Origin of the sequence: Paenibacillus sp. Y412MC10 (assembly GCF_000024685.1) — a bacterium.
GTDB classification, from domain to species: Bacteria; Bacillota; Bacilli; order Paenibacillales; family Paenibacillaceae; genus Paenibacillus_AQ; species Paenibacillus_AQ lautus_A.
The window spans coordinates 3,800,832-4,031,517 of sequence record NC_013406.1 but is presented as its reverse complement, the minus strand read 5'-3'; the positions used below and the strand labels follow the sequence as shown (position 1 = coordinate 4,031,517).

The 230,686-nt window shown below is 48.1% G+C and carries 204 protein-coding genes and 3 pseudogenes (2 of these 207 only partly in view); 157 read left to right on the top strand and 50 right to left on the bottom strand.

Annotation, left to right across the window (positions count from 1 at the left end; all coding sequences use genetic code 11):
• The 9 genes from GYMC10_RS17325 to GYMC10_RS17285 form a co-directional block, all read left to right on the top strand.
• Window positions 1-317, top strand: the 3' end of a protein-coding gene (locus tag GYMC10_RS17325; RefSeq protein WP_015735711.1) for an aldo/keto reductase. Its footprint begins 664 nt before the window's first position; the window shows 317 of its 981 coding nt (coding positions 665-981); its start codon lies off the left edge, out of view; it ends in the stop codon at window positions 315-317.
• Window positions 318-373: 56 nt separating this feature from the next.
• Window positions 374-769: a MerR family transcriptional regulator gene (locus GYMC10_RS17320; RefSeq protein ID WP_015735710.1), complete on the top strand. Its 396-nt coding sequence runs from the start codon at window positions 374-376 to the stop codon at window positions 767-769.
• A gap of 103 nt (window positions 770-872) precedes the next feature.
• Window positions 873-1,421: a TetR/AcrR family transcriptional regulator gene (locus GYMC10_RS17315; protein WP_228468902.1), complete on the top strand. Its 549-nt coding sequence runs from the start codon at window positions 873-875 to the stop codon at window positions 1,419-1,421.
• Between the two features lie 265 nt (window positions 1,422-1,686).
• The gene (locus GYMC10_RS17310) at window positions 1,687-2,607 is read left to right on the top strand and encodes an MBL fold metallo-hydrolase (RefSeq protein ID WP_397359564.1); all 921 of its coding nucleotides are present in this window, start codon (window positions 1,687-1,689) and stop codon (window positions 2,605-2,607) included.
• Window positions 2,608-2,838: 231 nt separating this feature from the next.
• Window positions 2,839-3,537 carry a response regulator transcription factor gene (locus GYMC10_RS17305; RefSeq protein ID WP_015735707.1) on the top strand — a complete coding sequence of 233 codons (699 nt, stop codon included), beginning with the start codon at window positions 2,839-2,841 and terminating at the stop codon, window positions 3,535-3,537.
• A gap of 3 nt (window positions 3,538-3,540) precedes the next feature.
• Window positions 3,541-4,479 (top strand): sensor histidine kinase, encoded by a 939-nt coding sequence (locus GYMC10_RS17300; protein ID WP_015735706.1) that lies wholly within the window; start codon window positions 3,541-3,543, stop codon window positions 4,477-4,479.
• A gap of 171 nt (window positions 4,480-4,650) precedes the next feature.
• A complete protein-coding gene (locus GYMC10_RS17295) occupies window positions 4,651-5,565 on the top strand; it encodes an ABC transporter ATP-binding protein (RefSeq protein ID WP_015735705.1) in 915 nt (304 codons plus the stop codon).
• 7 nt (window positions 5,566-5,572) lie between these two features.
• Window positions 5,573-6,271 carry an ABC transporter permease gene (locus tag GYMC10_RS17290; protein ID WP_015735704.1) on the top strand — a complete coding sequence of 233 codons (699 nt, stop codon included), beginning with the start codon at window positions 5,573-5,575 and terminating at the stop codon, window positions 6,269-6,271.
• 15 nt (window positions 6,272-6,286) lie between these two features.
• The gene (locus GYMC10_RS17285) at window positions 6,287-7,165 is read left to right on the top strand and encodes an alpha/beta fold hydrolase (protein WP_015735703.1); all 879 of its coding nucleotides are present in this window, start codon (window positions 6,287-6,289) and stop codon (window positions 7,163-7,165) included.
• Between the two features lie 176 nt (window positions 7,166-7,341).
• Here GYMC10_RS17285 and blaOXA read toward each other — a convergent pair whose 3' ends face one another.
• Window positions 7,342-8,142, bottom strand: a complete 801-nt coding sequence (gene blaOXA, locus GYMC10_RS17280) for a class D beta-lactamase (protein ID WP_410002343.1) — start codon at window positions 8,140-8,142, stop codon at window positions 7,342-7,344.
• 188 nt (window positions 8,143-8,330) lie between these two features.
• On the opposite strand from blaOXA, the gene GYMC10_RS17275 reads away from it, so the two are divergent.
• Together GYMC10_RS17275 and GYMC10_RS17270 are read left to right on the top strand one after the other, a co-directional pair.
• Window positions 8,331-9,695: a PLP-dependent aminotransferase family protein gene (locus GYMC10_RS17275; protein WP_015735701.1), complete on the top strand. Its 1,365-nt coding sequence runs from the start codon at window positions 8,331-8,333 to the stop codon at window positions 9,693-9,695.
• 114 nt (window positions 9,696-9,809) lie between these two features.
• Window positions 9,810-10,205, top strand: a complete 396-nt coding sequence (locus GYMC10_RS17270) for a VOC family protein (protein ID WP_015735700.1) — start codon at window positions 9,810-9,812, stop codon at window positions 10,203-10,205.
• 141 nt (window positions 10,206-10,346) lie between these two features.
• Here GYMC10_RS17270 and GYMC10_RS17265 read toward each other — a convergent pair whose 3' ends face one another.
• Window positions 10,347-11,249 carry a LysR family transcriptional regulator gene (locus GYMC10_RS17265; protein WP_015735699.1) on the bottom strand — a complete coding sequence of 301 codons (903 nt, stop codon included), beginning with the start codon at window positions 11,247-11,249 and terminating at the stop codon, window positions 10,347-10,349.
• Window positions 11,250-11,446: 197 nt separating this feature from the next.
• On the opposite strand from GYMC10_RS17265, the gene GYMC10_RS17260 reads away from it, so the two are divergent.
• Window positions 11,447-11,914 carry a DinB family protein gene (locus GYMC10_RS17260; protein ID WP_015735698.1) on the top strand — a complete coding sequence of 156 codons (468 nt, stop codon included), beginning with the start codon at window positions 11,447-11,449 and terminating at the stop codon, window positions 11,912-11,914.
• An 86-nt stretch (window positions 11,915-12,000) separates the two neighbouring features.
• Window positions 12,001-12,405: a nuclear transport factor 2 family protein gene (locus GYMC10_RS17255; protein WP_015735697.1), complete on the top strand. Its 405-nt coding sequence runs from the start codon at window positions 12,001-12,003 to the stop codon at window positions 12,403-12,405.
• A gap of 103 nt (window positions 12,406-12,508) precedes the next feature.
• Here GYMC10_RS17255 and GYMC10_RS17250 read toward each other — a convergent pair whose 3' ends face one another.
• Together GYMC10_RS17250 and GYMC10_RS17245 are read right to left on the bottom strand one after the other, a co-directional pair.
• Entirely contained in the window at window positions 12,509-13,858 is a 1,350-nt protein-coding gene (locus tag GYMC10_RS17250) for a glycoside hydrolase family 64 protein (protein ID WP_015735696.1), read from the bottom strand.
• 305 nt (window positions 13,859-14,163) lie between these two features.
• Window positions 14,164-14,907, bottom strand: a complete 744-nt coding sequence (locus tag GYMC10_RS17245) for an EcsC family protein (RefSeq protein ID WP_015735695.1) — start codon at window positions 14,905-14,907, stop codon at window positions 14,164-14,166.
• Window positions 14,908-15,220: 313 nt separating this feature from the next.
• Between GYMC10_RS17245 and GYMC10_RS17240 the strand changes: the two genes are divergently transcribed.
• Both GYMC10_RS17240 and GYMC10_RS17235 read left to right on the top strand, forming a co-directional pair.
• Entirely contained in the window at window positions 15,221-15,844 is a 624-nt protein-coding gene (locus tag GYMC10_RS17240; protein ID WP_015735694.1) for a flavin reductase family protein, read from the top strand.
• Window positions 15,845-16,047: 203 nt separating this feature from the next.
• Window positions 16,048-16,506, top strand: coding sequence for a DinB family protein (locus tag GYMC10_RS17235; RefSeq protein ID WP_251496470.1), 459 nt, complete (start codon window positions 16,048-16,050; stop codon window positions 16,504-16,506).
• Between the two features lie 144 nt (window positions 16,507-16,650).
• On the opposite strand, the gene GYMC10_RS17230 is transcribed toward GYMC10_RS17235, so the two are convergent.
• Window positions 16,651-17,613: a helix-turn-helix transcriptional regulator gene (locus GYMC10_RS17230; RefSeq protein ID WP_009592522.1), complete on the bottom strand. Its 963-nt coding sequence runs from the start codon at window positions 17,611-17,613 to the stop codon at window positions 16,651-16,653.
• A gap of 109 nt (window positions 17,614-17,722) precedes the next feature.
• On the opposite strand from GYMC10_RS17230, the gene GYMC10_RS17225 reads away from it, so the two are divergent.
• From GYMC10_RS17225 to GYMC10_RS17205, 5 genes are all read left to right on the top strand, one after another.
• Window positions 17,723-18,202 (top strand): GyrI-like domain-containing protein, encoded by a 480-nt coding sequence (locus tag GYMC10_RS17225; protein WP_015735692.1) that lies wholly within the window; start codon window positions 17,723-17,725, stop codon window positions 18,200-18,202.
• 22 nt (window positions 18,203-18,224) lie between these two features.
• The gene (locus GYMC10_RS17220; RefSeq protein WP_009592531.1) at window positions 18,225-18,689 is read left to right on the top strand and encodes a hypothetical protein; all 465 of its coding nucleotides are present in this window, start codon (window positions 18,225-18,227) and stop codon (window positions 18,687-18,689) included.
• A gap of 223 nt (window positions 18,690-18,912) precedes the next feature.
• Window positions 18,913-21,528: a phosphoenolpyruvate synthase gene (gene ppsA, locus GYMC10_RS17215; RefSeq protein WP_015735691.1), complete on the top strand. Its 2,616-nt coding sequence runs from the start codon at window positions 18,913-18,915 to the stop codon at window positions 21,526-21,528.
• A 200-nt stretch (window positions 21,529-21,728) separates the two neighbouring features.
• Entirely contained in the window at window positions 21,729-22,007 is a 279-nt protein-coding gene (locus GYMC10_RS17210; RefSeq protein WP_036661013.1) for an ArsR/SmtB family transcription factor, read from the top strand.
• Between the two features lie 37 nt (window positions 22,008-22,044).
• On the top strand, window positions 22,045-22,428 hold the full coding sequence (locus GYMC10_RS17205; protein ID WP_015735689.1) for a VOC family protein: 384 nt from the start codon (window positions 22,045-22,047) through the stop codon (window positions 22,426-22,428).
• A 121-nt stretch (window positions 22,429-22,549) separates the two neighbouring features.
• On the opposite strand, the gene GYMC10_RS17200 is transcribed toward GYMC10_RS17205, so the two are convergent.
• The gene (locus GYMC10_RS17200) at window positions 22,550-23,500 is read right to left on the bottom strand and encodes a helix-turn-helix transcriptional regulator (RefSeq protein WP_015735688.1); all 951 of its coding nucleotides are present in this window, start codon (window positions 23,498-23,500) and stop codon (window positions 22,550-22,552) included.
• A gap of 224 nt (window positions 23,501-23,724) precedes the next feature.
• Between GYMC10_RS17200 and modA the strand changes: the two genes are divergently transcribed.
• The 10 genes from modA (at window position 23,725) to GYMC10_RS17150 (ending at window position 33,704) form a co-directional block, all read left to right on the top strand.
• On the top strand, window positions 23,725-24,564 hold the full coding sequence (gene modA, locus GYMC10_RS17195) for a molybdate ABC transporter substrate-binding protein (protein WP_015735687.1): 840 nt from the start codon (window positions 23,725-23,727) through the stop codon (window positions 24,562-24,564).
• An 11-nt stretch (window positions 24,565-24,575) separates the two neighbouring features.
• A complete protein-coding gene (gene modB, locus GYMC10_RS17190) occupies window positions 24,576-25,235 on the top strand; it encodes a molybdate ABC transporter permease subunit (RefSeq protein ID WP_041622203.1) in 660 nt (219 codons plus the stop codon).
• Between the two features lie 227 nt (window positions 25,236-25,462).
• A complete protein-coding gene (locus GYMC10_RS17185; protein ID WP_015735685.1) occupies window positions 25,463-26,449 on the top strand; it encodes a helveticin J family class III bacteriocin in 987 nt (328 codons plus the stop codon).
• A gap of 190 nt (window positions 26,450-26,639) precedes the next feature.
• Complete coding sequence (locus tag GYMC10_RS17180) at window positions 26,640-27,404, top strand: DeoR/GlpR family DNA-binding transcription regulator (RefSeq protein WP_015735684.1); 765 nt, start codon at window positions 26,640-26,642, stop codon at window positions 27,402-27,404.
• 182 nt (window positions 27,405-27,586) lie between these two features.
• A complete protein-coding gene (locus GYMC10_RS17175) occupies window positions 27,587-28,423 on the top strand; it encodes a DMT family transporter (RefSeq protein WP_144374253.1) in 837 nt (278 codons plus the stop codon).
• Between the two features lie 88 nt (window positions 28,424-28,511).
• Window positions 28,512-29,390: a metallophosphoesterase family protein gene (locus tag GYMC10_RS17170; protein ID WP_015735682.1), complete on the top strand. Its 879-nt coding sequence runs from the start codon at window positions 28,512-28,514 to the stop codon at window positions 29,388-29,390.
• Between the two features lie 233 nt (window positions 29,391-29,623).
• Window positions 29,624-31,000, top strand: coding sequence for an amino acid permease (locus GYMC10_RS17165; RefSeq protein WP_015735681.1), 1,377 nt, complete (start codon window positions 29,624-29,626; stop codon window positions 30,998-31,000).
• Between the two features lie 237 nt (window positions 31,001-31,237).
• Window positions 31,238-31,870: a Vat family streptogramin A O-acetyltransferase gene (locus GYMC10_RS17160; RefSeq protein WP_015735680.1), complete on the top strand. Its 633-nt coding sequence runs from the start codon at window positions 31,238-31,240 to the stop codon at window positions 31,868-31,870.
• Between the two features lie 157 nt (window positions 31,871-32,027).
• Window positions 32,028-32,675, top strand: coding sequence for a hypothetical protein (locus GYMC10_RS17155; RefSeq protein ID WP_015735679.1), 648 nt, complete (start codon window positions 32,028-32,030; stop codon window positions 32,673-32,675).
• Between the two features lie 252 nt (window positions 32,676-32,927).
• Window positions 32,928-33,704, top strand: a complete 777-nt coding sequence (locus GYMC10_RS17150) for an NAD-dependent epimerase/dehydratase family protein (RefSeq protein ID WP_015735678.1) — start codon at window positions 32,928-32,930, stop codon at window positions 33,702-33,704.
• A 217-nt stretch (window positions 33,705-33,921) separates the two neighbouring features.
• Here the strand turns inward: GYMC10_RS17150 and GYMC10_RS17145 are convergent, their stop codons facing one another.
• Window positions 33,922-34,470 (bottom strand): TetR/AcrR family transcriptional regulator, encoded by a 549-nt coding sequence (locus GYMC10_RS17145; protein ID WP_009591318.1) that lies wholly within the window; start codon window positions 34,468-34,470, stop codon window positions 33,922-33,924.
• A 262-nt stretch (window positions 34,471-34,732) separates the two neighbouring features.
• On the opposite strand from GYMC10_RS17145, the gene GYMC10_RS17140 reads away from it, so the two are divergent.
• The gene (locus GYMC10_RS17140) at window positions 34,733-35,779 is read left to right on the top strand and encodes an NAD(P)-dependent alcohol dehydrogenase (RefSeq protein ID WP_015735677.1); all 1,047 of its coding nucleotides are present in this window, start codon (window positions 34,733-34,735) and stop codon (window positions 35,777-35,779) included.
• Between the two features lie 156 nt (window positions 35,780-35,935).
• Window positions 35,936-37,165, top strand: coding sequence for a multidrug effflux MFS transporter (locus GYMC10_RS17135; protein WP_015735676.1), 1,230 nt, complete (start codon window positions 35,936-35,938; stop codon window positions 37,163-37,165).
• Between the two features lie 77 nt (window positions 37,166-37,242).
• Here GYMC10_RS17135 and GYMC10_RS17130 read toward each other — a convergent pair whose 3' ends face one another.
• The 3 genes from GYMC10_RS17130 to GYMC10_RS17120 form a co-directional block, all read right to left on the bottom strand.
• Window positions 37,243-38,721 (bottom strand): serine hydrolase domain-containing protein, encoded by a 1,479-nt coding sequence (locus GYMC10_RS17130; protein WP_015735675.1) that lies wholly within the window; start codon window positions 38,719-38,721, stop codon window positions 37,243-37,245.
• A gap of 61 nt (window positions 38,722-38,782) precedes the next feature.
• Window positions 38,783-39,865, bottom strand: coding sequence for a sensor histidine kinase (locus GYMC10_RS17125; protein WP_015735674.1), 1,083 nt, complete (start codon window positions 39,863-39,865; stop codon window positions 38,783-38,785).
• Entirely contained in the window at window positions 39,850-40,524 is a 675-nt protein-coding gene (locus GYMC10_RS17120; protein ID WP_015735673.1) for a response regulator transcription factor, read from the bottom strand. Before GYMC10_RS17120 ends, GYMC10_RS17125 begins: the two co-directional genes overlap by 16 nt.
• A gap of 238 nt (window positions 40,525-40,762) precedes the next feature.
• Here GYMC10_RS17120 and GYMC10_RS17115 point away from each other — a divergent pair, with 238 nt between their 5' ends.
• Entirely contained in the window at window positions 40,763-41,071 is a 309-nt protein-coding gene (locus GYMC10_RS17115; RefSeq protein ID WP_015735672.1) for a hypothetical protein, read from the top strand.
• A 355-nt stretch (window positions 41,072-41,426) separates the two neighbouring features.
• On the opposite strand, the gene GYMC10_RS17110 is transcribed toward GYMC10_RS17115, so the two are convergent.
• The gene (locus GYMC10_RS17110; protein ID WP_009591326.1) at window positions 41,427-41,612 is read right to left on the bottom strand and encodes a hypothetical protein; all 186 of its coding nucleotides are present in this window, start codon (window positions 41,610-41,612) and stop codon (window positions 41,427-41,429) included.
• 287 nt (window positions 41,613-41,899) lie between these two features.
• Between GYMC10_RS17110 and GYMC10_RS17105 the strand changes: the two genes are divergently transcribed.
• From GYMC10_RS17105 to GYMC10_RS17060, 11 genes are all read left to right on the top strand, one after another.
• Complete coding sequence (locus GYMC10_RS17105) at window positions 41,900-42,352, top strand: MarR family winged helix-turn-helix transcriptional regulator (protein ID WP_015735671.1); 453 nt, start codon at window positions 41,900-41,902, stop codon at window positions 42,350-42,352.
• A gap of 25 nt (window positions 42,353-42,377) precedes the next feature.
• On the top strand, window positions 42,378-42,896 hold the full coding sequence (locus GYMC10_RS17100) for a GNAT family N-acetyltransferase (RefSeq protein WP_015735670.1): 519 nt from the start codon (window positions 42,378-42,380) through the stop codon (window positions 42,894-42,896).
• Between the two features lie 39 nt (window positions 42,897-42,935).
• Entirely contained in the window at window positions 42,936-43,061 is a 126-nt protein-coding gene (locus tag GYMC10_RS31930) for an NAD(P)-binding domain-containing protein (protein WP_081746264.1), read from the top strand.
• Window positions 43,062-43,260: 199 nt separating this feature from the next.
• Window positions 43,261-43,509, top strand: coding sequence for a type B 50S ribosomal protein L31 (locus GYMC10_RS17095; RefSeq protein WP_015735669.1), 249 nt, complete (start codon window positions 43,261-43,263; stop codon window positions 43,507-43,509).
• Window positions 43,510-43,589: 80 nt separating this feature from the next.
• On the top strand, window positions 43,590-44,147 hold the full coding sequence (locus GYMC10_RS17090; RefSeq protein WP_041622008.1) for an ATP-binding protein: 558 nt from the start codon (window positions 43,590-43,592) through the stop codon (window positions 44,145-44,147).
• Window positions 44,148-44,258: 111 nt separating this feature from the next.
• Complete coding sequence (locus tag GYMC10_RS17085) at window positions 44,259-44,966, top strand: metal ABC transporter ATP-binding protein (protein WP_015735668.1); 708 nt, start codon at window positions 44,259-44,261, stop codon at window positions 44,964-44,966.
• Entirely contained in the window at window positions 44,912-45,778 is an 867-nt protein-coding gene (locus GYMC10_RS17080) for a metal ABC transporter permease (RefSeq protein WP_015735667.1), read from the top strand. Before GYMC10_RS17085 ends, GYMC10_RS17080 begins: the two co-directional genes overlap by 55 nt.
• A complete protein-coding gene (locus tag GYMC10_RS17075; RefSeq protein ID WP_015735666.1) occupies window positions 45,765-46,988 on the top strand; it encodes a metal ABC transporter solute-binding protein, Zn/Mn family in 1,224 nt (407 codons plus the stop codon). Before GYMC10_RS17080 ends, GYMC10_RS17075 begins: the two co-directional genes overlap by 14 nt.
• Before the next feature lie 29 nt (window positions 46,989-47,017).
• Window positions 47,018-47,287 (top strand): 30S ribosomal protein S14, encoded by a 270-nt coding sequence (gene rpsN / locus GYMC10_RS17070; RefSeq protein WP_015735665.1) that lies wholly within the window; start codon window positions 47,018-47,020, stop codon window positions 47,285-47,287.
• A gap of 178 nt (window positions 47,288-47,465) precedes the next feature.
• On the top strand, window positions 47,466-48,251 hold the full coding sequence (locus GYMC10_RS17065; protein ID WP_015735664.1) for a hypothetical protein: 786 nt from the start codon (window positions 47,466-47,468) through the stop codon (window positions 48,249-48,251).
• A gap of 80 nt (window positions 48,252-48,331) precedes the next feature.
• Window positions 48,332-48,862, top strand: a complete 531-nt coding sequence (locus tag GYMC10_RS17060) for a GNAT family N-acetyltransferase (RefSeq protein ID WP_015735663.1) — start codon at window positions 48,332-48,334, stop codon at window positions 48,860-48,862.
• Between the two features lie 100 nt (window positions 48,863-48,962).
• Here GYMC10_RS17060 and GYMC10_RS17055 read toward each other — a convergent pair whose 3' ends face one another.
• Window positions 48,963-49,982, bottom strand: coding sequence for an alpha/beta fold hydrolase (locus tag GYMC10_RS17055; protein ID WP_041622202.1), 1,020 nt, complete (start codon window positions 49,980-49,982; stop codon window positions 48,963-48,965).
• A gap of 143 nt (window positions 49,983-50,125) precedes the next feature.
• Here GYMC10_RS17055 and GYMC10_RS17050 point away from each other — a divergent pair, with 143 nt between their 5' ends.
• Window positions 50,126-51,031 (top strand): LysR family transcriptional regulator, encoded by a 906-nt coding sequence (locus GYMC10_RS17050; RefSeq protein WP_015735661.1) that lies wholly within the window; start codon window positions 50,126-50,128, stop codon window positions 51,029-51,031.
• A 118-nt stretch (window positions 51,032-51,149) separates the two neighbouring features.
• On the opposite strand, the gene GYMC10_RS17045 is transcribed toward GYMC10_RS17050, so the two are convergent.
• Complete coding sequence (locus tag GYMC10_RS17045) at window positions 51,150-54,305, bottom strand: ATP-binding protein (RefSeq protein WP_015735660.1); 3,156 nt, start codon at window positions 54,303-54,305, stop codon at window positions 51,150-51,152.
• A 267-nt stretch (window positions 54,306-54,572) separates the two neighbouring features.
• Between GYMC10_RS17045 and GYMC10_RS17040 the strand changes: the two genes are divergently transcribed.
• Window positions 54,573-56,006, top strand: coding sequence for a family 43 glycosylhydrolase (locus GYMC10_RS17040; protein WP_036660696.1), 1,434 nt, complete (start codon window positions 54,573-54,575; stop codon window positions 56,004-56,006).
• Between the two features lie 114 nt (window positions 56,007-56,120).
• Here GYMC10_RS17040 and GYMC10_RS33325 read toward each other — a convergent pair whose 3' ends face one another.
• Window positions 56,121-56,228, bottom strand: a complete 108-nt coding sequence (locus GYMC10_RS33325; protein ID WP_410002326.1) for an AraC family transcriptional regulator — start codon at window positions 56,226-56,228, stop codon at window positions 56,121-56,123.
• 243 nt (window positions 56,229-56,471) lie between these two features.
• Here GYMC10_RS33325 and GYMC10_RS17035 point away from each other — a divergent pair, with 243 nt between their 5' ends.
• The 4 genes from GYMC10_RS17035 to GYMC10_RS17020 all read left to right on the top strand — a co-directional run bounded on the left by GYMC10_RS17035 (window position 56,472) and on the right by GYMC10_RS17020 (window position 58,924).
• Window positions 56,472-56,792 carry a PadR family transcriptional regulator gene (locus GYMC10_RS17035; protein ID WP_015735658.1) on the top strand — a complete coding sequence of 107 codons (321 nt, stop codon included), beginning with the start codon at window positions 56,472-56,474 and terminating at the stop codon, window positions 56,790-56,792.
• A gap of 69 nt (window positions 56,793-56,861) precedes the next feature.
• Window positions 56,862-57,203 carry a DUF1048 domain-containing protein gene (locus tag GYMC10_RS17030; protein WP_015735657.1) on the top strand — a complete coding sequence of 114 codons (342 nt, stop codon included), beginning with the start codon at window positions 56,862-56,864 and terminating at the stop codon, window positions 57,201-57,203.
• Between the two features lie 209 nt (window positions 57,204-57,412).
• On the top strand, window positions 57,413-58,174 hold the full coding sequence (locus GYMC10_RS17025) for an ABC transporter ATP-binding protein (protein ID WP_009592403.1): 762 nt from the start codon (window positions 57,413-57,415) through the stop codon (window positions 58,172-58,174).
• Window positions 58,175-58,924 carry an ABC transporter permease gene (locus tag GYMC10_RS17020; protein WP_009592402.1) on the top strand — a complete coding sequence of 250 codons (750 nt, stop codon included), beginning with the start codon at window positions 58,175-58,177 and terminating at the stop codon, window positions 58,922-58,924. It begins immediately after the preceding gene.
• Window positions 58,925-59,044: 120 nt separating this feature from the next.
• Here the strand turns inward: GYMC10_RS17020 and GYMC10_RS17015 are convergent, their stop codons facing one another.
• Window positions 59,045-59,746, bottom strand: coding sequence for a MerR family DNA-binding transcriptional regulator (locus GYMC10_RS17015; protein WP_015735656.1), 702 nt, complete (start codon window positions 59,744-59,746; stop codon window positions 59,045-59,047).
• 155 nt (window positions 59,747-59,901) lie between these two features.
• Between GYMC10_RS17015 and GYMC10_RS17010 the strand changes: the two genes are divergently transcribed.
• The 11 genes from GYMC10_RS17010 (at window position 59,902) to GYMC10_RS16960 (ending at window position 75,663) form a co-directional block, all read left to right on the top strand.
• Window positions 59,902-60,588 carry a DUF6273 domain-containing protein gene (locus GYMC10_RS17010; protein ID WP_015735655.1) on the top strand — a complete coding sequence of 229 codons (687 nt, stop codon included), beginning with the start codon at window positions 59,902-59,904 and terminating at the stop codon, window positions 60,586-60,588.
• A 71-nt stretch (window positions 60,589-60,659) separates the two neighbouring features.
• Window positions 60,660-61,556: an RCC1 domain-containing protein gene (locus GYMC10_RS17005; RefSeq protein ID WP_015735654.1), complete on the top strand. Its 897-nt coding sequence runs from the start codon at window positions 60,660-60,662 to the stop codon at window positions 61,554-61,556.
• A gap of 519 nt (window positions 61,557-62,075) precedes the next feature.
• The gene (locus GYMC10_RS17000; RefSeq protein WP_015735653.1) at window positions 62,076-64,583 is read left to right on the top strand and encodes a heparinase II/III family protein; all 2,508 of its coding nucleotides are present in this window, start codon (window positions 62,076-62,078) and stop codon (window positions 64,581-64,583) included.
• Window positions 64,571-65,533 carry an ABC transporter permease gene (locus GYMC10_RS16995; RefSeq protein WP_015735652.1) on the top strand — a complete coding sequence of 321 codons (963 nt, stop codon included), beginning with the start codon at window positions 64,571-64,573 and terminating at the stop codon, window positions 65,531-65,533. The genes GYMC10_RS17000 and GYMC10_RS16995 overlap by 13 nt, the downstream gene beginning before the upstream one ends.
• A gap of 32 nt (window positions 65,534-65,565) precedes the next feature.
• Complete coding sequence (locus tag GYMC10_RS16990; protein ID WP_015735651.1) at window positions 65,566-66,441, top strand: carbohydrate ABC transporter permease; 876 nt, start codon at window positions 65,566-65,568, stop codon at window positions 66,439-66,441.
• An 88-nt stretch (window positions 66,442-66,529) separates the two neighbouring features.
• The gene (locus tag GYMC10_RS16985; protein ID WP_015735650.1) at window positions 66,530-68,125 is read left to right on the top strand and encodes an extracellular solute-binding protein; all 1,596 of its coding nucleotides are present in this window, start codon (window positions 66,530-66,532) and stop codon (window positions 68,123-68,125) included.
• A 125-nt stretch (window positions 68,126-68,250) separates the two neighbouring features.
• Complete coding sequence (locus GYMC10_RS16980) at window positions 68,251-69,954, top strand: hypothetical protein (RefSeq protein WP_015735649.1); 1,704 nt, start codon at window positions 68,251-68,253, stop codon at window positions 69,952-69,954.
• Between the two features lie 23 nt (window positions 69,955-69,977).
• Window positions 69,978-71,216, top strand: a complete 1,239-nt coding sequence (locus GYMC10_RS16975; RefSeq protein ID WP_015735648.1) for a DegT/DnrJ/EryC1/StrS family aminotransferase — start codon at window positions 69,978-69,980, stop codon at window positions 71,214-71,216.
• On the top strand, window positions 71,197-73,104 hold the full coding sequence (locus GYMC10_RS16970; protein ID WP_015735647.1) for a hypothetical protein: 1,908 nt from the start codon (window positions 71,197-71,199) through the stop codon (window positions 73,102-73,104). The genes GYMC10_RS16975 and GYMC10_RS16970 overlap by 20 nt, the downstream gene beginning before the upstream one ends.
• The gene (locus tag GYMC10_RS16965; protein WP_015735646.1) at window positions 73,091-74,119 is read left to right on the top strand and encodes an alpha/beta hydrolase family protein; all 1,029 of its coding nucleotides are present in this window, start codon (window positions 73,091-73,093) and stop codon (window positions 74,117-74,119) included. Before GYMC10_RS16970 ends, GYMC10_RS16965 begins: the two co-directional genes overlap by 14 nt.
• Before the next feature lie 92 nt (window positions 74,120-74,211).
• Window positions 74,212-75,663, top strand: coding sequence for an extracellular solute-binding protein (locus GYMC10_RS16960; protein WP_015735645.1), 1,452 nt, complete (start codon window positions 74,212-74,214; stop codon window positions 75,661-75,663).
• A 141-nt stretch (window positions 75,664-75,804) separates the two neighbouring features.
• On the opposite strand, the gene GYMC10_RS16955 is transcribed toward GYMC10_RS16960, so the two are convergent.
• A complete protein-coding gene (locus GYMC10_RS16955; protein WP_015735644.1) occupies window positions 75,805-76,713 on the bottom strand; it encodes a helix-turn-helix transcriptional regulator in 909 nt (302 codons plus the stop codon).
• Between the two features lie 98 nt (window positions 76,714-76,811).
• On the opposite strand from GYMC10_RS16955, the gene GYMC10_RS16950 reads away from it, so the two are divergent.
• Both GYMC10_RS16950 and GYMC10_RS16945 read left to right on the top strand, forming a co-directional pair.
• Window positions 76,812-77,276 (top strand): VOC family protein, encoded by a 465-nt coding sequence (locus tag GYMC10_RS16950; RefSeq protein WP_015735643.1) that lies wholly within the window; start codon window positions 76,812-76,814, stop codon window positions 77,274-77,276.
• A gap of 77 nt (window positions 77,277-77,353) precedes the next feature.
• On the top strand, window positions 77,354-77,923 hold the full coding sequence (locus tag GYMC10_RS16945) for a YdeI/OmpD-associated family protein (protein WP_015735642.1): 570 nt from the start codon (window positions 77,354-77,356) through the stop codon (window positions 77,921-77,923).
• 75 nt (window positions 77,924-77,998) lie between these two features.
• Here GYMC10_RS16945 and GYMC10_RS16940 read toward each other — a convergent pair whose 3' ends face one another.
• Window positions 77,999-78,496: an SMI1/KNR4 family protein gene (locus GYMC10_RS16940; protein ID WP_036660999.1), complete on the bottom strand. Its 498-nt coding sequence runs from the start codon at window positions 78,494-78,496 to the stop codon at window positions 77,999-78,001.
• Between the two features lie 183 nt (window positions 78,497-78,679).
• Here GYMC10_RS16940 and GYMC10_RS16935 point away from each other — a divergent pair, with 183 nt between their 5' ends.
• Both GYMC10_RS16935 and GYMC10_RS16930 read left to right on the top strand, forming a co-directional pair.
• Complete coding sequence (locus GYMC10_RS16935) at window positions 78,680-79,510, top strand: isocitrate lyase/phosphoenolpyruvate mutase family protein (RefSeq protein WP_015735640.1); 831 nt, start codon at window positions 78,680-78,682, stop codon at window positions 79,508-79,510.
• A 322-nt stretch (window positions 79,511-79,832) separates the two neighbouring features.
• The gene (locus tag GYMC10_RS16930) at window positions 79,833-82,907 is read left to right on the top strand and encodes a family 16 glycoside hydrolase (RefSeq protein WP_015735639.1); all 3,075 of its coding nucleotides are present in this window, start codon (window positions 79,833-79,835) and stop codon (window positions 82,905-82,907) included.
• A gap of 222 nt (window positions 82,908-83,129) precedes the next feature.
• Here the strand turns inward: GYMC10_RS16930 and GYMC10_RS16925 are convergent, their stop codons facing one another.
• Window positions 83,130-84,581 carry an RNA-guided endonuclease InsQ/TnpB family protein gene (locus tag GYMC10_RS16925; RefSeq protein ID WP_015735638.1) on the bottom strand — a complete coding sequence of 484 codons (1,452 nt, stop codon included), beginning with the start codon at window positions 84,579-84,581 and terminating at the stop codon, window positions 83,130-83,132.
• Window positions 84,582-84,765: 184 nt separating this feature from the next.
• Between GYMC10_RS16925 and GYMC10_RS16920 the strand changes: the two genes are divergently transcribed.
• From GYMC10_RS16920 to GYMC10_RS16875, 10 genes are all read left to right on the top strand, one after another.
• Entirely contained in the window at window positions 84,766-86,520 is a 1,755-nt protein-coding gene (locus GYMC10_RS16920) for a sensor histidine kinase (RefSeq protein ID WP_015735637.1), read from the top strand.
• Complete coding sequence (locus tag GYMC10_RS16915) at window positions 86,507-88,132, top strand: helix-turn-helix domain-containing protein (RefSeq protein ID WP_015735636.1); 1,626 nt, start codon at window positions 86,507-86,509, stop codon at window positions 88,130-88,132. Before GYMC10_RS16920 ends, GYMC10_RS16915 begins: the two co-directional genes overlap by 14 nt.
• 130 nt (window positions 88,133-88,262) lie before the next feature.
• The gene (locus tag GYMC10_RS16910; protein ID WP_015735635.1) at window positions 88,263-89,666 is read left to right on the top strand and encodes an ABC transporter substrate-binding protein; all 1,404 of its coding nucleotides are present in this window, start codon (window positions 88,263-88,265) and stop codon (window positions 89,664-89,666) included.
• Window positions 89,667-89,738: 72 nt separating this feature from the next.
• Window positions 89,739-90,638, top strand: a complete 900-nt coding sequence (locus GYMC10_RS16905; RefSeq protein WP_015735634.1) for a carbohydrate ABC transporter permease — start codon at window positions 89,739-89,741, stop codon at window positions 90,636-90,638.
• A 151-nt stretch (window positions 90,639-90,789) separates the two neighbouring features.
• Entirely contained in the window at window positions 90,790-91,692 is a 903-nt protein-coding gene (locus GYMC10_RS16900; RefSeq protein ID WP_015735633.1) for a carbohydrate ABC transporter permease, read from the top strand.
• A 34-nt stretch (window positions 91,693-91,726) separates the two neighbouring features.
• Window positions 91,727-92,740 carry a glycoside hydrolase family 130 protein gene (locus tag GYMC10_RS16895; RefSeq protein WP_015735632.1) on the top strand — a complete coding sequence of 338 codons (1,014 nt, stop codon included), beginning with the start codon at window positions 91,727-91,729 and terminating at the stop codon, window positions 92,738-92,740.
• A 39-nt stretch (window positions 92,741-92,779) separates the two neighbouring features.
• A complete protein-coding gene (locus GYMC10_RS16890) occupies window positions 92,780-94,156 on the top strand; it encodes an FAD-dependent oxidoreductase (RefSeq protein WP_015735631.1) in 1,377 nt (458 codons plus the stop codon).
• Complete coding sequence (locus tag GYMC10_RS16885; RefSeq protein WP_015735630.1) at window positions 94,153-95,160, top strand: SGNH/GDSL hydrolase family protein; 1,008 nt, start codon at window positions 94,153-94,155, stop codon at window positions 95,158-95,160. Before GYMC10_RS16890 ends, GYMC10_RS16885 begins: the two co-directional genes overlap by 4 nt.
• A gap of 355 nt (window positions 95,161-95,515) precedes the next feature.
• Window positions 95,516-96,199 carry a hypothetical protein gene (locus tag GYMC10_RS16880; RefSeq protein WP_015735629.1) on the top strand — a complete coding sequence of 228 codons (684 nt, stop codon included), beginning with the start codon at window positions 95,516-95,518 and terminating at the stop codon, window positions 96,197-96,199.
• A gap of 119 nt (window positions 96,200-96,318) precedes the next feature.
• The gene (locus GYMC10_RS16875; RefSeq protein ID WP_015735628.1) at window positions 96,319-96,804 is read left to right on the top strand and encodes a hypothetical protein; all 486 of its coding nucleotides are present in this window, start codon (window positions 96,319-96,321) and stop codon (window positions 96,802-96,804) included.
• A 46-nt stretch (window positions 96,805-96,850) separates the two neighbouring features.
• Here GYMC10_RS16875 and GYMC10_RS16870 read toward each other — a convergent pair whose 3' ends face one another.
• Window positions 96,851-98,011 (bottom strand): epoxide hydrolase family protein, encoded by a 1,161-nt coding sequence (locus GYMC10_RS16870; protein WP_015735627.1) that lies wholly within the window; start codon window positions 98,009-98,011, stop codon window positions 96,851-96,853.
• Window positions 98,012-98,117: 106 nt separating this feature from the next.
• On the opposite strand from GYMC10_RS16870, the gene GYMC10_RS16865 reads away from it, so the two are divergent.
• The 10 genes and pseudogenes from GYMC10_RS16865 (at window position 98,118) to GYMC10_RS16820 (ending at window position 112,845) form a co-directional block, all read left to right on the top strand.
• The gene (locus GYMC10_RS16865; protein ID WP_015735626.1) at window positions 98,118-98,972 is read left to right on the top strand and encodes a helix-turn-helix domain-containing protein; all 855 of its coding nucleotides are present in this window, start codon (window positions 98,118-98,120) and stop codon (window positions 98,970-98,972) included.
• Between the two features lie 378 nt (window positions 98,973-99,350).
• Entirely contained in the window at window positions 99,351-100,391 is a 1,041-nt protein-coding gene (locus tag GYMC10_RS16860) for a 23S rRNA (adenine(2503)-C(8))-methyltransferase CipA (protein WP_015735625.1), read from the top strand.
• 164 nt (window positions 100,392-100,555) lie between these two features.
• Window positions 100,556-100,819: a CD3324 family protein gene (locus tag GYMC10_RS16855; protein ID WP_015735624.1), complete on the top strand. Its 264-nt coding sequence runs from the start codon at window positions 100,556-100,558 to the stop codon at window positions 100,817-100,819.
• Between the two features lie 38 nt (window positions 100,820-100,857).
• Window positions 100,858-102,187: pseudogene (locus tag GYMC10_RS16850) on the top strand (MFS transporter).
• Between the two features lie 285 nt (window positions 102,188-102,472).
• Window positions 102,473-103,750, top strand: a complete 1,278-nt coding sequence (gene codB, locus GYMC10_RS16845; RefSeq protein ID WP_015735623.1) for a cytosine permease — start codon at window positions 102,473-102,475, stop codon at window positions 103,748-103,750.
• Window positions 103,719-104,987, top strand: coding sequence for a cytosine deaminase (locus GYMC10_RS16840; protein ID WP_015735622.1), 1,269 nt, complete (start codon window positions 103,719-103,721; stop codon window positions 104,985-104,987). Before codB ends, GYMC10_RS16840 begins: the two co-directional genes overlap by 32 nt.
• Window positions 104,988-105,131: 144 nt before the next feature.
• Window positions 105,132-111,044, top strand: coding sequence for an S-layer homology domain-containing protein (locus tag GYMC10_RS16835; RefSeq protein ID WP_015735621.1), 5,913 nt, complete (start codon window positions 105,132-105,134; stop codon window positions 111,042-111,044).
• Between the two features lie 339 nt (window positions 111,045-111,383).
• Window positions 111,384-111,863, top strand: coding sequence for a GyrI-like domain-containing protein (locus GYMC10_RS16830; protein WP_015735620.1), 480 nt, complete (start codon window positions 111,384-111,386; stop codon window positions 111,861-111,863).
• Window positions 111,864-111,938: 75 nt separating this feature from the next.
• A complete protein-coding gene (locus GYMC10_RS16825; protein WP_015735619.1) occupies window positions 111,939-112,427 on the top strand; it encodes a hypothetical protein in 489 nt (162 codons plus the stop codon).
• Complete coding sequence (locus GYMC10_RS16820) at window positions 112,420-112,845, top strand: DoxX family protein (protein ID WP_015735618.1); 426 nt, start codon at window positions 112,420-112,422, stop codon at window positions 112,843-112,845. The genes GYMC10_RS16825 and GYMC10_RS16820 overlap by 8 nt, the downstream gene beginning before the upstream one ends.
• 102 nt (window positions 112,846-112,947) lie before the next feature.
• Here GYMC10_RS16820 and GYMC10_RS16815 read toward each other — a convergent pair whose 3' ends face one another.
• On the bottom strand, window positions 112,948-113,979 hold the full coding sequence (locus tag GYMC10_RS16815) for a nitroreductase family protein (protein ID WP_015735617.1): 1,032 nt from the start codon (window positions 113,977-113,979) through the stop codon (window positions 112,948-112,950).
• A 59-nt stretch (window positions 113,980-114,038) separates the two neighbouring features.
• The gene (locus tag GYMC10_RS16810; RefSeq protein WP_015735616.1) at window positions 114,039-114,521 is read right to left on the bottom strand and encodes a MarR family transcriptional regulator; all 483 of its coding nucleotides are present in this window, start codon (window positions 114,519-114,521) and stop codon (window positions 114,039-114,041) included.
• Between the two features lie 480 nt (window positions 114,522-115,001).
• Between GYMC10_RS16810 and GYMC10_RS33055 the strand changes: the two genes are divergently transcribed.
• Entirely contained in the window at window positions 115,002-115,112 is a 111-nt protein-coding gene (locus GYMC10_RS33055) for a glycerophosphodiester phosphodiesterase family protein (RefSeq protein WP_261979278.1), read from the top strand.
• On the top strand, window positions 115,109-115,627 hold the full coding sequence (locus tag GYMC10_RS16800) for a glycerophosphodiester phosphodiesterase (RefSeq protein WP_261979277.1): 519 nt from the start codon (window positions 115,109-115,111) through the stop codon (window positions 115,625-115,627). Before GYMC10_RS33055 ends, GYMC10_RS16800 begins: the two co-directional genes overlap by 4 nt.
• Window positions 115,628-115,835: 208 nt before the next feature.
• On the opposite strand, the gene GYMC10_RS16795 is transcribed toward GYMC10_RS16800, so the two are convergent.
• A complete protein-coding gene (locus tag GYMC10_RS16795) occupies window positions 115,836-116,732 on the bottom strand; it encodes a LysR family transcriptional regulator (RefSeq protein ID WP_015735615.1) in 897 nt (298 codons plus the stop codon).
• Between the two features lie 131 nt (window positions 116,733-116,863).
• Here GYMC10_RS16795 and GYMC10_RS16790 point away from each other — a divergent pair, with 131 nt between their 5' ends.
• From GYMC10_RS16790 to GYMC10_RS16750, 10 genes are all read left to right on the top strand, one after another.
• A complete protein-coding gene (locus GYMC10_RS16790) occupies window positions 116,864-117,949 on the top strand; it encodes a polysaccharide deacetylase family protein (protein ID WP_015735614.1) in 1,086 nt (361 codons plus the stop codon).
• 43 nt (window positions 117,950-117,992) lie between these two features.
• On the top strand, window positions 117,993-119,234 hold the full coding sequence (locus GYMC10_RS16785) for a YbfB/YjiJ family MFS transporter (RefSeq protein WP_015735613.1): 1,242 nt from the start codon (window positions 117,993-117,995) through the stop codon (window positions 119,232-119,234).
• A 152-nt stretch (window positions 119,235-119,386) separates the two neighbouring features.
• Window positions 119,387-120,070, top strand: a complete 684-nt coding sequence (locus tag GYMC10_RS16780; protein WP_015735612.1) for a response regulator transcription factor — start codon at window positions 119,387-119,389, stop codon at window positions 120,068-120,070.
• Complete coding sequence (locus GYMC10_RS16775; RefSeq protein ID WP_015735611.1) at window positions 120,071-121,072, top strand: sensor histidine kinase; 1,002 nt, start codon at window positions 120,071-120,073, stop codon at window positions 121,070-121,072.
• 101 nt (window positions 121,073-121,173) lie between these two features.
• On the top strand, window positions 121,174-122,112 hold the full coding sequence (locus GYMC10_RS16770) for a VanZ family protein (protein WP_015735610.1): 939 nt from the start codon (window positions 121,174-121,176) through the stop codon (window positions 122,110-122,112).
• 90 nt (window positions 122,113-122,202) lie between these two features.
• Window positions 122,203-122,886 (top strand): ABC transporter ATP-binding protein, encoded by a 684-nt coding sequence (locus GYMC10_RS16765; RefSeq protein WP_015735609.1) that lies wholly within the window; start codon window positions 122,203-122,205, stop codon window positions 122,884-122,886.
• Window positions 122,883-125,474 carry an ABC transporter permease gene (locus GYMC10_RS16760; protein WP_015735608.1) on the top strand — a complete coding sequence of 864 codons (2,592 nt, stop codon included), beginning with the start codon at window positions 122,883-122,885 and terminating at the stop codon, window positions 125,472-125,474. Before GYMC10_RS16765 ends, GYMC10_RS16760 begins: the two co-directional genes overlap by 4 nt.
• A gap of 142 nt (window positions 125,475-125,616) precedes the next feature.
• Window positions 125,617-125,787 carry a hypothetical protein gene (locus GYMC10_RS32575; protein WP_015735607.1) on the top strand — a complete coding sequence of 57 codons (171 nt, stop codon included), beginning with the start codon at window positions 125,617-125,619 and terminating at the stop codon, window positions 125,785-125,787.
• A 17-nt stretch (window positions 125,788-125,804) separates the two neighbouring features.
• Window positions 125,805-127,124, top strand: a complete 1,320-nt coding sequence (locus GYMC10_RS16755; RefSeq protein WP_049788710.1) for a sensor histidine kinase — start codon at window positions 125,805-125,807, stop codon at window positions 127,122-127,124.
• Window positions 127,125-127,300: 176 nt separating this feature from the next.
• On the top strand, window positions 127,301-128,242 hold the full coding sequence (locus GYMC10_RS16750) for a hypothetical protein (RefSeq protein WP_015735605.1): 942 nt from the start codon (window positions 127,301-127,303) through the stop codon (window positions 128,240-128,242).
• Window positions 128,243-128,368: 126 nt separating this feature from the next.
• Here the strand turns inward: GYMC10_RS16750 and GYMC10_RS31925 are convergent.
• A pseudogene (locus GYMC10_RS31925) lies at window positions 128,369-128,476 on the bottom strand (AraC family transcriptional regulator); the annotation flags it as partial.
• A 176-nt stretch (window positions 128,477-128,652) separates the two neighbouring features.
• On the opposite strand from GYMC10_RS31925, the gene GYMC10_RS16745 reads away from it, so the two are divergent.
• On the top strand, window positions 128,653-129,138 hold the full coding sequence (locus GYMC10_RS16745; protein WP_015735604.1) for a DinB family protein: 486 nt from the start codon (window positions 128,653-128,655) through the stop codon (window positions 129,136-129,138).
• Window positions 129,139-129,368: 230 nt separating this feature from the next.
• Here the strand turns inward: GYMC10_RS16745 and GYMC10_RS16740 are convergent, their stop codons facing one another.
• The gene (locus tag GYMC10_RS16740; RefSeq protein WP_015735603.1) at window positions 129,369-130,268 is read right to left on the bottom strand and encodes an EamA family transporter; all 900 of its coding nucleotides are present in this window, start codon (window positions 130,266-130,268) and stop codon (window positions 129,369-129,371) included.
• Between the two features lie 229 nt (window positions 130,269-130,497).
• A complete protein-coding gene (locus tag GYMC10_RS16735) occupies window positions 130,498-131,397 on the bottom strand; it encodes a dihydrodipicolinate synthase family protein (protein WP_015735602.1) in 900 nt (299 codons plus the stop codon).
• A gap of 708 nt (window positions 131,398-132,105) precedes the next feature.
• On the opposite strand from GYMC10_RS16735, the gene GYMC10_RS16730 reads away from it, so the two are divergent.
• The 21 genes and pseudogenes from GYMC10_RS16730 to GYMC10_RS16635 all read left to right on the top strand — a co-directional run bounded on the left by GYMC10_RS16730 (window position 132,106) and on the right by GYMC10_RS16635 (window position 150,672).
• The gene (locus GYMC10_RS16730) at window positions 132,106-133,854 is read left to right on the top strand and encodes an ABC transporter substrate-binding protein (RefSeq protein WP_015735601.1); all 1,749 of its coding nucleotides are present in this window, start codon (window positions 132,106-132,108) and stop codon (window positions 133,852-133,854) included.
• Window positions 133,855-133,953: 99 nt separating this feature from the next.
• Window positions 133,954-134,907: an ABC transporter permease gene (locus GYMC10_RS16725; protein ID WP_015735600.1), complete on the top strand. Its 954-nt coding sequence runs from the start codon at window positions 133,954-133,956 to the stop codon at window positions 134,905-134,907.
• Window positions 134,908-134,972: 65 nt separating this feature from the next.
• Entirely contained in the window at window positions 134,973-135,857 is an 885-nt protein-coding gene (gene opp4C / locus GYMC10_RS16720; RefSeq protein ID WP_228468988.1) for an oligopeptide ABC transporter permease, read from the top strand.
• A 7-nt stretch (window positions 135,858-135,864) separates the two neighbouring features.
• On the top strand, window positions 135,865-136,848 hold the full coding sequence (locus tag GYMC10_RS16715; RefSeq protein WP_041622006.1) for an ABC transporter ATP-binding protein: 984 nt from the start codon (window positions 135,865-135,867) through the stop codon (window positions 136,846-136,848).
• Window positions 136,841-137,806, top strand: a complete 966-nt coding sequence (locus GYMC10_RS16710) for an ABC transporter ATP-binding protein (RefSeq protein WP_015735597.1) — start codon at window positions 136,841-136,843, stop codon at window positions 137,804-137,806. The genes GYMC10_RS16715 and GYMC10_RS16710 overlap by 8 nt, the downstream gene beginning before the upstream one ends.
• A 155-nt stretch (window positions 137,807-137,961) precedes the next feature.
• The gene (locus GYMC10_RS16705) at window positions 137,962-138,930 is read left to right on the top strand and encodes an ArsR/SmtB family transcription factor (RefSeq protein ID WP_041622005.1); all 969 of its coding nucleotides are present in this window, start codon (window positions 137,962-137,964) and stop codon (window positions 138,928-138,930) included.
• 93 nt (window positions 138,931-139,023) lie between these two features.
• Complete coding sequence (locus GYMC10_RS16700) at window positions 139,024-139,575, top strand: OsmC family protein (protein WP_015735595.1); 552 nt, start codon at window positions 139,024-139,026, stop codon at window positions 139,573-139,575.
• 2 nt (window positions 139,576-139,577) lie between these two features.
• Window positions 139,578-139,910: an iron chelate uptake ABC transporter family permease subunit gene (locus GYMC10_RS16695; protein ID WP_041622004.1), complete on the top strand. Its 333-nt coding sequence runs from the start codon at window positions 139,578-139,580 to the stop codon at window positions 139,908-139,910.
• Window positions 139,911-140,000: 90 nt separating this feature from the next.
• On the top strand, window positions 140,001-141,149 hold the full coding sequence (locus GYMC10_RS16690; protein WP_015735594.1) for an enolase C-terminal domain-like protein: 1,149 nt from the start codon (window positions 140,001-140,003) through the stop codon (window positions 141,147-141,149).
• A 380-nt stretch (window positions 141,150-141,529) separates the two neighbouring features.
• A pseudogene (locus GYMC10_RS33050) lies at window positions 141,530-141,711 on the top strand (hypothetical protein).
• Between the two features lie 2 nt (window positions 141,712-141,713).
• On the top strand, window positions 141,714-142,061 hold the full coding sequence (locus GYMC10_RS16685; protein WP_015735593.1) for a DUF1048 domain-containing protein: 348 nt from the start codon (window positions 141,714-141,716) through the stop codon (window positions 142,059-142,061).
• 9 nt (window positions 142,062-142,070) lie between these two features.
• Window positions 142,071-142,415, top strand: coding sequence for a DUF1048 domain-containing protein (locus GYMC10_RS16680; protein WP_015735592.1), 345 nt, complete (start codon window positions 142,071-142,073; stop codon window positions 142,413-142,415).
• A gap of 321 nt (window positions 142,416-142,736) precedes the next feature.
• Window positions 142,737-143,033, top strand: a complete 297-nt coding sequence (locus GYMC10_RS16675) for a hypothetical protein (protein WP_015735591.1) — start codon at window positions 142,737-142,739, stop codon at window positions 143,031-143,033.
• Between the two features lie 319 nt (window positions 143,034-143,352).
• Window positions 143,353-144,246, top strand: a complete 894-nt coding sequence (locus GYMC10_RS16670) for a helix-turn-helix domain-containing protein (protein ID WP_015735590.1) — start codon at window positions 143,353-143,355, stop codon at window positions 144,244-144,246.
• A gap of 103 nt (window positions 144,247-144,349) precedes the next feature.
• Complete coding sequence (locus tag GYMC10_RS16665; RefSeq protein WP_015735589.1) at window positions 144,350-145,360, top strand: phytanoyl-CoA dioxygenase family protein; 1,011 nt, start codon at window positions 144,350-144,352, stop codon at window positions 145,358-145,360.
• A gap of 239 nt (window positions 145,361-145,599) precedes the next feature.
• Window positions 145,600-145,932 carry a winged helix-turn-helix transcriptional regulator gene (locus tag GYMC10_RS16660; RefSeq protein ID WP_015735588.1) on the top strand — a complete coding sequence of 111 codons (333 nt, stop codon included), beginning with the start codon at window positions 145,600-145,602 and terminating at the stop codon, window positions 145,930-145,932.
• A 269-nt stretch (window positions 145,933-146,201) separates the two neighbouring features.
• Window positions 146,202-146,930, top strand: coding sequence for an NAD(P)-dependent oxidoreductase (locus GYMC10_RS16655; protein WP_015735587.1), 729 nt, complete (start codon window positions 146,202-146,204; stop codon window positions 146,928-146,930).
• Window positions 146,931-146,944: 14 nt separating this feature from the next.
• On the top strand, window positions 146,945-147,403 hold the full coding sequence (locus GYMC10_RS16650; RefSeq protein ID WP_015735586.1) for a DUF2269 family protein: 459 nt from the start codon (window positions 146,945-146,947) through the stop codon (window positions 147,401-147,403).
• Between the two features lie 382 nt (window positions 147,404-147,785).
• Window positions 147,786-148,184, top strand: coding sequence for a YkvA family protein (locus GYMC10_RS16645; RefSeq protein WP_015735585.1), 399 nt, complete (start codon window positions 147,786-147,788; stop codon window positions 148,182-148,184).
• A gap of 277 nt (window positions 148,185-148,461) precedes the next feature.
• Window positions 148,462-149,484, top strand: a complete 1,023-nt coding sequence (locus GYMC10_RS16640) for an alpha/beta fold hydrolase (RefSeq protein ID WP_083775433.1) — start codon at window positions 148,462-148,464, stop codon at window positions 149,482-149,484.
• Between the two features lie 261 nt (window positions 149,485-149,745).
• The gene (locus GYMC10_RS16635; RefSeq protein WP_015735583.1) at window positions 149,746-150,672 is read left to right on the top strand and encodes a DUF2268 domain-containing protein; all 927 of its coding nucleotides are present in this window, start codon (window positions 149,746-149,748) and stop codon (window positions 150,670-150,672) included.
• 238 nt (window positions 150,673-150,910) lie between these two features.
• On the opposite strand, the gene GYMC10_RS16630 is transcribed toward GYMC10_RS16635, so the two are convergent.
• The gene (locus GYMC10_RS16630) at window positions 150,911-151,741 is read right to left on the bottom strand and encodes an ABC transporter permease (protein WP_015735582.1); all 831 of its coding nucleotides are present in this window, start codon (window positions 151,739-151,741) and stop codon (window positions 150,911-150,913) included.
• Window positions 151,742-151,743: 2 nt separating this feature from the next.
• Window positions 151,744-152,700: an ABC transporter ATP-binding protein gene (locus GYMC10_RS16625; protein ID WP_015735581.1), complete on the bottom strand. Its 957-nt coding sequence runs from the start codon at window positions 152,698-152,700 to the stop codon at window positions 151,744-151,746.
• 339 nt (window positions 152,701-153,039) lie between these two features.
• On the opposite strand from GYMC10_RS16625, the gene GYMC10_RS32570 reads away from it, so the two are divergent.
• Complete coding sequence (locus GYMC10_RS32570; RefSeq protein WP_187292995.1) at window positions 153,040-153,201, top strand: hypothetical protein; 162 nt, start codon at window positions 153,040-153,042, stop codon at window positions 153,199-153,201.
• Window positions 153,202-153,385: 184 nt separating this feature from the next.
• A complete protein-coding gene (locus GYMC10_RS16620; RefSeq protein WP_015735580.1) occupies window positions 153,386-156,217 on the top strand; it encodes a hypothetical protein in 2,832 nt (943 codons plus the stop codon).
• Window positions 156,218-156,344: 127 nt separating this feature from the next.
• Here the strand turns inward: GYMC10_RS16620 and GYMC10_RS16615 are convergent, their stop codons facing one another.
• Both GYMC10_RS16615 and rsgA read right to left on the bottom strand, forming a co-directional pair.
• Window positions 156,345-157,361, bottom strand: a complete 1,017-nt coding sequence (locus tag GYMC10_RS16615; RefSeq protein ID WP_015735579.1) for a phosphotransferase — start codon at window positions 157,359-157,361, stop codon at window positions 156,345-156,347.
• Complete coding sequence (gene rsgA, locus GYMC10_RS16610; protein WP_261979273.1) at window positions 157,358-158,374, bottom strand: ribosome small subunit-dependent GTPase A; 1,017 nt, start codon at window positions 158,372-158,374, stop codon at window positions 157,358-157,360. Before rsgA ends, GYMC10_RS16615 begins: the two co-directional genes overlap by 4 nt.
• A 587-nt stretch (window positions 158,375-158,961) precedes the next feature.
• Between rsgA and rarD the strand changes: the two genes are divergently transcribed.
• Window positions 158,962-159,840, top strand: a complete 879-nt coding sequence (gene rarD, locus GYMC10_RS16605; RefSeq protein WP_015735577.1) for an EamA family transporter RarD — start codon at window positions 158,962-158,964, stop codon at window positions 159,838-159,840.
• Between the two features lie 173 nt (window positions 159,841-160,013).
• Here rarD and GYMC10_RS16600 read toward each other — a convergent pair whose 3' ends face one another.
• From GYMC10_RS16600 to GYMC10_RS16585, 4 genes are all read right to left on the bottom strand, one after another.
• Window positions 160,014-160,400 carry a hypothetical protein gene (locus tag GYMC10_RS16600; protein ID WP_015735576.1) on the bottom strand — a complete coding sequence of 129 codons (387 nt, stop codon included), beginning with the start codon at window positions 160,398-160,400 and terminating at the stop codon, window positions 160,014-160,016.
• A 462-nt stretch (window positions 160,401-160,862) separates the two neighbouring features.
• On the bottom strand, window positions 160,863-161,753 hold the full coding sequence (locus tag GYMC10_RS16595; RefSeq protein WP_015735575.1) for a carbohydrate ABC transporter permease: 891 nt from the start codon (window positions 161,751-161,753) through the stop codon (window positions 160,863-160,865).
• A gap of 65 nt (window positions 161,754-161,818) precedes the next feature.
• The gene (locus GYMC10_RS16590; protein WP_015735574.1) at window positions 161,819-162,709 is read right to left on the bottom strand and encodes an ABC transporter permease; all 891 of its coding nucleotides are present in this window, start codon (window positions 162,707-162,709) and stop codon (window positions 161,819-161,821) included.
• Between the two features lie 97 nt (window positions 162,710-162,806).
• Entirely contained in the window at window positions 162,807-164,507 is a 1,701-nt protein-coding gene (locus GYMC10_RS16585; RefSeq protein ID WP_015735573.1) for an extracellular solute-binding protein, read from the bottom strand.
• 364 nt (window positions 164,508-164,871) lie between these two features.
• Between GYMC10_RS16585 and GYMC10_RS16580 the strand changes: the two genes are divergently transcribed.
• The 3 genes from GYMC10_RS16580 to GYMC10_RS16565 all read left to right on the top strand — a co-directional run bounded on the left by GYMC10_RS16580 (window position 164,872) and on the right by GYMC10_RS16565 (window position 170,564).
• On the top strand, window positions 164,872-166,617 hold the full coding sequence (locus tag GYMC10_RS16580; protein WP_081746262.1) for a sensor histidine kinase: 1,746 nt from the start codon (window positions 164,872-164,874) through the stop codon (window positions 166,615-166,617).
• Window positions 166,614-168,038 (top strand): response regulator, encoded by a 1,425-nt coding sequence (locus GYMC10_RS16575; protein WP_015735571.1) that lies wholly within the window; start codon window positions 166,614-166,616, stop codon window positions 168,036-168,038. The genes GYMC10_RS16580 and GYMC10_RS16575 overlap by 4 nt, the downstream gene beginning before the upstream one ends.
• Before the next feature lie 744 nt (window positions 168,039-168,782).
• Window positions 168,783-170,564, top strand: coding sequence for a S41 family peptidase (locus GYMC10_RS16565; RefSeq protein ID WP_015735569.1), 1,782 nt, complete (start codon window positions 168,783-168,785; stop codon window positions 170,562-170,564).
• Between the two features lie 114 nt (window positions 170,565-170,678).
• Here the strand turns inward: GYMC10_RS16565 and GYMC10_RS16560 are convergent, their stop codons facing one another.
• From GYMC10_RS16560 to GYMC10_RS16550, 3 genes are all read right to left on the bottom strand, one after another.
• On the bottom strand, window positions 170,679-173,759 hold the full coding sequence (locus GYMC10_RS16560) for an FIMAH domain-containing protein (RefSeq protein WP_015735568.1): 3,081 nt from the start codon (window positions 173,757-173,759) through the stop codon (window positions 170,679-170,681).
• A gap of 278 nt (window positions 173,760-174,037) precedes the next feature.
• Window positions 174,038-175,174: a sensor histidine kinase gene (locus GYMC10_RS16555; RefSeq protein WP_015735567.1), complete on the bottom strand. Its 1,137-nt coding sequence runs from the start codon at window positions 175,172-175,174 to the stop codon at window positions 174,038-174,040.
• Window positions 175,171-175,857 (bottom strand): response regulator transcription factor, encoded by a 687-nt coding sequence (locus tag GYMC10_RS16550; protein ID WP_015735566.1) that lies wholly within the window; start codon window positions 175,855-175,857, stop codon window positions 175,171-175,173. Before GYMC10_RS16550 ends, GYMC10_RS16555 begins: the two co-directional genes overlap by 4 nt.
• Window positions 175,858-176,486: 629 nt before the next feature.
• On the opposite strand from GYMC10_RS16550, the gene GYMC10_RS16545 reads away from it, so the two are divergent.
• A complete protein-coding gene (locus GYMC10_RS16545; protein ID WP_015735565.1) occupies window positions 176,487-176,888 on the top strand; it encodes a DUF6223 family protein in 402 nt (133 codons plus the stop codon).
• Between the two features lie 234 nt (window positions 176,889-177,122).
• Here the strand turns inward: GYMC10_RS16545 and GYMC10_RS16540 are convergent, their stop codons facing one another.
• On the bottom strand, window positions 177,123-178,736 hold the full coding sequence (locus GYMC10_RS16540; protein ID WP_015735564.1) for an ABC transporter permease: 1,614 nt from the start codon (window positions 178,734-178,736) through the stop codon (window positions 177,123-177,125).
• Window positions 178,737-178,759: 23 nt separating this feature from the next.
• Entirely contained in the window at window positions 178,760-179,641 is an 882-nt protein-coding gene (locus tag GYMC10_RS16535) for an ABC transporter ATP-binding protein (protein WP_015735563.1), read from the bottom strand.
• 323 nt (window positions 179,642-179,964) lie between these two features.
• On the opposite strand from GYMC10_RS16535, the gene GYMC10_RS16530 reads away from it, so the two are divergent.
• Entirely contained in the window at window positions 179,965-180,561 is a 597-nt protein-coding gene (locus tag GYMC10_RS16530; RefSeq protein WP_015735562.1) for a TetR/AcrR family transcriptional regulator, read from the top strand.
• 157 nt (window positions 180,562-180,718) lie between these two features.
• On the opposite strand, the gene GYMC10_RS16525 is transcribed toward GYMC10_RS16530, so the two are convergent.
• On the bottom strand, window positions 180,719-181,072 hold the full coding sequence (locus tag GYMC10_RS16525; protein ID WP_015735561.1) for a DoxX family protein: 354 nt from the start codon (window positions 181,070-181,072) through the stop codon (window positions 180,719-180,721).
• Between the two features lie 139 nt (window positions 181,073-181,211).
• Here GYMC10_RS16525 and GYMC10_RS16520 point away from each other — a divergent pair, with 139 nt between their 5' ends.
• On the top strand, window positions 181,212-181,580 hold the full coding sequence (locus tag GYMC10_RS16520) for a winged helix-turn-helix transcriptional regulator (protein ID WP_015735560.1): 369 nt from the start codon (window positions 181,212-181,214) through the stop codon (window positions 181,578-181,580).
• A 27-nt stretch (window positions 181,581-181,607) separates the two neighbouring features.
• Here GYMC10_RS16520 and GYMC10_RS16515 read toward each other — a convergent pair whose 3' ends face one another.
• The 6 genes from GYMC10_RS16515 to GYMC10_RS16490 all read right to left on the bottom strand — a co-directional run bounded on the left by GYMC10_RS16515 (window position 181,608) and on the right by GYMC10_RS16490 (window position 186,816).
• Window positions 181,608-182,348: an ABC transporter permease gene (locus GYMC10_RS16515; RefSeq protein ID WP_015735559.1), complete on the bottom strand. Its 741-nt coding sequence runs from the start codon at window positions 182,346-182,348 to the stop codon at window positions 181,608-181,610.
• The gene (locus GYMC10_RS16510) at window positions 182,345-183,256 is read right to left on the bottom strand and encodes an ATP-binding cassette domain-containing protein (RefSeq protein WP_015735558.1); all 912 of its coding nucleotides are present in this window, start codon (window positions 183,254-183,256) and stop codon (window positions 182,345-182,347) included. The genes GYMC10_RS16515 and GYMC10_RS16510 overlap by 4 nt, the downstream gene beginning before the upstream one ends.
• A gap of 17 nt (window positions 183,257-183,273) precedes the next feature.
• Window positions 183,274-183,684, bottom strand: a complete 411-nt coding sequence (locus GYMC10_RS16505) for a DUF3021 domain-containing protein (protein ID WP_015735557.1) — start codon at window positions 183,682-183,684, stop codon at window positions 183,274-183,276.
• Window positions 183,681-184,139 carry a LytTR family DNA-binding domain-containing protein gene (locus GYMC10_RS16500; protein WP_015735556.1) on the bottom strand — a complete coding sequence of 153 codons (459 nt, stop codon included), beginning with the start codon at window positions 184,137-184,139 and terminating at the stop codon, window positions 183,681-183,683. The genes GYMC10_RS16505 and GYMC10_RS16500 overlap by 4 nt, the downstream gene beginning before the upstream one ends.
• A 339-nt stretch (window positions 184,140-184,478) precedes the next feature.
• Window positions 184,479-185,861: an ADP-ribosylglycohydrolase family protein gene (locus GYMC10_RS16495; RefSeq protein ID WP_015735555.1), complete on the bottom strand. Its 1,383-nt coding sequence runs from the start codon at window positions 185,859-185,861 to the stop codon at window positions 184,479-184,481.
• A 106-nt stretch (window positions 185,862-185,967) separates the two neighbouring features.
• Window positions 185,968-186,816: a helix-turn-helix transcriptional regulator gene (locus GYMC10_RS16490; protein ID WP_015735554.1), complete on the bottom strand. Its 849-nt coding sequence runs from the start codon at window positions 186,814-186,816 to the stop codon at window positions 185,968-185,970.
• 305 nt (window positions 186,817-187,121) lie between these two features.
• Here GYMC10_RS16490 and GYMC10_RS16485 point away from each other — a divergent pair, with 305 nt between their 5' ends.
• The 8 genes from GYMC10_RS16485 to GYMC10_RS16450 all read left to right on the top strand — a co-directional run bounded on the left by GYMC10_RS16485 (window position 187,122) and on the right by GYMC10_RS16450 (window position 198,284).
• A complete protein-coding gene (locus GYMC10_RS16485) occupies window positions 187,122-188,789 on the top strand; it encodes an extracellular solute-binding protein (protein WP_015735553.1) in 1,668 nt (555 codons plus the stop codon).
• A 113-nt stretch (window positions 188,790-188,902) separates the two neighbouring features.
• Entirely contained in the window at window positions 188,903-189,805 is a 903-nt protein-coding gene (locus GYMC10_RS16480) for an ABC transporter permease (RefSeq protein WP_015735552.1), read from the top strand.
• 37 nt (window positions 189,806-189,842) lie between these two features.
• On the top strand, window positions 189,843-190,727 hold the full coding sequence (locus tag GYMC10_RS16475; RefSeq protein ID WP_015735551.1) for a carbohydrate ABC transporter permease: 885 nt from the start codon (window positions 189,843-189,845) through the stop codon (window positions 190,725-190,727).
• A 39-nt stretch (window positions 190,728-190,766) separates the two neighbouring features.
• A complete protein-coding gene (locus GYMC10_RS16470; protein WP_015735550.1) occupies window positions 190,767-192,497 on the top strand; it encodes a sensor histidine kinase in 1,731 nt (576 codons plus the stop codon).
• A gap of 12 nt (window positions 192,498-192,509) precedes the next feature.
• The gene (locus GYMC10_RS16465) at window positions 192,510-194,192 is read left to right on the top strand and encodes a response regulator (protein ID WP_015735549.1); all 1,683 of its coding nucleotides are present in this window, start codon (window positions 192,510-192,512) and stop codon (window positions 194,190-194,192) included.
• 96 nt (window positions 194,193-194,288) lie between these two features.
• Window positions 194,289-195,563: a Gfo/Idh/MocA family protein gene (locus GYMC10_RS16460; protein WP_085982513.1), complete on the top strand. Its 1,275-nt coding sequence runs from the start codon at window positions 194,289-194,291 to the stop codon at window positions 195,561-195,563.
• A 405-nt stretch (window positions 195,564-195,968) separates the two neighbouring features.
• Window positions 195,969-197,384, top strand: a complete 1,416-nt coding sequence (locus GYMC10_RS16455; RefSeq protein WP_015735547.1) for a leucine-rich repeat domain-containing protein — start codon at window positions 195,969-195,971, stop codon at window positions 197,382-197,384.
• 114 nt (window positions 197,385-197,498) lie between these two features.
• Complete coding sequence (locus tag GYMC10_RS16450; protein WP_015735546.1) at window positions 197,499-198,284, top strand: copper amine oxidase N-terminal domain-containing protein; 786 nt, start codon at window positions 197,499-197,501, stop codon at window positions 198,282-198,284.
• A gap of 232 nt (window positions 198,285-198,516) precedes the next feature.
• Here the strand turns inward: GYMC10_RS16450 and GYMC10_RS16445 are convergent, their stop codons facing one another.
• On the bottom strand, window positions 198,517-199,428 hold the full coding sequence (locus GYMC10_RS16445) for a DMT family transporter (RefSeq protein WP_015735545.1): 912 nt from the start codon (window positions 199,426-199,428) through the stop codon (window positions 198,517-198,519).
• 153 nt (window positions 199,429-199,581) lie between these two features.
• Between GYMC10_RS16445 and GYMC10_RS16440 the strand changes: the two genes are divergently transcribed.
• From GYMC10_RS16440 to GYMC10_RS16430, 3 genes are all read left to right on the top strand, one after another.
• Entirely contained in the window at window positions 199,582-200,484 is a 903-nt protein-coding gene (locus GYMC10_RS16440; protein ID WP_041622002.1) for an AraC family transcriptional regulator, read from the top strand.
• Window positions 200,485-200,559: 75 nt separating this feature from the next.
• The gene (locus tag GYMC10_RS16435) at window positions 200,560-201,489 is read left to right on the top strand and encodes a chlorophyllase/cutinase-like alpha/beta fold protein (protein ID WP_015735543.1); all 930 of its coding nucleotides are present in this window, start codon (window positions 200,560-200,562) and stop codon (window positions 201,487-201,489) included.
• Between the two features lie 208 nt (window positions 201,490-201,697).
• Window positions 201,698-202,567, top strand: a complete 870-nt coding sequence (locus GYMC10_RS16430) for a hypothetical protein (protein WP_015735542.1) — start codon at window positions 201,698-201,700, stop codon at window positions 202,565-202,567.
• A 221-nt stretch (window positions 202,568-202,788) separates the two neighbouring features.
• Here GYMC10_RS16430 and GYMC10_RS16425 read toward each other — a convergent pair whose 3' ends face one another.
• The gene (locus tag GYMC10_RS16425) at window positions 202,789-202,998 is read right to left on the bottom strand and encodes a hypothetical protein (protein WP_036660591.1); all 210 of its coding nucleotides are present in this window, start codon (window positions 202,996-202,998) and stop codon (window positions 202,789-202,791) included.
• A 246-nt stretch (window positions 202,999-203,244) separates the two neighbouring features.
• Entirely contained in the window at window positions 203,245-203,703 is a 459-nt protein-coding gene (locus GYMC10_RS16420; RefSeq protein ID WP_015735541.1) for a DinB family protein, read from the bottom strand.
• A gap of 164 nt (window positions 203,704-203,867) precedes the next feature.
• Here GYMC10_RS16420 and GYMC10_RS16415 point away from each other — a divergent pair, with 164 nt between their 5' ends.
• Together GYMC10_RS16415 and GYMC10_RS16410 are read left to right on the top strand one after the other, a co-directional pair.
• Complete coding sequence (locus GYMC10_RS16415) at window positions 203,868-204,497, top strand: uridine kinase (protein ID WP_015735540.1); 630 nt, start codon at window positions 203,868-203,870, stop codon at window positions 204,495-204,497.
• Between the two features lie 178 nt (window positions 204,498-204,675).
• Complete coding sequence (locus tag GYMC10_RS16410) at window positions 204,676-205,200, top strand: phosphotransferase-like protein (RefSeq protein ID WP_015735539.1); 525 nt, start codon at window positions 204,676-204,678, stop codon at window positions 205,198-205,200.
• Between the two features lie 390 nt (window positions 205,201-205,590).
• Here GYMC10_RS16410 and GYMC10_RS16405 read toward each other — a convergent pair whose 3' ends face one another.
• Complete coding sequence (locus GYMC10_RS16405) at window positions 205,591-206,280, bottom strand: helix-turn-helix transcriptional regulator (RefSeq protein ID WP_015735538.1); 690 nt, start codon at window positions 206,278-206,280, stop codon at window positions 205,591-205,593.
• Between the two features lie 301 nt (window positions 206,281-206,581).
• Between GYMC10_RS16405 and GYMC10_RS16400 the strand changes: the two genes are divergently transcribed.
• From GYMC10_RS16400 to GYMC10_RS16340, 13 genes are all read left to right on the top strand, one after another.
• Complete coding sequence (locus GYMC10_RS16400; RefSeq protein WP_015735537.1) at window positions 206,582-207,973, top strand: ABC transporter substrate-binding protein; 1,392 nt, start codon at window positions 206,582-206,584, stop codon at window positions 207,971-207,973.
• Between the two features lie 96 nt (window positions 207,974-208,069).
• Window positions 208,070-210,961 (top strand): extracellular solute-binding protein, encoded by a 2,892-nt coding sequence (locus GYMC10_RS16395; protein ID WP_015735536.1) that lies wholly within the window; start codon window positions 208,070-208,072, stop codon window positions 210,959-210,961.
• A 20-nt stretch (window positions 210,962-210,981) separates the two neighbouring features.
• Window positions 210,982-211,941: a carbohydrate ABC transporter permease gene (locus tag GYMC10_RS16390; RefSeq protein ID WP_015735535.1), complete on the top strand. Its 960-nt coding sequence runs from the start codon at window positions 210,982-210,984 to the stop codon at window positions 211,939-211,941.
• Window positions 211,942-211,955: 14 nt separating this feature from the next.
• Window positions 211,956-212,819: a carbohydrate ABC transporter permease gene (locus GYMC10_RS16385; protein WP_175495229.1), complete on the top strand. Its 864-nt coding sequence runs from the start codon at window positions 211,956-211,958 to the stop codon at window positions 212,817-212,819.
• Window positions 212,820-212,837: 18 nt separating this feature from the next.
• Complete coding sequence (locus tag GYMC10_RS16380; RefSeq protein ID WP_015735533.1) at window positions 212,838-214,298, top strand: hypothetical protein; 1,461 nt, start codon at window positions 212,838-212,840, stop codon at window positions 214,296-214,298.
• On the top strand, window positions 214,295-214,921 hold the full coding sequence (locus GYMC10_RS16375; protein WP_015735532.1) for a Yip1 family protein: 627 nt from the start codon (window positions 214,295-214,297) through the stop codon (window positions 214,919-214,921). The genes GYMC10_RS16380 and GYMC10_RS16375 overlap by 4 nt, the downstream gene beginning before the upstream one ends.
• A gap of 12 nt (window positions 214,922-214,933) precedes the next feature.
• Window positions 214,934-217,492 (top strand): DUF5696 domain-containing protein, encoded by a 2,559-nt coding sequence (locus tag GYMC10_RS16370; protein ID WP_015735531.1) that lies wholly within the window; start codon window positions 214,934-214,936, stop codon window positions 217,490-217,492.
• Window positions 217,489-218,406 carry a carbohydrate ABC transporter permease gene (locus GYMC10_RS16365; RefSeq protein WP_015735530.1) on the top strand — a complete coding sequence of 306 codons (918 nt, stop codon included), beginning with the start codon at window positions 217,489-217,491 and terminating at the stop codon, window positions 218,404-218,406. Before GYMC10_RS16370 ends, GYMC10_RS16365 begins: the two co-directional genes overlap by 4 nt.
• A 15-nt stretch (window positions 218,407-218,421) precedes the next feature.
• Window positions 218,422-219,366: a carbohydrate ABC transporter permease gene (locus GYMC10_RS16360; RefSeq protein ID WP_015735529.1), complete on the top strand. Its 945-nt coding sequence runs from the start codon at window positions 218,422-218,424 to the stop codon at window positions 219,364-219,366.
• Window positions 219,367-219,529: 163 nt separating this feature from the next.
• Window positions 219,530-221,224: an extracellular solute-binding protein gene (locus GYMC10_RS16355; protein WP_015735528.1), complete on the top strand. Its 1,695-nt coding sequence runs from the start codon at window positions 219,530-219,532 to the stop codon at window positions 221,222-221,224.
• A 79-nt stretch (window positions 221,225-221,303) separates the two neighbouring features.
• A complete protein-coding gene (locus GYMC10_RS16350; RefSeq protein WP_015735527.1) occupies window positions 221,304-223,055 on the top strand; it encodes a sensor histidine kinase in 1,752 nt (583 codons plus the stop codon).
• A complete protein-coding gene (locus GYMC10_RS16345) occupies window positions 223,048-224,670 on the top strand; it encodes a response regulator (RefSeq protein ID WP_015735526.1) in 1,623 nt (540 codons plus the stop codon). Before GYMC10_RS16350 ends, GYMC10_RS16345 begins: the two co-directional genes overlap by 8 nt.
• A 288-nt stretch (window positions 224,671-224,958) precedes the next feature.
• Window positions 224,959-226,491 (top strand): glycoside hydrolase family 43 protein, encoded by a 1,533-nt coding sequence (locus GYMC10_RS16340; RefSeq protein ID WP_261979271.1) that lies wholly within the window; start codon window positions 224,959-224,961, stop codon window positions 226,489-226,491.
• Between the two features lie 105 nt (window positions 226,492-226,596).
• On the opposite strand, the gene GYMC10_RS16335 is transcribed toward GYMC10_RS16340, so the two are convergent.
• Window positions 226,597-227,370 (bottom strand): helix-turn-helix domain-containing protein, encoded by a 774-nt coding sequence (locus GYMC10_RS16335; protein ID WP_015735524.1) that lies wholly within the window; start codon window positions 227,368-227,370, stop codon window positions 226,597-226,599.
• Between the two features lie 310 nt (window positions 227,371-227,680).
• On the opposite strand from GYMC10_RS16335, the gene GYMC10_RS16330 reads away from it, so the two are divergent.
• The 3 genes in view from GYMC10_RS16330 to GYMC10_RS16320 are tightly spaced (at most 48 nt apart) and all read left to right on the top strand, a layout consistent with a single transcriptional unit that may run on beyond the window.
• Window positions 227,681-229,078: an endo-1,4-beta-xylanase gene (locus tag GYMC10_RS16330; RefSeq protein ID WP_015735523.1), complete on the top strand. Its 1,398-nt coding sequence runs from the start codon at window positions 227,681-227,683 to the stop codon at window positions 229,076-229,078.
• Window positions 229,078-230,112, top strand: a complete 1,035-nt coding sequence (locus GYMC10_RS16325) for an endo-1,4-beta-xylanase (RefSeq protein WP_410002342.1) — start codon at window positions 229,078-229,080, stop codon at window positions 230,110-230,112. The genes GYMC10_RS16330 and GYMC10_RS16325 overlap by 1 nt, the downstream gene beginning before the upstream one ends.
• Window positions 230,113-230,160: 48 nt before the next feature.
• On the top strand, window positions 230,161-230,686 hold the 5' portion of the coding sequence (locus tag GYMC10_RS16320; protein WP_015735521.1) for a glycoside hydrolase 43 family protein. The gene runs 995 nt beyond the window's last position; only the first 526 of its 1,521 coding nucleotides appear in the window; the start codon lies at window positions 230,161-230,163; the stop codon falls past the right edge of the window.

The following is a 230,686-nucleotide window of genomic DNA, read 5'->3' as shown; positions in this document are numbered from 1 at the left end:
CGCGAGACTGGTCGGAGACGACGCAGCGTTCCGAAACGGACATGGTTCAGAAATCCAAGTATGATGCCACGGCGGATGCCGATCGGATCATTGTGGAACGGCTTGCAGGCATTGCGAATGAGCGGGGCATTCCGCGCGTTCAAGTTGCGCTCGCCTGGCTGCTGCAGAAAGAACCGATCACGGCTCCCATTGTCGGCGCGACCAAAATATCTCACCTGGAGGATGCCGCAGCCGCGCTTACGGTCAAACTCACGCCGGAGGAGATGGCCTCCCTGGAAGAGCCGTACATACCTCACCGGGTTGTGGGCGCCTTATAGCTTTAACAACTGACTTATTCAGGAAACGGTATTGAACAGAGAAGGTGAATCAAGACATGACGGTGACGATTAAAGAAATCAGCGAAAGGTTTGGGCTTTCCCAGGATACCCTGCGCTATTATGAGCGAATTGGGTTGATTCCGCCAGTAAACCGGAACAAAAATGGTATCAGGGATTATACGGAGGAAGACATCAAATGGGTTGATTTTGTTAAATGCATGCGTCAAAGCGCGGGGCTTCCGGTCGAGGTACTGATCGAGTATGTTTCGCTTTTTCAACAAGGCGACGACACGCTTGAAACGCGAAAGGGATTGTTGATTGAACAGCGCAATCGACTGGGGGACAAAATCGAAGAAATGACGAACACACTGGAACGCTTGAACGATAAAATCGCAAGATATGAACAGACCATCATGAAAAAAGAAAATGCACTCAGGAAGCAGGCAGACTAACTTATCAAAAACCGGGTTTCGGGAGGGGTTCCCGACCCGGTTTCTTGATTATAAACGAATGATCGTTTATTATTGTTTCATGAGACATAGAGACGATAACAAAGTGGAAGCCATTTTTGACGCGACGATTCAATTAGTGAATGAGATTGGGTTTGCGGAAACGTCGATATCCAAAATAGCTAAGAAGGCTAATGTATCGGCTGCAACGATCTATATTTATCATGAGAATAAGGAGGATCTGCTGCTTAAGACTTACTTAAAGGTGAAGGGCAAGATGAGTAAGAGCATGTTACAGGGATTCGATGATACGCGATCGGTTAAAGAACGCTTTGAATCGATCATCCGGAAGTATGTGGAGTTTATACATACGCACAAAGACTATTTTCTATTTTTAGAGCAAATCATGAATTCTCCATTGCCCCAGAAATGGTGTTTGGACGAGACCGCAAGCCTGTTCCAACCCATTTTCGAGATGTTTGAAACGGGAAAGAAGCAGAATATATTGAAAGCGGAAGATGTGGATATGTTGATCGTTTATTCGATTTTACCCGTAGCCGAATTGGCGAAATCACATCTGAAGAACGGAACCCGATTTGGTAATCGGGAATTGGAAGCAGCTATCGTTATGAGCTGGGATGCTGTGAAAGCTTAAATGTAAGAAGGAGCATTACAATTTATGTAATCCGATTCTTTTATCTTAGACTAGATTGGACAAATCGAGGTAGAACCCTATGACCATTTTTTTAATATGCGCTGCTTTAATCCTATCCATTGCATTGTTTCTGAGATATTATCCGCCATTCGGCCAAAGAGTATCTAGGGAAAAACGAAACGAATTTCGCAAACTCCCGAATTTCGACCGTAATCATTTTGTGAATCCAATCCATACCTCCATGAGGATGGGAGCAACGGACTTCATGTCACTATTACGAGATTACATGAAACGGAATCCCAATCGGAAGCCGACTTCTCCATTACCGATAAAGCGAGTAGATCCCGCAAGTATACAACAACAAGCGCTAACACGTGTAACGTGGTTTGGGCATTCTGCATTCATGCTGGAAATCGAGGGGAAAACGCTGCTGTTCGACCCTATGTTAGGAACGTCTCCATCCCCAATCCCTGTTTTTGGGAATCAACGTTATAGCAGGGATATTCCTATTGATCTGGACAAGCTTCCTCCCATTGATGCCGTCGTTTTGTCACATGATCATTATGATCATCTGGATTTTAGCTCCATTCAGAAGCTTAAGGAGAAGGCTAAGCATTTTTATGTGCCGCTTGGCCTTGGTGGTCACTTGGAGCGCTGGGGGATTTCGAAATCGAGCATTACCGAACATAATTGGTGGGATGCATCCGGGTTAGACGGTCTACAACTCATCTGCACGCCAGCGAGACACTTTTCAGGGCGAAGCCTGTTTGACCGCGATTCGACCTTATGGTCGTCTTGGGTCATTATCAGCAACAAGAGTCGAGTGTATTTCAGCGGGGATAGCGGGTATGGTCCACATTTTCATGAGATCGGAGAAAAATACGGCCCATTTGATGTGACGCTCATGGAATGTGGTCAATACGACAAACGTTGGGCGAATATTCATATGATGCCTGAAGAGACGGTGCAGGCTCATCTGGATGTGAAAGGGCAATGGTTGATTCCGATCCATTGGGCAGGGTTTACGTTGGCCTTGCATGACTGGAATGAACCGATCGAACGTGTTACTACGGCTGCTAAACAAAAACAAGTGCACATACTCACTCCTCAAATTGGGGAATCGGTAGTAATAGCTCCATCGGCATATTCTACGGAGCCTGATCATGCTGTCGTTTGGTGGAAATAACAAAAACAGCGGCAGTTTCGTCAACATACATGCATTATAAATCCGCGGAATACGCGGATTTTTTTGTTTCACCGATGAAGCCGCACCCGATTGCTGCGAAAGGGATTTTTCTGTAATTGCTTAATTCCTATTGATCACTAGATTATGCCAAATTGTGTTAAAATCGAAAAAACTACGGTTTCGGATCGGAACCGTAGAATGGATCAGAGCATGCACAGGAGGACATAGGATATGCAAAAACGCATTCTGCTCGTTGAAGACGACAACGACATCAATCAGTTGATTGAAAGCCAGCTGAAACAGGATCATTATAGCGTTGATTCGGCACGCGACGGCGAGGAAGCACTCGCGCTTTTTCAAAAAGAGAAGTTCGATCTGATCTTGCTCGATTTGATGCTCCCCAAGGTAAACGGAATGGAGCTGCTCAAACATATCCGAGAGACCAGCAAAGTTCCTGTTCTGATTATTTCTGCGAAAGGCAGCGACCTCGACAAGGCCATGGGCCTTGGGTTTGGCGCGGATGATTATATCAGCAAGCCTTTCTCCATGATCGAATTAACAGCCAGGGTTCAAGCTGCCATTCGGAGGGCAACGGTATACGCGGAAACGGAAAGCAAACCTGCAGACCCTCCCGTCATTACGTTTAAGGATCTCGTCCTGGACTTGCATTCGTTCTCCGTAAAAGTCAAAGGAAAAAGCGTGCCGCTCACCGCGAAGGAATTCCATATTTTGAAGCTGCTCCTAACCCATCACAGCAGGGTATTCACCAAGGAACAAATCTATCAGCTCATTTGGGAAGAAGATTATTACGGGAATGAGAACGTGATTAATGTACATATCCGGAGACTCCGGGAAAAAATCGAAGAGGATCCGTCAGCTCCGCAATACATTCGGACGATTTGGGGAATCGGATATAAAATGGGGGATTAGCATATGGTCCTTCTTTTATCCGTCATCATTGCCCTATTGGTTGCAATCATCGGATGGCTATTTGTTTCCAAGAAGAAACGAAATCAAAGCATCCTGGAGATAGCGAATAAAATCTCCGATATTCTGGACCAGGACACAGCCGAGAAAGTGTTGGTGCCCACTGGCGACGATGCCGTCAGGCGGCTGCTCACACAGATTAACCGTTTGCTGGATAACAAACAGAAGGTATTTGCGGATTATTCCAGAACGAAGGACAGCCAAAAGAAAATGATCTCAAACATGTCTCATGATTTGAAGACGCCGCTGACGGTCATTCTCGGCTACACGGAAAAACTGAATCAGAAGAATATGTTGACCGCGCAAGACGAGGAGCAAGTCATTCAACGGTTGAATGAAAAAGTAAACAGTCTGATCGCCTTGCTTAATCAATTCTTCGACCTTGTCAAAATCGAGTCTGAGGATTATGATATCCCGCTAAGCAAAATATCATTGAGCGAGGTTTGCCGGAACAGCGTTCTTGAGTTTTACGACCTGCTGGTTTCCAGAAATCTTCGGGTTGAGATCGACATTCCGGAGCTGCCCTTTTATTTCCTTGGCAACAAGGATGCGCTGCATCGAATATTGAGCAATCTCATATCGAATTCCATCCGCTATGGAAGCGACGGAGGCGTGTTCGGGCTGACGGTTCGGGAAGAAGGAGAATACGTGGCCGTAGACGTGTGGGACCGGGGGAAAGGGATCGCAGAGATTCATCAGGATCGCGTATTTGAAAGACTTTATACCCTGGACGATGCCCGGAATCCGCAATTTCAAGGAAGCGGGCTGGGACTCAGTATCTCTAAACGCCTAACGGAAGAAATGAACGGACGGATCAGTCTAAGCAGCTCGGAGGCTGACAAAAAGACCATTTTCACATGCAAATTTAAGCAATTAACCTACTAATCTTGATCCATGAGATGTTGTCCTCTTGTTCAACGTCTCTTTTTTATTTCAGCCGCACGTTTCGATTGATTCTTAAGAAACATGTAAGGAACGGGAAAGGAATAAGTCCATTTTCAGGTCTATGATAAAGATAACAAAGGAAATCAAATTATAAACACGGTGGTGGTCTTCGTGAATTACGTCATTCAAACTTCGGATCTGAGCAAAACCGTAAAAGGGATGTCCATTGTATCGAGTGTTAATCTCAATGTGAGAAAGGGCGAGATTTATGGCTTGCTGGGTCCAAACGGCGCGGGTAAAACAACCATCATGAAAATGCTGACGGGGCTCATTCTTCCGACCTCCGGCGCGATCATGCTGTTTGGCAAGAATTTTTCAGAAACCTCCAAAGAAGGCCTCAAGCGGGTCGGGAGCATCATTGAATACCCGATATTTTTCGAGCACATGACGGCCATTGAGAATCTCCAAATTCATTGCGAATACTTGGGCTATTATGATAAGAGAGCTATACGTCAAGCCCTGGACCTGGTCCAATTAGAAGGAATCGAAGATAAAAAAGTGAAGGATTTCTCGCTCGGCATGAAGCAGCGTCTTGGCATCGCCAGGGCCGCCATCACCAAGCCGGAATTGATCGTGCTGGATGAACCCACGAACGGACTGGATCCGATCGGCATTAAAAACATGAGGGATTTGATCCGAACACTGAACCAGGAATATGGGATTACATTTGTCTTGTCCAGCCATATCTTAGGGGAAATTGAGCAGGTAGCCGATAGGATCGGCGTCATTCAACGCGGTCAATTGGTCGACGAAGTCACGTTGTCCGACATTCGAAAGCAGCGTACCGATTATATTGAACTTATGACCTCGAATGTGCAGAAAGCCGCCTTTCTACTTGAGCATGAGCTTCGTATATCCAATATCAAAATCGTGCAGGATCAGCGAATCCGAGTCTATGATACGGACGTATCGACCAGTCAAATTACCAAACTGCTGATTGCGCATGAGATTGAAATCGAGGAGATCCAAAAATATAACAGTACATTGGAAGACTATTTCTATCATCAAATTCAGGGAAAGGAGTGAATCCGATATGTTGAAATTAATCGAGCTGGAATGGAAGAAGCTGGATCGTAAGAAAGTGATCGGTGAAGCGATTACGTATTGGATCATTCTTATGTTCTTGCCGGTATTTTTTCTCAAGGTCGTTTTTGCCGATATGCCGATGATTCGTTTTGGAGAAAGTTATGCTGCCGCTCTGGAACTGATGATACCCATTCAGATGGGGTTTATATTGTTCGGAGCGTCCCTGATCAATCATGTATTCATTGAAGAATATAAGAATAAGACGATGGCTCTTTCATTCGGATATCCGCTCAGCCGAAAAAGGCTCGTGATGGCCAAGGTGCTGTTCATTGTGTTGGCGGTTTTCTTCGGTACGCTGGTGTCCTTCGTACTTGGCGGTGTTGCAACTTATGCGCTCAACCAAGTGATGGATGTCATCCCGGGAACGCCGACGGCAGCTGACCTGGCGAATTATGCGATCCGAATGACCTTACACTCCATCGTTGTCGCGCTTGCCTCATTGATTCCGCTATTTTGGTTCGGAATATGGAAAAGGGCGGTCATCCCTACGGTCATTTGCGCCGTCTTCCTGATGCAGTTCCCTAATTTTCTCGGGTTGCTGCGGATTACGTTGCACCCTGGCTTTTTATATGCCATTTTCAGCGTATTGGGTGTGGCAAGCGTCATTTTATCGGTTAAATTCGTGAATAAACTAGGAGATTTGTAAGGAGGGGATGTGGTGATGACACTTGAAGTGAAAACGGCTTTGTTACCTAATGGAGAAATGCTGAGTTATAGAGAAAGAACAGGTACGGAACCCTGTATGCTGTTGATTCACGGGAATATGGCTTCTTCGGAGCTGTGGGAACCCTTGTTGACGCATGCCGATATGACCCAACGCTTCATCGCTGTAGACTTGCGTGGTTACGGCGAGTCCAGCTATCAGAATCCCATTGGTGACATGAAAGACTTTTCCGCGGACCTGCATCAATTCGTAGAACAGCTTGGTCTTCGCCATGTTATGGTTATGGGCTGGTCGAATGGTGGAGGCATCGCCATGCAGTTTGCGGCAGAATATCCAGATCGCGTACGAAAGTTGATTCTGCTTGCCTCTATCTCGACTAGAGGATATGCAGCCGTGAATGCCGATGGCATTCGTCTGAAGACTAAAGAGGAAATAGTCAAAGACCCAGGACTTGCCATGACGTTTCAAGCAAATCAGAGGCAGGACCGGGCTTACTTTGCTCAGGCGATGGACTACGTTTTGTTTCATGAACGTGAGTCTGATGCTGCCACCCGTGGGAAGTACATCGATGCCTGCATGAAGCAGCGTAACATGGTGGATGCTGCCGATGCCGCAAACCGATTCAATATCAGTTCCGTATCCAACGGACTCGCGGATGGAACAGGAGAGTTGGAGCGTATTCAATGTCCGGTCCTCGTCATTTGGGGCGTTAAGGATTTGATTACCACGCAGCAGATGACGGAAGAAATCAAAGAAGACTTTGCAAGTCATGGAAAGCCAGTTCAATATGTATCCTTGGATGCAGGGCATTCCCCGCTAATCGATGATTTACATGGATTGGCCGCTGCCCTTCAAGCATTCATTGCTCAGCCATAGAAGGCTGAGCAATGATCTTGTCATACTGCTCGAAATCTTAAAACAAACACAGGGTCCTGACGATCTATTCGTCAGGACCCTGTTACCATAATATGTCCGGTGGCATGAATCTCCAATCTTTATTCTGTATCTCTTAAGTTGTAAGGTAATCAATCAGATGGGACGCAAATTCTTTATTAATTATTCAAGATCTTCATCTTCTCCAATGTTGTCAGCGTTAATTGCTTCGCGAATGCACCGCTGCCGGCTGCATTCGTTGCGAATACCCAGGTCTCTTTATCCGTTTCGACATATCCGACATACCAGCCAAGCCCCATATCGGACAGCCTCGAACCGGTTTTTCCATGAATCGTATATTCATCCTGTTCATCGTCGATCATCATCCGCTTGACCGTTTTCATCGTTTTCTTCTGAAAGGGCAAATTCTCTTCAACGAGCTTTTCGATAAACTCCGCTTGTTCTACGGCAGAGATCTTCAAGCTGCTGTTCAGCCAGAATGTATCGATGCCTCCGGTTATGTCGCGGTTACCATAATGGATTCGATTCACGTATTTCTGCATCAGCTCTTGGCCGATATCGCGAGCCATCGCCTGGTAATACCAAATCGCTGATTCCCTCATAGCCGAAGCAAGTGAGTGATCCCGGTTCCAAACCGGAAACTCTCTTACGATACCGTCCCATCTTTTGACTTCGTATTCGTCAGCAACAGCCTTGACTTCCAAACCGATGAGGGCATTTGCCACTTTAAAGCTGGATTCCGGAGTAAACCGCTGTTTACTTCTTTCAGAATTGAATGTGTATACTTGATCGATCTTCAAATTCTTGAGGACCAGCGTCGCATGGGACTTCCGAAAGGTTTGTTCCAGTTCAAACCGATGGGAGCTTGGCTTTGCATCGGCACTTGGCGAGTATGCGAACAAGCAAACGACTGCAAGGAATATAAAGATAAAAGCGGATAGGCGGTTTTTCTTATTCATCTGTAACACGGCTGCATCACTCCTAGTACATCTTATTTCGGGAATGGTCTCGATGGCCATCGAACAGAACAAATTCCCCATATCAAATGCATTTTGATACTATTAGTCTATGGTTACAGCTGCTGCAAGTAAATCTGATTATGTAACGTTTGTACCTATACAGATTGAGGAGAGGAGGAGGGGGCCACATGATTTATGCCGAGGTCATGAAGAGTATCGAACAGCAAATCGATATTGGAGTGTTGAAACCCGGGAAGAGGCTGCCATCCATACGGGCGTTAGCCAAGCAGTTCGACTGCAGTGTGAATACCATCATCAAAGCATACTCAGAATTGGAAAAAAAACACAAAATCTATTCCGTCTCGAAAAGCGGTTACTATGTTGTAGAGCGGGTGCCTTCCGGACATTCAGGTTCAGCTAACACGGGAGTCATAGATTTTCTCTCAGCTGGCCCCGACAAGAATGCCATGCCTTACCGGGACTTTCAGCACTGCATCAATCAAGCTATCGAAGTATATAAAGAGGAGATGTTTACCTATTCGGAGATCCAAGGGCTGCCTTCGTTAAGAGAGGAGCTGGCCCGGCATCTGCGAGAACTGCAAGTGTTTACGGTTCCTGACCGAATCTGCGTGGTATCCGGGTCACAGCAAGCGATTCATCTATTGACTTCGCTTTCCTTTCCTAATGGCAAAAAAAATATCTGCGTAGAACAGCCTACTCATGTCAGTATGATCGAGTCGATCAAGGTTCAGCAGGCCACGACTTACGGAATTGAAATAACGGAGAGAGGAATCGACATGGAACGGCTGGAGCATCTGTTCAAATGCAACGACATTAAATGTTTCTACACCGTGACCAGGTTTCATAACCCGACAGGATGCAGCTATTCCAATAAGGAACGACGAAAAATCGTGGAACTGGCCCAAAAATACGACGTTTACATTATCGAGGACGATTATCTAGGCGATCTCGATCCTGACAAGAACCAGGATCCGATGTTTGCTTACGATCCATCCGGAAGGGTCATATATATCAAAAGCTTTTCCAAAGTAATGCTGCCCGGCTTAAGATTGGGGCTTGCTGTTATTCCGGACTTCCTGCGTGAATCATTCCTTAGCGCCAAATTCGCTACCGATCTCCATACCCCGGTCCTTATGCAAGGGGCTTTGGAAATTTACTTGAAGAGCGGCATGTTCAAGGCTCATATCCAGCGCATGAGATCCATCTACAGCAGGAAAGCGGCCTTATTGCAAAAGGCTTATCAAGAGAAGCTGCCGTCAAGCGCCGCATATTCGGTTTCTCAATCGGGATTCTATTCAACGATCCGGTTACCTGGTCTGCTTAAGGCCGGGATGTTGATTGAGGATTTGAAGAAGGAAAACGTATACGTAGACGATGCCCGAAAAATGTATCTTCCCGAGTTTGCCCAGGATTCGGTGATTCGCTTAAGCGTATCGCAGGTAGTGGAGGAGCACATTGAAATCGGAGTCCAAACCATAGCTCGCGTTATAAAAGAGCAACTTAACAAAATGCCGCAAGTGAAATTTATATGATATGAAGAAACAATGAGATATTCATAGGAATGACATAGCAAATAAAAAGAAATATCAATTCCTTAATTCTATTATGATGAATATGCGTTGATTTGAGTGTGAAGGGGTGTAGGTATGAGGTCTTTAGGGTCGTTGAATGTTGATGTAATTACATTGTTTGTGGAGGATTTGCACAATGTGAAGGTGTTCTATCAAGAAGTTTTTGGTTTTTCCGCTGTTTATGAGGACGATGTTTCTGCGGTGTTCAATTTCGGAAATATGAGCATTAACCTCCTGAATATCTCCGAAGCCCACGGTCTGATCCATCCTGGAACCGTCGCGATCCGAGAATCCGGATCTCGGTTCCAGTTTACTATCCGGTTGGATGATGTAGATGCAGTATGCAGCGAATTGAAAACACGCGGCGTTACCCTGCTTAACGGTCCAATGGATCGGCCATGGGGTGTCCGCACCGCTGCCTTCACAGATCCGGCAGGGCATGTGTGGGAGATTGCGCAGCAAATAATTTGAAAAAGTTAGTGATTGCATGTTTATTTAGGGGCAGCATTTGACACAAAACTGCTGCATTTATTCGTTAAGAAAAGCCTGATAACTCAGGCTTTTTGATATCTTATCCAGCATGTGAACAACTGAACACGGAAAGATCCCAATCTATGAAGACTTCGAATGACGGATTGCCGTCTCGATGTATGCCCTCAAATTTTTGATGAATGTGCGCATGGCATATCCCATAAATCTGTCGCTGCGGTAGATCAGACAAATGTCTTGAGAAGGCGTAGGATTCCTTAGATGCACGACTTTGATCTCTGTATTGCGAAGATTATCCAGTAGAAGTCGCGGCAGAACGCACGCGCCAACTCCGCTCTGTACCATCTGGAGGAGGGAGGATAATGTTGTTGTCACCATATGAGGCTGCACTGCAAAGCCGTTGTCCATGCAGAAGCGGTCGATCAGCTTGCGGCATTGATGATCGGGTGGAAACATGACCATATTCATGGAGCGCAGCCTGTTCAAGGGGATGAAGTTCTCCCCGGCAAGAGGATCGTCCCTATGTACAGCCAATGAGAATTCCTCGTGAAACAGGGGGATTGACGTAAGCCGTTCATCGATAACGGGTCCGATGGTTACGCCGATATCGATGCTTCGGTCCAGAACTTGTTCCGTTACCTTCATCGTTTCCAGAAGGGACAGCGAGATGGTGGGATAGGTCTGATGGAAATCCAGCAGCAAGGCATTAAACATGAGATCCGCGTCACCGGGCAAGACGCCGATCGATAGCGATCCACCTTGCATCTGCTTCAGATCGGCAATGGCATCGCCCGCTTGCTGCAGATGCCCGAACACGGCGGCGGCATGTTCATGAAGAATCGCTCCAGCGTCCGTAAGAACAATGGTTTTTCCCACGCGATCAAACAACAGAACCCCTAATTCCGCTTCCAATCTCCTGATCTGTTGGCTTACGTTGGGAGCACTGACTCCCATTTTTTCTGCTGCTCTCGAGAAGTGAAGCTCTTCGCATATAGCCATAAAATACTGCAGTTGTTTTAACTCCATCCTGCACACCTGCTTTCCCTTGCATCATTGAATGGATGTTTCACGATTATTGTGGCGTTATCTTCCTGATCTGTCAATTCATTATCGTTAACTTATACTTAACGTTCCGGTAATGTCCACTGTATTGATGTAACGTTCCGTGCGACCTATACTTGGGAGCATAACAAACGTTTTTTATGACAAAGGAGGAAATGAACATGTCCGAAGCGATAATCAATTCGGCGAAGATTGGACGTCAAGTGGTGCTGCAGCAGGTGCAGGCTATACCGGAGGAGCGGTTCGACATACAAACTGCAGGATTTAACAACACCATCCGTTGGAATGTCGGCCATATCATTTATTGGATGGATACGTATACTACCCTGAGCTTTGGTTCCCCATCAGACATACCGGACTCGTATGCTTTACTGTTTAACTCCGGAACCAAACCCTCGGAATGGAAGGTGGCTCCTCCATCGAAAAAAGAGCTGGTCGAGATGTTAACAGCTCAGCTTTCACGCCTATCTGGGCTGAATTCGGATATGCTGGACGAGAAGCTTTCAACTCCGTTTGTCATGGGACCGTTCCAATTCAGTACGGCTGGGGACCTGTTCAACTTCGCGCTGCTTCACGAAGCCATTCACCTCGGAACGATATCAAGCCAGCTAAAGGTTCAGACACGCTAATCAAAGCTTGGAAAGCGTAAACAAAGGCGAATGATCGACAGCTCCATGATAGGAGCTGTCATTTAAACCATGAGGAGGAAGCCTACATGAAAAAATCTGCAGATTCCGTATCAACCCGAACAACTGAAAGTTTTGAAGCTTTTAAGCAGGCATTAGAAACAGGGCAAACAACGGATTTTCTTGATAAGGTTACAGATGGTTTTCATTTCTTTGTTCCGCTCCCGCTAGATGGGTGGGATCACAAGCAGCAAGGCAAAGAGCGGTTCGAGGAATTGGTCAGGTTCGAGCGTTCCGTATTTCAGATGCAGCTGATTCCGCTCGTCTTGATTGAGAATGCGGACCATGGGATGGTGGTATTTCGCTCAGAAGGTTTGTTGAATGGCCGGTCTTTTAGTAATGAGCTTGCCATCGTATTCGAGTTCGAGGGAGAGCGGGTCGCCTCCTTCCGCGAATATGTAGGTATGCCGTTAAAAAACTATGAGGCTCCCTAAAACGCATGAAAAGCCGCCAAAATCGCGGCTTTTTTGGGCTAATGATGATAAATAAAGCGAGTAGGCAATTTGCAATCTCAGACACTCAGGTATTATGGGAGATTTACCAACCGATGCGGATGATCAGGCCTTTCGGGTCGCCAACTTCAAGGTAAGCGGCCTGGCCGTTGACATCGTCATACGGAAAACCGTAGGCCAAGCGGTTAATGCTGTGGTCGTGCCAGAATTTTGCGTAATAATTAGCCGGGGCGGCTTGATAGTAATTCGAAACGTTATTCCAGTCGTTGGCCGTGTATACATGACGTTGAATGGCGGCACAAGTTGCCGCATCCGTTAAAGCGCCGTCGCATCGGAAAATATCCTGCGTGCTGTACGGAGCATACCCGCCGAAATAGTTGGCATTCGCGCCACCCTGGGCAAAAGAACCGTGAATCGGCGCGACAATGCGATACGGTGCTTGAATCGTGGCCAACGATTTGAAGGCGGCAGGAACTTCCGCCTGGAATTTGGCGAAGATACCGTTTCGGGTTTCGGATTCCAGCTCGCCTACAGTCTGGTCGAAGGAGCCGGATTTATTGACCAGACGATGCTGAAGGGGGAAACCGAATCCATCGACGCGTGTCGTATTGCCGTGGTAGCCGGCGGCGTCAATCGTGAATTCAACGAAATCAAAATAAATATCGCGGTTCGGGTCGGTCGGATTGTTCAGATCGGGGCCGGCGAATCCATCGTTAAAGGTCTTCAAGTACAGAGGAGTGCCGACGCTAAGGAACATTCGGCCCGATGTGATCTGGGGCAATGTGACCCAAGAAGCATCGTTGACCTTATGATAAATGTTGGCGTAGTTGATGCCGTTCTTGGTTAAATGTCCTGGCGCATCATTTAAGGCGCTGGAGATCGGGATCAGATTGCCGTTAAGGTCCAAATAGCTCCACTGGTTGTTTACGGGATTGATGCCGAGAACGCCCCAGTATATTTGCTGGTCGGTATAAGCGCCATGGGTCCCGTTCATGATCTTGACCGAGACGGCACCGTTTGGCGGCATGGGGATAGTGGATGGAAGAATGTCATATATGGAGCCGGAAGAAGAGGGAGGCGGCGTGGAACCGGCAGTGTAGGAAAATACACCGGTGTCATAGGCAGGGATCCCGTTATTGTAAGTAAACGAATACGTAATCACGTGGCCGGCGGCAATGCCTGAGATGGCCTGCTCATATCGGGATTTTCCGGCATGGTAAGACATTCTGACATTTTGCTGTTCGCCGCCGTTTACTCGATAATGGACATCGACCCAGCTAGTGTTGACGGCGGATTTGAACCATACGGTGGCTGTGCTGCCGGATAATTCAACGCCCTGTGTATAGTCTGCAGCTTCGGCTCTCGTACCGAAAACGGACCAACAGGTCAGCAGCAGCGACAGAACCAGCAGGTAACGCATTCCCTTCTGCTTCATCAAAATTCCTCCTTTGAACTTAGGATTAAAACAACTTCGCAATCGGGACTGAAACGGCATCCCTCCTTTATTTTGGCGTGATAGTTGGCTGACTGTAAGTGTCAATCCATGCGATGACAAAAAGATTATAATTCCGTTTTCCATAATTTAGTAGTAGCGGAATTTCGGGATGGGGTTCGCCATTTCGGAAATGGAAATATGCGCGTGGTAATGACAATGGGAACACACCAAAAAGCAGCTTATCCTATGGATGAGCTGCTTTTGTGGTTTGCTTCGTTCATGTTTCTTAGATGTATAGGATAGGGTTAACCCAATCCCTCGAAATCGTGCAATCTGCGCACGCGGTAAGCGTTCATGGCGAATTGGCGCAGCTCCTCAAGTATGGTGTAATTCGCCCATGCGCCTGCGAAAGCGCCGATCCCGGGCACCATCTGCAGCATTTTCCGGAAATCCATGGCATCTCGATACTCGATCTGAAAGGTTTCCCAGTCCATATTCCGGGCATATTCGGTATCGGAGCGCCATTGTTCCTTTTCAATATGCCAACGCTTGACGGAATCGAGCAGCCTGGCACGGTTTTCGGGCCCCGAAAACGTCATTTGAAATACCTTGAGGATGAATACCCGCTCGGAGAAGTGTTTGGTGTCATAACCGTAAACATGCGCCAGCTCGAACAAAAATTTCATTTTGATCGCGATTAAAGCCGGAAAGTCTACCATGCTGAACATGATGCCGCCGGCTCCGGTACCCGCTCCTTCGGCAACCGCGATTTTTTGGTACAGAGCAAACAACTCTTTCGCTTCTTGATCGGCAGCTTCCAGTTCCAGGGAACGCTGGACCGGCCGGCTAGGCGTATATTCTGCTCCGAACAGTGCCGTACGCACGATCGATCGTATGGTGGTCGTGATGATGGTGTGCACCTTCGGGGGAATCCAATGATTAATCCGGCTGCCGATGGTTTTCGATGTTTTTTCCAGCCAGCCCGGCGGTTTGAACATCTGGTGTTCCCAGTCGGCGATCTCCCTCTGTACTTTATGCTCGTAATTCATGATCAATCGCTCCTCTAAACGTCTTCGCTATATTGTAACGAATATCTCCGTAGTTCGGAACAGACCGCGGAAGGTAACAGACCTCGACTAAAGTCCAGTATCGTAATTACATTAAGAGTGCAAGTTCTGTTTGCACTTTCTTATAACTTATAAATGGTTGTTAAAGCGGTTTTTAAGTCAGAAGTTTTGCAGTCGTATCTGCGGTGTATCCATAATTTCAGTATCTTGTGCTCTTACTCGATATTCCCCAGAAAGTCCGGAAATTTGTGATACATTACCCTAGAAGCTTATTATCGAGGAGAGTGAATCTGTTATGCATAAAGTAATTGAACCCAAAATCCTTTACTTCGGGACTTCGGTTGTGTTAATCAGCACAATGAACGAAGATGGCACGCCCAACCTGTCTCCGATGTCGTCAGCCTGGTGGCTCAACCAATCGTGTATGCTGGGCATGAGCAGAAAATCGAAGACGGTTCAAAATTTGATCCGCGAACGGGAGTGCGTACTTAGTCTTCCGTCGGTTGACTTGATTCCTGCTGTGGATCGGCTGACGCTGTTGACGGGGAGCAACCCAGTCCCTGATTCTAAAGCACAGAGGGGCTACAGGCATGAGGCGGATAAATTCGGAGTCGCTGGCTTAACACCACTTCCATCCCTAATCGTTCAGGCTCCGCGCGTCAAAGAATGCCCTGTGCAGCTGGAAGCCAAACTTGTGAAGCTCCATGCATTTGAAGAACCAAGCTCGCTGGTTGCCATCGAAGTTCGAATTGAAAAAATCCATATTGAAGAAGAACTTCTTGTGACTGGTAACCCCAATTATATCGATCCTGCGAAATGGAATCCGATGATTATGAATTTTTGCGAATATTTCGGTCTGAGCGAGCAATTGTCTGCATCAAAATTGGCGCCGGTATTCGGACCGGATCCCGTAAAATAGCCTGCTTTCAAAAAAGACACGTTGATCATGCGTGTACAGGTGCGTTACTCGCAGCTTGGAGCTTTTCGTTCTCTGGGATCCAATGCGATTTCCGCAATCCGTAAGAAACGATTACCCGCATGGGATGATAAGGTGAAGGAGATGAACGGCATAGGCGGGAGGAGGAGATCACCATCAGCGTAATTGAGGAATGGATCAGCGAATTGAAAAGGGAAGCCGAATCGACACGCGCGCTTCTCGAAAAGCTCCCGGAAGACAAATTTTCTTGGAGACCGCATCCGATATCGATGTCTTTGGGGCAGCTTGCCCTGCATATTGCCGGAGTACCCGGAGGGCTGGCTATATTGTTGGATGATTCGGTCAGCGAGGTTCCGGTTGTACCATTGCCCGAGCCGACTAACCGGCAAGAATTGCTTGATGCACTGGAAAATAGTTTGTCACTCGCCGAGACCAAGCTTCGGGCATGGGGAGAAGACGGTCTAAGAGATACCTGGAGGCTCGTCAGCAAGGGGGAGACCGTTTTGGAAGCGCCTCGGATCGACATGGCGCGCACGCTGATGTTCAATCACGTTTATCATCATCGGGGTCAGTTGACGGTCTATCTCCGCCTGCTCGGCATACCGGTACCGGGGATGTATGGCCCGAGCGCGGACGAACCATAAGGTACCACCTGCTCCAGAAGGCCGAACTGGAACAAAAGTTATGCTAATTGTCGCGGGCCAAATTTTGGATGGAGCTCCTATTGCTGATTACGATGAGGGACCACGGGAAGGCTATCACTGAATTAATCGTTTCGCTGGCGGTGTTTATGGGCAGTACAAGCTGAATCTTTCTTTCAAACCTTCTACGACTTGTTCGGGTATCTCCCTGACCTTGATATCCCCACCTAAAAATAGCAGCCAATTCGTGATTTCGGTCAATTCTTCCACCTTGTTCACATCGATAAAAGCCTTAAGAACGGCTGTGGTTTGGTAAGGATTCGTATATGCAATGGAAAACTTTACAGGATGGTACTTTTTGAACTGGGCAATCGCCTTTGGACCAAGATCAAGGACAAGGTTGATGAACTCTTCCTGTTTACTCAGCTGCTCTAAAATCTTTTTCTTGCCAACTCTTTTTTTTGTATGGAATCGTTCTATGTCAGAGAGATTGTCGACAGGAATAATCCGTCTCTTTTCTTCCGCTAAGTCAAAGCCTTCAATTAACCATAAGCTTTTTTCACGATAAAGGTGCAGGAGATAAATGGGATAAGACTTAATTTCCTTCTCTTCCTGGACGGAAACCAATAAATAGTTGTCCAGCAGAAGGAGTTGTATGAGTTTTTCTAACATCGGATGGGGCAGGTCGGACAGATCAAGCAAGTCGGGATTATGAGGATTGGTTCCTTCAAACAGCAATATTTGATTTAGTAGAACAAGATCGTCTTGTTGGTTCTCCGAGATGAGGCCGAGTAATTTTTCAGCCAAAGAATGGCGACTCTTTAGATAAGGGAGCTGTTGATTTCGAGTGGCCATAAAGGCGATAAACAAAGCTTTGATTTCAGTGTCGGTAAAGCGGACCGTGGGCAGGACGGAGTTGTTCATGACAAAATACCCCCCATCCCTCCCAACTTCAGCGACAAGCGGCATCCCCATGGCTTCGATTTCTCGAATATCTCGAATCGCCGTCGAGCGAGAAATGTTAAATTCGCGCATTATTTCGGAAATGGTAAAGTGGGCGCGGTTGTTGATATACCGCATGATGGTATTAATCCGCTCAACTTTTTTCATCGGACTCTCCTAAACAGTATCATTTTTTGACATGATTTAAGGTTATTATAAACCTATCAAGTGAAAAGACAAATCATTTGAAAAAAATTAAAAAAGGAAGGTTTTGAATATGGAGAATTATACGCTTGAGGAAAAAGACAGCTTTATCGTATTAGGTATTGGAACCGAACTTAAAAGCGATTACACGGATTATGCCGGCATCAACAAGGAAAAAACGGAATTTTGGGAGTCAGTGAAGCAAGATGGAAGGCTTGATACCTTAAAGGCCATAGCTGCGAATGATTACATTTTTGCCGTAAACGAGGCGGTCAATAACAAGATGATGTATTATGCCGGCGTCATGACGGAGGAGTCGTTACCAGAAGCCACTAGAGTTATTCAATTCCCTAAAGGGGAATACCTCGTTGTAAAAGGGGAAGGGAAAACGGCGGATGAGCTGAGCAATAAACTTACCGGCATTGCCTTTGGTCAAGTATTGCCGTCAGCCAAGGATTTTGCCTATGTCGGCGGGCCGAATGCTACGGTGGAGATGGAAGAGCGGGACGGCTTCGTAAGTGGCGAATTGTGGATTCCCGTCGTAAGGAAATAAATAAGATCAAAGGAGAAGAAGAATGGCTTATATCGTTGATTTTAAAAATGTATCCACGGTTGGTTTGGAGTCTTCGCCCGCAGCGGAAGCGCTGGCTGGTTTACGAGCGAATGAGGCGCGTTACTTCATGAACAAATATAAGCATGAATTTACGGTTGTACCAGCCGGCGATAGCCAGGAGACTTTGGATTATGTGAACCGAATATTGAAAGAAGAACGAGATCTTGAGTTTGCGGCCAAACCTTTGGAGACGTCGCGTTTTCAAGTGGAAAATATCCAGTGGGCTTTCGTCTTTTATGAGGATGGCCTCGCGGTCAATGTCATGTATACGGTTGATGATCCGAAGAAGCGGGCTGTCGGTTTTAAGCTTTCGGAGGGGATGGAGGTACCGCAGGAGTTGGAAGGGAAGTTTAAGTTTGCAAGGCAGAAGTCCAAATTAGCCGGAACCATTCGGGGCTCGTTCTTTGTAATTAAAAAGGAATACTAAGCGGTGAGCAGTCAAATAAATAACGAAAACCCAAAAAAGAACCTGAATCCTCTGATTTCAGGTTCTTTATTATTGCAATTACATAGACACGATGATACAATCTGAATGCGATACAATCGGGTATAAGGGTATAAATATGTCATCTTACAATTTGATTGTACCACGCTAAAAATACCCTTGTCAAATGTTTTTTTCTCAAATTAATAGTTAGGAGAGATGTTGAATGCGTTCTTTGGTTCTCGATTTTCAAGACATGGAACAAAACCAGCTGTTGCTCGTTGGCGGAAAAGGAATGAATCTAGGAGAATTAGCAAAAATCGAAGGAATACACGTACCGGAAGGATTTTGTGTTACAACCGCGGGATATCAAAAAGCCATCGAACAAAACGAAACCTATCATGATTTGCTGGGACAGCTAGCCATGCTAAAAGCAGAGGATCGGGAACGAATTGGTGAAGTCAGCAGGAAGATCAGGCAAATCATTATGGACGCAGAGATTCCTGCCGACGTCGTGAAAGCCGTAACTCATTATCTCTCTCGGTATGGCGAGGAACATGCTTATGCCGTGCGTTCCAGTGCGACAGCTGAAGATTTACCTCATGCCTCCTTTGCCGGTCAACAGGACACCTATTTAAATATCATCGGGACAGAGGCCGTCTTGCAGCATATCAGTAAATGCTGGGCATCCCTATTCACGGATCGCGCCGTGATCTACCGGATGCAAAATGGATTTGACCACAGTCAAGTTTATTTATCCGTGATCGTTCAAAGGATGGTTTTCCCGCAGGCTTCAGGGATACTATTCACGGCAGACCCGATGACATCCAATCGAAAGCTGCTCTCCATCGATGCCAGCTTTGGACTTGGAGAAGCGCTGGTCTCCGGTTTGGTATCTGCCGATTGCTACAAAGTACAGGATGAGGTCATCGTCGATAAGCGGATAGCCGCCAAAACATTGGCGATCTATGGACGACGGGAGGGCGGAACGGAGACCCAGTCGATTGCCCCCGATCAGCAAAAGATCCAAACCCTTACCGAACAACAAATTTTACGGCTGGCACGCATCGGAAGACAGATTGAAGCTTTTTTCGGCCGGCCGCAAGATATCGAATGGTGCCTGGCCGATGACGTGTTTTATATCGTTCAGAGCCGGCCGATCACGACGTTATACCCGATTCCTGAAGCGAGTGACCAAGAAAATCGCGTCTATATTTCTGTTGGTCATCAACAAATGATGACGGATCCCATGAAACCGCTGGGATTGTCTTTTTTTCTGCTAACGACTCCTGCACCCATGCGCAAAGCTGGCGGAAGATTGTTTGTTGATGTCACACATCATCTGGCATCGCCTAACAGCAGAGAATTTTTATTAAATAGCATGGAACAACACGATCCGCTCATGAAAGACGCACTTATGACCATCATAGATCGAGGAGATTTTATAAAATCGTTACCCGTTGATAAAAAAGAAGCGAGTCCCGTTAAAAGCAGTAATGCTATGCCGCCTGCCGGTGCCCCCCCACAATTCGAAAACGAGCCGACAATCGTTAATGATCTGATTCAACGAAGTCAAACATCGATCGAAGAGTTAAAACATAACATCGGGACGAAATCTGGGACGGATTTATTTGATTTCATTCTGGAAGATATCCAGCAATTGAAGAAGATTCTGTTCGACCCGCAAAGTTCGGCTGTCTTTATGGCTGCCATGAATGCTTCATCATGGATCAATGAAAAAATGAACGAGTGGCTAGGTGAAAAAAACGCAGCAGACACGCTTTCTCAGTCTGTACCCCATAATATTACTTCGGAAATGGGTCTGGCGCTGCTCGATGTCGCAGATGCGATTCGTCCTTATCCGGAAGTCATTGATTATTTGCAGCAAGTCAAACATGATGACTTTTTGGATAAGCTGGTTACGTTTGATGGCGGGCGTGAAGCCCGAGACGCGATCCGTGATTTTCTCAACAAATACGGGATGCGATGTGCCGGAGAAATCGATATCACTAGAACACGTTGGAGCGAAAAACCCACAACGCTCATCCCGTTGATTATGGGTAACATCAAAAACTTTGAGCCTAATGCCAGCCATCGAAAGTTTGAGCAAGGACGACAGGAAGCGCTGAACAAAGAACAAGAACTCCTGGAACGATTAAGCCGATTGCCGGATGGTGAACAAAAAGCCGCAGAAACTAAACGAATGATCGACCTTATCCGGAATTTCATTGGTTATCGGGAGTATCCGAAATACGGCATGGTTAATCGCTACTTCGTATATAAGCAGGCTTTACTGAAAGAAGCCGAACAACTCGTAGAAGCAGGCGTTATTCATGACAGAGAAGATATATATTATCTCTCTTTTGAAGAACTTCACGATGTCGTACGCACAAATAAACTGGATTACCGAATGATCAACAAACGAAAAGACGAGTACAAATTATATGAAAAACTGACTCCTCCGCGTGTGATCACATCGGATGGCGAGATCATTGTTGGTGAGTACAAACGGGAAAATATTCCTGCTGAAGCCATTGTAGGGCTGCCAGTTTCTTCGGGCGTTATTGAGGGAAGAGCACGTGTCATCTTAAACATGGAAGACGCTGATCTGGAGGAAGGAGACATCTTAATCACTGCCTTTACGGACCCTAGCTGGACGCCATTGTTTGTATCCATTAAAGGATTGATCACCGAAGTGGGCGGACTGATGACCCACGGAGCCGTTATTGCGCGTGAATATGGATTGCCTGCCGTAGTCGGCGTCGAGAATGCAACCAAAAGGATCAAGGATGGGCAGCGCATTCGCGTGAATGGAACAGAGGGGTATGTGGAAATATTATAATAAATACCAACATGAAGCCGCGATTTTCGCGGCTTTTTCAATTATTGAACAACATCTAGGAAGCAGATGCCTTCCATGGATACAAATCGGCTGGGGTGATCAGCGGACTTAGGAAGCTTATTATACGTTACGGTTTATTCACGCAACTCTAAGGTTGCTTATTGTTGACAAGCAACCCTAGGGTTGCTTATAATCAGACTATGAAGTGGGACAAAGACGCAATATTCAAAGCTCTTGGCGATCCAACTCGGCGGCTTATGTTAGACGAACTATCCGAACGCAATGAGCTGACGTTGTATGAACTTACGGTACGTCTCATCATGAAGCACAACCTTTCCATTTCACGGCAAGCGATAGCTAAACATCTTGCTGCATTGGAAGATGCCGGACTCGTCATAACCAAGCGTAAGGGGAAATATCGAGTCATTATCTTTAACAACGAACCACTGAAGAATTTGCTGAAAGGATGGATAGAGTAATTTTTAATTTTATAATGCTGGAGGAGGCCATAAAATCATGAAAATCATTGTAACCAGTATATTCGTGCAGGATCAAGACAGGGCGCTGGAGTTTTATTCAGAGAAGCTCGGATTTGTTAAAAAGGAGGATGTTCCTGTCGGAGAATTCAGGTGGATAACGCTTGTTTCGCCCGATGTTCAAGACGGTACCGAGCTTTTGCTCGAACCGAACGAGCATCCTGCCGCAAAGGAGTATCAAAAGAAGATCTTTGCCGAAGGCATCCCGGCAACCATGTTTGGCGTTGAAGATATTCGCAAAGAGTACGAGCGGTTAAGGGAAAAAGGCGTGAAGTTTACGATGGAACCGACACAAATGGGCGAACTCACAATAGCTGTCTTTGACGATACCTGCGGGAACCTTATTCAGATCGTGCAGAAGTAATTTACGGATTTGTTAGATAACCCTGACTCTTATGAATCATGTAGGACAACAAGTAAATGAAGACGATAAAAGCCGCATCGTATGCGGCTTTTATTTATATGCATGCAAATTGCTGCCGTGCTCAAGTCTCAAACAGGACTTCTCCTGTACGGGAAACATCAAACCCCGGAATCGAACGCAGCTCCTTTTGGAAGGTGTCCGATTGCAGAATTTGCAAAAGGGCGGGAATCCAAGTCTGACTCCACGTGGTTTTAAGTATCACAAGATCATAACGCTCCTGAATCAAAGGAATAAAATCAATTTGACCGATTATTGAGGCTGCTTTCTCAATGCCTACGCCAACATCGGCTTCACCGGTAGCAACTTTCGTCGCCACACCGAGATGGTTGGTCTGAATATGATCATAGCCTGAAAGCTGCTCCGGATTGATTCCGTGAAGGCGGAGCTGTTCGTCGAGCAATACGCGGGCGCCTGATCCCTTCTCACGATTCACGAATCGCAGCCCGGAACGGTCTAAATCAGACCACCCTCTAAGACCGAAGGGGTTCCCCGGCTGGACATATAACCCTGCGTTTCTGGAAAGAAGATTGACGACCACATAGGAAGAACCAACGAGCAGCTTTCGAATATACGGAAGATTGTACTCTCCTGTATCTCCGTCCAAGAGGTGTGTGCTGACGATATCCGACTCGCCTCTGTACATAGAGATTAAGCTGTCGAGGCTGCCGACAAATGAACGCAAGGGCCGAATGGCGGGGATTGTTTGTTCCATATGTTTGGCCAAAATATCTAGGCTAATGTCATGTCCGGTAATGACGATCGGCCGATTCCCGCTGGTGAATGTAGGCGGTTGGATAGGTGAAGGCGAAAGCGCCTCAACAGGTTGGTTGGATACCGGAACCGTTCTCGTCCTTTGTTTGTAGGCCTCCAGGTCAGCAGCATCCACCCGCATTTGTTTGCCGACCCGATAAGAGGGCAGCTCCCCTTTTTTGATCAGATCATACACGGTAAGTTTGGATATTTTTAAGAGCTTGGCAATTTCCTCCGTTGTATAAGACATGTCATTAGACATATCATGTTCCTCCCGGTTAACTGTATAAGTGGTTTAACATTTGAGGCTAATTATAACACAATTGAATGAATTCAAACGATTATCCTGATTTCTCCCCTCTCCGGATTATATGTATATCATTAAATTAGATATAAATAGATATATTTGGTTTACAAAGAATTGCGCATGAAAGTATAATGTTTATGCTTGATTATAACTAAATATAGTTTTTTGGAGGGGGACCCATGATTAAACCAGCAAAGATTAGCGTGGTTTTATCTCTTGTATTATCCATGATATTAGTAATGGCGGGTTGCGGCACGGCAGCAAAAGATCATACCGCTTCTCAAGCTGCGGATAAGAATACGCCAACTTCGACAGCAGCAAAAACGGTTGAATTGACCGTATCTGCGGCAGCAAGCATGACAGAAGCTCTAGAGGAAATCCAGGAAGATTATAAAACGAAGTATCCAAATATCACATTAAATTTTAACTTTGGCGCATCGGGCGCATTGCAGCAGCAGATTGAGCAGGGAGCACCAGCCGACTTGTTCCTGTCAGCCGCAGCGAAGAATATGGAAGCGCTCGTGCATAAACAACTGATAGATGCAAATCAACAAAAAAATGTTCTTAGCAACGAGTTGGTGGTTGTCGTGTCTGCGGATGGACAAGTACCGGTTGCAGGCTTTGCCGACTTGTCCAAGTCTGATATAAAGAACATTGCCATTGGCATTCCTGAAAGTGTGCCTGCGGGAAGTTACGCTAAAGAGGCCCTTACAAAAACGAACTTCTGGGATTCGCTCCAATCCAAGATCGTACAAGGTAAAGACGTACGTCAAGTTCTTCAATATGTAGCAACCGGTAATGCAGATGTCGGGTTTGTGTATAAAACGAACGCATTAACCTCTGACAAAGTGAAGGTTGCTTTTGCTGTGGATCCCGCAACATACACGCCTGTTGAATATCCGATTGGAATCGTAAAGGCAACAAAACATCGAAAAGAGGCTGAGAATTTCTACACTTATTTGCAGACTCAAGAAGCGCTGGACGTCTTTGAGAAGTACGGATTCTCCGTTCTGAATTGATTGGGGCCAATATGAATTGGAACGAATTCTGGTTACCGATTAAACTGTCACTACAGGTTTCCGTACTGTCCAGCCTAACGGTTGTCCTGCTTGGAGTGGCTGCTGCCTGGTGGATGTCACGCAAATCTTTTAAAGGCAAAACGGTTCTTGAGACCGCCTTTATGCTCCCGTTAGTTCTTCCGCCAACCGTGGTTGGTTTTGTACTATTAGTCATACTTGGTCGAAAAAGCTGGTTTGGACAATGGATAGAATGGCTCTTTGCCGCGCCCGTCATTTTTACTTGGTGGGCTGCCGTGATCGCTTCGGTCGTCGTAGCCTTTCCGCTGGTCTACCAAACGATGAAGGTAGGGTTTTCTTCTGTCCATCGGGAAGTCGAGGAAGCAGCTCGATCAAACGGAGCTAACGAATGGCAGGTCTTCAGGTATATAACGCTTCCTTTGACTTATCGCTCGTTGGTAACTGCCTATATTCTTGGATTTGCTCGTGGACTTGGTGAATTCGGGGCGACGTTAATGATAGCTGGCAATATTCCGGGCAAAACACAGACCATTCCTACGGCCATATTCGTTGCGGTTGATGCGGGCAATACGACGATGGCATGGGCGTGGACAGCATCCATGATCATGATTTCCTTTATAATGTTGCTTCTTACGAGGCGAAGTGATCAATAAAAGTCGCTAAATACAGCGACTTTTTTTCATGTTTCGGAACTTCATGATATTGATTTATTTTAAGAAAAGGGTAATCATTAGTTACAGCACATTATTTTACCATCACATTCCAGTAAAAAGTGCTGATTACGCGCAAACCGAAAGGAGGATTGTGATTAGCTGTCGTCAGCTATTATTCCTGCTTCATATCAACCCCAGTGAGACATCATGCCAAAGGAGGTATCTTAATGTTTCATGAGCGCTTTGCTCTCAGCGGTAAGAACTTAAAGATTTTTACATCGTTCGTTCTCGCCATTATTTTACTTATCATGCCGGTCCTGCCGGCTGCAGCTGCATCACCAGGCAAAACCGTCAATGCTTCGGCTAAGCTGGCCTATAATCTTAAAGGGCTTAAGCACAATGTGGCCGTTCAAAAAGCATATATTGCAGACAAGTATATTTATGTTACACAGCGGTCTAAGGGTACATGCTATCTTTCCAGGCTGCTTATTAGCGGGAAAGACGCGAAGTACGTAGACGAAATGACCGTCACCAATACCGGCCATTGTCAAACGCTTGATATGTATACGTACAAAGGGGAACATTATTTCTACTTCAGTTCCAAAGCCGATTCTTCTACCAAGCAATTCTGGTCCCTTCAAGTGGCAAGACTAAAATATAAGGCGGGGTCAAAGGTCGATTATACGAAGCTGGACCGGTTCGTCTATATGAATTATGCCAACAAGACCGGTAAACGATTAGGCACAACCTATAGGGTTGACGGCGGCGGCAACAGCAAATATACGTTCTTCCGCGTACAAACCAAGGAAAAGACCGTCACCTGGTCCATATACAGCACAGCGGCCCTGAACAAGCTTCTGGACAGCAAAAAGCAGGTTCGAATGGATAGTGCCGCAGCGGTAAAAGCGAGCATAGCGAGTTTCACTCAATCCGGCAATCGTATTATTAGACCAAATGGATCGTTTCAAGGTGCAGATATGCTGGGGAGCTCCAAAATTTACACTTCGGGAGGCGCCGAAGGCCAAACCCCGCAGATCGCCATGATGACCAGCTCGGGCGCCTACAAGAGCCTGGTGAAAATTACGAATGTGGGAAAGCATGAAATCGAGGGCGTTCAGACCAAGAACGGGAAGGTTTACTTTACGATCGTGACGGATCCCAAGAACAAGAAAAACACGCAGAAAATTTACTATGTGCCGGATACGATTTTTTAAATATTTTACGAAAAAGTCGCCATGTAATGGCGGCTTTTTTCGAGATTGTAACTAGTATGTCCAGTCCCCGGCAAGTATAAATCACTTCTTATCACGTCTTAATATCAGAGAACAATGTGAGATTGTGTGTTTTTGTGGTATTCTGTACTAGTAATTCAAACGCGGTAATCGTTTATTGGAGGAATATTCAATGCTTGCACATGATCGGCATCAACAAATCATGAAACTGCTTCACGAAATCCAATCGGTCAAGACAACGGATTTAATTGCGCAATTCGGAGTTTCTTTCGAGACGATTCGTAGAGACCTGGAATATCTGGAACAAGAGGGCTTCTTAAAAAGGGTTCATGGCGGGGCAACCTTGCCGGCAGCGGACTATCAGAAAGAACTGCCTTTTACCGTGCGGGAAATGAAGAGGCTTCAAGAGAAACGGGAGTTGGCCCAGATTGCCCTCCGCTACGTGGAAGAAGGGCAATCCTTGTTCATGGATGTAAGCACCACCAATACCGAATTCGCCAAGGCCTTGATGACGCGCTTTGATCGATTGACGATACTGACCAATTCCTTTCAGATCGCATCGATACTTATGGAGAAACCTCATTTCACGATCATCTTTGTCGGTGGGGTGGTCCGTAACTCGGAACATTGCGTGGTCGGCGATTTTGCCGAATCCTTTGTCACTCAGTTTCATGCCGACCTTTTCTTTATGAGCGTGAGCGGCATATCCCTGACCGAAGGCTTGACGGATTATGGGTTAAGCGAGATTCAATTGAAGAAGAAAATGCTGGCCCGGGCACACAAGGTCATCGTGCTTGCAGACAGCAGTAAGTTTAACGCGGTTTCGCTTACACCGGTCTGCGGATTGGATCAGATTGAACGGATTGTGACGGACTCCGGGCTAGGGCATGATGTCCTTGAACAATATCGGGAGGCAGGGGTCAACATCAATTGCTAATAATTTCAAAGGAACAAGAAGAGCCTTTCGACGAGGTTCTTTTTTTTGCTCATCATATCAATTGACAGTAAGAATTCCCCATGATACGATCAATCTCGAGTTGTATAAATGTGTGTTTATAAGTATATTATTGTGCAACATAGTGTTTTCGAGGGGGTGCAATAATTTCAATTGCAGTTTTATTGGTTCTAGGCTCTGGCATGGCGCATGCGGTATGGAATATGTTGGCAAAGTCGAGTGGGAATAAGCAGTTGTTTTTATTTATGATTTATATCCCCACCACGCTTATGCTGCTCCCTGGCCTTATGATCGAAATCGTTACAGCGAATCCACCCATGTCGGCTTACCTTTTGTTATTCCTGTCCGTGTTCATTCAAGGAGGATATGCCTATTTCTTGTCCAAGTCCTTAACCTATGGCGACCTATCCCAGGTCTACCCGATGATGAGAGGCATTTCCACTTTCTTGTTGCCTCTTTGCGGAGTCATTCTCCTGAACGAGCGATTATCCGTCTGGGGATGGCTGGGACTCGGATTGATTGCATTTGGCTTCTTTCTATCCAGCGGCATCTTTATGAGGAAGCAAAGAATTCATGCCCCTCACAGGGTTCTTTTCTATACTGCAGCCGTGGGGCTTTGCACGATGGCGTACGTGATGGTAGACAAAGTGAATCTGCAGCATTTTTCGCCAACGCTGCTTTTGGAAATATCCAATATCGGATTTATGCTGGGGCTGGCCCCGTTTATCCGTTTTGGCGAAATCCGCTGGGTAAGAGAGATAAGAGAACATGGAAAATGGCTTGCAGTTGGCGCGATCCTTTCTCCAGGCTCATATTTGTTGTTCTTGTTTGCCATGAGTATGTCCCCATTAATATACATAGCGCCTCTTCGGGAAATTGGAACCGTATTCGGCACCTTGCTGGGCGTATTGCTGCTGAAGGAAGGTCAAGGAGGGCGGCGGATCGTATCGGCCGGCATTATCTTTATCGGAATCTTACTCGTAGGCATGCTGGGCATATGATTAGTTAGACGGCATTTTACCGTTGCGTTGACCACGGGGATAACGCGTCGGCCATATTCGACATCATTTAGAAGGAGGATTGAGTAGTTTGAACAAGCGAAATCAAGATGGAGAAAACCGGAAGGGGGACGTACTGCTCCGATTTCAGGTTATCACCGATACGCACGTGAAGGCGGACCCCGGACATACCTACAATTGTAATTTGGCGAGGGCACTAGAAGATATTAAACGAATGGCGCCGGACAGTGACGGCATTATGCACGCAGGCGATTTAACCGACCAGGGGAGTACGGAGGAATATGCGGAGTTTCGCAGAATATGGCGGGAGCATGGCGCAGGATTGCCGGTCAGTTATTTTGCTGCAGGCAATCACGATGTCGGTCTGGGGCATTGGCCCTCACGTTTGGGAGCTTATCTGGATGCCACGGGGATGAGGGGACCCTATCACGATCATTGGGTTAACGGATACCACTTTATCTTCCTCGGAACCGAGGAGGGGCTGGAACTGTTTGCTTCCTTGTCCGAAACTCAGCTGACATGGCTCGATACTAAGCTAACCGAGAGCAAGAATCCGGTTCAACCGGCTTTCGTCTTCCTGCATCAGCCGCTCAAAGACACGGTTGCAGGATCTTATGAGTCGCAGCGATGGTACGGCGTTGCTCAGGACGAAGCGCTCAAGAAAGTTCTGGCTAAACACCGGCATGCCATCCTGTTCACGGGCCATACTCACTGGGAGCTGGAGGCTCAGCATACGATGTTCGATGGACAGGAACGACTGCCTTATATGTTTAACGGATCCTCTGTCGCGTACCTATGGACGGATAAAGACGAACATAAAGATGGGAGTCAAGGGCTGTTCGTCGAGGTTTATGCAGATCGTGTAATCGTCAAAGGCCGGGATTTCGCTGCAGGCAAGTGGCTGGAGAATGTCCGGTTTGAATGTAACATCCCTGAGCAATCCGAATAATTGGAAACGCCTACAACAGAACCCTCCATTCAACGACATCGGTTCATTATGATTGAACTGGGCTGTCGGGTAAATGGAGGGTTTTTCCGTCTCCGCTGCAGGATTACCATATGAATATAATTGTTTTCACAGGAAAAAGATACTACAATTGGATCAAGGCTTACATACCAGTGTTTAGATTTTGCTCTTGTTCAAATTGACAGCTAAGAGAGTAACAGAGGGGGAAACTTGGAATGAAAAACAATGAACTAAAGAGGGGGCTCGAAGCTCGCCACATTCAGATGATTGCTTTGGGCGGCACCATCGGTGTCGGGTTATTTATGGGTTCGGCAAGCACGATCAAATGGACAGGTCCATCGGTGATGCTTGCGTATGCTATTGTAGGGATTTTTATTTTCTTCATCATGCGCGCAATGGGGGAAATGCAGTACATAGAACCGAGCACGGGATCGTTTGCGACCTTTGGCCATAAGTACATTCATCCCTTGGCGGGGTATGTGACGGCCTGGAGCAACTGGTTCCAATGGGTGATCGTCGGGATGGCGGAGATCATTGCCGTTGGGACGTATATGAAGTACTGGTTTCCGGATTTGCCCGCTTGGATACCAGGGCTCGTCGCCATGGCGATTCTCGGTGCAGCCAACCTGTTCTCCGTGAAATCGTTTGGTGAATTCGAGTTTTGGTTTGCCATGATTAAAATCGTAACCATCGTCTTGATGATTGTTGCCGGGTTTGGTCTGATTTTGTTCGGATTAGGCAATGGCGGAAATGCGATCGGATTTTCTAACTTGTGGCAGCATGGGGGCTTTTTTACCGGCGGATGGTCAGGCTTTTTCTTTGCTCTCTCGTTAGTGATCGGGGCCTATCAAGGCGTCGAGCTGATAGGGATTACGGCAGGTGAAGCCAAAAACCCGCAAAAAACGTTAATGAGCGCGACGCAAAGCATTATCTGGCGCATTTTGATCTTCTATATCGGCGCGATTTTTGTGATTGTTACGGTCTACCCTTGGAATCAGCTGCAAGCCCTCGGTAGTCCGTTCGTTGCCACGTTTGCGAAAGTCGGCATTACTGCTGCAGCCGGAATCATCAACTTTGTTGTCATCACCGCTGCCATGTCAGGTTGCAACAGCGGGATATTTAGCGCAGGCCGCATGCTTTATACATTAGGGGTCAATGGACAGGCACCGAAAATATTTACGAAACTGTCCCGTAACGGCGTGCCCCTGCTGGGAACGATCGGCGTACTCGCGGGGTTGGGCCTTGGGGTGTTTTTAAGTTATATCGCACCGGAAAATCTGTTTGTGCATGTGTACAGCGCCAGCGTGCTTCCCGGCATGGTGCCATGGTTCGTCATTTTGATCAGTCAAATCAATTTCAGAAGAACCAAGGGGAGTGCATTGGATGATCATCCGTTCAAAATGCCTTTCGCACCGGTGACCAACTATGTGACGATTGCCTTTTTGCTTATGGTGCTGGTCGGTATGTGGATCAACGATGAAACTCGGATTTCCCTGATTACAGGCATTGTTTTCTTGGGTATTGTCGTGATCAGTTATTATGCCTCCGGGGTTAACAAGGCACAAAAAAACCATGAGTCAAGCAATAGATGAATCGGCAAAAACATCCAATAACGAAATGAATCAACATCCCATTCTCACCAAAGTGCAAATGGGATGTTTTCATTTTGAGGTACGAGCTCGAGTGATTTTATGCAGGATTCAAACAGGATAACCAATCTATACGTCGAAATTGAAAAGGTAAATGTTTGTCTTCCGGTATCGGACCTCATGGATAGGAACACGACGCTGAACAACTCATGATTGATATAAACGAAGGAGGGATTCTATATGCCATATGGGCCTGACCCTAACGCAATCTACCCGAATGAGGCGATTAAAAGTATTTGCTATATTAAAAACGTAGTGACACGTCCCAATATTATTGTCGGCGACTATACCTATTATGACGATCTAAACGGCGCCGAGAAATTCGAAGAGCATGTCACGCATCACTATGAATTTATTGGAGACAAGCTGATTATCGGGAAGTTTTGCGCAATCGCAAAGGGGATTGAATTCGTCATGAATGGCGCCAACCATAGAATGGGCAGTGTTACTACCTATCCGTTTAACATCATGGGTAACGGTTGGGAGAAATCGACTCTGGCACTGGCCGACTTACCCCTTAAAGGCGACACCGTCATTGGCAACGATGTCTGGATTGGTCAAAACGTGACCGTAATGCCCGGTGTACACATCGGCGACGGGGCTATCATAGCAGCCAATTCGGTTGTTGTAAAAGATGTTCCCCCTTATCATATTGCAGGCGGGAACCCTTCCAGGGTTATTAAGAAAAGATTTGATGACGAACTCATCGACCATCTCCTTGCCATCCAATGGTGGGATTGGCCTGCTCGGAAAATTTTTGACCATCTTGAAACGTTATGCAGCGGAGATCTGACTAAAATCAAGGAAATATAAATTGCTCATTATAAGCATCTAATGGGTGAATCTACTTATTGCTGGCCTTGCAGAACACCAGGGCAACGTGAAATATGATCCTCTGCATAAAAATTGGAACCTTACATCATAATAATACAGCCTATTTTATTCCAACAATTCAGAGGAGCAGATACGTGTGAAAAGCAAATGGTTGCTAGCGTTAACCCTAGCTTTCGTAATTAGCATGACTCAAGCCGTAGCGCCTGTGCAAGCCATGGTGGGCGAGAAGAAGAATCCGGATTGCATAAGTCCCAAAGTAGTCCAATTGAAAGGCGAAATGGAGAAGGTTTGGATCGACCATACGATATGGACAAGAAGCTATATCGTGAGTGCCATATCTAATCGTCCTGATCAGAAGGACGTTCTGGACCGGCTTTTGCGAAACCAGCAGGACATTGGCAACGTGATCAAACCTTACTATGGGGAAGCCGCCGGGAATAAGCTTGCCGATCTAATGAGAGAACATATTCTGATTGCAGTGAAAATCGTGGCTGCGGCCAAGGCCGGCAAACAGTCGGAAGTGGACAAATTAGAGGCGGATTGGCACAGAAACGCTGACGATATCGCAAAATTTTTAAGCGCAGCGAATCCGAACTGGCAGTTTAAAGAGCTCCAGGATATGTTATATACGCATCTCCAATTGATTACGGAAATCGTCGTTAGCTGTATCAAGGGAGATTGGAAAGCGGATATTGCTGCAACCGACAAAAACGAGATCCATATGATTCATTTAGCGGATATTCTGACAGAAGGCATTGTCAAGCAATTCCCTGAGAAATTCTAAGGATTACTCATGTGTCAGAATCGCGTTAAAGAAGAACATACAATTACAATAGCCGCATCTTTGCGGCTTTTTGTAATTGCCAAAGCAGAAGCTTATGATCATTAACGGTACCAAGAGATATGATCCATTAGCCGTTATTCGCTTTTCGCAAGAGGGAATCCAAAACATGATCGTATACATCCCTCTCCCAACGGGTAATAACTAACAGCACAGCAAAAACGTGACGATCAGTGGGAAAGGGGTTTGAAACGAATGAAACGCAAACTATTGATAACCGGAGCGGCGGGCACCATAGGGAACGTAATTTACAAGGGGCTGCAAAAAGACAGCCGGTATGACATCATTGGTGCGGATATAGAGGCGGACGATAGGCAGGGTATCGTGCAGCTGGACATCGTGGACGAGGCGCGGCTGGCAGAGCTTACGCAAGGAGTCGATACGGTGCTCCATTTTGCCTGGATTAAGGATAACGGGGATTTCCTTGGTAAGGTACTGGAGGGAAATGTGACCGGCGCGTACAAGTTGTTTGAGGCTGCCGTGCAGAATGGCGTTCGCCGTATGATATTTGCCAGCTCCAATCATGCGACCGGTTATTACAAGGTTTACGAAAAGGTTGAGCCAGACGATCCGTACCGCCCGGATAGCTTTTACGGACTCAGCAAATGCTATATCGAACTGCTGGGCCGGCTTTATTCAGATCAGGGCAAGATCTCTTCGATTAATATTCGAATCGGCAACTTCCCTGGAGATGATCGACCTCATTCAGAGCGCGCCGGGCATATCTGGATATCGGAACGCGATATGCTTCAACTGATCGTTTGCTGCATTGAAGCAGATGACAAACTAACGTATTTGAACTTGTACGGCACCTCCGCCAATACGGATAACTATTATAACATCGATTATCTGGAAGAATTGATCGGATACAAACCTCAGGACGACGCAGCAAAGCTGCTTGAGTTAGCCAAGGCGGCGGGAAGCAAAGTACGTCAGGACGAGACGGTCTATCAGGGAGGCCAGCAACAATAACAGCTTCGAAGAAGCGCCTGTAACCTGCGTATCCGTAGATCGGTGGTGGCTGAAAGAGATATGCATCCGTACGGCGGCGATGAGGGTACGATGAACGATGAGAGAGTTGTCTTCTGAAAGTCGCGTTAATAATGCGGCTTTTTTTATCGTTCGTGTCATTCCCACTTGACGTACGTTTCGATTACTTGATCAGCTGCCCCGGCCGCACATACGCCGATTAAAGGCTTCTATCTAACAAGGTACCCACTTGTTTGGCCATGACTTGCGGCGAGTAAGGCATTCCGTTTCGGATCCACCATTCAATGACCCCGACATAAGCAGTCCCGGCATATTGCAGCATCACATCTTCGTGTAATTCGGCGTTTTTTCCGCTTTCTTTGTCGATCTCACCTTTGAATCCTTCCATGAAAGACGTAAGCAGCCGCGTTCTGAAAGAGGAAGGGGCGCCTTTGGACGCTAACATGGTTGAAAAAAGCACATAATTCTTTTCAAAATATTCGAAATACGGCACGAGAGCATCCGCCCATTCCATTTCACACGCCCAAGTATCCATCTCTTTTAATTCCTGAATGTGTGCCTCCATGATTTGATTCAATAAATCATACTTGTCCTGATAATGCAGATAAATCGTGCCGCGATTCAAATTTGCCTGGTCTGCGATGTCTTGAATGGTTATGTCATCGAAGTTTTTGTCGGCCATCAATTCAATGACGGCTTTTCTTAAGGCTTCTTGCGTTTTTAGGATTCTACGATCCACTTTTGCCATCTTGTATTATCCTCCTGACCTTCCCAACATAATGAACACTTTTGATGATCTTGTTGATATCTCAACAAATCGCGCTGATTTAACCATTGAACTTCAACTTCTAGCTCCTATAATAATAGACATGAGTTGATTAAACAACTTAATTTGTTTAGTCGCTTTCTGTGGATTGGGACGGCTAAGGAATTGCCTGTTTTACGCCCACTCAACTATTTTCTAAAAGGGACTAGTTGAGAAAATTGATACTACCTGGAGGTTATACACGATGAATGCTAATGCACGTGCTGTATTCGGTCCGGAAGGTCCGTTCCAACTAACAACAATTGAGCGCAGGGATCTTAAGCCGCATGATGTGCTCATTGAAATCAAATATGCAGGGATTTGCCACTCGGATATCCATACCGCTCGCGGCGATTGGGGGCCGGTCCAATATCCTCTCGTACCGGGACATGAAATCGCCGGCATTGTCGCCCGGGTTGGCTCGAATGTCACAAAGTACACGGTTGGTGACAGAGTAGGCGTCGGCTGCATGGTTGATTCCTGCGGAGAGTGCGAGAGCTGCCGCAGAGGAGAGGAGCAATATTGTCTGAAAGGACATACGGGTACTTACGCAGCTACCGACAAATATGGTCAATATACACAAGGAGGCTATTCCTCCCATATCGTCGTTACGGAGGATTTCGTCGTACGCATTCCCGACGGCATTGCCCTTGATGCCGCTGCACCGCTCTTATGTGCCGGAATCACAACCTATTCGCCGCTTCGCCATTGGGGTGCCGCTCCTGGCAAGAAGATCGCAGTGGTTGGACTTGGCGGGCTCGGCCACATGGCTGTAAAGCTGGCTCATGCCATGGGAGCCGATGTCACGGTTTTATCACAGACCTTGAAGAAGAAAGAAGACGGTTTGAAGTTAGGCGCAGACCATTATTATGCTACCAACGATCCGGAGACATTTAACAAGTTGGCCGGCACGTTTGATCTCATCGTGAATACGGTGAGCGCGAAGATTGATTTGAATGCTTATCTCTCGCTGCTGGCAGTGGACGGTACCTTGGTCAACGTCGGTGCACCGCCGGAGGCATTGCCTGTTCAAGTATTTTCGCTAATCCCGCATCGTCGGTCGTTTGCTGGATCGGCAATCGGCGGCATTCGAGAAACGCAGGAAATGCTGGATTTCTGCGCTGAACACCACATAACGCCTGAGATCGAGGTCATCTCCGCAAATCGGATTGATGAGGCTTGGGAACGCGTGCTGGCTTCGGACGTCCGGTATCGATTTGTCATTGATATCAGCACGATGGAGAACGAATAAGAATTCATTGCATCCCCGAATCAAGAAGGGCACGCCGAGTGGTGTGCCCTTTAGTTAAATGAGGAGCCGGTCGAACGAACTGCTAGCTGCGAAATCGTTCAAAGCAGATGCGTTATTTTATAAGAAAACATCTCATCAGTCATAGGAGTTAGAGAAATGAACTATAAAGCTCAACAAAGTTCTCTCGGTTTTGCCCTAATCTTGGCAACATTTTCGGCATTGGGGCCGTTTACGGTCGATATGTACCTGGCATCGCTTCCGCAAATCGCTGTATTTTTTGGAACAAGCGCAGCCGCGGTTCAAGCGAGTTTAACCACCAGCCTGTTAGGGTTAGGATTGGGACAGTTGATCATGGGGCCTTTAAGCGACATGTATGGAAGACGTCCGCCTTTGCTGACCTCCATGATCTTGTACATCCTTTCCTCGATTGGATGCGCTTTTGCGCCAAGCATCGAGTGGTTCATATGTTTGAGATTCATTCAAGGGGTTGCAGCGTCGGCAGGACTCGTGATTTCGCGAGCGATCGTCCGAGATCGGTTTCGTGGTGTTGAAATGACGAAGTTTATCGCACTCTTAACCATGATCAGCAATGTGGCACCGTTAATTTCGCCAACGCTTGGAAGCGCGGTTATGTCATACAGCTCGTGGGGAAGTGTATTTCTGTTCTTGGGGGCGCTAGGCATAGCACTGACCGCGATAACCTTAGGAGGGCTAAAGGAAAGCTTACCTGTACAGCAGCGTGTACCAAGCAGTTTCAGCACGTTGATAAAAAATTATAACAGCTTGTTCCGAGAGCGGTCGTTTATGGGATATGCACTAGTTAACGGCATACTGTTCGCAGGCGTATTCGCCTATGTGGCGGGTACCCCGTTTATTTATCAGAATATGTACGGCGTGTCGCCGCAAATGTTCTCGATCCTCTTTGCGTTGAATGGCCTTGCGATCATTGCGGGATCTCAATTCGTCAAATTGTTTGCAGGCCGGGTACCGGAAAGCCGGCTATTCAGGATCGGATTAATCATTGCGTTCATATCTTCTGCAGCGGTCTTGTTCGTCGTATTGGTACATGGCGCATTGTCTGCCATGTTTATCTCGATCTTCTTATTCGCTTTTTCCATTGGGATCATTGGGCCAATCTCTTTTACGCTAGCTATGGAGTCGCAGGGGCATATTGCAGGCAGCGCTTCCGCCGTGCTCGGCTCCTTACAATTCGCGTTAGGCGCCGTTACGTCTCCGCTTGTGGGAATTGCGGGCGAAAATTCCGCGATTCCTTTCGGAGTTGTCATCTTTTCCACCAGTGTATTATCTATTGCTGCCTATCTCATCCTGATTCAAGGGGGACAAAGATTAGCCGGCGGTAAAACCAGCTCTGGATCCAGCATGTAAATTTATAGGTAAACGATTTAATAAGGCAGCTGATGCAGCTGCCTTTTCTTCACTCGTATGATGTTGAACTTGTGGCATTATGGGTTGTTAACCATCGATTGGCTATTCTTAGCGTAACGAGCATAGACGTTATAATAGCAAGCCACATGCACGAAGTTGACAAGCGACCATACAACGAGCCATATGATAGGTGACGACAGGGTAGTCCAAAGACCGGACCATGGCAGCACGCGCCCTCCGCCGATAAACGTCAGCAAAGGGGGGAGAGACAAGAGGATAAGGAACGGAATCAGCCTAATGACCGATATGAGAATGAACATGGCGATTGTAAGGCGTTTTTTCTTCCGACGAATACGAATAGAAGCATAGGCGCCCCATACAAGCGTTGCGAGAATCAACGCCATCATGATCATAGACATGTTTCGATCGTTAAGAAAAGAGATGTTGGGCTGTTCTCCCCTCATCATAGCCGCGACCCCATCGATGATTCCCGAGTAATTCACAAATGCGTTCAATCCCGAATTAAACATCACCGCGATCCCCATCTGCTCGTCCAAATAAACCGTTTCTTCCGACTTGTACGTCCAGAAAATGCCGCTGTGGGAGATCGTTCGGCCGCGCGATGGGTCTTGGTCTGCGAGCCAACCCATGCCGTACGGCGAAGCGTCTCCGGCTGAATGAAATTGATTCATCAACGCCGGGGGAAGAAGGTCGCCGCTATATTGGGCAATCATCCACTTGGACATATCTTCCGCGGTTGAAACGATCCCTGCGGGACCGTCAATAAACCACAGCGGCTCTGAGCGACTCACGGAGCGGCCAAGAATCGAGTAATGACCCGGCGGTATAGCTTCATTCCCGTTGATTTGATGCGTCGTGCTGACACTGTAGGTATGGTTCATACCCAGGGGTTTAAAAATATGACGATTCAGGTAATCCGAAAACCGCTCTCCACTGATGCTTTCCACGAGGTTCGCCAACAGCACGTAATTGGGATTGTGGTAGCTGTAAGTTGTTCCGGGTTTATGGGCGAGTTCAACCTCGTTTAATAACCGGTTCGCCTCGTGCAGTGCTTGGAATTGCGGAGTCCTCGTCATATCGGGATTGGAGCCATCCGTCAGGCCGCTGGTCTGATTCAATAAATGCCGGACCGTTATGTCATGAACTCGAGGATCCTGAGGAGTCAGTTCGGGAAAATAGGAAACGTAAGCCTCATCCAGATCAATCCGGCCTTTATCCACCAACTGCAGAACGGCTAATGCGTTAAAGGACTTGCTAAGCGAAGCAATGGGTAGAGGGGTTTCGTCCGTTATGCTTTGGCTTTCACCAAACGTACCATAACCTTTGGCATAGAAGGTCTTATCGTTTAAGGAGATCGACAAGGACGCACCTTCGATATGGTTGGCCTTCATGCTCCGGCTCATGTATTCGTCAATGTCCCTCCAAAGTTCCGTGCGGTCCCCGTCCCCCAATGCAGATACGGACTCCGCCATCACGGTCCAAGATAGCACCAGACAGGTAATTACGGTAAACATTCTTTGTATTGTTTTCGGCATCATAGCACTCCTTCAATCAAGATAAGGATATGCTATCGGATAATTTTCAACTATTTATCAACTACGATCCAAAACTTGCGGTAACGCACCCGCCGCCTTGAGGTCCGTTTTCGACCTGCAAGCTCCCGCCATGTATTTCGCAAAGCACCTTGCAAACATACAGTCCTAGCCCACGATGTTCGGTTGCATCCCACATATCCCCGCGGTAAAAAGGAAGAGCAGCCTTGTTTAGGGCTTCGTTCGAGAAACCGGGTCCGTCGTCCGTGACGGCAATATCCATAGAGGCTTCCCGAATGATAAAACGAGCGTTCACCTGACTGGTTGCGTAACGCGCCGCATTGGCTACCAGGTTCTCGAATACTTGCATGACGACATGGGCATCCAGGCTGATTTCAGAATCAGCGTTATCAATGGAAGAGGCAAAGTTTATGCCGAATTGACTAGCGATTTGATTGGCACTGTCGTTCAGCAAAGCCGTGAAAGGGATGATATCCACGGGATCGCGATGCACCGGGGTATCCTCCAGCTTCTGAATCGAGCTCATGGCCTCCGCATAGTTCTCCAGGCGAACGATGTGAAGGTTCATGGTATGGATCAGGTCCAGAATCTTCTCTTCCGACAATTTCTTCCCGGGAACATAGGTGGCGAGAAACTCGGCGTATCCTTTCAGCACAGACAGCGGCGTCCTCAGGTCATGGGCAAAAATTGCATTGAGCTGCTTGCGCTCCTCAACCGAACGCCAGAGCGCCTTTAAATTGATTTCCAATTGTGAGCGCATGTTTTCAAATACGGCGATGAGCTCGCCCATCTCGTCCCGGCTGTCATAGGAGATGCTGAAGCCTAGATCGTTGGCCGAGATCTTCTTGGATGCTTGCATCAGAATCGTCAGCGGTCGTTTTAATTTCCATCTGTAAAATAGAACGGCCATGGCGACTATTCCTGCGGCTACCGTCAACAGCACCGCCGCGACGAGGGAGGGCAGCAACCAATCGGCCTCTCCAAAACGCTCCCGCAGGATCTCCGCCCAGGCAAATTCCAAAGTGATCATGGCCAGTACGGCCAAAAGCGTGAGAATGCATAACAGGATGAACGATTGCAGCAAATTAAGTCTTTCTAGCAGCAGCCTATTTACGAGTTTAGCCATTTGTATCCTACTCCCCACACCGTCTCGATTCGATCGCTGCAGCCGTATTCCTTGAATTTGTTGCGAATTCGCCGAATATGCTCGGCGATGACGCTGCTATCGCCTTCTTCGTCCAGGCCCCAAATTTTCTCGTAAATGCGCTCCTTCTCGAATACCATGCCGGGATTCATGGACAGCAATTCGATAATGCCGAACTCTTTTTTGGCCAGAGGTATTCGTTTATCCTGGAAATAGAGCTCCCGGGCCGTATAATTAATGACCAAATCGTGGTTAAACCTCACCGAGGCTTTGGTTGGGACTCGCTGTTCCCTGCGCAAATGCGCTTCTACTCTGGCGCCAAGCTCGCGAATACTGAAAGGTTTCAGGATATAGTCATCGCCTCCTGCCCGAAAGCCGGCTATTTTATCGGCATCTTCGATTCGAGCGGTCAAAAATAAGATGGGGCACGAAACAAAGCCTCTTATTCTTTCGCAAATTTCAAGGCCGCTCTCCTCAGGCATGTTGATATCGAGCAAAACGAGATCGGGTCCTAGTTCCACTTTTCGCATGGCTTCCCGGCTGTCCTTGGCCGTCATGACAAAATATCCATTGATTTCAAAGTAATCGGTCAGCAGCTTTCGAAGATCCGCCTCATCGTCCACGATTAGTATCTTATGCATACATGCTTCATCTCCAGTTTCATATGTTTGATTTCAGCATATCAAAGAAATTTTCGCATACCAATCGGATTTTAATTGAACGGCATGGAAAGTCTAAGGCAGAGTAGACGAGGTTCACCAATCGTGGTATGAATAGTATTGTCTGTGTCGGTGGCGCTTCGACACCACCACCGTTAGAGAAGGGCTGGTTAACGAAAGTAATCGGAGATACAAGTTATTTTATTTTGGAGGATCAATAATGAATCAACGTTTTCGGATCACGAGATCCATGCAACCCAACGCTGGCGATCAGGGGATTTCATTGGAAGAATGCCAACAATATTTTTCAACCAAAGCTGATTTTATTTATCAGACGGAGCTCACTGTGAGAGGGGAAGAGAGCACCATGTCGGTAGAAGGCGATTTCTTTATGTGGAAACATGGGGAAGCCTTGATTCCATTCAGGCACTACATGGGAGAGCTGTATGTCGCCGTTTCCCATCAAGAGCTTGTGCCTCTCATGATCGAAATTGCAACTGATTTGCGGGCGGATATCGTAGAAGGGTAACCGAATGGATCCTGTAAGGGCTTCGTAAGATCATCCGTATTAGATATGTTAGGCTGTCGAGATAAACAGCGAAATGAGAAGCGCCGATGAGCTTGGTTGAGGATCTTACCGAGTCCATCGGCGCTTTTTTTGCGAAGTCCATTTTAAATGGCGCAGGATGGTTTGGTGTAGGATGCCTGCGACTATCCGCGAATTATTGCCCCAATCCACCAAGTTGATGGCGGCCGTTAAAGCAAACGCAAGCGGGCATCGGCGATGCCCCAACGGATAGGGAAGGGCTGAAAGAGAGGGGCGGTAAGAGAATGGAGTGGAGGAAGGGTGGCTTGCCTTCTATCATAGATTCTGCACGCCGACCTCATTCTTTGGGGAACTTTTTTAGCAGGAGATCTACTTTTTGGTGCAAGTGCCGCAGTTCTTTATTGTAATGTCTGTAAGTTAATACACCGAGAATGGATTTGATGCCCAAAAAGACGATGGCTGCAATGACAATCAGCAAATAATTGTGAGCCAGTTGTCCAAGCCAGCTGTTGATATTAACCATGATGACCCTCCTTCATGAATAGTATTTGTTTTTCGGCCAGAAAGTTATGCCAGAACATGTAAAGTAACGGCAACCCGATGATTTCTGACGGCCGGTCATTACAGGAGAATATGACCATATGATCGTTCGATTTGTTTGCCTTATCTTTGGTTGATGGTTATCCTGTAGGGCTTGGTGTTTGATCAGGACCTACGAGTGCTTGTTTTTTGTTGTAAATGCAACAAAAATGGTGTACTATTTTCTTACTGCTTCATTTGAATAAATTCGAGAAGAGTGGAGTTGCATATATGAAGGACGTACTACGTGAGATTGGTATGATCGCCAGGTCATTGGATTCGATAAGCAATATTGAGTTTAAGCAATACGACCTTACAAAAGGACAGTATTTGTACCTCGTGCGAATATGTGAACACCCAGGAATTATTCAAGAAAAGTTATCTGAAATGATAAAGGTCGACCGAACAACAACGGCCCGGGCTATAAAGAAGCTTGAGATGAATGGGTTTATTGATAAGAGAGAAGATCAATATAACAAAAAAATCAAAAAACTGTTTCCTACGGAGAAAGGGAGCCATGTGTATCCATTAATAAAAAGGGAGAACGATTATTCCAATTTGGTTGCACTATCCGGATTCTCTGCAAGTGAAGTAGAAGTCATGTTTGAGCTTCTCCAAAGAGTCCGACACAATGTGGAAAAAGACTGGGAGTTTGTTAAAAAGGGTAACAAGCGACACTATTGATGTATTCAAAGGAGGACGAAGCAAAGTGACCATAACTATAGAAAAGTGCACGATTAAAGATCTGGGCTTGCTTCAAGAAATAAGCATTGAGACATTTAACGAGACTTTTAAGGATCAAAATTCGCCTGAAAATATGAAAGCCTACTTAGATAAAGCTTTCCACTTGAATCAATTGGAAAAAGAATTATCGAATATCTTTTCGGAATTCTATTTTATTTATGCTGATAGGGAAATTGCAGGGTATTTAAAAATTAACACCCATCATGCTCAGTCTGAAGCAATGGGCGATGATTGCCTAGAGATCGAGCGGATTTATATCAAGAAAAGCTTTCATAAACAGGGGCTTGGCAAATATCTAATGAATCAAGCCGTAGAGATCGCGTTGGAACGCAATCTAAGGAAGATCTGGCTAGGGGTTTGGGAAAAAAATGAGAATGCCATTACCTTTTATAATAAAATGGGGTTTGTTCAGATGGGGACCCATACTTTCTATATGGGGGATGAAGAGCAAATCGATCTTATCATGACCCAAACACTCAAATAATAACATGATAGGAAGCTCAGCGTATCGACCTTAGGACTCATGGGCAAGGCGATGGTCAGTGTTCTTTTGGATCAGGACTACAATATGACTGTGTGGAATCGAACTTCAAGCAAAGCTGACGATAGCATTACCAGCTTAATAGAAATGTTTAAAAAACCTTTATGATCGCATAGTCCGACCGCATTCCATTCGTGGTATGCGGTTTTTCTTTATGACCAAGAGTAATGAAACGATTTTTTCAGTATGGGCCGAGAGTTGACAGAAATGATTTTATATTTTAATATTCATCCATGATGTTAATCGTAAATATTACGAATAACAAATAATACAGAGTCGATTGGCTCGGAAAGAAGAGAACATTACCATGCAAAAAGGGATACATCCAACATTTCAAAAAGTCATATTCCTAGACGCGAGCGTTGGCTTTTCATTTCTCAGTGCGTCCACGAAGACTTCGACAGAAACGATGGAGTGGGAAGACGGTCAAACCTATCCCGTGATTCGCGTAGATTCCAGTTCGGCTTCGCACCCTTTCTTCACGGGCAAGCAGAAAAATACCGAAATCGGCGGGCGTGTCGATAAGTTCAAGAAACGATTAAGTTATAAACGGTAGAGAGGTTAACGTACCGAATCAGAGAAAGAACGGTCACGCCATGATACTCGATTTATGCAGTGAAGGAGCAGCAGTTGATCATGAGCAAACGCAATGCAAGCCAGCGTATTCCGCGTGCCAAAGGGATCGATATGGCAACCGTGTATTCACCTAAGGAGTGCGGCAAAAAAGCGAGGCACCTGATATTGCCGGATTTCAATCAGAGAATTGTGGATGAGTTCGATGCCATTGCCAGGACGAGGGACAGTAACGATGAAGTGAAGGAGATGGCCCATGCTGTTAATACATTGGTGCAGTGTTTGGATGATTTTGGGGACAAGAGCATCATGATGGCGGCCACCAATTTGGAGAAGGAATTGGACCAGGCAATATGGCGCAGGTTCGATACTAAGATGACGTATTCCCTGCCGGACTTTGGCAGAAGGCAGCATTATATCGAAATTCTTCTCGGAGATTTCCGGTGTGAGGCGTCAGCGTTGACGGAGGCATGCGACCTGCTTGAAGGGTGCAGCTTTGCCGACATGGAGCAAATTGTATTGAAAGCAAAGCGAAAAGCCATTATTGAACGGCAACCGCTGCTGAAAAGCCATATAAAAGATTCCTATGATGAATATAAACCTGATCTGGCGAAGATTTAAGGGGGATGGCTGTCCTCCTGCCGGGTTGGAAAAGGGATTAGCAATAGGATACACCGGGTTTCATGCTGAATAAAACAGTTTTTCTGTCACAAGGAAGGAAGAGATGGGGATATGTTATTGTCTTCCATGCGCGACGTTATGTTTGGATACGGGGATCAAGCTGTCGTTGAGAATTTGTCGCTCGACATTCATTTGGGACAATTCATCGGTATATCCGGTCCAAATGGCGCCGCAAAATCAACTTTGCTGAAATTGATGCTTGGTTTGATAAAGCCCTGGAGCGGGTCCATCGTTTTTAAGCGAGTATTGGAGGACGGATCCAGGTTATCTGTTGGATATGTTCCGCAGCAAGTGGCCTCGTTCAACGCTGGCTTTCCCAGTAAAGTGATTGAGCTTGTACGATCGGGCCGCTACGGACGACTCGGATTGTTCAAGCGTTTCACATCCGCAGATTATGAGATCGTTGAGCGAAGCCTGAAGGAAGTGGGGATGTGGGAATATCGTCATCGGAGGATCGGCGAGTTATCGGGAGGGCAAAAGCAGCGAATATGCGTTGCCAGGGCGTTGGCCCAGGAGCCGCAGGTGTTGATTCTTGACGAGCCTACGACAGGGATGGATGTGTCGAGTCGTACGGATCTGTACCGACTATTAAACGATTATGTCAAGGACAAAGGCAACACGGTCATTATGGTCACCCATTCGCTTGATGAAATCGGTCCATATCTGGACCAGGTCGTCCACTTGGAGCGAAAGGAGAATGAGGGATGGCGATGCTCGGTTACGAATTTATGCAGCGCGCGTTTTGGGCAGGAGGCCTGATCGGCGTGATCGGTCCCGTTCTGGGCGTGTTTTTAATGCTCAGGCGCCAGGTTCTCATGGCGGACACACTCTCTCATGTATCCTTGGCGGGAGTCGCATTGGGTTCTTTTTTGAAACTGAATCCCGCACTCAGCGGTTTTGCAATGGCTATGATCGGGGCACTTGTGATTGAACAGCTTAGAAGAGTGTATCGTACATACACCGAGGTTCCGGTTGCCATTATTATGACGTCCGGGCTTGCACTGTCGGTGGTCCTGATGAGCTTGAATCAAAATCTGAGCAAGAGCTTCAGCTCCTATTTGTTCGGATCGATTGTTGCGGTTAGCGATACGCAGCTTCGGCTTATTGCGGTGGTAGCAGCAGTGGGAATGATCTTTTTTGTTGGACTGCGCCGGCCGCTTTATAATTTTGCTTTTGATGAGGAGACCGCTGCGGCATCCGGTATGCGTGTCTCGCTCCTGTCTTTTTTATTCGCCGTGTTTACGGGAATGACGGTTGCCGCCGCCATGCCGGTAGTTGGCGTGCTGTTGGTTTCGGCGTTAATTGTGCTGCCGGCCTCGATCGCACTGCGGATGGCAACAGGTTTTTTAGCAGCCATGGGGATCGCCGTCTTTGTTGGGTTGAGCGGTGTTTTTTCGGGCCTTGCTGCTTCATACTATCTCAATACGCCGCCAGGAGGTACCATTGCCCTGATTCTATTAGGATTTCTAATCTTGGCCGTTATCTTTCAAAAATTACTTCGGTTACATAATCGAAGATCGTTACAAAAAATAAATAGTAATAGGAGTCATAAGAATTATGAAGAGATTTAAGCGAGTATTAACCCTACTATCCCTATCTGCAGTATTGGCTATTGCAGGCTGCGGCTCGGGAAAATCGACTGTTACTCATGAGGGAAACGTTTCTTCCGCCAATAACGAAGCATCAGATGCTTCCACAACGGAAACTACAAAGCTGAAAGTTAAAACCAGCTTCTACCCCATGTATGAATTTACTAAACAGGTAGCGGGCGATCTGGCAGATGTGGAGAATTTAATTCCTCCGGGTATTGAAGCGCATGATTGGGAGCCGACACCCCAGGACATGGCGGGGATATCCGATGCCGATGTGCTGGTGTATAATGGCGCCGGCATGGAAGGCTGGGTCGATCAGGTTCTGGAGAGCATCCAGGGCACCGGGGTATCGGCAATTGAGGCCAGTAAGGGAATAGAGATCATGGAAGGTACCGGTCATTCTCATGACCATGGTGAAGAGGGGGATCACGGCCACGATGAGCATGCCCATGATCATGGTGAAGAGGGGGATCACAGCCACGATGAGCATGCCCATGATCATGGTGAAGAGGGGGATCACAGCCACGATGAGCATGCCCATGATCATGGTGAAGAGGGCGATCACAGCCATGATGAGCATGCCCATGATCATGAAGAGGGCGATCACAGCCATGATGAGCACGCCCATGATCATGAGGAAGAGGGGCATCACCATGACCACGGTGGACTGGATCCGCATGTATGGCTCTCGCCGGCCATGGCTGTCAAACAAGTCCGCAACATCGAGGCAGGGTTGGCTGAAGCAGCTCCGGAACATCAAGAGGCATTCAAAGCAAACGCAGATGCTTATGTTAGTAAACTGGAGGCATTGGACAAAGAGTTTCGAGACGGACTGAAAAATACCAAACGAAAAGACTTCATTACGCAGCATGCTGCGTTCGGGTATCTAGCCAGAGAATACGGTTTGACTCAAGTGCCGATTGCAGGCTTGTCTCCGGACCAAGAGCCCTCGGCTGCTCAAATGGCTGAAGTGATCGAATTTGCCAAGGAGCACAATGTAAAAACGATATTCTTTGAAATGCTTGTGTCATCAAACGTTGCAGAGACGATAGCCTCTGAGATCGGCGCTTCGACTTCCGTACTTAATCCGATCGAAGGATTAACCGAGGAAGATATCGCGGATAACCTTGATTACATTGCCATTATGCGTCAAAACCTCGACGCTTTAACAAAGGCTTTGAATGAATAATCACGAATAGGAAGGGAGGCGTGTTCCAAGTGGCGAAAAAATCGAAAGTCGTGAAAGAACGGAAAAGACAAGAGATGGTTGCTAAATACGCGCAGAAGCGTAAGGAACTGAAAGAGAAGGGCGACTACGCAGCGCTCCAAAAACTGCCCCGCGACTCTTCGGCGACCAGGCTTCATCATCGCTGTGCGGTCAGCGGCCGGCCAAGAGGTTATATCAGTAAATTTGGCGTTTCACGCATTGTTTTTCGGGAGTTGGCCCATAAGGGGCAAATTCCTGGTATAACGAAGTCCAGCTGGTAACTACCTTGTCAACTTCTATTGTTGGACGACAAGAACAGATAAACATGGATAAGCCGCATAAACTGCGGCTTTTTTCATATTTCGCAAATTGGATTTCATTTGATTGACATGCGTATTGCTTCAATGTTACTTTTTAATAATACCCATTTTATGGGTCATCATTTAAGGAGTGTTTTGTATGAGGTTACCCGTGCATGAACGATTCATTGAACAGGCAATAACGCATTTTCGCCAAGATCAACGATTTGCAGGTTTGCTCGCAGGCGGTTCTATGGTGCACGGCGCTATGGATTACAGTGATTTAGATTTAATTCTGGTTTATCGTAATGAATTCCGAAGTGAGATCATGGATCAACGGCTTCAAATTGCGGAAGGGCTGGGTAACCTGCTGTCGGCATTCACCGGGGAGCATGTTGGTGAGCCTCGTTTGGTTATTTGCCTATACGGCCCCGATCCGCTTCATGTCGACCTCAAATTTGTACAGCCGCAAGAGCTCGAATCTCGAATCGAAGACCCGAGAATTCTATGGGAGAGAGGTTCTGACATTACAACGATACTGAACAAAACGACGTTGTCTTTTCCTAACCCTGATCCGCAATGGATTGAAGACCGCTTTTGGGTATGGGTTCATTACGGTGCAACAAAACTAGGGAGAGGCGAGTTGTTTGAAGTAATAGATCTTTTAACATTTATGCGAAGCGCAGTCTTGGGGCCGCTCGTTCTCATGCGTAACGGCCAGCAACCGCGAGGGGTTCGAAAATTAGAGAAATACGGTGTCCAGGAATTAGAGGAGCTTAAAGGAACGATTTCCCTCCACAACTTGGATAGTTGCTACCAGGCTTTAAAAAATACGATAGCGTTGTACCAAAGCTTACGCCAGGCATCGGAAATTGTAACCAAAACGGAAGCAGAACGCATCTCTATCGAGTTTCTTGACCATGTCTATTCAGCCAAACTTCAATAAAAAAGGTCGGACGACAAGAAAGGTAAATTCATTTTACTAGGAGTACTATATATAAAATTTAACAGATGGGATATGGTGTAATGTCGAACGCCGTTGAGTTGGTGAAACCTTCAGCTGCATATAAGAGGGAGTATCTGTCTTTTTACGAAGATTGGATGTCGGATGAACAGGATATTACCCCGTGGGTAGTGAGGAAAGATCCAGCTGATTTTGATTCCATGATCGAATTTTTATATGCGGAAGATACAGAAGAGAAGCTACAGAACAAGAGCTTTGTCCCTCATTCTACGTACTGGCTTATCGACAGCTATTCAAAAAAAGTAATGGGTGCAGTCAATATTAGACACAGACTTAATGAAAAACTCTTGAATAGCGGCGGGCATATCGGTTACGGAATACGTCCGTCGGAAAGAAGAAAGGGCTATGCTTCCGTACTTTTAGCATTAACCCTTGAAATCACGAGAGATATGGGACTAAACAAAGTGCTGCTGGTTTGTGATAAAGGAAATGTGGCATCGGAAAAAACGATTCTGAAGAATGGTGGTCAGTTTGAGTCGGAGTATGTGGAGGAGAATGGGAACGTTGTAAGACGATTCTGGATATTCTTATAGACTCTTTGCATTGAGGATTTTACCCATCCTATCCGGACTGGAGGGCGAAGGATAAAAAGAGGTCGACCAGCAAGCTCTGGTGACCTCAGCTATTGATGTTCTATTCGTTAGAACGAAGCGCTAACAAGCGTTTTAAGTTATCATCTATAAATTGATTATCGGCGCTGTTGATTCCGCGTCCGGCAAAATGACCCCAGATCGACTCAATGGGTTTAAATAGAGCATGTGGTATAAGATTAGCCTCGTATTCATTGTCGTCGGCCGGGCAGAAGAGATCCGTGCTACCCGGCATGATGCAGGCAAGCGCCGAAATGCTTTTGAGCGCTTTATCGAAATCTCCGTTATAGGAGGGGTTCGCACTTATGTCTGCATGTTGACCTGTCCATAACATGGCCAGGACATTGTGCGGATCCATCTTCATAAAGCTGTCTTCCCAGACGCCCGCCATAAATTCTGCCAAAGAGTCAAAACCCATCTCACGATAAAGTTCCTCTCTATAAAACGCCTGCGATACGCCCCACCCGGCATAGACGCGTCCGACGGCGCGCATGTCTGCGGAAGTCAACTTGTTTAGTTTGCTTGAATCGAAGCCGACTGCAGCCATGAGCGGAGCCTTCATTCCTTCCAGGACCACGTACGTTTGGGGCCAAGTCTTGGCAACGCCGGCAAAAGGGGCGATTCGCTCCACCATGTCGGGATAACTCGCACCCCACTGAAATGCTTGAATGCCTCCCATGGACCACCCAACGACGAGAGCGATCTTGTGAATGCCGAATTTCTCGGTCACCAGCCGATGCTGAAATTCAACGTTGTCATAGATGGTTACCTGCGGAAAATGAGCCCGGTCGAATGGGGGGGGCGTGTTGCTGGGAGAGGAAGATAATCCGTTGCCCAACAGGTTTGGAACGATAATGAAATATTCTCGCGGATCCAATGCCATACCGTTTCCAATCAACCATTCATTCTGAGTATGCTGGTCCCCAAAGGCTGTGGGATAGATGATGACATTATCTTTCTTCTCATTCAATCGTCCATATGTCTTATAAGCAAGAAAAGCGTCCGGTAACGTCACTCCGGATTGCAAGGTTACGTCACCCAAATCAAAAATTTCATAATCCATCATATCGTTTGCTCCCTTCAAAATGAAACCATATATTTAAAGTGTAGTTCTTGTACTCAGTATAGGGTCATGGTACTCTCAATAAAAGTGAATAGAATTCAAAGCTGTATTCAATAAAATTGAAGGTAAAAGGGGCATCGTATATGGAATTACGCCAACTGATTACGTTCCGCACGGTGGCGTCCACATTAAATTTCAGTCGTGCTGCGGAAGTGCTGAGCTACGTCCCTTCCAACGTCACGATGCAAATGAAGGCATTGGAGGATGAGCTGGGGGTTCGCCTGTTTGACCGTTTGGGCAAGCAGCTCGTACTCACAACGGCGGGTAAACGCTTTTTAACACATGTCCAGAGTGTTCTTGACCAATTGGAAGAAGCTAAAACCGTCGTTCATGACAACGAGGTTCTAAGCGGCACCCTAACGATCAGTGCCAATGAGGTGATTTGCGCCTATCGGCTTCCGGCTGTCTTTCAGTTATTTCGTTCGCGCCATCCGGGCGTGCGTCTCATCTTCCGCTCCGTTCCCAATCAAGAGCTCAAACAAACACTCTTTGAAGGAAGCGCGGACGTCGTCTTTATGTTGGACGAACCCATTCGCTCAAGCGGACTTGCCGTGGAACCCTTGCTGGAAGAAACGTTCCGCTTATTCGCCGCTCCAGACCACCCGCTCGCAAAACGGACGGTGCTGCGGCTCGAAGATTTTCACGAAGAAGTGTTCTTGACGAATGAAAAGGGTTGTCCCTATCGAACCATGTTTGACCGGTCCTTTGAAAAAGAGGGCATTGACAGTATTACGTATTTAGAGTTTCAAAGTGCCGAAGCGATTAAACAATGTGCCATTTCGGGAATCGGCATTGCCTTTCTTCCAGAAATCGTAGTGGAAGCCGAAGTTGAACGAGGCGAACTGGTTGCCCTTCCATGGCAAATTCCGGATTTGCACGTGTATACACAAATGCTGTGGCATAAGGACAAGTGGCTTTCACCAATCATGATGTCGTTCATAGAAGCGGCAAGGGAGATTCTTGCTTCAGAGGAGGATAATAGGTCATAGGAAAAAGGTGAAGAATGTCGTTTGCTCCGGAAAGAAAGAGACCGCTCTTTACCTTCAATTGTACCCCCCCACTTTATAACAAAAAAAACCCAACCTATTGAGGTTGGGTTTTTTTGAATTATGCATGTGAAGGAAGCTGCGCTGGAATTTGAAAAGAAACCGTAGTGCCTTGATTCATCGTGCTCTTGATAACCAGCCCGCTGCCAAAGGTTTGGAGCAGACGACGATTCGTGTTGTAGAGACCGATGCCGCCTTTTCGATGGTCGGGTGCATTCAGCAGCTGGGTAACCTGGTCGGGTTCCATGCCAAGCCCGTTATCCGTCACTTCAACGATGATAAAGTCCTCTTGCATTGCAATCCTGACCCGTATCGTACCGCCACTGGCCCTCTTCATAATGCCGTGCCGCACCGCATTTTCCAATAATGGCTGGATCGCCAGCGGCGGGATGAGGACGTTGAGATCCCAATCAACTTCCCAGGTCACGTTCAGGCGTTCCCCGTATCGTTCCGTCTCTACGTATAAATAGGCTTGGATAAGCTCAAGCTCCTGCTGCAGCGGTACCAGCCGATCCTGATTCCGATAATGGAAGCTGATCTGCAGATAGGAGCTGAAAGCCTCGCCAAGGCTTCGCATGCGATCGATGTCCATTTCGCTAAGCGCCATAATCGAATTCAAGGTGTTGAACAAAAAGTGAGGGTGGATCTGTGCCTGCAAATAGGCTGCTTCCATGCGCAGGCGATCATCCACCGTATGCTTCAGCGTGATCAGGGAATGGATGCGGTATCTCAATTCTACAGGATCAACCGGCTTCGTTACATAATCATTTGCGCCGGATTGGAAGCCTGCATACACATCGGCCGATTCGCCTCGAGCCGTCAGCAGCAGTACGGGCAGCTCCGCTGCGTTAAAGCGCTCCCTTACGGTGCGGGTGAGCTCGTAGCCGGACATCTCCGGCATCATGACATCCGCTATGAGGAGATCCCACGGCTGCGAGCCGAGAAGCTCAAGCGCTTCGGCAGCCGAGGCAACGACACTCAGGTTGTACGGCTCTGCCGAAAGAATGCCGGCAAGGATGCGCAGGTTTACAGGATCGTCATCCACGGCCAGGATACTGACGGGATGCTCTTTCGACCATAGCTTCGTGGGTACCTGCATAGGGGTACCGCCAGCTGCGACGTCCCAGCTGGCAGCGAGTTCTTTGTAGACAGCTGTGTCTACAGCGGGTACGTGAACCCGCTGCGAAGCAGAGTACTCTGCGTTTGTGTCCGCAAGCGGGAGTGTGAACGCAAAAGTCGTTCCTTTCCCTGATTCCGATTCGACCGTCAGCTCGCCGTCATGCAGTTCAACGAGTTCCTTGCTGATGCTAAGCCCTAGGCCGATCCCCTTCGCGTCATTCAACCCTTGATTCCCCTGCTCGTACGGAAGAAAAATGCGGTTTAGCGTTTGAGGGTCCATCCCGATCCCCGTATCCGTTACCAAGATCGTCATTTTACTGCCCTTGGTAAAGGCGGAGACGGTAACGGAGCCTTTCTCCGTGTATTTGATGGCGTTGTGAATCAGATTGAGCAAAATTTGAACGAGCCTCTTTTCATCCGCCTGTACGGCAGGAAGGGCTTCGGGGATATTCATCTTGAGCTGAACGGGCGCGCCGTCCGTCATAAATTTTACGATATCGAATACCCCGTTGACGACGGAAACCAGGGAAACCCGGCTTAGCTGCAGCTGAATTTGCTTCTCCTGAAGACGGACGGCATCCAGCAGGTCGTTTAATAAATGCGACATCCGGCGGCTGACCGTAATCAACAGGTTCAAATCCTCGCTGCTCTGTTTGCCGAGGGTTTCTTTCTCCCGTTCAGCAAGGCTTATGGCGATATTCATGATTCCGTGCAGCGGCGTACGCAGCTCGTGAGACGTGTTGGCCAAGAACCGGTCCTTCATTTGATCCGCGAGCTTCAACTTATCGTTGAGTTTGCTGATTTGATGAAGGTTGCGGAAGTATCGCTTAAACCAATAGGCCGAAAATCCGATGATGGCCGCGAGCACGTCCACCGGATAATACACGGCGGGGAGTTCCCAATATTTATTAAGCGCCCCCCATACGGCGCTTGCCAGCACGCCGCTGGCCGACAGCAGCAGGAATATGGAATCATCCTGGCTGTTAAAGACCATTCGGGTAAACAGGAACAGCGACATCAGCATCGGCAGCAGGTAAAAGGCGCCGAACACCCGGAATTCTACGAGCCAGTGAACCCAAGACACAGGAGCGGCAAAGACTACGACCGTATATAGAGCCAGAAGCGTGCTGAATGTGATAAACCACACATTACGGTTCCGGGCGGTAAAGGTGCGGCTCAGCTTCCATATGAAATACGACAGCCACGAATAAGAGAGAAAGGTTACTTTGACCTCCCATTCATAGTTTAAAGGCACCCATTTCAGCAGGAGGCTGTCGTCTGATGTCACGACGGTTAAAGCGGCCGATACTAGCAACAGGAAAAAATCGAGCAGCGACCTTTCCCGCGGATTGAATATGTATAGAATGAAGGCGTACAGTCCGTGCAGCATCAGGACGACAAACATAATCAGCTGAAGATCAACGGAAACGCCGTGCTCATCCTGGATTGCCTGGTGCGATCCCAGCTTGATCGGCTTTGCGATTCCGCCTAAGTAAGGATGCTCATAGTTCGCCACGCGGATGATCAGATCGAGCTCGCGAGCATCCCGGTCGGGAACATAATCGACAACGAAAGAGGTGCGGTTCGGCAGATAGGAGGCTTGGCCGGGCTCGCCCGTCCTTCCCATGGAAGCTACCGTTTCGCCGTTGATGTCCACGGTAGCCGCGGATTGAATCTCCTGGATCCAGAACGAGATAGGGGTCGAAAGCGGGCGATCCAGCAATATGCGAAGTCGGTACGTTCCGATGCCAAACGACGAAGTTTTTGTCTTATTCGTACGATTGTTATTCCAGTCTCCAGGTACATTTACGTAGGTAAACTCATGAGACGGCTTCATTTCTTGTTCTTTAGCCAGGATGTCGGCGTAGAATTGCCACTCTCCGTCCAGATTGATGGATTTTGCGCCCAACAGATCCCAGCCTCTCAAATCGAGTATTCCATTGGAGACTTTCGGTTGATCTGCAGGAGGGGCATAGGATTCAAGCCAGAGCCAACGGATCCCCAGGAGCATGCTCAAAAAAACGACAAATGCCGCAAAATGCGGGAGTAATGCAATGATTCGAAATCGTTTGTGGTTCTTTGCGAGTATGGTTGTCACCGTTCACGTTCCTTTTTAAAAGTCTTACTTCCCAATATACGCAAAAAAAGCATAGTCGTACAGCACTATATGTTAGGTTGATAAGGTCTCGAACTTATATCCTTTGCCAAATATGATTTGTATGAACGAATTCGGAAGAGCACTCGCGAGGAGCAATGTCTCAATCATGCTAATCCATGACAGAATAATCAAGGTCCGGTCATTTCGATCTCCTTATAATTGTAGATTGGACAGTTCATAACATCATGGAATGTGAGGAGTTTGATCATGCAGGCAAGCGGAGATTTAGGAAACGGCATGTATAGGAACCCGATATTGGCCGGTGATTATGCGGATCCTAGCGTAGTCAGAGTCGGAGACGATTATTATATGACGCACTCCAATTTTAAGTTTGCGCCGGGGTTATTGATTTGGCACTCTAAAGACTTGGTGAACTGGGAACCCATCGCCAAAGCGTTAACCGATTATGCTGGAGATGTCTGGGCGCCAGATTTGACATACTACAAAGACCGGTTTTATATCTATGCTCCCATCAATGAAGAGATCATGGTGCTGACGGCGACGCACCCACACGGACCTTGGAGTGATCCGCAAAAGGTGGGGGTGCAAGGAATTGACCCGGGACATGTCGCGGATTCCAATGGTAACCGGTATTTGTTTTTTAGCGATGGTTATATGGTAGAACTGGCTGGGGACGGTTTGTCGGCTGTGGGCACTCCGCGCAAAGTGTACGATGGCTGGCCGTTTCCGAAGGAATGGGTCGTGGAAGGAAACTTTATGGAGTCTCCCAAGCTAACGTTTCATAACGGATATTTCTATCTTACCGTGGCGCAAGGAGGTACATCGGGGCCTTCGACTAGCCATATGGTCGCTTCTGCGCGATCCAAAGAGCCATGGGGGCCATATGAACACTCCCCCCACAATCCGATTATTCGAACGCAAAGCCGGAATGAACGATGGTGCTCTAAAGGGCACGGTTCATTGGTTGACACCCCGGACGGCGGTTGGTGGATCGTTTATCACGCGTACGAAAAAGGATACTACACACTCGGCAGGCAAACGCTGCTCGAACCGCTGGAATGGACGGAGGACGGATGGTTCCGCGTCCCGCTTCATTGCAAGACAGATGAGCCTATTCCAAAACCGCCGGGAGATGCCGTTCCCCATGGCATGACTTACGGTGAATTTCAAGAAGTGTCCGGCGGGCTGGGGTATCCATGGAGCTGGTATCAATCCAGCAATGATATTCAATATACGCTGCAGAAGCAAGCGATAACGATCCAAGCTGCTCCCGAGGCGTCGCCACTGGTTATGATGCCGGAAGACCATTCGTATGCCGCGCAGGTAGAGATTGAGCTTTCCGAAGAATCGGCAGCCCAGTTTTTATTGTTCTATAATGGATCGACGTATAGCGGATTCGGGATATCCCAAGAGGGGCTTTATGGGATTATTCGCGGCTGGGAGACGCCATCAAAGCCTTTTCCGCATCGGCGTGTCATCGTTCGTCTTGAAAATAACGAGCATGAAGTCGTCTTCTATTACAGTGCGGATGGATCATTATGGAATAAATTTGAGCATTCATTCGAAACCTCAGGCTGGCATCATAACACATTGGGCGGATTTCTTGCATTGCGAATCGCTCTCCGGGCGAAAGGTTCCGGCGAGGTTACGTTTAAAAACTTTATCTATCAGAAGCTGTAAATATGAAGCGACGCGCCTTTTACATGGGTGCGTCGCTTCTTCCATTGGCGAGGCGGCGCGTGTGGAGAAAGAACCTGTATGCCGCGCGTAGAAAGCACTTTACCTATTGGTTCGTTATGCTTTTGGAGACTGTCCAAAGATCTTCGAGAACTGACGGGTAAAATAATTGCTGTCATTGAATCCGCCCTGATAAGGAAAAAGCCAACCATGTTGAAAAACCAACTACTTTGTGTTACGATATACCGGTAATATGTCACACTAATTACCGAGCCGCGGAATGTGGAGAATAATTTTAGTAAAACAGTTGACACTCCATCTACTCTGTAATACAATATACCTGTAGTAAGTAATACTAAATAGTTCGATTTATAAAATCTGTTAGGTAAAACATTCCCTTGGTACTATGTTCTACTGAATATTGGTCAGACTAAATAGAGGAGGGACGAAAAAGAGGAGGCTTTGAACATGGAAAATTTAACTGAAATGCTGAAGGGTTCGCTGGAAGGCTGCGTGCTTGAAATCATCAGCCGCCATGAAACCTATGGCTACGAGATTACCCGCCGATTGAACGAGCTGGGGTTTACCGAAGTCGTGGAAGGGACGGTCTACACCATTCTCGTGCGATTAGAGAAGAAGAAACTGGTGAACATCGAAAAAAAACCGTCAGACATGGGACCGCCCCGCAAGTTTTACACGCTTAATGAAGCGGGCCGCCAGGAACTTGAGTTGTTTTGGGAAAAGTGGGATTTTGTATCATCAAAAATCAACGTCTTGAAGTCGACGTAGCATCATAAGATATTCCGTCCGATATATGGAGTGTCGGGTTCGGTTTTATAAAAAAGGAGGAACAATAACATGATGGAAATATTCAAAAAAATGATCGGCGATAAAAAAGAATACAAGATGATGATGGCACGCGTTGAAGCCCTGCCGGAAGACTACCAGTATGTATTTAAGAAAATTCAAAATTACATGTGGAATTTCTCCTCAGGCAACGGAATGGATATGCTGCATATGCAGTATGAATTAATTGAGCTGTTCGAAGCCGGTGCGGCAGAAGGCAGACAAGTGCTGGAAATCACGGGGGACGACGTGGCATCCTTTGCCGACGAGCTGGTTGCTAACGCTAAAACCTATGTCGCGAAGTATCGTGAAGATTTGAATCAGAGCATCATGAAACGATTGGGTAAGAAATAAATTCATTACAATAATACCGACTGATTAGCTGGTTACACGTGTGAATTGCCACCTTCGCTATTCAGTTATATTTTTAGCCCAGTAGTAAGTGATACAGAATATCAGTCAGACTAACTAGTTGCGTTAATGTAGCACTCAAGGCACTTAACCGTAATTTTCGGAATTCTCAAGCGCGGCCTAATCGGGCTAATTATAAGGAGGAAAAAAATATGAGCAATGCGGCGATTTCTGTAAAAGGGTTAAAAAAATCCTTTAAAGACAAGGAAGTCTTAAAAGGGGTGGATTTTGAAGTGCGGCGCGGCGAAATTTTCGCGCTGCTGGGCTCCAATGGAGCCGGTAAGACGACGACGGTCAACATCCTCTCGACGCTGATGAAGCCCGATGGCGGCGCAGCGAGTATTTGCGGCTCTGACGTCCAGCGTCAACCGGATCATGTTCGCCAGAGCATCAGCCTGACTGGGCAGTTTGCAGCTATTGACGGCATGAACACAGGAAGAGAAAACCTGATGATGATCGCCAAGCTCAGGGGAGTTTCCAATCCTGCACAAGTCGCCGACAATCTGCTTGCAAAATTCAGCCTGACCGATGCGGCGGGTCGCCGGGCGGACCAATATTCCGGCGGGATGAAGCGCCGGCTTGACATCGCCATGAGCCTGATCGGGAGTCCAGCCGTCATTTTTCTTGACGAACCGACCACAGGACTTGACCCTGAAGCACGGATTGAAGTCTGGAATACCGTCAAGGAGCTTGCCGGCAGCGGCACAACCATCTTGCTGACGACCCAGTACCTGGAGGAAGCCGAACAACTGGCGGACCGTATCGCCATCCTGCATGGCGGAAAAATCATCACGACCGGCACCCTTGCCGAACTCAAAGAGATGTTCCCACCGGCAAAAGTAGAGTATATCGAGAAGCAGCCGACATTGGAGGAAATTTTCCTCGCAATCATCGGCAAAAAGGAGGAAATGTAAATGAAAAGCAAAACAGGGGTATTATTGGGGCGTTTAATGCGCAACATCATGAGAAGCCCGGATACGATTATCACGGTGGCGATTACGCCGATAATGATGATGCTGTTGTTTGTCTACGTATTTGGCGGCGCCATAGAGACAGGTACGGCCAACTACGTCAATTATTTATTGCCGGGAATCTTGCTGATGGCTATCGCATCCGGCGTCTCTTATACTGCCTTCCGGCTGTTCGGAGATGTAAAGAGCGGGCTGATGGCGCGTTTCATTACCATGCCGATCAAGCGCTCGTCTGTATTGTGGGCTCATGTGTTGACATCGCTTGTTTCCAATGCGCTTACGGTCGTGGTGGTTTTCCTCGTCGCGCTTTTGATGGGCTTCCGTTCCGGCGCTAATATCCTGGATTGGCTCGCGGTAACAGGGATACTCGGGTTGTTTACGCTGGCGCTGACATGGCTGGCGGTCATACCCGGCTTGACAGCAAAGACGATGGAAGGGGCGACGGCCTTCTCGTACCCGCTGATATTCTTACCGTTTATCAGTTCGGCCTTTGTCCCTACCGAAACCATGCCTAAAATTGTGCGTGCGTTCGCTGAGAACCAGCCCGTGACTTCCATCGTAAATGCGATTCGTGCCCTCTTGCATGAAGGATCTGTCGGCAACGATATCTGGATCGCGCTTGCCTGGTGCGTCGGCATCATGGTCATCGCTTACTTTTTCGCTAATAAAGCCTTTAAACGCCAGTTAGGTTAAATACACCTAGCCTCCTCAGATGATCAAAGAACAGGTAACATCTTTCATCGAACAGAATGGCCATGGATACTTTAAAAGCCGCATAAAATGCGGCTTTTTTTCGTTTGAAGAATATACGTTTTACTTGAAAAATTGTATGTATCTCATCATTTCGGATATGCCGTTCATTTGCTTTTCCAGTTGCTCATTCAGCTTCTGAAGAGCCACTTTGAAGGAGCGTTCAATCGTAGTTAGATCATGTGTCTCTAGAGCTTCAAGCAGCTGTTTCATGCTTTCAATGAAAAAGACGGTTTTTCTTAAACTGCTTAGCACTATAATCTTTTTTAATTCCTGGGACGTAAAGACTCGATATCCGTTTTCCGCGTTTCGCTTAGCGCGAATAAGCCCCTCCTTTTCCCAATGTCGAATAGCGGAGGGGTTAACGCCAGCGATCAACGCGACCTCCCCGATTTTCATTTCATCCGTGACCTGAATATTTCTATACTTGGAGAAATCCGTTTGATGAATGAGCCTCATAACCTCCTCGACTCGCTGCTTCTCTACCTGAATGTTGTACTGCTGTACATTGATCATCCAAAGTGCTTGTTCAACATGACCTTTCTTTAATAAACTCATGACCTCGTAGGCGATAGGCAGATCGAATCCTTGGACCAAGGATCGTAAAGCAAGAAAAGCTTGATCATGGAGCGGCGTGTAATATCTTCTGTTGCTTGAAGTCCGAGGTACGTCAGGCACCAGGCCGAGATTTTCATATCTTCGCAAGGTAGTGGTGCTGACATGAAGTTTCTTGGCCATCTGTTTCGGTGTAAAGGTTCTGTCCATTTGCGTGCACCTTCCTTAAAGTCAAACTCTCAAGTACGGCAACAATATTATAAGAGACAATGACTCTTCCCACAAGGATCCTTGGTTTATTAAGCGAAATCTTGCATGAATGTTATATGATCGATGCAGGAACAAAAATCAAGGAGGTAAACGTTATGGAAAAAGGGGATTATGCTTTAGCATCCTATCGCAACCTAAAGCCCGGCGATTTCATTACGTTCGGCACGTATCCGCAGTCCGTGGACGGCAAAGAACAGGCGATTACTTGGCGTGTTCTTCAAAACTCAGGAAGCGAGCTGTTGGTATTGAGCGAGCATATTTTGGACTGCAAGAGGTATCACGGCAAGCGTGCGGATCTGACGTGGCGTGATTGCATGGATATATCGTGGCATGACTGCGACTTGCGCGAGTGGCTGAATCATGAATTCTATAACGTCGCATTCAATGCTTCGGAGAAAGAACTCATCAAGACGACGCATTGCACGGACAACGGAAAGGGCTGCCCGGATACGGAGGATAAGGTTTTTCTGCTCAGCGTTGCCGAAATAAACGATGTATCTGAGACTCACGGCAAGGATTGGAGACGCGCTGTCGGAACCGATTATGCCAAAACGATTAAGCCCGATGGATGCAGCTTATATGTATATGATAAAACGAACAAAGACAACTATATGATCATAGACGGCAAAGAAGCCGGCTGTTCCTGGTGGTGGCTGCGGACGCAAGGAAACAAGCCTTCGCGTGCGTATTTTGTAGGGACAGGCTGCAGTACTCGCAGCTACGGAAATAACAGTATAGTCGGTTATGGCGTACGCCCTGCTTTAAATTTGGATCTATCATAATCGAGATGGAATAGGAGAACTTACCGGAAGAAATATCGGAACGGAACTCATACTTTTCGAGGAGGTAAGACATGGATTGCACTTCCCAGCCAGAAGCGGCGTTCAAAGTAAAACGGTGGCCCAAACATACTATAGCGGCGGGTCGACGTCATTCCGTGGCTCTTACATCGGACGGCACGGTCACGGTCGCAGGAGATAATCATAATGGCCAATGCGATGTCAGCGGCTGGCGCGATATCGTAGCGGTCGCGGCCGGGAATGTTCATATGGCAACGAACACGGGGAATGCTCATACCATCGGTCTTAGATCGGACGGTACGGTGGCGGCCGTGGGTTGGAATAAGCATAATCAATGCGATGTCAGCGGGTGGCGCGATATGGTTGCGGTTGCGGCGGGCTGGCGTCGCACCGTCGGTCTTCAATCCGACGGCGCAGTGGTGGCTGCGGGACGAAATAATGAAGGTCAATGCAGTATAGGCGGCTGGCTCGACATAGTGGCGGTCGCCGCAGGTGACTGGCATACGGTCGGTCTAAAAGCGGACGGGACGGTAACGATCGTGGGGAATAATCGGTACGGCCAATGCAATGTAAGCAGCTGGCGCAACATCGTGGAAGCATCGGCGGGCTACCTTCATACCGTCGGGCTTCAATCGGACGGCACAGTGGCCGCTGTGGGTTTAAATAAGCACGGCCAGTGCGATGTAATCGGTTGGAGCGGCATAGTGGCGGTAGCGGCGGGGAGTTATCATACCATCGGTCTTAAATCCGACGGTACGGTCATTGCCGCGGGCTGGAATCAGCATGGACAATGCAATGTAAGCGGCTGGCGCGACATTGTAGCGGTAGCGGCAGGATGCGCTCATACGCTCGGCCTTCAATCGGACGGCACGGTCGTAGCCGTGGGCGATAATGAATATGGCCAATGCGATGTAAGCGAATGGCGCGGTATCAAGCTTCCCGGCAGGTAGTTTTAATGTTAATTGCTTAACTTTTAGGAATGGATCATAGACTTTTGGCAAAGATTCAATGCAGCAAGAAGTCGGAATGTGTAGTCACGGTTAAATAGCAAGGTAAAAAGAGGCGGCACCAAATGGAATGTTTGGTGCCGCTTTACATTTGGGTTTCGCCTTACCGGACGCCGCAAGTCAAGGATTAAGATTAACAACAAGGATTTAAAGTTGGAAATAAATATGGTTGCAGCCTAACGCTTTAGAAGGGCAAGTTTCCTTATAGCAGGCCGTATGAGGGGATTTCCTTCCGATTGATCATGTTGCAGTTGGACGAATACAACAAAAATTTGAATTGACAGATCATTAAAAATACAAGTAATATACATGTATATTAAAAGAGAATACAGTTGAAGCATGCAACCAGAAGTTATGTAACGGCGGATGGCTTCGATTGGCGCTTTGTTGCAGAAACTTATGACAGCGTTTTCTTGATCGATTGAAAAGAAAGAAACTCACTTATTAAAGGAGGACCTTGCGTTGTTGCTGCGGATGGAATTTATTAAGCCCTCGCTGCTGGAGCCCGGGGAGGAACATCGGCTTAACTTCATGCTTGTGCACCCCTGCGGAAGAATGGAGCCGCAATCGGATACGGCCTTTAGCATGACTTGCAGCGACCCGGAGATCGTTGAGGTGAACGGCAGCGTGATCACCGGGTTAAAGCCGGGCGAGACCGAAATTGCCGTAGACTTTCTGGACGATAGATTTTCAGAGTTTAAATGGAAGGTTCTTGTAAGGCCGGCTGGTCAACCCGCGAAATTGAAGCTGAAGGACCGTCCGAAGATTTTGTTTTCGATCGATGAGCTCGCGGATTTTCTGGATCGGATTAAGCGGGATGACGGCAGTTCTGCGAGGGCGATCGATGCATCCGGGCTATGGGCCGGATACTTGGCAAAAGCGGACGACTATGTGGAGGAAGATAGCTTCGAGGTGCTGTATCCGTCCATATCGGATCAGTGGAAGGTTGCGCTGCCCCTAACGGAGCCGAAGCGGGTACCAGAACCGCAAGGCCATACCTTCTTCCCGTTCTGGACGATGTACGCCAGAGCGATAGAGGATCGGCTGGTCGTCATGTCCACGGCCTTCCTGGTGACGGAAGAGAGAAAGTATGCGGTTCGAGTGAAGCAGCATCTGTTGTCCCTGGCCGCCTTCGGGAAATGGTATGAGTTCGACGAGCGGGGCGCGGAAGGAAATCTGAGCAACGCCCATCTCCTGCTAGGCGCTTCCTGCGCCTATGATGCCATTCACAGCTTGCTGACGGAAGAAGAGCGGCGATCCATTCGCCAAGCCATTCTGGATAAAGGGCTGCATCCGCTGGCCATCGATATCGGAAGCCGTGATATGCACAACATCGTGGCAGCCAAGCAGGTGGCGATGGTGTACGGCGCGGCGGCCATCATGGATGAGAACCCGTTTGCCGCCAAATATTTGCAGGCCGGACTTACTTATCTTGAAAGCTATCTGGACCGAAAAGGGATGTCCGGAGAAACAGAGGGGCTGCTGTACGACAATGTGGCTGCGCGCCATGCCTGGATGGCGGCGGATCTTTATCGGAGAATCAGCGGCGATGACAGCCTAATTCAGCATCCGTATTTGCGGGAAGAGCTTCCTGAACGTTTTTTTCGGCTCCTGGCACCGGGAAAGGAAAGCTCGTTTCCGAATCTGTCGGATTCGTTTTACAAGCTCGATATCGCTTACCTCATGGCCATGACAGCTACCCATTACGACCATCCGGCAGCGGTTTGGTACCTGCACAAGCATGCTGCAACGCATCACGCATCGCTTCTTTATTTACGGAAAGAGACCTCACCTGCAAGTCCAACGGAGCTGTACGGGAAGCGCGCTTCCGCAGTATTCCGGAGCGTAGGCTGGGCAGCCCTGCGGTCGGGATGGGGCGATGAGGATCATTTGCTGTGCTTCACCTCAAGCAGCTCGGCGAAGGACCATAATCACAAGGACCAGAACAATCTGGTGATCAATGTCGGCGGAGAGTGGCTGTTGACCAATCCCGGCTACCAGGATTATGTACCCGGTCCGAAGGCGGATTACACTACTGGCACGGTGGGCCATAATTCGCTGCTCGTCAATGGTCAGGGGCAGATCCACCTGGGTGGCGGGGGTCTCCGGGAGGAGTTGTTACTCCCGTCATTTGAGGCGGTTGTCGGGGACGCTGCCGAAAGCTATGGCGGGCTGCTGAAACGCTACCGGCGATCTGTCCTACATATCGATTCGGCATATTACTTCATCGTGGATGACGTGGAGCTTCATCAGGAATCGGATGAGGCCGAGCTGCTGTTTCATACGACTTCGGCGGTTCTGGATGGAGAAGAGCCCAAGGCTCCGGGCGAGATTCTGGGAAGTGAATCCGTTGTATTCCAGGGAGAAAGCGCCGCACTGCAGCTCATGTTTCCTTTTCCCAAGGAGAAGGTGCTCACCCTCCGCGAGTACCCTGGGGCTGAAACCTACGGTCCTTATGTAGCTGTCGGTGGCACGAAAGGCAAAAGACGGCGGTTCATCACGCTGATCAATCCGCGGGTCCATTACGGCGAGAGATTGGCCATCCTTCAGGAGGAGCAGGATACCGGAAGCCTGACTTCCGGTTTAACGGTGGAAAGGCCCGGCGGGGCGGAGGATATCTGGCTGTTTTGCGCTGACGCTGTGGAAGCCCGCTACCGGGGCATAACTTTCCTGGGAGAAGCCGCCCGTTTATCGGGTAACGGCATGCTTAATTTGTGGAAGGCTGAACGGTTGTCCGGCGGAGACATCGCTTTTGAGGCGGAGCTGCCTCTGAGTTTATACAGCGATGACCGCCGCTTAACCTGCATTGTGCATAACCCCCACCCTGTGGAGGTCTCCTTCAAGCTGAGGCAGATAACTGCTGGCGTGGAAGTCAAACAAACCGCACCACCCGGCTATTATGAATGGAATCTTATGAATACCGGCAGAGGTGGTCAGGCGGAAGGGAGAGAAGCTGTGTGGAAACCGTGATTTCGGAGGTCAATCCATCCGCTCCCGTCAAGAAGAGCGCTTGGAAGCGAATCCGGACCCGAATGTGGAGGGATCGTTATCTATACCTGCTGCTGCTGCCGGGCCTGCTTTACTTTATCGTGTACCGGTATCTGCCCATGCTGGGCATATCCCTAGCCTTTAAAGAATACAGCCCGTTCCGGGGGTTCGCGGAGAGTCCTTGGGTCGGTTTTACGAACTTTGCCCGGATTTTCGAAAGCCCGGAGGTTATCCAGGTTATCTGGAATACGCTTACCATTTCATTTCTGCAGATCGCGTTCGCATTTCCGGCGCCGATCATTCTGGCCATCATGCTGAACGAGGTGGCAAATCCGCTCTTGAAAAGAGGGCTGCAGTCCATCGTTTACATGCCGCATTTTCTGTCTTGGGTCGTGGTGGTCGGCATCGTGACGATCTTTTTCCGCAACGAGGGCTTGATCAACGACGTGCTGCGCGAATGGTTCGGCTTGCAGCAGACGATCCCTTTTCTCACCGAGCCCGATTATTTCCGAGCTTTTCTGGTGTTGGAGGTCATCTGGAAGGAAGCCGGCTGGGGGACGATTATTTTCCTGGCGGCGCTGGCAGGCGTCAACCCGGCTCTTTACGAGGCGGCCGTCATGGACGGCGCAGGGCGTTTCCGCCAAATCTGGCATATTACGCTGCCCGCTATCCGCAGCACGATCATTATCATGCTGATCATACGTCTGGGCGACGTGCTGGAGGTCGGCTTCGAGCAGGTGTTCCTTCAACTGAACGCCTTTAACATGCACATCGGCAATACGCTCGATACCTTCGTGTATTACAAGGGGATCCAGCAGTCGGACTACAGCTTCTCGACCGCGGTCGGCGTATTCAAGGGTCTGGTCGGTCTCGTGCTGGTTATGGCCGCCAACAAGCTGTCCAAGCGATTCGGCGAACAGGGCGTATATTAGGGCTTCGATTCTTTCTGGGAGGAGAACGACATATGAAGCAAAAATCCATCGCGGAACGCTTGTTCAGCGGCGTGAATATCAGTCTGCTGCTTGTCATATCCGCAGTCATGCTGTTTCCGTTTTTATATTTGTTCTCGGTTTCATTTTCCTCGTTCGAGGATTTTCTGGGCAGCAAACTGCTGCTCTGGCCGTCGAAATGGACGACCGACGCCTATGAATATATCTGGGCCTCCAGGACGTTCCGGCAGGCGCTGCTGAACACGTCGCTGGTTACCGTGCTCGGTACCATCGTCAATCTGTTTTTTACGGCGACGATGGCATACGCCTTGTCAAGACCGATCGTCGGCCAGCGTACCGTCATGTTTATGGTCGTATTTGCGCTATTGTTCTCGGCCGGCATGATTCCGACCTATCTGGTCGTCCAGGAAACGGGGCTGCTTGATTCCATCTGGTCGCTTATTTTGCCGGTGGCCATCGCGCCCTTCAACCTGATTGTCATCCGCCAATTCTTCATGAACATCCCAAGCGATATGATCGAGGCGGGCATCGTGGACGGCGCGAATGACCTGCAGATTTTCGGGCGCATCATCCTGCCGCTCTCGAAGCCTGCGCTGGCGGCATTCAGCCTGTTTTATGCGGTCACGCACTGGAACAACTATTTTGCGCCGATTCTGTACATCAATGATCCGGCCAAATGGACGATACAGGTCGTGCTGAGACAGATTGTGGTGGTGGGGGAAACGACGGGCACGCTCGGAGGAGATAACATGTTCATGGATAATCCGCCGCCCCCGGAAACGATCCAGATGGCCGCGATTCTCATGGCGACGCTGCCGATTCTGATCGTGTATCCGTTCTTGCAAAAGCACTTCGCGAAAGGCGTCATGCTGGGCGCCGTCAAAGGTTGATGACTTCGAACGGCCGAATAACGGAGCTGTTCGAATGAATCATAAACGGAGGTCACACTCCAACACTGATTAGAATGGGGGAAAGCTCATGTTAAAGAAACACAGACTTACCGCAGTGATGGCGGCCTTGCTCTCCATCAGCGTGGCAGCATGCGGCGGCCAGCCGAAGGCGGAGGAGAAACCTGGAACGACCACTCGGGGGGAGGAACAACCGGCACAGACAGAGCAGACGTATGAAATCTCTACGATTGATTTTCGCTATGGTGATCCGCCACCGACTTCAAGTCCGGGACTTGACATGATCAACGAGAAATTTAAAGTCGACTACAAGCCGGTTTTTGTGCCGAATACCGCCTTTGATGAGAAGATCAACGCTGTGTTCGCCTCAGGTAAAATACCTGATATGATCGGACTTATGTCGGCTGACATCAAGAACCGCTACAATAAATTTGCGAAGCAGGGGGCTTTCCTAGATATCGAGCCTTATATCCAGGAGTATCCGTCGCTTAAAGTGGTGCCTGATTTCATCTGGGATGCCATGCGGGTGAACGGCAAGATTTACGCCATCCCGCAGTATTCTCCGAAGTATCAGGTGGTGACGGTGCTCCGCAAGGACTGGCTCGATAAGCTTGGCCTGAAACCGCCGACAAATTACGAGGAGCTGAAAGAGGTAGCGCTGGCATTCACTAACGGAGATCCGGACGGCAACAGCAAGAAGGACACCTACGGTATCGCCATTGGTCAGGACATTAACCCGAACTTCAACCAGGGACCGTATTGGGACCCGGATGCCTGGTACCACCAAGATGCGCAGGGCAACTACATCCCGGGCATTATCGGTGAAGGCCGCCGGGAGTTCATTACGATGCTGTCTGAGCTCTACCAACAGGGAGCGATGACGAAGGACTACGCCATCCTGAACTGGGGAGACACCAACAAGGAGTTCTATTCCGGCAAAGCAGGCATCTTTATTGGAACGCCGCGCGGCATGTCGCAGGATTACATGAACGGCCTGCTCAGTATACATCCGGATGCCCAGTTTATCAGTCTTGGTCCTTTCGAGGACAATTACGGCAACAAAGGGCTTACGTCTGGGGCGGGCTACAACGGAATTACCGTGCTGAGCGCCAAACTTGCCGATGAGCCGGAAAAGCTGAAGAAGATTTTCGAAATGATTGATTTCGGCCGCCAGTTCTATCCGCAGGATCAGCGGAATGATACAAACGCCGATTTTGATTGGTGGTCGGGCAAAGTCGGTGTGGGTTATGACATGAAGGACGGCGTGCAGGTCAACAAGGAGAATTTCGCATCCGACGGACTTGCGCCTTCCACTTATTTTGTTGATAACACTTCGTGGGCGCCCCAGGATTTCGATAATGATTACTCCATTACGTATCAGACCAAGCAGCTGGTCGATCTGGTGGAGGAGATCGAATCCATGTATAGGGAAATCAAGCTTTATGCAAACCCGATCAATGGACTGGAGTCGCCGACAGACAACTCGAAAGGCGCAGAGCTGAGAAAGTATGTCATGGATGAGCAGGTAAAAATGATAGCAGGCACCCGTCCGGTTTCGGATTGGGATAAACTGGTTCAGGAGTATCTGGACAAAGGCGGTGCCCAGATCATCCAGGAATACAACGCGAATATCAAAGAGAAGGATCCGAAGGCACTGTTTAAGTGAGACTTTGGAGATGACGCTTTATGCATGATCCGTGGGACAGCGGGGCAAATCTTTTTGCCCCTGTTCTGCATTGGAAGAATTAGCACCCATGGGAATGCAAGCTGTGGAGGAGGGAGACATATATCATGAAAAAGACAGCGAAAATCGGTCTGTGGTTTAACAGGCAGTCGGCGGAATACTTCTGGGGACATGGCCAGGATCTGTTTCAGCTATATGTGGAGGAGGTGCTTGGTCATGCAGGCATTCCTTATGCAAGGTTTGATGACGCCGAAACCCTTGAGTCATATGAACCCGATATCATCGTCGTACTGCACCCGGGAGAGAAGGAACAGGATCTGAACCGTCTGGAGGAGTGGGCCCGCCGTGGAGCGACGCTCATCAGTTACGGCGGATTGAACCGCATGGCCGGCCGGCTGGGCTGTACCCGGTTTGCCATCAGGGATGCGGTGTACGGGCACCTGTCAGGAATAAGCTATGCGCAAGGCATACCGGTTTTAAGGGCGGTAAGCAGCGATCCGTGGATGGTGTCAGAGAAATCCGACATCCCGGTTCAAGCGGATGGCGTTCTGTGCCGGCTCCATAAAGCTGGTGCCGAGGCAGCCGCAGCCGTTCTGGAGTTTCCGCTAGGTGCCGGCCGGCTGATCCGCTGGAATGTGGACATCCCCGCGAATATCGTTATGCTGCAGCAGGGCGTCGGCCCGGTCGTCCAGGACGGCATCCCCGCGCCGGACGGTACGGGAGCGGTGGACGAAGGCATTTTGAAGGCCGATGACCGGTGTGAGATGGACTGGAATGAGGACCGCTCGGTGACGGAGACCGGGATGCCATACTTTGATACGCCGTATGCAGACTGGTGGCGCGAGGTGATTGTCCGTCAACTGATGGAGGAAGCAGATGCGCTGGGAATGACGCTTCCGTTTCTGGACTATTGGCCGGAAGGCGTCAATCAGGTGGCCATGATCTCGCACGACAGCGACTTCAACATAGAGGATGCGGCCCAAACGACCCTGAGCGTGCTTCAGGAAAACGGCGTCCGCTCGACCTGGTGCATGATCGAACCGGGCTACTCCCCGTCGCTCTACAAAGAAATTCAGGCTGCCGGGCATGAGCTGGCATTTCACTACAATGCTTTGGAGCAGGAGAAGGGGATATGGAGCGCCGAGGAGTTTTCCCGCCAACTGAACGTAATCCGGAGCATCAGCGGCGCGCCGATCATTTCGAACAAGAACCACTATACCCGCTTTGAGGGTTGGGGAGAGCTCTATGAATGGTGCGAGCAGAACGGCATCGAAGCGGACCAAACTAGAGGGCCGAGCAAAAAAGGAAATGTCGGCTTTCCGTTCGGTACCAGCCATCCGTATTACCCGATCGCTCGTTCGGATGACCGCAACCGGCTATACCGGGTGCTGGAGATCGGCTTTCTAACCCAGGACCTGGAGCATCCCACGCTTTCGGATGCGTCGGTGATTGCCCCGTTTCTCGAAAAGGTGGCGGAAGTCCGCGGCGTCGCCCATTTTCTGTTTCACCAGCAGCACATCCATCATCTAGGGAACGTCCGGCATGCGTTTTCGCTAGCGGTCGAAACCGCGAAGCGGCTCGGTTATGCGTTCTGGACGAGCGAGGAGATCACCCGCTGGGAGCAGGCCAGACGAGCTGCGGTGCTCCGGGTAAGCGCAGACGGTACCCTCATCACCGAGAATCTTCCGCAGGGAGCGGTAGTGCGCCAGCCGTTGGCTGCGGAGGCGGACCCGTCAGCTTCGCAGACGGACATTCGCTTTGGGCGGCCGTGTGCAGAAGCGGCGAGCATGATGAAAACAGCAGCTGAATAACGGCAATGAGGAGGAATTAGACAGTGGAAGCGTTAGCGATTCATGGGGGAGCGCCGGTCAAGACCGGTCCTTTTGGCACAGGCAAAAGATTCGGGGAAGAGGAGGCCGCGCATCTGCTCGAAGCGCTGGAGCAGAACACGCTGTTTTATCATTTCGGCACCAAGGTTAAACAGTTTTTGGCCGATTTCAATGCGATGTACGGCCGGGAATACAGTGTAGCGACATCCTCCGGCACCGCGGCGATTCATGTCGCGCTGGGTGCGGCTGGGGTCTCCGTAGGGGACGAGGTCATTACAAGCCCGATTACGGACCAGGGAACGCTGATCGGCATTCTGTACCAGAATGCGATCCCCGTGTTTGCCGATCTGGAGCCTTACACTTACAATCTGGATCCGGCCTCGATCGAGGCCTGCATTACGCCGAGAACGAAAGCGATCCTAGTCGTCCATCTGGCGGGATATCCGTGCGATATGGACCCGATCATGGAGATCGCGGAAAAGCATGGCATTAAGGTCATTGAGGATTGCGCACAGGCTTATCTGACCCGGTATAAGGGGAGGCTGGCCGGCACCATTGGCGATTATGGCTGTTTCAGCACTAACGATTTTAAGCATATCTCCACCGGGGACGGGGGCATGGTGCTGATCAATTCGGGAGCGCGCGAGGATTACGAAACCGCTCACGCCTTCGCGGACAAAAACTACCGCCGTCTCGGCACCACGGTTGACCGGGGAACCAGCTATATTGCGCCGAATTACCGGATGACCGAGCTGCAGGGAGCCGTCGGTATCGCCCAGCTCAAAAAGCTGCCCTGGATTTGCGGGCGGCGTCAGCAATACGGCGACCGGCTCAATGAAGGATTGCAGGGAATCCAGGGCGTCATTCCGCCGCAGGTCGACCCGGAGCATGACTGTACATACTGGTTCTACATGCTGCGCCTTGATCTGGGCAAGCTGACGTGCAGCCGCGAAGAGTTTTGCAGGGCGCTGGAGGCTGAGGGGATCCCCAACCGTGCCGGCTATATCCCGCAGGTATGCTATTTGCAGCCGCTGTTCCAGAACCGGCAGGCTTATCCGGGGAGCCATTTTCCGTTTGACAACAGCAGCGTCTCTTATGAGCAAGGCCGTTGTCCTGTCGCGGAGGCGATATTAGACACGGCGGTGCAGATTCCGATGAACGAATTCTACTCGCCCGAGGATATTGAGCATATCATTCAGGCGGTTGCCAAGGTGGGCGCCTATTATGGGAAAAGCCATGAATAATGCGGAAGAAGTGAACGTCAGCAAGGCAACGGGGACGATGGGGGCTTTTGAGCGGATCGGCGTACCCGTTGATGTCGACGAGAGCAGATCTGCGGCGGTGTGCCGAAGAGCCGACGGCACCGAGCGCATCGTAATCGCAGCCCGGGGATATGTGCTGATCGCGGATCCGGGAACAGGAAACAGCACGCAGCTTTATTTTCCAGGGGGCGAGGGCCAGTACCCGTTTGCGTCGATCAGTGATTCCCGAGGACGGTTCTATACCGGAGCAGGCCGCTATTTTTACGTTATCGATCCGTTCACTCCGGCTTTTGTCGGGCAGCACCGGGTACCTGAAGGGGAAGAGGGAGCCGGCTTTGCATTTGCCGTGAATGGAGATGGTCGGGTCTACGCAACAACTTACCCGGGAAGCTATCTGATTGAGCTCGATGCATCGTCAAAATCCTCACGTACCTTATGCAGGCTGGATGCCGAGAGGAAGTATGCCATGACGCTCGCCTGTGGAAGCGGTGGGAAGGTCTATGCCGGACTGGGCACAACGTCGCCGGCCATTGCCTGTTTTCATGAGGAGACCGGAGAGCTTGAGATAATACTGGAGGGACTGCCGGGTACGACAGGCAGCGCTGCCGTTCACCAAGGCTGCAACGGCGCCGTTTACGGCTGGCTGCCAACCGGGGAGGACGGAGCCGGCATATGGTACCTGCTGGGCGAGCAGGGGGCAGAGCAGGTGTCGGCGGAGGAGGTTAACCCGTCCCTGTATAAGGGGGCAGGTTACAACAAGCTGCACCGGGACCTTGATGCCGGTCGAGTGCTGCTGAAATGGCAGCTGTCCGACAAGCAGATCGAAATCATGGAAGCGGACGGAAGCCTGAGCCGGATTCCGCTTGACTACAAGGGAGGCGGAACGTCACTCTCTCCGCTGTTCGGAGGTCCGGACGGCATTCTTTACGGCACTTCCAATCACCCGCTTCATCTGTTCACGTACGATACCGAAGCCGGGCGCCTGACCGATTGTGGCGGCGATATCGTGGAGCGGGGAGGCGGCGGCAATATTGCCGCTTATGCGGCGCAAGGCAGCATCATCGTGGGTGCTGCTTATGCCGGCGGCATGGTCCACCTAATGGATACGGCGAAAGAATGGTGTACGGAACCAGGACCCCACCGGAATCCCCGGCTAATCTATGAAAATGCCGCTGTCCACAGGCCGAGATGCGCAGTCGCACATCCGGACGGCCGCCATGTGTTGTATGGCGGCTTTCCCGGTTATGGTGCGGCCGGCGGCGGGCTCGGCATCGTGGATGTACTGGCCGGGCAGGTGGAGATGCTGGAGAACCGGGAAATTATCAGCGGGCAGAGTACGATTTCGCTTGCCGTGCTGCCGGATGGCAGGGTATTCGGCGGCACCAGCATTGAGACGCCCGGCGGCGGGATCAGCACGGCGGAGGAAGCGGTGATGTATGAGTTGGATTGGCCTGCCCGACAAGTGATTCGGCGCTGGGTGCCGGTACCGGGTGCCAGGGAAATCGCTCAGCTGATATCCGGCACAAACGGGCTTGTCTATGGCTTGACCTCGGAATCGGTGTTCTTTGTTTACGATGCTGGACTGCAAAAGATCATTCATTGCCGCGATCTTTCGTCCTGGGGCGGTATCGTCCGGCAGGGACTGCTCATGATAGAACGCAAGGGGCATCCATTCCTTCTGGGTCTGCTTAGCGGGGCTTTGTTCACCTTAAATACGGTGAACATGCAGCCGGAACTGCTGGAAGTGCTTCCGGTCGAAGCGACCAGCGGAATCGCCTGCCTGAACGGAGGCGTGTATTTCGGTTCCGGTGCTGAGCTGTGGCGGTATCGGATGGAAGGGGAGGGTGATTACTTTTATGACTCAGTTTAATGGGGAATTAGTGCCGCTGTTAGAGGGAATCCATACCCTTGAAGCCTGGATGGAGAAGGAGTCCAGACTGAGAGCACGATGGCTGAAGCTGCTGGGGGAGCCCCCGGAGACGGTTGATTATAAGCCGAGAGCGGCCGCAGACAGCGGGGGTTTCCAGGTACTTTCTGTGCATGAGGAAGAAGATCATATAAGACAGGCGATCATGTACCAGTCATCGGACGGAGATTCGATCCCGGCTTATCTGTTGCTCCCTTCAGGAAAGCCTGCTGCAGGAGGATATCCCGCTGTACTTGCCCTTCACCCGACAACCGAGAATGGAAAAGACGATGTGAGTCTGGCCTCCGGACGGGTGAACCGGCGGTACGGTCTAGAGCTGGTACAGCGCGGTTTTGCCGTGCTGGCTCCGGACTCTATCACGTTCGGCGCCCGAATCTATCCAGGAGAAGCGCCGTTTCAAACGGCTCCGTTCTATCAACGGTACCCTGCGTGGACCGCAGTCGGCAAAATGCTCTCCGATCATATGGCGGGGGTCGACGTGCTGTCCTCGCTGCCACAGGTAAATCCACGCCGGATCGGCGTCATCGGCCACTCGCTTGGCGGCTATAACGGCTGGTTTCTGGCCGGAATGGATAAACGAATCAAAGCCGTCGTCTCGAGCTGCGGATTTACGATGTTCCGCGGCGATCCGGAGCCGAACCGCTGGGGCCTCCGGGAATGGTTTTCCCATATCCCTTCCATTACGGACAGTCTGAAGGACGGCTCACTTTCGTTCGAGTGGCATGAAATCGCGGCGCTTGCGGCTCCGGTGCCGATGTTGATGTGGTGCGGAACGCGAGACCCGATTTTTCCGAACTGGAGGGAGGTTGCCACGGGACTGGGGGAGCTGGATGGTTTGTATGATTTTCTGGGCGCTTCATCTGCTTTCGAGTGTTGGATCGGTCATGAAGGGCACGAATTTCCGCCTGATATCCGGCTGCGAGCCTACGCTTTTCTTGAAAAACAGCTTGCGGAGTAAAATATATACACGTTCTTTATTCGGAGTGCATGGAATCCTGATGTCCCTCATGATATACTGATTGTTATAGACATGTATAGGAGCGGTATATATTGTTGCGTAGAAGAAATGAATTTCATGAGCGTTATGAACGCTTTGTCCAGGAATTAAGGAATGAAATCGTTGCCGGTGTTCTTCAGCCGGGTGAATTTATTTTGCCGGAAAACACGCTTAGCCAGAAATATGAAATGAGCCGGGTATCGATCCGGAAGGCGCTGGATGAGCTGGTGAACGAAGGATTGATCGAGAAAATCGCGGGCAAGGGCAACCGGGTGAAGGTGCCGGATGAGGACAGAACGCCTGTCGTGCTGAGACTCGCATGGTTCTCTTCTTCCTATGAGATTCCGATTATCGAAAAAATGATCGAGGCGTTCGAGCGGAAGCATCCGTTCGTTCAGGTGGAGATGGTGCTGTATTCCGAGGATTTCTACACCGAAACCATCATCCGGTCCATTGAGGACGATCAAGGGCCTGATCTGTTTATCATGTCGGATCAGCATTTCCGGGAATGGACCGAAAGCGGGCGCACGAATCTGCTGACAGGGTATGTTCCTCCCCGTCTGATGGAGGAAGGGGTCAGCTATCCGCGGGTCTTTGAGCTGTTCAATCATGAAGGCGGCATGCTCGCGGCGCCGTTTGTGTTCTCACCGGTAGTCATCTGTTATAACCGATCGATCTTCCGTCAGCACGGCCTGTCTCACCTTGTCAGTCTTGGCGACTGGCAGCAGCTGCTGGAGGCGGCCAAAGCCAGCACATCGGCCCCGAACGAAGACGGAATGACCGATCATTACGGGTTCTGCTTCTCTTCGTCCCCCAACCGCTGGCCGGTCTTCCTGCTTCAAAATGACGGCAGCATCATGGCTGCAGACCGCAGCCGGAGCACGATGGCGGACGAACGGAACATCGAAGCGCTGGAGTTTTGCGTATCGCTGATGTATAAGGAGCATGTGTCGCCGATCTTTTCCCATGGCAGCAGCCATTTAGCCGAAAGCCTGTTTATGAAAGAACGGGTTGCGATGATCATGTCCACTTATTATTTCATGAATGAATTCCGCGACCATTCCATCGACTGGGATGTGATGACCTTGCCGAAAGGGAGCAAACCCGCCACTATACTGCTAGGCGGGGGGCTGTCGATCAACGCTGCGAGCAGTCATCGGAATATCGCCGAAAAACTCGTGGATTTTATGACGGGCGAGGAAGCACAGAAACTGCTAAAACAGTACGGTTGCACCATTCCGGTGTTGCGGTCTGTAGCCGAGGATGACAGCCTGCTGAATCCGGACATTCATCCGCAGCACTATAACCGTTATCTCGAGGTGCTGCCGCATGCTTATCCGCTGCATATCCTTAACATGAACCAATCTGAAATATTGACGCTGCTGGATGAACTGAATCTGCTGTGGGCTGGCATGGAAACCCCGGCGGATACCTGCACCCGGATCGAGCAACTCTTCAACTCCCGGCTGGGCTTGAAGGACGCCGGTACCGGGATGGAGAAATGACGATTCGGTAAAAAAGAGCACCTTCAGGAGAACGAAGCCATGTCGTAAGATATGGAGACGGTCTTGAAGGTGTTTTTGTGTTGGCAGCAAATATGCATCTATCCGTTAGAAGTTGCCGACATGTTCATTTGAAAGGACCTTTTAAGAATATTTATCGACCATTTTAAGTAAATAATTGCGAAATTCCTCTACGTATGATTTCGGTTCTACGATTTCTAGATTTGTACCGAAACTTGCTAAAAACTGAAATCCAATAGGGTTCCGAGGAATTTGGATGGTAGCCAGGAAATATTCAGAACTATGACTTTCAATACTCTTTCGACCGTACCTTTCAATAAACTGATCTTTTATGCCGGGCGCAATCAACGCTTTAATGGCGACTAATTGCGGCTGATAACTGGCTGCGTCTTGTTCTAATGCATAATCTCTCGGGTTAAAGGTTTCTTCATTCATATTGAGATTATCGATCCTGGATAATTTAAATGTTCTATAGCTCTGGCGATGTAAACAGAATCCCTTCAAATACCAACTGGTTTCGCTAAAATGAAGCTGATACGGCTCGACGATTCGATTCGTTATCATGCCATTTTTATCTATATAATCAAATGAAATCAAATTTTTCCCTACTATCGATTCCTGGCATATCTTCAAGGTCGGAAGAATCTCAGATCGACCCTTCCAATTATAAAATGATAGTTGGATGGAGCCTTTCCTGGACTTGGGATGAACCATGGCCTCCATTTTTTTAATCGTGATTTCAACTTCCTCGCTAATTAGAATTTGTTCCAATCCGCCGAGCGCAGTCAATATATTTTCTAAGTCGGAGCTGTTTAAAAGACGCTTATCCACCTTGTATTCATCCATAATACCGTATCCGCCATGAATTCCATGAACAGAATAGATGGGAATGTTGGATAAGCTCAGTGTTTCCATATCGCGAAGAATCGTTCTTTTGGAAACGTTAAATAATTGTGCGAATTCTTTTGTTGAGACGATATCTTTTTTCAGCAATATCATGATAATGGATATTAATCTCTCAACCTTCTCCATAGCTGCCCCTCTTTTGGTACAATTTTTTAAATGGTGACATACGTCTGTCACCACTAATAAATTATACTTCATTTATCAAAAGAAGGAGGTACAACTTTATGTCAGCTATTGCATATTTGAACTTTGATGGGATCGCTGAAGAAGCGATTGAATTTTATTCGGAGGCTCTACAGGCGTACGAGGTAAAAAAAGTGAAATTCAAGGATTTTCCGCAGGATCCAAACTATCCATTGCCAGAAAATGAACTCAATTTGATCATGGAGTCCTCGGTTGAATTTGCAGGCGGAAAAATCATGATGTCGGATATTTTGCCTTCCATGAAGGCGGTAACGGGTGAGTTGGTGAAAGGAAACAACATGCTTATTAGTCTAGTCATAGAGGATCAACAAGCATTGGAAGAATACTTTAACCAATTGTCTGTTGGCGGCCATGTTGTGATGCCATTATCCAATACTCCTTGGTCTTCGTGCTTTGGAATGCTGGTTGATAAATTCGGAGTTGCCTGGAAATTTAATCGTGACGCATATCGCTTCCTTGACAAAGTCATTTCAAACAAACAGTAACGCATTCAAAACATGGCCTTCCAATGAAAGGCCATGTTTTGATATTCTCTTTAGAAAGTAGGAGGACGGGGTAAGCTATGAAAATTGAACATGTTATTCCAGCAAAATCGAGAGAGGATTTAAGGATTTGGCTGCAGAACCATGGCAAGACCGAGAAGTCTTGCTGGGTGATGGTTAGTATGACGCCAACCCCTGATATGTTGTTATATTTGGACGTCGTTGAGGAAGCTTTATGCTTTGGATGGATTGACGGCATTAAAAAGAAAATGTCCGAAACCGAGCTGGCCCAGAGACTGTCTCCTAGAGGTAAAAAAAGCTCATGGACCGAATTGAATAAAGAACGTGTCCGCCGCCTCGAAAAGTTGGGCTTCATGAGTGACGAAGGCAGAAGGGTTCTTCCTGACATGGATCCCGGTTCTTTCAGAATAGATGGGGTCATAGAACAAAGGCTAAAAGAGGAAAAGCAAGTATTTGAGAATTTCATGGCATTTCCTGATCTTTATAAAAGAGTTCGGATCGACACGATACAAAGCTATAAGAATCAGCCGGAATTATTCAAGAGCAGATTAGACAAATTCATATCCAACACAAGAGAAAACAAAATGTACGGTCAATGGAACGATCATGGCCGTCTACTTGAATATTAATACTCCCTGGGTCGAAGGCCAACAACCTTAGTCTGGTTGAGTGACCGAACTAAGGTTGTATGCATTGCCTTTTTATCACTGGAACTCTATAGAGTTCGACATAATCAATTCCAAAAACTCTTCAAGATTATGTGCCGCTTGTTCAACTTCTTCAAATTCAGGTTCATATCCGCGCACGATAGCACCAATGTCATTGGTTAAATCAATCGCATAGAAGGAATACCCTCCATCAACTGACATCACGATCGGCAGGTAAGAATCCCACCACGCAGTTATTTCTGATTTCCATAGTTCATCGTCCCTTGCTGCCTCCAAACTGAGCATTTCAAATTCATTCCATTTAAATTCAGCCTCGGAGCGATTATTGTATTCATCCTCGCATAGAAACCAGGTCTTCTCATCAGGTGTGATGCATCGTTTTACAACACTTAAAAATTCCAAATAATCATTAGGGATTTCCTTATATCTTGATAACAAGCTGCCAGCTAAATGTAATTGATGATCCTCATTCTTAGTTATCGTCCAACCGTTTTCTTCAGCCCAAATCATAAATTCATTTATTTTGTCATTCAGGGTCTCTTCTCCCACCGTATTCACTCCAATTTCTTATAGGCTCTGATTATTATTCTAGTCAGACAGTTCCATATCCTTCTGGAACTCAATGTGCATTCCATATTTCGATAGGTATCGAATAGTACTCGGTTTATACTATATACAAAAGTACGCCAGTCGATAATAGATGGGGAGAGGTATAGTATGGACATGATAAAACAGCTTGAAAAGCTTACCGCCTTTAAAAAGCTTCACTCTAATTTCTTTATTTTGCCCAATGCATGGGATGCTGCAAGCGCGAAAACTTTCGAGAAGTGCGGCTTCAAGGCCATTGGCACGACAAGTGCCGGCATAGCGGTTTCCCATGGGTATGCGGATCGGAATATGCCCTTCGATAGGATGCTGGATACGGTCCGCAGGATCGTGCAAACCGTGGATATTCCGGTTACCGTGGATATGGAAGACGGGTATGGACAGACGCCTGATGAAGTCGCAGAATCGGTTAAGCAGGTGATCAAGGCAGGCGCGACGGGGATTAACATAGAAGACAGCGGCATGGATCGACAAGCGCCGCTGCATGATATTTTGCTCCAGCAAAACAAAATAGCCGTGATCCGAAGGCTGGGGAATACCATGGGGTTTCCTCTCTTTATCAATGCCCGGATCGATGCTTACTGGATCAAGTCTATGCCGTCTGCAGGGAGGCTGGAAGAGACGATCAAGCGGGCCCATGCCTACCAGGAAGCCGGGGCAGATTGTATTTTTGTCCCCGGAATCCAGGAAATCACCGACATCCAAACACTGCGCCATGAAATAAGCTGTCCGATCAATGTATTGGCCGGGCCGGGAATGCCTTCCGCAAAAGAACTTGAAGCGCTGGGGATTCAGCGTATCAGCACCGGCTCAGGACCTTTTCGCGCCGCAATATCGCTTCTGGATCGCATGGGCCATGAAATTTTGGAGGAGGGAACTTTTGAGCACATGACTTCGAGAGTCCTTTCTTACGACGATTTATCAGAAAAGCAGCCTTGGTAGCAATCAACGGAGATAGCGCCTGCGTAGATCTTCATTTCCGCAACGCTATGGCTGCCGGCGAATCGGTAGCGATGGAGAACAGTTAAAATGTATCCCTGGAGAGTGGGCTTGCCCCACTCCTTTTTTTATGGGCAGGGATTATAATCCATCGTGACAGTGAAAAGTTTGGATGGAGGGGGGAGTGAACGTCAGAAAGCGGGCTGCTTGCTTCCGATAAAATGTTAGCGCCTTCACAAAAAAACAAGCAAGAATACAACCGGGAGAACAGAAGCTGCGGTGCCTTATTATCGTGTGGCAGATGAATAATCTTGAGGAGGTATTTATGCTTACCATTACAAGAAAAGCAGTTAGTCTGTTGGTCGTGCTTGCCGTAATGATCACAGGATTCTCACCCCGAACTGCGGGTGCAGTAGAAATCAATAGCTATTCAATTTCTTCAATGGATATGACGGATGCCGCTGATCCGGCATCTTTGGCACAGACCGCCGCTGCTCCGGCCACGATACAAAATTACCCGATGCCATCCATCTATACCGCATCCAGCGTGTTTTCGTTGAAAGCGAATAACGAAGCGATTCCTGTTATCAGTTATCTGGCTGATTATGATTATGCTCAATTTTCCTTTTCCGGCACGGTCCGTATCGAAGTTACCAATAATGTGCCGATTACTTCATACTCCATCAGTCCTCAGGCTAAAAATATCGAAGGCACGGTCAACGGGAACAAGCTAACGTTCTATCTTTCATCCTCAACCTATGTCATCGTGAAAATCAATGACCAGAGGAAGAAGATTGTGATCGCAGCAGATCCCTTGGAGACGGATATTCCCCCGTCCACAGGTGCCGGGATTTATAATGTGACGCAGTCGCCATACCATGCGGATAACACGGGTACATCGCTGGCATCGGGTCCGATTCAGCAGGCGATCGATGACGCCCATCAAGCCGGCGGCGGCGTTGTATTCATACCGGCCGGTGTTTATAAGAGCGGGAACCTGACATTAAAAAGCAACGTAACCTTTTACCTGGCCGGCGGCGCCGTCATTGTCGGCACGGGAAAGGGGGAAGACTACGTGATTGATTTTCGCAAGGATTCACGAAACGCGGATGGAACGTATTTTATTCGTACTGCCGTAGATTCCACCAATATTACGATACGGGGACGGGGAACCATTGATGGAAAAGGCATTGCGATGCGAGAGCGAAAGATGCCGGCGCCGAATAAGAATGAAGGGTTCCTCAATAACCTGCTCGTTCCGATCGCAACATCCAATTTTACTTTTGACGGACTAATATTACGGGATGGCGGTTTCTGGTCGTTTATGGTGGTTCGTTCCGACAATGTGACCATAAACAATCTTAAGGGATTCCAGGATTTATACAAAATCGAGAATGACGTTATCGATATCAATGAGAGTCAGAATGTGCTTGTTCAGCATTCGATTGCCATATCAGATGATGACACTTATTCCACTAAAACCTGGCTGCAGACGGGGATGTCCAAAGACTGGCCGGGCGAGCTTGAACATTTGGAGAATGTGGTCTTTGATGACGCTTTTGCATGGACAAGATGCGCGGCTTTCAAGATTGGCATGGGCGTAGCCCAGCCGCAAATCGGCGTAACCATCCGAAATTCGTATGTGTATCAAAGCGCCCGAGCATTGCTTATTGATCATGGATACCAACTGAATACCCTCCCGGAGGAAGGTTATGCCCAAAATATTACGTTTGAAAATATCGACATCGAACGCGTCGGCATCAATCAATTCGGGAACTATTGGCTTGGAGTGTCCACCAGCACTTCCGGCGATGTAAGCAATGTTGTAGTCAAGAACATCAATGTTCGCGAGACCGGCACCCAGAAATCCAGAATTTCCGGGAATGCCACGAAAGGCGGAAGGGTTAACGGCGTCACGTTCACGGATGTTTATGTTGGAGGCAAGCTTGCAACAACCCTGGACGACTTGAATGTTACCGTTAATAACAATGTATATGGTATCGTTTTTGCCAATTCCAAACCGCCGCTATTCAGCGACAATTTCGAAGATGGAAATACGGCGGGTTGGACGTCGATGTCCGGCGGCTGGACCGTCCCGACAGTCGGAACGAATCACGTGCTGTCCAGCGGGAATCAGACAACCACCTCCCTGATTACCGCTAATAGCGGGGGTTCATGGACGGATTACGTTTATGAAGCCAGATTAAGAATGCCCATCACCAATGCCAACGCGGGCATGGTCTTCAGGGTGCAGGATGCAAACAATTATTATATGTATCGCATTCATTCATCGAATCAACAACTGGAGTTGTTCAAATCCGTGAATGGACAGCTGACGCTTGTAAACAGTATGCCGTTCACGGCCATTGAGAAACAGTGGTATAAGGTTAAGGCGGTTATACAAGGGAACACGATTTCCTGTTACGTGGATGGAGAATTAAAGATGGAATGGACCAATCCTGTAACCGAATTGACGGCTGGGGGGATCGGATTCCGGACCACCTCGGCGGGCGTCCATTTTGACGATGCCGTGGTTAGTTTCCTCAATAAAGCGCCTGAGGAGATTGCCCTTTCACACAACAGTGTTGTTGAAAACACGACGGCGGGAGGCATGGTCGGAACCTTTTCCACCAGCGACCCTGATGCGGAAGAAACATTTTCTTATATGCTGATAGCGGGGGCAGGAGATGTGGACAACGGCAGCTTCACCATTTCGGACAATAAGTTGTTCCTAGCCGTAACGCCTGATTACGAAGCCAAGGATAGCTACAGTATCCGGGTGAGGAGTACAGACTCAGGCGGACTGTATGTTGAGAAGACCTTTACGATCCATGTCACGGACGTGAATGAACCTCCCGTGAATCCGGATCCTACGGTCATTGTATTCAGCGACGATTTCGAAGATGGAAATGCCGGAGGATGGACGTCTGCTTCAGGTTCCTGGGATGTAACAACGGACGGCACAAATGCCTTGATTCAGAATCAAGCTGCCACTGCAGTCATTGCTGCCGGCGATTCGTGGACGGATTATACGTATGAGGCCAAAGCGAAAATGCCCATCACCAATGCCAACGCAGGCATTCTCTTCAGGGTACAGGATGCGGGTAATTTCTATATGTTCCGAATCCATTCCGCAGCCCAAAAGCTGGAGTTGTACAAATCCGTGGACAACGTCATGACCCTTGTATCCAGTACCCCCTTTACAGCTCAGGCGAACCAGTGGTATACGATGAAGGCTTCTATTGAAGGGAACGCAATAAAAGGTTATGTGGATGGAGAATTAAAAGTGCAATGGACCAATCCCGAGACCGAACTGACAGCAGGAAAAATAGGATTTCGGACCACTTCGGCAGGCGTAGCTTTTGATGATGTTGTGGTACTGGCACCTGATTCGATCTAACTAGTACGGCATCCGTACTTTTTCAAAAAAAGCCGATCCACAGGTCGGTCAGCGTTAAGAGGATCATACGAAGGAGCTGCCCCTAACGCCATGATTGGCTGCCAGGGACAGCTTCGTTTTTTTGCATTGTCGTACAGGGGATGCAGTGACATAATCAAAGAATGAATACTCCCGCCACTTACCTAGGCAGTCGCTTCGGTTGAAGTGCGGGTTTCAGATGTCTCAACCTGAAGGTTTCAGGATGCTTAACACCCTTGGAGTTGACACGTTGATGGACTGGTTACCATCCAACCCCTCTATCCCATCCGAAGGCTTAGCAGATACGTTTGGGAATACTTTGCGCATAATGTTGGCTGCTCCGTTCACATCGGCATGAATCACGCCCGCCTGGCTCGCATACAGCCCGCGATAAATCCGCTTGCCGGAGAAGAGATAGGTTCCTCCCTCACCGAAACGCGGCAACGGATCTTGATCCAGGAAGCTCGCTTTTGACGTATAGGCTTCTTCCGTCAGGATCACCGTGATTCCCTTTGCTGCTGCCTTATACTGGATCATCGCAATGAGCTGCTTGTGCGGGAGGTGACAGAACGACTGGTTGTTTCGCCGTCCCATGGCGGATTCTTGTTTCCATCCCGCATTATGACCGATGACGATCGTACCGATCCTCTGCTCTTCGGCCAGTCTGACGATATGATGACTGGCTTTGTGAAACAGGTCTTTGATCAGGCGGTGGCGCTGCAGATGCAATCGTTCCAATCGTTTGGATGTGTGTGTGCCTTCACGCGGGTTTTTACCCTGACGAAGAATACTCGTGTAGTGCGCTTTCATCTTGTTATAATACTGATTGATCGCTTTGACGATCCTGCCCTTCACGATCACCGGCTGTAAGCCGGTTGTCGTGACCATGGTTGCAAGATTGTCTACACCCAAATCAATCGCCATGATGAAATTAGAATGGCTGACGTCCGGTACTTGTTCCCCCTCTGTGTTCTGCTCTTCCATTGGACACGTGAAGACGAGTTCGATAACATAGTGCCCATGACGAGGTACGACACGCGCCTGCATGAACTTGCCGTCGGTACGCCCTAGCTTGCCGATGTTCAGTCTCAGCTTGGTTCGGGGGAACTTCAGGAACTTTCGGTCTTTGATGACGCAATCTTGATTCGAGAACACCACTTCCTTCACCTTGCTGCGGGCGTAGCCCGGAATCTTCGGCTTGCCGGTAAAGGTCTCCGGATGTTGACGATACGCCTTCATGCTGGCGAAAAAGGCCGCCCAGTTCTGGAAGACGACCTTCAGAATGCCTTGGCTGCTTTGGGCCGGGAGGGAGCGATAATCGGGTTGCTCCATCACTTTGAACAAGGCATCCAAGAAAGAATAAGACAGGAAGGGCTGCTCTGGCGAAGGCAACGTAAAGGGCCGGGAACGATTTTTCACGCTTCTTCGCTCGTTCATCGCATCCAGATGTGCGGACAGGGTGTTCATCACTTGTTGTTGCAACGGCTGACAAGCCGATAGCTGTCCCTTTGCGGTAAACACTTGCCGGATATAAAAGTTAGCCGTATTGTACAGGTTTTTTGCACACTGACCCAATGCATCCAGATAGGCGAACAACCGATGCCCCGGCTTGATCCATACTTGATAGGTTCTATACCCGAGTGCTGGAACGGACAAGATTTCACCTCTTTTCACTTCCGGAATACGAATGTATGTTCCTGTTTATTATACCGCTACATTGGAAGAAAAGAAAGAACATCTTGTAGGCCCGGACAAGAAGTCGCCGATTCACCTCTCCACTTGCAGAAGTGGGAGTACTCTCGGCATGGGTAGATAGAATTTAACGGAAGGCGTGAAAAGCTTGAAGTATCTCCGCAGGCAATCGTTCCGCAACAAACTCAAGGTCGCTTTTCTGGCTGTCATCGTGCTTTCTGTCCTGATGACCGGAGGATTGTCTTATTATATCTCGGCTGCCACGCTGGAAAAGAATGCGCTGAAGCTCACGCAGGACACGGTGGTGAGGTCAGCACAGATCGTGGATGAGAAGCTGAATAAACTGATGCTGATTATGATGACGTTTATGATCAGCCAGCCTTTCTACGACATGCTGAAGGATGCCGCCTCCGGGGATGCCAGCAGATATTACACGCATCTGAACGATCTTGATAACGTTTTCTCGCAGGCGCGGATTGCCGAGCCGCTTATCCAATCGATCTACGTATTTACGCCGATCGGCGAATTTTATCCTTCGTCCATGAACCGCAATCGGCTCACCGCATTCGAGGACACCGTACTGTATTCGCGCATCGAACAGGAGAAAAAGAATCTGTGGGTGGAGGGTCATGAGGACATGCTATTCTCCGGCAAGGAACGCGTCATTTCGCTTATTCTGGAGCCGATCTTTGACACTCCGGTCAGCGGTGTTTATATTGTCGTGAATATCCGTGAGGACGGCTTCCGCAAGCTGGTGCAGGGAAACACCGCGGAAGGAGCGTCCAGCTTCTTGCTGAACGCTGATGGAGATACGGTTTACCCCGTGAAGGAAACGCTGGTCAGGCAAGCGGTGGAGACGGGAGATTTGAGCGGCTTGATGAACCGCTCGGAGGGAAGTCAGCCTTTTGATCTGGACGGCCAAACCTATCTGCTTAATTATGCCCGTCTCGGCATAGCGGATTGGACGATGACCACCATCCGTTCCCGGGCCGACGTGCTCCATGACATGGTATACGTCAAATGGCTGATCGCCGGGGTTACGCTGGCAGCTTTTACCGTCACCACGTTGATTTCGGGCGCATTTTCACGCTATTTGCTAAAGCCGCTGCAAGGGCTGCTGAAGGTGATGAAGCGGGTCGAGAACAACGATCTGACCGCCCGTTTTGAGAGCGGCAGCGGAGATGAACTGGCTCAAGTGGGATTTCGGTTTAACCGGATGCTGGAACAGATTGTGGTGTTGATTGATGAGGTTACGGAAGCGCAGACGCATAAGCGAACTGCAGAGATCAAGGCGCTGTCGGCGCAAATGGACCCGCATTTTCTGTACAACACGCTCAATACCATCTACTGGAAATTGAAATTGAAGCAGATCGAACCGTCGCAGCAAATGGTCATGTCGCTCTCCCGCCTGTTCCAACTCGGGCTGAACAATGGTCAGGAAATTACGACAATGTCGAAAGAGCTGGAGCATGTGCGCCAGTATTTGGAACTGCAGTTAAGCTGCTATGAAGACTTATTCTCTTATGAGATCCATGTACGCGAACCGGAGGTGTCATCGATTTCGATTCCACGCATCATTTTGCAGCCGCTGGTCGAGAACAGCATTTTGCACGGTTTTCGCGACCTGAAGAACGGCGGCCTAATCGAAATCGAAATTAGCGGGGATGAGAAACGCTGGACGATTGCCGTACGCGATAACGGCAGGGGCATGGATGAGGCCCAAGTGCGCGCACTCTTTTGGCTGGAATCGAAGAAGGGATATGCGGTGTCCAACTTGATCCGGCGGCTCCGGCTCTATTATGGGGACGGTGCGGAATTTCGCGTAGACAGTGCGCCGGAACGCGGAACCGAAATACGGATTTCTTTACCCAAGAAAGGGGAGCATTTGGATGAGCAATCCTGAAGCGATCAGTCTTTGCATTATCGACGATATTAAGAGCGTGGTGGACGGGTTGACCGCCATGAACTGGGAAGAGCAAGGGATTCGGGTCGCAGGTGTATCGAGCAATGGAGAAGAGGGGCTGAAGCTGATCAGCGGGTTGTGTCCGGATCTGGTTATTACCGATATCCGGATGCCGATCATGGACGGGTTGAGCATGCTGCGTTTGGTTCTGGAAGAGAATCCCAGCTGCAAGGTCATTCTGATCAGCGGCTATGCCGACTTTGAATATGCGCAGCAGGCGGTGCAGCTGGGGGCGTTTGATTTTGTGGTGAAGCCCTTCACAGAAGAAGATATGATGTCGGCTGTGCTGCGAGCCAAAGCAGAGGTTATGGAAGAGAGGTCCAAACGGATAAGTTTGAGGGAAATGGAGAACAAGCTTCGCGAGAGCATGCCGGCGCTGCGGCAGGAATACTTTGGGCTGCTCGTAAGTCACCGCACATCATGGGAAGAGGCCTCGGAACGGTGGGATTTTCTGAATATTGAATTGGAGCCGCGCGGCTTCGTCGTGATGCTGATTGAAATTGATCGTTTCCGGGAGCAAGTTGCCGAGCAGTCCGTGAAGGAGATGGAGCTGATCCGGTTCTCGCTGTTGAATATTATGCAGGAGACGCTTGCCCATTATGCGCACAGCGTTCTTTTCCGTGCCCGTCATGATCAGTACCTGGCCGTACTGAACGATTCAGGACCGTCCAGTCCGATCGAAATTGCCGAGCAGTGCTGCCGGAATATTGAACGATACACCAAGTTTACGATCTCGGTCGGGGTCGGCGGCAGAGTGGAGGAGATTAGCGGGCTCCCGGATTCTTATCGCCAGGCTCATCGGGCGCTCTCCCATCACTTATTCACTGAAGGCAATGCCGCCATTATGTATGACGATATCCATCAGAGCGGAAGCCAGGAGCCGTTGGCACTGGAGTACAAGGACGAGCTCCTGCTGGCCCTTCGTTCCGGGAATGCCGCCCGGACGGACGAGATTCTGTCCGCGATTTCGGAAGCGCTGCAGAAACGGATCTCGCGGCAAAGTCCGGATTATCTCCTCAGCCTGTACGATGAGCTGGCCGCTTCAGCGATCCGCACGCTTTACGAAATGGTTACCTATTCGGAGATACAGCCGATGATTCAGAAATTCAGAACGGTACAAGGGACGGCGGGGCTGCCGCTGGCCTCTTTGCAGCGTCAACTGCATGCCTTGTGCACGGAGGGAGCTGAGCTGGTTCGCCGAAACAGCTTATCCGAAGGGCAGAAGGTTATTTATAATGCCATAGGCTACATCAAGGGCCGCTTGTCCGAGGATATTACCGTTGGCGAATGCGCCGCGCATGTGCATCTAAGCGCCAGCTACTTTTCCAGCTTATTTAAGCAAGTGACCGGGATGACGGTCACGCAGTTTATCACCTCGGAACGCATTCACAAAGCGAGACTGCTGCTGGTGGAGGGAGCGCAGGTGCAGGAGGTGGCTGCGGCGGTAGGGTATGAAGAGCGCAGATATTTCAGCGAGATGTTCAAGAAGATCACCGGCCAGACACCGTCGGAATTCAGGGCGGGCTATCACATGGACCGGCCGGAGGCTTGAGGTGCCTGCTGCAGGAGACCATAGAATTCTATCCCTTGAGAGTGAATTTGCCTCACTCCTTTTCCGAGAACGGGATTCTATAATAAAAAACGAGCTCACAATACAAACGTTAATCAAAGGGGTAGAATGTATGCGAAAAAAATGGTTAAGCCTCGGCTTGAGCCTCATTCTGGCAGCCGGAATCGCAGGCTGCGGCGGGAACGACAACAGCAGCAATGGCGGTACGACGAATGGCAAGTCTGACGGCGGAACGACAGCACCATCAACCGAGACGGGCCAACCCGTACAGCTTAAATACTGGACTGACGACCGTCATGACCAGGAGTATATCAAGGAATTGATCAACAAGTTCAATGAAACTAACGGCGATAACATCCAGGTGGAACTGACGGTCATGTCCGAGAATTACGCGCAAAGCGTCGACATTGCCTTTTCCAGCAACCAGGCGCCGGATGTGCTGCGTCTAAAGAGCGCCAATACGTCCGGATTCGTCAAAAAAGGGTATCTCGCCCCAATTGACGAGTATCTGACCGATGACTTGAAAGCGAAGTTCGGCAGCTTGCTGATCGACGATGTCAACCGTTTTGACGGCAAGGTGTACTCGCTCGCCAATACCGGCCTCACCATGCGCCTGGTCTACAACAAGGATCTCTTTGCCAAAGCGGGCATCGAGAATCCTCCGAAGTCGCTGCAGGAAATGGTGGAGGATGCCAAGAAAATTACCGAAGTCGGCAAAGCCGAGGGCATCTATGGTTTTGCGCTGAACTTCAAAAATCCGAAGCAAGCATTTGACCGTTCCGTCCGGGAGATTCTTTCCTTGAGCGGTTATCAGGGACTTGGCTTTGATCTGAAAACAGGCCAATTCGATTTCGAGCCTTACTCGCAGGTCATTGAATATTTCAAGCAAATGCATAAAGACGGAAGCATTCTGCCTGGCGCGGAAGCGCTGGACATCGACCCGCTGCGCGCCCAATTCGCCGCAGGCAAAATCGGGATGTATCTTTCCTTCTCGACGGAGCCGGGCGTGTACATGGATCAATTCCCGACCGAAATCAACTGGGGGGGCGCGTTGGCTCCAACGCTGGACGGTGAGATCAAGGGAACTTCCGAAATCGTGTCCGCCGGAACGTGGCTCGGCATCAGCGCCCAATCGGCCAATAAGGAAGCGGCTTGGAAATTCATGCAGTATATGTACGGCGATGAGGTTCTGAAGACCTATCATGAAAAAGGCTTCGGTATTGCCATTGTGCCAAGCATTGTAGAACAGGCTAAAGATCCGGAGATCAATGGCATGGAAGGCTTCCTGGTCGGGGAACACGACTCGCTCTGGCCTGCTTCGCCAAACGTTACTCCGGAGGGTTCCACCTATGCGGACGCTTTCTTCAAATATATCCTTACCGATGAAGACCTGAAAGCGATTACGGAGGATTTAAACACAAGATACAACGCCGCATTGTCCAAGGCGGTGGAGAAAGGCGAGGTCACTGTAACGCCGAACCCTGCCTTTGATCCAACTAAACCGCAGGGAGAATAACAGGCAAGGATGGGGCTGCCGCACACTTTTTTGGCGGATGCCCCTTTTCTTTCCCCGAAGGAGGAACGAATCATGAGTATTAAATGGAAACGGCTGGGGGAGAATGCTCTGTTTCTGTCCCCCAGCATCATTTTGACGGTGGCTCTGGGCATCTATCCCTTGTTATGGATGCTGCGTTATATGTTTTATGACTATGCGGGATATGGCGATGCGCTGTTCGTTGGGCTGGACAATTTCCGTCGCCTGATGCGCGATGCGCTGTTCTGGGAATCGGTTGGCAATACCTTTATCTATGCCGGGGGCAAGCTGCTGCTGACGCTGCCGTTGTCCCTGCTGCTCGCGGTCATCCTGAACGGCAAGCTACGGGGCGGAAATCTGCTGCGCGGGATCTATTTTATGCCGACGATCATCAGCACCGCGGTTATCTCCGTGGTGTTCTATACGATCTTCAATTCCTATAACGGGATGGTAAACACCGTATTGATGAAGCTGCATCTTGTATCGCAGCCCATCGACTGGCTCGGCCCAAATCATGCGATGCTTACGGTCATTCTTGTGGCGGTATGGGGCGCGGTCGGTAACTATATGCTGCTGTTTCTGGCTGGCTTGCAGAGCATTCCGCAGGATTTGTACGAAAGTGCGGCCATGGACGGCGCGAATGCAGGAAGACGGTTCTGGAGCATTACGCTTCCGATGCTGGCTCCGGTTGCCCAGTTGGTCATTATGCTTGCGATTATCGCATCCCTGAAAGGCTATGAGAGCATTATGCTCATCACGGAAGGCGGACCTATCGGCAAAACCGAGGTCATGTATCTCTATCTGTATAAACTGTTGTTTCCGGTTTCCACGGGATCGCCTGTGGAGCAGCAGCTTGGATACGGCAGCGCCGTTGGCTTCGCAACCGCTGTTATTGTGGGAGCCATCACGGGTTTGTATTTCTTATTAAGCCGTAAAATGAACAAGCTTTATTAGAGTTTCTTTTAAAAAGCCCACTTAACATGATTTTTGAACATGCACTATATGCAACAATAGACGCCAACTTAGCAAAGGCCCTTACGATTTGACAACAACGCCGCAGACCGATTGATCATGAACGGCTGCAGGCGTGCAGGAGGATCAGCAGATGAACGAACAGGTATTACCCCAACAACCGGATGCGCGCGGCAAAATCGCCGCCCGCCCGCCTTCCGGTCACACAGGCAGAATTGTGGGCCGTACGGTGATGTGGCTGTTCTTATTGATAACGGCGATACTGACATTATTTCCCTTGTTGATGACATTGTCCGGTTCGCTCAAGACCGGCGCCGAAATGATGACCGGCGGGAGCCTGCTGCCGGCCAAGCTGCAGTTCGTCAACTATGCCGAAGCCTGGAAGCAGGCTAATTTTGCCCGCTATACCTGGAACAGCGCTTTTGTCAGCATTATGGTTACCGCAGGCACCCTGCTGGTAGCTGCCATGGCGGCTTATGTGGTGGACCGTCGCCATTTTCCCGGCAAATCCCTGTATGTGACGACGCAGGCGTCGATGATGTTTATATCCGTCGGTGCGATCGTGCTGCGCCCGCAATTCGATTTGATGGTCGCGCTGAACCTGAATACCACGCTGTGGGGCGTGATCCTGATTCTGATCAGCGCGCATTCCAGCACATTTTTTATGCTGCTGGGTTTCTTCAAAGCGATTCCCCGCGAGCTTGACGAAGCGGCCATGGTGGACGGCTCCGGGTTCGTCCGAACCTTCTTCCGGATTATTCTCCCGCTCCTGACGCCGGGGCTTGGCGTGGCCGGGCTGTTTGCTTTCCGCCATGCCTGGAACGAATACATTCTGCCGCTGGTATTCACGATGACGAATCCGCAGCTGCAGACGCTCACCGTCGGGCTGGCGAATCTTCGTTACGGTTCTTCCGCGGCCATGCAGATCCATTTGATGATGGCGGGAGCATGCCTGTCGATCCTGCCGATGCTTCTCGCTTATATTGTGGCGAACAAATCCTTTATTCAAGTGACGGCGGGTTCAGTCAAAGGTTAATTTCATAATTCCATATACAAGGAGTTTGATGCATATGAGAGATTCAATCGTGGGACCTTTGTTTTCCAGCCCGATCATGACCCGGCATTCCGCGAATCCGATTCTGACTCCGGGTGATGTGCCCTACGGTCCGGCGATGGTCTTTAATGCCGGAGTTGCCAAATTTAAAGGCAAATATGTTATGGTTTTTCGCAATGACTACGGTGATGAACTTAAAGGGATTGTTGCTCCTCATCATACAACGAATCTTGGTCTGGCCTTCAGCGATGACGGCATAAAGTGGGATGTGCAGCCTAAGCCGTGCTGGTCTTGGCATGATGAAGAGGTCATCCGCGTGTATGATCCGCGTCTAACGGTAATCGGCGAACAATGTTATATGTGCTTTGCGGTCGATACCAAGCACGGGCTGCGCGGCGGCATCGCCGTCACCGAAGATTTCAGATCCTTTGAAGTGCTGAGCCTGTCGCTGCCGGATAACCGCAACATGGTATTGTTCCCGGAGCGGATCGGGGGCAAGTACGTCCGGCTGGAGCGTCCGATGCCTGTATACAGCCGGGGCGGGATAGACCGCTTCGACATGTGGATGAGCGACTCGCCTGACCTGAAATACTGGGGAAACTCCAAGCTGCTGCTGGCGGTTGAAGATGTAGCTTATGCCAATGACAAGGTTGGCCCCGGCGCTCCGCCCGTCAAAACGGACAAAGGCTGGCTGACCCTGTTCCATGCCGTGGACATCGATCCCAGCAGGGGCAAGAACGGCTGGGAGGACAGCTGGAAGAAGCGCTATACGACCGGTATTTTACTGCTGGATCTTGCCGATCCCAGCCGGATCATCGGCAGGGCGGAGACGCCGCTGCTTGCCCCGGAAGCCGATTACGAGACCGATGGGGGCTTCCGCAATCATGTTATTTTTCCGGGAGGCATGATTCTGGAAGATACCGGGGAAGTCAAAATCTACTACGGCGCCGCCGATACCGTAGAATGCCTGGCAACTGCGCATGTAGATGATTTGCTGCATCTTTGTCTGAAAGGCACAGTCCATAAGTAATGATGACATGTTAAAGCTATACAGAATGGGGAGGGTTCTATGAAAGGACATATTACGTTGCCATCCGCCAGCATTCCGGTCAGCCGCGAGGTGGATGTGCTTGTCATCGGCGGAGGCGCCTCAGGCATCGCCGCGGCCATTGCCGCTGCGAAAGGGGGGGCGAAAACAATGCTGGTGGAGCAGCGAGGGTTCCTTGGCGGCATGGGCACGGTTGCGCTCGTTCCGGCTTTCTGTCCCTTTACGGATAAGCGGAAGCCGATTATCCGCGGTCTCGGCCTTCAATTGATGGAACGGATGAAGCAGGCATGCGATCCTCAGTACCTTGAGGAATATCAAGAGATGCTGGATTGGGTGCCGATCGATCCCGAAGTGCTGAAGCGGGTTTATGATGATGCCATTCTGGAAAGCGGCGTGACGCCGCTGTATCACACCTTTGTTTACGATGTTGTCCGGTCTGAGGACCGCCGGAAGGTTGAGGGTGTCGTTGTCGTAAACAAGACAGGACGATCTTTCATTCCCTGCCGGTATATTATCGATTGTTCGGGAGATGGGGATATTGCCGCACTGGCGGGAGCTCCTTTTCAGAAGGGCGGGGAAGCGGGCGAACTTCAGCCTGGCAGCATGTGCTATTTGCTTGCGAATGTAGACCGTCCAAGGTTCACACGGTACCTGGAGGAGAGCGGGGATACGGGCCAACTGCACAAGACGGTGGAGCTGGCGATCGAGGACGGTGCGCTGCCGGAGGGCCGCAAGTCGATCTCCGGCCTTGCTTGGGTCAGCGACTATTTGGTAGGCGTCAACTTCGGCCATGTATTCGGCGTGGACGGGACCCTTGCCGAGGACTTGACGCGGGGGGCGATTGAAGGGCGCCGCACGGCGGAACGCCAGCTGCAGTTCTTCCGCCGCTACGTCCCGGGCTTTGAGCGCGCCCATATGGTAGCGAGCGGGGAGCAGCTCGGCATCCGGGAGACGCGGCGGATCGAAGGGGACTATATCCTGACGGTCGATGACTTCCTTGCTGCGCGTTCCTTCCCGGACGACATTGCCCGCAACGCATACTACATCGATATTCATCTCGCCAACAGCAAAAGCGAAATGACCTTTAACCACCTGCCGCCCGGGGTTTCACACGGCGTACCGTACCGGATCATGCTGCCGGTTGGCTTCGACAACCTTTGGGTTGCCGGACGCTGCGTATCCTCGGACCGAGCAGTGCAAGGCTCCCTTCGGGTGATGCCGAACTGCTTCTCCATGGGTCAGGCCTCGGGAACGGCGGCTGCATTGGCGCTGCGGGACGGCACCGGCTCGCGCGGCATTTCCGTAGCCGAGCTTCAGCAGCGGCTGTTGGAGCAGGATGTATGGCTGGGAGAAGATTTCATTCCGGCTGATAAGCAGAAGGGCGGGAATGCGCCGTGAAGCGGCTTCCATTAACGGATGAGTGGTTTCACGGTGCCGTGTCGCTCGAACACGGGGAGGATGGTATCAAGCCGTGGCGTATTCCTTACATGGATTACGAGCTGTATCCGCCTGGGGGAATCGATGGCAAAGCCGAGATATGTGCCGGTGTTCGCCTGCGGCTGCGGACGGACTCCACCGAGGTGACAGTATCTTTTGCACCGCTTGCGGACGCCGCCGCCATGGATTGCGTTGTAGAAGGTAGACTATGCCAGACGCTCAGCCTGCCCGGCGGAGCAACAGAAGCCTTGTTCAGCGGACTTAAGGACGGAATCAAGGATGTGGAGATTTGGCTCCCTCAAAATATAGGAATAACCGTCACCGGCCTACGGATTGATGCCCATGCCGTCGGAGTCCCGCTGCCGGACACCCGGCCCCGCTGGGTTACGTACGGGAGCTCCATTACCCAGTGCGTCGGGGCTTCCAGCCCCTCCCGCGCTTGGCCAGCCATTGCCGCCGAAGCCTGCGGCTTCAGCTTGACCAATCTCGGCTTCTCAGGCAACTGCCACATGGAACCGATGATCGGGCGTCTGATTCGCGACTTGCCGGCCGATTTCATCTCGATATGTGCAGGCGTGAACATCTATGGCGGGGGCACCTTAAGCCCTCGCATGTTCAAGCCGCTGCTGATTGGCCTGCTGGAGACGATACGCGACAAACACAGGGATACCCCGCTGCTTGTCATTTCTCCGATTTATGGCACAGTCCGCGAAACGCAGCTCAATTCACTGGGCTTCACCCTGCCCGTAATGCGGGAATTCATCCGCGAGACCGTGGAGCTGCTAAGGGCTCGGGGCGATCGCCAGTTATACTATCAGGACGGCTTGAAGTGGTTCGGTCCGGAGGATGAAGCCTTTCTGACGGATGGCCTACACCCTGGAGCCGAGGGATATGAGCTGCTGGGCCGGCGTTTCCGCAATCTTCATGACTTTGCGTTACGGACTGTACATCGAAACGCGGAGTGACGTGCTTCTATTAAATTCGGGATAACCAATGGGAATCATGGCGGATCATTTTTGGACTTTCTTTTGATTGGACGAAAAGAACTTGAAGAACTTAAAGCCGCATCCTATGCGGCTTTTTTGGTTTGAAATATATAAATTCTTGTTGTTACTTAAGTCAGGTGCATTTACTGCTTATTAAGTTAATGGGCACTTTTATGGAATATATTATCCATTTAGGGTTGATGAATTGGTATGTTAAACTATTTTTTCGACTGCAATATGAACTAACATTCGCGAAAATAAACTAGCAACTTCATATAGCAGCAATTAAATCATCCTACTTACAAGATGAATGTATCAGAAAGGAAGTACAGCTTTGCCTAAGCACATAAAGATCTACGCACCAATACTTATTATTATCATCATTATAAACGTTGCGGTGTACAGGCATTTGGAAAACCAGGCATCTGTTAGATACAACAGCCTCCATTCCCTGTATCAGCTGAAGAACGACTCGGCATTTGCCTATTTAGTGAAGCACGCTTCTGAAACGATTCCGCTTGCTGATACGCTGATGGCGATCAGCGAGTCGAAGGAAAATGAAGATCCTGCCAAGATACGGCAATGGATCGATAAGGCGAAGATCCAAGCGGAGGAAATCGATGAGCAGCTATTAACGATCATTGAATTTAGCGACACCTTCCCCAACAACGCGGTTCCCAAGCTTTCAGTTAATAATACGGCAATGACAACGGATAACCAGGAGGATATGTTTATTCTCGCTTTTCAGGCAAGGACATGGCGACCGTTATACCAAATAAGCTATTCATATTGGAAGTCTAACCCTAAAACAATTGACGCCATGACCAGAGAAACCTTGCGCTCGCTTGCGACTGAACTCCGTGCGTTAAACCAAACGATTATGTCGTTCAAGGATGCCGCACACCACATGTTTTTCGAGGATCAAATAGAGTCATATAAAGCGGAAATGCTGCGGCAGTTGAAACCACATCTTGAACGATTGAAAAAGATCCAAGAAGACTTTACAGGTCAAAAATAAGACGAATGAATGGAATGGGCAGCATGCTACACCTTAATCTAATGAAGATAATGGGTTTTATAGAAAAATAAACCTCGGCCTGGTAAACTACCAATATAAAGTTTGAGGAGGAACCAGGCTTGAAGAGTTTTGTGAAAAATTCTGGCCGCATCACTATGATGTTGTTCATTGCATTTAGTGTCGGTTGCAGCGCTAGTGAACAAAGCAATCCACGCATCCCAGAAGAGATAGCAACGAAAGAAGCTGTTGAGTCCATGAATATGAATCCCCATGCTGATTCAGGAACCGACGAATTAAGCCAAGCCGGAGAACGGTATGGGTCCAATATTATGTACTCCATTAAGATGTATCTCGAAAGACCGGAAGTTTCTCAAGCATTTTGCAATCAACTTGCCGAAACGATAGAGCTTGGATATGACTTGTATCGAAAGAAGGACATTCCGGAGTTCGAATCTTTGGTAGTCCATATAAAACAAGATAATCGATCAGAGGTAAAGGAGATATATGAGAAACTCATAACGATTTACCCTCTACCCACCAGAACAATCAGAGGTGCAGGCTTCAACAGCACTAAAGACGAAACAGTAAAGGCCGTTGAATCCTAATGAGCACTCATCTATAGCTTGCATGATGAAATAGTTTTGATTTAGATTAATTTCTATTTCCCAATCTGTATGGCTTGTAGAAAGCACGAATGTCACGAGCTAGAAGCTCAGGTTCTTCCATGGCGGTAAAATGTCCGCCGGATGGCATTGAAGTCCAGCGAGTAACGTTTAAGTTACGTGAGGCCCATTCCTTAGGCGGCAGCAAGATGTCTTCCGGAAACAATGCGATGCCTGTCGGTACCTCGATATAGCCCAATGGCGGTAATGAATGTGAATTCTCATAATACATGCGTGTTGACGATCCCATCGTATTCGTAACCCAATAAATCATAATGTGGGTGAGGAGCTCATCCTTGCTGAATCTTTGCTGGAGGTTACCCTTACAATCACTCCATGATCGGAATTTTTCGATCATCCAGCCTGCCAAACCTGCCGGCGAGTCGGAAAGTCCATATGCAAGGGTTTGGGGGCGTGTCGATTGAATCGACATATAGCCACCTTCAAGAGCAATCCATTCCGAAGCGCTTGTCTTGTATCGCAGTTCTTCTTGCGAGAGATTAGCCTGACCAGATGCATTCATGAGATTTCTGATAATGCCGATATCGGTCAGGTGAATTCCAAATAATAACTCGGGATGGTTTGCTGCCAGATATCTTGTAACACCGGAGCCAATATCTCCGCCTGCGGCAGCAAATTTCTTATAGCCTAATTCTTTTGTCATCAGTTTAGCCCACATTTCGGAGACGCGATTATTGTTGAATCCAGGTTGTTTGGGGCTGCTTGAGAACCCGAATCCAGGTAATGAAGGGACAACCACATCAAAAGAGTCCTCGGGATGACCACCATGGCTGGCCGGATCCGTAAGAAGGGGGATGATTTTTTGGTAACGAAGGTAGCTGTCGGGCCATCCGTGAGTAAGAATAATAGGCATGGGGTTAGGTCCTTTTCCACGCTCGTGCACGAAGTGCACATCAATGTCATCGATATTGCAGCTATACTGGGAATAACGGTTCAACTCAGCTTCTTGTGCCCGCCAATCGTAGTGGTCCCGCCAATACGAAACCAGCGACTTTAAATAGCTTAATTCCGTACCCCGTTCCCAACCCGAGTGTTCTAGCTGATCAGGCCAACGGATGTGATGAAGTCTGTATTTGAGATCGGCAAGGATCTCATCGGAGACGTGAATATGATAACGTTCCATCGACATATGGATCTCCTCCTTTAGTTGTTACATCGCTATTATATCCCGCACCTATGTGTGGTACACTGGCTTAAATGAAGCATCTGACTATACGATTTGATAGGTGATTGCTATGCCGCAAGTAGACCGTCACAAAAACCGTACCGTGTACATTGAATTTGCCGCAATGGAGGATTTTAGTGTGCTTCCTTATCCTGAACGTCTTACCCTGGTTCTCATTACGTCAGGAAGTTTTAGCGGGATATTAAACGAACGACCAATTAAAATTTCCGCACCGGGCGTCCTTTGTCTTGCTGAAGAAGATGAGATGAAAGTCGTTGAGAGACAGAACGTGGCTGCACAATCCTTTCGTTTTCACCCTGCATTCCTTAACACCGTAACACTTTCCGAAACGCAGAGTTACATTCCTACGGGTCCGAGTATACAAAGGGGTCTTTCACTTTTTCAAAGAAATGATCGAAACTCTGGTGTACCCCGTGTAACGGAAAAAGCATACCCGCTTATATTCGAGTGGTTCTTCATACTCGGTACGGAAGTGCAAGCGCAAAGTGATGAACGCTGGGTATGCAGAATAAAAAAATACCTCATTCAAATTTTAGGTTTACTTGAGGATCTAAATCATAATAGTGAACAATCCCCGGTTGATTTGGTATTGGAATATATACACACCAACTATCCCAAAAAGATTTCGTTGGAAGATTTGACGAATTGCGCTCATTTGAACCGTGTGACGCTAAATAAGCTGTTTCAAGAGAGATGCGGAAATACAGCTATCGGTTACTTGCTTTCCTATCGTTTAAACGTTGCGTGCGATCTTCTGACACATACAGGTATGAAGCTTGATGAAATTGCACGCGATACCGGATTCGAGTATGACACTTACTTTATTAAGCAATTTCAAGCTAAAAAAGGCATTTCACCTACAAAGTATAGGAACATGACTCGTAAGTTCGCGACTGAACAATAGAAGATGAGGAAGGATCAATAAAAAGTCCGAAGCGGGGAGGAAATGTGCCTGCTATCTAACTCGCCTTGACCGAAATATATATCTTGTGTTAAATTTTTTTCATGTATTAACGATGATGAACAATGGGAGGGATAAAGTGATGACTGCTTCTGAGATTGTAGATGTAAACGTGAACCTGTCATGTAAAGCGATGTTTGACAAGGTTCACATAATTACAAATCAGATACCGGAACTTTATCCTTCTATGCATATATACAGTTCGCGACTTATTTATAGTTAGTCTCTTATTTTTGTATAGGTATAGTTAGGTTAATGTACGCAAAAAGCACCGGTAAGCTGGTGCTTTTTTGCGTTTTCTCCGTTTAAAGGGAGATAGAAATGAAGTATTTATCTAAGTATGAAAAAATACGTAAGATCTTATCGGCTCTAAATCAACCGAATTATAGATATTCGCAAATAACAGAGGCAATCTTCAAGAACAAGATCGGAAATTTCGAAGCAATGAACAACTTGCCTAAGCCTGTAAGAAATGAATTAATCAAAGAGCTTGGAAACAATGTGTTAAGCATCACACCGAAAATGGAGCAGAAATCCAACCAAGTTAGCAAAATTCTGTTTGCTATCCCAGGCGATGAATACATTGAATCCGTAAGGTTAAGTTATCAAACGGGCTGGGAATCCTATTGTATCTCTTCGCAGTGCGGTTGCGGATTTGGTTGTACATTTTGCGCTACGGGAACACTCGGTTTGAAGAGGAATCTTACAACGGATGAAATAACGGATCAACTGCTTTATTTTACTTTGAATAACCATCCCTTGGACAGTGTGTCTTTTATGGGAATGGGAGAGGCACTTGCAAATCCATATGTATTTGATGCTTTGCATTTGCTGACGGATCCTAAACTTTTCGGTTTAGGACATCGAAGGATTACGGTTTCTACCATAGGTTTATTACCTGGAGTAAAAAAGTTGACGAAGGAATTTCCACAGATTAATTTAACGTTCTCGCTTCATTCACCATTTCATGATCAGAGAAGCGAGTTAATGCCCATTAACAATCATTTTCCATTAGAAGAAGTTATGACCGTGTTGGACGAGCATATTCAGCAAACAAAGCGAAAGGTTTACATTGCTTATATCCTGCTAAGGGGTATCAACGATTCAACTAAACATGCTAAAGCCGTTGCTGATTTGTTGCGTGAAAGAGGGTCGTGGGAACATTTATATCACGTCAATCTAATTCCATACAATTCCACTGATGCCACATCACAAAGTTTTGTAGAGTCGGATCAGAACAGCATCAATATGTTCCTTAGAATCTTGAAGTCAAAGGGAATCCATGTCACCGTGAGGACCCAATTCGGATCAGACATCAACGCAGCATGCGGTCAACTATATGGATCAAACGGTAACATTTAATAAGTCGATCAACTAACCAGGAGGAATACAATGTTCTTAAAAAATACATCTATAACACATGTGATTCTCCATGCAGAGCCGGTTTTGAGTATTTGCATGGAGCAGCCAACAAAATAGAAACTGGCTTTGCTGCTTGAACAATAATTTCAAGGAGTGAGTCGTTCGTGAGATATATTAATGCTTCTGTCGTCTTGCCGGAGGAACTAGTAGAACAATTACAGGAATATGTCCAAGGCGAATACCTCTATATACCAGCTAGAAAAGATGAGTTTAAAGTCTGGGGAGAGCTGTCTGGCGCACGAAAAGAAATTAACCAAAGAAATGATGCTATTGTGGATGCGTATTTATCTGGCGCTTCAGTCGAGGAACTCTCAGAATCGTTCTTTTTATCAACCTACGCTATCAGAAAAATAATTTATCAGAAATAATTACCTATGAATCCCTTCAAGCGTGCTAAAATCCAGCACTGTTACTTGAAGGGATTTTTTTAACTATAGGGATCATTCTTGCTGTAACGACCGTTGCGTTTGAAGGACTGGCACTTGTGACGATTGCACCGACCCTGGCTCAACAGTTGAATGGGCTGCATTTGTTCGGTTGGATATCTATTGGCCCAAATCCTCGGAACGATGATTATAGGTCAACGGATCAACCGAATCGGCGTTTTTGCATCGTTTGGCATATCGATTTTTATTTTTGTGACAGGCATCGTGATTGCTGCTGTTTCTGTGAACATGATGATGCTGCTCGCAGGGAGAGCGTTTCAGGGATTTGGTGCAGGGGCTATTGTTACATGCGTGTATTACAGCATTACTCTAGGTTATCCCGATAAACTGAGAACGAAAATACTTGCTTTGTTTTCCGGGGCATATATTTTGCCTGCATTAATCGGCCCTTATATTGCCGGACTCATTGCGGAGTATATGTCCTGGAGATTGGTTTTTTGGCTGGTGCTTCCTTTCATTGGTTTGGCTGTACTGCTGACGCTTCCCGCTTTTCTCAAATTTCCAGTGAGACGGGATTCTGTTCTTAAGAACAGCCGAAAAGAAGGATTTGCATTACTTCTAACAATAGGAACGGGCCTGCTGCTGGTTGGATTAAGCCTGATAACCAATTGGAATGGTATTTTGCTTTCACTGGCAGGATTTGCGATCTTGATTCAGCCTTTGCGAACATTGCTGCCTGCAGGTACCTTAAGCGCTAGAGCAGGTCTGCCAGCTACGATTGCTTCTAGAGCATTCTTCGTGGCTTGCTATAATGCGACTGAAAGCTATGTCGTACTGGCATTGACTGATGTAAAAAACCTCCCTGCAGATGTAGCGGGACTGATTGTAGCCGCGGGTGCGTTACGTTGGTCAACGGCCGCTTGGCTGCAGTCTAAGCTTGATGATAAAGACCACGGGAAGGGACGAAAGAAACGGGTAACAATCGGTATTGGATTTATGATGATTGGTGTTTTATCCGTATTGCTGGCTGTGGGCCTACCTGAAGGGGGAATTGGATTTGCAGCGATTTCGCAGCTTTTCACTGGGTTTGGCATCGGTCTGGCACATCCAACCACCGGAGCCATTGCGCTGCAGCACGCAAAAGCAGGGGAAGAGGGGGAAATATCCGCCAGTCTTCAGTTTACAGATGCCTTTAGTCCTGGATTGAGCATTGGAATCGGCGGCGCCCTCGTTGCGATTAGTCAGTCGCTGAATTTTGGTATATTAACGGGGATCTTATTGGCTTTGTCTCTCCAATTTATCTTCGTGCTCTTGAGTTTTACGATATCCTTCCGCATTAAAGATACTTAAGAGGATTTTAACCATTGGATAATTATAACATTGACAACTGCAGGCTTTTCCAAAATAATAGAATGTAATTGAATACTGGTACCTTTAATTCAGTCCAGAGAGGCTGGCAAGGGCAGCGGATTTTTATAATCACGCGTGATTCAGAGCGTATTCCGTCAGGGATGCTCTGCGTCTTCGCGCGGGTTATGATGTGATGAAAGAGGCTACTTGTCAGTGAAGACTTGACGAGTAGCCTCTTTTTTCTGCTTCTTTGGTATCAGAACACTTTAACCTGGAGGTATTCTGATGAGCAAACAAGATCAAGAGTTTTCGTGGCAAGCGGTACCGAAAACGCAGAGAAACCATTTTTGGAAGACGTTATCCGTCATGTTAGGGTTCACATTCTTTTCGGCAAGCATGCTTGCGGGAGGGACGCTCGGAGTCGGCTTGACGTTCATGGAGTTTATTGGAATCGTGCTTGCGGGTAATTTGGCACTCGGTATCTACACAGGAGCGCTGGCACATATCGCTGCAAAAACGGGCCTTTCCACGCATTTGCTGGCAAAATACGCGTTCGGTGAGAAAGGCTCGTACCTGCCATCATTCCTGCTTGGCTTCACGCAGGTCGGATGGTTCGGCGTCGGCGTGGCCATGTTCGCAATTCCGGTTGCCAAAGCGATGGATTGGAACGTGTACCTGTTGATCTTCCTGTTTGGTCTCGCCATGACGGCATCGGCCATCTTCGGCATGAAGTCGCTGGTCATTCTGGGATATATCGCGGTTCCGGCCATTACCATTCTCGGCAGTTACTCCATGTTCAAAGGCGCAGATATGCTGGGCGGTCTGCAAGGCTTGCTCGATTACACGCCTGAACAGACACTGACCGCGGCAGCGGCACTGACCATTTGTATCGGCTCATTCATTAGCGGTGGAACCTTGACGCCCGATTTTGCACGGTTCTCCCGGACATCGAGGCAGGCGGTTACCGCCACGGTCATAGCGTTCTTCCTGGGGAATTCGCTCATGTTCCTGTTCGGTGCGGTTGGCGCCATGGCTTATAACCTGGCAGATATCTCGGAGGTCATGTTCCTGCAAGGGCTGATCATTCCCGCGATCATCGTACTGGGGCTGAATATTTGGACGACCAATGATAACGCTCTTTACGCTTCCGGACTGGGATTTGCCAACATCACAAAAATATCGAAAAAATTCTTCGTCATCGTAAACGGCATCGTGGGTACCCTATTTGCCATGTGGATGTACAACAATTTCGTCGGTTTCCTCAATGTGCTGGGCGCGGCGGTACCGTCCATCGGGGCCATCATCATCGCGGACTACTTTTTTGTGAAGCGCAGAAACTATAAGCCATTTGCCGACATGACTTTCAAGAAGGTAAACTGGATAGCGATGCTGGCTTGGGCTATCGGCGTGGCGTTCGCTCAGCTTGCTCCAGGCATAACGCCATTGAACGCACTAATCGGTACGGCGGTGGCCTACATTGTGTTGATGCTGATCGCTCCTGTGAAAGAATCCAAAGAAAAGGGGAAAAACAATGATTATACAGAACGCAAAATTGCGGGGTAAAGAAGGTTTGTGGAATATCGTCGTGAAAGACGGAAGGTTTGAGCTAATCACGCAGTCGCTGGAAGCAACGGCGAATGAGGAAGTCATTGACGTGGGCGGCTCGCTTGTGCTGCCGCCGTTCATTGAGCCTCACATTCATCTGGATACAACGTTAACGGCAGGCGAGCCGGAATGGAATTTAAGCGGAACGCTGTTCGAAGGCATTCAGCGTTGGTCTGAACGCAAGGCATTCCTGACGCATGAAGACGTCAAGACGCGCTCCAAAACGGCACTGAAGTGGCAGATGGCACAGGGCATCCAGCATGTACGAACGCATGTGGACGTCACCGATCCAAGCTTGACCGCAGTAAAAGCGATGCTTGAAGTGAAAGAAGAAATGGCACCATACATTGACATTCAGCTTGTCGCTTTTCCGCAGGAAGGCATTCACTCCTACCCGAACGGCGCGGAATTGCTGGAAGAGTCGCTGAAAATGGGCGTTGACGTGGTTGGGGGCATTCCGCACTTCGAATTCACGAGGGAATATGGCGTTGAATCGATGAAGGTTGCGTTTGACCTAGCCGAAAAATACGACCGTCTCATCGACATCCATTGCGACGAGATTGATGACGAGCAATCCCGTTTCGTGGAAGTCGTCGCCAAAGAAGCCTACGAACGCGGGCTGGGCTCCCGCACCACGGCAAGCCACACGACGGCGATGGGGTCGTACAATGATGCATATACCTACAAATTGTTCAGATTGCTGAAGATGGCGGACCTCAATTTCGTCTCCAATCCTCTGGTCAACATCCACCTGCAGGGACGCTTTGACACATATCCGAAAAGAAGAGGGCTGACTCGCGTCAAAGAGCTTCAGGAAGCCGGTCTTAATGTATGCTTCGGTCACGATGATATCTTTGATCCATGGTATCCGCTAGGCACGGGCAACATGCTGCAGGTGCTGCACATGGGCATCCATGCTTCGCAGTTGCTCGGTTACGATCAAATCGTGAATTCGATCGATCTCATTACGAAAAACAGTGCAAGAACGCTGCATATCGAGGACGTGTACGGTATTGAAGAAGGCAAGCCTGCGAACTTCATCGTTCTTGAAGCCGAGAACGAATATGAGGCTATACGCAAACAGGCCGGGGTGCTCTACTCGTTCAGAGGCGGCCGCAAAATCGCCGAAACGAAGCCGCGGGACACGTCGATCATTCTTGAGGGCGGTTCGGAGAAGGTCACTTTCAATAAATAATGAAATGAAGTTTAAAGCTATCGCGTTCTTAGCGATGGCTTTTTTTTATTCAGAATTCGTTTACGAAACACGCAATTACATTTAATATTCGCTTGACCCTTATGCTTTAGGATTTTAGAGAAATAAAGCAAATAGGAGGAGCACATGAAGCGAAAATGGATCGCCGGATTATTATCCGGCATACTGATTGGCAGCAGCTTGTTTGAGCTTGCGCTTGCAAGCAACTCGGCCTATGCGGCCCCTTCGGGAGCAATGCCGGTGTTGATCTCGGAAATTTATCCCGATGATCGGTCGAATCAGCAGACGATCGAAGGCGCGGGCGGGGCCGACCTGTTCGAATATGTGGAGGTATACAATCATTCGGGAGCGCCGATCTCGTTTAATGACGAATTCAACATGCGTTACGACTACAATACGGGCGTGAAGACGTTGACGGTAACGGACACCGTATACGGCAATCCGGATGGGGTGGTCATCCCGGCGGACAGCCCGGCCGTGCTTTGGGTGGAACGGACAAGCTCATCCATTACCGGAGCAGCCGCTGCCCTGACGGAATCCGATTTCCGCCGGTATCATTCGATTCCCGACCAGGTACCGGTATTCAAGCTTCGGGGACAGGATGGCCTCAACAATACGGACCGCGGCTTATACATAACCCGAAAAGGCGACGACGCCGCCGTGATCAGCGGCTTCTATTATACTGCCAATGATGTCGGCGACGGCAAGAGTGTACATCTTCAGCTGCCGCCCGGCGGTTCGGCGATGATTCCTTACGCCAGGGAAGCTGCGCCTAGCGCCGGAATCGTTGACTTGGGCCAGCTATCGCCGCTTGACAATCGTGCGCCGGAAATCAATCACACGCCCATTGCCTTTACCGAGCGGACACAGCCGCTGACCGTCAGCGCAAGCGTCTATGACGCGGACGGAGATGCGCTGGTAGTTAAGATGTATTACAAAACGACGGTCAATAGTCCCTACAGCCAGATCGACATGATCGATCGGGGCGGTGATCAATTCGATGCGGTCATTCCGGCCGATCTGTTGACCGGGGATAAGCTGCAGTATTATATCGAGGCAGTGGATGGACTTCAGCAGTCGAGATCTGTCGATTATGAAACGGCTTTAACCGGAGCTTCTGCAGACGGGGACGTACCGCGTATTCTAATCACCGAAATTCTTCCGAACCCGGCCGGGGATTACCGGTGGGGAAGCGGCAACCAGTACGAATACGTTGAAATCTACAATAACTCGGATCAGGTTTTGGACCTCAAGGATTACACCCTCTGGTATCTATATCCGGGCACAACGGCGCCTAAGAGCTGGAAGGTACCGGATCATACCTCGATCGAGCCGTACAGCGCAGCGGTTATCTGGTTCGCGAAGGAAGCCGTGGCTAACGGCAAAGGTTATACGACGACGGCGGACTTCAATCTGCATTTTAACAGCACGCTGAACGACAACGATATTATTTTCTACGATAATTCGAAAGCTTCGGATTTCAATCTTCCGAATTCGCTGCATCGAGGGATTGCCTTGTCCGCGCCGGGACAAGCCAATTCGTACATCGTACAGGCCTGGTACGATCCCAGCGCCCCGGACAGCCCGGACAGGCTGGTCAACGACGTCCGCAATGCGGTCGTTCGATATGCCTATCCGGATGCAGGAACGACCATGAAACGTTTGGATAATCGGATGTACGCCAATCCTGGCAGCATTGATCCCGTCCAGGTGCCGCCTGTTGCAGGCGTCGACATGATTGCCCCGACGCTGCAGCATGAGCAGACCGCCTATAATTTGGGCCAGGGACAGGCTTATCCGGTTTCCGTGATCAGCGATGAGCCCCTTGCTTCCATTGAAGTGCTGATTGGAGCGGCCACCGAGGAGCCGACAGCGTTTACGGACAAGCATGCGCTGACGCTTGCGTCCCAAGAAAATGGGCTTTACGTCTACCAAGGCACGATCACGCTAAATGAGACCGGCGTCTATCGGTATATCATTGAAGCTGCCGACGGCAGCGGCAACCGCACTCGGGTTCCATATAACTCCCGAGGCGGCTTGCTAACGGTTAACGAAGAGAATACGGGAACGGAGCTGCCGGAGCCGGGGTTGTCCTTATCAAACGGCAGCATGATCAGCGGAAAGTCATCCTTCTATGCTTACGGCTCCCGGGCTGAAGACGACATCGAAGTTCGCTTTGAGGCCAATCCGCTGCCGCTTCGCAAGGCACTGCCGGGTAAGGTACAGCTGGGTATGCAGACCCGGGGGATCGATCAGATTTACCAAGCGTCGGCAAGCGCGCTGGATGCAAGCGGGGAGACGGTATTTTTCAGCCGCATCCTGCCCAAATACATCGACGGCGCCTGGTCGATGTTCGATATGGCTCCTGACCTGTTCGTCACCGGGACAACGGTTTCCGTGCATACCGGAAATGAGAATGCGCCATATCAAGTCAAAGACCATGACAAGGTATTCGGCAAGAACAACCATGATGATTTTGAAGTGATGAATCTACATCTTGTGCTGCCGGACGGTTCGGTGGTCAAACCGGATAAGGTACTGAACTACTTGGGCAACCTTGGGCAGTCGACCGTGGATTACCGGGAGGATACGTACTACGGATTCGGCGATGCGGATTACGGCAGCAACCCGAACAAGCCGATGATCAGCGACTTCCATTTTCCGATTCCGCAAGACAAGTTCACTGCAAGATATGCCGAACTCGACACCGCTTCGGTAAAGGACGGGGTATATCCGCTGAGCATGTCGGTGAACGGTCAAGTCTTCCAGTCCATCGACGTGACTGTGGACAACACTGCACCCGAGATTGAAGGGATATCGTATGGGGAAGGGCAATTATTGACCGACGCCATGCAGCTCAAAGGGCCGTTCATGCTGGATGTGGTCGCTTCAGATAATTTAACAGGCGTAACGGGCATTACGGCGGAGCTAGATGGCGAGCCAATCACGCTACCTTATGAAACATCTTCCACGCTGCTTGCGCCGGGCGAGCACACTCTGAATGTGACCGTACTCGACGGGGCCGGCAATTCGGCGGAGATCTCTCGCACCTTTATGATCGAAGAGGAGAAACCTCTTCTTCCGGGCGAGGTTTCCCCAGCCGATTTCGCGGAGAAGGTGGGTTTGAATCCGAGCCTAAGAGCACGACTCAGCGATCCGAGCGGAGATTCGATGGACGTTCGCTTCTTGGAAGGGGATAAATACGACTTTGCCCGCGAAGACGGGATCGAAGGCCATTTCAACGTTGCAGACCGGGAGCCTCCGCTCGTGCTGGCGCCGGATGGAGAGAAAGGGATCGGCAAGGAGGAGGCCGAGAAAATGGCTTACCCGGACGGAGAGTATCTTATCACGGATACGGATTCCGGGTTCCCTTATCATCGATTCGAAATCCAGCTGGACGAAGCATGGTCGGAACAGGATGCCGTAGAGCTGCACTGGCAAGGGCGCACGCTTCCGGGCCGCATCGTGACGCTGTATGCTTGGGATTATGAGAGCGGCAAGTGGACGGCACTGAAGTCGGCCACCGGTGACGAAGCCGAATCCGACATCGTCTTGACAGCGGAAGTGGATCCTAGCCGTTACGTGCGAAACGGCAAAATCCAGGCCATGGTCCAAGATGAAGTGAAGAGCGCGAAAGCGCCGTTCAACATTTTATGGTTTACGGATACCCAGTATTACGCGGAATCGTACCCGGACATTTTCGATAAGCTGGGCGATTGGATCACGGAAGAATACAAGAAGGGCTTGTTCAGTTATGTGATCCATACCGGCGACATCGTGAACGTGGCCGACGACGAGAAGCAGTGGGCCGTAGCCGACCGGAATTTGAAGAAGCTGGACGAAGCGGGCGTACCGTATGGCGTGCTGGCGGGCAATCACGACGTCATCATTGACGGCGTGGACTACTCCTACTACGGGAAATATGTCGGGGCCGACCGGTACAAGAACAATCCATGGTATGGCGGCGAAATGGATAACAACCGCAACCATTACGACCTCGTGTCGTTCGGAGGCCACGACTTTATTTTCCTTTATATCGGCTTTGGGCTGGAGGATACACCGGAGACGATCGCTTGGGCCAACGAGGTGCTGAAGAAGCATGCGGACCGCATCGCGATCGTGGGCATGCACGCTTATCTGGAGAGCAACGGCACCTTGTCCAGTATGGCGCAGCGCGTTTTTGACCAGGTCATTGCGCCAAACAAAAACGTGCAGCTGGTGCTAAGCGGCCATTATCATGCTGCCAACCGGGTCGTGAAAACGGTGACGCATCCGGACGGATCGTCAAGACAGGTCATTGAAATGCTGGCGGATTATCAGGGAGGGCCGAACGGAGGAAACGGTTATCTGCGTCTGCTGAAATTCGATCCAACCTCCGGCACGCTGGACGTGGATACGTATTCGCCTTACTTGGACGATTATAATTTCTTTGACGACGCCATTGAGGATTTTACGGAACCGTTTGCGTTCAGGGATATTCAAAAACGGGTGGCAACCGATTATTTTGCGGTCAATGTGTACAAAGATACGCTGATTGGCGAGCAAAAAGACGTGAAGTCCGGAGAAATTGCTTCTGCCGTATGGAATGGACGAGAAGCCGATGAGACGTATTATTGGTATATGGATATTACCGATGAATTCGGCGCCAAGCAGCTTAGTCCAATCTATCGTTTTACGACCTCAAAGAAATCCTCACCTCCAGGTGGCGGGAATGACGGCGGCGGAAACAATGGGGGTGGCAATAACGGCAATAACGGAAACAATGGAAACAACGGAAACAACAGCAATAATGGAGGCGGCAGCAATCAACCAGGCCCAAGCAAGCCAGGTGGCACACCGCCGACCACTGGAGCTTCCAGACCGGGATCGATTACGGCGGAAGTCGCAATAAACGGTCAGAAGGCTCAGGCAGCCATCGGCGAATTGGAGCTCAGCGAAGCCTTCGAAAGCGTAACAGCAGATGGGCGGGGAATTAAGACCGTCACGATTCAACTGGACGAAAGCGTCCGAACGTTCAACGGCGAAATCGTCATCCAGGTACCGTCAGCGTACTTGAACCGGAACCACGCACGGGAACGGATCGAAATCGTTACCCCACTGGCAACTGTGAAGGTGCCTTCCAATATGCTGAACAATCTGAAGGAAGCAGGGCAGTTCACGGGCCTCGTGATTCGTCCGGGCAATCAAGGCGGGCTTTCCGGGGACCGACTAGCCGGGATTTGGAACAGACCGATCGTCGAGCTGCTGCTGCAGATCGATGGCAAGACGGTGGAGTGGCCGGGAAGCAGCACACCTGTAAAGGTATCGCTCCATTATGAGGCCAAGGCTGACGAGCGATTGGATCAGCTGGTCGCGTGGGAACTCAATGCAATGGGATCCGTATCCGCTGTCCTAAACGGTTATTACAATGTCGAGCATCGTACCTTGACCTTTGAAACGGGCAAGCTTGGCACGTATGCGATCGCATATAAGCAAGTATCTTACCGGGATATAGACCCGCGCAGCTGGTATGCGGACGCCGTTCATTACCTCTCTGCCAGGGACGTTGTTAAAGGTGCAGGCGGAGGGCGATTTCTCCCACAGGATGAGATCAGCCGGGCCGATTTCCTGGTCATGGCCATGAATGCCTTCGGCATCAAACCAGGGAAAACGGATGACGCCATGAATTTTGCCGATGCGGGGAGCAGGTATTATACGCCGTATTTGTCCGCTGCGAAGCAGCTGGGACTGGTTCATGGAACGGGAGATAACCGGTTTAGACCGGAGGACTCGATCACGCGTCAGGATATGGTCGTCATGCTTCATGCGATGATGGAAGCGGCCGGAAGCGAGTTTCCGGGCGGAGGAGACGACATGGATCGTTATTCCGATGCGAAGGACGTATCCGGTTATGCGCGGGAAGCGATGGATTTCATGCTTGAAGCCGCATTGATTCAAGGCACCGGCGGAGGCAAACTGTCTCCAAAGGCCGTTACCAATCGGGCAATGGCAGCCGAGCTGATGTACAATTACCTGGTCAAAAGCCGGGAAGCCTCATAAACAAAAGAAAACATGAGGATCAGGCAAAAAGACATGAATTAGAAGTGCTCACAAAATAAGAACGGGAGAAACTTCCCGTTCTTATTTTGTTGCTTGTATTCTTGTAAGCACTTGATTACAAGAATATACATGCATAAGAGATTGCGAGAATCGAGGCTATTTTGTCTTATTGCTGAAAGTTCTTGTCCCGAGTTGAGGTTAAGAAACCAAGTGATGGAATTCATCGGTTTTAAAATTTTTTCATAACCCCTCTAAACAGTATCATTTTTTGACATGATTAAAAGTTATGATTAACCCATCGAACGAAATGAATATTCAAAGAAAAGGAAGGGATTGAAAATGACAAATTACATCCTCGAGGAAAAAGACAGCTTTATCGTTTTAGGAATTGGAACTGAGCTTCAGAGCGACTACACCGACTATGCGGGCATTAACAAAGAGAAGGCCGACTTTTGGGAAGCCGTGAAGCAAGACGGAAGGTTGGACACGTTAAAGGGCATCGCCGCAAATGACTACATTTTTGCCGTAAACGAAGCGGTTAACAACAAGATGATGTTCTACGCCGGCGTCATGACAGAGGAATCGGTGCCCGAAGCAACCCGCGTTATCCAATTTCCTAAAGGGGATTACCTCGTTGTAAAAGGGGAGGGGCAGTCGGCTGATGAGTTGAGTCAATTGCTTGCTGGTATCGCCTTTGGTCAAGTATTGCCGGAAGCCAACAATTTCGCTTATGTCGGCGGGCCGAATGCCATGGTGGATATGGGACAGCGAAACGGCCAAATATTAGGCGAAATGTGGATTCCTGTTGTTCGGAAATAAAGAGCCGCGAATGCTTTCGAGCGAGCTTTGCCCATAGTAGAAGGAAAGCTCGCAAAACTATTAGGAGGGATGATCGTGTCCAATATCGTTGATTTTAAACATATATCTTCAACTGGTTTAGAGTCTTCGCCCGTAGCAGAAGCGCTTGCTGGTTTACGAGCGAATGAAGCCCGTTACTTTATGAACAAGTATAAGCATGCATTTACGGTTGTACCGGCTAGCGAGAGCCAGGAGACCCTGGATTACGTGAACCGAATATTGAAAGAAGAGCGTGATCTTGAGTTTGCGGCCAAACCATTGGAAACGTCACGTTTTCAAGTGGAAAACATTCAATTTGCCTATGTTTTTTACGAGAATGGTCTCGGGTTAAACGTAATGTATACAGTTGATGATCCTAAGAAGCGAGCCGTTGGTATTAAGCTTTCGGAGGGGATGGAGGTGCCCGAAGAGTTAGAAGGGAAGTTCAAGTTCGCTATGCAGAAGTCGAAACTTGCAGGAACGATTCGAGGCTCGTTTTTTGTAATCAAGAGAGAATATTATGAAGAGGTGGAAACCAATGAATAAGGTGATCGGTGTAGAAACAAGCATGAAAATAAATACCCGCCCTCTAGGGAAAACGGTTGCTTATTGGTCAGTCACAGGATTGCTCGCAGCAGCTATTATGTTAAGTGGTATCGGACAGTTGATGCAATATGGGGGAAACCTCGAATTGGTGACGAATCTGGGCTATCCACTATATGTATTGACCATTCTCGGAATTTGGAAAGTGCTTGGTGCCATCGCTCTCCTCGTGCCAGGTTTACCTCGACTTAAAGAATGGGTTCACGCCGGCATTTTCTTTTTAATGACGGGTGCGGCATTATCTCATGCATTTGCTAACGATTACGGGGATTACGGGTTTAATCTTATCCTACCGCTTTCTTATGCGGTACTTAATATCGTCTCGTGGGCGCTACGGCCACCGAAGAACCGCTTATCTTAAGAACAGGGCGAAATCACGGCTATCTGAACGGGGTTATTGCACAAATACGACGGAGTGGACTTCGCATCAAGCAATCTGGGGAGGTCCACCCCGCTTATATCATCATAGATGCGTCAGGTTAAGGAGCGGGGGAGGAGACGATTCCGATTGCAACGATCGACCGTTTTCTCCGAGCTCCAGCACCGCTACAACCCGCTCCTCCGGCTGAATGCCGAACGCTTTGCACTGATCCTGGTCATAAATCCATTCCGGTATCGATCGGCGTGCGTTCCACGGCCTGGATTTAACCAATAGTTGTACGTTCTGGATCAAACAGCATATCGCCGCATAATCCTCCTCCTGCTTGTGGGGATCCTCTTCATGCTCTGCTATAATCAAGAGAAAAGCCGATGATGTATATCCTTCCGAATTCGAGAGCTTTGCGGCCGCTTCGCTGCCCGTCACATAGATAAAGCGCCACGGTTCTCTTAGTCCGTCATTCGGGGCCCAGACAGCGTCATTCAGCACTTCCAGAATGCTTTGCGCTGAAATCCGGCCGCGTTCCGACCGAAGCCCATTCGCTTCTCGGCCTTCGCCGACGGCGGTCCATTTCTGCTCGGCCGGCGTTCTTCTTCGGGCTCTCGGCGCTTTATCGAAATATCCAATGTGCAAAATCCCGGCAAACCTTTCACCTTCCTGCAAACCGATTTCCGCAAGAAATGACTCGCTTTGAAACATGGGGTCCGTGTCCCACAGCGCGCCCAATCCACGTTCCCAGCCAAGCAGCTGAAAATTTTGCATCACACTGCAAACTGCAGCGAAGTTTTCGTCGCTCTGCCGCCGATCGGAGGCCGATTCCGCGATGAAAATCAGGTGAGCGGGAATTTCCGTTACTCGTTTAATGAAAAAATCAATCATTTTAGGGGGCATGAGCTTAACGAATCGGTTTTCCTTCATCTTGGTCATCATGCTCTCCACCAATCTTTGACGCGACTCCGGCGTGCCAGCGATAAGACAGCGCCAGCGGGGCGTACCTTTGTCTTCGTACAGGTTGACCGCATCGTTCAACAAGGATACGACCAGTTCGGGAGGTACCGGCGTTGTGTTGAATCTCCGGATGGTTCTGCGTTCTCTTATCGTTTGGGGAATATTCAATTCGATTCCTCCTTATATAATTTAGTTTACAGGTAAACAATAATGTTAAAAAAATTTACTTATCTCTCGCTTATATACCGGGCCATTCCTTGAAAAAACTTCAACATCGTCTGCAGCTCGCTTTCGGAGTAATCGTCCAAAAATCGCATAAAGCGCTGCTCCTCTGCTTCGTGCAAAGTCCGATGCAATTCGAACAGCTGCTTACCTTGGGGCGTTAGACGAAAATATACTTCTTTGCGATTGTCGTTAAGCTGGGTCCGATGAATAAGGTCAAGCGCAAGCAGTTTCTTGCTGATTTTGGTAATGCTTGCCTTCGATAATTTTAATTTTTCGGCAATCGCGGAATGATTGATCGGTTCATGTTGGCCGATGCAATCCAGGACATGGATGGTCGATAAATTTCCAGGTACGCCTTTCAGTTGATGAAGCTGGACCATCTCTTGGATTTCTTTAAGTTCCAGTTCCATTCGCTGTTCATGCAAATGAGAGAAGTGAAGCAGCTGTTCATAAATGATTGACTTGATGCGATCAGGGTAATCCATAGTTCCGGTCTCACACTCCATATTGTTTACTTGGAAATTAAAATATCACAGTTTGTCGGATTCAGCAAGTGCTGCATGCATCTTGCATGTGAAGTCCGACAATCAGCTACTGAGCATTTTGAGCGCTGGGAACAAGCGAAGTGTGTTATTGACGATCTGAATGCAAGAGTTGGAAGAAACGCATTGTGCAATAGCGCCGCTCACTGTAATATACAGGTGATAAGATCGTTAAGGGTCCGTTAGCCGCGATTGCCAACATCCATCCGTTGCTGCTGGCCTGAGGCTTTTTCATTTGCGGCCGCGAAAATGGCGATGAGCGACGGTATGATCGAAGTGCTGGAAGCGCTGGATTTGCTTCCCCGAAGCAAAGGGCCAAAGGAGAGGATGGCATGAAAAAACATATTAAAGGCATGGCGCAACCGGGGGTATCCAAGTAAATACCCTGAAAATACGTTAATATCTTTTCAAGCAGCTTGCGATTTGAATTTCACTCACCTGGAGCTAGATGTTCAATTAAGCAAGGATGGCGTTCCGGTGGTCATCCATGATACTTCTGTCGACCGTATGCTGACAACGGAGCGGGGCGAGTGAAGGACTTGACGCTGGCCGAACTGAAGCAGCTGACGATTGACCGGACGGAGCGCATTCCAACCTTCGAAGAAGCGCTCGATTTATTAAAGGACCGGATCATCATTGATATTGAATTGAAGCAGATGGGCGATCTATACCCGGGGATGGAACAGCTTGTGCTCGATATGGTCAAGAAAAAAGGAATGCAGGGGCAGGTCTTCATCACATCTTTCGACCACTATTCCCTCGAAAGAGTAAGACAGCTTGACGATACAATCGGCCTTGGCCTGATCAATATCGGGGCTTCGCCGGCATTTTTTCCATTTGCCAAAGAGATCCATTGCGGCTACATGTCGATCGAACATCGACATATTACGGAGCCTTTCATCCATCGCTGTGCAGAAGAAGGCATTCAGCTCATCTCATGGACAGTTAATCAAGAAAGCGACATGAAATTGGCAGCTCAATATCCTTCCTTGCTTATCTGCACGAACGAGCTGGAACTCTGGGCGAAGGTATCCGGCCAGAACGGGTAGTCCTGGGGTATGGCCGTGGACCGATACAACATATATGCTTAAAAGTCGCACAGTTGCGGCTTTTTTATTTTACGTAAAGAGGACGATTTCGAACTTTCCGCGCACGCTGCAGCCCTGAACAAGAAGGGCATGAACAGTACGGCTTTACCGCCGAAATTTTTCATGGGAGTTAACTCATCGTCATTTTCCATACAGGTCCTGTCGAATTTTAGAGAGCAGGCTTGGGTTCGCGGATGCTCCGAATGGCCTCCATTAACAATAAAGCTGCCTTGCCTAGGACGTTTTTGTCTTTATAAGCGATGCCTATCGTAATGACAGGATTCAAATCGGTTATAGGTCGTATAACCAAGGAGCCCTCCTGTTCCAGACCGCTGTATATCGGAACAATCCCGATACCGAGCTCGGCCTTTACCATTTGTTGAATCACAAAGAAGCTTCCAACCTCCATACAAGAGAACAGGTTATCCCCAGCCTCATAAATCGCCGTTTCCCAAAGCTCCCGATAGATACAAGTCGGTTCTTTGACTAGAATGGTATGCCCCGCGAGGTCGCTCGCCGTGATGCTATCTCGATCGGCTAATGGGTGATTCATGTTTAACATGACGCCTAATCTTTCTTCAAACAGCGGCTCAAACTCCAGCATGAGCTTCGAAGGTGGAGCCGAGCAAACACCAAAATCGAGTTCGCCGGCCCGAACCCTCTCCGCAATGGATCTGCTGCCGCCTACTTCCATCGTTAACTGCACCTTCGGTCTAGTCTTGCAATAGCGGGCTATCACGGCCGCTAGCTGCTGGCTTGCGACAGGCTCGATAGAGGAAAAACGCACCGAGCCGTTATCTCCCGTTGCAATATCCGAGACGGTCTGCCTCATGGCTCCGATCGATTTCAGTAAAGCCGAGGCCTCATGATAGAGCCATCGGCCGGCTTCGGTCACAATCACGCGTTTTCCGTCGCGCACGAACAAAGAAACGCCAAGATCCGCTTCGAGACGCTGAATCTGAAGGGTTACCGTAGAAGGAGCATATTGGAGTTCCTCGGCGGCTTTCAAAAAATGTCCAAGACGCACGCAAGCCTCAAAGGTCTTTAAAGCTCGAAGATCCATCATTTCCATCACCTTTGTTTAAGTTATCTGAATCATTCATTCATATTATTCAATTTTACAAAACATTCCCGGGATTTTACAATAGGGTCACACCGGTATTCTGATGAAAAGATATTACAGAAGGGGGATTTACGATGTCTAATTTGGTCATTACTCGCGGCAATCCGGCGCTTTCTCACTGTGCCTTTACGTTTGATGACGGACCGATGCGGATTCCTGTTGACGCATGGCTGGATGCTTTGGAGCAGGGAGGCGCGTGCGGGACGTTTTTTTTAACGGGCGAGTGGTTTGATCGGTATCCGGCGAAAGCAAGAGAAATGATAGCCAGGGGCCATGAGCTTACCACGCATACCTACCATCACCGCAGAATGGCAGATGTGACCAAAGCCGTATTCTTGGAAGAGTTGAAATGGGCTGAGCTTGCTTATCAAGAAGCAACGGGAAGGCCGGTTCCGACTTTCATGCGGTTTCCTTACGCCTCTTATCGGGAAGAGAATTTGGAATGGCTTCGGGAGTGGAACTATCTGGTCATCGAGGGGGAGGATACCGTCGACTGGTCGGGACCGCCAAGCGCGCAGCTTGTGGAGCGGGTGATACCTAAGCTGGATAATGGGACGATTTTGATGTTTCATGCCAATGAAATCGCCAAAGAAACGCCGCAGGCCGTAAAATCGCTTGTACACCATGCTCACGCCAAAGGTCTTGATATGATCACCGTATCCGATCTGCTACATGCCAATGGCATCAGGGCAGGCGAACGCAGCTGGCAAGTCCGCTTCAAACCGATTCTCCGGAACTCTTACCAAAGTGAGCAGTGGAAGAGCGTCGCTGACGAGGATGAATTGCGGAAGCTGGCTGCCGATTCACTTGAATGGGGGAACCCGAAAGCTCCGACGGGGTCAGGAGCTTTCGGCAAATGGCTGCAAGCGCTCTCCATGCAGTCTCCGTCGGATGGTGAAACGCGTTTTGTCGCACGCAGCTTTGCCGGACAGCACTGGGCATACGTGCGTGCTTCGATCCGGGGCGGCACGCTGATACTGGAGGACTTCGCTACGAAGGAAGCCCATGCGGATGCTATAGTCTATATCCTGCAATGGGCGGCTCACGAGGCATCAGCCTTGGGTTGCGAATGGATCACCAGCACACAGGACATGCGCCGGATTCACAAGCTGTGCGAACAGATGGGCATCGAAGCCGAGATTGTATTGCAGGAAGGGTAGCGGTTCATGGTTCGCCTTATTATTTTGGGGGAAGATGGGGGATATGGGTACTAAATCGGCATGGAATTGGATTACGCTATGGGCATCGTTATTATTTGTCGTGATACTCGGTTTTTCCCGGCTCTCCTACGGCATGTTTTTGCCCGGGATCCAGAGGGTCATCGGGGGGAGTTATGGACAGTTGGGTATACTCGGCACCGTCAACTTTATCGGTTATTTAATCGGGACGTTGTGTCTTTCCCCATTGATCTCGCGGTTTCCAGACCACAAGCATATCATGAATCGGATGACGTGCTTATTGCTCGGATTAACTTTGATCGGCTCGGCATTTAGTGACCATTTTACCCAGCTTGGGCTTTGGCGGTTCGCCATCGGATTGTTATCTGCCTTCGCGACCGTGTTAGTCCTGTCCATTGCCATGGATGCCGTTCGACCGGCGGAACGAGGCGTTGCATCGGGTCTTATATGGCTGGGCGGATCTGCCGGCATTCTAGTGACGGGTTTGTTCGCCCCCTTTATCATTGATCCTTCACACCTGCAGGGTTGGCGGTATGCTTGGGTAATCATGGGCGTATTCGGTGTAATTGCCGCGCTCGGTTTCGAGTTCGTTGTTACCAGAGAGAGGGGAGTCGTAAAAATACCCGCGCCGACCGAATCGAAGCCAAGGGACCAAGAAAGCAATCATGTGTATCGTCTCCTGTTGAACCCCAATAAGCTCTTGTTCCTAATCGCTTCTTATTTCTTCTTCGGCTGGGGATACATCATCTATTTCACGTATTTGATTCCCTATCTGGTGAACCAAGGCATTCCATCCCTCTATGCCGGGCTGATATGGTCCGGTATCGGATTCGCGGGTTTGTTTAACGGATGGATCGGAGGCAGAGCCATTGACCGATGGCCGAACGGGTATACGCTGGCGTCGGGATTAACCTTAGGTACGATCGGTGCGTGTGGGGTAATCACTAATAATATGTTCTTTACTGTACTTGGAGCCACCACGATTGGGTTGGTTTCCTTTATTACCCCTCCGCTGATGACAACAGCGCTTCTTCGTCGTCATGTCCCTCACCACGCGTATGCGCCAAGCCTCAGCATAGCCACTGCTTTTTTTGCCTCTGGACAGATCATCGGTCCCATCGTTGGAGGTTTGATCGTCGAACAATACGGCTTGCCATTCGGCGTGGCATCCAGCGCCATCTTTATGGCGATTGCCGCTGCGTTGGCTGTATTGTATGGACAACAGCAACGAAAGCTTGAGATTCGAGATTTGCCTATCCGTAGTTGATGTTGAAGCATCATATTGAGGCAGCTGGTCAAATGATCGGCTGCCGTTTTCATTGTGGCAACGGCTTTTATTTTTCCTAATGCGTTGGTAAACTATCAGAATGAAGATGGGGTCATAAATTTAATCATAACGTTAGGATGATCTTTTTGGATATGAAATTCTTGTTAGTGGAAGATGATAAAACGATTGCGTCCGGTCTGGAATATTCGCTGCAGCAAGAGCGCTATTCCACCGTTATTTGCCATGATGTCGCATCTGCAAAACAGGTGCTCGCCGAAGACATCGATCAGTTCGCTTTATGTTTGTTCGATTTACAGCTTCCGGACGGAAGCGGCTATGAATTGTGCAAGATGGTGAAGGAGCGGCGTGACATTCCGGTCATCTTCTTAACCGTGATCGATGATGAGGTTAATGTCGTCATGGGGCTTGATATGGGAGCCGATGATTATATTACCAAACCTTTTCGGGTTCGCGAACTTCTTTCGCGGATCAAGTCCGTCTTGCGGAGATACCAAAAGCCGTCCCAAGTTAACAGCATCATGGATATCGATGATATCCGCATCAATACGCTGGAAGGGAAAGTGTTCAAGAACGGTGCCGAGATAGCGTTGACCGCTTTGGAATATCGCTTATTGCTCATCTTTGGCAATCATATCGGGCAGGTTCTCTCAAGAAATCAGCTATTAGAGCAAATTTGGGATGTGGCCGGCGATTTCGTGAACGACAATACGTTAACCGTTTATATCAAAAGACTGCGGGAAAAGCTGGAAGATGATCCTGGACATCCGACATTGATCAAAACCGTGCGCGGACTGGGATATAAGGTTGGTGATTAGATGCTGCGCAATCGAGAAATTAATATGTTATTGTTCGTTATGGGTTCAATCAGCCTTGCGGCGATTGTTGCAGCTCTTATGATCTCTCCTGCCGCCGCAGTGCTCGTTTTCTTTCTATCGATTTTGCTCATTGGCGGCAGCTTGTTATTTACGAAATGGAGATACCGCGAAATTGAAAAGCTGTCCGTCTATTTGCGGGAGATTAGCAGCGGCAATGATACCCTTGACGTACGGGATAATACAGAAGGCGAGCTTAGCATCCTAAAGAATGATATTTACAAAGTGACGCGCATGCTGTCGGAACACCGGTCGCTATTGCAGCGGGACAAACTTCAATTAACGAATGCCATCTCCGATATTTCGCATCAGCTCAAAACGCCGCTCACCTCCATGACCGTCATGGCGGATCTGCTAAGCGCCCCTGACCTGCCTCCGGCCAAAAGAACGGAGTTCACCCACCATATTCGCATCCAGCTTGAACGGATCGACTGGCTTGTTTCTTCTTTATTAAAGCTATCGAAAATGGACGCGAAGACCATCCCATTCAAAAAAGATCGAATACCCATGAAAAACCTTATCCAAAAGGCATTAGAGCCGGTAATGATTCCGATGGATATTAAGGGACAGACGGTTTCCATTGCGGGGAATGACGATGTCTCTTTTGTCGGCGATTTCAATTGGACTGCTGAAGCGGTTATCAATATTTTGAAAAACGGAGTGGAGCATTCGCCTGAAGGCGGTGCAATCGCCATCTCATTTTCCGAAAACGCGTTATACACGGAAATCGTCATTGCCGACAACGGAAAAGGCATTCCGAAAGAAGATTTGCCGTATATTTTCAAACGTTTCTACAAAGGAAAGAATGCTAGCGAAGGGAGCATCGGCATAGGGCTTGCGATGGCTCAGAGCATCATTGCCAGCCAGAACGGCGTGATCGATGTGACGAGCGACAGCGAGAAGGGTACGCAGTTTCGGATTAAATTTTATAAGCAGGTGATTTAGCGGCACTCCGTAAGTGACTGAATTGTCACCTCCATCGTCACTGTAAAGTCATTTTAGACAGATAAAATGATATTCATCAGAAGAACGATGGAGGTAAGACAATGCAATCGAAGCAACAGCGTAAGATTATTTTTGCTATCACGATATTTTACACCCTGTTTATTCTTTATTTTTTGTTTTTCGCTTTCGGCAGAGTAGGTAAGGCAGATCAAATCAAGGGGTACACCTTTATTTTTTTACCGGACGATTTTTTTAGGCTGCCAGGTCTATCCGACCTTCTACATCCGACGTTGATGGATTTTGTGGGTTTCGGGAACGTCGCCGCTTTCATTCCTTTTGGCATATTGATTCCGTTGTTATATCGAACCAACTTTGTTCGCTTCATGACTTTGTTCGTCCTGTCCATTCTTGTGCTGGAGACGATTCAGGCGCTAACTTTCCTCGGCAGCTTCGACATGAACGACATCATTCAGAACTCAACGGGCGCAGCCATCGGATTCGGGGCGTACAAACTTAGCTTTCGTAGAAAAAACTACTGGAGAAATATTGCTGCTTCGGGTATTTCCAGCATTGTCCTGATGCTCGGGGTGTGGGGGATCTTCGGGATGGTTGACCAAGCGTTCACCAAAGAGATGGGTCCCTTTGTGGCGATAAACGATTTAAGGAATAGTACTGGGAATCCTTCAACAGGACTCAAAACGGCCAGTTTTGAGATTGGCGGTCAAGATGTGGAACCCCAATATAATGTGTACAACATTGAAGGTAAAAACAAGGAAACGTACACATATACGTTTGGCACTAAGAAGGAGTTGTACCTTTTCTTGAATTATGGAATTCCCGATCAGCAGGATTCCCAAGGCAGCATTAGGGTTACCGCCGATGGACATGAGTACCTGACTGTATCTGTTGAAGCCGGACGCCACGAGCCGAATATGGGCTTGATTTATTTCCCCAAGGCCGATGAGCTTACCATAACCATTGAGGGAAATGTAACCCTGTGGGATGTTGGATATCAAGAGATGGTCTATCGCTGGAATTGAGCATGAAGGAGCGCTCATGCTTCCGAAGTGAGTTTTGTACGAAGTCGATTCAAGAAGTAACGCCCACAAAACTTTTTAGGAGATATGGCAATGGAAATTTTAAACATCGAGCATCTGTCTAAAATATACGGTACAGGCGAATCGGCGGTAAAGGCGCTTGACGATGTGTCATTTTCGGTTCAAAAAGGCGAATTTGTGGCCATTATCGGACCGTCCGGATCGGGAAAGTCGACCCTTCTTCATCTGCTGGGAGGCGTCGATCGACCGACAAGCGGCAAGGTTTTCGTTGAAAATACGGACATCTATGCATTGGACGAAACGCGACTGGCCATCTTCCGGCGGCGACAAATCGGACTGATCTACCAGTTTTTCAATCTGATTCCCACCTTAACGGTAAAAGAGAACATGACGCTTCCGCTCTTGCTTGACAACCAACAGGAAGATAAGAAGCAATTCGATGGGCTCGTAAAGACGCTAAATTTAGAGCATCGTTTAAACCACCTGCCCAATCAGTTATCCGGCGGACAGCAGCAGCGGGTTTCGATCGGCAGAGCGATCATCAGTAACCCTGCCATCATGCTGGCAGACGAGCCCACCGGGAATTTGGACAGCAAAAATAGCAGCGAGATCGTCGATTTGTTGAAAATGTTGAATAAAACCTATCATCAGACGCTGATTGTCATCACTCACGATGAACGAATCGCTTTGCAGGCCGACAGGATCATTTCAATTGTAGACGGAAAGATTGCCAAAGACGAGGTGATCCGTCTATGAATATTGTCTACAAACTTGCCATCCGGAATTTAAAGCAAAACAAGAGACGAACACTCGTAACCATCATCGGCGTCATCATTTCGGTTGCCATGGTGACAGCAGTCGCTACGCTTGTGTTCTCCTTCTCGGATTTAATGATCAGGCAAACCATCGCGGATAGCGGGGAGTGGCATGTCCAATATCAAGATGTTACCAAAGAACAGCTTGCGGCGATACAAGCCGATGAGGCAACTAAAACGGTTGCGATTACAAGGGATCTTGGCTTCGCTCCTTTAGAAGGGGGACAAAATCCCAATAAACCATACTTGTTCATCAAGGAGTATGATGCGCAAGGTTTCACGCAATTTCAGGTTGAACTAAGCAAGGGGCGTCTACCCCTTACGGACAAGGAAGTCGTTATCTCCGAGCCCGTTGTAACGAACGCCAAAGTGAAGTACGAAATCGGCGATCGTCTAACCCTTCGCATCGGCGAACGATTTGAACAAGGGGGCGATCATCCTTTGGATCAGACCGAACCGCTGCGTAGGGAAGAGGGCGCTTTGACGGAAACGTTGCAGCATATCGAGACAAGGGATTATACGGTGGTCGGCTACATCAAGCGTCCCGAATGGGAAACGGCTTGGTCTCCGGGTTATACGATGATCAGTTATGTCGATGAAAATATGATGGGGGCAAAAGATCACGTGAATGCAGCGGTGGTCTTGCAGAAAATCAAACCGTCCTTGTTCGCGCATGCGGAAAATGTGGCAAAGAGAAACGGCATCGAATCGGTCCAATACAATAACGACTTGCTGCATTATTACGGCTTATCCAAAAACGAAGAATCGTACAGCATGATGTACTCTTTATCGGCGATCCTGATGGCGGTCATTATGATCGGCTCGGTTTCGCTCATCTATAATGCGTTTGCGATATCCGACTCGGAACGTTCCCGTCATTTAGGGATGCTCGCGAGCGTCGGGGCTACGAAAAGGCAGAAGCGAAATTCCGTGCTTTTTGAAGGTGTCATTATTGGCTTGATCAGCATTCCGATTGGCATTCTATGCAGTCTTGCTGGGATCGGAATCACCTTTTGGTTCATGAACCCGATGATTGAAGGGGCATTATGGAGCAGTGAAAAGCTGACGGTCATCGTCACGCCGTTATCTCTCTTGATTGCCTGTGTTGTTTCGATGCTGACGATTTTCATTTCGACGTATCTTCCGGCGATCAAAGCATCCAAGGTTTCCGCTTTGGACGCAATTCGCCAAACGTCCGACGTTAAACTTACGGCGAAAGCCGTGAAAACGTCGAGGTTCATTCGCAAGCTCTTCGGCATCGAAGCGGAAATCGGATTGAAAAACTTAAAAAGAAACAAACGGAGATATCATGCCATTGTATTTTCGCTTGTCATCAGCATCGTTTTATTTTTGACGGTATCGTTTTTTACCACCGGCATGAAACAATCCCTGGAATTGTCGCAGGAAGGCGTCAATTATGATATTCAATTGTCGTACAGCAATGGAAAAAGAATAGACGACCGGTTGCTGCAATCGATTGTATCCTTAGATGGTGTAACGGATTACAACCTGATTCAAGAGTTCTATAAGCAGGCTTGGGTCGATGAAGCGTACATCGCCGATGAATTGCAAGAGATGGTTAAGAAGGATAAGGGGTTACTGCAAGGCGGAAAATACCCTTACGAGATTAAGATCCATGCATTAAACGATTTGAGTCTGCAAGCCTATGCCAATGCCGTCGGTGCAAATTACGAACAGCTTAGGGATCCGGATCATCCTGCCGCGATCGTGATGGATACAATCCGCTACCAAGATATGGATTCTGGGAGATATGTCCAGACAAAGGCCGTGTATACGAATGTCGGTCAAAATTTCGAACTAACGAACAGCTATAAAGATAATGCGGAAGAAACGAAGGTAAGCCGGGTGACCGTTGCCGCGCTGACGGATCAAGCGCCGATGGGGATGAGCGGGGCAGGCGTGGGTGGGTTAAATATGATCGTGTCGGAACACATCATGGATCAATTGGCAGACGACGAGGAGCTGGCTAACCTTCAGACATACCTCTATTTGAAAAGTACGGAGCCGATGAGAACACAGCAGGAAATCGAAGAGATGTTTGAGACCAATCTGAATGTCTACAATGTATATCAATCCAGAAAAAGCGAAGAACAACAGATTCTATTGACGGCCGTCTTTTCTTACGGTTTTATTGTATTAATCTCCGCGATTTCCATTGCGAATATTTTTAATACCATCTCAACGGGCTTATCCCTTCGTAAGCGAGAAATTGCGATGTTAAAATCCGTTGGCATGACGCCAAAGGGCTTTGCGAAAATGATGAACTATGAAAGTATTTTTTATGGAGTCAAGTCGCTGCTGTTCGGGCTTCCCGTCAGTTTCGCCGTGATGATTCTGATTTATAGGTCATTTGCGAACAGATTCAGCTACGGATTCACCGTTCCCTGGCTGAGTGTGCTTTCTGTTGTCGTCGCCGTATTTGTTATTGTCGTTTCTGCGATTATTTTTTCCAGCAGGAAATTAAAAAAGGAAAACATTATTGATGCGTTAAAGCAGGAGAATATATAGGCAGATCGAAATTGACTATCAGGAAAGCCGCATAAGTTGCGGCTTTTTTGCTTGAAGTATAGAAGTTCTCGTTATAACGCTCACCGTATTTCCTTCCTGTGTTAGACTAACCTTATACCACTTGTTAGGAGCCTGTGTGAAGATGAAGACATTCACGATCTTGTACATGGAAAACAATCAGGAAATTAGCACCTGGCCCAGAAACTTTCTATGCGGACAAGGCTATGAGGTGATCTGGAGAACAGGGCTGGACTCCCGTTCCCCTCAGATGATCGAGACGATTCGCCGCGTTAGATACCGAGTGAGAACATGAGGATGCGCACCTCGTTAATGAGCAAATACCTGGCTCTGATGATGACCGCATTGCTGCTATGGCCAGTCATTCCAGCGATGTTTTATTTACCGGGTTACCTATTCAGCGAGCATTCGATGTATCGTCCGGAAGAGATCACTCGTAGGTGGCAAGAGGAGGCCATCAAGCTGAATGGTGCAGGAAGTGCCGCGATTCATGCCAAACTAGGCGCGTTGAGCAAGGAATATCCGGAGGCGGAGATGTTCTGGGTCGACTCGTCGGGTAGAACGAATGCGATCAAGCTCACCTCGAACGATATCCCGGTGCAATGGAGTTATGAGGATATGCTCTCGCTTCAAACCCTGGATAGCAATCAGGAAGCGTTTACCTTGACGGCTCTCATCGGAAACGATCCAAAACAAGGCTTTATGGTGATGAGTCTTCCCGAATCTTATATTATATCTGCGGAAATGTCGTTTCCAGAAAACATGCCGTTAGCCATTATGTTCTTCACCGTCTGTCTATGCTTCTTGGTACTGTCATTTCTGTTCTTCGTGAATCTTCGAAAAAGATTGATTAAACTTCGATCAGCGATGAACTTAAGCGGGAAGACCGGCTTCCCGAATGAAGTCGTTATTAGCAAGGAAGACGAGATTGGAGAGCTGGAAGGCGCCTTTAACCGGATGGTCTGCGAGCTTAAAGAAAGTCAGCAGCGGGAGCGGGAGGAGGAGGAACTGCGTAAGCAATTCATTTCGAATATTTCCCACGATCTCCGGACTCCGTTAACTGTCATTCGGCAGCATGTTCATTCCGTTCGAAGTAATCCTGCTGCTTCCCAGGAACAGACGTCGCTTTCTATCATTGATCACAAGCTGGATGAAGTCGACAAGTTGATGGATAACCTGCTGTCATACTCACTGCTATCGGCGGGTAAGTATCCCATTAACATCCAATCGATCGATATCACTGAAGAAGTTCGTAACCGCGTGGCCGAATGGTATCCGATCTTCGAGGCAAAGGACTTTGATGTTGTTGTCGAGCTGCCTGATTGCCCGATCCTATGGAATGTAGACCCCATGTGGCTTCATCGGATCATTGACAATGTGTTCCAGAACGTGGTGCGTCATGCTGGAGCTGGTCGATACATCGGCATTCAAATCACGGATTATCCAAATCAGGCTATTATCGTACAAGACAAGGGTCCCGGCACTTGTAACGAGTCTCCTGAAAAAGGAGCTGGAATTGGATTGTCCATTGTATCCATGATGACCAGGGAGATGGGTTTGCAATGGGAGTTGAAGTCCGAAGCAAACGGAAGCTCGTTTTATCTTTGGAAGGATAGCGGCGGCAGCATTTAGATTACGGTTGCATGCAGTTTCTTTTTTGATCAATTACCTCGCGTAAGGCTACTTATGCAGAAATTTAACCCATTCTTAAACTTAAGGTCGCTTTACTTTTCGAATCAGAAGATAGAATGGGATATGCAAGCAGCGTTATTTAAGGAGGTAAGTTATCCAACATGAGGTATGATAACATGGGAATGTCGAAAGAGCTGCACGCGCCGTTATGGAAGAAAATGCGTCGTATATGCGGCTATGGAGCAGCCATATCGGTGCTGCCGTATCTGTTGATCAAAATCGCTTGGACTTTAGGTTTCTTCATTCCGACTGAACAAATGGGCGATGTTAGTTGGCGTGCGATCAACGCAGCTACCGTAGTGCTCGCAATGATCGGAATCCTGCTGGCGCTGGCGTTCAGCATGCCATGGGGCGAACGTCTTCCTGCTTGGCTGGTTGCCATCCCCATTTGGATGGGTACGGGTCTGCTGGTTCCTATGCTGCTCTTGGCTCCGGTACTAGGACCGGCAGCTATGACTCGGGATAAGGAGGCAGGCGCCGCCGATGTTTGGGTTTATGAACAGTTCTTCGTCATGATATCGCTGGTCGGTGTCGGCATTTGTCTGCCTCTCGCCCTAGCAGGTTACGCCAGAACACGCTGGCCGGAGGCCTTCGGCACATTCTTTGATTATCGTGATTTACCCGGGAACACTTTGAAGCTGCAGCAAACATTGGCCAAGTTTGTTGGAGTTGGCTGTATTCTACTCGGCACCATCAAGGTGTTTTGGGCTGTGGGAGGGACCTTCGGCATTGACCCGGCAAGAGTGGATGAACGCGATGTGTGGTGGCATCTGCTGACGTTTAGTACCGGAGCATGGTCTTTCGCGGGAGCGTGGGGAGCTCGGGTTCTAACTTCGGATAACGGATCGCGAAGGTTTCTCCCCCCGATGGCAACGGTGTGGATTTCGTCGGGAATGTTATTCTCATACAATCTCTTTTCCGCCATACGCACGGACTCCCAATTTTCGCCGGAGTACCCGTTGCTGCGGGTGTTGACCACGGAAGCGGGGATGATCTTGGGGATCATAATGGTAATGATCATTCTTCTAGTGCTGCACGATCGACGGCGAGTCTTGTAAACTACCCGTACCGCTGTTTTTTGTCAAACGACAAGAACATGAATACACTGAAAAGCCGCATGGTATGCGGCTTTTTTGTTTGAAGCATATAAAGTTCCTCACTCCATTACGAATCGCCATGTTACGTTATTTTTTCTGCTTTTTATAGGTTAAAGGTGTCATGTTCATTGTTTTTCTGAATTGATTGATGAAATAGCTGGTGCTGTTAAATCCTACCTGATTGGATTGGGACGTCCTGCATCATGGCTATGGTTTTGTTCTTAGCTTTGAATAGAGACGCTTCATCCAACAATACATGATATGTTAGAGGTAAACCTCGGATCCGGAATCTTCATAGAGGGAGGATAATGGAATTAGATCGCGAATCATGAGTATACGCGACAAAGTTTATGATTACAGGAGGCTGTGACATGTTGAAGCTATTCGAGTATAACTGGCAAGTTCGCCAAGATTGGTTTGACTGGTGCGATACCGTGAGCGAGGAAGAGTTGTTGAAACAACGCACCGGTGGCATAGGAAGCATTCTCTTCACACTGTATCATATCGTGACCGTTGAATATGCCTGGTTGTGCGGGGATTTGCAAGGGAAAGAGCTGGATATCCCTTCGTTCGAGGATTGTGCAAGCGTCAAAGGATTAAGAGATTATTCGGCCCGAGCCCATGCGGAAATTGCTCCCTTCGTCTACGACTGGAATGATAGCTTGGAAGATCGCATCATGGTTGACACGAACCAGGACGGGGAACATGAAAGATTTACATTCGGTGAAGTGATGCGTCACGTGATCGCCCATGAAATTCATCATATCGGTCAATTGTCTATCTGGTCGCGAGAAATCGGAAAGCAGCCGGTTACTGCAAACTTGATTCATAGAGGGTTATTCGATATAAAATGCTGATGTATTCTATTGAACGATAAACATGCCAGGGTCAGCATATGGACGAGTTCACAGCTATGCAATAGGCAAAGATGCCCGAACTGCTTATCCCCAACGAATGGCGTAAAGAACAAAAATCCTTCAGTTCTAGTATGGAACCGAAGGATTCATCTTTTTGTTCTTACTTCATCTACTTGATATCGAGCCATATCCTATTGGGTTTAGCGGTTTTTTTGTCACTCGCTGTTAGCTTACACATTGGTAGTCAAAGCTTTTCTCTTCCGAGTATTAAATCGAATATTACTGTAAAAAATTCCGCCCAGAATGATGATCACGCCAATCCACTGAGACCAGCTTATGGTTTCTCCCAGGACTAAAGAGGACATGGCGATGACAACCGGCAATTCGGATGACGTAAGAATGGTTCCCAATCCCGAACCGACATGCGGCATTCCAATCGAATACAGAAGAGGGGGGAGGACGCCGCCGAATATGCCCAGTGCCAATCCGTAAGGAATGATTCCCACAAATACATCCAAGTCGAATAAAAACGTTGGCGGAAAAACGATAAATACGGTCAATACGCCTCCCGTGGAAAGTAGGGCGCTTTTAAAAATGGGAGGGGTTTCCTTTTCAACCGATCCACTCAAAAATACGAATGCGGAAAAGGACGATGCCGCAAGCATTCCCCAGAGGCATCCCTGCCATGATAACACTATAGGTTCTTGGAATAGGATATTGGCTGCCAACACGGAACCAGCCAGAAGCAAGGCGATGGAAATAAGTTTCGTCTTGGTTGGCTTTTTCTTGTGGAATACCCACTCCAACAAGGCTCCGATCCAAACAAATTGGAACAAAATAACGATTGCTAGAGAGGCGCTTAAAGTTTGTAGGGCTTGATAATAAAATATGCCCGTTAACCCGAAGGGAATTCCAGAAAGGATAAGCTTTGAAGCTTGGATCCGAGTCAGTTTTTTCTTTTTGGTAAATAACACGGCAAGCCAACAGAGGACAACGCCGAAGAGATACTGTCCTCCGGTTACTGCGGACACGGTGAAACCTGCTGCATAGGCCAATTTAACGAAGGTGGACAAAACCCCATAACTGCAGCCTCCTAAAAAAACGATCAATGCATAGTGCCATAATTTCATCTAATCATTATCCTCCTTAGTTAAACGCAAAAAAGCCACACAAACGACCGTACGGCCTTTGCGTGGCGAAAATGGAGAGATAACTCTCCAGAAAAGTCCACATCATCCCAACTAGGTTTTAGGTAAGATATTAAGTTTCATTTAACAGTATAAAAGCATACTTTGATCCATGTCAATTACTATGTATAAAAATATTAGGGCTGCGCAACAGCCCCAATATAGATGTCAATCAAGATGATTCCATAAGTTGAATGTCTACAAGTTTGGACTTCAAATGCTCTCTGACTGAAGGATTCAGTGGTTGTAACGGAAGAGGGAGGCTGGGACTTGAAATCAAGTTATCCATTTCTGCTGCTGCAGATACTACGCGAAGACTACCATATTGGCGAAATAACGTCCAAATCGGTTCGAGCTGTTTAGAAAGGCGATTGGCTTCGTCTGCAAAGCCCTCCAAAGCCAATCGAGTCATCCTCATGCATGTCTTAGGAAATAAGCCTCCCAGCACCGAGTACCAAGCTTCACAACCTGCATTCAAGCCGGTGGCTGCAAACGGATCATTGCTTACTCCGATGGTTACGCCGGAAGGAATGAGCTCGCGGAGATGGCTTACTCGTGTCTTGGCTGCTTCAGGTTCAGACGGCACTCCAGGGATCTTGATTGAACGTACATTGGGGAGCTCAGCAATTCGGCCATGCAGTTCATCGCTAAAATGAAAATGCGTAGTCCCCGGATTATCGTAAACGCAAAGCGGGATAGAGAGTGAGCATGTCACCTGTTTATATAAGGAGTATACTTCTTCATCCGTTAATGCTTGGTAAGAAACAGGAGCTAACAGCACCGCACTTGCTCCTGCTCTTTGTGCGTCTTCTGCCAAACGAAGCACATCAGCCGTGCGCATTGCGCTTATGCTTGTCATCACGGGAATGCCCTTAGCGTAACCGACCGCAAGTTGCAAAACCCGGTAGCGTTCCTCCCGGCTCAGATAGGCATAGTTACCTGTAGAACCAAGTGCCCCGATGGAGTCTACGCCTGCTGCTGCCAATCGTTCAATTAGCTTAACAAATTCATTTTCATTAATTCCTGTTTCATTCATTGGGGTCAGTGGAAAGGCGGATAATCCATGGAACATGAAGCTACACTCCTCCAAATGTTAACTTTCATAAATAACACAAATTATAAGAATCAACTGGACTCACTTAAAGATCCAATTTCAAAACACTCAATTAGGCCAATTTATCAAAGTAATATTGGTGTGTCAGTTTCAAACAAAAAAGTACCTTGATGGAAGTGGATATGCCGTCGGTAGACGGAACCGGAAAAATCGGAAAAGAGGGGGAGGAAAAACTTTTTTTTAAAAAAAATTTATGTGAAAACCGGAATGGAATTACTAAATTCGGTCGATATGGACAACTCAACATCAAGATAAATAACGGACCGGAATCTCCCAGGGCCCAATAGGTCATAGCGATGCAAGAACAGATGCAGCTTGAAGATTCGATTTCTACCTATTAGGAGGCATGTCATTCCATAGAACGGAGATGGAAGGACAAGAATCGATAGAAGGAAGCCATCGCAAACCTTGGAGAATCAAAGATGATTTGATATCCAACATTTGAACAAATGCCGGCGAAGTTACGGCCAACATTGTAATGTCCAAAAGTAGTCAGAATGTTTCTGTCTAGACAGAAACACGCGGAAGTTAGCTATTTACAGAATCAATAACGCTGGCTAAAATGAGCTTACTGATGCATCAGTTTGGCAATAAATCCTACTTAACCTATTTGAATTATAATTTTACTTGGAAGTTAAACTCTAAAAAATGGCAAAGGTGGTTTCTATGAGAAAACAACGATATTCCGGTTTGTTATGGTTAGGGTTATTGTCGTTATTCTTGATATTGTCTGCTTGCTCCTCCGGATCTGCTAACAAGGAGACGGCCGCATCGCCGCCGACAACTCCAGAAGCGAACGCATCCAGTGAGCCGGCTGAGCAAGGTACGGAGGGCCATTTGCTCGAAGAACCCTTTGCGGCAACCGATTTAAACAAGCTACCGGACAGAGCGAAGCAGCGCAATGATGCCATTATCGTCACTCTGGTGAATCCGAGCGGGGCATTCACACCATATTTCACCCAAGTGGGTTATGACGGTAATGTAAACTCTGTTCTGTACACTCCGCTTATCCGCGTCGATACCGATGGTTTACCGGTTCCTGGTCTCGCGGAGAAATGGGAAATTTCCGAGGATAAGCTGACGTATACGTATCATCTTCGGGAAGGGCTGAAATACAGCGATGGTTCCCCCATGACAACCGAGGACGTGGAATTTACATGGACCTTGCTTCATGATCCGTCGTATGACGGTCTCAACAGCGTGGTGGAGGCGAAGATCAAGGGAGGTCAAGCCTACAAGGACGGAAAAGCGGATTCCATTGAAGGCATTCAAATTATCGACGAGCGAACGATTTCCGTGACGCTGGAAGAGACCAACGCAACGGCGTTGACGGTGCTTGGCGGACCGATATTGTCCAAGGCGTACTACGGCAAGGATTATCAGTTCGGCAACCTGGACTATATTAAGAACCTGCACGCCAATCCGATCACGAACGGCCCTTACAAGCTGGAGAAGTTCATTCCGGGCCAAGAAGTGCGTTTTGTTGCCAATGAACACTACGTGTTAGGTAAACCGGAGACCGAATACTTCATCTACAAGACGACGGAAGGCGACACTTGGCAGTTTATCGAAACCGGAGAAGTCGACTATGGCAGCTTCTCGGCTACGACGGATAACATCGAGAAACTGAAAGCCCTTGGTTTCCTGAACCTGATTCCGTCCACGGCCAGCAACTACGGCTATAATCAATTCAATCTGGAGAGGGATCCATTGAAAGACAAGCGGGTTCGCCAAGCCTTGACTTACGGCCTGAATCGTCAGCTGATTTACGTGGATTCCAGGCAAGGGGCAGCGTCGATCGCCAACATCCCATCATCTCCGATCCTGTGGTCCTATACCGAGGAGGATATCAACCCGTATCCGTATGATCCGGAAAAAGCAAAACAACTGCTGGATGAAGCGGGCTGGACGGTCGGCGCAGACGGCATTCGGGAGAAGGAAGGGGTCAAGCTTCGTATCAACTATCTGGGATCAAAGAGCCCGAATACCGATATTTTCATTGCCGTTGCCAAAGAGAACTATCAAGAACTCGGGGTTGATTTCGTGCCTGAGCAATTCCCGGACTTTAACACACTCGTATCCAAGGTCAACAGCGGTGATTATGACATGGCTTCGTTCTCGACGACGATTATCAGCGATCCTTCGCAAGGGGTGGAGCGGTTCATCAAAGGCGAAACGAAGGGCTACGACAATCCGCGCATCGAAGAGCTCTACGCCCAGGGTCTTGCCACGGACGACGTCGAAGAACGCAAAGCGATTTACCACGAAATGTTCAAAATATTGAATGACGAATTACCGATCATGTTTACCAACTATACCAAATCGGTCATCGCGATCAACGGGCGCATCGACGGTTTCGAATTGAACCCGCTGGCGGGAATCGCATACAGCTTGCCGGGATGGAATCTGCAATAAGCCAGCTGGCAGCTGGAGGGAAGATTAGACTGCTCTATCAAAGAAGACATCTCCTGCCTGAACCCATCAGGCAAGGAGATGACTAATGAAGGAGAGAACATGAGAACCTATTTGCTCCGAAGATGCTTGTACATGCTCTTGATATTAATTGGCGCATCCCTGTTAATCTTCTTCCTGTACTCCCTAACGCCAGGCGATTATGTCGATAACAACTTGAGTTTGAGCGAGGAGCGCAAGGCGGAACTCAGGGAAATCCACGGGTTGAACAAACCTGTCATCGAACGATACGTTAATTGGATGGCCAACATTTTCACAGGCGATTTCGGCTATTCTCTGGCTCAGCAGCGCCCCGTCCTCGACCTGTTTCAGGATTACATATGGAACTCCTTTGTGCTGGCGGTGGTATCCACGTTCTTCACCTGGTTCATCGCGGTCGTCGTGGGCGTTATTACGGCCTATAAGCAATATTCGCTGCTCGATACCCTGGTTATGATCGGCATCTTCGCCGCGATGTCGATTCCTTCGTTCTTCATCGGATTATTCCTGATCAAAGTATTCGCCGTCGATTTAAAGATTCTCCCGCCAGGGGGAATGATTACGACGGGGAGCCGGGCCGAGGGCTGGGACTACGTTGTCGAGGTGCTGCACCATATGCTGCTTCCGGCCGCCGTTATGATATTGCTCGGCGTCGGGTCGCTCACCCGTTATTTCCGCAGCAACATGCTGGAGGTGATCCGGCAGGATTATGTCCGCACCGCCCGTGCGAAAGGGTTGAAAGAGAGAACGGTGCTGTACCGCCATGCATTGAAAAATGCGATGCTGCCCGCGATTACGTTGATCGGTTTCGAATTGCCGGGCCTTTTCGGCGGCTCCATCATCATTGAGAAGATTTTCAATTGGCCGGGCATCGGCCAGTTGTACATGCAATCCTTCACGGTGCGGGATTATCCGCTCCTTATGGGCTTTACGATGTTTTTGGCTATCTTGACGGTCGTCGGGACGCTCATATCCGATATCCTCTACCACACTTCCGATCCCCGGGTCAGGCTTTAAAGAAAGGAGGGACTACCTTGTCGATTCCAACGACGGCAAGTCAAGCCGGAAAAGCCGCCCGAAGAATGGATGTTCCAGACTCCCTGTGGAAGCAATCCACTCGGCAACTTAGGAAAAATAAGCTGGCCGTAGCCGGCTTCGCCTTTATCGTGTTGATGTTTGTCGCATGCTTTATCGGTCCGTTGTTCTCGCCGTATGCGGATGGCAAAATCAATCCTGCCATGATGCACAAGCCCCCAAGCGGCAAGCATTGGCTCGGAACGGACCTGCTCGGCCGCGACGTGCTGACCCGACTCTTGCAAGCAGGCCGAATATCGCTCACGGTCGGTCTTGCATCCATGGCGCTGTCTATGACGATCGGGACGGTTCTCGGCGTCATCTCGGGTTATTATCGTGGAGTAGTCGATCAGTTGATCATGCGAACAGCCGATTTGCTCTTCACGATTCCGGGTCTTCCAATTCTCTTTATCATGGGTGCGCTGATGTCGGATTGGAAGGTTCCGACCGACTATCGGCTGTATCTGGTCATGCTCATGCTCAGCATCATCGGATGGCCCGGCGTAGCTCGGCTCGTCCGCAGCCAAATGCTGACTTTGCGGGAACGAGAGTATATGCTGGCAGCCGACGTGCTTGGTCTCAGCGATAAACGGAAGCTGTTTCGCCATTTGCTGCCTAATGTCTTCCCGCTTCTGATTGTCATCGCCACGCTTAGCATCGGTGGAGCTATACTGTCGGAATCGGTCCTTAGCTTCTTCGGGCTGGGGGTCATGCCTCCAACGCCAACTTGGGGAAATATGATCGATGCGGCCAACAATGTCATCGATTTTGAGAAACGGCCCTGGCTGTGGATTCCACCAGGCTTGGCCATTTTTTTGACGGTCATTGCCATTAACATTTTCGGCGACGGATTGCGAGACGTACTTGATCCTAAACAGAATACAAGCAGGTGAACGGATGATGAATTCATTAATCGAGATCAATCACTTAAGCACTTATTTCGAATCCGGAACCGGAACGGTCAAAGCGGTGGATGATATCAGCTTCCGTATCCGCGAAGGCGAAACGGTATGCGTCGTGGGCGAATCCGGCTGCGGCAAGAGTATTACGGCCATGTCGATCATGGGACTGGTCGAAGGGCCGCACGGGAAGGTGGTGAACGGCAGGATCCAATTTGGGGACAAAGATCTACTGAAGATCAGCAAAGAAGAGATGCGCCGAATCCGGGGCAACGACATCTCGATCATTTTCCAAGAACCGATGTCCTCCCTGAACCCGGTCATTACCATCGGCAAGCAAATCATGGAGCCGCTCATGCTACATCGGCGAATGAACCAAAAACAAGCTTATGCCCGAGCGCTCGAATTGATCGAGCTGGTCGGTATTTCCCGAGGGGAACAAATCGCGGCTTCCTATCCCCATCAATTGTCGGGAGGCATGCTGCAGCGGATTATGATTGCAATTGCGATCTCGTGCGGCCCCAAGCTGTTAATCGCCGACGAACCGACGACCGCACTGGACGTTACCATCCAGGCGCAGGTGCTGGAAACGCTTAGGGAAAGCAAGGAGCAATCCAATATGTCAATGCTGTTGATCACGCATGATCTTGGCGTAGTGGCCGAGATGGCGGATTATGTCATCGTCATGTACGCGGGGAAAATCGTCGAGGAAGGAGACGTCGAGGAGATCTTCGACCATCCAAAACACCCGTACACGAAGGGATTGTTGAAATCGAAGCCAATCATCGGCCAGCGCTCGGAGCAGTTATACTCCATCCCTGGTCAGGTTCCCAATCCGCTTGAATTGACGGAATCCTGCTATTTTCATGATCGCTGTGAGAGCTGCATGCCCGTCTGCCGAACCCGGCAGCCGTCATTAAGAGAAGTGGAGCCCGGTCACAGGACGGCCTGTTGGTTGTATGAAGAGGAGGCGCGGCATGAGTGAAGCGTTGCTGGAAGTACGACATTTAAAAAAATATTTTCCCATCACCGCAGGGCTGCTTAACCGTACCGTCGGTCATGTCAAAGCGGTTGATGACATCAGCTTGAGTATACGGGCCGGAGAAACATTCGGCCTGGTCGGCGAATCCGGCAGCGGCAAAAGCACGGTCGGGCGCACGATTCTTCGGCTTCATGAGAAAACCAGCGGGGACATCCTTTATAAAGGAATCCCGTTTCACGAGCTTCCCAAATCGGAGATGCGCAAACTTAGACCTAAAATGCAACTTATCTTTCAGGACCCCTACAGCTCGCTGAACCCGCGAATCCGCATCGGAGACGCCATCGGCGAAGCGCTGCTTGAGCACGGTTTGGCCGAAAAAGACGAGGTTCGCAATCAGGTATTGGATGTGCTGGAGGCTTGCGGCTTATCTGCCTATCACTACAATCGGTTTCCGCACGAGTTTTCGGGCGGCCAGCGGCAGCGGATCGGCATTGCCCGCGCTCTGGTGCTGAATCCCGATTTTATTATCGCCGATGAGCCGGTGTCTGCGCTTGATGTATCCATCCAGGCACAGATCATTAATTTGTTTCAAAGGCTTCAGCATAACCGCGGATTAACCTATTTGTTCATTTCGCATGATCTAAGCGTCGTGGAGCATTTGTGCAATCGCATCGGGGTGATGTATCTTGGTTCCATGATGGAAATGGCTTCGCGTGACGAACTGTTCAGCCGTCCGCTGCATCCTTATACGCAAGCATTGCTATCGGCGATCCCTGTTCCGGTTCCGAGGCTGAAGCGGGAGAGAATCGTGCTTAAAGGGGATATTCCAAGTCCGGCCCATCCGCCTTCCGGCTGCAAGTTCCATACACGCTGCCCATATGCCTTGGAGCAGTGCAGGGAGGTCGTGCCCGAGCTCCGAAACGTGGGGGACGATCATTACGTGGCTTGTCATCTCGTTTGAAGCGGCACGCCATTTTCAGATCATTTTATAACACATTGAGGATATGCCTGGGGACTGTGTCGTCCGCTGCCAAATGTTGTACAATATGAACGAGACAGTTGCTGAATTAACGGCATTCAGTCCGTCATAACAGGTCAAAGAAGGAGTGCAACTTGTTGTCCTATCAATTGGAATTATCGTTCAGTCCCGTCAACGAACTGATCAACAGCCTCCATACGTATCTTTGCAAAAGCTGGCACAAACGGATTGATCTTGGTCCTGACTGGACTCAGAATGTACATGCATCCTTGTCTTCAGAATTCGCCGATCAACTGGAACAGACGGGAATCGATTTGGAATGGAAGCTGCTTCATCTTCTGGCCTATGTGTCCCCGAACAAGAATAGCGTCGAAGATTTTCTATCCTGGCTGCAAAAACTCACGTTGGGTGAACTTTATGCCGTGCTGTCGCCGTATGTCCAGACGTTTCCCGAAGATTTCGGCGCGGTACGAAACCGGCAGCATCGGATGCTGTCTGAATGGAATGAAGTCTATTTTAAACATATCGACCCGGGGATCGTCACGGCTTTGCGTGCCGAAGCGGAAGAGAAGACGGGATGGGGTGGATTTGAAGCTTACGAGAAGGCGGCAGCCTTGACGAACGGGTTTTGTTTCGAGCCGGTGAACGGGCTGGAGAAGCTGGTTCTGATTCCGCACTACCATTTTCAGCCCGGCAATATCTTTTATTCGTACGGAAGCCTAACCCTCTGCCATTATGCCTCCAGAATCTGGCCGCATTCCGAGGAAGAGGATGAGCCGTCGCTTCAATTATACCGGCTGCTCCGCAGCCTGAGCGAGAAGAGTCGTTTGCGAATCCTGCACTTTTTGCGCAGCGAACCGCGCACTTTTATCGAAGTGGTTCGTCATCTCGGCATATCCAAAGGCATAACGCATGACCATATTTTCAATTTGCGCTGCGCGGGGCTGCTCAATGTTCATGTCGTCGGGGAGACGGTATCGACCTATAGTTTAAGAGTGGAACGAATTCAACAAATCGAACAGGGGCTCTTCGATTATTTGGGAATGAACCCTAGCCTATTATCCAATCGAGTTAATGAAATAGTATCACCGAGCAACGAGTGTTGACCGAATCGTCGGAGACACAGCTTTAAGCAGAGATGCTGCTTAGCTGTGTCTTTTTTCGTTAAAATCATTGATATTTTAAAGGAGCGAGATACGATGACTACATTAAATGAATATTTAGCGCAAAAGAAAGCGGCGGCGGAGTCCCTGCGTTCTCAAGCGGAGCAAGACCCCAAGCCGAATACTTATTCGGCCAAGGTACAGGCGAAAGGCCGCAGCGGCGTTCGTGAAATACGCATACGCGACTTCCAAATCATCAGCGACAGTCCCGAGAATTATGCCGGATATAGCCTCGGTCCATCATCACCAGAAATTCAGCTTGGCGTACTAGGCAGCTGCCTGACTCATATTACATTGATTCAGGCAGCGGAACGGGGCGTATCGCTGGAATCCCTTGAAGTCGAAGTCACGGGTCAATTGCACCCGCTTGCCGGCAAACCGGGATACGAGGATATTCCTATCTATCCGCATAATATCGAATATAACATTTACATCGTATCCGAAGAATCCGCTGAAACCATCGCCGATCTTCATAAAGCGGTTGAACGCGTATGTCCGATTTACAACCTGTTGAAATATCCGCAATCGATCTCCGGTGAAGTGGTGCATCGATCGCCTGCCGGACAGCCAGAGGGTTCTTCCCTCTAGAAATGAATGAAATTCCGCCTAACCGACAGCGGTATGAAGCTACTTGGAACCAGGTGCTAAAGCTAACGCCGTGGACGGTGCTCTGCGGCGGAATCGCTTGGTTGAATGCTCGCCACTTGAACATTCACACGCTTGGGGAAGGGATCGCAACCGGCATGGGCGCGGCTGTGCAGCGACAACGCCTATGGCTGCTTCTCATTGCCGTGGGACTTGCCGGATCATCGGTCGCTCTGGTCGGAGCCGTGGGGTTTATCGGCCTGATTGGACCGCATATAGCTAAAAGGATAAGCCGTCACGATACGATTCGTGGCGGCTTATTCGTGCGAATAACATAGTTCAACTCACAGTATAATTCTATGATATGGTATTCTACTTACGAATCAAATCCGGACAAGAAACCGTTCGAATCGGTTAAGGAGGATCGTATGAACATTACCGGTATACAATCTGACTGGAAAGTGGAAAAAATCGAATTCGCCAAGTTAACGGGTGAACGAGCCAGAAGCGCGGGGGCCAATGGCAGAATCGGCGTTCATGGCAAAAGCTGCACAGTGGATATCGCCAGAATTACGATCGATGGACAAACAGGTTACGGTAGCTCGATTCATATGACACCGGAATGGGCCGAAGATGTAATAGGCCGCCGTTTGCTTGATTTATTCGATGACCGTGGCAGACTGCGGGAAGCGTATCGTTTGCAATTGGAATACCCTGTGCTCGATTGGTTAGGACAGAGACAAGGCAAACCAGTGTATGACTTAGTGTCCGGTGCCCACCTGGAAACGGGAGCCTCATTGGTTGTCCCCTGCTATGATACCTCTCTATACTTCGACGATTTGCATTTGGCCGATGAGAGGGCCGCGGTCGCGCTGATGCAGGAAGAAGCGATGCAAGGTTATGCGAAGGGCCAACGTCATTTTAAGATTAAGGTTGGCCGAGGCGGACGCCATATGCCGCTCTGGGAAGGGACGAAACGAGATATCGCAATCGTGCGCGGGATCTCGGAAGTGGCAGGTCCCGCAGGCAAGATCATGATCGATGCGAATAATGCCTATAATTTGAACTTAACCAAAGAGGTCTTGGCGGCTTTATCGGATGTGAATCTGTATTGGCTGGAAGAAGCGTTTCATGAGGATGAAGCCTTGTACGAGGACCTGAAGGAATGGCTCGGGCAACGTGGGCAGAATGTGCTTATCGCGGATGGGGAAGGGCTTGCCTCACCTCATCTTATTGAGTGGGCGACTCGCGGCCGTGTTGATGTACTGCAGTACGATATCATTTGGCCTGGTTTCACGCATTGGATGGAATTAGGCGAGAAGTTGGATGCCCATGGTTTGCGGTCTGCGCCTCATTGTTACGGCAATGCTTATGGCATTTACGCGTCGGGACATTTGTCTGCCGCGGTGCGAAACTTCGAATTTGTGGAATATGACGACATCACGATTGAAGGAATGGATGTATCAGGCTATCGAATCGAAAACGGAGAGATTCATGTTCCGGCCACGCCGGGTTTCGGCATTGTCTTCGACGATGAACTTGTAACTTACCTTATAAACCGATCCGGCTGGTCCTGAGATCAGTTGAGTAATGGCAGCATGCAACTGAGCAAGCGAAGTGGATTCATAGCCGTGTTCCCAGAACAGAGAAAGTGGAGGGACTTTCTTATCTCATATGAAAATTAGCCGGAGGAACATTAGTATATAGGAACTATCGCCATGCCTTTAGCAGAACTAGTTCAATAGAAGACAAAAAGGCAGCCGTTCATAAAATCGGCTGCCTTTTTTCTACCAACGGCCAGGATTGTTGAACGTGTAATATCCGTGTCAAAGGAAATGCAATTGACAAACCAACTACTACGTGTTACTTTATAGAAGTAGTAAGTAACACTTCATACCAGTGCTACAGAATAGCCAGGGGTAATTGGCTGGAAAACCTAACGGAATTGCTCAAAGGGATGCTTGAAGGTGTGTCCTTGGAATTATATGCTGCATTGAAACCTACGGCTACGAAATCACGCGGCGACTGAACTTCCGTGTTGTGGAGGGAAGGCTGTACGTGGAGTGCGCGGAGCTGAAAAGGTTCTGGGAAACATGGGAGTTCGTATCATCAACAATTAACGAGTTAAAGGAGAATTAATCATGAATTTTTGGGAAAAAATCACCGGCAGCGACATGACTAAAGAATTTAAAACTTTTGAATCACGAGCCAAGAAGCTGCCGGCTGATTATCAAGCTGCATGGAATGAAATTAATGCCAATCTTTGGCCGCACTCCGATTTCACCGGTCGCAACCTCATGCCAATTCTTGACGGCGTGCTTGGCTTGCTCGAAGAATCGGCGGCGGAAGGTCAGAATGTCCAAGAGGTTTTGGGTAACGATATCAAAGGTTTCTGTTCAGCGCTGGCCGGCGAAGAAGGAGCAAAGTCTTTTCGTGACAAGTGGCGCGAGCAGCTCAACAATAATATCGCTAAAAAATTAGGTGAATAGGAGGATAACATGAGAATACAAGATATCATCGAAGGCAAAAAAGAGTGGCGAGCGCATGTGGCGCGTGTCAAAGCACTCCCGAAAGATTATCAGATTGTTTATAAAGAGATTCAAAAATATCTCTTTAAGGTCGGCCCTGTTGAACTAACCGACGGGACGGGTTTGCTCTCGGGGATTATCGATCTTTTTGAAGAGGGCGCGGCCGTGGGAAAAGGCGTGCTCGAAGTAACGGGCAGTGACGTAGCGGCTTTCTGCGACGATCTTATCAAAGATTCAAAAACTTACGCTGATATCTATCAAGAATCATTTGACCAAAGCAAGGCCATAAAAAAGATTACGGATAAAACAAAGTAAAAGTGGGATATAGGTGACTTTGAGATTCGAATGATAGTCGGCTTTATTTGTTAGACGTATATAAGGGAGCTGGCCAATGCTAGTTCCTTTCGCTTTTTGTCCCTTCCTAAGTCCCGTCGTCTTACTGGCAAAAAGATCGTCCATATGATTTTCGGCAGGGAGGTGTACCCGTAGGGACGCGGTCTGGAAACTTGCCTGACTAAGTGATTGCGGGGAATCTGACACCCTTTGAGTTCATGGTTTTCTAGTCTTTTTGAGTAGAGGCATGGTTTTTCATTTTCCAAGACAAGGCATGGTAAGATGAAGGGAGGGGGATTTAAGATGACTAGAACATTAGGATACACAGAATTTGTACCGCTAAATTTGAAAGCTGTATTTACGAGTGTAGATTTAAGCGCAAAGAAAGTAACTACTAATATCATCTATCAAGATCAGACAATTGCTACCTTCATTTTTAGCTTACCTGAAAATATAATTTTAGAAAGAGGAGATATTAATAGCATAGGAGGCTTACAAGAACTTGATATTGATGAAGAGTATGTAGTTTGGAGACTTAAACCAATATGGCACTCGTTATTGGAACATGAGATTTCCGAGCCCGATGATTTTCTTGTTTAGTTATCAAGATCAACAAAACACGAAGCAGTAGAGCCTTCTATTGTTTGAAACAAAATAATTGTAGGTGTCGAGGGATAAGAACACCCATTGTAAGTCGCTATATTAGCGGCTTTTTTTATCGTTACAAGTTCTCGTCCCGATCGCCGATAAGGAGTTCCTTTTTACCGATTAGACTAATACCATTTTTTTCGGCAGTTATTTCCTAACTCTTACGAGTTAAGTGGTGTAGCATATAATTGAAACCGTTTTAAATGGAACTTATAACTTGTGCCCTGCGTCATATTATTTAGAACAAACGGAAGGAATGGGAGGTTATACGTTGTCGCTAACGCTGCCCGCACTTCATGTCATGGGGGATATCACTGTTAACAAGGGATCCGTTCTGGGGGTGCGAACGATTGATGATTTCGAATTGGTATTCTTTCCGACGGGGTCCCGTACCGTTTACGAAAACGACCGGGGCGAATTTCTGCTGGATCGGCCCGGCATTGTATTCACCTGTCCCGGAGAGCCGCATAGGTACCGGTTTGATCCGCTCGTTCCCACCAGGCATTTATATGTCCACTTCGAATATACAGCATTCCGGGAAACCTTCTGCAGACAGGACGATAGCCGAGGGGAATGCCAGGACTGGTCGGTGATTGCCGGGGGAAGTCTTGTTCCCTCCCTATTGAAACAAATGCTCAAAATTGTGCATGTAAAACCCCGCGGCTGGCAGAGAAGAGGAGCCATTTTGCTATTGAGCGTTCTGGAGGAATGGCAGGCGATCGATGAAGACGATTCGCGCTCTTCCATGAACCTGCCTGCCCCGATTATCAAGGCATTGGATTATATGGAACAACATCTTCATCACCAAATTACCATTGAAGAGATTGCGGGCAGTTCCGGCTGGACTCATGAGCACTTTACCCGAATGTTTGTCCGCTGGATTGGGATCCCTCCCCAGAAGGCTTTGCTGGAACGCCGTCTACGGAGAGCGGAACAGCTATTAATCCAAGCGGAGCGAACGATCAAACAAATCGCTTACGATGTCGGGTTTGCCGATGAGCACTATTTCTCCCGCATGTTCAAACGGACACGTGGTGTCACTGCCGTGGAATTCCGCGATCGTTTTGCGGATCCGTTATTTCGTCATTTGGCCATGACTGAAGAGGAGGAGTCCGCTTATCCCTTGAACCGGCATTTTGTCGCTCTGAATCAGGAACGGACATGATAACGGATATCAAATCAGTCCACCGTTTTCCGTGTCCTCTCCATTGAGAACGCTTTCGAAATCCTTCACACTTAAGGTAATCAATTCATGTGGAGGGATCAGCATGGGGCAGACTTATGTACCTAAGGCCAAACTAAGAGAAGGCCGTTATTATGTAACGGTAGAGCAATACAAGCACTATCACAGAGATGGTTTCCTTATTGTTGAAGGACTGTTGGATCCGAAAGAAATAGAGCATTATGCAGCTTGGGCAGAGAGACTGCGTATTGAACATGAGGGGAAACGTCAAGAGGCATCTACGGAAGATAAGGACCCTCTCAAATCGGAGTTTGCCGAGAAAACGAGGGTTCATATGATCTCCCGCGTCCATCCGGAAGGGGAGCAATTGATGCTTCATCCCCGGATTTTGGATGTGCTTGAGGCGCTTATCGGGCCCGATGTCTATGCTCTGCAATCGATGATGTTCTTTAACCCGCCGGGAAAAGGGGGGCAAGGTTGGCATCAGGATGCATATTACATCAAGACCCATCCCGACACACTAATCGGAGCCTGGATTGCCCTGGAGGATGCCGATGAAGAGAATGGGTGTTTGTGGGTCGTTCCCGGTTCCAATCACGAACCGATTTACCCACCGCCAGGGGATAACGGCGGCAGTGTTCATGCTAAAGAAGCATTCACCGATCTCCATTCCGTGGAGAATGTCAGTCACCTTGACGATGAGGTCAACACGTTATCCAAAGTGGTGTCCAATTATCCGGCCCCCATTCCAGTGCGAATGAAGCCTGGAGATGTGCTGTTCTTTGATTCCCATTTGTTCCACCGTTCATATCGGAACCGAACGAAGGACCGTTATCGCCGCTCCTATGTGTGCCATTATTGTAACGCTCGGTCGTTCGTTCCGTGGGACCATGACGGTTATGAAGGCGAAAGCGGGAATTACCGCCAGATTTTGGCCCGCGGCCGGACGCATCTTGCTTATGCGGAACCGATATTTGATACCCCGGTAGATATTACGCAGCACGATGAGATACCCGAATCATCCAGCGTGACGTTGATGGGCATGGATGACGGCATGATGCTGCCTGTCGTACAGGTGAAAAAAGAACAGGACTAGAGGTGAAAATTGCATAAGAGGAAAAGTCCCTCAGTTCAATGCTTGAACTGAGGGACTCATTGTTTTATTGCACTGACTGCTTGATAGGTGGAGCAGTCAGTAGACGAATAAGATAACAGGTGCTTCCCCAAAACCCTTTTTAGTTTCGATGATTGACTTGATGATATCCCTATTGTAAAATTTTGTTATATTAATATCGGGTAATACACGTACTCAAAAGTAAGGGGGATGATTGATCCATGATTCATCAGCGCGAATGTCCAGTCGAAACACTCCTGCATGTTTTAAGCGGCAAATGGAAGCCTTTGATTTTATGGCATTTGATTGAATCCACAAAGCGATTCAACGATCTGGAAAAGCTTATACCTGATGTTTCACAAAAAATGCTTTCCCAACATCTCCGAGATTTGGAACGCGAAGGCATAGTCGACCGAACGGTCTACCCTGCTATCCCTCCAAAAGTTGAATATTCCCTTAGTGAATACGGCAGAACATTGATTCCTGTAGCAGAAGTCATGTGTGCTTGGGGAGAAAATCATAATAAGCGGAAGTATGAAGAGTCAGCGTCATAAAGCTGATTTAAAGAAATCGAATCTAATTCAATCAACCCATAACACAAGCTGCCACGGAATTCCGGGCAGCTTTTTTCGTCTACAGCCGCACAATCTGCCACAAGATTTTTCCTATCGTCCCGACCTCCGCGCACAATATGGGTTCTCTTTCTGTGAAGCTTACTTTTAAGTAAGTACCCTACTTTAAAGTGGGTTCTTAACATCTTTTTGAAGCGATGCTAAGCTTGAGTCAACCAAATATTGGAGCCGTTAAAGAGGAGGAAAGAACAATGAACATTATTGTTTTTGGAGCGACGGGGAATACGGGGAGAAGAGTGCTGGCACAAGGAATAAAAATGGGGCACAAAATGACCGCGTTTGTGCGGAATTCTGAGAAGCTATATGATCAACTAGGTGAACATTCCGCAAAGCATGTGAAGGTGATCGTGGACGATATGTTGAACCCAGTAAGCGTCAGCGAGGCGCTTGCGCATCAAGACGCTGCTATTATTGCGGCCGGACATGCGGGACAGGGAGAAGAGTTTGTTCGTATCGTCGATAACATCATAAGCCGATGTGAATTGGAGCCTAGTTTCTCTGGGCGGGTATGGGTCATGGGAGGAGCCGGTTTGCTGGATATTCCATATACCGATCTGATCGGCAACCATTTACCCGGCTTCCCGCCCGAGTATAAAAATCACAACCTGAATTTCGAAAGGCTGCAACGGACTGGGCTCGATTGGTCCATGATGTGTCCGGGAACCATGATGGATTCAAGAGAGCATCCAGATCCGGTTCAGCTACATGTAACAGCGGAAACCTTGCCCGTTCCGATGTCGGAGATGATCAAGGAATTTTCCGAGGCAGAAATTGCCGGTCATTTGTTCAGCCGATTTCAAGAACTCAATGTTGCTTATGACGATGTTGTAATGTGTATGCTCAACCATCTTGAGCTCGGAGGAGCATTTAAAAGGAAAAGGGTCGGGCTAGCCTATCAAAGCAAGATTTCGGTGCGCTGAGGAGAAGAGGGAGTATGGGTTTGTTTGGATTACTGCTTGTTTTTCATATATTGGCTTCGATCGCCATCATTGGCCCCGCTTTCGTAATGCCCTTCATTCGAAGATCCGCTAGAACCGTCGGCCAGCTGCACTTTACTTTTGGTATAACGACCAAACTTGCCATCATACCTAAAATGGGCGGCATTCTACTTATTGTAACCGGGGTTTGGCTTATGATCATAACCAAGATGGGGATATCCCAAATGTGGTTGAATGTGTCCATCCTTTTATCGCTCCTCATGATCGTCCTAATCGACGGATGGATCGAGCCCCGTTTGAAAAAGATCATCAAGCTCATATCTGAAAATCAAGACCAGAGTAATGAAATACCCGCCGAGTTCGGACTGCTGATCAAAAAGATCGTCCCCATCGAGACGGCAGCACAGCTGATGATGATTGCCATATTGGTGCTTATGGTCTTAAAACCTTTTTAAGGAGCCGATGGAGCATCTTAACTTACTTTTATAGCCACATGATTTTGGTGATATAATTAGGAAAGTGCTGGGTTATGAGAAAAGGCGGTCATTGAAATTGGGATTTTAAAAAGCGGGTTATGGTCTAGACCAATTGAGTTCTTGGATAGATGAACCGCCTAAGGACCGCGAGGCTGTGTATGAGTTGTTTAAGTTTGAGGGGGAGTGGGCGGGTGCCAACTTTTTAAATGAAGCCAAAATTCACTGACAATCTGACGAAAGATAAGGGAATGATAGCCAAGAAACGGCAGCCGATCCAGCTGCCGTTTTCTGAACTAAAGAACACCATTTGTTCCGTTAACGAGCTGCGCCAGGGACATAGCAAATGATTTTGGAGGTCTTAATGAGAGAAGCGAAGGTTCTAACAAAAGCAAAGAATAAGGCAAGAGAAATTAAACGAAATGTTTTTGTTTTGTTCCTGGCCTATAAAGATCCAAGAGTACCTTGGTACGCAAAGTTGTTTGCGGTGTTAGTGGTTGCCTATGCTTTCAGTCCGATCGATTTGATACCGGATTTCATACCCGTTTTAGGTTATCTTGATGATTTGATTATCGTGCCTTTAGGAATTACGATCGCCCTTAAAATGATTCCACAATCGGTTATTGAAGAATGTAGAGCTAAAGCGGAGGAGATCAGGAAGCAGGGAAAACCGAAAAACTGGGTGACCGGTGCGTTATTCATTTTGATATGGGTATTAATCGCCGTATGGGTCGGAAGCATCTGCTATAAATTATTTACTTAAGGTAGGTTATAACTGCTCTCAATTGCATCTTTTCATCTCTTAATCAGCTCACTGTTTACGGATTACAGCAAAGTGCTCACTTGCTATTTATTGTGCTTCCGAGATACCAATAAAAGTCGCTATTTTAGCGGCTTTTTTTGTTTTGTCCGTACAAGATCTAGTCCCTAGCCGAGGACAAAAGCGGGTGTCGATTACCAATAAACTTTGTTCATGCTCCGTTCATATTGCATTCATTGAGAGGACATCTTGGTTGGCTAGACTTGCATTAGTGGACCCCATGGCCAATGTACAGATAAACAAGAAGGAGCTGAAAAGTTTGACACAACCAGCAGGAAAGGAAGTAAGGAATAGTACAAAAACAAAGAGAGTACTACATATTTTGCTTAAAATAATCGTCGCAGTAGTTATAGCCATCCTGCTTTTTATCGCCACCGTGTATACCGTAAATAAAATCAGCAGTCATGCAGAACAAAAAAGAATGGAGCCATACGGTCAGCGTATAGCTGTAGATGGAAAACAGATGAATGTTTTCATTCAAGGTCAAGGTGAAGAAACCATTGTGATTCTTCCCGGTTATGGAACAGCGGCACCTGCACTTGATTTTAAGCCGCTCATATCAGAGTTAATCCCTTATTATAAAGTCGTCGTGATTGAACCTTTTGGTTACGGTTTGAGCGATCGAACCCAGAAGGAGCGCAGTACAGCAAATATCGCAAGTGAAATTCACGAAGCGTTACAAAGTCTCCAGATCAATCGTTATATCCTCATGGCTCATTCCATTTCGGGGCTCTATAGTCTGGATTACGTGAACCAATATCCAGATGAAGTGCGTGCGTTTATCGGGCTGGATAGCAGCGTTCCGTCTCTGAGCGAACAGAAGATTGATTCGTCAGACACAGAACCGGTTAAATGGTTCCGCAACTTGGGCTTCGCCCGGTTACAATTGAAACTAAGCGCTGACCCTTATGAAGGACTGCCGTATGATCAACAAACCAAAGAACAATTGAACATTATGATACGCAAAAACATGTATAACAACACGCAATTAAATGAGGCAGTGAGCATGTATTCCAACTTTAAAGCAGCAGAACAGCTGGATTTTCCTCCCGATTTACCTATTCTTTTCTTGGTTCAAGCGAATCACCCTGTGACGGACCGATGGATCCCCGAGCATGAGAAGCAATTAGAGGAATCTGTACATGGAGAAATGGTTTTATTGGACGCGGGACATTATTTATATCGTTCTCATCCAAAAGAAATCTCGGACAAAATTAGGGATTTTACGGGCGGGATAAAATAATTAGATCCCATTATGGCGTAGATCGATTGCATTACCAAAAATGAACTGGATCGAGTTGAATGAAAGGGAGCAGATTGCGCCAGCAGCTGCTCCCTTTTTCAAATGAAGAAACGGGCAGGAAGAGGTAATAAATGAATATATCTATAATCGGCATATCCTCGTTGTCTTCTATTCAAATATGATGTTTATGTATTACGGTTAGAAATCGATCGTAGCCCGTGCATAAGTCTCTCTATGAATACATAACTAGGAGTGATAGAAATGAACATAAGAACATTGCGTTCAGACCATATTTATCAAAAAGTTGCCCAAGCTTCGCCCGAGGAAAAAGTTGAATTATTCAGAAACGAAATGATGGCCCCCTTTATGAAACAATGGCAAATTCAACAGATCCCTTTTCGAGCGGAAGAGTCGAACGGTTTTGACGTTATTACGTTTAATAGCATAATGCATCGATCTCCTGATCAGATTACCCCGCAGATTTCACATGAGATAGAGTTGATTTCGTCAGATTCTTTTTGGTTAGAATGTGAGCACGCAGTAAGGAAAAGCCTCCAACTATTTATGGAACATGAAATAAACCTCCCTGTTTCTGATTATTTATTTACTATTCAACTAGGGAACCCGGAAAGCCGTGCCTTAACCATTAACGAAGGTTATAGCGGTTTTGGGGGCATTCCCGGGTATATCTGGGGTACAATCTTGCCAAATGCGTACACGATTCCTCGAATGAAGGCTGCACTCGCGCACGAATGCAACCATAATGTGCGATATCAATTTATTCAGTGGGATCACACCGTTCATTTGGGCGAGCTCATTGTAAGTGAAGGATTAGCCGAAAATTACGCTACGTTCATGTTTGGAGAAGAATTGCTCGGTCCTTGGGTAACGAAAACAGACGCAGAAACACTGAACAGGCGCATAAAGCCTGTGCTTAAAGAGCAATTGCATTTAACGGGTTTTGATAATATTGCTCCTTATCTTTACGGTGACGAGATCGCCAAACTTCAAAACTTTAAACCGGTCAACATGCCATATAGTGCTGGATACGCGTGCGGATATTATCTAATCCAATATTATTTAAGGAAAACAGGTAGAACGATTTTCGAGGCCACCATAATGCCTGCTTCTGAAATATTAGACGAAGTAAAAGAATTTTGGAATGAAGACACGGTGATTAGCTGTTAAGATCGCGTTCAAATAACAGAAACCATTTGGAACTTACATTGCCCACGTTTATGAAATTTCGGGCAGAGGGACAACGACATGCTCCCATTAAAAGCCGCTATTTTAGCGGCTTTTTTGCTTTGACAGGTACAAGTTGGTGTCCAGAGTCGCCTGTAAAGACGACTTTGTTCTGCTCGTGATTATCTATTTTCGTCGAGGTTGCTAGTCAACGACCGTAAACAAGGAGAACTTTTCTTTACTACTCAACACGCCAATCAACCTTTTTCAAGATCAATACGATGGAGAGCAGCGAGAAAAACAAGAGAACAAGCGTGTTCCAGGCAACAGAGCCGGACCAGCCAGATATCAATACCTCCCGCATGGCCTCAGCGGCGTAAGTGGTTGGGAAGATATAAGAGAGCCATTGCAAGATCATAGGCAATTGATCCATATCCACCATGACAGGCGTCAAAAACGAGATGAACATCATCAGCGCCTGGACCAGCATGTTGGTCAATTGATGGCTAGGTGACCAGAAGCCGATCAGTACACCCGCGCCAACCACGCTAAAAACGGTGAGCAGCAATACAGGGACAAGTCCCCAGCTGTAGTGAAATTGAATGCCGTAAGCAAGTTGACCAATCATCGCCAAGATAATAAAAGACGGTACGCACATGATCAAGCCGCGCAGCAGATTAGCGAAGATGAAGTTTACCTTGGCAATCGGCAGAGACGAATAGTACGTGAAATGGCCTTGATGCTTCTGCCAAGATATCTCTTGAGCCATGGAATTGAGTCCCATGACGATTAAGCCGAAAAGCATATTCCCCGTAATAATACGTGTCATGACAGCCGGCGTTGGGTCGACCGTAAAGAATTTGAGAAACAACAGCGTCGTTAACGGAAACATGCATGCCATGATGAAAATCCAAACCCATGCTTCGCGGATGATCGTAAATTGAATGCGGGCTAAGATCAGCCATTCCGTGATTCTGCGCTGGATTATGCTCTGCTGTTCGTGCCCTTGGAGAAAGACGGTTTCTTGCAGCTGCATGTCATGGCTTTGCATGGATGGTTTTATCTTTTCCATGTTTAGACCACCTCCTCTTTGGCAGGCTTATCCTGATCATCATCAATATGAAAATAGACATCTTCAAGATTCGGAGGGACCAACGAGTATTCTTCAATCGGTAATTGCTGCCCAGTCAGGCAGTCGATCGCGTAGCTGGCGTTTTGCTTCTCGATCAGTGTCCGGATTCGGTTTTCTCCCGTTTTGGTCCACTGCCCTAGAGCGCTTAAGCTTCGGCAAACATAATCGCTTTCGCCAAAGGAAGTCGTAATTTCCAGCTTCATCCGCTGGTCTACCCTTTGTTTTAAAACACTGACATGATCGATGGCCAATAGCTTGCCGTGATTTACGACAGCAACTCTATCCACGACCTGTTCGGCCTCCAGCACGTTGTGTGTTACCAAGATCACGGTTACTCCTTGACGATTGCGTTCCTGAATCAGATCCCATACGAGCCTTCTCTTTTTAGGATCTAGTTCATTGGTCGGTTCATCCAGGATCATGACGGGGGAAAAGCCGATCAAGCAAGTTCCGATCCCGATTAAACGCTTTTGTCCGCCGGAAACGTTCTTCAACAGCTTATGACGGAGGTCTTGCATACCAAAGCGTTCCAACAATTCCTCTGTTTGCTTTAAGGCGGATTCCGTCGTCAACCCACGCAATCTTCCTGTAAAATACAAGGCTTCCCAGGTTTTTAAACTGGTCAGGGCGTGAGGCTCTTGCGAGTAGTAGGCGACCTCCTGGGCAACTCGCTTTGTTTGTGTCTGCACGCTGGTTCCTTTATAGCGTACCGTACCTGAGGTGGGAGCAAGGTGGCCTACCATCTGCTTGATTAGCGTGGATTTGCCCGCTCCATTCGGACCGAGCAAACCGAGAATTTCCCCTTGTTGAACGTCGAAGCTTATGTTTTGATTGGCGACAACCTTTCCTTTTTTGTATGTTTTATTCACATGCTCTAATTGATAGATCAGCTTCATCATGCTTGCCCCTTTCAGTTTTCGAACTATGTTTTTGCTGCTGCGTGTTTAAATTCAAAGAGAATTCTTTGACTGTGTAACGGTATATCAACAGGCGTTAATACAACGATAACTTATTGCTCTGAGAAGAAGTGAGGGACGGCAGAATGGTTTTTGTCTCCGTCTGAGGACGGAGACGGCATGCCGTGCCCCAGTACCACACCATGACCCACGCGCCTCAAATCCCGACTGGGGATGTTCGGTTTGCTGTCCGATGTGCTGAAAGAGTGGATAAGGAGGCCGTTCCGGTGCGGATGCTGCTTCCAGGAGGGACGGACGGAAGGTGGTTTACGAGGCTCGGCATTGGATACAACTTTACAGCCTGTCCCTGTATATCCGACCCTGGACGGTGCGGCGGCATTGGCAAACTGGGAACACGACTTCTATGAAAAATCGGAAGCGCCTGCCTTTATGTATGAGATGATCAAGGCTAATCCACATGAATTTGTGTTACTCGGACTTTGATACATGACCAATATTGCAACGCTGTTTAACACATATCCCGATGCCACGGCTTATTTGTTTATCGGAAAGAATTATACTTACATGTATTTTACTTGTATACGAATGAAGGGATATGATAAGATGAGAGTGTATTGAAAGCGTTTACTAACTGTTGAAAAAATTTATTCGCAAAGGGGAGAGTTTAGTGAGAAGCAAGTGGAGGAGTCGGCTTGCCGCAGCCCTATCAGTCATCATGATGTTCGCAAGTATCGGGTGGGCAAAGTCGATCACGTATGCAGCAGACGAAGAATTGACCAACGTTATGATCAACGGCGGCTTCGAGGATTCCGAAGAAGATGGACGCTTGCCGGGCTGGCAGCCCGATGAAGACACAGCTGTCATAACTGTAAGTGAGTCCGTGTACGCAGAAGGGGAACGAAGTCTTCAGGTGGAACGCCTGTCGCCCGCCGCAGGCTCCGGAGTTGTGAGCGATGCATATACCGCCCAACCATTCGGCAATGTCATCATGACAGCAAGCGTGCTATCGGATGAAGGCCAAGGCGGCAAAGCAGACCTCAGATTTTATGATGCAGGCGGAAAGCTTGTCTCCGTCGTGAGCGGCCTGGTCGGTGAAACATCGGGCAAATGGCAGAATTTAAGAGTGGCTGCTTCTGCCCCTAAAAATGCAACGGAGGTCAGGGTAGCCTTTGGTTTTAATGGTGACCTAACCGGCAGGTATTTCGTTGACAGCGTCTCATTGGAGTCGCAGGCTTCCTCCCCGTACTTAACGAATTTAGGACCGCAATCTTCAAGTTTAACCTTAATGACGGCTGCATTCGGTAAAGATAGGAATGGTCAGGATGCTTTGTTTACGGTCGCACAGGGTGATCCGGCACAATTCATCGTGATGGATGTTGCTTCGAAAGAAGTGAAATCCACTCATCCACTTGTTGCGCTTGACGGGAGCAACGTTTCGGCAGCTTGGGCGATTGTGACAGCCTCCGACGGAAAGGTATACATCGGAAGTACGCCGAACGGGACGTTGTTTCAATATGATCCGGCAGAGGATAAGCTGCGTGCCATCGGGAAACCTGTTCCTACCGATACCGTCATCTGGACGCTTGTAGCCGGGGAAGATGGCAAAGTGTATGGAGGAACAGGATATTCCCAATCGCTGTTTGAATATGATCCCGTTACCGACCAGACTCGAATCCTTAAATCCTTCAAGACTTCATCGAAAGAGGCTCATATCCGCAGCCTTGCTTACGATTCCGATCGTCAAATGATCTATGTGGGGGGAGCAGACGTCGCTAAGCTTTATCAATACGATCTTGCTAGCGGCACGTCGATTGCGCTACATCATCCTGAATTTATCGGCAAGACTTCGGTTTACGATCTCCAGTATGCAGGAGGTAAATTGTTCGTGCGCGTGGATCCCGGACCGGTTATGTTCGTGTATGATCCCGATACCGCTAGCTGGATCGTTAACAATAATACTGCCTATAATGCACGAGGATTTTCACCGTTATCGCCTGACGGCGAGGAGGTATTCTACACCTATTACGAAACCCTTCCAGGTGGCGCGCAGCAATGGTCTCTCTATTCATACGACGTGAGAACGGGAGATTACGGCTCGCTGGGTGTCGACGTCAAAGGAGCAGGCGTAGCTTTTGGTTACGTACAGCTGGACCAGACAAATTATCCGGGCTGGACATTAGTCGGATTGGCCGGAAATAGCGGAAGAGCATTTTATTACAATCTGGAAACCGGTTTGATTGAAACGCCTGAGCTTCCGTTTCCGGCACAGTTCGTGGAATTGTTTAATATCGGGAAGAGCACAGATGGGCAGATGCTGTCCTCTGGCTTCATTTCAGGCGGGGGTATGGGAATTTACTCCCCAACCCGTAACGAGACCAAGCATTATCCTCAAATCGGCCAAGTCGAAGGATTCGGTTCCTTGAACGGGAAAATGTATCTCGGCGTTTATCCTAGAGCGACTATCTTTGAATACGATCCAGCCAAGCCATGGAACCGAACGGACCCATCAGAGCCGAATAATCCGCTGCGGCTTGGTCAGCTGGGTTCAGAGCAAGACCGGCCCGTTGCCATGCTCGGGGTCGAGGAAGAAAACCTGTTATATATCGGTTCTTATCCAATCGCAGGCAAAACAGGCGGGGCTCTTACCGTCTATAATCCCGTTACCGGAACGTTTGATGTGAAACGTGACATTATATCCGGGCATTCGATCAATTCGTTGCTTTACAAAAATGGAAAGCTGTTTATGGCCACCGGCGCGATGACAGGCGGAGAGGGGAAGCTTGCCATTTACGATACAGCATCCGGCCGAGTAGAGCTGGAACAGGTACCTGTTGCGGGCAAAAAAGCAGTAACCTCTTTGATATGGGGCCCGGACGGTAACATTTGGGGAATGGCGCTAGGGTCTCTGTTTATCTATGATCCGGAGCGCCAAGAGATTATTTACAGCGAAGATATGTTTCCTGCAGCAGATTATGCACACAGCAATCCTCGCTTAACCGTGGGAACCGACGGGAATGTGTACGGTACTATTTTTACGGGATATGTTGCTGACCATACGTACACAAGCAAAATGTTTAAGATTGACGCTGCAAGCAAATCGCTGTCCATCTTGTTGGAGAGCAATGCGGAAAAACTGGCCCAGGACGATTTTGGCAACTTATATTTCAAATACGGCAGCGAGCTGATGAAGTCTAGCGATCCGAATCTGGTCGTGCAGCTAGACAAAGTACAGCTTGAGGCTGAATCGCTCCAGCTTCGTCCGGGAGATGAAGTCGGTTATTCCTACGAAGTATTCCTTGATAAAGAAAGAACGACTAAGGAGTTATCCGGCGCAGTCATTGAATATTTGAGCAGCCGTCCGGAAAAGGCGGAGATCGACCCGAAAGGAAAGATTATCGCCAAGCATCCGGGGCAAGCCGAGTTGTCGATTCGAATTACATTGAACGGGGTAACGGTTGAATCCAATAAAATCAAGGTGAAAATAACCGGACCTTTTTAAAACGTGTATGATATAGCAATATGAGATGTTATCACGAGCTAGCTTCCGGGGACGATCGAATGGGAGTTATGAAAGAAACTCCGAAAACCCACTATATTCAAGGGTTTTCGGAGTTCTTTATTTAGAGTCAACCCAGTACAGGGGTGGTCTTCATTTCATGGATTTTTTGGAGCGTATGGAAATGCTTCGTCTTTTCGTCATCGTCCTCTGTGTGGAGATACCACTCCACAAGCCTGTATCCGAAGCCGAGAAGGATCAGCTCGTAGACGCAATGTTCGGCGATAGGGGGTACATCCGCATATTCCGAAAAGCCTTTGTAATACGCGGGGACACAACGCTGGTAGTTTTCGACCATGTGATCGATATCCGCTTCATCCGCAATCAGGCTTGCGAGGTCCTCGCCCAGGTAGCCCCATCCGGATGTATCCCAGTCAATGAGTGCGATTTTCCCGTCGGCATAGATCAGGTTGGTCACCCAGAAGTCCCGGTGGCATAGCACGAGAGGCAATTTTTCGATGCGGTCGAGAATCTCGTCTGCATGCTCATCGATGTCGATGAGCATTTGCCGCACGTGCTGCGGGAAATCGCAGTTCTCCGAGCGTATATAATCGTAGACGACCGGCCAAGACCGGTAATGGAGATACGTATTCTTCATGAGATCCGCATGGCTCAGGTTGGTCAGGCTCTGCAGCACAGCGGGCTGCTCCGCATACAGCTTGCCTTGATAGCGTCCTAACTCCAGCGCAGCCTGTTCATACATGTCACCGGTCAAATCTAAACCGGTTACGCCATCGATATATTCCAGCCACAGCTGGAATTCATTTTCCTCGGCATTGATCTCGGCGTGATAACATGTCGGCCAGCGGAAGGCATCCGAGAACGTCGCTCCCAAGTCAGACGCATAAAGATCATATTCCCGGCGCCATGAACCCGGATCGCCGTAACGCTCCCATTTCTGCTGGATTTTGAGCACGATACGATACGGCAATTGTTCGCCATCCGCGGTATCGGCGATCCCCGTTACCAGGTACACATTTCCCACAGTTCCGCCCTGTAACGGCTTGGTTTGGCAGTCGGCCGAGATGATATCCTTCTTGAACTGTCGGCTCAAGGCATAGATCAGCGTTTCGAATTGAATATTCATATCTTCCATCCTCCGTTTTTTTTCGTTTGCTTGCTCCACATGGCGTTCGTTTGGTTTCGAGCCCTCTTGTCGATGAGGTAGCTGGTTTTATCCTGGACATACTTGTTCTCATGCTTCTGGGCCACATAATGCTCCCACCGTTCACGCGGCAATGAACCGTCGGCAAGCGCGGCAAGAACGGCACAGCCCGGCTCGGCCTGATGGCGGCAATCCGTAAATCGGCACTGCGGGAACCATGCCTCCACATCGGTAAAGCTTGCGCGTATGCCTTCGTCGGCATCAAAAATCCCAAGCTCACGCATACCCGGCGTATCAATAACCATCGTACCGGAGGGCAGCATGAACAGCTGACGGTGCGTTGTCGTATGCCGCCCCCGGCTGTCGACCTCCCGGATTGCCTGAACCTTCATTACGTCCTGTTCTATCAACGCATTGAGCAAAGACGATTTACCAACCCCGGACATGCCGAGAAAGACGACCGTTTTACCAGGCATCAAGTAGGGATCGAGTTCGTTCATCCCCAGGCCTGTATGACTGCAGATCGCGTGAACCGGCACATCGGGGATGCTTTGTGTGACTTCTGCGAGCAGGAGATTATAATCTGGGGCGAGATCAGCCTTGGTCAGAATGATGACCGGCTGGCCGCCACTCTGCCTGGCTTGTGTCAGATAGCGCATGATACGGGTAACATTGAAATCCCAATTCAGAGAAGAAAGGATAAATACATAGTCAAAGTTGGTTGCAACGACCTGTTCCCGCACGGTTTTGGCATAGCCTGCGGCATGCCCTGAGTAATCCGCGCGTGAGAACTTGGAGCGGCGGGGCAGTACCCTGTCGATGAGAGAATCTCCGCTTTCGTTGTAGTGCAGCAAAACAAAATCACCGACGCAAGGAAAGTCTACTCGCGTTTCCGCACTGTGATAGAACGCCCCCCTGAGCACCGCCGTTACCTCGCCTCGCTCGGTCATGACCCTGAAGCGCTCGCGCCGAAGCTCCGTCACCCTGCCGGGCAATAAGCCGCCTTGAATTGCTTCTATTTCTGTGTAGCCATAAGTTTTCAAATCCATCATAGTTTTTTGTTAGCTCCTTTAATGTTGTTTTTTGGACGCAAAAATGCCACGGACAAGCAGCCTCTAAAGAAGCTGCTGTCGCGCGGCATCAGGACGCAAAAAAGATACGACATTCATCGTATCTCGCAAACAGCAATATTCACGAAAGGTTACTTTGAATGGCACACCAAATAATACGGGCGTTGTCCCGCTTTAATCGCGTATGCCTGCTATTCAGTTTTAAGACCAAACCACCATATAAGTAGTCGCCATTAAAACACATCTCCCTTCGTTGTAGGAACTTGCTTATCGCTAAGCTGTCTATAAAATAACCTATTTTGGAAAAATAATCAATGACTAACAGCGCAGAATGTGTCAGCTGCTTGCTTCATCGAGTCTGCGAACGAACGGAAAACGATAGCTCAAAATACAACGAGAATCGAACAAGAGCGTGACTGTCTGCTATCGGACACGAATTATTTGCTTTACTTAAGCGAGGATCGAGGCGTATAATCCGTTAAGACATCGGAGCTAGAAGAGGAGAAATCATAATGAACAATGGGTTGGTTAACGCTATTATCGCGTATATCATGTGGGGGGTTCTCCCGCTATATTGGAAGTTGTTTGAAAATGTGCCGGCAGGCGAAATTCTGTCGCATCGGGTTGTCTGGACGTTCGTCTTCATGGGTATTCTCGTCGCCGTCCAGCGACGCTGGGGTGACATGAAGCGGGTTGCGACTAGCCGCTCGCTCCTGCTGTCGCTCGCCGCCAGCGGACTGCTGATCGCAGCGAATTGGCTCATCTTCATCTGGGCGGTCAACAACGGCCATGTTGTCGAGACAAGTCTCGGCTATTATTTGAATCCGTTGCTGAACGTTCTGTTAGCGGTCGTCTTCCTTCGTGAAAAGCCTAGCCGCGGCCAATGGCTCGGGATTGCCATCGCTGGCGCCGCGGTGCTCATCATCGCCATCGACTACGGGCGGTTCCCGTGGGTCGCGATCTCGTTGGCTGTATCGTTTGGCTTGTACGGCCTCGCGAAGAAGAAGATCGTGCAGGACGCTTCTGTAGGCTTGTTGTCAGAGACGGCTGTAATCCTGCCCGTCGCGATCGGCTACTGGATCTATTTGGCCGCCGTGGGCAAGACGACGGCATGGACGCTGCCTGCGCCGGTGTTCGTCGAGCTGCTTCTATCCGGCGTGGTAACGGCGCTGCCGCTGCTCTTCTTTGCGCGGGCGGCCGCCCGGATGGCGCTATCCACGCTCGGCTTCGTACAATACATCGGGCCGACGATCATGCTGTTACTGAGCATATTCGTGTTCAAGGAATCGGTCTCGCCGGTTCTGCTTATCGGCTTCGCGCTCATCTGGACAGCGCTCGTTGTATACGCTGTGGCATCGGTTCGCAGCACGAAACTCGCGAAGGCGAGCTGACGGTAAGGGTGTCAAGGTACAGACATAACGGCCATTTCCGTCCGATAGGGGCGGAGATGGCCGTTTTCCGTTACATATTCCGTTTCTCTGAAGTTGCTGACGTCAGCGCCGATGACAATTACAACGTCAAGGATTCGAGAGATGGCGGGAAGAGATAACAGTTATATCAAACGTTAACGACGAAGTGTTTTGGCAATGAATCCAACGATGAATCCCCATATCGCATTTATAGTAAAGACACTTACAAGAGCGAACGGATTAGTTAATGGACCTTGTAATTTTCCATCAAGAAGCGGAGAGACTAAGCCGCTAAGGATGACGGCATATAAGGCATAACTCATACCCGCAAAACTAAGAATGACCACTGGAGAAGCGGGTTTCTTAATTAAAACGATAACGAGCCAAGCTATGGAAATAAGAATCGTCATGAGAATGCTGCCGAATTGTTGTCCGATCAGATCCATGATCCCCGTCATCTTCATTATGGGCCTCACTAGAGCTAATGCGCCAAGTCCAAGAATAAACAACAAATTTTCTTTCACGATATCGAACGTTTTCATTATAAACAATTCCTTTCTGGTGTGATTGAACGATCTGAGGACCAAAATTCTTGATTTTCTCGAAAGCGGATGGGTCGGCTTAATGTTCGTTTCTGAATTTCTAATCCGTAGCGTTCTTATTTACCGTTATAAAATAACAAATTCATGTTGTGAACTTATGACGATACATTGTGTTTTACGTGAAATTTCGTCTGTTTGAAATCTTTATGAAAAACGATCGAGGACGGTCTCGAAGTGAAGCGATTAACACACGGTGAACCATACGAAGGTCAGCCATTAGGGGGATATTTGTAGAATTAAAAAAAGACAACCAAGATAATGAGGTTGTCTGTACATAGGATAAACAAAGCACATGCGATGGGAGGGATGATACGTACTCCCAGCGCCTGTTTTCGTATATTTTTATATTCATGTAAAGAAAATGGCTCGGATCTCTGAAAGCTGTTGTCCTGGGTGGCGGAGCTACTCTTTAACCGAACCCAGCGTAATCCCGTGAATGAAGAAGCGCTGGAGGAACGGATAGACGATGAGGACAGGCAGCATCGCGATGAAGATCTTGGCGGCATCGAGTGTCCGGTTGGATAACTCAGACAAGCGACGGTATTGGTCCTCGGACATCGTCGATGGATCGACCGAGACGACAAGCTGCTGGATATACGTCTGGAGTGGATAGAATTGCTCACGGGACATGAAGATCAGGCCATACAAGAATTCATTCCAGTGATACACGATACTGAACAGCGAGACGGTCGCCAGCACCGGCACGGCCAGCGGGATGTAGATCTTGAACAGGATGTACCATGGTCCCGCGCCGTCGACAAGGGCAGCTTCATCCAGCTCCTTGGGCAGGTTGCGGAAGAAGTTCATCGTGAGGATGACGTTGAAGACGAGTGTCTGCGCGCCGCCGACCAGGACAAGTGCCCAGATGCTGTTCAGCATGTTGAGCTCTTTGACCGTCAGATACAGCGGGATCAGTCCACCGTTGAACAACATCGTGAAAATGAGAATCCACATGAATACATTGCGCCCCTTGAACTCTTTCGCTGTCCGCGAGAGCGGGTAAGACATGAGCACAACCATGATAAAATTGAGCATAACCCCCAGCAGCACTCGCTGGGTCGAGGTCCAGAAGGACCGGAAGAACTGCTGGTCATTGAGAATCTGGGCATATGCGTTGAGATTGAAATCGACCGGCCATAGCCAGACCTTACCGGCTGCAGCGGCAGAGTTGGAGCTAAGCGAAAGGGAGAGGGTGTACCAGATCGGCAGGATGCATGACAACGTAATGCCTATCAGGACAACAATCAGAATAATATCCGTCACACGGTTGCCGAACGTCCGGTCTCTGACCACGGTCAGCACCTCCTACACTAGTTGGAATGGGATTGGTTTATATAGATTTTCAACAGGATGAATCCTTAGAATATGCGATAGTTAACAAAACGGTAAGCCAGATAATACGAGACGGATATCAGCAGGAAGCCCACAACGGACTTCAGCAGGCCGACGGCGGTCGCAAGTTCATATTGCAGGTTAAGCAAACCTGTACGATAGACCCAGGTGTCAATAATATCACCTGTAGAATAGACGAGCGGGTTGTACAGATTGAAGATCTGGTCAAAGCCTGCGTTAAGCACATTACCCAAGCTGAGTACCGTAAGCAATACGGCTGTCGTGCGGATCCCGGGCAAAGTGATATGCCAGAGACTTCTCCAGCGTCCTGCGCCATCGATGTTGGCAGCTTCGTACAGTGCCGGGTTAATCCCGGTAAGCGCGGCAAGATAGATAATGGTGCCAAAACCGAATTCCTTCCAGACGTCACTACCGACAACGAGGAACGGAAACAGTTGGGAGTCGGCAAAGAACAGTTTAGGCTGGAATCCGAACAAGGCAGTCAGTTGATTGACGGGTCCGTTATAGGAGAACAGATCGAGTACAATGCCCCCCAGAATAACCCAAGACAAAAAGTGGGGCAGATAGACGATGGTCTGAATCCAGCGTCTGAGAATCATCAGACGCAGCTCATTGAGCATGAGTGCAAACAACAGAGGCGCAATCAGATTGGCGACAATCTTCATGGACGCGATAACAAGCGTATTGCTGAAGACTTCCTGTGTATCCTTCAGCAATAACATATACTTGAAGTGCTCAAACCCTGCCCAATCCGAGCCCAGGATACCTTTGCCTGGATTAAAATATTGGAACGAAATGATGATGCCGAACATCGGAACGATGCTGAAGACGAACAGCCATAGAAATCCCGGGATCAGCATCAGATAATAATGTTTGGCGAAGCCTTTCATACGCATGACAGCACTCCCTTCCCCGAATCCTGCATCGAGTGTTCCAGAGCTCCTGACGGCTGCCGGGAGCTCTGGCTATTATGGTTCGTTGTATGCCTTAAGATCACTGCGCAAGCGCGTCCTTAACCTCCTGGGTAATCTGGTCGCCGCCTTGACGTTTCCAGTTCTCGACGAAGGAGTCGAATGTTTCCAGAGGAGCCGCCCCCATGATGATGCGCAGGAAAGTCTCGTCCTCTAACTTGCGCAGATTCACCCAACGGCTCTCCATTAACGGTGTCTGCTCATACAGAAGACTGGGCACCTCCTCAAACTCGGTATCAACCAGCGGCCTGCCGCCCACCATGATGGAGTACGATCGAGTCCATGCTCCCCAGTTCGCTTCAGGGTTCCATGTTGAAAGATCCATGGAATCGTAAGGCTCGTTTTTGATCGTCTTGATGCTTGCGATGTCCGAAGGCAGCAGTTTGTAGGCCTTGTCATTTGCAAAATCCTCGGCGGTTTTATTGCCTGCCAGCACGTCACGGAGGGCTTTGACTGTAAATTCAATTTCGTCGGATGGTGCGTAAACCACGCGGAGCGGATAATAACCAGGACCGCCTTTGCTCGGGTCAAAGGTGTTCTCTTGCTCGTTTTTAAACAGATTGTTTAGCAATTTCATAGGAACTTCCGGATGCTCGTAATCTTTCCGAACCACCACAAACTCAGTAGAAGGTGTAGCGGCATGTGGTCTAAATTCGCCATTTTGATTCAAAGGCAGAGCATAAGCCTGCCAATTGGCTTCGGCATCATTTTTTACGGCATTGGTTAGCGGGCCGTAAGCCATCCACCATGGCGCAAAGAACATTCCGGATTTTCCGGCGATAATGGGCTCATCCGCTTTGTTACGAACACCCATCTCTGGATCAATAAGTCCCTTGGAATACAAATCTCTTAAACTAGCTAACGCCTCACGAGTCTCCGGCAGGATTGAGCCGTATACAGGGCTGCCATCCTCGCCCTCGAGCCAGTATCCAGGGAAGGAGTCATGCGCGGAGAAAATGGCGTCAAAACCGTATAAATTGTTCTTCGACTCAAGGAAGTTCGCATACAGCTTGCCACCACTTTCCGGTCCGGTGATCCCAATCGTATCGCGCTGACCGTTACCATCAGGATCATTTTCGACGAAAGCACGGGCGACTTCCTCAAGTTCAGCCATCGTGGTTGGCGGTTCAAGGTTCAGCTTATCCAGCCAGTCCTGCCGGATCCACAAGAGGTGAATGCCATCGGCATTGGCTTGCACACCCGGGAGGGCCATTATTTTGCCATCGAATGTTACTGCATCCAAGGCAGCACCGTTGGTGTTTTCAATGATTGTCTTTATATCCGGGGATGCATATTGCTCATACACCTCCGTTAAATCAGCAATTTGGTCGGCTTCGACCAATTGGCGCAGCTCAACGGCATTGACGACCATAGCATCCGGTAAATCGTTACTTGCAATGGCGAGACTAATTCTCTGACGAAGATTCTGGCCAGAGGCAGCAAATTGATGATCGACGTCCACATTAAGCGCTTCCTTAATCTGACGAGTGTATTGATTGTCGAGCGGCGTGTCGCCAGGAGGCAATTCATTATCGGTGGGATCGATTTCGATACTGATGCTGATCTGGACAGGTTCTTCGTAGCGGCCAAATGGATCGGCGGGTTCGCTTGACTCCGCGCTTTTCTCCGGTGCAGCCGGCGTGTTATTCGTTGGATTGCTGCAAGCTGCTAGAACGAGAAAACAGGCCAGTAAAAGCGCTAACGTCTTTGACTTGTTTTTCATAATTACACCCCTTCTTTCAGATGAATGGAATAACTATTCGTATGGACCATTTAACTGTAACACAATGAAACCGCCTTCAAGGATAGAAGGTGGTTTCTAAATGAGGGGGTCATATGTACAAAAATTTACGGCTGCTGCGGGTGGTTGGACATTTCACCCACTAAGGAGAAGACATTTGTCTACCCGTGATTTTTTCAATTGAACGTTAACGGATTTGGCACCTGATTTATTGAAATCTTTGCTCAATAATCATTTTAATTTGTGTTATATTCTAGAAAGATTTTTCCGCCTGTTTCTGATTATGCACGTCATAGACCATATGATTCAAAGAGAGGAGGAGTCGATAATCGATGGGGATGAAACGATGAAACCGGAAAAGGATTGGAAGTCCCGCCTGAAGCGATTGACCTTGAAAAATCGAATTCTTTTACTGTTTGCCGCAGCAACATTGATCCCTTTCATCTGCACCTGTTATCTGTCATACAACACCATTACATCCATTCTGAATACGAAGCTGCAATCCGGCATTCAAAGCAATTTAAAGCAGGTCCGATTGTCGCTTGAGAACACGCTGGACAATCTGAATCACGTTTCCCAACAACTGACCTTTAAGGGGAATGTCGGTAGGCAGCTTGAGAAGTTTTTGATGGCGAAGCAGCCGTACGACCGGAGTTATCTGACGGATGAAATCAAAAACCAGCTGAATTTAATCACGTTCACCAATCCCAATGTCGGATTAACGCTGTATTATTTACGCGACGATCAGACCACTCTTTTTGAGAATACAGGCATGAAACAGCCATTCGATATCGATGGCCTTCCCATCATAGCAGCGTATTATGGCATTACCTATTTTGGACCGCATATCAGTAAAGATCGATTCAACAATCAATATGTGCTTTCCGCCTTGCGAAAGGTTGATTTGCCGCAGAGGGAAGATGCCTATGTTTACATTGAGTCCGGTTTCAAGCTGACGCAGAGCATTCTTGATTTGGATGAAGTCAGCAAGCATGCCAATCATTTAATTCTGGACAACAACGGAAGAATTTCATACAGCGAGCTTCAAGATATCTTTCCTGAAAATTCAATATTTTCGGACGCTCTAGCGCCTTCCCTGGTAACAGGTATTACGTCCGACTATTATTGGTATCGACAAGTCAGCAATCAGGGCTGGAGTGTGGTCTCGCTTATTGCGAAATCCGACTACAACCGTGAGAAAAATCGCTGGATGATGCAGATGCTGGGGCTGGCGCTGCTGTTCGCTGTAGTCAGTCTGACCATTGGCTGGCTTCTATGGAAAATGGTGTACCGGCCGCTGTCGCGCTTTAATAAGGAGATCAAATCGATTGCGGGCAGCAATTTTAATGCGGCTGCCACGCAATCGCGCATCCCGGAATTTGAGATGGTGTTAAACCAATTTCAACATATGAAGGTTCAGATTACGCAGCTGTATTCTGAAGTCAAGGCCAAAGAGAAGCGCAGAGCGGATCTGGAGATCGAGAAGCTGCAGTATCAGATTAATCCGCATTTTTTGATGAATACGCTGGATACCGCGCACTGGCTAGCCGTTATGAACGGTCAGGAGGAGATCGACAGGCTTGTCACTTCGCTGAACAAACTGCTTTACTACAATCTCCGCAAAGGCAACAGTGTCGCGACGATCAGGGATGAGATTGATTCACTGAAGCAATATCTCATTCTCCAGCAGATTCGATACAATTTTCAGTTCGATGTCAATATTCACGTGGACGACGCATTACTCGAAGTGACGGTTCCTAGATTCATTCTGCAGCCGTTGGTTGAAAATTCGCTGTATCACGGTCTAGATGATAACGGCAGAATCGAGGTGGTGGTTAGAAAGAATGACAGACTTGAGATCGAAATTCGAGATAACGGCGGGGGGATCTCTGAGGAAAAGATTGAGGCATTGCTTGAGCAGGAACAGACTGAGCGCCATCGAGTGGGAATGGGAATCGGACTGAATTATGTCAAACGAATGTTAGAATTTCATTACGAAGGGAAAGCGAGTCTGACGGTGACAAGCGAGCTTGGCAAAGGTACCCGCATCATCATTTCGATACAAATCGAGGAGGAGAATTTAACGAAATGATCCATGTTCTCATCGTAGACGACGACAAGCTTGTACGTAAGGGACTGATGTCTTTTTTGCCCTGGGAATCGTTCGGAATGAGAGTTGTAGGCGAAGCTGCCAACGGGGAGAAGGCGCTCGATTTTCTGAAGGCGAATCGGGTAGATCTGTTAATGACCGATCTGGCCATGCCGGTGATGTCGGGCATAGAGTTAATTCGGGTTGTGCGCAAGCAATATCCGAATATCGCGATCGCCGTGCTGACTCTTCATCAGGATTTTGAATACATCCAGGAAGCGCTGAGACTGGGTGCCATTGATTACATTGCCAAGGTTGAGCTTGAAAAAGAACAGTTCGAAGAAGTGTTTCAGCGCATTCACTCGCGCATTGAGGAAGTGAAGCAGAAGCACAAGAATGAGTCGGATTCGATAGTAGCGGCTTGTCCTTGCGATACGGCGTATGCGCTATTGACGTACCCGGATGAGCCATTAACAAGCAGAATGGTAGCGGATTGCGTTTCATTGGGCTGGACAGCCGAAGCGGATGGATCTATTCTGATGTGGCTGACGGATCGTCCCAAGGAGGTTCAGTCTCATGGCAATGACGAAGAAGAACCGTTGCCGCCGCTTCCAGACGGAACGTGCAGCACCGGATGGCATATGGTACGGCTACGGCATACAGCCGATTTATCTCCATCCGAGCTGCTTCAACGAATACGGGCCTACAGGAGCAGAGATTTTTTCTACGACTGCGACGGCAATGAGCCCTATCCGATTGAGAAGTCTGTCATGGAGCTGATGGCGGAACGTCCTGAACCGGGAGAAGAAGAGACGGCCACTGTAAAGGAATTACTACACGCCTTCACATGGGTCCATGACGATGAAGCCTTTGATAAGCTTTGCAGTCGATTGAAAGAACTGCGTATACCCGTCTCCAAGCTAATGCAATGGATCTATGGATGTATGGTTGACTGGAACCGGCTTTATAGAGCGATACAACCTGATGATATCAAGATGCCTGACACATTTACGTGCTGGCGGGAGGTTGCGGACTGGCTGAAACAATTCAGGGAAAATGGGATGACGCTGTCAGGCAGCCTGCAGCTGAGCCCCGAAGTGAGCGGTAGCATTATGACGGCGGTCAAAATCGTGCACGACGAACTTGAGTTGCCGTTATTCGCTATCGATGTCGCGAAGCGGGTCAATCTGAGCCGAAGCTACTTCTATCAATGTTTCAAAGAAATCGTTGGCTACTCCTTCAATGAATATCTGCGCAAGGTACGGATCGATAAGGCTCGGGAATATCTGGAACAGACGGCCAGGCCAATTGTCTGGATTGCCAAGCAAACCGGATACGAGGATGAGAAATATTTCAGCAGAACTTTTCGAGAGCAGACAGGCATGCTGCCGAGCGAATATAGACAGCGGTATAAGGCGAGGTAGGCACTAGTTAAACTCCTGAAATACTAAAATTATTTTGTTACAAACAATCACTGTGATAAAATGTAATTATCAATAAATGGAAGGGATTGATATTATGAACTTATCAATCTTAGCTCTTATTCTTGTTGGGATAATCACTATCTATGCCATTGCATTTACAATGATAATTAAGCTACTTGGCCGGAAATTTAAAGACAAATCCAATATGTATTTTCTATATGCATCGATTATCTTGGGTATCCAATCGTATCTTATTATTAAGGATTTTTTAGGAAAACAGCCTCTAAGTTCAGTCAATACTTTATTCTTCTTCATGGCGTTAATGCTGATTTTCCAAGGAATAAAACGAAGAAAATCAAATATGTAGCAAGATCAATAAGCCACTTGGAAAGGAACCAGGTGGCTTATCTATGTCATGTACAATTTTATCAAATATGATATATATTATAGCCCCCCATTTTTTCAAACGCTACAGCTATACCTTTGAAGGGGGAAGGGAATTCGTTGAAGGTTACTACGGCAAATGCTTCAGCAATGTTGAGGAAAGAGTAATCAATCGGATCAACATACGCCCAAGCCTAGGAGAATATATAGGCTGGGCTTTTTATTTGCACTAGAGATTTCGAGGGATAGTTTATATAATATGTAATATATTAACATTCCACGTGTTAGAAAGGCGAAGCAGGTCCTAGATTTGCAAGAATGACTAAAGAGATAAATTATTGAGCTGAAAGGTGGAAAAAGGTGAGACTAAAAAAAAGAAGAGACCGGATGTTCTTTGTGTTTATCAGTGTATTGTTTATCCTCATTACTGCAGGATGTTTTGCATCACAGGAGGCTCATCAGCTTGAGCAAGTGAAAGAGCAAGTGAAAGAGCAGAAGCAGAAGCAGGAGCAGGGGCAGGAGTACGACCAAGGAAGTGGAATGAAATTTTCCAGCCTTTCTGAACAGAAGATCGAGGATATCGCTAAGCTCAGTAAGGTATGGGGATTGGTGAAATATTACCATCCTAAGGTTGTATCTGGGGAAATAAATTGGGATTATGAGCTTTTTCGTGTGATGCCTTCTATTATAGATGAAAATTCGGATGTGAACTCAATCCTCTATGAGTGGGTTCATACGTTAGGTAATGAGAACGTCCCCGGGGCTCTTGAACAGCTATACCAAATTCCCGAGGATTATAAACATCTCAGACCAACTACAGATTGGTCCAAGGACGAGGAATATCTCGGAGCAGATCTGAGTCTTGAATTATCAATGCTTTTGAATTCGAACATTTCAGACCGAGAACATGCATACGTGAGTTTTAAGGATGATTCACCCCATCCGAGTATGCATAATGAAAACTCTTATATAAATATGAAATTTGATGATACAGGCTACAGATTACTTGGTTTATTCCGCTATTGGAATATTATTGAATATTATTATCCTTATAAAGATGTCATCGAAGAGGATTGGGATCGAGTGCTTCTGGAATTTATCCCTAAAATGATAGATGGGTCTGATTATGACTCCTATTACATGACCTTAGCAGAACTGACAACTAGAATACATGATTCTCATGCCTATTTGTTGGGCAAAAACAGAAAGACTGTTACTGACTATTTTGGATTGTATCAGCTTCCCGTAAACTTTATCGAAATTAATAATCAGATTGTTATCAGTAAAGTAATTAACGATTGTGGACTTGAAGTCGGAGACATTGTGCTAAACGTTGGCGACGATAGTATCGATGAATTATTAGAAAATAGAAGAAAATATATATCACAGTCTCGAGAAGACACGTCAGCTCATTTCTTTCCTGCATTATTCCGAACTCAACAGAAGAATACTGACGTTACCGTTATCCGACAGGGAAATACGATGAAAATAAGTGCAACAGGCTATCGACAATGGTTTAATTTCTTTGTTGATACGAAATCGCAAGCAATGGAGAATGGAGACATCTACTATATCAATGCCGGTTTGTTGGAAGAAGGAGAGATTGATAAACTCATGAAGGAATGGTGGAATACAAAAGGTTTAATTCTTGATCTTAGAAACTACCCTACTAGCGAACTTTCCTATAAATTAGCTCAATATCTGATCCCTTCCGAAAAAGAGTTTGCCAAATTGTCATATCCTAATCCTGCAATACCAGGTGAATTTTATTATATGCATATTTTCTCAGGGAAGCCTCAAAATATAAATGACGAGGTTTACAAAGGAAAACTCGTGATGTTAATCAATGAACATACGATAAGTAACGGTGAATTTACAACGATGTCGCTGAGAAATACAGAAAATTCAATAGTTCTTGGGAGGCCTACTGCCGGAGCTGACGGTAATAAAGTTATATTTACTCTACCAGGAAATATAAAAACTGCAATAAGTGGAAGAGGAGTATTTTATCCAGATAAAAAACCAACGCAAAGAATAGGAGTGCAGCCTGATATTCGTCTTGATCCAACCATTGAAGGAATGATGGAAGGTAGGGACGAGTATGTTGAGAAGGCCGTAGAAATAATTAAAGCTGATTATTAAACAAAGGCGAGGCAAATGGCTACATGCACGAAAGCCTAAAGGTAATGAATTCATCCACGCAAACAGCGTGTACCGATAGGTACACGCTGTTTAGGCTTAACTCTAGCATCGATTTCAACTGTCCAATTGTTGATTTAAGATATTCAGCAGCTCCGCAGCCTGGAGCAGCAATGCCTCCTTGGCGGCCGGAACGATATAGTCATTCATTTTCGGATCTGCAAGATCTCGGGTGAATTTCTCAAGATGGTGGATGACCTGAGTCGTATGTTTTTTGAGCAATTGATGTTCGGTTTGCTTCAGGCTGTTCTCCAATTGATTCGCGAGCGGCTTAAGAATCTCGCCCGAAGCCAGTCGAAGATTGAATTCCTGTTGAAGTTTCTCTGTCAATTGTTCCGCTGTCGCACGGACTTCAACCACTACCAAGTTGGAGAGTACGGTGATACCGTTCAGAACAACCGTGGCCTGTAGTTCTGCCCTCCCGGCACCTATAGCTTGTATGGTAGCAGAATCGGACACGGTGATGATGCCTTCGTCAGAGCTCTTATAGTTGATCGAAGCTTTGGCCAAGTCTGCGGATTTTCCATTAAACAGGGTTCCGCTCAGCACAAGCTGTGCCTGGTCTCCAACAGTGAGTAACGATTCATCCAAATTCAATGCGACTTCTTTTAAGGCGATTGGGAGCTTCTTGAGATGGGAGCCTTCCGCATAATAAATTCCGCCATCTTCTGCCAAGGTCATGAGGTTGACGCTGTCCGCTATTTTTTGGGAATCCATTGTTTCCGGATTGATCACCGTTAGAGTACGACCGACCGTGGTGTAGAGCAGACCATCGTCGCCAAAACGGAGAAAATAAGGTCTCCATGTACTTCCGGACGGGGTATTCGGATATAACAGCTTGCTCTTTTTGATCACCTGTGATGCTGCGTCCATAGCGAAGACGGAATATACGGTGGTTCCTGAAGCTGTTTTACCCCAAGTCACACCCCATAAAAGCCCGTCTGGCCCTTCCTTCAGGTCACCGATTAGCTGGTGGGATGTCATGCCGGGGATCGCAGGGGAGAACTCCTTAACTTTGCTTTTGGCTTTGGGATCAAAAATAAACATTTTGGCTTCCGAAGCTGCGGGGGTCGAGCCTCCGCCACCATGGATCGTTGTTCCTCCATAGACCAGACCGTCTTTATAGGCAACGGACATCACGCTTTGATTCTCCACAATATCCGGAATGGTGGTCCAAGTATCGGTTGGTTCATCGTACATGGTCAATGCCCCTTTAACGAGACCATAGTCGGCGATCGTTCCGATGAACAGCTGGTCGTCGCCTGAAGCAAAAGCGAACGGCCTGCTCTGACCATCCTCAATATTGAATGCGAGCGAAGGATTGACGTCTTTCTTGTACGGTTGGGATGGATCGTATCTGTAGATGACAGCCCCCCCATAGGTGCCGAAATATACTTTATCGTTTAAAAAGCCGATCCCTTCGATTTGTGGAAAGACACGTTCCTGTAGTTCATACGCATTGGAAACTGGATTAAAGATGGATAAGGCTGTATGGAAGCCGCCCATATACAGTTTCCCTTCCGGCCCCATCTCCATGCTCTGAATATCAATGCCTTCCGCTTCAATTTCAGGCATAATGGTTTCGACAGACCGATCTTCAGGATCAAATAATACGTATTCCAGCTTTTCTGTTACCATGGCCAGCAAGGTTTTGCCGGCTTTATGCCCGGTTTGAGGAGTAACCCAATCATAGGCCCGCACCGTTGAATTTGGCAGAACGACACCCTCTAAAGGGATGATTTCATTGGTTGCCGTATTATAGGTGACTAGTTCACTGTTAACTACATTCCGGAAATACACCAGATCTCTGTCCAGTGGGGAAGGAGGGGAGATCATACTGTCAAAACGGGTTGGAGAAGGCCAAGGGAGAGATTGAAGCACTTCTTCGGTTTCTTCATCCAAAATAAACAGGGTAGTAGCACCGGACCGTACGAACAGCTTTCCATTATACGACCAGATGTCGGCGATCATGTCATTGTCTCCTGAGTTCGGGAGCTTGACTTCAGATTGTTCACCTGTTTGACGATCAATCTTGTATAAATAAGCAGGGTTTCCCACCCCGACATAGATATACTGCTCGGTCACACCGATTCCTCGAGCGTACATGACGTCCTCACGAACGCTTCCGAGATCACGGAATTGATTGGAAGCAATATCATACTCGAAGATTTTGGAGTTTGGGTACGTGGCCCCGTAAATTTTGCCGTCCGAGGTGGCTGCCAAATCCCAGACCAGCTTTTCAGATGGATTGACGCCTACAGACTCCAACGTTTTCGCGGCAGGGGAATAACGATACAGCATGCCGTTCTCCACGCCGGATATGTAGACATTGCCGTCGGAACCGGCTGCTACACCGTATACCGTGTTCACGCCTTGGACCGGAGAGGAATAGATGACTTCGCCGGTTGAGGCATCCAGTGCATAGAAAGTCGAAGGCGTTCCATTCGTTGCAAAGTAAACCTCGCCGTTCGCCATGGCGGCCCCGCTGGTTTTGACCGTTTTCGTCGCGGCTCCCAGGTCAATCGGATCCCCGAAGGCAACGGGGATATCTGCTGCAGTGGATGCGGACACGGTCATATGATCGAAATAGGCGGTACTGTAGCCGGCAGCACCGGAGTACAGCATAATCTTGGCTGTAACGGCACCGGCTGGCGCGACGCTTTCATGCGTAAAGTCCAACCAATCGCTGCTTACGGAGGATAGGGAGGAGCGGCTGTTGCTGATTTCCTTATTATCGGCATTGTAGTAATAAACAATCATCGCCACCGAACCCTGTTCCAGCCAGGTTTTCACGGAGGTGACATAACTGATTCCTTCCGTGACCGGAACGGAAGAACTGATTAATCCCAGTGACTTTGGCCCTCCATCGACCATCTTTAAAGCGTAGTTTCCCTCATAGCTTTTGGAATCTGTGATCGAGATGGAATATTCGTCAGTCAGTGGTGACCAATAATAAGTCCAGCCCGGTATTTCACTACCACTTCCCAAGGTTTCAAAACCCGCGTTGTTAATGACGGGAGAGGAATTGGAGACCATCATGGTGGAGCTCTGGGCAAATCCAGAAGCAAAAGGTACAAGTGAACTTAAAGTTAAGGAATAAGTTAACAGGATGGCCGTTTTTTTAATCCAGGAATTCATGAATTTCCTCCTTTATGCGGTAAATTTCGATAAACTATTTGATTTTGTTGTTTGCGTTCTCCTTTCTAGTTCAATAGTGGTAAAAATGTAAATAGATTATATGAGGGGCCATATATAATGTCAATGTCTTTAAATTCTCTATAAATATGCTGTGCCTATACTCTCCCCAAAGGTCTTGTCTCAGCCTTATAAAGCTACCAGACCTGGATATATGAGGATATTGAACGTAAATGGAATTCCTGCAAGTTTATATGCCGAGTTATCAACTTTTATAGACATCATCGCCCTATAGGCAGAAAAACGGTAAATGTAGTACCTTCATCAGACTGACTCGCAACGCGGATGAACCCGCCGTGGGCTCTTACAAAATGATGGGCGATAGATAACCCGAGCCCCGTACCGCCTGTATGCCTTGAGCGCGCTTCGTCTACGCGGTAAAATCGATCGAATAGGTAGGGCAGCTCTTCCGCCGGTATTCCGATGCCGGTATCGATCACCGAGACACACGCAAAGAACGCATTCCTATCAAAGACCCGGTCTTCGATTTCAACAGTAATCTTCCCTCCACGAGGCGTGTAACGAATCGCATTAGTCAGCAAATTAATGAATACCTGCGTGATCCGTCTCGCATCGGCCATAACGGTAACCGGACTCGAAATCGTATAAAGACAAACGTCTAAACCGTTTTCTTCTGCTTCGTATTTCACGTCGTCCACAACTCGTTCTAGGTGCATCGTCAGATCGAGCGGTTTGCGTTCGAGCGACAACCGGCCCGATTCGGCCAGCGACAATATATGAAGATCGTTCACAAGCTGACTGAGCCGGATTACCTCATCGTGAAGCCGAAGCAGCATTTCCGGGGGGACATGATGACCGGCCTGCTGATAATTCTCCAGTTTAAGCTGCATCACGGAGAGCGGCGTGCGAAGCTCGTGAGCAATGTCGGCCACCAGTCGCCTGCGGGTCTCTTCGGCTTCACGCAGACGGAACGTCATATCGTTGAACGTTTGGGCAACTTTCCCATACTCATCTTTCGTGTCTACAGGTACTTTGACATTCAGGTCACCCTGCGCCACGCGCTCTATGGCGGCTATAAGTTTTTTGAGCGGGAGGGTAAGCACCCCCGACATCCAATAACTGAAGAACAACCCGATCGCAACAAAAAAGAACAAGCGCACGCCGTGCGTGACATTAAGCAGTTCGTTCAGCTGCATATTGTCAAGGATATAAGATTTAAAAATTTCGATTTGCTCTTCGGGCGATGCGCTCAAATAGTTGGCATCGATTTGTTCCCTTTGAAATTGATCGATCAAGCCGCTTGTGTAAACCTGCGTTGTCAGGGAGAACGTGATGCTTACAATGAAAACGATCAGTCCCATACAGGCAAACATTTTCATGCGGACCGTCATCTTCATGTACGTTCACCGAACCGGTAACCGAAACCATATACCGTTTGAATATATCGAGGATTGGCAGGATCGTCTCCCAGTTTGCGGCGAAGATTCCGGATATGGGAATCCATCGTTCTTTCGTATCCCATGTACTCATCCTCCAAAGCAGCCTTTAACAATTGCAAACGGCTAAAGACAATGCCGGGACGACCCGCGAGTGTGAACAGAATTTTGAATTCGGTAGGTGTCAATTGGAGTTCCTGACCGTCTTTGAATACCTGACATTTGGCCTCGGAAATGATCAGGTTGTCTCTTTCCAAGAATATCGACTTGTCTTCGGGTCCGCGTAAACGGCGAAGCAAAGCTCTGATGCGCGATGCGAGCTCGCGCAAGCTGAACGGCTTCGTCAAATAATCATCCGCGCCAATTTCCAGACCGACGATTTTATCTGATTCGTCCGATCGGGCCGTGACCATAATAATGCCGCAATGCGAGGTTTGTCTTATCTCGCGGCATACGTCGATTCCGCTTTTTTCCGGGAGCATCCAATCAAGCACGACGAGATCAGGCCGCTCAGACCGGGCGATCATGAGCGCTTCCTTGCCGGTACAGGCTGTCAATACCTTGAACCCTTCACGTTGCAAATAGGTCTGCATCTCCTCCAGCATTCCCGGTTCATCCTCCACAATCAACAATTTCGGTTCCATTCCCATCACATCCTTCCCTTAGTTTGATTCCATAGCGAGTACACGCCGCTTACCGAAAATTATAACGTGATTAGGTAGGTTCTTAAAGAAATCCACACAAAGAGCGGAAGATCTGCATAAGTTCTCGACATTTGTTTTGTAAACTGGCTGTGAAAGGAGAGAGATAGCCGCGAAGAACAACAAGGACAATTAATATGGGAATCGGATTCTGAGAAACGTAATTTTTGAAAACGGAAGGATGAACTGCGGATTGTATACGATATCGATTGAGAAAGCGCTGTTTGAACTCGGCATTAAGGGGGGGATTATCCGGCAATTCCGTAACAATTGAGTAGAACGGAAGTACGACAGTGCTTGATCAGATCTAAATAAACAAAAACGTTTGAATTAGCTGAGTTCAGCACAGTCATTGCATACGGACGAGTGTACTGATCGTTGGAACGTCTAGGCCAGAAATGAGAATCTAGGAGGAGAACCCTGCTTAAAGCGGGCCTACGTACCCGCAATGATATTGTCGCCAGGTTTTGGTGGTAAACAGATCTTACTAGTTGATCTAGCAGGAACTCCTATCAAACTCATGAAGTCTCCTTGCAAATGATGAAGAAACAACCGAGAGGGGTAATTAACAAATGAAATTGAAGCTAGTTACATTCGTAATGCTTTGTGCATTTCTACTTGCTCCAACTATTGCCTCTGCTGAAGTGACCAACGGTAATGTCGGATACGGATTAACCCCCGGGCGACTCTGGGCCACGATGGACGCGGTGGTGGGCCTGATCAGCGCGGTCATCGGTGGGCTGTCTCTGGCCCGCTCCGTACGTCGTACCGGAAATGGTGGGCGAAACGGGTCGATCGTGGCCATGGTATTAGGGCTGATCGTCTTAGTCTACGCTATAGTGCATTTGACCATATTCACTGGTGATTTCGGTACCGGCGCCGGGAGAGCTGGGGCGATCATTGCTATTGTAATGGGGCTGATCGGTGTGATCCTCGCTGGGCTAACTCTGGTCCTCTCCCGCCGCGCCGGCTGACCCGACAATGATGCTTCCTATTCCAATACTTAAAGGTGATTTAAGCCAATGGGCGGATCTACGCGATGGATGAAGCACTACCGCGTTTCAGCGAATAATGGCGGGCGAGCAGTTTGGCAATATTGTTAGTTATACAGATAAACTTCGTAAATGAAAAAAACGGGCTGAATATACAGGATTCAGCCCGTTTTCTGTTCCATTTATATCAAAGTATGAGATCAGTTTATTTATCGGTTAAGCTCCTTCAACCATATCCCTTTTGCGATATCCGACAAAGCCCAAAACCATAAAGGCAATACTGATTGCTGAGATAGCAATAAAGGTGGCAGCATCAAACGGATCAACCGGCATCCTCGGAATCCAGCTTTGAACGGCTGTTTTCGAGAACCATTCCGGCAACTCCAAAATGCCGCCAAAGTAGTTTAATGCAAAAGAATAGCCAAGATACGCATAAACGGCTTTACCCAGTCTTGGCGCCCAGCCTAAAGCCAAAGCGGCAAGTCCCGTAAAGAACAACATGGAAGGCAGAAAGTTATAACCAGCGGCGATAAAATCCCACATTTTCATGGACGAGCGGTCACCCATGGTCGAAATCGCCGTCCCGCCAAGACCGCTTGAAGCGAGCAACATGCCCACGATTCCAGCAACGATGGCCAACATGACACTCGTCCAATAGAGCTGGGCTCGCGTCACTTTGGTCGCATAAAGCTGACTTAAATGCAGCCGCGTTTCTTCCGAGAACAGTTTGTTTACGATTGCAATCGGCAAGATGGAAACCATTCCGGTCATGACCATCATAATGGTTCCGGTAAAGGCTTCTTCGATGGAAACGCCGGATATCGTAAACATTTGACTCAGAATTTCATTGCTTTCTAGGAACGTCTGCATATCTCCATAAATCGAACCATAGGCTGCTCCCATGATGACGAAAGCAATCAACCAGCTGATCATTACGCCTTTGTTCAACTTGGTAAACAGGCCGGGTACGGACAGCAATGATTTTTTTGCCGATTCACGTCCTTCTCGTTCGGACAAATAACCGGCCCCCATGTCTCGACCGCCTTCAAGGGCAATAGCGATGATCGCGACAATGACGCTGAAGACTATCGCCACAATCAGGGGGACCCAATGGTTTCCCGTAAATGGATAGGTTAGATACGTCCAACCCATCGGATTGATCATGGAGAGATCAGGATTCGACACATCCGTTCTGGCGCGAAAAATATAAAGCAAGCCTACTATTCCGAGCGATGAACCGGTTGCTCCGGATGAGGTCGGCATAATTTGCGCCATAACTAAGGCAATCACGGCTCCCAGAATCCCGGCCATCCCGATGGATGCGCCAAACAAAAGGGCTCCTTCGGCCGAAATCGTATCTGCGCCATAGCTAGTCATCATTCCGCCAATCACGAGCGCTAATACAATATTGATCATAACGACTTCGGCAATCACCGCAAGCGAATTGGCTTGACGACCTACTTGAAAGGAGCGTACGAGTTCAGTAAGCCCAAGATCTTCTTCTTTGCGAGTATGGCTTACCACATGCAATGCAGCGATAATCATCGCAAACAAACCGCAGAATAACAGCATTTCGTGCGCATACATCGCGCCTAAAGTATAATCCGCTGCGGTCTCAATCGGTGTCGGACCCACCATGGAAATCATGGCAGGATTTTGCAGAGTTTCATACATTCCTTGCAATCCTTGCCCCTTGCCGATTTCTTCAAATGCCGGAACAAATCCGGCTGAAAACAAGCCTAAACCTATAACCCAGATGATGACTTTTTTCCAATCACGTTTCAGATATTGGACGAACAGTACACGCGAACGCGCAAATTTTTCTTGCATCCTAGTCTCCTCCGTTTCCGCTCTTAGACTTCATAATGACGCATGAATAAGTCTTCCAGCGTAGGCGGCACGGATTCAAATTTCTTGACGCCCAATTTTACCGCTTCGGTCAAAATATCATTGATACATTCGTTATCCGCCGAGAATGTCGCTTGATTGCCGGATTGCTTGAAATCATGGACACCGTTAACGGCTGCCATCTTAGCCACATCGCCTTGCGTTACCATAGTTACTGTCGAACGGGTTAAGTGGCGCAGCTCATCCAATGTTCCGGTTTCAACTACTTTGCCTTGGCGAATAATAACTACTTTATCGGCCAGTCGTTCCACTTCGCTCAAAATATGAGAGGACAGCAAGATGGCTTTTCCCGCGAGCTTGATTTTCTCGACCTCGTCCTGGAAGACGGATTCCATCAGCGGATCAAGGCCGGAGGTCGGTTCGTCGAAAATATACAAATCGGAATCAACAGATAAAGCCGCGATCAAGCCGACTTTTTGCCGATTTCCTTTGGAATAGCCTTTGGCTTTCTTCTTAGGGTCCAATTCAAACCGTTTAATTAAATAGTCGCGTTTCGTTTTGTCTCCGCCGCCATGCAATTTCATAAACAAATCAATGATTTCGCCGCCTGTTAAGCTGCCCCAAAGCGCCACGTCCCCGGGAACATAAGAAATTCGTTTATGAATCTCAAGACTGTCCTTCCATACATCCTTGCCAAAGATCTTCGCATCCCCGACATCCCGCTGGATGATCCCGAGCAGCGTACGAATCGTTGTGGATTTCCCAGCACCGTTCGGTCCGATAAATCCGACAACTTCCCCGGCATTTACCGTAAATGACACGTCATGCAATGCTTTGAATTTCCCGAAGCTTTTTTGCAAGCCTTGCACTTTTACAATGTTTGTCATAGCACTAAAACTCCTTCTTAACCAGTTTTAGTAACGTGCTTTCCAGTCTAAAGCAAAGCTTCATCTTGATAAATAATGAACTAATTATTTAGAAATAGTTCATATATTCGCTGAATATGCTTTGTTTTAAACCAAAGTTCATTTACAACTTCAGTTATACACCCGTTTATTGGCATAGTCAATGCAAAAAAACTAAAGTTTAAAACTCTTATGAGTTTGATAATTCATAATTTCGCTATATAATAAATAGGAAGGAAAATTACGAACTAAAACCTCCGCAATAATTTATTTTAGTCATAATCGTTAGAAAGCAGGAATAAGAAATGAATGGTTTTGAAAAGAGGACACAAGCGAAGAAAAATCAAGTCTTGGAGGCAACTTTTAACTTGTTGAATACCGAAGCCGGCATCGAAAATGTAACAGTGGATGAGATAGCTAGACATGCCAATGTCGGTAAAACGACGATATTTAAATATTTTGGGAGCAAGGAAAACCTGATCCACGAGGTGTTTAAATATTTTTTAACTCAAATGGGGGAAAATGCCCGAAAAATCATGGCCGAAAATAAACCCTTCGAAGAAACGATCATTGCCATGAGTCAGATCAAAATTCATTTTCTGGAGAAGATCAACAAGCAGTTTTATTTCGATTTAATGGATTATTTTACAAAGAAGGACGATAACGGATTATCACTGATGATGCAGGAGTACGTCAACGAAAGCTACAGTCTTATGTTGGATTTATTTCATCGTGGGCGCAAAGAAGGCAAGGTTGATCTGAAATATTCGGATGAATTTCTTCTGATATATTTCCAGGCCCTGGTTGAAGGGATATCCAGCCCGCATATCTACCAAAGGATACTCCCTTATACCGCCCAGTGGACGGAATTGCTGGTAAAAGGGATTGCGCCAAGCAAATAAAGGTAGAAGAATGAGAGAGTAAGGGCAGGATCGTTTGAGATCATTAACGGTGGACCGTACCATCGATCGTGGTAGAGCAAAGAATCGACCTGCAGGTCGATTCTCTGCTGCTATATTCACTACTGAAACATTGAATCCAGCTTCGGCAGATGCTGGTTTAAAAACGACCGATCACAATAAATACAGTTAACACAAAGAAGACAACGTTTACGCCTATTTCTCGATGCTCCTTGCGTGCAACATGGTATAGGGCGCCAAGAAGAACGATTGTGGCAAGACCTGCAGCGGCAATAGGCGTCAATTTGGGCACGATATACATCGCTAGTGGCAGAATGAGTCCGAAAGCTCCTACCAATTCTGCTACCCCAATAAAGACGACGAACGCTTTGGGAACGTCTTTCACCCATCCCCAAGACGCGTTGGCTTTTTCAAACTGAAACGCCTTCAACCATCCTGAGTAGACAAACCCCAGCGCAGCAAGCCCTTGAATGATCCATAATGCGATATTCATGAATGGTGCTAACCTCCTTATTACTTATTTGCGTTCTCTGAGGTTATAATAGTCTAGTAATTGGGTTCAATGAAGTAGGCACTTTATCTAAACATAGTGAATAAAAAGTTACCTAAGGTACAGGGAAGCGGGGAGTTCAATGAAAGAGTATTGCAAATTTGAATCAGCGCTTGATATTTTGGTGGGGAAATGGAAGCCCGTCATTTTACTTCAACTGATTTCCAACGGCACCATGAGATTCAGCGAGCTTCAAAAATCGATACCGGGTATAAACAAAAAAATGCTTACCCAACAGTTAAGAGAGCTTGAGTATAACGATATTGTACATCGAGAGGTTTATAACCAGGTCCCTCCAAAAGTAGAGTATTCAATTTCCGAGTATGGCAAAGGTTTAAGCACGGTGCTAAAGGCATTGAACAATTGGGGAGCGGCTCATATGGAGCATATGAATACGCTCTATGGAGTAGATCGTTTTAGGTTTGAAACCGGGTCAACCGATTATAAATGATGCGATGCAAGTCTTCTTATAATATTCCTATTTCCCGCTCCACCGGAAAAACCGTGTAGCAAGCACAACAGATACTATAGCAATGCCAATCAAAACAGCAGCTTCAAAGCCATACTCCGTTATTGGCGCTTCTGTCCACGTCCCTCGCAGCAACTGAATGACGTAATAGAGCGGGAGTATTTTCGCTGCATATTGAAGAACCGTCGGCATCATTTCCAGCGGGAATGTCGCTCCTGAGAGGAACAGCATCAGGTTTAGAAATAATGAACTGATTGCGGAAGCAGCCTGAGTGTTTTTTGCTAATGAGGTCAGGAATAAAGCAAACGGGAAAAAGGCGAGGATGCTAATTAGCAATGAAAGCAGGGTGCTTCCGATGTAGGCCGGCAGGGTTAAATCGTAGAGCAGCATGCCAAAGACCATCAGAAGCATGGCGGATATTGCAAAGATGACGGTTCCTTGAAAGGTATGGGCGGTGAGGATTTTCCATGGCTGGAGCGGTGTTGATTGATATCTTCGCAATACGCCCGTCTCCCGGTAATTGGTTAAAACAGTTCCCAGAGTAAAAAAGGAAGTGGTTACGATATTGACGCCAATCCACGAAGGAACAAAATATTCAGCAAAAGCCTTTTGACTCATGTTATCTCCAACAAACATGGATCCAAACAGCCCAATCATCACAATTGGAAAGAGAAACGTCCAAAACACGCTTAAACGGTCTCTAAAGAACATTTTCGTTTCTAAACTGGCGAGTTTTACGATTGCGTTCATCCGATCTTCTCCTTTTCTAGGTACTGGATAAATAAATCATCGAGAGAGCCTTTTTCAAACCTGAAGCTGGACAATCGGATGCCTTTTTCCTGACAGTAACTGAAAATGTGATAAGCCGTTGTCTGTTGGTCATCACAAAACACTTTGAATTCGTCTTGATTCTTTTCAACGCGCTCCACGCCGGGAAGCGAGCTTAGATATTCGGGGGCGAGTCCTTCACTGATAAAGGTAAGACAATTAGCAGCACCTTCGTTTAATAATTCACGAGGGGAGTTTAAAGCTTTTAATTGACCGCTGTAAATCATCGCCACCCTGTCGCACAGCTGCTCAGCTTCTTCCATATAATGCGTGGTCACCACAATCGTACTTCCACGATCCCGTAACAGCCGGATCAAAGACCACATTTCCCGCCTTGCTGAGGGATCAAGACCCATGCTCGGCTCATCAAGAAATAAGATTTCAGGCTCATGCAGAGTGGCTAAAGCAAGGGTTACCCGCTGCTTCCATCCGCCGGATAAGTCATCAAATTTTACGTTCAGCTTTTCGTTTAAGCCAAGCAATTCTATGAAATGATCTTTTTTCGTGGCGTTATCATAAAATGAAGAAAAGAGATCCAGCGCTTCTTTTACTTTCATTTTCTTCTGGATCGAAGTGGCTTGAAACTGGACACCAATTCTCTTGTTTAACTCCCGAAGCTGCTTATTGGGAACGAGTCCAAGGACTTCAACCGCTCCCTCGCTTGGATCAGAGATTCCTTCCAGGATTTCGAGGGTGGTTGTTTTCCCTGCGCCGTTCGGCCCGATAATTCCGAAGATTTCACCTTTGTAAACATCAAAGGAAAGATTCTTTACTGCCTTGGTCCCGCCAAAATTTTTCGATAGATTGTGAACTGTAATGACACTCTCCATGCGTATTCTCCTTTTATTCAATGTCTTCTAAGATCGTTATTCAGCTTTTTCGATTCATTTTTAAAATAAAGATAAAATCCAATCCATCCGATGGCGTAACCGATAATAGAGATTCCCAGGAATATCAAAAAGTTCTTCACATTAATGTGAAGCCAGCCGATCCATTGGCCTAATAAAAAGTAGACGATGGTGACTGTTAGAAAGTGCAGGGCTGTTTGTATGGGCAGGCGAAGTGAGCGGATTTTGAAATAGAGTGGTGTGACATTAAACAGCCAGCCGCAGAATATATAGCCAAATGCATTTTTAATAAAATGCATTCCGTCTATTGTCGATTGTCCGCCAAAATAAATAAGCGCACTTGTAGTCATTACAGCAATAAAGGCCCCGAAGAATATCCCGATCATGCTTCTGAAAAGAAATGCATTCATTTCGTTTCCCTCCTGTTCATCTTTAAAATTTCTTTAATTCGGCCAATGTAATGACGCGAAACATATTCTTTTTCACCTGATTTAAAGTGAACACAGAGGGTCCCGTTAAATGATGGTTCGAAATGGCTCATTGCATGCAGGTTTGCAATGACGGATTTTGAGATCCTGATAAACCGGTGGGAGGGAAGGGAGTTTTCGAGCTCATATAATTTTTCTTTTACTTTAAAGATTCCTTCTGAGGTGGCGGCTGTGACCACATCGCCTTCTGTACGAAAGTAGTGTACTTCCTCGTGCTTAATTAAGTGCTGATTCTCTCCATCTTTTCCGACGATCAAATCCGTGTCATTCTTATTGAGGTACTCGAGGATCTCCTGGATGGCTGGGGTCAATTCTTTGCAGTGAATCGTCACCGTGGTTTCTTCGTTGCGCGGGTCGATGTCGAGTGAAATTTTCATGTATAGACGGCTCCTCCATTCCATACGCTTTATAGGTTTAGTATAGATGGCGCTTTTTCGATTGTCATTAAAACAAAGGCGACACGCAGGACGCGGGTAGTAAGATGCATGTATCGGCGTCCGACCTGCAGCAAAGCAGATATTATCCTACACGAAAATGGCTTATGCCTTCAAAAATGAATAATCGAAATGAGCTCATCGGGCGTACAGAACACTTGCCAAGAGGAATTTGATAAAAAAGAGAAGGCAGCTGGTCAGAGCGATCAGCTGCCTTCTTAAGTGAACGGACATATTAGTTTAATATGATACCGCATTATACTCGATTCATCCTAAATCATGTTAATGCTGCAATTTTCGGAAGACACGATAGCTTCTTTGCGCGCATTCGGAGATGGCAATGGGGTGGAAGCCACTGACATCGGCATATAACGTATCGTTCAGCGGCGAGATCCACTTCTCAGGAAGCGCCGCCGCTCCAAGCGATGCGCCAAGAATGGAACCGACGGTGGCGCCATTGCAATCGGTGTCCCAGCCACCAAGTACGGCTGTCGTAATGCCTTTCTCGAAATCGCCTCCGGAATGAATGAGCGCAGCCGCGCATAATGCAGCATTATTATTGGTATGAACAGGGTGATAGTGCTTAAATGCTTCCCATATTTTACTCACCAATTCCAATGAGTCTTCCGTTTCCTCAGCAATGTTGACCGCTAATACGATATCTTCTGCAAGGCGGCTGTGTTTCGGAATTTCACTCAATCCGATCTCAACAATTCGCTTCATATCACGTTCAACGAATGCGGCGGCAATCATAGCCGAGCAAAACATAGCGCCGTAAATACCATTCTTAACATGGGAGAAGGAAGCGTCCCGCCAAGCAAGCTCAGCAGCAAGCTGGGGCTGGCCGGCAGCACCATATGCATAGCCGTCTACACGGATTTGGGCGCCGATCCATTCGCGGTAGGGATTCAAATAAGAACGCCCCCAGTGGATATGTTTCTCCCAGTCGTCTGGCTGATCGCCGCTAATATGTGAAGTGACGCGAGCGAAATTAAGATAGGACTGCGCTTCTGCCGTAAATACCTGCCCGAATGACAAATGACGATGCCACAGCTTGCCCACGTCCCAAGAGTTGAAATCGAGCCCGCGTTCCTCAAGCATGAGCAGACCGAGAACGGTATATCGAACATCATCGTCCGTTTCCATAAAACGAATGTTATCCCGGCAGCTGGCCAAGCTGCTCCACCTTGCTATCTCGATACCGTACTCGGCTTCTGCAGTTGAATCGCCCGGTGTATAGTGGCGAATCGGCCATTGCCCTGCGCCTTCGAACCACAACTTAATATTGTGCCAGCCGGGTCTTCCGCCCGAGCCTTGCATGAAGGAAGGAGCTTCGAGAGGTTTTCCGAGCGCGCAACCAGCCGAACGGCCGAGCCACGCACCATGAAATTTATCCTGCCATTTAAGCTCATCCCAGTTTCCGGACAGGAATCTCGGTCCATCCGGACGTTCGGCGCGAATGGCCTCCAATTCCGACGGCTCGAAATACTTGAAATCCGCATGCGGTTCAAGAGCCATTAAAGCCTGGTATACTTCCATTAACTTTGCTTCGTCTGTGCCGGCTGCTTCCTGACGCTCGGCCATCCCCTCAACATGACAGCCTTCTTCTCCGCGCTGTTTTATTTCATCCCGAACTAATTCCCTCAGTCCAATCCATTTCGTCATTAAGGTTGCCCTCCTGAAATCCATGTAATCAAAATATGCCTTGATTATAACCAGTCATGACGACAATGGCTTCTCAAATCATGAAAGCATAAATCTCATTATTTGCTCATTCCGTCATCCCTCTAGATTGCCGATAACGGATCGGAGACAGGCCGACAATCTCTTTAAAAACACGGTAAAAGGTCGGCAAGCTTTGAAAGCCGCATTCGAATGCAATATCGGCAACAGCTCTGTCGGTTCCTGCCAATTCCCGCTTGGCAGCCTGAACACGCAGCAAGGAAACATATTCCGAGAAGCGATAACCGGTCGTTTCCAGAAACGCCCGACTCACGCGCGAGATGCTTAAACCAAGTTCATCAGCCAATTCCCCTAAGCTAACCGGCTCATGGTAACGATGCTCGACCAAAGCGGCCAGCGATTGCGCCTGGCGAACGGAATGTACCATATGATGACGCTCATCATCGGTCAGCAAACCGTCGTAATGTCGAAGAAGACGGCAGCACAGCTGAATGAGCGCGCTTTTGGCCATTGCCAAATAACCCGGGGACTTTTCCCGCAGTTCTTCCGCTATAGCCAGCACCCAAGGCGTAAGCTGTTTGGCGAGCGGCGAGCCGCCCATAATATGATTGCAAAAATGAGTGGAGCGATAGGAGAATGGCAGCAGAAGACCGGGCTCTTCCGCTAGCAGCAGCGCGGGATCAAAATTAATAAAAAGATAGCGGCTCGGGTCATCGGGGGCAGATTGGGCAATATGCCGTTCATCATTGTTGACCAGAAATAAGTCGCCAGGTTTTGCTGCATATTGTTTGTTGCCAAAGAAAAAATAGCCTTTGCCTGTTAAACAGAGACCGATCTCCAGACTTGCGTGCACATGAGGCGGCTGCCGATAAGTGGCAGGGGTCCATTCGAAAGCATTGATAGCAATGGGATGGTCATAGGCAATATGAAGTCTCATTATGTCCAACGCCTCCAGACAAACATGAATTTATATGCTAAGTATATAGACAAGGGATGCCTTTAACCAGATACTGTTATTTACTTTCATACATACATTATGAGGTGTTTCTAAATGAAAAGTAAACGCTGCCGTTGTATAGGTGAATCACGGTAATTATTTGCTTTTTGCCTGGTGTCAAGAGGTGTATACGAAAGTAAAGACTAGTATATAGAACAGCGGGGGGCTTCTTTCTATACTGGAATTATGAAAGACTGCAATACAATTTGCAGAAAACTAAACGAAATGTACCGGAGGGGTAAAATTTGAAGAGCAAAAAGGCACTTGCAATGATCTCCTTGACGCTTGCATTGGCGATTACAGGCTGCGGCTTCAAAACGTCGTCTGAGCCAAACCAACCATCTGGAAATTCCAAGGAACCGATCCAAACAACAGGCACAGGAAACAGCAATGATATCATTGAGGTTTCAACGGTTTCGCCAAGCGATCCTTACTTGAAATTTGACGAAGGTGAAGACTTCGACAAAAACTCAGTTTATGACGCTTATGAACAAGATATCGGTGTCAAAATTACAAACAAATGGATTGCCGATGTAAGTCAATTTAAGGAAAAAGTGAAAATCGCGATTGCATCGAATGATATTCCGGATTTCATGCTTGTCAACGCAGCACAGCTTAAAGAGCTTACTGAAGCGGATATGATTATGGATCTGACAGAGATATATGATCAGCATGCTACGGAAGAGACAAAAAAGTTTCTGACCGTGGACGGCGGCATGCAAATGAAAACAGCGATGATCGACGGAAAAATGATGGGTATTCCAAGCTCATACAATCCATTCAACTATCAGTACTTGTTCGTTCGTACGGACTGGCTGAAAGAACTGAACCTGCCTGAGCCTAAAACGATGGATGATTTCATTAAAATTGCCGAAGCGTTCAAAGAGAAGAATCCTGGCGGTACAAAACAGACTTACGGTATTGCGGTCAGCAAGAATCCATTTAGCACAGAGACAGGCGTTACCGGTCTGAGAGCGTTCTTGAACGGCTATCACGCTTATGAAAACATTTGGATGGAAGACGGGAACGGCGGTTTGATGAACAGTGATATTCAGCCTGAGATGAAGCAGGCTCTTGGAGCGCTACAAGACATGTTCAAGAAAGGGTTGATCGATCCTGAGTTTGCCGTTAAAGATACGGAAAAAGCCGCTGAGCTCATCTACGACGGCAGCATCGGCATGGTATTCGGCGCTTCCTGGACACCGGCCCAGCTTGTGCAGGGCGCTGTGAAAGACGGCAAGGTTGTTCAAGAATGGGGAGCGTTCCCGATCCCTTCAATCGATAACAAGCCTACGTTGAATCAAATCGGCCTTGGCGTTGACGAGTACTATGTAATCTCCAAACAAGCCAAGCATCCGGAAGGCGTTATCAAATTGCTGAACCAATACATCGTAACGCAGTCTCATCCAACAGAAGAACAAAAGGTTTACGAATACGGTAAAGATCGGGTAGAAAAAGGAGCTAACTACTGGTTGCTTAACCCGCTTCGTGTAGGTAGACAAATCGATAATAATGGGGAGATCTTGCCGAAAGCGATCGAAACAAAAGATGCTAGCATTTTGGAAACAAAAGACCAAAAAACGCGTTATGAGCGTGCAATGAAATATGTTGACGGCAGCGATATCAACATGTGGTGGGAGTACCTGATTTCGGGTCCGAACGGTGCGGTATCGCATAACCCTAAAATCCATCAAAACAAAGAATACCTGCAAAACAAGTTCTACGGCGCGCCTACTCCGACGATGGCAGATCGTCAAGAAATCTTGACGAAGAAACGTGATGAGATATTCATCAAAATCATGATGAACCAAGTATCCGTAGACGAATTCGATAAATTCGTTGAAGAGTGGAAGAAGCTTGGCGGCGATGAAATCACGAAAGAAGTGAACGAGTGGTATAAATCGCTTCAATAGAATCTGTGGCGGAGGGAGGGATTGATTTTATGCAATCCCTCCTTTTTTCAAGAACAATCAGGTCCTTGAGTAAGAAATGCACAGCATGAAAAGTGAATCAGCGAGGTGAAGATATGAAACTGATGCGCATATGGAAGAAGGAATGGCCGCTTCATTTGATGCTGCTGCCAGGTTTGGCTTTTATTGTTATTTTTAGTTACATTCCGATGTCAGGAATCATGATGGCTTTTCAAAAATATGTGCCGAATAAAGGGTTGTTCGGCTCCCCATTTATCGGATGGAGGAACTTCCAGCTGTTAATGGATTATCCGGATATCGGCCGTATCTTTTTTAACACGGTCTATATTGCCGTAATGAAAATCGTTGCCGGTTTGTTCGTGCCGATCACCATTGCTATTTTGCTTAATGAATTGCGTAGAGAATGGATGAAAAGAACGTTCCAAACCCTGGTATATCTGCCCCATTTCTTATCCTGGGTGCTGCTGAGCGGTATTTTGGTCGACATTTTATCTCCTTCCTCCGGCATATTAAACCAACTGCTTGGATGGTTCGGCATGAAGCCGATTTTCTTTCTTGGCGACAATAACTGGTTTCCTTATGTCATGGTTATCTCCGATGTATGGAAAGAATTTGGATTTGGCACCATAGTTTATTTGGCGGCGCTAACAGGAATCAATCCTACGCTTTATGAAGCCGCTCAAATCGATGGCGCAGGCCGATGGAAACAAACGCTTCACGTGACGCTGCCGGGCATGATGCCGATCATTATCCTCATGCTTACGCTTAATATCGGCAATGTGCTGAATGCCGGATTTGATCAAATATTTAACCTGTACAGTGCACCGGTTTATGAAAGTGCTGATATCATTGATACTTTTGTCTACCGCATGGGGATCCAGCAAGCTCAGTTCGGATTTGCCACAGCTGTCGGTTTATTGAAATCCGTTGTATCCTTTATTTTCATTTCCGTATCCTACGTACTCGCATACCGACTAGCGAATTACCGCATTTTCTAATAGCGAAAAAGTCGGTGATTCAGAAAGGAGACAGATCGTGGTCATTAAACCGTCATTCGGAAGAAGAGCTTTTCTCGTATGCAATCTAATTTTTCTAGCCTTTATATCGTTTTTATGCTTAATGCCTATTATTCATATTTTGGCAATTTCCTTTAGCTCGGGTTCAGCTGCGGCAGCCGGCAAGGTGGGGCTGTGGCCTGTAGAATTTACAACGGCAGCTTATGATAACGTGTTCGGCAAGCCTGAATATTTAAGAGCTTTTGGCATTTCTTTTCAACGGGTTGTTGTCGGGACGGCATTAAGCATGCTGTTAACGATTATTACGGCGTATCCTTTATCCAAAGACAGCAATACGTTTCGTTTAAGAACCGTTTATGCCTGGATCTTCGTGTTTACGATTTTGTTCAGTGGCGGATTAATCCCTACCTATTTAACAATTAAAAGCTTGGGACTTATTGATTCTCTCGGAGCGCTAGTGTTTCCGATGGCGATTAACGTGTTCAACGTCATTCTGCTATTGAACTTTTACCGCAATTTGCCCAAGGAGCTTGAGGAAGCTTCACGGATAGACGGAGCCGGACATTTTTTAACACTTTGGAAAATATATGTTCCGCTATCGTTGCCCGCACTGGCAACAACGGGGCTGTTTACGATGGTCGGGCATTGGAATAGCTGGTTCGATGGCATGCTTTATATGAATCATCCAGAAAATTATCCACTGCAAACCTTCTTGCAAACCGTTATTATTAAGATGGACTTCCGATTTCTAAAATCAGAAAATGTGGAACTCATGCTCCAGCTGTCTGACCGTACAAGCAGGGCAGCACAAATCTTCGTTGCGGCTTTCCCTATTCTTATAGTCTATCCTTTCTTGCAGCGGTTTTTCATCAAAGGCATTGTGATGGGAAGTGTAAAAGAATAGACAGGAAGGTCGTAGATCTCAGGCACAGGAGAACAAACGATGAAAAGTATATTCTTGTTACAGGATTCTTCTATATTCAAAAAGATCATGGCTGCCTTTTTGGCGGCCTTACTGCCGCTTATGGCGATTACCTGGATGATCAATGAGCAAGGAGCCAATCATATCCGGAGTGAAATATCCGATTCGATCTTGAATACAACGCGGTTTTATATAGACTCCCTGGATAAGGAAGCAGATCGAATCAGCCGATATTTGCCTAACTACGTCATGGATAAGGATTTAATGGAGGTGGCGGCGACAGGCGAGCAGATGAACTCCTATGAGCGGTCGTATAAAATATTGGATATTCAGCATCGATTGGATTTAATGAAAAATTCCAGTCCGTTTATTCGTGAGGCGAAGGCGTACATTCCGCAAATCGAGCGCACGGTGCTGAGCAACAGCTTTGAAACCAGTCTGAATGCGGAAGAATACGAAGCGATGCAGCCAGACAAGAAGCTCTATACGGAGCCCTTTATTTATTGGCAGGATCGGCTGTTTATTACAATGCAGTACCCTGCAGGGAAGAAGGACCCGCTCTATGTGGTAGGCGTTGAGCTCTCAACCGGCAAAATGAAAGAAACTTTAGGGCAAATTGGCAACAGCAGGGAAGGCCAGACCGTATTGTTTAATCTGGAGCGTGGCTTTGAAATCAATAGCGGCTCCGACCTTGAATTGCATGATCTGATGAAGCAGCTGGCTTTTGAAAAGCAGGCAGCGAACATGGATGAAGGCTATGATACGATTCATTATAAAAATAAGCGATTTCTAACCGTATTTAAGTATTCAAGCCTTTGGAATTCATACATGGTAACGAGCATACCGGAAGAGACGATTCTTGGTTCGCTCGAGGTATATAAAACTTTGTTTTGGTGGGCTTGCGCGCTTGCTGTTTTTATATTTTTATTCTTCACCTATTTTTTAATCCGGCTGATATACCGTCCGTTAATCAAGCTGGTGCGTTCTTTCCGCCGCATGCAGCAAAACGAGCTGGAGCCGATCTTGATCGACCGCAGGAAGGATGAGTTCGGCTATTTATACCAGGCTTTTAACGATACGGTGAAATCTTTGAAGACACTGATTGAGGAAAATTATGAGCAGCAAATTCGCAATCAGCGTTCGGAGCTGAAACGATTGCAATCGCAAATTAATCCTCATTTTTTATATAATTGCTTCTTCGTCCTTTGCCGTTTGATTAAATCCGATAGCCAGAAGGAAAAAGCCTATCAGTTCTGCTTATACATCGGGCAATATTTTCAGTTCATTACCCGTCAGCATGATGACGACATTCCGCTGGAGATGGAGCTTGAGCATTCCCGCACGTATGTGGAGATGCAGTCGATCTGTTACGGGGATCGAATCGAAGTGCTGTTTGAAGTTGAAGCCAAGTCGATAGAAGTTCCCCGATTAATTTTGCAGCCTATTATTGAAAATGCTTACAAGTACGCCCTGGGCAATATGCGCGGCACAGGCGAGCTATGGGTGCACAGTAAGCTGCGCAATGATGCTTATTACATTTATATAGAAGATAATGGCGAGTTCATTACGGACGAGGAGATTGAAGCGCTTGACAAGAGGCTTCGTTATTCAACCAACCTGATGGAGGAGACAACCGGCCTGCTTAATGTTCATCGCAGAATTCGGCTTCGTTATGGAGAAGAGTATGGGATTACCGTATCACGCTCTGAGCTTGGCGGGCTTCAAGCTATTATTAAACTGAGCATGAACTAAGGAGGAATCGCCATGTACAGGCTTTTAATCGTGGATGATCTGCCGATCATTGTAGATGGTCTTCTGGAATTGTTCGAGAAGACGGAGCATTTGGAGCTTGAAGTCATGAAGGCCTATTCCGGCGAAGAGGCGCTTGAGGTGCTGTCCCATCATCGGATGGATATTGTGATTTCGGACATTAAGATGTCTGGCATAGAAGGCATTGAGCTGCTGCAGGAAATCAAATCACAGTGGCCGGCGTGCAAAGTTATTTTATTGACAGGGTTCAACGATTTTCACTATGCGAAGAACGCCCTTACATTTGGTGCCTTTGATTATTTGCTGAAAGTGGAAAGCGATGAGAAGATCATACATACCGTTGAACGGGCGATAGATGAAATTGAAGAGGAACAGGGTCAGGCGCAAATGATCTTGCGGGCCCAGTCCAATATGAGGAAAGCGATGCCTTCCTTGCAGAAGGAGTATATTTGGGGCTTGCTTCAAGGCAAGACGATGACGGAGCCGCAGCTTGGGGACGCTTTTGCGGAAATGGACATTACGCTCGACGCATCGCTGCCCGTCTATTTACTGATTGGCCGGATCGATGCCTGGAAGGAAATGTTCACGGCGCCGGACAAAGCTTTGCTCGCTTACGCTCTTCAAAATATCGGCGATGAGTATTTATCCGCCCATGTGCGCTGCTTTTCCGTCGTATTTGATATGAACAAAATGGTATGGATCTTTCAGCCTAAAGCCGGTCCGGAGATAACGGCGGATACCCGTACGATGGAATGGACCAGGGCGTACCGCTATGTGAGCGGCAATTTGGAGACGATCCAGGCGACCAGCAAAAGGCTGCTGAACCTCTCCGTATCTTTTCTTATTGGCAGCGAGGCTGTCCCCTGGAATCGGCTGTCGGATCGTTTTCATGCGATGAAATACGGTCTTATGCAAGGCCATGGCTTGTTCCATGAGGTCATCATGACCGATCAAGATCTTCAGAAGTCCGAAGAAAAAGAGAAGGCGAAAAGCTATCATGACAGCTTTTTTCACGCTCGCGTGCAGCTGCTGATGAGCTGTCTTGAAAATAATCACCGCGAGCAGTTTAATCATCTGTTTGTTGAATTGACAGACATCTGGAACGATCCGGATACTCCTTATGAGCGCAAGCTTGAGTTGTACCATTTCCTATCTGCGGTATTTCTGGCGCATTTGCACAAAAATAAAGATATGCGAGACTATATGAACACCCAGATGAATATGGATATGCTGTTCCGCCAGGAGGAGACCGCTTCATGGACGGAACTGATTCCATACTATTGGCAAATTGCGGACTGCTTTTTTGAATGGAATGCGCTTCGAGGGACAGAGCTGCCGGCGGAGGTTGTCAATAAGGTGCATCGTTATATAGAGGAGCATATTGCGGATGATATATCCCTAACCGCGATCGGGGATTATGTCAGCTTGAATCCATCCTATCTCTCAAGGCTATACAAACAGATAACGGGAATCGGTCTTTCTAAATACGTAAATGATTACCGTAATGTCATAGCAAAAGATATGCTGCTCAATACATCCATGAAGGTCAATGAAATTGCCGCCAAGCTCGGCTACAATTCAGCGCTTGCCTTTATCCGCTTTTTTAAGAAGCAAAATGATATGACGCCGCAGGATTTTCGAACGGCCCGCACCGAAACTATGCACCAAGGTCAATAAATGTATATGAAATGTAAGCAATGATCTATTTTGATGCGCGGAGTCACCCCTTACAATGAAATTAGGATGCAACTGTACATGCAAGGGGGACTAACATTGAGAACATTAACGGCCGTACTAATAGGCGCAGGCAGTAGAGGTAGATACATCTACGGACCATATGCGGAGAAATTTCCGAATGAGCTGAAGTTTGTTGCCGTAGCCGAGCCGGATGATGAACGCAGACAGCGTTTTGCTGAGATTCATCAAATCGCTGAAGAGCATGTTTATCATTCTTGGGAACAAGCATTCGAGCAGGGGAAAATAGCCGACGTGATGATCATCTGCACGCTTGATCGGATGCATTATATACCGACAATGAAAGCGTTGGAGCTTGGCTACCATGTCATGCTGGAGAAGCCGATGTCACCGGATGTGCGGGAATGCATAGACCTGGAGCAAGCATCCCTTAAGCATAAGCGTTTGCTGGTGGTCACGCATGTGCTTCGCTATTCCCCGTTCTGGTCGGGCATCAAAAAATGCATCGAGGATGGGGAGCTGGGTGCCATCGGCACCATTCAGCTGACAGAGAACGTAGGCTATCACCATATGGTTCATAGCTACGTACGCGGCAATTGGCGCAATTCCGAGGAAACAAGTCCGATGATTCTGGCCAAATCCTGCCATGACCTGGACCTCATCTCCTGGCTGATGGATGAGCCGTGCACAGCGGTCAGCTCCTTTGGCTCATTGCTGCATTTTAAAGCCGAGAACGCGCCTGAGGGTGCAACGGACAGCTGCATCGATGGTTGCGAAGCGGAGAGGGAATGTGCCTTTTCGGCGATTAAAATGTATTTGGAGCAACCTGCCGATCATTGGGCGCGCTATATGACGCACGATTTATCACGGGAAGGCATTCTCCGGGCGCTTAAGGAAGGACCGTTCGGCCGCTGCGTCTATCGCTGCGATAACAATGTTGTTGACCATCAGGTCGTCAATATGGAATTTGCCAGCGGCGCCAACGCTAACTTTATTATGTCGGGATTAACCAAGAGCGCTACCCGCCGTGTGCAGATTATGGGCACGCAGGGAGAGATCATTGGTGACATGGATAAGGGCTCATTTACGCTGTACCGCTATGCGACGGGCGAAGAGATTGAAATTAAATGCAGTGTGCAGGGAGACGGCCACGGCGGAGGCGATGAGCGCATGGTGGGCTCCTTCCTCAAAAATGTACATAAGTTCGACCGCAACCCGTCTCAAGGCCTCACATCGGCTACAGCTTCCTTGCAAAGCCATTTGATAGCGTTCGCTTCCGAACGATCTCGCTTGGAGCAAGGCAGAAGCATAAAACTGACAGAGATGTATGAGAAGGAAGAAGCGGGAGTTTAATTGTTGAAATCTGTGGAACTATTCGGCAAAGGCAAATAGAACAGAATTACTTGCCGTGCAGTAACCATGGCGGACATCCGCGGCGTCGGGGGTTGGGAAGTGCGTACCCCGGACGCCGTACAAGTTCGCGAGCAAAGAAAGGAATGAGGAATGGAAGTGAAGGACTCGAGGAATCCGAGTTGGACGAGATAATCGACTACCATGAGAAATATGCTCGAGCGTATGAGCACTAAATAAAGAATCGTGTAAGGTTGGAGGATTTATGGAAAGGTTAGCCAGAGTCTACTGGTTGGCCTTTTTTTTGTACTCGTCTTGATGGCACAATGGAAAAAAATGTACTGCAACTTTTATCGGTTATAAGCGTCATTACCATAAGACACCAGTAGAAGAGGGGATAGAAAGGAAATGAATAAGGTTTTATCAGGGCTCGTATTAATTTTGGTAATGATGATCAGCTTACCGGGCCAGGCATCTATGGAGCAGGCTTCCCTGGAAGTAAGTTTTCAGGACGAGCAGTTGGAGCAAGCAATAAAGCAGATTTTAATAAAGGATGAAAATGCGGCTATTACACAGAAAGATATGGAATCATTAACATTACTTGATCTTTCAAGACGAGGAATTAAAAGCATTCAAGGCTTGCAATATGCTTCCAATGTGACATATCTTGACTTGTCCAATAATGAAATTGACGATATTACGCCACTCAAGTCATTGACTAAGCTTCGCGAACTTGATATTGCGGACAATCAGATCGCTTCAATTGAGGATTTGTCCGACATGACGGATTTGGAAATGTTGATCGTAAACCGGAACCAAATTTCGTCGATTGATGTGATCAAGCAGCTTGGGCGTCTGCATACATTCGAAGCGAACGATAATCAAATCTCGAATATTACGGCATTATCAATGGCCAGAGAATTAACATGGGTACAACTGAACGGGAACCAGATCGCGAATATTCAGCCCTTGAGCAGATTAACCAAGCTAAAGAATTTGGAAATAGCGAGCAATCAATTCTCGGACCTGAGTCCACTTAAGCCGCTATCCAAAAGTTTAATGAGCCTTAACATCGGAAGCAATCGAATTTCGGATCTCCGTGCGCTTGAAGGGATGACGCTAATGAGGGTTCTTTCCGCGGACAACAATCAGATCAAGAAACTAGACCCACTGAAAAAAATGTCTAACCTGTCTTCCTTGAGTCTAAACTCTAATTTGGTTTACAACCTTGAGCCTTTGAAATCCCTAAAGGAACTTCAATATTTATATCTAAAGGATAACCGTGTATGGAGTTTGGACCCCATTCGAAATCATTCGTTCGATACTCATTATGACACGGGAGCGCTAAGATACGCGTTGCAATTAAGCGGTAACTATTTGGATTTAAGAAGTACGACCAAAACGTATCAACTTCTCAATAAGCTCGGTGGAGATGGATCCCGCCAACTGAAAGCCCAGCGATTAGTGATAGGGAGTAGAACTGCTTACATAGGAGAGAGTTCCTTTGGGTTAAGCGAAGCGCCGTTTATTGCATCGAGCCGCACTTATGTCCCGATTCGATTTGTATCCGAGCGATTGGGTTCGAAGGTAGGGTGGAACCGAAGCAAACAAGAGGTAACGATCAGCAAAGACAACACGACGATCCGTTGGAAAGTGAATGAAAAGAAAGCAAACGTGAATGGAAAAACCGTTTCATTTGATGCGCCGTTACTGTTGAAGAAGAATAGTTCGTTTATCCCCGTACGCTTCGTGTCCGAGCTGTTAGGATCTCCCGTTGAATACGTGTCGAATCCCAAAACGGTAATCATATTTGAGCAAAAATAGCTTCATTACGTACTGCCTGATCCCTCCGGCGTAAATTGCTGGAGGGGTTTGTTTTAAAATAACAAGGATTGAGTTAGGGTCAAGGATATAATCGAACCGTGGGAGGAGTCATCTATGAAAAAAACAATACTCGCACTAACATTTTCTTTAGTGTGTACCTTACTAATCGGTAATCCAGCGATAAGCTTCGCCGATAATTTTTCGAATACGGTTGACAATGGGAAAATCGAAAATGGACGAATGCTGATTCCATTACGTGCTGTTTCAGAGAAATTCAATTCAGAAGTAACTTGGAACCAGGCAAAAAAAAGCATTACGATTATTCGTGGCAAACGAGAGCTATTGCTGCGTGTGAACTCTCGCACAGCTTTATTAAATAACGCTGCTTTCAGCCTTGATGTGCCAGCAAAAATCGATCATGGAACGACTTATGTGCCCGCACGTGTTTTTGCTGAAGCTTTTGGCGGAACGGCGCTGTGGTCCAAACAAGAACGAAAAACAACCATTACGATCGGTCTGCAACAGGTCTTTATCCATACAGAGCCGCAGAAGCCTTGGAGAATGAGTCAAGAGAGAATAAACGTACTGAATGAAAAGATAAATGAAGCCACCGATCTATCAAGCTATTCCCAAATCCGAACACATTTCAGACCTTATTTCACGGACTCATTTATAAACAAGATTATTCACAGTAATGGCATTAAAAATAACGCTATACTAACAAAAAAAGCCGATATTACTTACAGTAGTACCACAGCGGCGAGAATGCACCAATCGGCTTACTTTGAAAGCGGTCCTATCAATCTTGAGCTTGTTGATCGTTTTGTATTCTATAAATTGGTTGATAACCAATGGAAGGTAGACGATGTGAACGTGGGCAGACAAATTATAGAGCCATAATACAGGACAAGAACAGGAATATGGCAGAAGAATTAAGATGTCGTTGCATGATATTATTACAGTAGGTTTTAAAAACAGCCGATCCACGTGGATCGGCTGTTTGTGTTCGAGCTAACGAGCAGCTTAATAATGTTATACCTCATGCAACAGTAAGGGATGCATTGTATCCTATTCCATATGGAGGATGCTGGTTAGTTACATTCTACCGATGGACTAATACTGCATACACTGATCAATGCGAAAGATTTTTGTGAGCTGAATATCTTAGGGTTTGCAGCCAAAAATATGTCAGCATGCCCAGCAGCGTAATCATTCCACCTACAAATTGAAATGCGGAGATCGTTTCTCCCAACAACAGATAAGCCAGCATAATGGCCAAAACGGGTTCGCCGATAATGCCTACGGAAACCGTTGTTGCACCAATGGACTTGAGCAGCACGTTGAAAACATATTGGCCAAAGATCGTGGGAATGATCGCAAGCAGAAGGAAGTATGTCCAATCCGATGCGTTGTAATGGGTCAAAGAATGGTGATTCCACAAACTGTAGACGAGCAGGACACTCCCCCCAATAAAGAAGACGACAACACTGTATAGATTCGCATTGATTTTGTGGCTCACTTTCTGTCCGACCAGCATATAAGCCGACACCAGTATGGTTCCTATCAGTGACAAACCGTCCCCGATCAATGCCTCTCTTGAAACTCCAACATCTCCCCAAGCGATAATAAGCGAGCCAAACAAGGCGGCAACCAAGCAGAGAACGGTCAACACACTCGCTCGTTCCCTAAACATATAGTACGAACCGATCATCACAAACAAAGGCTGTAGCGCCAGGATTACCATGGAACTCGCCACGGAGGTATATACCAACGACTCCATCCAAAACAGGAAATGCAATCCCAGAAGCAGGCCGGCCAAAAAAACGGTTCTCCAATCCTTCGAGTCCAGTTTTGAGGAGCGGAGCGTTTTCCAGGGGACAAACGGAAGCATGATGAGTGCCGATAGATAAAGTCTGTACATACCGGCTACAGCGGTTGGCGTGTCCGATGATTTAATCATGATCGAAGATACGGACACCGACAGAATGGCGATAAAAAGCAGGATATACGGATGAAGCTGTAACTGTAATTTATATCTTTTCAATGATTACCCTCCAAGAGGGCCTATCCGATCGTCTGTGCACAGGCTAGTGATAAGCCAAATTCATGATATAATAATATCATCGTATAATATTGGATTGTGTAATTATATCCTTCAATAATATAGATATATCGTCATAGAAAGGAGCTAGTTGGAATCGCTAAGCCGCTGCATGAAACTATTTTGTATCCCGACGATTCGTTTCCTTATATCATGTACACGCATACGCTTCATAAAAGCATTCCCGAAGGCAGAGGATTCAACGATCTGCATTGGCACGAAGATCTGCAGATCACGTTGGTGACGAAAGGAAAACTGAGTATTCAAGTAAATGGGATGGATCATGAGCTGGAAACCGGCCAGGCGATTCTGATCAACAAGGGAGTTCTTCATGTGGCGACGCAGCTAACGCATGACGGTCAATATGTGAGTTTCAATTTTCCTGAGAAACTGCTCGCCTTCCACGCGGACAGTGCCATGGAAAAAAATTATGTACTCCCTTTTACCAATTCTTCTTTCGTTTCGCTCGTGATCACAGGAGACGCGGAGTGGGAGAAGCAGGTATTGGACCTGCTTTGGGAAATGAGAAAGAAGTTTAATATTAAAAAAAGCTGGGGATGGGAATATGAGATTTCGATTCAAACCGTTCAGCTATGGTACATCTTGATCTCCAATATGTCGGTCTCTCCCGTGGAAGCACCAAAACACGTGAAGCGGCAACAGGAGAGACTGCAATTCATGCTTAGCTTCATACATCAAAACTACTCGTTTCCTGTAACGCTGCAAGAAATTGCCGATGTTGCGCATCTGAGCATCTCGGAGTGCACCCGATGTTTTAAAAAAACGGTTCATATGACCCCCTACGAGTACCTGATCAAGTACCGGATAAAGAAAAGCAGCGAATTATTAATATCAACGGACGACACCATAACCGAGATCGCCCGCAGGGTAGGCTTCAATCATGTCAATCATTTTATTCAGTCTTTTAAAAAGTACCACGAAAGAACACCCAAAGATTTTCGAAAGCATAGAGCTGAAATGAAACATTCCAAAGTTTAACGTATATCCATTCAGTTTCATACTTTAACTGAGAAGACGATAGAGAAATCGGTAGTCTATCGTGAGGTCACGTATATGTCGGTTCTGAAAAAACGAAAGTGGATTTTATGGTTGTCAGCTTTAGTCCTGATCGTTGCAGTTCCAATAACAACTTTCATGCAAATCATCATTCATTCAAATATACCAGAACTTGCGGATGGAAGCATTGAGCAGCGGTATGCGCAGAAAGGAAGCTATCATGTAAAGGTAGAAGAAGTTAAGAGAATGAGCGGGGAGGCTTTATTTAGAATATACTACCCGGCATTTCAAGAAGACGAATCCTATCCTATTATTTCATGGGGGAATGGAACAGATGCCACGCCAGATCGTTATGATGAGCTCTTAACTCATCTAGCTAGCTGGGGATTCATAGTAATAGATTCGTACAGCAAGACAACAGGAACAGGCAAAGAAATTGTGGAGGCTATTGATTATTTGAAAAATGAAAACGAACAAGCAAACAGCTTGTTTTATCAAAAAATACAAATGGAACATATTGGTGTAGCTGGACATTCTCAAGGGGCTACAGGGGTCATTAATGCACATACCAACTATAAAAGTGGATCGTTGATTAAGACGGTTGTTTCCATCGCTCTCCCGGATTTGAAGCATTGTGATCCGGAAGATGTGTACGATACAGCACGTATTACCGTTCCTTTTCTCATTATGGGAGGTACACGAGATTTCATAATATCACCGGTATCAACGAATCAATTAGCCTTACATAATACTCATGCAAGCACGCCAGTTATGATGGGGATGGCGAAAGGTGCTGCTCATACAGCGATTGAAGGTAATGGTGGCAATCATCGGGGGTACTTGACGGCTTGGATGAGATATCGGCTGTTTGATGATCAGGAAGCCATGAAGGCATTTCATGGGGATTCTTCCGAGATGATGCATAATGCAAATTGGGTGGACGTTGAACAAGCTAATATGGATGATCATACATTCGTGAATCCATAACAATCATGTTCGGTTATATCCCTCGTGGGATTATGTTCGTGTAATTTATAGGACTTTCTCTCTGGCGGAGTGCTCTTTTGATTGTATAGACGAAAAGAATCATTTTTCCGGGAAGTTTGATGAAATGGGTATACGACCTCTGTTGAATATAATACGATCAGTCTTATTACGTAACAAGTTCGAATTTACGACAACGGAGGGAAACGCTTTGAAGTACATTAGGACGATTATGATGATAGTAGGCGGCATCTGCTTGTTGGGCATTGGCTGTACCGTTCAGAAACAAGAATCGGAGATCACCCTAAGCGAACTCAAACAATCCGATAACAATATTCGCGTACCACATAATGACCGACTGCATATGTCTACTGATCAGAGGTGGGTTGAGGAAGAAGGGCATCAGTCTGATCTGATTCGGCTTCAATGGACGGCGGAAAGGGCTAAACCTGCAATCGTGTGGCTCGACGAGAAGGGAATGAACAAAACGGCGATCATATCGCATGACAAGGCTAACAATCCTGATCAGCACGACCATAAGCATATCTCATTCGAGACGACGATGTCGCCAACGGGGGAATATCCGAACCAACTGTTTACCCGGTTTGAAATTCCTTACGATACTGACGTTAGCGAGATTCGTACGCATTCTTCCAACTTCAATGTAATGAACGGCATATTGCGAGTCGCAGGGGAAAAAGGGACTAACCGGGATATCCAGTTCAGTGTAGCCGGCAAGGAAAATGAGACGATAACGAGATGGGCCCTTCGGGCAGATAGTTCCGAAGAACCGGGGGACAATTCCGGAGCCGACATGCAGTTCGTTCGTTATGACGATGACGGCAACGTCGTTGATTCCCCGCTAACCATAAAGCGCAGCAGCGGTAATGTCGGTTTAGGTACGAATGACCCCGATACCAAGTTAGATGTAAACGGGGATATGCTTCGAATCCGGGACAAATTTACGCCTGCTTCATCCACAGTTGCCTGTAGTCAGGGTCAGATAGCATGGGACGACGATTATGTATATGTTTGCGTTACCGAAAACAAGTGGAAAAGAACAGAGCTCTCGTCCTGGTAACATTGGATAGGTGATAGGCGAAAAGGGGCAAGTGCGGGAAAGGGGTCTTGTCCTTTAACGGTATATGTTCAAGGATTGCCGCGGCACAAGAACATGGGCTAAAAAACCATAGTGGGAGTTTCGGCATAGCAAGCATCATCGATCCGGGTAGTTCAACAATCAAAGGAGAACTCCGCAAAATGGGTTATCCATATTTAATTTTGTCATTTATCGCATCCCATTCACTCTTTCTTTTTTTTGAAGAAATCGAACTTGATCACATAATCAAAGAGAAAGGTGATTGCAACAGCTCCAAGTGGAATCATTGCGTATGCCCAAGGCGGATTATTTGGAGCTTCACCAGGGGGTGCATCAATTAAAATCTCAAAAAGAACAACACAGTAAATTACGGCCAATACAATACCTGTTACGTTCCTACCTTTTTTACGCATGGCTATTTTTCACCTTCCTTAACTTTAACAACCACTGAATATAACTCATCTTATTCTATAAACGTTGAGAAGCGGGCCTTCCGGAACTTGAAGGTCTGGATAAGATAAAGTGAACTGTCGAAGAAGGAGAGTCGGAAAGTCATTTCAGCATCATTTTTCTGATGAGAAATCTGATGACAGCAGTAGTAGATTAGCCCAACGTTACGTAACAACCGGCTTTACCGTAAAACAAAATGGTTTTTACGTTCAGAAGAGGGGACCGGAGAATCCGTTCAAACGTGCGATGACGCCGATTTGACCGGCATGGTACGACTCATGCTCGAAAACATGATGGAAAATCCATCGCAGTGTCGGCGCCGAAGGCGGTTCCCAACCGTCTGAAAAACGAGGGAGCTGTATGGCTGGTTCATATTCATCGTAAACCATGGAATTGAGCTTGAACTCCGTTTGGTTCCGAATGTCGATATAGGCCTGTAAAATTTGCTGCGAGTGATCCAAAGACTGCGGAAGTTGACATTTTCCCTTAGAACTAATCACGTTAATCCATTCGTCTTCGCTGCGTGCGATGTGCTCAACGATCCAGGCGATAGTGTTGGGATGATCGGGATGCTTTGCATACCACTGTTCTTCCGTCAATTGGTTTAAATAAGGGATCAGTATCTTCCTTACATCATTTCGATAAGGAAAAAAAGCAACTAGTTTCATAATTCCTCCGGTAGCAAGATAGAATAAGTATAAGTTGAATATCTATCATCATAGAGGTTCATTATAACTTAATATATGGACGGGAACAACGGAATCTCAAGTGAATGGGAGGAAATCGGTAGAAACTAGCTTAAAATCCCTTTGAAAGTTTGGAAGTGTTAAATTTGGAAAAGAGCCATTTGTCACAAAATTCATTTAATGCCGTTCAGTCAATTGTTTCTGTAATTAATCTCCATATGAATGATAAATATCCTTTAGTAGTTTCATTGGACGGAGGAAGTGGGGCAGGCAAATCTACACTTGCTGCTGGGGTAACCTCGCAGTTAGGTGCAGCAGTGATTCACTGCGATGACTTTTTTGATGCAACTGTCCCTGACAACGATTGGGATACATACTCATTGGAGCAAAAATGCCGTCGTTGTATTGACTGGCAACGTATGCTTAATGAAGCATTATTGCCTCTGTTAGAAGGTAGGAAAGCCCAATACTATCCTTATTACTTTTTATCTGGCAACAGCTTGGGATCGAACTTGGTGACGATTGAGCCTTCAAAGGTAATTATCCTTGATGGTATTTATAGCTCCCTCCTTGAACTACCCGATGTTAACCATCTTACAGTACTTGTGGATGTACCACCCGAAATTCGCCGTCATAGGCATGATATTAGGGAGGGTACCGACGATTTGGATTGGCATCTTCGATGGGACTCGGCTGAGGACTACTATTTTACAGTTCTGCGTCCACCGACAACATTCGATATAATAGTGGTAAACAATGAATCTAATGTTATTTAGATTTAACTTATCTGAACTAATGGGAAACGATAGTTGAGGAAAACAGATGGAGCAGTTTGCCGGTTGGCAGCTGCTTCATTTTCATTACTCATAGTTCAATTATAATTGTTTTCTCAATCCTGTTTATACGTTGAAACTGTTAAACTGTAATTAAATTGAACGAATTGGGGAATTAGAGATGAGCAAAGGGAAAATCGTGTTTTTGAACGGAGTAACCAGTTCAGGAAAAACATCTATTGTAGACGCTATTCAATTAAAATCGAACGAGTTTTATTATGTTGTTGCAAACGATCTTTTTGAAAATACAATTGGCGATCACTATCTTCGAGAAGATTATTGGAAATATTTAAGTGATGCCATTATTATGATGTATCATACCGCCAAACTATTTTCTGACCATGGTAAAAATTTGCTTATCGATGGCATCTTGGTAGAAAGACCTGAGTTAAAGCCGCATTATGAAAAAGTTAAGGACATATTTGCTGGGTACCCCTTTTATATGGTTGAAGTGTTTTGTCCCTTGGAAATTTGTCGCCAAAGAAATATTGAACGTGGAGATAGAGCTGAAGATCAATCAGACTGGCAAGACAAATTGATGGCAAAAGATATACAGTACGACTGTACTGTCAACACACACGTAAATTCTTCAGAAGAATGTGCAGATTCGATTCTAAAATGTTTGCACGGTAGCTTCGAATATTAATCATGTTACGCTCACGGGAAACGAAAGTAAATAAAGAAAAGGCAGCTGGTCAGAGCGATCAGTTGCCTTTTTAGATTAGTACTCTGAAAGAAACAATACGAACCGAAATGTACTATTCTGTAGTTTATGTAGCCCCCTAAAAAGTCAAATAATAAACGACAGACGCATAAAGTTATGAAATTTTTGCTCTCATCTGCAGGCGTTAATAACATAAAACATGCACGACGCTCTAGTTGACATGCTTGGCAAGCCGTTGCCAACTCGAACGTACTGTGTATCCCCAACTCGATGTACGGACAACCCCTGGGTGGGTCCCGGTGTCAAAGCCTGGCAGCATCAAAACGGCCGGTCAAAGGGGGACAGTCCTTGGATAACCAAGGACTTTTGGCGTTAGGAGGCGACCATCTTCCGATATTCGTTCGCGCTTACGCCGGTATAGGATTTAAATCGCTTATAGAACCAGTCGATTTCCGTATAGCCCACCTCATACGCAATTTCGTAAACCTTGAGATCCGTTTGCTCCAGCAATATTTTCGCTCTTTCCATGCGCTGGATGAGCAAATATTCGTTAAAACTCATATTTTCATGGTTCTTGAACTTTTGACCAAGATAGGAGCGGTTGAAATGGAATTTGCTCGATAAGTCTTTCAGGGTAATATTTTCGTGAAGCATTTTTCCTACATATTCCTTCACTCTGTGGATCACGTCATCCTCAGTGCGGTGATGGTTCGCCTTTATAGCTGCTACGCTCTTCACCAGTTCCTCAGCCGGCAACGTGCTCGGCAAGTAATCACTGACCTGAAGCTGCAGCGCTTTTCGAATAACGGCAAATTTCATGGCATCCTCGATGACGATGATGGGCAATCGGCTGATCCTCCGGATCCGACCGCACAGTTCCAACCCTTCTTTAGGTTTGCCGTTCATGTTGATGACGGTCAGCGAATAGCCATTCTCCTCAATCAGATGCAGCGATGCGTCGCAATCATGTTCGCAGATGTCTATGTTCATCCCGCATTTGCCCCAATCCTGCAGGCGAAGCATGTCGCTTTCGGAATAGCAACTCAGATTGATATACAGCATCTTAGATATGTTGACTCCCCCCCGTACATTTCCTTAAACGGAATATCATTCAAAATGATTACGCTTACATTATGTTGCCCTGATCCCGTTCTTCACAATGTGCTTTTCTTTGCATAGCTAGCCGTTCTTTACTTCTTTCATAGCTGGGTTATAAAGATCGGTGAACATGCCGCAGAACAAGCTGGCTATCTAGCGTTTCACAGGTTGAACATCCCGATTTCCCCAGGTTGTTGCATGGAAATGTAAGCGCTAAACTTTGGATGAATATGGACCAAACATCAATCGTTGAGGGGGATTAAAGATGCGTGTGCGCAAATTAATGGTTCTGTTATTAGGATTGGCGCTGCTGCTTGCAGCCTGCAGCGGAGGCTCAGGCAGCCCAAGCAGCGGCAACCAAGAAACCGTGGAATCGGAGACGAATAGCGGCACTGAAAACGAGACGTCGAAGGGAACGGACGAGACCGAAAACAGCGGCGAGGAAGAAGTCTACAGAACGCCGGATATGGATTTTGATTTAGGCGGCAAGACCATCAAAATCGTCTCTTGGTGGGATATGACGATTCCGGAGGATACCCCGGACAATATCGAGCGCAAGAAGAACCTTGAAGACCTGATGCAAAAGCATAATTTTAAAGTGGAGTACGTGGCGATCGATTATGGCGAGTACCAAGAGAAAGTTACCGCTTCCCTGATAGCCGGTGAGCCGATCGGCGATATCGTTCGACTTGGCAAAACCTATACGGTGCCTACCTTGGTTAAACAGGATCTGCTTTGGCCGATCGACGAATACACCCAGAACCCCATCGCCTTTAATCAAAAGGTTACGAAGGAATACTACACGTATAAAGGCAGGGGGTATGGGTTTACCGAAAACCAGGCAAATCTGGTTCAAGGCATCTTTTACAATCGTACACTTATGAACCAGCTTGGCTTAAAGCCGCTTCAAGAGTACGTGAACGAAGATAACTGGAACTGGGAAACATTCATCCAAGTGGCTAAGGAAGCCAACAAAGATACGAACAACGATGGCAAGCTGGACACTTGGGGGCTAGCAAACTCCTCTCTCATGGACCATGCCTTGTATTCCAACAATACGGGGCTGACCAAAGAAGATAAGCAAAATCTCGATGATCCTGCAACATTGGATGCACTTCAATTCATTTCTCGTATTGCTACCGAGAAAATAGCAAGACCTACCGAGGGCGGCGACTGGACGGAGCCAGGGCAATTTTTTCGTCAAGGCAATACATTAATGTACGCCGGTGCCCTCTATGAGATGAGCGGCTTGCAGACGGATATGCCGGATTACGACATCGGTTTCGTACCTTTTCCAAAAGGGCCGAACGCAACGGAATACCACTCTGCCGAAGCACTCTTCCAGGCGCTTACCATTCCGAAAGCAGTCGAAAATCCGGAACAGTTGCTGTATATCTGGGAGAAAATCAACGACATTGATTCCGTATACGATTATCCGGACCAAGGCTCGTACGAAACGATATTCTCGAATGAAGATGACTTGAACAACGCCAAGATGGTGGCGCCAAATATGATTATTCTTGACCACAATACATTCCCGAATTTGAAGTACTACGATTTCGTCGGGGAGCTGAATGAAGGGATATCCGTTTCCACCGTTGTTGAGAAGTATAAGTCAACGTTTCAAGCGGCCATCGACGAAGTATATGGTCCTTGACCTTGAATATTAGCCGAAGACCGATCGTCCCTGCGGAGCTCATTGCTGCGGCAGGGGCGATCATTGGATGGATTAACCGTGTGGGAGGGAGAGAAAATGAACACCAGGAACAAGCGTTTCGGCAGCGCCATACTTGTCATCGTCCTATTTTTTTTGTCTCTATGGGCCTTCTACCCTTCGAAATCGACAAACCAAGGCACCGTTCAAGCGACCGCCGACTTTGAAGCGATCACGGAAACGGAAGGGCAGGACGGGTACAGCCAGTATTTAGAAGCCCATGCATCGGCAAACCGTCCGGACCGCATTGTCCGCATCGAAGGCGAGTCTTTTGTATCAACCGCTGGGAAGGGATTCGAGATCGCGGAGAAATTACACGGATCCGAAGGCAAATCCGTGATCACGCCAGAGACGGGTTCCATCTCCTGGAACGTGAACGTGGAAGAGCCAGGCTTATATCATGTCCGAATTCGCTATTATCCGATTGAAGGGAAGAGTTCGGCGATCGAAAGACAGTTCTCTATCAATGACGAGGTGCCTTTCAAAGGTGCGGATATCGTGCTATTCGACAGGGTATGGGGAAATCGGGACGAAGAAATCAGGCAGGATAACCGGGGAAACGATCTGCGGTCAAGGCAGGTCGAAAAGCCTTCATGGCAGCTTGCGCCGCTCTCCGATCGGTATGGCTATTATGATGAGCCGTATTCCTTTTATTTTGACAGGGGCAAGCAGAAGCTTACGCTAACGTCCTTGCGGGAGCCGATGGCCATTGATTATATCGAGCTCTACCAGGATCATGCCTTGAGAACGTACGAGGAGCTGGCGAATGAATATGAGTCCGAGGGCTTGGAACCGAGCCGAGATCAATACATTCTGATCCAAGCGGAGGACGCCAAGCGGAAATCGTCGCCGACCTTGTATCCAACATCCGACAGATCCAGCCCGACCGTGGTGCCGTACGACGTTTCCAAAATCAGAGTCAACACCATCGGAGGCGTCAACTGGAAGCTGCCGGGGCAATGGATCGAATGGGAGTTCGAAGTGGAAGAAGACGGTTTATACCAAATCGCCTTAAAGCAAAAGCAGGACCAGCTCCGCGGCGTATTCGCCACCCGCAGCCTTATGATTGACGGGGAGTTTCCCTTTCAGGAAATGAAACGAATCCGCTTTCATTACGACCGCGATTGGCAGATGAATGTGCTGGGAGTGGAAGAGCCTTATCTATTCCATTTCACCAAAGGCACGCACCGGATCCGAATGATGGTGTCTCTTGGCGAGATTGCGCCTCTCTTGCAAACGATTGAATCCAGCGTGCTGGAACTGAATGAAATGTACCGGAAAATATTGATGATCACCTCCAATACGCCGGACCCGTTCCGCGATTATCAATTGGAGAAGCGGATTCCGGATATGGTGGAGGTGTTCGCCGAGCAGGCCGAAATCATTCAGAGCGTGGCCGATTACCTGGAAGAGGCTACGGGCGAGCGAAGCGACAAGGTAGCCGTCCTGCATTCGATGGTGCACCAGCTAAACGAGCTTGCCGATAATCCCGAAACCGTCGCGAAGCGCTTGGATACGTATAAAGTGAACGTAGGCGGTCTGGGAACCTGGATGCTGCAGATTAAAGAGCAGCCCATCTCGCTCGATTACCTTATCATTCACTCGCCGGATCGCAAGCTGCCCAAACCGGACGCGTCGTTTCTCGAGATAACGGGCCATGAGCTAGGCGCTTACGTGGCTTCATACACGGAAGACTATGACACGATCGGCAACGCCGGCGATGAAGAAGACGCCATTACCGTTTGGGTAACGACCGGACGCGATCAGGCCCAAGTACTGAAAGCATTGATCGACGACACGTTTACGCCTGAATCGGGCATTCCGGTGCATCTCCGGCTTGTTCCGGGAAATATCCTTCTGCCAGCTACGCTTGCCGGAGAGGGTCCGGATGTCGCCATGCAAATCGGCGAGGATGTGCCGGTCAACTACGCGATGAGGGGCGCTGCTGCTGATTTGACGAAATTCGATGATTTCGAGCAGGTGGTTACCCGGTTTCGCGACAGCGGGCTGGAGCCTTACAAGTATAACGGCGGAGTATACGCCTTGCCTGAGCAGCAAACCTTCCCGATGTTGTTCTATCGGAAAGATATTTTGGAGGAACTTGGTTTAAAGCCGCCCGCTACCTGGCAAGAAATCTATGACATGATATCCGTGCTTCAGAAGCACAACATGGAATTTTATTTGCCGCTGGAAGCCACCAATGCAAGCCTGGTCCCGAATGCGACGTTCGCGATGCTGCTGTACCAGAACGGCGGGCAGTTCTACCGCGATAACGATACGAAGAGCGCGCTCGATTCCGACATCTCCATGGAAGCCTTCAAGAAGTGGACGCAGTTCTATACCAGCTACAAGTTCCCGCTTCAAGCGGATTTTCCGAACCGTTTCCGGACCGGAGAGATGCCGATCGGGATTGCGGATTACACGACGTACAACATGCTGACGGTTATGGCCCCCGAGATTAAGGGACTGTGGGATTTCACGATCGTGCCGGGCACTGAACGCGGGGACGGCACCGTAAACCACGAGGTTGCCAGCCATACGACCGCCGTCATGCTGCTTCAGAATTCGAAGAGCAAAGAGGCCGCTTGGGAATTTCTGAAGTGGTGGACCGGCAAGGATACGCAAATTGCGTATGGACGAGAGATGGAAGGCTTGATGGGTGAGGCGGCCCGCTATCCGACGGCCAACATCGAAGCGCTGGAGGAGCTGCCATGGCCGGTGAAGGATTACCGAAATTTGAATAACCAATGGAGATGGGTGCGAGGAATTCCGCAAGTGCCAGGAGGATATTTCACGGGCAGGCATTTGGACAATGCGTTTAGAAAAGTAGTGAATGCCAGCGAAAATCCGCGAGAAGCCTTGTCCGATTATATTTTGTACATTAACGATGAAATCGAGATCAAGCGGAAGGAGTTCAATTTGCCATATTAACAGGGGAGGTGCGGTAGACGATGCAAGGAGAACCAGGAATTCAAACCGTGAAGAGCCCCAAATCGAATGTGCAGAGGAACAGCCGTTGGGTTTCCTTCATGAGTGAGTTGAAACGCAGCAAGCACTACTATTTGCTGATGTGTCCGTATATGATTATTTTCTTTCTGTTTACGGTCATTCCGGTGGTCTTTTCCTTTGCCCTAAGCTTCTTTTACTTTAACATGCTGGAATTTCCGAGGTTCGTCGGTTGGCAAAACTATTCGAGACTATTTCTGAATGACGATATCTTTATGATCGCCTTGAAAAACACCTTGATGTTTGCAGTCGTAACCGGTCCTGTCAGTTATATCGCCTGCTTTGTATTCGCATGGATTATCAATGAACTGTCGCCCAAAGTGCGGGCGTTCATGACGCTGGTCTTTTATGCGCCTTCCATATCGGGAAACGTTTATTTCATTTGGCTCATCATCTTTTCCGGTGACAGCTACGGGTATTTAAACGGATTTCTTATGAAAGCCGGTTTTATCTTGGAACCGATTCAATGGCTTCTGAATGAAAACTATATTCTTTGGATCGTGATTATCGTACAGCTTTGGCTCAGCCTGGGCACCAGCTTTCTGGCTTTTATCGCCGGTCTGCAAACGATCGACAAGTCGTTGATCGAAGCCGGGGCGATGGACGGCATTAAAAATCGATGGCAGGAGCTCTGGTATATTACGCTGCCGTCCATGAGGCCGCAGCTGATGTTCGGGGCCGTCATGCAGATTACAACCGCATTCGCGGTCGCGGATATCTCCATCGCGCTAGCCGGGTTTCCGAGCGTTAACTATGCGGCGCACACGATCGTAACCCATCTGATGGATTTCGGCACGATCCGCTTTGAACTCGGCTACGCATCAGCCATTGCGACGTTCCTGTTCCTGCTGATGGTAGGGACCAACAAGTTAACGCAAAAAATGTTGAGAAAGATAGGTGAGTAACGTTGGCTGCGAAAATGATTCGATATTTCCGGCTGCCGAGAACGCTGAACCGTTCTTTGCCCGTTAGCATTTTGCTGTTTGCGCTGCTCGCCTTGTTCGGAGCCTTCATGGCATTGCCCTTGATTTACGCGGTGAACAACGCATTCAAGCCGCTGGACGAATTGTTCATTTTCCCTCCGAGGTTTTTCGTAAACAATCCGACGATGGATAATTTCCTGGACTTGATGGTGTTAATGGGGAATTCCTGGGTACCCTTATCGCGCTATTTCGCAAACACGCTATTGATCACCATCATTGGAACGGCCGGACATATCCTGCTGGCGTCCGCGGCAGCCTATCCGCTGGCCAAATACCGGTTTCCCGGCTCGAAAGCGCTGTTCTCCATCGTGGTGCTCGCCCTGATGTTTTCGCCCCATGTAACGGCGATCCCGAACTATATGGTCATGTCTTGGCTGGGGTGGATCAATACGCATGCCTCCATCATCGTGCCTTCCTTGGCTTTTCCGCTCGGGCTGTTCCTGATGAAGCAGTTTATGGAGCAAATTCCCGACGCGCTGCTCGAGGCGGCCAAAATTGACGGGGCCAGCGAGTATCGGATTTACTGGTCCATTGTGATGCCGAACGTGAAGCCTGCCTGGCTGACGCTTATGATTTTGCAATTTCCCGCGCTTTGGGGCAGCGATGGCGGCAGCTTTATATACAGCGAGCATCTGAAGACGTTACACTTCGCGCTGGGACAGATCACGGAAGGCGGAATCGCAAGAGCCGGCGTCGGCGCGGCCGTTGCTTTGCTCCTGATGATCGTTCCCATCACGCTCTTTATCATCTCCCAGAGCAGCGTCATGCAGACGATGGCCACTTCAGGGATGAAGGATTAGAAAGGAGGCATGACCAGATTGATCAACAGCTTGCGCAAACTGAAAACGCCTCTCCTCATCTTGATCTGCTGCTTATTGGGGGTTGGCGCAGGAACGGGGAACGTAAGCGCCGAGAGCGCCGCGGACTCCTACAATTATTCCTATTGGGGCGATGCCGTCGCAGCGCCGGCCGCTTATGTGGCGACCGAATGGATCAGCGGCTCGGACCTGGGGACGGGAGCTTTCCAAGAGCCCAGCGATCTCCACGTCGCCGCCGACAATCGCGTATACGTACTGGATTCAGGCAACAATCGGATCGTTGTGCTGGACCATGATCTAAAGCTGGTAACCACCGTGGATTCCTTCACGAGAGAGGGCAAGCCGGATACATTCCTTCAACCGCAAGGGATTTTCGTGACGGATGACGGCGATGTGCTTGTAGCGGACACGGGTAACAAGCGGGTGGTTCACTTAGATGCGGATTTTCAGCTGGTCAAGATCATCGATTCGCCGGAGTCGGAACTATTGCAGGATTCGTTTAAATTCGAACCCGTGCGGGTCGTAATGGACCATGCACAGCGAATTTATGTCATGGCTGGCGGCGTGTTTGACGGGTTCATGGAATTCAACGCCGAAGGGGCGTTTACTACTTTCATTGGCGCGAATCGCGTTTATATCGATCCGATCGAATATTTCTGGAAGCAGATCTCGACTAAAGCGCAGCGCAGCCAGATGGTCATGTTTACGCCTACGGAGTTTACGAATCTGGATATTGACTCGGAAGGATTTATCTATGCCACTAACGGAGACCAGTGGGGGAACAACATTAAGAAGCTTAACGCGCAAGGCAGCGACATTTTACGAAGAACAGGGTATTCCGACCCGCAGGGCGACATTCTTTACATCAGCAGCGAAGGTCCTTCTAAGCTGATCGATATCGATGTTACAAACAGCGAGATATACTCCGTTCTCGATGGCAAGCGAGGGCGGGTGTTCACTTACAACGGGGACGGTCATCTGATGTACGTATTCGGCGGGCTGGGGAACCAATTGGGCCAGTTTCATACGCCGGCCGCCATCGATCGAATCGGCGAGGATTTTCTTGTGCTGGATAAAGCGCTGGGCGAAATCACCGTCTTCCGAACGACCGAGTACGGGCGAACGCTGAATGAAGCAGTCAAAAGCTATTACCGTGGCGAGGAAGAAACCGCTTTTGCGTTGTTTAATCGAACGATCGCCATGAATGCCAATCTGGATTTTGCCTATGCGGGGATCGGTAAAGCCTTGCTTCGTCAAGGCGATTATAAGGACGCCATGAAGCATTTTAAACGCAGTTTGGATCAGAAAAACTATTCCAAAGCATTCCTGCTATATCGAAAAGAAGTCATGAGAGAGCATTTTCCGTTGATCATGACCGTGCTGTTCTTAGCCGGAATCGGTATTTTTGCCGCGGCAAGGCTTTGGAAAGTGAAGGAACGAAGAAAGGGGGCTTCCGCATGAGCAGGGATTGGATTCGATTCCCCCTAAATCTCATGGTTCATCCCTTTGAAGGCTATTGGGAACTGAAATACGATCGCAACCGAAAATTCACGTTGATCATTTCATTTTGCGTATTGTTTCTGGTGGCCGTTACGAACATTTTGGGGAGCCAGTACAGCGGTTTTCTAGTCCATGTGTACAATCCGGAGACCATGAACAGCTTCATGGAAATCGTGTATGTGATCGTGCCGGTATTGTTCTGGTGCGTGGCCAACTGGTCGCTTACGACCTTGATGGACGGAGAAGGCAAATTCGTCGAAATTTTCACGTCGACCTGCTTTGCGCTTATGCCGCTCGTGATCATTCAATTTCCATGGATTTGGCTCAGCAATCTCGTTTCGCTGCAAGAGACCGCCTTCTATTATTTTTCCAACTCCGTTGCGGTTCTTTGGTTCGTATATCTGCTGTTTATCGGCAATATGACCGTACATCAGTTTTCCCCGTCCAAAACGATCGGAATTATGATGCTGACCCTGGTCGCCATGGGGTTCATGGCTTTTATCAGTTTGCTGTTTTTCAGCTTGGTCCAACAGATCGTGGCCTTTATATCCGTCATCTATCAAGAATTCGTCATGAGAACTTAAGGAGGAGGAAAAATGGGCAATTTCGCTAGATATATGCTGCTTGCTGCCAGTGTACTGACAGCGCTGATCATGGCCGGATGCACGGATAAAAGACCCGATGAGGCAGCTGGCGATCAAGTCAACAGGCTCACCGAAACGTTTAAACCCGATTCAACCCTTAAGGCGTCGTTCGCCAATCCAAGAGTCCAAGGCATGAAAGGCATCGCCGAGAACGATCAACTGCAGCTGCTAGCGGACGATCAGACGGGGGCGATCGCCGTCGTGCATAAAGCGAGCGGGGAAGTTTGGCACAGCAATCCTCCCGGGCGTGAGTCGGATCCGCTGGCTGCAGGCGTGAACAAGAGTTTGTTGTCCTCTCAGTTGAAGCTTGATTTTTATAATAGTTTCGGACAAATAAACTCCGTCAATTCGCACGCCGATAGCGTGGCTTATAAACAAATCGGCATGGAGGAAATCGCAAATGGCGTTCGCGTAAACTACCGGTTCGGCTCGGACAAGAAAACAATCGACGACATGCCCAAGAAGATCAGCAAGTCGCGCTTCGAGCAGAACCTGTTAAGCAAGCTGGACAGCACGGGCCAGCGAACGCTGAAAATCGCGTACACCGAGGATGCGGAACAGGGGATGTATGTCCGGTCCGACGGCGCGCTTAAAGGCCTTCAACTGGAGCGGGCGCTTAAAGCCTTTGAGGATGCCGGGTATACCGAAGAAGATTTGCTGGTCGACATTGAGGAAAACCATTTGGATCAGACCAAGCCTGAACCGCGGGTATTTCATGCTTCGGTTGAATACACGCTGGACGGCGACAGTCTGCTCGCCAAGATCCCGGTTTCCAGCATCGATTTCCCGGCTGAATATCCGGTGAACACCATATCGTTCCTGAGTTTCTTCGGTGCCGGGGGAACGGAAGAAAAAGGCTCGATCTTCATTCCGGACGGATCGGGGGCGCTGATCCATTTTAATAACGGCAAGACCCGGTATCCAGCCTACCAACAAAACGTTTACGGAACGGACCGAACCGTGAGCCGCATCGAAACGGCAGAAATCAGCCAGGAAATCAGGCTGCCGGTGTTCGGAATCATCCGTCAAGCCGGGGCATTTATCGGCATCATCGAGGAAGGGGCTCCGGCCGCGACAATCAATGCCGACGTTAGCGGCAGACTGAACAGCTATAACTACGTTTACCCGACGTTCACGGTGATCAACAAAGGCGACTTAAGCCTGGATGCGAACGGCCAGCAGCGCTCGCTTCCGAAATTTCAGGAAGCTCCGATGCGAAGCGATTTTACGGTCCGATATGCCTTCGTGGGCAAGCAGTCGGCTTCCTATCAAGGACTTGCTGCATATTACAGGAAATATTTGGAGCAGCATGGCGGTCTTCCCGCAATTGCCGAGAGGAACGGGGAGAATATGCCGTTCTATCTGGAGCTCGTAGGCAGCATTTATAAGAAAAAGCATTTTGCAGGAATTCCCTATCGGGCGCTGGAGCCGCTCACGACCTTTGAACAAGCGCAAAGTATTCTGACAGACATGAGCCAGCGTGGAATCCATGACATCAAATTGAAATATAGCGGCTGGTTCAACAAGGGGCTGGCTCATGAGGTGCCTGGCAGCGTCTCCGTTGACCAGCAGGTAGGGGGAGAGAAGGGACTTCGGCGTCTGTTATCCTATGCAAACGAGAATGGGGTAACGCTATATCCGGATGTCGCCATCCTTACCGCATTGTCCGGTTCCGGGTTCAACGAAACGAAGGAGGCGGCCAGAACGCTCCGAGGCGTCCCCGCAGAGCTCTATTCATTCAATCCGGCATTGAATCGCCGGGATCGGACCGGTTCGGTGACCTATGTCATATCGCCGCGGTTTATAGGTAGTTACACGGAAGCTTTCTTAAAGGACTATGGCAAATACGGCGCAAATGCCGTTTCGCTGAGTGATCTGGCCGCCGAGCTCGATAGCGATTTTCGCAAGGACCGCCAAATTGACCGAACGGAGTCCGAGCAGCTGTCTCAGGATGCGCTGAACAAGATTGAAGATGCCAATCTTCAGGTCATGGCTGACGGAGGAAATGCTTATGCGCTGCCTTTCTTAACCGATATCACCCACGCGCCCATGGCAAGCAGCAGGTTTAAAATCGAGGACGCGGAAATCCCGTTCTATCAAATGGTCGTCCGCGGTTATATCGATTACACAGGCTCACCCTACAATCTGACTGCGTATACCGATCCCAAACCGTATATATTGAAGTGTTTGGAGTACGGTTCCAGCGTGTACTTCCAATGGATCTATGAACCGAATCACAACATAAAGGACACAGCGCATAACGACTTGTTCTCCGCCAATTACGAGATATGGATCGATGAAGCCGCCCGTATCTATGAGGAAGTGAATGCTTTTCTGAAAAAGGTTCGCCATGATCGGATCATCGGACATGTCGAATTGGGTGACGGCGTATTCAAGACGATATATGAGAGCGGCGTTTATGTCATCGTGAATTATAATCATGTACCAGTGACGATTGACGATCTAACCATTGAAGCCGAAAGCTATGTGACAGGTGGTGAAGCGCCGTGAAATTCATAACCCAGCGATTGGCGGGAAAGCAAAGGAGCTATGGGAAACAGAAGGCTTTATGGGGCATTGCTTATGTTATGCCTTGGCTTCTCGGCTTTATATTTTTCTTCCTGATCCCTTTGCTGACTTCCCTGATCTACAGTTTTAGCACTGTAACCGCGAATTCCGAAGGAATCGGCATTACCCTAATGGGGATGAAAAATTATGTGACCGCCTTTACGGTCAACACCAGCTTTAATCGAATGCTGACCGAAGCGATTGTTAATATGGTGGTAAACGTGCCCCTGATCGTTATTTTCAGCCTCTTTCTGGCTGTTGTCCTGAATCAGAAATTCCTTGGCCGTTCCTTTGCCAGATCGATATTCTTCCTGCCTGTCATTCTTGCTTCCGGGGTCATACTGACCCTGGAAAGCAGCAGCCTCGTTCAGGCGATCAATGATCAGAATGCCGGTTCCGGAGGGCTGATCAACGCTTTGGGAAGCTTTGAGCTCGAGCGATTAATGCTTCAAGCCGGCGTAAGCGAGACCATCGTAAACTATTTAACGGGAGCCGTGGATCGTATTTATGATATTGTAAGCCAATCCGGCGTACAGATTCTCATATTCCTGGCTGGCATCCAGACGATATCTCCCCAGCTGTATGAAGCGTCCAAGATGGAAGGGGCAACGGGTTACGAAGCCTTCTGGAAAATCACGTTTCCGATGGTTAGCCCGCTAATCCTGGTCAATATGATTTATACGATTATCGACTCGTTCTCCCGAAATGAGCTGACAGAGTTAATCCGTACCACGGGCTTCGTTCAGTTCGATTTCGGCCTTAGCTCAGCGATGGCCTGGATTTATTTCTTAGCCATTACTATCATCCTATTAATCAGCGCATATTTGGTATCCAGAAAAGTCTTTTACCATGAATAGAAGAAGGTGAATGCAATGCCGGTATCTCGGTGGCTATCGCTCGAACATTGGAAACGATGGCTCTGGTCTTTCATACGTTTAACATTGATCGCAGGCCTGTCCTTTGTTATTCTGTATCCGATTCTGCAAAAAATCTCGACGGCCGTCAAAGACAAGGCCGATCTTTATTCACCGGTCGTCGTATGGATTCCGGAAAATTTTACGATGAGCAATTTCCTTGATGCCATCCGCATTATGGATTACTGGGAAACGCTCATCAACACGTTTGCGCTGTCGGCGACGACGACGGTCTTGACAGCCGCTTCTTGCGCGCTTGCGGGATACGGCTTTGCCCGTTTGAAGTTCAAAGGCAGCCAATTTATGTTCGCTTGCGTTATCCTGACGATACTGGTGCCCCCAACCACGATTCTCATTCCTATATACTTGAATCTGAAAGATTTTACGCTGATGGGCTTGATCCCGCTCATAACCGGGAAATCCGTCAATCTGTTAAACAGCTATTGGCCGTTCATTCTGACTTCGCTGACGGCCAATTCCCTCAAAGCCGGTTTGTACATTTTTATATTCCGACAATTTTTCCGCGGCATTCCGAAAGAAGTGGAAGAGGCCGCTTATATCGACGGCGCGGGCGTCGGAACCACCTATACCCGCATCATGATGCCGAACGCGATTCCTGCCGTCATTACCACGACGTTGTTCTCCTTCGTCTGGCAATGGAACGACAGCTTCTACACGACGACGTATCTGACTTCAAGCAAGGTCATGTCCACCCAGCTTTCATCGCTGCCGTACAATCTGTCCATTATGCTGGGCGGTGATCCGTCGAAGGCAGACCCTTTTTATTTGAGTATGGTGCAGGATACCGGCATCTTGCTGGCCATCCTTCCGTTGATCGTCATTTATTTGTTCGTCCAGCGATACTTCGTGGAAAGTATCGAGCGTACCGGTATCGTAGGCTAACATTTCAAGATGAAAACCGCCACCCCGAATCTAGGGGATGGCGGTTTTTGCTTGCATGCAGCAACAAGTAAATAACGGGATGGAAAGTAAAAAAATGTTTATTGTGGGCCGGGGCCTTTAAAGTATAATAATACAATTAATCGATAGGAAAGGGTGTTATCTGTTGCTGATCATCGTAAAGAACTTATCCAAGGTCATGCTAAGCGCTTTACTGTTTGGTTCAACACTGGCGTCTTGTCACCAAAGCAGCGGTATCGACCACAATCGGGGGCCGGAAACACGCGGGGAGGGCGTATACAACGATAAGTCATTAAGCGCTTATCATCCGCCGATCGAAGTCACGCTTGTTAGAGAAATCGGCGACGGCTTGGAAGATATTCTGAAGGCATTGCCTGATGAAACGCTGGAGGACAATCGCTGGAGTCAGTTGTACGAACAAGTTCTTGGCATTCAAATCAAATACAAATGGGCTGTGAGAAGCGAACAATACCACAAAAAGCTGGATATTATGCTGGCTTCAGGGGACATTCCGGATATCGTCAAGGTCAATGCCCAGCAGCTCAGGCAATTAAGTCATGCCGGTCTGATCCAGGATCTGACGCAGGCTTATGAGGAATATGCTTCAGCGTTGACTCGGCAAGTTCATCGTCAGGAAGGGAGCGGCACCCTGGAATCCGGCATAATCGGTGACAAGCTGATGGGCATACCAGAGACCGATTCCTCTATCGAAAAGGCGATGTTTCTGTGGATTCGAACGGATTGGCTGGACCGATTGGAGCTGTTGCCTCCGCAAACGATGGATGATGTCCTGGCAATTTCGAAAGCGTTTACAGAACAGGATCCCGACGGAAATGGCCAACAGGACACCTATGGAATAGCGGCTACCCAATATTTGTGGGACCCCGTCATGGGTTTAACCGGATTCATGGCCGGTTATGGAGCTTACCCAAACATATGGCTTGAAGACGAGAGCGGCAAACTCGTATACGGAGGCATTCAGCCCGAAGTGAAACAGGCGCTCAAAGCACTTCAGGATATGTATCGCAACCATGAAATCGAGAGTGAATTCATTTTTAAAAACGGAAGCAAAGCCAAACAGCTCATAGCCGATGGGAAGATCGGAATGGCCTATGGAGAGCAATGGGGAGCGTTCTTGTTTCAATCCAGCCGAAGCGGCGATCCGGATGCAGAGTGGCAGGCTTTTCCCATTGTTACTGACTCCGGCAAGGCGCCAATGGTTCCGCTTAAATTCACCACAAGTTCTTTTTACGCCGTAAGAAAGGATTTTGCTCACCCGGAAGCGATTCTGAAAATGTTCAATATGCATCTTGAAAAAAATTGGGGCAAAACGGCCGAGTACGGGACTTACTACAACGATTCCTCGCCCGTGTGGGGTCTATCTCCCGTGACTCCTTTCCCTGCTGATAAAAACCTCAAAGCCTACCGGCAAATCGCCGAAGCGCGTCAACAAGGATTGACGTCACAGTTACAAGGTGAGTCCGGATTCATTCAAGACCGAATCGCTCGATATATGGATAAGAAAGAAGACAGCGAATCCGGCTGGGGATGGGAAAAAATCTACGGGTCATCCGGTGCGATGAGTATCCTGGACCAATACGAGAAAAACGATCAGTTGTTATTCGATGCATTTGCCGGCGCTCCGACCGAAACCATGATCGAAAGAAGAAACATTCTGGACAATCTTCAGCATGATTACTTCGTTAATATCATCCTCGGCGAACCCCTCGACCAATTCGACCGGTTTGTCGAGGAATGGTATCGGCTTGGCGGCGCGGACATTACGGCAGAAGTGAATCAATGGCATGAGGACAAGAAAAGGCCGTCCATAGAACCATGAGCCCCGCAAGCATGATTGGCTTCAAAGGCTATCAGGCGGCTAATCATCAAGCATATTCACACGCATCGGAGGAGTTTAATTGCTTAAGTTACCCGTGAATTCCATTCGAAATACCATCTTTATTCGATTGGTTGCTACCTATCTATTCGTTATTCTTCCGCTTATCATTCTCGGTGTTTATCTGTATAACTGGAGTTACCAATACGCTAGCCAGGAAATATCCAAAAATTCGCAAGCGCAGCTTTCGGCTTACCTGGACGGGTTGAACCGGGAAATCGAATGGTTGGAAATTCAGCAATACGATATTTTGCAGGACGGGGAACTCAACAAAATGGTGCTGACATGGGAGATGATGAGCACGGTCGATAGAAAAGCAAGCCTCCATTATTTGCTGCCTCGACTGGTCTCCATCAAAAACAGCAGTGTCTACATAAAAGACGTATTCGTTCATATTCGCGGCATGGATAAAACGATTTCAGCCATGACCGGGATGAACCCATTCGACTCGATACGGTATAACAATGTCCAAGTAGGAAAGGCGCACGGCAATGCGAGACTCTTGCAGATCGACGATACGCTCCATCTTGTAGCGGCTAAATACGGAGCTAGAAAAGGGGAAGAGCCGTTCCTGATCGTTCAGATCGAACTGGATCCGAGCAAACTCAGGGAATCCCTGATGCAAATCAGCGTATATCCGGAAAGCGGGGCTTTTATCGTCTCCGAGCCGTCCGGATTTGCTCTGGCCAGCCATGAGGAGGCGGATCGTTTAATGGGAGGGGCCATGCAGGCCATCCCAAATGCGAATCGCCAACTGATAATGATCGGTACAGGCAGATATCTGATCGATAAGGCGTATTCCGATAAGCTGAAATTATCCGTGTTCACCTACTTGCCTACCGAGGTGGTGAAGCGGCCGCTAAGTAAATTTTATGTCTGGGCCTGGCTGTTTGCAGGCACGACGCTCTTAGCCATCGCCATCTATGCCGTATCGACATACAAGCTGGTTCATAAACCGCTGCTCCTGCTTGTCCAAAGCTTCAGGAAAATGGAAGATGGCATGTTTAATATCCGGATCAGGCACGGACAAAGGGATGAGTTCGGCTATTTATACGATCGATTCAATCATATGCTTATCAAGCTGCAGCATTTGATTGATCAGGATTTCAGGCATAAGCTCATGATGCAAAGGGCGGAGCTGAAACAGCTCCAATCCCAGATCAATCCCCACTTTTTATATAATAGCTTCTTCATCTTGAGTTCCCTGGCCAAAACGGGGGATGTCGCGCAAATCGAGTTGTTCACGAACATGCTTGGAGAGTATTTTCGATTCATTACCCGCAATGATGCGGACAACGTTCCATTGCTGGAAGAGACGAGGCATTCCCGCATTTATACCGAGATTCAAAAGCTCAGATTCTCAAGGCGGATCCGCGTTCAATTCGGGGAGCTGCCGAAGGAAATGGAGACCATCAAGGTGCCGCGATTGATCATTCAGCCTATTATCGAAAACGCCTATGAGCACAGTCTCGAAAAAATGCAGGATGAAGGTTTGCTGCATGTAGCGTTTCATTTGGATAAAGACGAAGCCTCCATCGTGATTGAAGAAAATGGGAACGGGCTGACGGATAACGAAATCGAAGAGCTAAACAGGCGGCTTGAACGGACGTCCGAATCCGCTGAATCCCCTGAAGTGACGGGCCTTATCAACATCCATCGGCGAATTGCCTTAACGTACGGGGAAAGCAGCGGATTAGTTCTTTCAAGAAGTCCATTGAATGGATTGCGGGTCCAGATTCGAATCAGGCTGACGGAGGGGAATGGACATGTATAGATTGCTGGTCGTCGACGATGAAGAGATTATTACGAACAGTTTGTTCGAAGTATTTCATCAATGGATGCCCGAAAAGCTTGATGTTTGCCGGGCCTACTCCGGCAAGGAAGCGCTGAATTGGATGTCGCGCACGAGAATCGACATCGTTCTGACGGATATACGCATGCCGGGCATGAGCGGATTGGAATTGACGGAGAGCATCCGCGCTCTTTGGCCAAGGTGCAGAATTATCTTTCTGACCGGGTACAGTAATTTCGATTACGCTTATCAAGCGATCCAGATGCCCAATATTCGCTATTTGTTGAAGACGGAAGGTTTCGATAAGGTCATGGAGGTCGTGAAGGAAGTTATCCATGAAATCGAGAGCGGCAACCGCATGAAAGAATGGCTCAAGCAATCTCGCATGCAGATCGAAGCGCTGGAGTGGATGGAGCAGGGGGAGTACTTCCGGCAATTCGTAGCGGACAGCAGCTTGCTTGGAGCGGATAACGAAGCGATGATTGACGATTTCCAAACCTTGAACATTGGGCTGGATCCGAAACTTCCTGTACTGTTAGCTCTTGGCCGCGTAGCGTATTCAGCAGGCAAAGCATATGCAGAAAAGAAAAATGGCCATCGATCGGTAAGATGGATATGGAATTCTTTTATGGAGGAGCAAGTCCGCAGCATCGGCGTCGTGGACAAACACGGGGATTTATTATGGTTGCTCCAGCCGCGGTCCAAGAACCCGACCGGGGATCGTCTGGTTCTTTATTTGGAGGGTACGCTTGAACTCATCCAGGAAGCCTGCCTTGATTCTCTTGAACTTACCGTATCATTCACCATAAGCGGCTTCCCGTGCCGGTGGGAGGATGTGACACCACAGTATGAAAGGCTGCGAAGGCTGCAGCAGCTAAAGATGGGCGACGGATTTCCGATGATTCTGAAGGATCAAACCGACTCTGACAAATCGCCGTACTGCAAGGAAGGAGTGGAGGCGAGTCATAAGGCGGACATCTTGGAAGCACATTTGGAGGCCGGAAGGGAAAATGAATTTATGGAAGAATTGGAGCAGATGTCGGAAATCGTGCTGACCGTGGACGATCTTCATCAGCACGCTGCCCAAGCTTATTATTCTATTGCGCTGGTGCTGTATGCGAAGCTGACCCGGCTAGGTCTTCAGGATCCTACCGGTGAACGGGGAAAGCTGCTGGACTTGGAAGGCCATGATTCCATGAAGGAAGCTTTTCGGTATTTGAGGCGAACGGCCGAAGACATCTTCGCTTTCAAACGAATGGATGAACGAGGCAAAACGGCGCATGTCATTGATCGGGTATGTCAATATATCGAGGAGCATTTGGATCAGGACGTGACCCTTGTGCATCTTGCCGAACGCTATTATTTCAATCCGTCCTATCTATCGCGCTTGTTTAAGCAAGAACGGGGAATCAACATCTCCGAATATATCGAAAAATGCCGAATCCGAAGAGCCAAGGAACTGCTTAAGGAAGGGGATTTGAAGGTAAGGGACGTGGCTCCTCTTGTCGGATACGATGCAGCCCATTCCTTCACCCGCTTCTTCAAAAAGGCGACGGGGTTAACGCCTCAGGAGTACCGGGACAATCTCGTGAATTAGGCCGGCCACCTACCATTAGTCCGGTGTTTTCAGATGGAATGTCGGGTTGTTGCCTTGCTTAGCAAGAGGTACACTTTTTACGACCACTTCCGGAATGTCGACCCGTAATGGGAATGACAGGTCGCCAAGTAACGATGGAGGAGGGTGTGTTCAGGGATGAAGCCCGTAAAGCCGTTACTGGTCATATCTACCGTATTCGCGTTCGTTTGCATAATGTTTGTCTTTGCAAAACTTGCGAATCGTGGCCAAGACGATCCAAAACTGTTAAACCAGGAGTTGAGTGACAAGATGAGTGATGAAATCAAAGCAGGCAAGGCGGGAACTGAAATGATGGAACAGGGCAGCAGCGTGGATACGATTCGGGATGCGGACAGCACCCGCAGCGAGCCGTACGCGGTCGCGATCGGCAAGATTCCTCCGAATGGGAATCCGGTCGTCTCGCATAAATTCGGCGCGGATCCCTATGCGCTGGCAGTAGACGGACGTGTATATTTATATAACACGTATGACGCACTAGAGTATGACGGTGACGGGAACGTCAAGGACAACAGCTACAGCACGATCAACAAGCTGTCCGTCATCTCTTCTTCGGATTTGGTCAATTGGACCGATCACGGCGCAATCCAGGTTGCAGGACCGACCGGCGCTGCCGCATGGGCAACGCAATCATGGGCACCAGCGGCCGCGCACAAGGTGATTCACGGGGAAGATCGATTCTTCCTCTATTTTGCCAACAATGCCAGCAGCATCGGTGTACTGACGAGCGACAGCCCCGTTGGCCCGTGGATAGATCCTATAGGAAAGCCGCTGATCACAAGAAACACGCCTGGCGTGGAAGGAGTCACGTGGTTGTTTGATCCCGCCGTGCTTGTTGACGATGACGGGAAAGCCTATATCTACTTTGGCGGCGGCGTTCCGGAAGGCAAAGCCGAAATGCCGGATACGGCTCGCGTCATGCAGCTTGGCGAAGATATGGTCAGCGTGCTTGGAGAAGCCGTCACGATTCCAGCTCCTTATATGTTCGAGGATTCAGGAATCAACAAGTTTGGTGGAAAGTATTACTATACGTACTGTTCCAATTTCTCCGGAGGAACGCGGCCGGAGAACAGTCCTCCTCCAGGCGAGATCGCTTATATGGTCAGCGAGCATCCGATGGGACCCTGGATTTATAAAGGGACTATTTTGAAAAATCCAGGGCATTTCTTCGGGGTCGGAGGGAATAATCATCACGTCATTTTTCAACTCCGACAAAACTGGTATATTGCCTATCACGCCCAAACGCTGTCGAAGTCCATGGGGGTTCCCAAAGGCTATCGCTCAACCCATCTGAACCGGGTTTATTTCGAGCCGGACGGTACCATCAGGGAGATTGTAGCTGACATGGAAGGCGTGAAAGGGATCCAGCCGCTCAATCCTTTCCAACGAACGGAGGCGGTAACGATGGCATGGAATGCCGGAATTCAAGTCAATACGTCTATGGCTGCTGAGGACTCGCAGGGAAGCCCGATATTGAGGGTCACGGACATCCATGACCGGGATTGGATCGCAGTGGCCAATGCTGATTTCGGGAAAGGAGCATCTGCGTTTACGGCTTGGGTCTCGGGTATAGATGCGGGAGGGCGGCTGGAGCTTCGGCTGGATCGTCCGGATGGAGAACGGATCGGCAAGGTGGACGTACCGCCTTCATCCGGTACGGAACAGCGAAGGGAATTCTCCATAGAGGTTTCGGGCGCGTCCGGCATCCATCATCTTTACTTCATATTTACCGGGCAGCGGGATCAGAGGCTATTTGATTTCGAAGCATGGCAATTTCATCATTGATTGCTGATATTGCCTGTTCGTTAATAACATGATTGCCATCTAAAAAGGCGCTCCCGAAAAAAGCAGCGCCTTTTTTAGGTTTCGAGGTTATAATGTACGTACAAGTTAATGCTGGCCAGAGGCGATCTGTACTGTCTGCGATCCATGCATTTTTCTAAACATGTTAGCGCTTACGCCGGCATAGGACTTGAATTTTTTATAGAACCAGTCCATATCGTTATAACCCACCATGTCAGCGATTTCGTATATCTTCATGTTGGTGTGCACCAGCAAGAATTTCGCTTTCTCCATTCTCTGCTGCAATAGATATTCGTTAAACGTCATCTTCTCGTGGAACTTGAATTTTTGGACTAAATAGGAGTAGTTGAAATGCATCCGCTCGGCAATTTCTTTCAAGGTGACGTTTTGATACTTCGAATCTTCCAAGTATTCCTTGACCTCTTGAATGACCTGATCCTCCTTTTCCGCATGGACATGGGACACTCTAAGACACGGATTCCCGTCACCGGAATCGGTTGCTGGCGTGATCATCTGCAAGCTGGAGCTGAGCTCTTCGATCGTGAACGGTGCCGGCAAATAATCGTTGACTTGGAGCTGCAAGGCTTTCCGGGTCCAATAAAAGTCCGTGCTGCCTCCGGCAACAATGATAGGGACTCGGCTTACGCACCGGATTTGTTCGCATAACTCCATGCCTGCGGAATCTGAACCGAACGCATGGATAATCACTACCGTGTAAGGCTCCAAGGCAACGAATTGCATAGCGGACGAGGAGGACCTGACGCAGCGGCACCGCGAGCATCTCAAACCATTCCAATCCGGCGGGCTTCCCGGTGTTTCTACATCATGAGTTTCCAGATCAACAAGCAGAATATCATGCACAATGCTTCCCCCTAACTTCTTTGTAATAACGCTTACATACGGTTTGATAACATTATGGGGAACGGAAGGCTGGATCACAATGTGCCGATCTTTATATTTCTAACCGATATTTACTTCTTACCGAATATAACCGGTATGTGAACGCGTAAGAAATTTTGACAACCTGAGATTGGACGGGTGAAGGACCCCAATTTGGCAGGTTGTTGCAAAAAAATGTAAGCGCTAATATGGAGTTATGACCATTCGGGCGGGGTTCCGGGCTCCGTACCGGATTTCTGTTTTTTGCTCGAAGCTGAAAGGAGGCTGTGTTTTGTTTCGTATGTCTAAACTCGGCAGATGGGCGGTAACATCAGTGGCAACTGCGGTGGCAGCGTCCGTTGTTCTCCTCTTAATCGTGTCCTATATGGACAGCCGCAACAAGCAGGCCGCGGAAAGTCAGGCACCAGGAACACTGGAGGAAGGAGCCGCGGAGCTAAGGGGGAACCCCGAAGTGTCGAACGGGAATTCGAGTGCCGAATCCCCAGCCAGTGCAAACAAACCCGCGTCTACTGAACCTCAAGCACAACCGTCTGTACGGCAAGATATTCCATCGCTTCATGAACTATTCGAGGAGGTTTTTCCGATCGGCGCCGCGATCGAACCGAATCAGACCAACGGCCCATCGTCGGAGCTGCTGAAGAAGCATGTCCGCTGGCTGGTGGCGGAGAACGCAATGAAGCCGGATGAGATCCAGCCATCGGAAGGCCAGTTTATATGGACGAACGCCGACCGAATCGTGGAATATGCCAAGGAGAACAACATGCAAGTCCGTTTCCATACCCTGGTCTGGCATACCCAAGTCGGTGCATGGTTTTTCCAAGATGCGGAAGGCAAGCCGATGGTGGATGAGACAGACCCCAAGCGCCGGGAAGCGAACAAAAAATTGCTGCTGGAACGTCTGGATACCCACGTAAGGACGATCGTCGGCCGATATAAGGGCGAGATTACGTCATGGGACGTGGTGAATGAAGTCATTGAACCCGGGGATCCGGACGGTATGCGCGCGAGCGAATGGTATAAAATTGCCGATACCGATTACATCGCAACGGCTTTTCGAGCGGCTCGGGAAGTCGGAGGACCTGAAGCGAAGCTCTATATTAACGATTACGGAACGGATAACCCTGTGAAAAGGGACCGTTTGTTTCAGCTGGTGAAAGATTTGCTGGAGCAAGGTGTTCCGATCGACGGTGTCGGACATCAGACGCATATTGACATCTATGGTCCATCGGTGGATTCCATCATCACGTCGATGCGAAAATTCGCGGAGCTTGGCCTCGACAATCTCGTCACCGAGCTCGACATGAGCATTTATGCCTGGAACGACCGCAGCGATTACGGCCAAGATCTCCCGCAAGAAATCCTAAACCTGCAAGCCGAACGATATGGCAAGTTGTTTAAGGCATTCCGCCAAAACAAGGACATTCTTAGCGGCGTCGTATTTTGGGGCATCGCCGACGATCATACCTGGCTTCACGGTTTTCCGGTCGCACGTACCAATGCGCCTTTGCTGTTCGATCAACGACATCAGCCCAAACCGGCATTTTGGCTGTTGCGCGAAGACCGAGTTATAAACAGACGTTACCGCAGAGTCGAGCAAGCATTATGGATAAACAATTGTATAGCTCAATGCCGCTTACCGAAAAAACGTGATAAGGAGAAAGCCGAATGATGAGAATGAATGTGGAGAAGCTGCCCAAGCTTCATGAAGCCTTTGGAAATAGCTTCAACATCGGAGCTGCCGTGAATCCGATCACGATGGTGACTCAAAAGGAATTGTTGACGCACCATTACAACAGCGTTACGGCGGAAAATGAAATGAAATTCGAGCGATTGCACCCATCGGAAGAGGTATATACATTCGAGCAAGCCGACCAGATTGTATCGTTTGCCAAATCGAACGGAATGGCGGTGCGAGGACATACCCTCGTATGGCATAATCAGACGCCGGAATGGGTGTTTCAAAACAGCTCCGGCGGAAAAGCCGGCCGCGAGCTGCTGCTTGCGCGGATGAAAGCGCACATCGATGAGGTGGTTGGCCGTTATCGCGGAGATATCCATGCTTGGGATGTCGTGAACGAAGCCATTGCCGACAGCGGAAGCGATCTTCTTCGTTCTTCCCCATGGCTTGCGTCAATCGGGGAGGATTTTATCGCCAAGGCATTCGAATACGCGCATGAAGCGGATCCGCAAGCGCTGCTGTTTTATAACGATTACAACGAATCCGTACCGGAGAAGAGGGAGAAGATTTACGCGCTCCTTAAATTGTTAAAGGAGCAGGATGTGCCGATTCACGGCGTCGGGCTTCAAGCTCATTGGAATCTGGAGTTCCCTTCGCTTGACGATATCCGCAGGGCCATCGAAAGATATGCAAGCCTTGACCTGATGCTCCATATAACGGAGCTTGACGTATCCATTTTCGCGCATGAGGATAAGCGGACCGATCTGGCGGCGCCGACGGAAGAAATGCTTGAGCGCCAGGCGGAGCGTTACGGACAATTGTTCCGGCTGCTTAAAGAGTACAGCGGCAGCATAACTTCCGTAACTTTCTGGGGCGCGGCGGACGATTATACCTGGCTGGATCATTTTCCGGTAAGGGGCCGCAAAAATTGGCCGTTTGTCTTCGATGAGAATCATCATCCGAAGGAATCTTACTGGAACCTGTTGAAGGAAGCCAAGGCGGATCAGACATTTCAGGATGTTTGATCGCGCACCATTCCAGCAGTCTCCAATAGTTGAAGGGAGAAACCATCTATGAACAAGACATTGATCACAAATCCGATCATATGGGCGGACGTGCCGGATGTGGATGTCATCCGCGCAGAGGATGCTTATTATATGATCAGCACCAGCATGCATTCGATGCCGGGCTGTCCGATCATGAGATCCGAGGATTTGATGCATTGGGAAATTGTCGGTTACGTATATGATACGTTCGAAGACAATGAGGCCCATCGTTTGGAAGACGGCCAAAATATATACGGGCAAGGATCCTGGGCGGCCAGCCTACGCTATCATCAGGGCAGATTCTATGTTTGTTTCTCCAGCAACGATACCAGGAAATTTTACGTGTACTGCACGGACAATATCGTTCAGGGGCCGTGGCAGCGTTCGGTCATCGACGGACTTCGGCATGATCCAGGCCTGCTTTTTGATGATGACCGCGTCTTCGTAATCTACGGCAACGGGGATATTTACATCACCGAGTTGACCGCGGATACCACGGCTCTTAAGCCGGACGGAATCCACCAGCTGCTGTTCAAAACGGAAGCGGAGGGTA

Bases quoted from the DNA above. Each gene is read 5' to 3' on its own strand.
- ppsA (WP_015735691.1), top strand. From the start codon at position 18,913: ATGCGTTCTTTGGTTCTCGATTTTCAAGACATGGAACAAAACCAGCTG.
- GYMC10_RS16640 (WP_083775433.1), top strand. From the start codon at position 148,462: ATGGCCAATGTACAGATAAACAAGAAGGAGCTGAAAAGTTTGACACAA.
- GYMC10_RS16400 (WP_015735537.1), top strand. From the start codon at position 206,582: ATGCGTGTGCGCAAATTAATGGTTCTGTTATTAGGATTGGCGCTGCTG.
- GYMC10_RS17205 (WP_015735689.1), top strand. From the start codon at position 22,045: ATGAAAATCATTGTAACCAGTATATTCGTGCAGGATCAAGACAGGGCG.
- GYMC10_RS16390 (WP_015735535.1), top strand. From the start codon at position 210,982: ATGCAAGGAGAACCAGGAATTCAAACCGTGAAGAGCCCCAAATCGAAT.
- GYMC10_RS16505 (WP_015735557.1), bottom strand. From the start codon at position 183,684: ATGAATGCATTTCTTTTCAGAAGCATGATCGGGATATTCTTCGGGGCC.
- GYMC10_RS16510 (WP_015735558.1), bottom strand. From the start codon at position 183,256: ATGGAGAGTGTCATTACAGTTCACAATCTATCGAAAAATTTTGGCGGG.
- GYMC10_RS17075 (WP_015735666.1), top strand. From the start codon at position 45,765: ATGAAGAGATTTAAGCGAGTATTAACCCTACTATCCCTATCTGCAGTA.
- GYMC10_RS16600 (WP_015735576.1), bottom strand. From the start codon at position 160,400: ATGAAAACGTTCGATATCGTGAAAGAAAATTTGTTGTTTATTCTTGGA.
- GYMC10_RS16915 (WP_015735636.1), top strand. From the start codon at position 86,507: ATGAGCAATCCTGAAGCGATCAGTCTTTGCATTATCGACGATATTAAG.
- GYMC10_RS16890 (WP_015735631.1), top strand. From the start codon at position 92,780: ATGAAAGGACATATTACGTTGCCATCCGCCAGCATTCCGGTCAGCCGC.
- GYMC10_RS17030 (WP_015735657.1), top strand. From the start codon at position 56,862: ATGATGGAAATATTCAAAAAAATGATCGGCGATAAAAAAGAATACAAG.
- GYMC10_RS16385 (WP_175495229.1), top strand. From the start codon at position 211,956: ATGATTCGATATTTCCGGCTGCCGAGAACGCTGAACCGTTCTTTGCCC.
- GYMC10_RS17220 (WP_009592531.1), top strand. From the start codon at position 18,225: ATGGCTTATATCGTTGATTTTAAAAATGTATCCACGGTTGGTTTGGAG.
- GYMC10_RS16870 (WP_015735627.1), bottom strand. From the start codon at position 98,011: ATGTCGATGGAACGTTATCATATTCACGTCTCCGATGAGATCCTTGCC.
- GYMC10_RS16990 (WP_015735651.1), top strand. From the start codon at position 65,566: ATGAAGCAAAAATCCATCGCGGAACGCTTGTTCAGCGGCGTGAATATC.
- GYMC10_RS17085 (WP_015735668.1), top strand. From the start codon at position 44,259: ATGTTATTGTCTTCCATGCGCGACGTTATGTTTGGATACGGGGATCAA.
- GYMC10_RS16360 (WP_015735529.1), top strand. From the start codon at position 218,422: ATGCCGGTATCTCGGTGGCTATCGCTCGAACATTGGAAACGATGGCTC.
- GYMC10_RS16755 (WP_049788710.1), top strand. From the start codon at position 125,805: ATGAGCAAATACCTGGCTCTGATGATGACCGCATTGCTGCTATGGCCA.
- GYMC10_RS16450 (WP_015735546.1), top strand. From the start codon at position 197,499: ATGAAAAAAACAATACTCGCACTAACATTTTCTTTAGTGTGTACCTTA.
- GYMC10_RS16525 (WP_015735561.1), bottom strand. From the start codon at position 181,072: ATGAATATCGCATTATGGATCATTCAAGGGCTTGCTGCGCTGGGGTTT.
- GYMC10_RS17035 (WP_015735658.1), top strand. From the start codon at position 56,472: ATGGAAAATTTAACTGAAATGCTGAAGGGTTCGCTGGAAGGCTGCGTG.
- GYMC10_RS16865 (WP_015735626.1), top strand. From the start codon at position 98,118: ATGCCGCAAGTAGACCGTCACAAAAACCGTACCGTGTACATTGAATTT.
- GYMC10_RS16545 (WP_015735565.1), top strand. From the start codon at position 176,487: ATGAAATTGAAGCTAGTTACATTCGTAATGCTTTGTGCATTTCTACTT.
- GYMC10_RS16675 (WP_015735591.1), top strand. From the start codon at position 142,737: ATGACTAGAACATTAGGATACACAGAATTTGTACCGCTAAATTTGAAA.
- GYMC10_RS16750 (WP_015735605.1), top strand. From the start codon at position 127,301: ATGGGAATGTCGAAAGAGCTGCACGCGCCGTTATGGAAGAAAATGCGT.
- blaOXA (WP_410002343.1), bottom strand. From the start codon at position 8,142: ATGAATAAGAAAAACCGCCTATCCGCTTTTATCTTTATATTCCTTGCA.
- GYMC10_RS16695 (WP_041622004.1), top strand. From the start codon at position 139,578: ATGAATGAAATTCCGCCTAACCGACAGCGGTATGAAGCTACTTGGAAC.
- GYMC10_RS16495 (WP_015735555.1), bottom strand. From the start codon at position 185,861: ATGACGAAATGGATTGGACTGAGGGAATTAGTTCGGGATGAAATAAAA.
- GYMC10_RS17005 (WP_015735654.1), top strand. From the start codon at position 60,660: ATGGATTGCACTTCCCAGCCAGAAGCGGCGTTCAAAGTAAAACGGTGG.
- GYMC10_RS17105 (WP_015735671.1), top strand. From the start codon at position 41,900: ATGAAGGACGTACTACGTGAGATTGGTATGATCGCCAGGTCATTGGAT.
- GYMC10_RS17060 (WP_015735663.1), top strand. From the start codon at position 48,332: ATGTCGAACGCCGTTGAGTTGGTGAAACCTTCAGCTGCATATAAGAGG.
- GYMC10_RS16970 (WP_015735647.1), top strand. From the start codon at position 71,197: ATGGGAAAAGCCATGAATAATGCGGAAGAAGTGAACGTCAGCAAGGCA.
- GYMC10_RS16655 (WP_015735587.1), top strand. From the start codon at position 146,202: ATGAACATTATTGTTTTTGGAGCGACGGGGAATACGGGGAGAAGAGTG.
- GYMC10_RS16470 (WP_015735550.1), top strand. From the start codon at position 190,767: ATGAAAAGTATATTCTTGTTACAGGATTCTTCTATATTCAAAAAGATC.
- GYMC10_RS16780 (WP_015735612.1), top strand. From the start codon at position 119,387: ATGAAATTCTTGTTAGTGGAAGATGATAAAACGATTGCGTCCGGTCTG.
- GYMC10_RS16530 (WP_015735562.1), top strand. From the start codon at position 179,965: ATGAATGGTTTTGAAAAGAGGACACAAGCGAAGAAAAATCAAGTCTTG.
- GYMC10_RS16650 (WP_015735586.1), top strand. From the start codon at position 146,945: ATGGGTTTGTTTGGATTACTGCTTGTTTTTCATATATTGGCTTCGATC.
- GYMC10_RS16325 (WP_410002342.1), top strand. From the start codon at position 229,078: ATGAGAATGAATGTGGAGAAGCTGCCCAAGCTTCATGAAGCCTTTGGA.
- GYMC10_RS17165 (WP_015735681.1), top strand. From the start codon at position 29,624: ATGAAAAACAATGAACTAAAGAGGGGGCTCGAAGCTCGCCACATTCAG.
- GYMC10_RS16555 (WP_015735567.1), bottom strand. From the start codon at position 175,174: ATGAAGATGACGGTCCGCATGAAAATGTTTGCCTGTATGGGACTGATC.
- GYMC10_RS17240 (WP_015735694.1), top strand. From the start codon at position 15,221: ATGCATAAAGTAATTGAACCCAAAATCCTTTACTTCGGGACTTCGGTT.
- GYMC10_RS16985 (WP_015735650.1), top strand. From the start codon at position 66,530: ATGTTAAAGAAACACAGACTTACCGCAGTGATGGCGGCCTTGCTCTCC.
- GYMC10_RS17110 (WP_009591326.1), bottom strand. From the start codon at position 41,612: ATGGTTAATATCAACAGCTGGCTTGGACAACTGGCTCACAATTATTTG.
- GYMC10_RS16665 (WP_015735589.1), top strand. From the start codon at position 144,350: ATGGGGCAGACTTATGTACCTAAGGCCAAACTAAGAGAAGGCCGTTAT.
- GYMC10_RS16615 (WP_015735579.1), bottom strand. From the start codon at position 157,361: ATGAATATTCAATTCGAAACGCTGATCTATGCCTTGAGCCGACAGTTC.
- GYMC10_RS16630 (WP_015735582.1), bottom strand. From the start codon at position 151,741: ATGGAAAAGATAAAACCATCCATGCAAAGCCATGACATGCAGCTGCAA.
- GYMC10_RS17015 (WP_015735656.1), bottom strand. From the start codon at position 59,746: ATGGACAGAACCTTTACACCGAAACAGATGGCCAAGAAACTTCATGTC.
- GYMC10_RS16965 (WP_015735646.1), top strand. From the start codon at position 73,091: ATGACTCAGTTTAATGGGGAATTAGTGCCGCTGTTAGAGGGAATCCAT.
- opp4C (WP_228468988.1), top strand. From the start codon at position 134,973: ATGGATGTTCCAGACTCCCTGTGGAAGCAATCCACTCGGCAACTTAGG.
- GYMC10_RS16840 (WP_015735622.1), top strand. From the start codon at position 103,719: ATGATTATACAGAACGCAAAATTGCGGGGTAAAGAAGGTTTGTGGAAT.
- modA (WP_015735687.1), top strand. From the start codon at position 23,725: ATGATTAAACCAGCAAAGATTAGCGTGGTTTTATCTCTTGTATTATCC.
- GYMC10_RS16490 (WP_015735554.1), bottom strand. From the start codon at position 186,816: ATGAGACTTCATATTGCCTATGACCATCCCATTGCTATCAATGCTTTC.
- GYMC10_RS16930 (WP_015735639.1), top strand. From the start codon at position 79,833: ATGCTTACCATTACAAGAAAAGCAGTTAGTCTGTTGGTCGTGCTTGCC.
- GYMC10_RS16560 (WP_015735568.1), bottom strand. From the start codon at position 173,759: ATGAATTCCTGGATTAAAAAAACGGCCATCCTGTTAACTTATTCCTTA.
- GYMC10_RS17160 (WP_015735680.1), top strand. From the start codon at position 31,238: ATGCCATATGGGCCTGACCCTAACGCAATCTACCCGAATGAGGCGATT.
- GYMC10_RS17140 (WP_015735677.1), top strand. From the start codon at position 34,733: ATGAATGCTAATGCACGTGCTGTATTCGGTCCGGAAGGTCCGTTCCAA.
- GYMC10_RS16945 (WP_015735642.1), top strand. From the start codon at position 77,354: ATGAAAATTGAACATGTTATTCCAGCAAAATCGAGAGAGGATTTAAGG.
- GYMC10_RS16410 (WP_015735539.1), top strand. From the start codon at position 204,676: ATGAGCAAAGGGAAAATCGTGTTTTTGAACGGAGTAACCAGTTCAGGA.
- GYMC10_RS16790 (WP_015735614.1), top strand. From the start codon at position 116,864: ATGTCTAATTTGGTCATTACTCGCGGCAATCCGGCGCTTTCTCACTGT.
- GYMC10_RS16340 (WP_261979271.1), top strand. From the start codon at position 224,959: ATGAGTGATGAAATCAAAGCAGGCAAGGCGGGAACTGAAATGATGGAA.
- GYMC10_RS16820 (WP_015735618.1), top strand. From the start codon at position 112,420: ATGAATAAGGTGATCGGTGTAGAAACAAGCATGAAAATAAATACCCGC.
- GYMC10_RS17250 (WP_015735696.1), bottom strand. From the start codon at position 13,858: ATGAAGCAGAAGGGAATGCGTTACCTGCTGGTTCTGTCGCTGCTGCTG.
- GYMC10_RS31930 (WP_081746264.1), top strand. From the start codon at position 42,936: ATGGGCAAGGCGATGGTCAGTGTTCTTTTGGATCAGGACTACAATATG.
- GYMC10_RS16770 (WP_015735610.1), top strand. From the start codon at position 121,174: ATGCAATCGAAGCAACAGCGTAAGATTATTTTTGCTATCACGATATTT.
- GYMC10_RS16425 (WP_036660591.1), bottom strand. From the start codon at position 202,998: ATGCGTAAAAAAGGTAGGAACGTAACAGGTATTGTATTGGCCGTAATT.
- GYMC10_RS17245 (WP_015735695.1), bottom strand. From the start codon at position 14,907: ATGAATTACGAGCATAAAGTACAGAGGGAGATCGCCGACTGGGAACAC.
- GYMC10_RS16580 (WP_081746262.1), top strand. From the start codon at position 164,872: ATGAAACCGGAAAAGGATTGGAAGTCCCGCCTGAAGCGATTGACCTTG.
- modB (WP_041622203.1), top strand. From the start codon at position 24,576: ATGAATTGGAACGAATTCTGGTTACCGATTAAACTGTCACTACAGGTT.
- GYMC10_RS16345 (WP_015735526.1), top strand. From the start codon at position 223,048: ATGTATAGATTGCTGGTCGTCGACGATGAAGAGATTATTACGAACAGT.
- GYMC10_RS17185 (WP_015735685.1), top strand. From the start codon at position 25,463: ATGTTTCATGAGCGCTTTGCTCTCAGCGGTAAGAACTTAAAGATTTTT.
- GYMC10_RS16715 (WP_041622006.1), top strand. From the start codon at position 135,865: ATGAATTCATTAATCGAGATCAATCACTTAAGCACTTATTTCGAATCC.
- GYMC10_RS17135 (WP_015735676.1), top strand. From the start codon at position 35,936: ATGAACTATAAAGCTCAACAAAGTTCTCTCGGTTTTGCCCTAATCTTG.
- GYMC10_RS17230 (WP_009592522.1), bottom strand. From the start codon at position 17,613: ATGAAAAAAGTTGAGCGGATTAATACCATCATGCGGTATATCAACAAC.
- GYMC10_RS17025 (WP_009592403.1), top strand. From the start codon at position 57,413: ATGAGCAATGCGGCGATTTCTGTAAAAGGGTTAAAAAAATCCTTTAAA.
- GYMC10_RS17275 (WP_015735701.1), top strand. From the start codon at position 8,331: ATGATTTATGCCGAGGTCATGAAGAGTATCGAACAGCAAATCGATATT.
- GYMC10_RS17300 (WP_015735706.1), top strand. From the start codon at position 3,541: ATGGTCCTTCTTTTATCCGTCATCATTGCCCTATTGGTTGCAATCATC.
- GYMC10_RS16680 (WP_015735592.1), top strand. From the start codon at position 142,071: ATGAGAATACAAGATATCATCGAAGGCAAAAAAGAGTGGCGAGCGCAT.
- GYMC10_RS16740 (WP_015735603.1), bottom strand. From the start codon at position 130,268: ATGAAATTATGGCACTATGCATTGATCGTTTTTTTAGGAGGCTGCAGT.
- GYMC10_RS16515 (WP_015735559.1), bottom strand. From the start codon at position 182,348: ATGAACGCAATCGTAAAACTCGCCAGTTTAGAAACGAAAATGTTCTTT.
- GYMC10_RS17260 (WP_015735698.1), top strand. From the start codon at position 11,447: ATGTCCGAAGCGATAATCAATTCGGCGAAGATTGGACGTCAAGTGGTG.
- GYMC10_RS16480 (WP_015735552.1), top strand. From the start codon at position 188,903: ATGAAACTGATGCGCATATGGAAGAAGGAATGGCCGCTTCATTTGATG.
- GYMC10_RS16575 (WP_015735571.1), top strand. From the start codon at position 166,614: ATGATCCATGTTCTCATCGTAGACGACGACAAGCTTGTACGTAAGGGA.
- GYMC10_RS17150 (WP_015735678.1), top strand. From the start codon at position 32,928: ATGAAACGCAAACTATTGATAACCGGAGCGGCGGGCACCATAGGGAAC.
- GYMC10_RS17090 (WP_041622008.1), top strand. From the start codon at position 43,590: ATGAGCAAACGCAATGCAAGCCAGCGTATTCCGCGTGCCAAAGGGATC.
- GYMC10_RS16910 (WP_015735635.1), top strand. From the start codon at position 88,263: ATGCGAAAAAAATGGTTAAGCCTCGGCTTGAGCCTCATTCTGGCAGCC.
- GYMC10_RS17200 (WP_015735688.1), bottom strand. From the start codon at position 23,500: ATGTCTAATGACATGTCTTATACAACGGAGGAAATTGCCAAGCTCTTA.
- GYMC10_RS17225 (WP_015735692.1), top strand. From the start codon at position 17,723: ATGGAGAATTATACGCTTGAGGAAAAAGACAGCTTTATCGTATTAGGT.
- GYMC10_RS16625 (WP_015735581.1), bottom strand. From the start codon at position 152,700: ATGATGAAGCTGATCTATCAATTAGAGCATGTGAATAAAACATACAAA.
- codB (WP_015735623.1), top strand. From the start codon at position 102,473: ATGAGCAAACAAGATCAAGAGTTTTCGTGGCAAGCGGTACCGAAAACG.
- GYMC10_RS16660 (WP_015735588.1), top strand. From the start codon at position 145,600: ATGATTCATCAGCGCGAATGTCCAGTCGAAACACTCCTGCATGTTTTA.
- GYMC10_RS16500 (WP_015735556.1), bottom strand. From the start codon at position 184,139: ATGAAAATTTCACTCGACATCGACCCGCGCAACGAAGAAACCACGGTG.
- GYMC10_RS16860 (WP_015735625.1), top strand. From the start codon at position 99,351: ATGAAGTATTTATCTAAGTATGAAAAAATACGTAAGATCTTATCGGCT.
- GYMC10_RS16765 (WP_015735609.1), top strand. From the start codon at position 122,203: ATGGAAATTTTAAACATCGAGCATCTGTCTAAAATATACGGTACAGGC.
- GYMC10_RS17095 (WP_015735669.1), top strand. From the start codon at position 43,261: ATGCAAAAAGGGATACATCCAACATTTCAAAAAGTCATATTCCTAGAC.
- GYMC10_RS17310 (WP_397359564.1), top strand. From the start codon at position 1,687: ATGTCACTATTACGAGATTACATGAAACGGAATCCCAATCGGAAGCCG.
- GYMC10_RS17020 (WP_009592402.1), top strand. From the start codon at position 58,175: ATGAAAAGCAAAACAGGGGTATTATTGGGGCGTTTAATGCGCAACATC.
- GYMC10_RS16375 (WP_015735532.1), top strand. From the start codon at position 214,295: ATGAGCAGGGATTGGATTCGATTCCCCCTAAATCTCATGGTTCATCCC.
- GYMC10_RS16895 (WP_015735632.1), top strand. From the start codon at position 91,727: ATGAGAGATTCAATCGTGGGACCTTTGTTTTCCAGCCCGATCATGACC.
- GYMC10_RS17040 (WP_036660696.1), top strand. From the start codon at position 54,573: ATGCAGGCAAGCGGAGATTTAGGAAACGGCATGTATAGGAACCCGATA.
- GYMC10_RS17080 (WP_015735667.1), top strand. From the start codon at position 44,912: ATGGCGATGCTCGGTTACGAATTTATGCAGCGCGCGTTTTGGGCAGGA.
- GYMC10_RS16810 (WP_015735616.1), bottom strand. From the start codon at position 114,521: ATGGATTACCCTGATCGCATCAAGTCAATCATTTATGAACAGCTGCTT.
- GYMC10_RS17125 (WP_015735674.1), bottom strand. From the start codon at position 39,865: ATGGCTAAACTCGTAAATAGGCTGCTGCTAGAAAGACTTAATTTGCTG.
- rarD (WP_015735577.1), top strand. From the start codon at position 158,962: ATGAACAATGGGTTGGTTAACGCTATTATCGCGTATATCATGTGGGGG.
- GYMC10_RS17270 (WP_015735700.1), top strand. From the start codon at position 9,810: ATGAGGTCTTTAGGGTCGTTGAATGTTGATGTAATTACATTGTTTGTG.
- GYMC10_RS16785 (WP_015735613.1), top strand. From the start codon at position 117,993: ATGGGTACTAAATCGGCATGGAATTGGATTACGCTATGGGCATCGTTA.
- GYMC10_RS16590 (WP_015735574.1), bottom strand. From the start codon at position 162,709: ATGCGTATGAAAGGCTTCGCCAAACATTATTATCTGATGCTGATCCCG.
- GYMC10_RS17285 (WP_015735703.1), top strand. From the start codon at position 6,287: ATGACACTTGAAGTGAAAACGGCTTTGTTACCTAATGGAGAAATGCTG.
- GYMC10_RS17145 (WP_009591318.1), bottom strand. From the start codon at position 34,470: ATGGCAAAAGTGGATCGTAGAATCCTAAAAACGCAAGAAGCCTTAAGA.
- GYMC10_RS16835 (WP_015735621.1), top strand. From the start codon at position 105,132: ATGAAGCGAAAATGGATCGCCGGATTATTATCCGGCATACTGATTGGC.
- GYMC10_RS16710 (WP_015735597.1), top strand. From the start codon at position 136,841: ATGAGTGAAGCGTTGCTGGAAGTACGACATTTAAAAAAATATTTTCCC.
- GYMC10_RS16395 (WP_015735536.1), top strand. From the start codon at position 208,070: ATGAACACCAGGAACAAGCGTTTCGGCAGCGCCATACTTGTCATCGTC.
- GYMC10_RS16935 (WP_015735640.1), top strand. From the start codon at position 78,680: ATGGACATGATAAAACAGCTTGAAAAGCTTACCGCCTTTAAAAAGCTT.
- GYMC10_RS16370 (WP_015735531.1), top strand. From the start codon at position 214,934: ATGGGCAATTTCGCTAGATATATGCTGCTTGCTGCCAGTGTACTGACA.
- GYMC10_RS17255 (WP_015735697.1), top strand. From the start codon at position 12,001: ATGAAAAAATCTGCAGATTCCGTATCAACCCGAACAACTGAAAGTTTT.
- GYMC10_RS16980 (WP_015735649.1), top strand. From the start codon at position 68,251: ATGAAAAAGACAGCGAAAATCGGTCTGTGGTTTAACAGGCAGTCGGCG.
- GYMC10_RS17010 (WP_015735655.1), top strand. From the start codon at position 59,902: ATGGAAAAAGGGGATTATGCTTTAGCATCCTATCGCAACCTAAAGCCC.
- GYMC10_RS16905 (WP_015735634.1), top strand. From the start codon at position 89,739: ATGAGTATTAAATGGAAACGGCTGGGGGAGAATGCTCTGTTTCTGTCC.
- GYMC10_RS17180 (WP_015735684.1), top strand. From the start codon at position 26,640: ATGCTTGCACATGATCGGCATCAACAAATCATGAAACTGCTTCACGAA.
- GYMC10_RS16585 (WP_015735573.1), bottom strand. From the start codon at position 164,507: ATGAAAAACAAGTCAAAGACGTTAGCGCTTTTACTGGCCTGTTTTCTC.
- GYMC10_RS16535 (WP_015735563.1), bottom strand. From the start codon at position 179,641: ATGACAAACATTGTAAAAGTGCAAGGCTTGCAAAAAAGCTTCGGGAAA.
- GYMC10_RS17055 (WP_041622202.1), bottom strand. From the start codon at position 49,982: ATGGATTATGAAATTTTTGATTTGGGTGACGTAACCTTGCAATCCGGA.
- GYMC10_RS16420 (WP_015735541.1), bottom strand. From the start codon at position 203,703: ATGAAACTAGTTGCTTTTTTTCCTTATCGAAATGATGTAAGGAAGATA.
- GYMC10_RS16405 (WP_015735538.1), bottom strand. From the start codon at position 206,280: ATGCTGTATATCAATCTGAGTTGCTATTCCGAAAGCGACATGCTTCGC.
- GYMC10_RS16435 (WP_015735543.1), top strand. From the start codon at position 200,560: ATGTCGGTTCTGAAAAAACGAAAGTGGATTTTATGGTTGTCAGCTTTA.
- GYMC10_RS17305 (WP_015735707.1), top strand. From the start codon at position 2,839: ATGCAAAAACGCATTCTGCTCGTTGAAGACGACAACGACATCAATCAG.
- GYMC10_RS16795 (WP_015735615.1), bottom strand. From the start codon at position 116,732: ATGATGGATCTTCGAGCTTTAAAGACCTTTGAGGCTTGCGTGCGTCTT.
- GYMC10_RS17320 (WP_015735710.1), top strand. From the start codon at position 374: ATGACGGTGACGATTAAAGAAATCAGCGAAAGGTTTGGGCTTTCCCAG.
- GYMC10_RS16760 (WP_015735608.1), top strand. From the start codon at position 122,883: ATGAATATTGTCTACAAACTTGCCATCCGGAATTTAAAGCAAAACAAG.
- GYMC10_RS16455 (WP_015735547.1), top strand. From the start codon at position 195,969: ATGAATAAGGTTTTATCAGGGCTCGTATTAATTTTGGTAATGATGATC.
- GYMC10_RS16900 (WP_015735633.1), top strand. From the start codon at position 90,790: ATGAACGAACAGGTATTACCCCAACAACCGGATGCGCGCGGCAAAATC.
- GYMC10_RS17130 (WP_015735675.1), bottom strand. From the start codon at position 38,721: ATGCCGAAAACAATACAAAGAATGTTTACCGTAATTACCTGTCTGGTG.
- GYMC10_RS17210 (WP_036661013.1), top strand. From the start codon at position 21,729: ATGAAGTGGGACAAAGACGCAATATTCAAAGCTCTTGGCGATCCAACT.
- GYMC10_RS16700 (WP_015735595.1), top strand. From the start codon at position 139,024: ATGACTACATTAAATGAATATTTAGCGCAAAAGAAAGCGGCGGCGGAG.
- GYMC10_RS17115 (WP_015735672.1), top strand. From the start codon at position 40,763: ATGAATCAACGTTTTCGGATCACGAGATCCATGCAACCCAACGCTGGC.
- GYMC10_RS17050 (WP_015735661.1), top strand. From the start codon at position 50,126: ATGGAATTACGCCAACTGATTACGTTCCGCACGGTGGCGTCCACATTA.
- GYMC10_RS32575 (WP_015735607.1), top strand. From the start codon at position 125,617: ATGAAGACATTCACGATCTTGTACATGGAAAACAATCAGGAAATTAGC.
- GYMC10_RS16550 (WP_015735566.1), bottom strand. From the start codon at position 175,857: ATGGAACCGAAATTGTTGATTGTGGAGGATGAACCGGGAATGCTGGAG.
- GYMC10_RS16540 (WP_015735564.1), bottom strand. From the start codon at position 178,736: ATGCAAGAAAAATTTGCGCGTTCGCGTGTACTGTTCGTCCAATATCTG.
- GYMC10_RS16465 (WP_015735549.1), top strand. From the start codon at position 192,510: ATGTACAGGCTTTTAATCGTGGATGATCTGCCGATCATTGTAGATGGT.
- GYMC10_RS17065 (WP_015735664.1), top strand. From the start codon at position 47,466: ATGAGGTTACCCGTGCATGAACGATTCATTGAACAGGCAATAACGCAT.
- GYMC10_RS16735 (WP_015735602.1), bottom strand. From the start codon at position 131,397: ATGTTCCATGGATTATCCGCCTTTCCACTGACCCCAATGAATGAAACA.
- GYMC10_RS16950 (WP_015735643.1), top strand. From the start codon at position 76,812: ATGTCAGCTATTGCATATTTGAACTTTGATGGGATCGCTGAAGAAGCG.
- GYMC10_RS16520 (WP_015735560.1), top strand. From the start codon at position 181,212: ATGAAAGAGTATTGCAAATTTGAATCAGCGCTTGATATTTTGGTGGGG.
- GYMC10_RS16745 (WP_015735604.1), top strand. From the start codon at position 128,653: ATGTTGAAGCTATTCGAGTATAACTGGCAAGTTCGCCAAGATTGGTTT.
- GYMC10_RS17290 (WP_015735704.1), top strand. From the start codon at position 5,573: ATGTTGAAATTAATCGAGCTGGAATGGAAGAAGCTGGATCGTAAGAAA.
- GYMC10_RS17265 (WP_015735699.1), bottom strand. From the start codon at position 11,249: ATGGAGTTAAAACAACTGCAGTATTTTATGGCTATATGCGAAGAGCTT.
- GYMC10_RS16730 (WP_015735601.1), top strand. From the start codon at position 132,106: ATGAGAAAACAACGATATTCCGGTTTGTTATGGTTAGGGTTATTGTCG.
- GYMC10_RS17120 (WP_015735673.1), bottom strand. From the start codon at position 40,524: ATGCATAAGATACTAATCGTGGACGATGAGGCGGATCTTCGAAAGCTG.
- GYMC10_RS16645 (WP_015735585.1), top strand. From the start codon at position 147,786: ATGAGAGAAGCGAAGGTTCTAACAAAAGCAAAGAATAAGGCAAGAGAA.
- GYMC10_RS16685 (WP_015735593.1), top strand. From the start codon at position 141,714: ATGAATTTTTGGGAAAAAATCACCGGCAGCGACATGACTAAAGAATTT.
- GYMC10_RS16955 (WP_015735644.1), bottom strand. From the start codon at position 76,713: ATGGAGAAGGTTGAGAGATTAATATCCATTATCATGATATTGCTGAAA.
- GYMC10_RS16725 (WP_015735600.1), top strand. From the start codon at position 133,954: ATGAGAACCTATTTGCTCCGAAGATGCTTGTACATGCTCTTGATATTA.
- GYMC10_RS16635 (WP_015735583.1), top strand. From the start codon at position 149,746: ATGAACATAAGAACATTGCGTTCAGACCATATTTATCAAAAAGTTGCC.
- GYMC10_RS16775 (WP_015735611.1), top strand. From the start codon at position 120,071: ATGCTGCGCAATCGAGAAATTAATATGTTATTGTTCGTTATGGGTTCA.
- GYMC10_RS16690 (WP_015735594.1), top strand. From the start codon at position 140,001: ATGAACATTACCGGTATACAATCTGACTGGAAAGTGGAAAAAATCGAA.
- GYMC10_RS16830 (WP_015735620.1), top strand. From the start codon at position 111,384: ATGACAAATTACATCCTCGAGGAAAAAGACAGCTTTATCGTTTTAGGA.